The following is a 230686-nucleotide window of genomic DNA, read 5'->3' as shown; positions in this document are numbered from 1 at the left end:
TATGAAAACAAAGTTAGTCCCTTATTTGCTCGCTGGATTCATTGCCATTGCAGGAAGCTTCACATTTAATGGAGCGGCAAATGCCAATGAAATAGAAACCAAGAGTTTTAGCGAAGAGCAAATGCCAAATGAAATACGCGAAGTAGTAGAAATTATTAATTCTGGTCAAAGCAAAGGGAACAAAAAAGATGGTTATACAACAAAAGGTAATCCAAATGCAAAAATTTATGGTGAATCTTCTTCTTCAAATGATGATGGGTTTCAAACTATGGCTATTATTGGGCAATCAAAGTCTAATACAAAAGACGAAGTTTTTGATTAGAAGCTTATAGTGATTCTTTAGTGTAACGTGAATATCATCTTGTACAAGTAGAAAAGAGGGGAATTACCCCCTCACACGATTAAAAAACGCCCCATGGATTGCTGCACCATTTTTACTAGTCTTTAGTAATTTCCCCACCCAACAGATCGATTAGCTCTTTATGTAATTTCAGGTCCAAGATTCACACCAAATTTAGATGCAATTTCATATTTCATTTGTTCAATTGCTTGTGTAGCACCAAGAACTACTAATTGATTACTATTATTTTTGTTGCGAGCCATAAAATCAATCCTTAAATGTTTGAAGATTCGATTAATGCAATCTAATAATGTTATCTATTAATAACCGTATATATATTTTCTAGTAAATTCGGAATAATTTGCTCTTCCATACATTTAATTTCCTCAACGATTTTTAAAGCACTAACTAGTAGTTCCTCATTATTTGATATTTGATATTTCAAAACTATATTACGAAGAATAGTAGATTTCATTTCGATTTTTGCTAGGTCTTCTATTAAATGAAGACTATTACCTTGATTTACAAATTTATCTATACATACAAGACACTTTTTATGTTCCATGTATGTGTGGAAGGGTAGAATTGTCAACGATAATTTCCCATCTAAATATAATGTAATGTACTCTAATAAAGAATTATGGACACTAATACCAAACCTTACGTCATTCGGAAATTTAGGATTGATGCTCATTCTTAACCGATTAGATGTGTTGTAGGAATTTAAATAATCTTCTAATAATTGATACGATAATTTTAAATCAAAAATACTTTCGATGTTGCTTTTTTTACTGAGAAAATATATTTGTGCATCCCAATCTTGAGGTAAGGCTAGATTATTAATAGAATCTAATAATAATTTAAAACTTACTTTTATTTTAGATAATTTCCTTGTACCATTATAATCATAATCAAGCACTTCAAATATTTGTGTATTATTATCATAACCATAAATAAGAAGGTTATTAATTCCATGTTTTCGATCTTTATTTTTTTAAAATAAAATGAATCATACCATAAATATATATATATATTAGCATCAATACATTTTATAAATAAATCAATTAAATTGTCTTGTAGTAATTCTCTTTTTGCTTTTTGTATATTTAAAAATGGATTATGTGGTAAATCAACCACATTTTGCAATAAGTAAAATTCTAGCCAATGAGGATCTTGAAAATATGAATAGTGAGTGTACAATTGTAGATAATTATTAAAAATCCAATTAACTCCTTCTCTCTCGGTGGAAATAATAGAAAGCGGTAGAGCATGATGTTTATATCCTGAAACAATTGGTAATTCAACAGGAAGTATTTTCTTCATCTTTAACTCTCCTCAAAAAGATAAATTTCCTTCAGATTAACTTTAAATATCCCATATATACCAATTATATTATGTTCAAGCAATAAATGGAAAACATTTGGTACCAAGTTTAATTGCCTATAATTTAGATCGTGTTAAAAAATGGACTACACTAAAGCCCAACGTTGTTTCATGACTTTTTTCAAAATAATAAAAAGAAATCAAAAATTGTAAAATAAAAAAAACGTAATAAAATGCCAAGAACTGTGAAAAATGAGACCTTTTCAAAAAAGTACTATTGTATAAAATTGTATTTTTTTAGATAATATCCATAAATCTCTATGGTAATAAATAAAAAGGAGGATTAGTATGAAAAATTTACCGATGGGTAAAGCTGTAATTAATGTGCATTCTCACCATGCGTTCGCATTTTCAATAATGACTGATGAGATATCATTACCATGGATTTATTCAAATTACATTAATATTCATGCATTTCCTAGTATAGAAAATGGAGACTTTATTCATTTTTGTACCTCCTCAAGATTTCAAGATGTACCATATATTTTTCTTTCTAGGTTACATCATTCGCAAGTTAAGAGATGGTTTAGTGATATTTTAGAATTCATAATTGACTCTATTAATAATGAATACTACATTAACACTGTTGTAGATGAATTTTATATTACAGGTACAAAAGCCTATCAAAAATATCACTTTACACACAACGTTTTGGTACATGGATATAATAGTAATACTAAAACTATTAAAATAGCTGGCTTTTTTAGTGATCCACCACAATATTCGTTTAATAAAGACATTGATTATGAAGAGTTTAAGTTGGCTTTTAAATATTCTAAGCCAATAAATAATGCTTTAAATAGTACAGTTGAATTAATAAAATATCCTTATTTTGAATCACCAAATAATCATTTCTACAAACTAGATAAAAAAATAGTTATTGAATCAATAGAAAATTTTTTGAATTCAAAAAAAGTACCTAGAATTATGGTGCCTAGTGTAAATATAAATTATGAAGCAGTTTATGGTTTACAGGTATATGCATTATTAGAAGATTACTTATTAAAGGGGAAAAAATACATATGAAGGCGTTTCAAACACTTTTAAATCATAAATATATTATGTTACTTAGAATTAAATACATGATTGAAAATGGGTATATAGAAGATATTAAAGTATTCACTCTTTATAAAAAAGTAAGTTCTGAAATGGAAATCATTCATAATCTTAGATTGAAATATTTGATAATAAAAGATGTAACAGTAAATGATGTTATTGCTAAGCGTTTAAGAAATATGGCTTCTATTGAGAAAGAAGCACTCTTGCTATTAAAGAAGGAGATAAATTTCAGTTAATTATTAAGATTTCTAATTGATTGTAATAGATCTATTTTATTCACTATTCAATGAGGTTTTTTCATGTTATAATTTCCATTGTAAACGCTTAAATGTAATTTTTTTCATATATTAGTATTATTACTTGTCTGAATATCCTTTCCTGGAATGGAAAATGATCTTAAATCTTTGTTAAATAGATTGGAGTGTAGATAAATGATTAAATGCGTTATATGGGATCTAGATAATACTATTTGGCAGGGAATAATAAGTGAAGATAAAGATGTTGAAATACGTGAAGGTATATTTGATGTGATAAGACTTTTTGAAAGCAAAGGCATAATTCAAACAATTTCAAGTAGAAATGATGAAGGTCCTGTTTTGGAAAAATTAGAGGATTTAGATTTAATCAAATATTTCATATACCCACAAATTAGTTGGGAACATAAAAGTATTGGAATAAAAAGGATTTTAAATGGGCTTCATTTTAAACCAAGTGATGTAATATTTATTGATGATAATATCTTTGAAAGAGATCAGGTAAAAGAAGCCTTTCCATTAATAAATATAAATTCAGGTGAAAACATTAGAGCATTACATGAAATTGCCTTTAAAACAAAGTCATTTAACAGCATAGAAGCTAAAAATAGACTTGAGTTATATAGAACTGAGGAAACAAGACTGCTTGATAAGAAAAATTTGTTTTCGGGTAATGAAAAAGAGTTTCTACACTCATGCAATATTCATGTTCAACTATTAAAAGCCAATCATAGTGAATTAATTAGAATTAAAGAACTTGTAGATAGAACAAATCAGTTAAATTCTACGGGTTATAGATATTCAATTGAAGAAATAGAAGCTATGATTAATAAACCAGAATTTGAAGTATACATAGTTCAAGTAGAAGATAAGTATGGTAATTATGGACGATCTGGACTATTAATACTAGAAAATAAATTAGATGGATATTTTGTTAAGCAATTAATTGTATCTTGTCGGTTAATGGGAAAAGGTATAGCTCAAACTTTATTATACTTTGCATATAAAAGAACTCTAGATAAAGAATTTAATAATTTATATTGCCTTTTTAAAAGAAACCAATTTAATAGACAAATGATTTTGTTATTTACAGGTAATAATTTTTTAAGGGTGTCCAATGAAAATGAAGAAGTAAGATATTATCTGGACCTAAAGACTGCTGAAATAGAGTTACCCTCATGGGTTAAGCTATTGGATAAAACGACACATGCTCTTCAGTAAGTGGTAAATAATGTTTATTTAAGGAGAGATTTATTTGGTTATAGCTGAAGTGAAGAATATTTTAGAAAAAAAACTATATGATTTAGGTTATTTGAAAGATGGTCAAGTTCTTAAAGATACTGATAATTTGTTAGATATTGGAGTAGATTCAATGGGGCTTATTAGTATCATTGTAGAGATGGAAAATGAAACAGATATCTTGGTTCCAGATGAAAAGTTAACAATGGAAAATTTTTCAACGGTGAATGCTTTTTGTAGATTTTTCTTAACAGATTAAGATTGGAGAAAATATTATGTCAATAAGCGTAATTATAACAACAAGAAATAAATCTGCATATTTGAATTTAACATTATTAGGTCTAGACCTCCAATTAAATAAAGATTTTGAAATTATTATTTGTGATGATGAATCGACTGATAATACAGACCAGGTTGTTGAAAAATGGGGAGAAAAGTTTGAGAATTTAATTTATATCAAAAATAATAAAAGACTAGGTGCAGCTGAGTCAAGAAATAGAGCAGTTACTTTGGCAAATAAAGAGTTGATATTGTTTTTAGATGATGATCGCCTACTTTTACCAAATGGCATACAGGAGCACCTTATCAAAAACAAAGATAATTACAATTCATTTGTCTGTGGAGAGCGTTGGGAATTGTATTCTGGAATGACACCCTCTTCAAGAGAAATTATTAAGGATCAATTATTAGCTCAAAAACTAGTTAGAAGACATATAGAACCTATGCCACGAGTTATGTCAAAGGCCTATATAAACGGAGGGGAAAATTGGCAATTCAGATGGTATTGCATCTTAACTGGAAATCTATCTGTACCAAAAGCAATTATTGAAAGCCTTAATGGTTTTGACCCTACTTTTGAAAGGTTAGAGGATCTTGAATTAGGTTATAGAGCTGTTGAAAATGGTTATGGAGTTATATATTCTCCAGAAATAGAATCTTTCCATTTGGCACATAAGCGTGAGAACTATAATGAGGTTTTATCTGAAGTTTATAAAAATTTCAATCGGAAACATATTGATAAATCTATTCAATTAATGGAGGCATTTATGTCTGGCCACTTATGTATTCATGAATACGAACAAAGAGTGTTATATAGCTTAGATACTACTTTAGAATGTAAAAGCTGCCAAAATAAGGATAGTAGGGTTCTGTATTTTAATTCCAGCAGTATGACAAATAATTAGGGTGAATATCGTTATGCATAAGGATTACACAAATGAAGAAAAGTTTATATTAGATTTATGCAGTAGTTTAATAAAAGGGAGCTCAATACCTTACAATAAAAACTTAAACTGGGGAAATATTATAGAATTATTAGAATTACATCAAATATTACCACTTATTTATCCTTTTATTAATAAGTATCTTAGCCAAGAGCTAAAACACCAAACTTCTAAATTAATTTCTATTAACAAAACAATTATTAAGTCTAATATTAATGAAATTGAAACTATAGCAAAGTCAGCAAGAGAAAAGGGTATTAATATTATTTTTTACAAGGGAGTAGTACAATCACAGATTATCTATAATGATAATTTTTATAGAAACTTTGGTGATATTGATATTCTCGTTGAGGAAAAAGATATGAAAGCAATGGGGAGTATACTTTCAAATCTAGATTATTTACATATTGCAGGAGCAGATAATTTAGTAAGTAACAATAAAAGGAAGTATGAAATTTTACCTTTTCAAATGTATAAGGGGTCTTGGAAAAGTCATGAATTATACGAATATGTAAAAAAAACTAATAATGAGAAAAGTGTTTTTTCAGTTGTTGAATTGAAAAGATATTTCCATCGTCTAGTAAATGAAAATGGAATAAAATACTTTTATAAGAATACACAAGAAGTAGTATTAGAGTCTATACCAATTCCTACATTTAATTTAGAGTTTACTTTAATCCATCTTTTTATAAATACGTATATAAATGCGGAATCAATATTAGCTGGTGGTCCTAAGCTAAAGGATTATATAGATTTAAGTATGTTCTTAACTCAAAATACTACGAATTTGAATTGGATAAAGGTTAACTACTATATAGACTATTTAAATATTGGTGATGAGGTTGCTTCAGTAATAAAAAATTTAATTGCAATTGGGTTTATCGAAAAGTATTTAGTTGATAATTTTAAAATCAATAATTTTAGTCAATCTCAAAGCATACAGAGACAAGATAAACAAATATTAATTTGGGAACTCCCTTTTGAAAAAAGGTTATTCCAAAATAAAGTACAACACTGGCATTATATGACAAGGAAATATAAAGAACATTGTTATAGTTTTGATAATATAAATTATAAAAAAGCAGAATTTGTAGGAGGAAATAAAAGAATCCATAGACGTTTAACTAACAAACGTGACTGTATCGATCTGGAATATTCTATCTCATACTGCAACGAAATACTACTGGTCACATTTGAAATTAATTATTTATTAAATCTCGAAAAAAACTTCATTATCACTTTCCTAATAATAGATAAAGACATTAATAGTAACTCTATGTATTCCCATGAATATTCTATATATAGAAAAAATGAAGAAATCTTCATAACTAATAAAAGAAATGGATCAACAAACATTCAAGATATTTCTGAAAATAATACACATCATGTAAATATTTATATCCCATCAAGTCTTCTGAGTTTAAAAAACAACACTAAACTTGCATACGAAATTTTAATTGAAGAAAAAGTTCATAAGAACTTAAGTATGGTAGTAGGTAAGGAAACTTTAAGTAACGATCCATGTGTAAATCCACCTGTTATACAGTTGGTATAAGAATTTTAATAATATGCTTAGAAAGGTGTCTTGAAATGAATTTAATTACTATTACCAATGTATCTAAGCAATATCATATAAAGCAAAGGGGTAACAATTTTAAAGAAGGTATTAGTAACTTTTTTTAAACAGAAGTAAAGTCATTAACGCTGTAAATGATATATCCTTCTCAATAAATGCAGGAGAAATGGTTGGCTTTATTGGTCCAAATGGGGCCGGAAAATCAACTACAATTAAAATGATGACAGGAATTCTTTATCCAACAACAGGTGAAGTAAATATTCTTGGTTATAATCCAAACAAATATAGAAAAATAATCGCATCTAAAATTGGTGTTGTATTTGGACAGCGCAGCCAACTTTGGTGGGATCTCCCATTAATTGATTCTTTCGAGCTACAGAAATATATGTATAAAATCCCATCTATTACTTTTAATAAAAATCTATCCTTTTTCTGTGATTTACTGGATGTAAATAATTTTATTAATACTCCTGTTCGTCAATTAAGTTTAGGACAACGTATGAGAGGAGATTTATTAGCTGCACTCTTACATGATCCGGAAGTATTATTTTTAGACGAACCTACAATTGGACTGGATTTTGAATCAAAAGAAAAAATGAGGAGTTTACTGGTAGAGATTAATAAAGAAAAGAAGGTGACATTGATCCTAACTACACATGATATGTTAGATATTGAGAGGACATGTGAAAGAATGATAATAATTGATAAAGGTAAGTTAGTATATGACGGTAATATAAATGAAATTAAAGAAATGAATGGGAATATAAAAAAGTTAAAGGTAGATTTTAAAACAAATCCCATATTAAACGCTAAAGCAGTTAATTTTCTCGAAGAAAAAAATGGATTACGTTTTACTTTTAGCTTTGATGCAAATCATATTTCAACCTATACATTAATGGAAATGATTGCAAAAGAAAATGAAGTTAATGACTTTACTGTTGAAGAAATTGAAATAGAGAAAATAATTAAACAAATATATCAAAAATCATCTACTACATTTTCAAGAGTAAATTAGTAAGGTATATAAAATGAGAGTATATATTGAAATATTCAAAAGATCTTTTAAAAATAATTTCGTGTATAAAATTGATATCTGCATGGGGATAATAAATTCTACTATTTTGGTATTTGTAGGAGTAATGATGTGGAAAGCTTTGGATAGTCAACAGTAAACTAGACAACTTTTTTAAGGTGTTCAAGTTTGAATTCTACTGGGCTTAGATAGCCTAGTGTTCCATGAATTCTTTTGCTATTAAACCAATGGATATACGTATGCAATTCCTTCTCTAAATCTTCAAGACTATCAAAGTGACGCCCTTTGATGAACTCAGTCTTTATGATTTTAAACGTAGCTTCTGCTACTGCATTATCATAAGGACATCCTTTCATACTTAAAGATCGTTCGATTTTAAATGTTGCTAACGCATCATCAATCAGTTTGTTTTTGAACTCACTTCCTCGATCTGTATGAAAAAGCTTAATATTACGTAAATCTGTTTTTATTGAAGCTAAAGCACGGTATACCAACAGGGCATTTTTATTACGACCGACACTATAGCCGATAATTTCACGGTTAAAGAGATCAACAAATACACATATGTACTGCCATTTTTTATTGACTCTGACATATGTTAAATCACTTACTACAACTGATAATGCTTCTTCTTGTATAAATTTACGATCAAGTTCATTTTTTTGTTCCGATTCATTCGTGTCACGGGAATGTGGTTTGAATTGCGCAAGAGTATAAGTAGATACTAGACCCTGCTCGTTCATAATTCGCCCAATCCGACGTCTAGAAACGATCTTGCCGAGCTTCATCAATTCCTTTTTTATTTTACGAGTTCCATAGTTTTGATAGCTTGAATGGAAAATCTCTATAATATCGGATGTGATGTCATCCTCTGCCTGACGCTCTTTTGCTTCATAATAATAGGTGCTCCTAGGGATTTGAAGGACTTTACACATTGCTGATATCGAGTATTTGTGTTGATTATTCTTTATCACATTTACTTTCGTCCTAGTATCAGCGCGGCTTGCTTTAAAATGTCGTTTTCCATTTCTAGTTGCTTATTCCGTTTCCTAAGTTCAGCTAGTTCCTTTTGTTCGGCAGTTAAATTGTCTTTTTCTTTAAAAGAACCGGAGGTTTGACTTTGACTTATCCATTTGTCTAAAGAAGAAGGGGTAAGATCATATTCACGGATAATTTCTTTTCTTGGTTTTCCACTGTTATAAAGCTGTACGATCTGTTGTTTAAATTCTGCAGTAAATGTTCGACGTTCTCTTTTAGTCATCGTAGATTCTCCTCGAGTATATTATCTGTAGTCTACTTGACCTTAATTTTTCTGTCTAGTTCAGTGTAGCCGATTCACTTTATATAGTAATAGTGAAGTTGTGAAATCAATAAGCATTGATGAGATGGTAACATATTCGATATTAGGAATGATAATGAGAACTCTGTTCACTATGGATGAGTTTTATATTGATAGGAAAGTAGTTACTGGACAAATAGCCATTGATTTTTTAAAACCAATAAGTTTTGCCTTGACTGTTTTCTCAAATATTATCGGACAAGTTGCTTTTAATTTGGTAGTACAAGTAATACCTGTTTTGATTATTTCAATCTTTATTTTCGATTTTAATTTTCCTCAGAATCCTGTTACAATAGCTCTTTATTTTTGCAGTCTAATGTTAGGGTTTTTAATCTTATTTACTTTTAATATGATTATATGGTCTATGACTTTTTGGGTACATAAAACTTACAGTATTGTAACTATTAAAAATTCAATTATTTCTTTAATATCAGGATTGTTAATTCCATTATGGTTTATTCCGGAAGGTATATCTAAAATACTTTCTTTCTTACCTTTTCAGTATATTTATTTTACACCTCTAAATATTTTTTTAGAAAAGAGTAGCTTAAATAATATTCTATTAAATTTATTAATGCAAATGTTTTGGGGTTTGAGTTTTTTTATAATAAGTATTGCAGTCTGGAAAATAGGATTGCGAAAAATGGTCATTCAAGGGGGATAGATTATGAAACCATTCGAAGCCCTCTTAGGCCAAATACTTCTTTATTTAAACTTTTTAAGAAAGAATATTATTTCCAAGACCCAATATAAAATTGATACCATCTTATTACCTATAACAGTAGTAATTCGTGAACTAGTAAGTATAGTAGCATTATACTTTATTTTAAGAAATTTTGGTTCTTTAGATGGCTGGAACATGGAGGAACTTCTATTATTAAATAGCTTTACTTTTCTTAGTTATAGTATTTGTGTTTTGGTATTTACAGGTGTAAGAGATTTTGGTGTTATCATCCAACAAGGTGATTTTGATTCATACTTAACAAAGCCAATTTCACCATTATTTTATTTAATATCTAAAAATTCGGATATTATAGCAACTATAGGACATGGGTTAGTTGGTTTACTTTTATTTAGTTACGCCTACCATAAAGTTGGGTTAGCAATAAATTTTAAAAATACCATTATTATTATTATTATGCTAGCTAGTGGAGTATTAATACAAGGATCTATTTTATTAATAAGTGCCACATTTAGTTTTTGGACAGTAAAATCATTCTCAATACAAAATTTATTATTTAACCAAACAAGAAGTTTTATAACATATCCAATCTCAATTTATCCTGAGTTTATTCAGTTTCTTTTAACTTTTGTTATACCCTTTTCGTTTGTTAATTATTTTCCGATTAAGGTATTAATAGGATCTGTTAATAATTATTTTGTCATTTTTCCACCCCTTGTAGGAATAATTTGTTTTTGGCTATCCTTATATTTTTGGAAATACGGATTACGACATTATTCTAGTACCGGTAGTTAACAAACTTACTTATCGTTTAAAGTAAAGGTGCAAAAAAATATAATTTAGATTGAAGGATGGTACTAATGAAAATTGGAATTATTGGTGGCGGGGATATAGTTAACTATAATAAAACAATAGAAAAAATAGAAATTATGACTCCTTTTGGTCATCCATCTGCAATTATAGAACATGAACAAATTAATAATCATGATTTATATGTTCTAAAAAGACATGGGAAAAATCATTCTATTTCTGCATCCAAAGTAAACTATAGAGCTAACATATATGCTATGAAAGAGTTAGATGTGGATTTAATCATTGGACCTACTGCATGTGGTTCTTTACATGAAAATTTTATGGTAGGTGACATAGTATTACCCTCACAATTGATAGATTTTACTAAAATAAGAGAGTCTACTTTTGGAGAATATAATGACGTAAAACATGTTTCCATGGCATTGCCTTTCTGTGGTCAATTAAGGAGGAGACTACATGAAACTTTGCCACTTTATAGTAAGAATTATCATATCACAGGAACCTTAATGACTATTGAAGGTCCTGCTTTTTCTACAATAGCAGAGTCACATTTTTATAGAAATATAGGTGCACAATTAATTAATATGTCAACAGCAACTGAGGCTAAATTAGCTCGTGAATTAGGTATTTGTTATCAACCGTTATCCCTCATTACTGATATGGATTGTTGGGATGAAAATGAATCTCCTGTTACTTTAAATCAAATATATGACAATATTAAGGAAAAGGCGCCTTTAACAGTAAGGAATATAATAAGGCACTGGGTACAAAGTCTTGGTAATACAGAAGTTTATAAATGCAACTGTTGTAATCCTTAATTGTTAAACAAGAAAGGAATTAGTGTATGGAGGGAAACATTGAAATAAAGAAATTTCTTAATGAACTATGCAGCAGCTATAACATACCAAATTTGAAAATAGTAAGTAAATTAGGTACTTGGGGAGAGCAAATAAGATGGCATGTTAAAACAAACACGGGTACTGGAAATTTCTTCATTAAAGAAAAGCCCTTTTACTTAAGTAATAGTGAATATATACAAACTCTAAATATCCAAAACAGATTAACCAACGTAAATGATCTAAATTTTCCGAGGGTTATAGAAAATTCAAAGAATAATTTAACTTTTACTTATCAATCAAGAAAGTTTTCTGTTCAAGAGTGGATTCCAGGATCACTTTTAATACCAGAACAAAAGACCGATTTATTTGAAATAGGGAAAATAGCAGCTAAATTCCAACTTAGCATTAATGGAACCCCACCGGGTGTAAACACTGTTCCAAAGTGTAGAACAACACATTTTCCAGATGTGTCATACTCAGCAATATTAAATATGAGCAAAATACTAAAAAGGGTTAGTAACAATAATCACGAGAAAATTATAGATAATTTATTGAATAGTATAAAAAATTCAGATTCGCAATTAAGTAGTTTACCTCTTGCATGGATTCATGGTGACTTACATTGTTATAATGTAATTCGTTCATATCAATCAAAATATTATTTAATAGACTTTGATGATATTAATTGGGGATATAGATTATCCGATGTTGCTTGGCCATGTATAATATCCTCAGCTTGGGGCTGGAGAGATTCTAAAGTAGTACCTATTTTAGCTGAAAAATTGAATGAAAGCGCTATAAACACAGTGGTAAATGGATATGTAAAAGTTATAAACTTAACAGAAATAGAAAAACAAATATTTCCACACTTTTTACAAACATTTTTAATAATGTCTTATATAAATGTAAGAGGGTTAGCTTATCAAGCTACTAAAATTGAGGAGGAAGAATTGATTTCAGATTTAGAGCAACTACTAGCAATAATGAGACAGATTAAAGAAATGAATATCTATTATTAAGGATTGGTAAAATTAATGAGTCAAGAATATGGAATTATTATGCTAAAACCTGACGGAATAGTTCAAGGTATTGAAGAAATATTGTTGAAACGAATAAGAAATGAAAATCTTACTGTAGTTTATACCAATAAAGTTATTTTAACAGAACAACAGGTTTTGGAAAATTTTACATCACCTTTTGATAAATATAATTATGCTCGTTATTTAACATCAGGAGAAATAAAAGCATACCTTATTCGGGGTGAAAATGCTGGTCATAAATTACGTTTAATAAAATTTAAAATACGTGCTGATTATGGCTATTCAAGTAAGAATATGAGGAATTTAATTCATAATTCAGATTCTGGAACTGAATACTATAAGCAATTTAAACTTTTTTTCAAGAATTAGATCCCCTTTTACACAGCTCTTATGCCGATATGTATATAAACAAGGCTCAATATAATGAAAATCTCTTTTCTCTGTTAATTAAATTGGAGGAAAAAAGCTCAATTTCATGGATAGGTATAATATATGATAAGTATGATTTAATTTTAGATATTAAGAGGTTTTATCAAAAAGAACGTAACATAGGAATAATTCTTGGGATAAGGAACTCCTTTGTAATAAAGGGGCAAAATGTTAAATTAATAGGTTATTTTCCTAAATCCTTTCAACAATTGCCTGCTTCTTTATATGACAACAATTTTCCAGAAGCAAGTAGTTTTATCAATTATGTAAAGAAGCTTGGTGGTATAGTTATATTGGATTTTTTACCAGTAATTGGAATTAATGTAGATTTATTGAAAATGTTAAAAAAATTAGGAGTAACAGGAGTCCATGTTTTTGATTCAAGAAGAAGTTTAAGAGAAGTAGAGAGTATAGAGGATGTGGTTGAAAATGAAGCAAAGTTAACATTTTCAGGGGGAAGTGGAGTGCTTAAACCGGGATCTTTGTCAATAGGTAAATATGAGTTTGATTCCACCTTCAAATTACTTGTGAAATGATAGGGGTATAAATGATTATGAATATACTAAATACAAATTATAATTCAATATCACTAACTAAAGTTATCGGAGAAGTAGAGAATACAACTTTAAAAAAATAAATTTAGCTTCCCTACATTTACCAAGATTATTAATAACCTATTCTATATTTTTGATCCAATAAAAGATAATAGATCAATGTTAATCTTTTGTGTAAATAATGGAATAGTTAAGAGAATGAGGCCAAATAAATCAATTAGATTTAGATTTATGAAAGCATATTCTTATGGAGAATACCTTGGAATAGATGATGAGACGAATAATATTATTTTCTTTTCAAACAAGGGAGAAGTTATTAAAGAATATAAAGTACCTTTAGAAAGTTATCCAATCTCTTTTGATAGATCTAATACAGGTCAATTGTGGGTTCTTGATAAAAAAAGAAACAAATTTTTTCTTTTAATAAAGATGGTGAATTAAATGAACTTACCATAAAAGTCAAAGAAGTAACTCTACAATACCCCACAAGTATTCAATCATTATGTAATGGGAATTTATTGTTAACAGATGAAGGTTTACATACAGTTTTTGAAATCGATCAATTAGGCCATATCGTATGGACCTTTGGATCCCTTGGTTTACCAGGTAATGATAATAAATCGTTAACTTACCCCCAGTCAGCCATGAGGTTAGAAAACGGAAATACTCTAATATCGGATTCAATGAATAATAGAATAATTGAGGTTAATTATCAAGGTAATATTGTATGGAGATATGGAAATATACTTCAAGGTGATTGGGAAGAGGTCAAAATAAAATATCCAAAATGGGTTGATAGACAAGAATCAGGTAATACAGTTATAACAGATAGTGGTAATGCTCGAATTATAGAAGTAGATAAAAACAGCAAGATAATACAGGAGATTGGGGAGAGAAAGATCAAAAAAAAGCTTTTTTCTTATCCACGCTCAGTACAATTGCTAGAAAATGAAACTATATTAGTAGCTGATACTGTAAATAATCGAGTATTAATAGTCGATTTTAATAATAGGGTCTTAAATTATTATCGAGATTTATATTGGCCCAGAAGTGCAGAAAAGCAGTTAGATGGAACAATAATCATTTCAGATAGTTTGAATAAACAAATAGTTAGTATTAATGAGTATGGAGAAATAATTAAAAAAATAGATGGGTGGATATGGGAAGAGAAATACAATGAATTCGTTGACCCACATTATACAAAGCAATTAGAGAATGGTAATTTACTTGTTGTAGATTCAGAGAGAAATGTAGTTTTGGAAATAAACGATAATAGGGAAGCTATTTGGCTTTTTGGATTTGATAAATCCAATAGATTAAGTGACCCACATTGTGCAGCACGTAACAAATATTATGAAACGATTATAGCAGACTCAGGTAATAATCGGGTGATTTTGGTGAATCGAGAAAAAAAGCAAATCTTTGAAATTTCAAAAATAGTTTTTAGGGGGCATGAAGAATCTCTGAACTTTCCAAGGTATTGTAGTTTTTACGATGATGAACACCCACTATTTGTAAATGGTGTAACTGGGTCTGTAATAATTACTAATCGTGCTGGAAAAGTTGTTAGATACTATGCTCCTGTAAATAAACAAATATTAGATGCACTTCAACATACTCGAGGTATCTGTTTTATAAATAATAGAATAATTATCTCCGACTACAATAATAGTAGGGTATTAATAGGAGATTTAAATTATTAATGAGAGGGAAGATAATATGGAATTATTTAAACAGAGAGAGATTTTTGTAATATCTCCTCATATCGATGATGCTTTTTTATCTATGGGAGGATTAATTCATACTTTATTAGATGAAGGAAACACAATAAATATCATAAATATTTTCAGTAAAACAAATTTCTCGGTAAAGCATGATAATCATAATATTATTAGGATAAGAAAAGCAGAAGAAATGGAGAATATTAATCTTATTAAGAAAGAAAGCAATAATCAAAATTGCTTTATTGAATTCTGGGATATGCCAGACGCTTTAATAAGGGGGCATAAAGTTGAGGGAATATTTGATTATCCTAAATACAGTACTTTTAAAAAAGAGGATAATATTATTAATAAACTGGAATTTAAATTCAGTGAATTAATAAAAAGTAATTTGAATTCTGTTTTTTTTATTCCTCTTGGGATAGGGAATCATATAGATCATATTATTGTTAGAGATACTTTTAATGATGTATTTTCTCATATTGAAAATCAAAGCGATTTAATAGGTTATGAGGAGCAACCATATAGTTTTCTTAGAACCAATTATATTACAGTCCCAGTGGAGAGAGAAATAATTATTCCTATAAATATGGATATTAAGAAAAAATTAGTGAAAAATTATTCGTCACAAATATTATATGTTGATGATTTTCTTACTTCACTTGAGAAGTATTGTAATAGTTTATCATCTATCCCTAGTGAAAGGTTTATACATATTAAATTTTCAAATGTATTATCAAATGGATAATTCGGAAGGAGTATTTCTAATTGAATTATATTGATAGGATTAGTAAATTTACTGTTAGTGACGATGATACAAAATTAAAAGTAATTAAGGAATTAACTAAAAGTAATACATTAATGTTGAAAGGGCATGGACCTACTACCTTAAATATATTAAGCAAGTTAAAATTATTAGAAAAAAATAAAATTATGGGATTAATAAGTGAATCTAATGAATCGGCACCTAAAGAGATACTTGGGATTAAAGTATATGGAGTAGATTCTGTCAAACAAATAAAGCCTGACTATGTTATAACGAACATTGATGACGGTATAAATCACACAGAAAAAAATTTTTTTCGGGACAAAAGTTGTTGAAATGGATAAATTAAATAGATGTTTGGTAGGTGGGGAATTACATCACAAATTATTGGAGATATCAAAAGCGACTGAATTATCACCAATTATTTTATATCATATGGGTAAAGTTGGTTCTTCTAGCTTTCTTATGTCTCTTGCAAAACTTAAATCTGGAAGAGCAATTTGGTATACGACAAAAATTATAGATTATAATAATAATGTATTTGATAATATTAATCAATTGTTTAGAAATACAAATGGATATAAAAACAAACTTAAGATTATTTCATTAGTCAGGGAACCAGTTGCAAGAAATATATCTGCGTTTTTTCAACATCTAGATGATACTGTTCCAAATTTTTATGACAGATATTATTCAGGGAAAATCCATATGAAAGATCTAATAAATGTATTTATGAGAACATTCGACCAAAATCTTGCAATCAAGTGGTATGATACTGAATTTAAAAAGTACTTAAATATAGACATCTATCAGGAAATGTTTGATAAAGAAAAGGGTTATCAAGTTATTTCGGCTAAAAATTTCGATTTATTGTTATTAAAACTTGAAAGCGTAAACAACATTGACAACAACATGATTAGTTCATTTTTAGAAGTTGATAATTTTATTTTAGAGAATGAAAATATAGGTGAAAATAAAAGATATACACAAATATATAAAGAATTTAAAGAAACAATTCCAGTAACCAAAGATTATTTACACAAGTTTTATAATTCAAAGTATATGAGACATTTTTATTCTCAAATGGAAATAGATAATTTTATCTATAGGTGGAAAAAAGAGAAGTTTAATAATTAAAACATACTTAGAGTAATTAGGGAGCTCAATACAGTGATAAATTTAATTAAAACAAGTTTAGATGGAGTTGTTTTATTAGAAACACATATCAATTATGATTCACGAGGCTTTTTTACAGAGACATATAATAAATCTCTTTTTTTAAGAAGGAGCTTAATTTTAATTTTATTCAAGATAATCAATCTAAAACATTAGAAGCTGGTGTGATAAGAGGATTACATTATCAAGATGGTCCTAATGCACAAACAAAGTTACTACGTGTATTAACAGGTGCTATATTTGACGTAGTGGTTGATTTAAGAAAGAATTCTTCAACATTTGGAAAGTGGATTAGTGTTATTATTTCTGAATATAATAATAGACAAATTCTAATACCTAAAGGATTTGCTCATGGTTTTTGTACAATTGTTCCAAATACTATTGTTATTTATAAAGTTGATGAACATTATTCAAAAAGTCATAGCAAAGGAATTATTTGGAACGACAAAACTTTGAATATTAATTGGCCGGTTACTAATCCGATATTATCTGAACAAGATCTAAAACTACCAAATTTTAAAGATATAAATTCTAAATTTTGAATAGGGGAGAAAAGTCCTGAACATTCTTATTACTGGAGGCGCAGGTTTTATAGGGAGTAACTTTGTATATTTTTTACTTAAGAAATATCGGAAAATTCAGATTATAAATTTAGACTCAATTACTTATGCAGGTAGCGTCAAAAATTTAACTAGATTTAAGGAGTATCCAAATCATACTTTCGTACACGGAGATATACGGGATAATGAATTGTTAGAAAATTTATTTAGTAATTTCAAAGTTGATACTATAGTTAATTTCGCTGCAGAGACTCATGTTGATAGAAGTATTAGTAACCCCAATATCTTTATTCAAACTAATATATTGGGAACATTATCACTGTTAAACGTTGCTCTGAAACATAAAGTAAAAAAATTTATTCAAATTTCTACTGATGAGGTATATGGAAGTTTAGAAAATAGAGGCTATTTTACAGAGGAATCTCCTTTGGCACCAAATAGTCCTTATGCTGCAAGTAAAGCTTCAGGTGATTTGCTAGTAAAGTCTTATTTTGAAACGTATGGTTTGAATATTAATATTACAAGATGTACTAATAATTATGGTGAATATCAGTACCCAGAAAAGCTAATTCCTTTAATAATTACAAATGCAATAGATAACAAGTTGATTCCTATCTATGGAAATGGTGAGAACGTAAGGGATTGGCTGCATGTTATAGATCACTGTAAAGCTATTGACTTAGTCTTAAATAACGGAATCCCTGGTGAGGTATATAACATTGGAGGAAACAATGAATATAAAAATATTGATGTTGCTAAAGAAGTATTAAAAATTTTAGGTAAACCCCTTAATTTAATTCGTTATGTGGAAGATCGGCCTGGACACGACTTTAGGTATGCAATAAATCCTGGTAAAATAAACCAGTTGGGTTGGAACGCTGAACAATCTTTTATTAAAGGGCTGGAATATACTGTGACTTGGTATTTGGAAAATCAAGAATGGTGGAATGAGATGAAGAAGTCCACTAACGAAAAATTTAAAAGAGAACAAATAGGATAGATGATTATGTTAGTAAATAAAATTCTAATTACTGGTGGTGCAGGACAACTAGGTACTGAATTAACTATTTTTCTTGAACAACAAGGATATCATGTCTATAGTTTCGATAAAAAGAATCTTGATGTAACTAATTATGAACAAGTAAAAGAAATATTTTATAATGTCAGACCTAATATTATCTTTCACTCCGCTGCTTATACTCAAGTTGATAATGCTGAGGTAAATAACAAGAAAGCCAATTTTATTAATATATACGGTACAAGAAACATAGCTTTGGCTGCTGAACAAATAGACGCAAAACTTATTTATTTTAGTACTGATTATGTTTTTAAAGGAGACTCTAAAACTCCTTATAATGAGTGGGATACTCCGGACCCTATAAATGTTTATGGTAAGAGCAAACTTGAAGGTGAAAGATTATTGAAAATTTTACATTCAAGATATTTTATTGTTAGAACGTCATGGCTGTATGGAAATGGGGGAAATAATTTTATTAAAAAAATTTTAAACAAGGCTAAATTAAATGGTGAAATACTTAAAGTAGTAGATGATCAAGTTGGAAGTCCTACTTATACATTTGATATCGTATCAAAATTATTACAAATAATTAATACTGAAAATTATGGAGTCTATCATATTTCTAATACCGGTGAATGTTCTTGGTACGAATTTGCTAAAGCTATATTAGAAGAAGTTGGGATAGAGAAGGATATTATACCAGTACCAAGTTGTAAATATAAAACTTTAGCAACAAGACCTTCATATTCAGCTCTAGACAACATGGTATTAAGGTTGAATGGTATTTCAGATTTACGCCATTGGAGACAAGCACTTAAAGATTATATAAGAACATATCATATTTAGTATCTCCTGATTATTTTAATTATAAAAAGAAGCTTAAGGAGTTGAGGGGAAAATGGAATTGAATGGAATAAAAATAGCTGTTACTGGTGCTGGAGGGTTTATTGGAAGTCATTTAGTTGAAGCTTTAGTTAAATATGGAGCTGAAGTTACTGCTTTTATTCACTATAATTCACATAATGATATAGGTTGGATTAAGGAGTTGCCAGAAGAATATTTAGATTTAGTAAATATAGAATTCGGTGATTTAACAAGTATTGAATCCGTTAATAGATTAATTAAAGGGAAAAAAATAGTCTTTCATTTAGGAGCATTAATATCAATCCCTTATTCTTATATTAATACTAGAAGTTACTTCAAAACAAATGTGGAAGGTACGTTGAATGTGCTCAATGCTTGTATGGAAAATAATGTTGAAAGAGTCATTCATACTTCAACAAGTGAAGTATATGGTACACCTCAATCCGTTCCAATAGATGAGTCATTTCCGTTACAAGCACAGTCTCCTTATGCAGCAAGTAAAATATCGGCAGATAAATTGGTAGAAAGTTACTTTTTAACACATGGTTTACCAGTTACAACTGTACGTCCTTTTAACACCTATGGTCCTAGACAATCCGCCAGAGCAGTAATTCCTACAATTATTACACAATTTTTAACTCAAAACGAGGTTAAGTTAGGCGCACTATACCCCACAAGAGATTTTAATTATGTTAGTGACACAGTAAATGGTTTTATTGCAGCTGCTATAAATAATAGATTAATAGGGGATACAGTTAACTTAGGTACAGGACAAGAATATTCAATTAAAGAATTAGTAGATTTAGTTAACGATATTTTAGGTGGTAAAAATAAAGTAATTCTAGATAAAGAAAGAGTGAGACCAGAAAAAAGTGAAGTAAATCGACTATTGGCAAATAGTAATAAAATGCAACACCTGACTAATTGGTCTCCAAAAGTTCAGTTTAAAGAAGGATTAATTAAAACAATTGAATGGACCAAAAGTAATATAGAAGTGTACAGACCTAACGAATATAACATTTAATGGGGGGATTTATATGAGAGCAATTATACTTGCAGGTGGAAAAGGAACACGCTTAAAACCCTATACATCAGTACTTCCAAAGCCATTAATGCCCATTGACCATATGCCAATTCTCGAAATTGTATTAAGACAATTAAAGTACTATGGTATTAATCATGTCACTTTAAGTGTAGGATATCTTGCAGAATTAATTCAAAGCTATTTTAGAGATGGGGAAAATTTAGGAATTAAAATAGATTATTCACGAGAAAACGAACCACTAGGAACAGCAGGGCCGTTAAATCTAATAAATAATTTAGGGGAAAACCCTTTGTTGGTAATGAATGGTGATGTTTTAACAAATATAGACTATAGAGATCTTGTATCTTTCCATATAACTAATAATGCAGAAATGACAGTAGCTACTGTGGAAAGAAATGTTCCAATTAATTTAGGAGTTTTAGAAATAAATACAGATAGAATAATAACTAAATGGGAAGAAAAGCCAAAAATTAAATATAATGCTAGCATGGGGATTTATGTAATAAATCCCAAGATTATCAGTAAGTTTATAAATAGAAAAAAATGGATGTGCCAGATCTTATTGAAACCTTAATAAATAGATCATATGGTATATATTCCTACGAATTTACTGGTAGATGGCTTGATATCGGAAGACAAGATGATTACGAAATGGCAATTGAAGAATTCTCTAACAATACAAATCTATATTTACCTAAACATGAGGAATCTATAGACAGTCAAAAAAATATCAGAATATTGTAAATTTATCGAGTGCAGGTTAATCATAAAAACCATTTATTAAGTTAAAATAAAGGAAGTGATATCTTGAAAGGTGTTATTCTAGCAGGCGGTTCAGGAACTAGGCTAAGTCCTATGACATCAATTATTGGGAAGCATCTACTTTATGTTTATGACAAACCAATGGTTTACTACCCGTTAGCTACTTTAATGTCCGTAGGAATAAAAGAAATATTAATAATAGCTAAGGAAAGAGATCTACCTTTTTTGAAAAAATTACTAGGCGACGGTTCAGACTTAGGTATAAATATACAGTTTGCTATTGAAAAGGAATCCAACGGTATAGCGTATTCACTTATTATGGCTGAATCATATATTGGAAATGAATCGGTATGTTTAATTTTAGGTGATAATATCTTTTGTGGACATAATGAATTAAAGAACGCGATATATACCCAAAATAGAAAAAAAGGAGCATATATTTGGGGATATGAAGTTAAAGATCCACAAAGATTTGGAATTGTTGCATTTAATGAGAGTAAAAAAGTCCTTGATATCCAAGAAAAGCCAAAGTATCCTAAATCCAATTATGCTATAACAGGTTTTTATGTTTTCGATAACAAAGTTATTGATTATGCGAAGAAAATTAGAAAATCATTTAGAAATGAATATGAGATAACGGATGTCTTACAAGAATATCTTCAGATTAATAATCTAAAGGCGAATATTTTAGATAATACTTATAAATGGTTTGATGTAGGCACACCAGCAAGTTTGTTGGAGGCTTCAAATTATATTTATAAAGTTTTTAATGAATTTGGTTATAGTTTGGGATGTATTGAAGAAGTGGCTTATGAAATGGGCTATATTACCATCGAACAATTAGAAAATCTAATTACAAAGTTACCTTCTTGTTCATATAAAACATATTTGGAAACAATTTTAAGAAGTGATCATCGGTCCTTATCTATTTTTTTATAGAAAAGTTTACTAATTTGAAAGGTAGATGCCAATGTGGAAAATACCACTATCACAAGTTGAACTTAAAAAAGATGAGTTAAATATTCTTAATCAGACAATAGAATCTGGATGGCTTAGTATGGGAAACATTACAATTGAGTTTGAAGAAAATTGGAAAAAATACTTGAAAGTAAAGGAAGCTATTGCAGTATCAAGTGGTACCTCAGCTCTACATCTAGCATGTTTAGCAGCAGGCTTTGGACCGGGAGACGAAGTACTTCTTCCTTCTCTTACTTTTGTCGCCACAAGTAATGCAGTTATTTACACCGGTGCAAAACCTATTTTTGTAGATGTTGTTTCAAAAGATGACCTCACTATTTCTCCAGAGGATCTATTGGATAAAATCACATCAAAAACAAAGGGAATTATTTTAATGCACTATGGAGGTTATCCATGCCATATAAACTCAATTAAAGAAATAGCACGGAAACACAATCTTATAATAATAGAAGATGCAGCACATGCTCCTGGTGCAGAGCTAGATAATAGAAAATTAGGTACATTTGGGGATATCGGTTGTTTTAGTTTCTTTCCAAATAAAAATTTAACAACGGGAGAGGGCGGATTAATAGTTACTGATAATGAAATATATGCAAATAAAATTAAAAATCTAAGATCTCATGGAATGACTACATTAACTTGGGACAGATACAAGGGTCACGCAAAATCATATGATGTGATAGATTTAGGATATAATTATAGATTTGATGAAATACGTGCTTCGATAGGAATTAAACAATTGGAGAAATTAGATAATTTTAATTTGAGCAGACGAAATTTGGTTTTAAGATACATTGATTTATTACAAGAACAAAAAGGAATAAAAATTCCATTTTTGTCATCAAGAGGGAAAAGTTCATATCATCTTTTTGTAATTAGAGCGTTGGACAAAAAAATAAAGAATGAACTTGAAAATAATTTAAGAAGGGAAGGTATTCAAACGAGTTTTCATTACCCTCCTATTCATCTTTTCACTTACTACAAAGAAAATTATCCACCAACTCATTTGCCAATTACAGAATCATTGAGTAAAGAACTAATTACATTACCATTATATCCAGGGATGAAATTACAAGATCAAGATTTCATAATTAAAACTATAAGGGAGTCCCAAATATAATAATAACAAGTTTTTTATCACGAAAGACCATAATAATTAATGGAGAAATTAAAATGACAATAAACTGGTATGAAGGGTTCTTCGACAAACTTTATATTGAATGGCAGAATAGCTCTGAAGTTAATTATCAAAAAAAGTGTTTTTTGGATGCTCAAAATATTTATAATCTATTAAATATTTCTCAAGAAGAAAAAATACTTGATTTATGTTGTGGGTGCGGTTTTCACTCATCTCAGTTTGCGGATTTAGGAAATTCAGTTGTAGGAATTGATTTATCAAAGGAAATGATAAGTACTGCAAAAAAAATTTTAATAATAAAAAAATAAAATTTATTAGTCAAGACATTAGGACAGAAATTAATAATTACAAGTTTGATATTGCTTTTTGTTTAAATACATCGATCGGTTATTTTGAAGATAATATTGATTTAATAAAGGTTTTTGATAATGTTTATCGTTGCCTTAATACTAAGGGGAAATTTGTTGTTGATTTATTTAACCCCTTTAAATTTTGTAAGGAATTTATTCAGCATTTAAGTTTTAATATAGATAATTTTAGAATAGAACAATATTCTAACCTTGATTTAATAAAGCAAGAAGTAACTAATACTTGGGAGATAATAAATATAAAAGAAAATAAAAAAGTTGATAAAAGAAACATGGCGATTAAGTTTTTTACTCCGAAAGATATATTTAATATAGGGGAGAAAGGAGGATTTATAGTTCAAGGAGTATTTGGAGGTTTTAGAGGGGAAGAATTCAACATGGAAAGTGATAGATTGTTAGTAGTTTTTCAAAAGAACAACGATAACTTGGCAAATATAAAAATATAAAACCACACTTGATTCGGTTCTGCTACATTTTAAATTCATAGAAATTAAGAGAATAATAACGGAGCTCATTAATATTAATTCCCCAATAAAGACAATTAAATAAGAGGTGGGTTAGAGTGAGAATTTTACATTTATCTACTAATTATATGCCAGTAAATAACTGTATCGAACATGGTGGGACCGAGCGCATTGTATTTAACTTGGCAAGATTCCAAGTTGAAGATAAAAACAATACTGTCTATGTATTCGGTAAAGAGGAAACTTTTATTAAGGGGGCGATATGTAAGGGTATTTATCCTGAAAATATTCAGGATATAAGAAATGTTGATTGGGAAGAATATGAAATGATTATGAATAATTCTAACCAGTATATTATCAATTTCATTGAGGAAAATGAAATTGATATAATACATGATCATTTTGGGGTATTTACTACATCTTATGAAGCTAAAAAGTTGTTATTAAAAGACAAGAAAATCAAAATTTTGGTGTCAATTTATGGTTTACCTGATAATCCATATTATAAAGAAATATACGCAAATTTTATTAATTTGAGGACTAATTTTAAGAACCAAATACGATGTTTCTGTGTAAGTAGTGATCATTTCAATTTATTTTCACAAACACATGAAATAGATGGATATATTTATAACGGTATAGATACAAGTTCTTTTTTATTTGGAGAGAAAAAAGAAGATTTCTTTTTATCACTAGCCTCACTTGTCCCTGGAAAGGGCCATGATAGATGTCTTGATTGGGCTAAAGAGAACAATAAGAAATTATTGATCGTAGGAAAAACAGATCCTAAATTAACAGACCCCTTATTTTTCAATAAAATAGTGAGTAATACATATAATGGGAATCATTTATTATGTGATAATGATTTTAGTTCTTATCAAAATATAATAAATGAATTTGAAAATAACAGAATAATTTATTTAGAAAGTATTAATGATAAATTGAAAAAATTGTTACTTGCAAAGGCTTCAGCATTATTTATGTTAGTTAGATGGAGAGAACCTTTTGCTATAACTATTTTAGAAGCATTAGCCAGTGGGACACCTGTGATTGGTTCGGATGTTGGCTCAATAAGAGAAGGTATAGATAAAGAAACAGGAGTAATTATAAAAAGTGATAATGAGATTAGCAACGCGGTCTCATTTATCAGAACTGTTAAGCCACAAAAATGTTATTCAAGGGTTTTGGCGAAATTCGATTATAAAAAAATGTCAAAGAAATATATAGAAGAGTATGTAAAACTATATAATAATAAAAAGATTTATAATTAAAATTAAATTATTAACAAGAGATTTTCGATTCCCCATAAAAAGATGCTAAGAAGTGAAGGATAAGTATAAATAGTGCAAATAGATCAATAATTATTTTTAATCCTAAGAGAAGATGGAATACGTTCTGAAAAAACCCTTAGTCGCTCAACTATTGAACTATACCCCGAATAATGGACACTTATAAAAAGTCCCTTATTCGGGGTTTTCTATGTCTATATGCTAGAAACCCGTTTATAATTAATTTAGAGATGTGAACGGAGGAAGTCCATTGAGTAAGATTATTTTTAACGAACACCAGATTAAACTATTAGAGGCAAACCCACATGTTAAACAAGTGTCGGAACGATCCATCAGTTATCATCCTGACTTCAAGGTGAAGGCGGTCAAAGAGAATCAGGCGGGAAAGTCTCCTATCCAAATCTTTATAGAACATGGATCTGACGTGAAAATGATTGGAACTGAAAAGCCTAATGGCTGCTTAAAACGCTGGAGAAAAATCTTTCACCGGTTTGGGGAAGAAGGATTTTATACAGAGCGACGCGGAAAAGGAAGCACAGGAAGACCAAGCTTAAAAGAATACACCCAAGAGGAACGCTTAATGAAAGCAGAAGCCCGTAATTAAATACTTAGAGGCAGAACTTGAATTCCTAAAAAGTTAGACGAGCTCGAAAGGCAGGCATCGAAGAAGAGAAAGTAATAGCGAGTGAGAAATATCAATTAATTGAACAAACCATACGTACCTATCAGCTAAGGAATATGGTCAGTTTCCTCTGTGAACAGGCAGGAGTCAGTCGGAGTGGCTATTATGCTTGGCTAAAGGCGGAAGAAATCCGTTTTCAGTGGCAGGCGCTTTGACGATTAAGATGATTTTGGAGAACGATTATCTGGTCACGATGAACCACAAGAAAGTTCGCCGTCTTATGAGAAAATTTGAATTGAAAACAGCGATCCGGCGCGCCAAACCTTATAGAAAATTAGCGCAAGCCACTCAGGAGCACAAGACCGTTCCCAACCGCCTGAATCGACAATTCAACCAGGAAGATCCCGGTAAGGTACTCCTCACAGACATTACGTATGTATACTATGGTACTGGTCAGCCTGCTTATTTGTCTTGCGTGAAGGACGCGGCAACACGAGAAATCATCGCTTACTGTTTATCGAAAACTCTTAAAATGGAGCTTGTCTATAAGAACCTGGAAAAACTCTCTGATGTACTAGATGGGAATATACACCCCGAAGCGCTAATTCATTCGGACCAAGGGTTTCATTACACCCATCCAGAGTTTCAAAAACGTGTAAAGGAATTAGGACTAACCCAATCGATGTCCCGAAAAGGCAACTGCTAGGATAATGCTCCTATGGAGTCCTTCTTTGGGCATTTTAAAGATGAAGTGGACTATAGAGTATGCCAAACATTTGAGGAACTGCACCAAATCATTGAAGAATATATAGAGGACTACAATTCAAAACGCTATCAATGGAGCCTAAATAAAATGACTCCGGAACAATACCGGAGCCATTTATTAGCTGCTTAAAACAATAGGTCTTTTTTTAGACTGTCCATTTTATAGGGCACAGTTCATATTTGAATGACCAAGGGTTTATTTTTTTATATATTTTTTTAAAATGAATATTTATCTGCAGTCTTTTCTCTAATTCACATTAGACCTGTATGTGTAAACCAATTGCTTCGTTTTCAACTTCTACATATTTCATTTTTTCTTTTTGTTCAAATATCAACTTGTTTACCAAAAGGTTACTATATAAAAGTTCACTATAATCTTCAATTATATTTCTTCTCTTTTCATTCGCATCAATAGTTAGAGTTACACGCTGTTCTACTGAAAGATTAAGTTCTTTTCTGTACTGTTGAACAGCACGGATAATTTCGCGAATTTGACCCTCATTTCGTAGTTCATTTGTTATTTCTGTATTTAAAAAAACTGTAAAGTGTTGATTTGAAGCCATTTCAATGCCACTTTGCGTTATTTGATTAACAATTAAATCATTTTTTTCTATGAAGATTTTTTCCCCAGATGGAATCTCAGACTCGAAATAACCTTGATCAACTACTTTCTTGGTTTCTTGAGGAGTCAAGGATTGTAAAGCTTTTTGAACAACACCGACTAGTTTCCCGAGCTTAGGTCCTGCAGAAGGGAAGTTTAATTTAAGAACATATTCAACAGCTGTACCTATTGATTCTTGAAACTTTACATTCTTCACATTAATTTCATCTTGGATAATATAATTATATTTAACTAATGTTTCAATTTCCTTTTTATTTCCTACTACTGTTACTTCAGATAATGGCTGCTTTATTTTAATGTTTGTTGTGTTTCGGATATGGCGTGCAAGTTCTACAATTTGTAATATTTGGCTCATTTCCAATTCAAGTTTGATGTTTAAATCTTCTATGTCGGGTTTAGGAAAATCAGTAAGATGAACGCTCTCACCTGTTAGGTTATAGTAAATATCATCAGCAATAAATGGCGTGAATGGAGCTAAAAGCTGGCTTGTTCTAATAAGTACTTTATATAGAGTATGATAAGCAGAGAGTTTATCTTCATTCATTCCTTCGCTCCAAAAACGCTCTCGAGAGCGACGAATATACCAATTACTTATCTCTTCAACGAAATTTGATATTTCACGTGCTCCTGCAGTAAAGTCATATTCATCTAGATTTTTTGTTACATTTTCTGTGACAGTGCAGAGCCTCGAGAGTATCCATTTGTCAAGAAGAGATAGCTTTCCTGTTTGATCCTTTGAAGGATCAAAATTGTCCACCTTTGCATATAAAGTATAAAAGGAATGTACATTGTTTATAGTATCGATAAGCTTTGATTTAGCCTGACTAACAATATTTTCAGAAAAGCGTTTACTATTCCAAGGCGCACTATCAGCAAGCAATGCCCAACGTAATGAATCGGCTCCGTATTTTTCGACTAGTTTAATTGGATCAAGAACATTCCCCTTACTTTTAGACATTTTCTGTCCCTTATCATCTAAAATGTGCCCAAGTGAAAGTACTCTCTTGTATGGCGCTTTTCCTGTGAAAAGTGAGGAAACTGTTAGTAAACTATAAAACCATCCACGTGTTTGATCTACTCCTTCTGCGATTACATCTGCTGGGAATTGTTTCTCAAATACCTCTTGATTTTCAAATGGATAATGGTATTGTGCAAAAGGCATAGAACCGCTATCAAACCAAACATCAATTACTTCTTTTGTCCGTACCATATCCCCAGAACAAGAAGGACATTCAAGAATTACCCCATCTACATATGGTTTGTGGAGTTCAATTTCTTCAGAAACTATGCTTTTAGCCCGTTCCTTAAGATCTTCGATACTTTGAGGAGCATATTGATTTTCACAACTATTACAAACCCATACATTTAGAGGTGTCCCCCAGTAACGGTTCCTTCCAATATTCCAATCGACCATACTTTCAAGAAATTTTCCGAAGCGACCATCTTTCATATGGTTTGGATACCATTGAACAGATTGATTATTTTTTATGATCGTTTCTTTAATTTCTGTGGTCTTAATGAACCATCCTTCCATAGCATAATAAATCAAAGGCGAATCACATCGCCAACAGTATGGATAACTGTGCTCATATTTTGCTTTGGAAAATAAAAGATTTTGGTCTGCAAGCATTTTAATAATTTTAACATCACAATCTTTCGCGAACTCTCCTTTTAGTGGAGTAATTTCATCTGTATAGCATCCGGCTTGGTCAACTACTGTTACAAAATCTAAACCGTTATCTTTAATTGCATTATAATCATCTTCGCCATGTGCAGGGGCAAGGTGTACAATGCCTGTTCCTGTATCAGGTGTTACAAAATCTGCTGAAATAACCTCATAACCTCTATTTAGACTTAAAAAATTAAAAGGAGGTTGATAGGTGAGACCAACAAATTCAGAACCTTTGTGCTCGCTAATTATTTCAAAACCATCATTTAAAACGCTTTCAACGAGATTTTTAGCAACTACTAAAATTTCTTTTCCCTGTCTAACTTTTACGTAGTCGAGTTTAGCATTTACAGCTAAAGCTACATTCGATGGAAGTGTCCAAGGGGTAGTTGTCCAACCTAGAAAATATTCTCTTTCTTTTCCTATTACTTTGAATTTAGCTGTCACAGATAAGTCTTTTACATCCTTATAACCCTGTGCTACTTCGTGTGAACTAAGGGATGTTTGACAACTAGGACAATATGGAGCAACACGATGACCTTGAACAAGTAATCCTTTTTTGTGAATATTCGCCAATATATACCAGACGGTCTCTATATACTCATTTTTAAGTGTAATATAGGGGGAATCCATATCCACCCAGTAGCCAATTGCTTCAGTAAATAAACGCCATTGTTTTTCATAATCAAATACACTTTTTTTACATTCCTCAATAAATTTTTCCACACCAAATTTTTCTATTTCCTGCTTTCCAGAAATACCTATCTTTCTTTCTACACCAAGTTCAACAGGTAGTCCATGAGTATCCCATCCAGCTTTCCTTAGTACTTGATAACCACGCATAGTTTTGTAACGTGCAATGAAGTCTTTAATAACACGACCTAGAACATGTCCTGCGTGTGGGAGTCCATTTGCAGTTGGAGGTCCCTCATAAAAAACAAACCTTTCCTTTCCTTCACGGTTTGTTACAGAAAGTTTGAATATATCTTGCTCGTTCCAAACTTTTTTTACACGATTTTCACGTTGCAAGGCTTGTTCGTTAACATCTACTCTTTCCAACTTTTATCACTCCTTAAATTTTTTAGAAAATAAAAAACTCGCCCCTAAAAATAGGGACGAGTTGAACCCGTGTTACCACCCTGATTCCAGAAAAACACTACTGTATGCGGAGTTTCTGGCGCTCATACACGCACTGTCATACGTGTTTCCTTAATAACGGTGGAATGCCGAGAAAGCTTATTTTAGTTCAGCTTTCTTTCTCAAAGAGGATTTTCAACGTGGTCTGATCATTGGCTCACAGCATTACCAACTCTCTGGAGATCATAATTCACGTTTACTCGTTCTTGTCAATGAATTTCCAAATATTAATCATACAATACAATATTATGGTAAAAATGTCAATGGAAAGGCTGGCTTTTTAAAATTTATTGTTATATAGCTGCTTTCAGTTAATTTTTATCCCAGAAAATAAAACGTCTACTTACTAAAAAAGTGCCTCTTAGGGGTTCTGCTTCAATGGCAAGATCAACTGACTGAAGAAAAGGTAGAAAATGATGTGAATGGTTCCCTGAGACCGCAAAGTGGTGGGCAGTTCTAGGAAATTTATCACTTATAACGCCTATCACATTGAACAAATCGTTTATATTCGGAAACTACAAAATAGCTTGAAAACTAATATTAAAGGAGGCAACTTACATTTCTTTGTTCCGCTATTGAAGCGCAAGTGTTGAAGATCTAATTTTAATTATTTCTAATTTAGCTGAGTTAATTCCTATTCAAGTTGAACATAAAGAGAGGGAGGAAACTCCCTATTATTCTTGATGATTAAACTTCGTGTAAAAGGAACACTATATTGGGAGTGGAAGGATCTGATATAAAAAATATTTACTCTCATACATTTTTGAAGTCAAAATCTGGCAGTGCGAAGAGCGTAGGGGTCCTTAGATACTGCTTCCGAAATTGAAAAGGAAAGAAATTTGACTGGAAAAATGTCTAGAATCCGATAGGAACGCAAAGCCCCACAAAAAGAAATAAAACAGTAAATGGAAGAATTAACAAAAACTATTTAATTGAATCGCAGAAAGAAAAATTACATGAAAGAAAACATACTTACAGGAGCAATTGAAATATCCAACACAATGGAAAATAAAAAGATATTAAGATATATAGATAATCTAAATAAAAGAACACTACATATGTGTTTTATATTATGTAATGTCCATTTATTAAATACCTGTTTATTATTTAGGTCACAGGTTTGTTCTATGTTAAACATAAAATTAAGATAGACTCTCTCACTGCAAGAAAAAAAATAAATTATTCATCCATAATTGAAAATAGGAGAGTATAGAATAACTTCTCTTTTTCATAAATATCTTCTATATATTCTATTACAGATTCCTTTGTCTTTAGTAGATACACATCCTTGTAAACAGATTTAGCAATGATATTCCTTATTAAAGTCCAATTATTCACAATAATATCTATAGAGTTTTCCATTTCTCTTTTGTAATTTTCGGGATATAACCCATATTTACCTAAGATTAAATATTGATATTTTTGGGATGTTTTACGTTGCACTGTACTGGTCAATGCACTTATAATAGCCTCATCATTTTTTATACTATGTTGGATATCTTGAAAGTTACGCAAATTTTCTAAATTATTTAATATTCTATATTTGTCATTTAACATTTTCAAAGAAAATTCCTTAACTTGGCATAACATATTTTCTTTTTGATTAAAATTATTAAAAGAACTTTTCGTAAAAACACGAGTAGTAGCATTTTTATTATCAGATATATTACAATAGTCAAATAGACCTTTATAATACACAAAAATATCTTCATAACTCATAACATACTCACTATACCCATTAAAATCATCTAAAAAATTAATAGTTTTGTTAATGTCATTATATCCATATACTAAAATCGCATGTTTTCCATCATGTTTTTTCAAATAATATTCCTTTCTACCCTTTTGATAATACATATCAATATTAACTAAAATTGGTGAACCGTATTCTATATTTTCACGTATAAAATTAAGTAAGTTTTCTGGACTAGGGGTATAATAAGTTATTTCAATACCCATTTTTTTAGGACGAAATCGAGATCATTAAGATGTTCTATTCTGACCCGTAAATACCCTGTTGGATAAGCAATTTTTGAAATATGTTCATAGTAGAAGAAGGGGTTTGCGATTATTGGAAATGAGCTCATTTTGAAATAATTTACTACTGATAATATTGGTGTATACAAACAATTAACAAACGGATCTCTATTATTTCCGGTCATTTTTCTAATCCCCTCAAATTGCTGAATATCTAAAATCCTTTTTCTTTGCATTAAATTCACCTACTGTAGTTTTATATAATGATTTAACTGGTATATGATTTAAAATAGAGATCTTCCAATAAAAATTATAAAATAACACCTGAGACACTTCAGCCTAAAATAGTCAATTAAATTGTTTTGTTTATAATCTCTGGTGGTTATTTTTGGTTACTTAACTGATAATCTATGAAAAATAAAAGCGTTGTGCATCAGCTTACTTAATTTCTTTCGGTATTCTCTTTGGTTACAGTATTTTTAAACAGCAAGCTGGTTTATTTTTTTATGCAACGAACTTTCTATTTATATTTTATAACATTAGAGGAGTGTATAATATTATAAATATGCCCAAAATAGATGTACCTATAATTCTATTTCATTTACATCGCGCAAGCCCTTACAAAACCGTTTTTTATGCATTATATCAATAAAACTGAAAAATATTTGAACAGTGTCTGAAATGATTATTCTAAAGAAGCTTTTAAAGAAAGATATAGGATTGTAAGGGATTGTTTGTATGATGAAAATGGGATTCTAAAACTTGAATTAAACTGTACTGCTAATGAGGAATATAAATTTAATGTTATTTTTATGCTTGTTGAAAAAGGTTTTATAACCAAAATTAGTCAAAGTCCTTCTATAAGAGATTTTGATAAATAATGCATAAAAAAGATATAAGTCAATTATCAAGGATAAGTTCACTAGAGACGAGCAAAATACTTCGATTGACTTAAAATTTCATGGAATTGGCATTGGTTCTTTTGTGTATTTACGTTGAATCTTTGAACGATTAATTTACGAACAATATGAGGTTTTTTTACAAGAAAATCCAGCTTCTAATAAAAATGAATTTCCTAAACATATGCATGAAAAAATCGATTATCTTAAAGGTTATTTACCTCCTTTATTAGTTAACAACAAGAATACATTATACACAATTTTAAGTAAGGGGATTCATCAATTATCAGAAGAAGAGTGTTTGGATAACTATGATACAGTTTATGCTGCTATAATCATAATTCTTGAAAAAACTTGAGAGTGATGAGAATTAAGGAGAAATAAATACGTGTTTCTTATGTCTTATGGGGATTATTTATGTCACATAACAAGTGGAAGTTTGGTTGTTTTTCTATTTTATTCGGATATTTGTACGGGCTACTGTATCTGGGTTACCTCCTTTTTATTATTCTTGCACATTCTTCGTATAGTATTATAAGTATGCCTGCTATTCTCCTTCCATTTATTTTATTTCTATTAACTATACTAATTATATGGAAACGAGTCGATATAAAAAATGATAGAAAAGCAAAGGAGAATTTCAACTTTATAATTATTATGGGTACTATACCTTTTTTAATCTGTGTAGTTATATTAGAGATAAATGAATATAAAACGAACTTTACAACAGAAAAATGGGTTGAAAATATGTCAGAAAGAGTGTATATGGTTGACGATTTATTAAGCTCGCATGATTTAAAAGGAAAGACTAAAAGTGAAGTTAAGACATTACTAGGTCCACCAACTGACACAGAATATTTTAAAAGTGAAAAAAATTTTGTGTATTATCTTGGAAATGAAAGAGGGATTATTTCTATTGATAGTGAATGGCTAGTAATTGATTTTGACAACAGTGAAAAAGTAAAGGATTATGTTGTGCGTACAGATTAGTAGGTTATGATCTCCAACCACCACTGGGTGCAAGTTTAAATGGTTATCTTCCGCAATAGAGTGCCTTTCTGGAACAAAGAAAGGCGCTTATCTCAGTTTGAAGATATGTAATTTGAAGAATATATCAATTATCAGGAAATTCAAGTAAATGCAAATTTAAACAAAATTAGCAGCTATAAACATGGGGAGGAAAATGGATGTTACTTGTAGAAAGTTAAATCAATCTTTTGTTGGGGGTACTCAAAAATGTTTATTGTAAATGTTGAAGGTGCTATAAGAAAAAATGATAAGTGGCTAATAATTGAAAGAAGTAAAAATGAGGAACATGCTGGTGGCCTACTTTCACTTGTTGGTGGGAAGGTGGACATAGAAGGAAATTCATCAGATATATTAGAAAGAACAGTAAAACGTGAAATATTAGAAGAAGTCGGTGTAAATATAAAAGACAGGTTAACTTATGTACGCAGTACATCTTTCGTAACAGACTCTGGTGAAAATGTAGTGGATATTGTTTTTCTTTGTGAATATGATTCTGGTGAGGCATTTCCAAAAAACCCTGATGAGGTAGAAGAGGTGTTATGGTTAACTACTAAAGAAGTATTCGACCATCCAAATTCGCCTATTTATTTAAAAGAAAGTGTTATACATGCCGAGGAGTTGATTTGATACATTATTGATAAATAACTTTTCAACGAGTATGGAAATAAAATCGATATGCTAAAATATAGTATGTAAAGTTTTGCTCAATTATGATCTTCTACAATCAAGCGCGATTGATCAAAAAGTAAAAGGAGTGAAACATATTACACATAACAAATAAGTTTCACTCCTTATTTTTTATGACTTTGTACCATTTAGGTCTTGATAAGATCTTATCGTAATAAGCCTTGTAGTCATACACTATCTAACTAAATCGAATTCACTATTTTCTTCATCTTAATTTTTATGTTGCCCAAAATATCATATCCTCACATCTTTAAAATAAACTCATTTGAAGTTCATCCCTTTTGTCACCTGTATTATGTTCTTTCTCAGTCACAACATACTCTTTATTCCATTCCTCCGAAATATCAACAGATAGGACTTCATATTTGCAATCTTCTTGATTTCTTTCAATTGCCTCTAAATGACCGGTTCTATGTAACTTTTCAAGGTATTTCACTACATCTGTATATAACTTTGGTCTACCTGTAGAATAAGTATCTCTTGAAAAACCATGATCTGCAATAAGGTGATTGCATAGCTCTGTTGCAGACATTCTAGAATTTTTCTCTAAATACTGATTTATATAGGAATTAGCTGATTTAGCAGTCAAATAATTTTCCACCTTTATTTTACGATTTTGTTTTTATATGTTGGGATAAAGATATGTTTCGAATATATAATATAAGGTCCCAATAGCCAAGTAAGTAGATAGCGTTTATATTTTTTTATTATTATCTAAAATCCTTGAGGTTCAATAAAAGTTGATACAAAACTCCTGCACCCATAATAAATAGTAATTATTTTATTTATCAGAATAAGAGTACCCTGATATAACAAAATACCGATTCAACTATTCTAAATCTTTTAATCGTTTCCTACGTTCGGATAACGCCTCTGCAGCTTTACGAGCCTTTTCTTGACTAGTGTGAACATATAATAAGGCTGTAGTTTCAGATGTATGTCCAAGTTGCTCCATAACAAGAGAGAGGTCTTTAGTTTCATCCATTAAATTTGTCGCATAGGTATGTCGTAATTTATGTGGAGACATACTGCGTTTTCCTTTATTAAAAGCTTTAGTATATTTTCTTACTAAATCCTGAATAGTTCTGACAGTAGCAGGGGAGAAGGCTTTATTATATTTGGAAAGAAATAAGTATTCATGCTCTGCGTTAGTACCTTTATATTTCTCATTCCTTGTTTGCAAGTATGCCTCTATGTCTTCCATGACTTCTGCAAAAACTGTCACAATATCTTTCTTATCACCTTTCCTTATAACAGATATCGTGTTTTTTTCAAAATTTAGGTCTCTAATTCTAAGTTCAGCGATCTCATTTACACGTATACCGCTGCCAAGAAGAAGGGAGAGGATAGCATAATCTCTTTCTTTATCTCTCAAAAAATATGACAATTGACGTTCAGAGAGTTCTTTCTCATACTCATTTTTAACATAATACAGAAAATCAATGTCTGTATCATCTTGAAAGATGGTATTGGCCATCTTATTACTTCTTGCATTTAAAGATTCCTTTTCTTTAATGACAGGTATTTTTTGCATTACATTACGGTGAAACAAAGGTTCTCCATCTGTACCTTCATATTGAGTAGTAAGGTATTTAAACAGGGATCTTAAAGCTGATTTTTTTCTGTTAATGATAGCCTTTGAACGAGTTTTCTTTTCATGCTTGGATACATTATATTCTTCTTCTTCGACTTTTCTAAAGTATGCTTTGGCATAATCTAAAGGAAGAGTAGCTAAAACTTCATGGGGAATGTCCTTAATTTGTTTAGCTTCTGAAATTCCTTCTTCTATTAACCAATTAAAGAAGTGCCGATAATCTGATAAATAATTTAATAGGGTAGAGGGAGATCGTTTGTTATCCTCCATAGCAAACACATAATCCTTAACATATTCCGGCATAAAAGAATATAATGCTTTATATTTTTCTTTATGTTTTTGATGTTGTCTAGTATTAGCCAATAAAGCACTTCCTTTCATAATTGTCGAATTATGTCGAATTTCGTGTAAAATACAATTTTTACGTGTAGTTGTTTACATAATAAATTTATTGTCAATTAATATAATAGTATTGATCTTGTATATTCCTTAAAATCTATCAGATGATCTTCAACTAATGTTTGTAAGGTAGATAAATTGGTCACTTGGAAATCATAAACAGCAATATTTCTAAAACCCACTAAGAACTTCATTTTTTGAACGATTGAAGAGGGGAGAATATATGCTGTTTCTAGTATTTTAAAAGCATCTAGACTGTTTTGTGGTAATTCAATTTTCATTTTTAGCTACAATATGTATTGCCGAATCAATACTTGCTTCACACTCACACTACAAGTAAAACAGACTCACTTTCTTGAACATAACTTAAATTTATTAAAAATCATGCAATTAAAGTGATGAAAAGTAATGTCACATCACGGTGTTTCAGGGTTTCTCAGTATTGCGCTTAAATATAGATCCAGAGAATCATTAACTTGTTGAGCGACCAATTGGATGAAATCAGAATAATCTTCTGTTTTATGTGATATATCAAGTGCCTCATAATAAGTTAATCGATTCTCCACTTTTATAACAACTGGTGGAAAACCATCTTTCATCAACTCTAAATTTAACAGTAAGCGTGATGTTCTTCCATTTCCATCAATAAATGGATGAATACCAACAAAAAAAGCATGTAACATCGCACCACGTACAACAGGATGAAGCTTAATTCCCTCAGCGTGATACCAATTCATCATCAGCATCATTTTTTCAGAAATCAAGTAGTGGGCTGGTGGAGTATGTTTTGCACCTGAAATGGATACTTGTTGATCACGATAAACCCCAGCATATTCATCATCAATTCCTTTTAGTACAAGCCGATGCAAATTTTTAATTTGCCATTCAGATAGGGGATCCCTTTTATTGACAAGTTCTTCAACATACTGAATAGCATCACGATGATTTATGACTTCGAGGTGTTCTCGTATGGTTTTTCCACCTACTGTTATTCCTTCTAACACAATTTTTGTTTCAGTCATAGTAAGTGTATTACCTTCAATTGCATTTGAATTGTAAGTCCAATCAAGCAACATCTTTTCCCGAAGACTTTTTAATGTGTATTTTGGCAAAGGGCGTGCTGCATCTAATGCAGCCTTTTTACGATTGATTTCATCAAACATTGTTTATCATCCTTTGCAATAACATAATTTTGATAAAATAAATTATTATTGCTCATCTGGATAGTAGAGATATTTACGAAAGAACAATATCTCTATGTTTTAAGGATTCACCTTTAAAACGAAGCCATATTTCATCATCCGCCATTACTCCATGTGTTTTACGAACAATTCCCCACCGATTATAAATATTCAAACCGAGGGCATTCAATAATTCACCAGCATTGGCTCTAGAAGGGGAAAATACACGCCACTTTAGCCATTTTTCTAGTTCTTCTTTGGTTATAAACCCCTTTGGATTAGGAGAAAATTGTTTATTAAAACCTTCAATATAATTAATAACGTATGGTTTGTCACTTCCAGGTGGTTTTAGATCTACTTTTGCAATAATATCATCAAAAAACATTACATCAAATTTCATATAATCGATCAAATTATCACCTTTAATTTTTCTCCGCTACTGACACTTGTAGGGGGATATTTTATGAATTTGTAGTTTCTTTATACATTAGAAGCGTTCTTGTATACACCATAAAATCTACAAGATGATCTTCAACGATTTTTTGTAAGATAACTAAATTTATCTCTTGGTAATCATGAACAGCAATGTTTCTAAAACCAACCATTGCTTTCATTTTTTGACCTAGAGAAGAGGGGATAATAGCTGTAGTTTCTAGGAGTGTAAAAGCATCTCTGCTGCTTTGTGGTAAACCCAGTTTCTTTTCAGCGACTATATGCATGGCCAAATCAATACTTGCTTCACAAGCGCGTTGCAAATTAAGTACAATTGAGTCTTGCTTAGTGTAATTTTTCAGATTTTCCGGATTATTATCATATTCATCTCTAACTCTTTTAACACATCGTTCAATAATGCTTATTTTATTTAAAATAACGTCATTCTTCATTGAAAATAGACCCACTTTCCTGTACATTATCGATAACAAATTGTCGTTCTTCATTTAATTTTGCATACATTTTTAGAGTCTTCATTTCATAATGCATACGTTTTTTATTATTTAAACAGTAAATGACTTGGCCTGTACTAACAATTTGTCCTTGGAATACTGTCGAAGCTTTCTTTAAATCAATTAAATCTACATCAATATTAATAATTCCAGCTAATTCTTGTGCCAACATAAAGATTTGATATTCATCTAATTGTTGATCAGATAGATATGCTATATCAACATCACTGTTTATATTAGATGTCCCCTTAATAGTCGAACCAAATATGTATACTAAGTCAGGAGAAACTTTTTTCATTAAAAAGTTAATGATTTCGGACTGCATTTTATTATCCAATGGAAAAACCTCCATAATTTGGCTTATATTCATTATAGCAAACATTTGTTTTGTTATCTATATTTAATTATTCGTAAAAGGAATATTTTACACGAAGTTAAGACATCAATGATATAGGTAGTTTCCTCCCTCTTTTCACACTGTACAACGAATGGACCAATTAATTACGCTTATTAATTCGTTTCATATTTTTTTATCAAAAAACAAGAAAGAAAATGTTCTTTTAAAGAAGTTTTCCATCTTGTCGAATTTAATGTTTTATTTATCTGTTTTTGGAGTCAGAATTATATTCTCTTCTGATTGATTATTCCATTCAATTGAAAATGTAATTTTATCATTTTCTGTAATTATTAATTCTCTAAGCGGTTCCTTTTTAACTATTCTACCTTTAGTCAGTGACTGTTCTCCACCTGTTCCAAACTTGTTACCGTTGAGAAGCCATTTCACTCTTTCTGGAGCATCTTCTTCATAAAGGTAAGATATCTCTGTCGTAAGAGAATATGCTTCATCGCCTGTTTCAACCATTTTTGCTGATACATTCCAATTTTCGGATTTACCCTCAAAATGATATTCTTCACTTCTATAATCGCCTTTATAAATGGTACTGGCTACAATATAAATTGCAGCTAAAATAATAATAGATATTATGATATAAACCAAAGTTGATTTTCGCATAAAATTCTCCTTAATTTTATTTTATACATCTATAATAATTAATGAGAATTAAAGGTGCAATATAATTAATTTGTTACATTATTTACAAATGATAATGACCATTTACTTGAGCCACGTGTTAATGTTGCGACACTTTTGTGTCCAACAACAGTTACATCAGCATCAATATTAACACCTACCCAATTACTAGGAACTGCATAAGAATAAGTAGTACCACTTGGATATTGAACTTTACTATTTTGCGTAACACCTGAGCCTGTCCCACAGTTTCTTCCTGTTGCTCCATAATTCACTGACTTTGTTCCGATGGACACACTTGTGTCTAGACGAGTCCAACCACCAGTAACAGATGTTAAATCAATACAACTATTATTTGTCCGAGAGAAATTATTAGTTGAGTATGCTCTAACGCTAACAGAACTATCAGTTTTTGTTCCAGAATCACTATCTGCTGCTAATGTCGAGATAAGGTCTTCTTCTTTTACTTCTGCAAATTCAGTTACTGCGAACACTTCGGTTTTATCACCGTCTGTTTCATAAACTTCAATTAGTTCACTTGTCGCAAGTGTTTCTATCTGAGCTTCTGCTTTGCTACCGTCACTTGTTTTCTTATCACCTGTTAATGTTACCTCTTCGTTGGTGAATTCTTCAAGTTCGTTTTCAGACAAGAACCCTTCTTCATTTTCAGCCATCTTATATAACTTGTTTATATCTTTAGTTGGCTCTTTCTTGTACAAGACTTCTGATTTACTTGTTTTAGGTTTAAGACAGTTACTAGAACTATCTCCTAATTCAGTGGCATTGATTGGTGAAACTGAAATTACAGATGATGCAACTAGAGAAACTAATAATGCTGAAACTATTTTTTTCATGTTAACCCTCCTATTTTTTTGGTACAAAGATATATACTAATCATATAATGGATTTTACCTCCTATAAATTGAAAAAAAGTAAAATTAGTAGTATTTTACTAATTGTTTAAAATGATATTATGTTCCTATTTTTGCAGATTATTTGGTAAAAAAATACTAAATCAAACATAGTGAATCGCAATGCTTATGATGGTAACCATTTTTAGATAAAAATAGTAATTTGTTAAAATAATAGGGGGGATATTTAGTGACTTTAGATATATCCCTCAGAATATATTGTATAAAAATACAGCAATAACAACTCTTAAGCAGTAGCACCCTAATCTTTAAGTACAAGTACTGCAATTCAAAAAAGGTTACAGGTACATCTTGATAAACGTTATTGTCCATATTTTTGTCATGTGGCTAACTTTTCATGTTTTATTTAACCCCAAAAAGCCCCCTTCTATTTTAGAAAGGAGCTTAATAACACTTCACTTTGTACAGAAAAGAGAGATTTTACACGAAGTTTATTTAAAAACAGAAGAGAGAGTTTCCTCCCTCTTCTGTTCTTGTACAAGGTCAAAAAATTATGTCAAAAAAGATAAGAAACAATGTACAAGTTTTTATTATTAAAAATTAGGCTCTGTTATACTTTCTTGTTGATTTCCGTTACAGGCATTCGCTTTCCGTGGACAGTCAGAGAGCCTCTTCGGCGCAAGCGCTAGGGAACTCCTCCTTCTCTCTTATAAAATGCATTTCACTTTTATGCAAAACGAATAATCGTTTAACTATTTTTAAAAGTAATTTATTTATCACTATAAAAGAACTTTATAACTTGGTTATTCAACACTACACTATGCTCTTTTCCTATCACCAAATAATTTGTTGCGAAAAATTCCCCTAACTTAAAATGTGCAGATTTTAAGGAGTTTAAGGAAATACGTTATTTTTGAAAGTGGACGGGTACTATTAATAATGTAAAAAAATAAGGAGGTATTATTATATGTTAAATCAACAATATAAAGAATGTATCCGGGCATGTTTAGAATGTATGTAGGCTTGTAATGCTTGTTATCATGCTTGCCTTAACGAAGAAGATGTAACGATGATGTCAAACTGCATTCGTCTAGATATAGAGTGTGCGGATATTTGTAGTTTTGCAGCAAACGCAATGCAATCTAATAGTCCTTTTGCTGAACAAATTTGTAAATTGTGTGCTGAAATATGTGAGGCATGTGGAAAAGAGTGTGAAAAACATGAGCAGAATCATTGTAAAAAATGTGCCGAGTCTTGCTTTAGTTGTGCAGAGGCATGTCGCCAAATGGCTTCATAAACTGGACAAGATATTGGGTGAAAAGTATATGTGTAAATATCAATATAATTAGCTTTGATTATTAATTTAAATTTCCAACAAAGTACACATGCCTACCTTATTATAGGGTAAAAAACTATGTAAATAGTCTTGAAGGGAGTAGCTATCATGAAACAATACCTTAAATTTGCTGGGATGATTATAACTTCAACAATTGTTATGTTCCTTTTTAAATATTTAAGCACATACAGTCTTGACCATGTCTATTTTAGTGAAACAAGGCTGTATATGGCTCTGTTGATGGGGGCTACAATGACTATAATTATGTTAGGGTTTATGTATCGTATGCTAAAAAACCGAAAATTAAATATTGGCATTGCAGTTGTTAGTGTTCTTGTTTTTCTTTTTCGCTTTTCCTTTTACGAAGTCAAACACTAGTAGATGATACCGACTATATGGAAGCCATGATTCCCCATCATTCAATTGCAATACTTACTAGTGAAAGAGCTAAAATAACAGATCCAAGAGTACGTGAATTAGCAGATGAAATCATAAAAGCTCAACGTAAAGAAATTGATGAAATGAAGACATTAATTGAGGACCTTCAAGATGAAGAATAATTTCCTATCTTATTCTTAAATAATATTTAATTTGGGGCTGTTGACGAATATCCCTCCAAACAAAAAAGAAGATGAATATTTACTAGATGTAAGGTTCATCTTCTTTTTCTTTCTCTATATGCTAATTAAGGAATCCTCTCTAAATTTCTTGACTTTTTTCTTTTATCTTTAACTTTAACATGTCTGTCATGTGTCATGTTTAACGTCTACTCCCTGTTTATATCAACTACTCCTTAACCTCAAATTGTTCCATCATACCTGCATCTTCATGTTCTACGATATGGAAATGGTACATAAACATTGCTTCTTGATCAAAAGTTACTATTCCTATTACTTTTACTTTTTCTCCTGGTTTCACGAGTATGGTATCTTTCCAACCTCTTTCATTAGGTTGTGGAGGATTTCCTTCTCTCTCAATTACCTGAAATTGAACACCATGTGCAGGTTTACGATTTCATTAATTCGATCCATATTCATTTGCTTTCCATTTATTTACGTTCCTACTCATTCCTTGAACGTTGAACTAGACGAATCGCACTTACCTGATTAATTTCAGGGATGTCTATTAAGTTATCCGGAATTACATATTCTCTTTTTTCATTTTCGGTAAAAACGAATTCCATAAACATCGTTCCCTGGTCAGCAAATAAACAACGTCACCTACTTCATAATTAGAAAAATCAATGATCACCGCAGCCCTTTCTGCTAAAATCAATATTAATCTATCCATATACATAATTTGGACATCGTACCCATAGCCGAGGCAGCAAGGGTCGGAACAATTAACCATACGCCAACTTTCACAGAAGGTAAGAAGTTCCAAATTTGATCTACAATTATTTTTCGATAGATTTGCGATTGTCTTGCAACTCCTTCATAACGCATATGCGATAGTTTTTGACCAGAATGTTCATTTGCTAGCTTAACAAATGATTCACAAATCTCCCTACCAAATGGGCTATCAAAACCAAACTCACATTTTAAAGATTTCATGTTTTTCCCCTTTTTAATACCAATGTACCTTAGTACTATAGATGAAAAGTTTGATGAAAATGTGGAGGATATAGGATAAAAGAGAATTAAGATCAAAAACTCTTAACTGAAAGTACAGATCGTTTAATTTAATTCCAAAAGTACATGATATAGATTAGGATAAGAATGCATACAAAAAATCCTTCAATTGGTAAAGAGCCTATATACCGTTAGCTTAAAAAAAGAAGCTTGCCATCGCACATTGTACGACTATAAAATTCAATTCATTGATCCTTCTCGTATATTTTTATCCTTGAATAAACGTGCATTTATAGCAACAAATACAGTCAACATACTGTAACCATATGCTACAACGGTCGCAAGAGCAATTAGAGTCATCATACCTGGATTTTTTAGTTTTAATTCATCTAAAGATCCTGATAAGAAAGGCTTACCTCCATAGAAAAAAATAAAAGTTGCCAATGCAAAAAGAAAATAATTAGCTCCTGGAAAGGTAAGTTCATAATTTAAAAATGATTGAATCATTGGTGATAGGACTAATATTGGAATAGTGACTAGAAATGAAATATAAAACCTCTTCTTAAAATCCTCAATCATATGCCCGTGATTATGTCCATGATGTCCATGGTTTTGTCATCCGTGCCCTTTGTTCGTGATGATTGTGAGTATTTTTACTTCCTTGATTATGATGATTACGTGAATGTTTAAATTGTTACTTGTTTTCTTCTGTATGAAGAGCATGAATTTCAGGTTTAAGACTCTTTTTCGTATGTGGCCCATCTTGTTTATCCATACAACTACCTCCTTAAACTTGTACTTAATTAACCAATATCTCTTTTTCATACATTCATAAATCATTATACCCATATAAGGTATAACAAAAACATCAGTTCTAAACAAAAGAATATATAGTTCTATGAAAGAAGCTAAACCAACGATTTGATAGTCTTCATATATTAATATGTTAAGATATACATATTCAAAATTTTCGGAGATATAGTGTTGTTAAAGTATAGCTTTATTAGAATTATTTTTGAGACTGCAATCTTTGATGAATAAACTTGGTTACACCCATGCAAAAAAGCTTATCCATCTTGGAATAAGCTCTTTTGGTAAGTAAAATATTTTATTTCTATTTAACTTTATTCAGCAGGTGATAGTTCACTATCTGTTACCCATTTATGATTTTTCACTTCTTCTCCCCCAGTAGTAGGAGTAAAATCAACCATATATACAGTTGTTTTTTCAGCTGTATCAATTTCAGCAGTTACTCCTTCCATACCTTCCATATGATCTGCATTAACTGTTACTTCTGTTCCAGGTTCTATTGGTGACTCACCAGCATCTTGTAGTTCTTCATGAATAACCCATTTATGATTTTTCACTTTTTCTCCCCCAGTTGTAGGAGTATACGAAATTGTATAAACAGTAGTATCATATGCACCTACAATCGTTGCTTCAGCACCTTTCATACCTTCCATATGAGCATCCGTAATTATCGCTTTACTTCCGATCTCATATTTAGGGTTTTCTGCCGTTTTTAAACCTTCAGGGACTTCACCAGAGCTAGACATATCCATATTACTATGATCCATGCCTTTCATGTCCTCATTCATATTTTCTTCAGTGCTTTCTGTACCTTCTGTGTTTTCATCATTAGCATTAGCGCAAGCTCCAAGTACTAAGAAAAGGGCTGCAAACAATAGGACTGCTATTCTTTTTTTAGCATATATACAACTCCTCCTTTTACGAATAGCATTATCATATCAAAAAAATGTGCAGAAATTATGGAGTAAGCTTAACCAGATAAAAAAGTAGTACTTTATTTTATATCCCCATTAGATAATATTTTATTCCACTTTTTTTGACCTTCATTTAGATAAACATCATTTTTTAAGGTAACAATCATCAGTTCTTCTTCTCTTAAAGAATTCGCTTCCAGATATATAGGGACGTTCCCACTATTCAGAGAAGGAGCTGTTAGTAAACGATCCTCCTGACTACTCAAAGTAACTTCGTGTAAACTAACCTTATCATTTTCAAGTATGGAAAAGATCATCGAATCTTCCTTAAATGTTAAGGACGTAACCATTGCCTCTGTTGGGATAAGTAAAAAATCATTTCCAAAGTTCTCTGATAGAAAGATCCCTTCCTCTGCATAGATAGCAATTATATTATCCTTTGATGGATGTATTTCAAATCCTCCGATAGAGCTAGATGTCATTCCGTTTAGTTTTAATTGTGTCCAGTCTTTCCCATTGTTCTTAGAGAAATAAAATCCTGGTCCTATCTTAGAGTTTTGATTTTCATTAAATACATAAACGGTCCCTTTTTCATAACTAGCACCCAAGTAGTGGAAATCAGTTTCTCCGTAGAAAGCAAGTTGTTCTAAACTTTCTCCTTTATCCGTACTTTCCACAAGACCTAAAGGATTTTTTAAATCGGAACCTTCTTCAGGATGTCCACTCGAATAAAAACCGTTTTTAGTTGGTTGAAATCCCATGTAGTCATGGTTATTTCTTGATGTTTTAAACCAAGTATTGTCTCTAAATTCTAAAGGACCATAATGAGTTGCAATTACAGGGGTCCCTTCAGGTCCCCAAAAACCTGCACCATGGATATGTTCTATTTTTTCATTATCAGCTTTTATAAAATACTCCTTAGGCTCATCATTTGAGCATGCTGCTAAAAGCAAAGCCATAGCTGGTATAGATAATAATCCCCATTTTAAATTGTTCATAAATGTAATCCTCTCTTAACTTTTGATTTTAAAAGATTAATATTCATTACTTACTAATCCATTTATATCCAACTCCCCAAATAGTAACTAGGTATTGATCAATCGGAAAGTTTACTTGTCTAATTTTATCCCGAATATTTCGGACATGGGAATCAATTGTCCTATCCTCAGTGTAAGTGTAATCACCCCAAATACTTTCTAGTAATTGTGATCGCGAAAAGACTTTATTTGGGTTTTTTAATAGTAATCCGATTAAAGAAAACTCTTTAGGAGTTAATTGAATTATTTGTTTTTCATAAGTTATTTCAAAGGATTCCTCATTCCACCACAATCCTTTAAAAAAGATTCCCTTTTTTTCTTTATCATTTATTCTTCTAAATAAGGCATCTATTCTTGCTAACAATTCTCCCTCATCAAATGGTTTCGTCACATAGTCGTCCGCACCTATATAAAGTCCCTTTACTACATCTGATTTTTGGTTTCTGGCTGTCAACATAATAATAGGGACATTAGAAAATTCTCTAATGTGACTGCAAGTGCTCCAGCCATCCAAATCTGGCATCATTATATCTAACAAAATTAAATCCGCATGGGAATTTTCCATATAGTCAATAGCCTTATGACCAGAATTTACTGTTATACAATGATAATAAGGGGATAAGTAAATACTTAATAAATCGAGCATCCTCTCTTCATCATCAACTAGCAATATGGTTTTCATACTGTCTCCTCCTCAATTGAAATAATAAATGTGCTACCTTTCCCCGGTTCACTTGTAAGCTCAATGTTACCTTCGTGTGATTCAATTAGTTCTTTCACAATCGATAACCCTAATCCTGTCCCTCCTGAATCTCTAGATCGGGATTTTTCAACCCTATAAAACCGCTCAAATATAAAAGGGACGTCTTCTTTAGGAATACCATATCCTTCATCTTTAATTTCAATTCGTACCTTCCCTTTTTCTCTTTTAACTGAAAAACTCGTTGTAGTATGTGGATCAGAGTATTTTAGTGCATTATTTAGTAGATTTAAAAGAATTTGTTCAAATCTTATAGGGTCTATCCTAACATTGACGTTCTCTTTGCAGATCAATTCTAGTTCGACCCCTTTTTCCTTAAAAGCTGGGAGCACCTTTTCATAAAGAGTGTGCAAGAAGAAACAAAGCTGTACGTTAACCCTCTCAATCACGAATGTATTTCTATCTATCTTTGCGAGATTAAATAAATCAATTATCATATCAGATAACTTTTCGGATTCCTCATAAATAATCTCGAGATATTGATCACGTTCTTTATCACTTAAATTTTTTCGTCTAGCCACATCTGCATAACCTTTAATATAAGTTAAGGGAGTTCTAAGTTCATGAGATATGCTTGCTAAGAATTCATTTCTCTCCTCTTTAAGGTATTTTAAATCATTAGCAAGAATTTTTATAGATTGGGACAAATCACCTAATTCATCTTTCCCCATCTTAGGCAAATGAACAGAAAAATCACCCATGCTTAATTTTTCGGTAGCCTTCTTCATACGAATAAGTGGAGTAGTTAATACTTTCGTTAAAAATAAAATGGTTAGTATTAAAAAAATACCAGTGATGATCGCTGCTACAATAAAATGATGGTTTAAATTTGTAATGATTTCTTGGACCTGATTCGTATTCTGAAACATATAGACATACCCTTTTTCATTAGCGTTTATTGAATAGGGAGTTACTGTAGAAATATACTTTTTATCTCTCCAACGCTGTTCTATTACTTTTCCATTACGTGGAACATTATTTAAATCATAAGATAAGATTTCTTCTTCAACAGGATCTAATTTAGAAGAACTAATGATGATGTTTTGATTTTTGTCTGTAACAATAACATCCATCTCACCACTTAGTTCCATTAAGGAAATATGTTGAAGAGTTTCGGGACGATATGATTCTTCAAGAACATCTCTATGATTGTTACCTCTTGCTTGTAACGCAGATAATTCTTCCTCAATCTTTGTAATTACGATGTTTTTATGAAGAAAATAGAGTAAAAATACTTCCATTAATAGCATCACAACTAAAAACCAAAAGCCCAATTTTAATGATATTTTGTTCAAGTCGAATCACCACTTTCTAAAAAAGGTTTTAACACAATATTGTATTAATACCAAAATTTTGTGCAGTTTTTAAGGACTTTTATAATAAAAATAAAAAACAAGTTTTTCGAAACCAGACAAAAAAATCCTAAAGTTAAGATAACTTTAGGATTTTTGTTTTATTTTAAATACGACATTGGGTTTACAGGATTTTTCCAGGCTCCATCATGGATTTCAAAATGAAGATGTTTACCAGTTGATTGACCAGTGTTACCCATGTATCCAATTTGTTGTCCTTGGCTGACCGTTTGACCGCTACTTACTAATCGAGAATCCATATGTGCGTAAACTGTCGTAAATACTTTTCCATCAATGTTGTGCGCGATAAAAACAGCGTTCCCGTAGCTAGTTGAATAGTATGAACGAATTACAGTTCCAGCTGCAGATGCATAGATTGGTACATCTGCTGCGCTATTTGCTATATCAATCCCACCATGCAATTTTCCCCAGCGCTGACCATATCCAGATGTGAATGTCCCTTGTGCTGGCCAAATAAAACTATTACTTGTTGTAGGCTTAGATTCTTCACTAGAAACTTGTTCTGATTTGGATGGACTTGGTTTACTTGATGTTTGTTCTGAAGCTGAAGTACTGGGTTTACTTGACGCTTGTACTGATTCTGAAGTGCTTTTTGCACTAGAAGTTTGCTTTGGTTCTGTAGTATTTACCGAACTTTTATTTGATTTCTTCAAAGAAGTTGCCATTTCTGCTTTTTTTTGTTTCTCTAGTTCTTGTAACTTCTTTTGACGTTCCATTTCTTTTTGAATAGCAACTTCTTGTTCAGCCAGAAATGCCTCTTCATCTTCTAAATCATAAAGAATTGATTCTGCTTTTTCATGATCAACATTCACTTGAGCTAATAATTTATCTTTTTCATCGATTTGTGTGCTTAATTGTTTCTTCAATAGCTCCAAATTATTTAATGTTATTTTCTGTTTATTTAGTTTAGCATTTAACTCTTCTTCGTTTTGATCTAGTAGTTTTCTATCTTTTTCATGTGCTAAAATGATTTCTTGATCAGCATTAACAATTGTTGTAACAACAGTTACACGACTAACCAAGTCACTAAAGTCTTGTGAACCTAGTATTACTTCCAAATAGCTTACTACCCCGCCACTCTCTTGTAGAGAACGTACACGGTCTTCTAAAAGAAGAGTTCGCTCTTTTATCCTTTGTTTTATTTCTCCAATTTGAACTTTTAATTCATTTATTTCTTTCCTAATATTATTGATTTCATTTTGATTCTGGCGAATTTCCCCATTTGTATCTGTCATTTGGCTATCAAGTCGTTCTATAACATCATCAAGCTTTTTTCTCTTCCTCTAATTTTAAAATTTCACTTTCCTTCATTTGAATATTAGCCTGCACACCTGAACGTTGGTTTTGAATATCATCTTTTTTCTTCATTAAATCTGAGCTTGCATAAACAACATTTTCATTAAAGGGTAGAATTAATGTGCTTGTTCCTATTAAAGTCACCAAGCTAAGTGACAGTACTTTCTTTCTCACCTATTATTCCTCCTATTATACTTTAATCTATACTCCTATCAAAATGGTAAGTTATATGTATTAATGATTAAGGACTACGGTTATGTTTTCTCTTTTTTCTAAAAATAACTATAGCATCAAATTCCAACAAAATTAGACACAAAAATTATTACATTTACATTTCAATTATTAAAATTGCAAAATATTATCGTTTTTTAGCAAATTAAATCTGATTGAATTTCAAAAAAATGAACCATGGTATTAAACAATTATAGTGAATGAACAATTTATTACTTCAGCATTTTTAACAATTTTTATTATAAAACTATAAATAATTTTTTTGAAATTCTATTAATCTTCAATAGTTCTCCATAAAATCTCCATATTGTTGTTATACAATCGATTTGAAAAATCATTTGGAGGTGTCAAATATGACTACAAGACTGATACAAACTTTTACCTTCTCTCTATTCATCTTCGTTCTTGCTTCATGCTCAAATACAACAAATGACATGGACCACAGTAATATGAATATGGACCAGGAACAAGAAGTGAAAGCTGAAAATACAGCTAATAAGGATATATTGCAGACCATCTCAACCGAGAAGATAGAAAATAATGAATTTACCTTGGTTGCACAAGAACGTAAGCATACATTAGCTGAAGGAAAAGAGGTAACTGCATGGACATTTAATGGCTCTGTCCCAGGACCAGAAATTAGAGTTCAGGAAGGGAAAAATGTCAAAATAAACCTAAAAAATGAATTGAAAGATCCTGTTACAATCCATTGGCATGGTTTACCTGTTCCAAATAATATGGATGGAATCCCTGGCGTTACAATGAATGCTGTCCAACCTGGAAATAGTTTCACCTATGAGTTTAAAGCATCTGTTCCTGGAACCTATTGGTACCATTCTCATCAAGATGGAGTTAACCAATTAGACAAAGGACTTTATGGTTCATTTATTATTGAAGATAAAGATGATAAAAAATACGATAAAGACTATTCTCTAGTTTTAGATGAGTGGATGAGTAACATGGAATCAATGCAGATGGAGGAAGAGAGTGCTGACTCTAGTGATATGGAAGGCATGGACCATAGCAACATGGATATGGGCTCTGAGTCAGAAGATATGAGTGATATGGGCACAAGCGAAGATGAAAACTCTGATGAATCGGCTGCCGGACATGATATGGAAACTATGTATGATACTTATACAATTAATGGTAAAAGCAGAGAGAGTGTTCCTCCATTATCTGTAAAAGAAGGGGATACCGTGAGACTTCGTTTAGTTAATGCTGGATTCATGTCACACAAAATTCACTTACATGGCCATGATTTTAAAGTAATTGGTACTGATGGTCAAGAAATAACTGATCCAGAAGTAATAAAGGATGAATTAATTTCTATAGCTCCAGGCGAACGTTATGACATTGAGTTCACTGCAGATAACCCTGGTTATTGGTACCTTGAATGTCATGGAGACATGGAAGCTTCACAAGGTATGAAAGCATTGATTCAGTATGAGGATTTTTCAGGTGAAGGTATTGATCAGCCTAACGAGAAAGAAAACTTGCCAACATTTGATTTAACTTCATATGGTAAAGAAAAGAAAGCAGAGTTTTCACTTGATCAGAATTACGACTTAGAGTATACAATGGACCTAAATACAGTATCGGATGAAAATGAAGAAAAGTATACAATTAATAATAAAACATATCCAAATACCGAAAATATTCAGGTTAAAGAAGGGGATTTAGTAAAAGTTAAATTGATCAATAACTCAGAAACTGATGATCATCCTATGCATTTACATGGGCACTTCTTCCAAGTGCTAAGTAAAGATGGAAAGCCAATTCAAGGATCACCCATTATAAAAGACACTTTGAATATTAAACCGGGAGAAGAATATGTCGTAGCATTTAATGCAGACAATCCTGGTAACTGGATGTTCCATTGTCATGATTTACATCATGCTACTGCGGGAATGGTAACACAAGTTACTTATGATGGATTTAAACCTGATTTTACTCCTGATCCTAATGCTAATAATAAACCAGAATAAATAGAATAGTACAAAGCGATTTAGATTGCTTTGTACTTTTTTAATCAAGTTATTCATCTGTTTAATTAATTTACAAATTAAAAAGTTTATAAATCAAAATGATTAGTCCAACTAGCTCAGAATAAGTAATTGTTTTTGTTGATGCACACTATGTTACTAAACGGCTAAACCATTCTCCTTTGAATTTTCTTCGATCGATTAAATCGATCGAAGAAAATTCATCGAAATAAGATTGGAGAAGCTTAAAAAAGCCGCATTTCTACATTAAATGCGGCTGTTTTCTAAATAAATGGGTTGTTTTTACACAAAAAACACATTTTACAAACTTAATGTTAATTGATTTTATTTTGGGTGTACTGGTCAAGTCGAGTAGGAGTCGCTGCACCTACAAATGCGCCTTTTTACGCTTCTCCTGCTGCTTACGCCACCCGTACCGGGTCATGCCCCGAGGCTTGTATACCGACAGTGTCATGATAATTAACAACACCAGTAGGCCGACCCCGGGATGAAGGAATTGGCCCCCACCCCCAAGTATGGCGAGATCGGTACTGGGGGCTGCTGCTATTCTTGCCATATAGCTAATTGGCTCCAGCTGTGTAAGCAAGACAAGGGTGGAAAATATGGTTAGCAGGAGTTTCGCAAAGACCCAGTAGTGTCGGAACAACCCCCACGAAGTACCCAGTGACATGATAAACCCAGTTAGCAGCGAGGCGAAGGACAAGGGGACAAGGGCGAACTTGATGATCGGCTCCATCGCGATAAAGGCTGCACGTACCGTCTGTGCATCCTGGCTATTCTGAGTGGCGACAACAAGAGCTAGGTAAGCTACGATCGCGCCAATCCAGCCGACCGAGGCAGCAATATGCGTGGTCAGCGCGAACTTACGTAGACGAGGTGACATTTTCATCAGTGGCTACCTCCAGTGGTTTGTGGCCACCATCATTACCTTTGTTATTCTCTTGCTCATGGTTTTGAGTCTGTTCTCCCCCAGGTAGGTGACGACCAGGGCCATGGTTACCACCTCCGATAAACATTAGGATGACCACCAGCAGAATTATGATGATCGCAATGATCCCAGATATCTTTACCCAGCGTGGTGTGCTTGGTGGTCGATCTTTTGTATCGCTAATTGAGTTTGGTAATTTACTCATTGAAATTTCCTCCTTTTTGATTGCATAACCTATAAGTGCAAAATCTAATATAGCAATGTTTTATTACTAAACCGCCTAACCTATTGTAAATGGGCAACATAAAACACTGATAAAATAAAAATAAAAAGTTATAAAGCAAATCTAAAGAATTATAAAGTGGCGTCTAAACAAAAAAACTTTCAGTGTCACCTGAAGGTTTTTTTAGCAAATTCTTTATATTACAAGCGGAAGCCTAAATCTAATTCCCAATCCTCCATAGTTTGAATGAAACGCGCTAATTTTGCCACCATGATGTTCAATTATCGATTTACTGCTTGCTAGGCCTAGTCCCGTACCACCATAATCAATTTGTCTGGACTTATCGACCATAAAAAATTTATTGAATAGAGAAGACATGTCTTGATTCGGCACTCCCACACCATCATCCTCAATCTGAAAATACGCATAATTTCCCCGCGTATACCCGCTCATATAGACTTTAAGATCTTTCTTTTCTCCGTATCTTACAGCGTTGCTAAAAAGGTTTCCGTATACTCGCCGTATCATATGTTCATTAACCATAATTAGCTGTTTTGGATTGAAGGAATGATTCCATTTCATTTTATAATCAAAGCTTGATAATTCGGTTTCATATTCAGCTGCGATATCTTCAAACAATCTATGCGCTTCTACCGCTTTCATTTCAATCGTTTCCAGTGTAAGCTCGTCCTTGGTAAATGCAGAGAAAGCGTCGATCAGCTCAACCATGTGCTTTGATTTTTTTAAAATAAGCTGATAATGTTCCTGTTTTTCCCTTTCGGCTAGATTTTTCTGCATGGAGAGCAGCTCCATAAATCCCATAATGGTCGTAAGCGGAGTCTTCAAGTCGTGAGCTATTGCTGCAATCATATTGACCTGTTCCTTATGTGCCTGAAAAAGTCTTTCTTCCATCTCATTAAAATGATTGTACAGTTCCCCGATTTCATCCTTCCTTCTTGATTGAAGAGAGGTACGGGAATACCCGATATTTACTTTTGTTAGCCTTGAATTAAGGACCTGGATCGGTTTAGTAATGTTGAAGTGAAAATATAGGATTAAAACAACAAACATCAAGCCTATTAAAATACTTAGAAACAGAAGCATTTGAAAATGAAGCGGACTAAATATATTTCCTTGCCACATGTGCCCTTCATTTGCTACTAATGATTTTATATATAAAACTATAAAGATGGCGATCAGCAAAAACATCAGCAGAAACATCAACAGAAACAGTATAGGAAGCTTGATTTTTAGCTTCATGTTCATTCATTCCTTTCAACATATTTGTATCCGACACCCCAGATGGTTTTTATAAAATCATATTCCTTGCCGAGTTTATTTCGAATATTCTTGATATGCACTGTGACGGTGTTCAATTCTCCATACTCGTCTCCCCAGACATTTTCATAAATTTGTTCCCGAGTTAGGACGTTATTAGGATGCTTCGTGAGAAAGGATAAAATCTGAAATTCTTTGGTCGATAACTCTAGCTTTTGATTATTTAAATAAGCTTCAAACGTCTTTTCATTCAGCACCAGCGGAGAAATTGAAACTTGAGTATTCATATCCTTTTCTTGACTGAGACCGCTCCATTCCTTATACAATCGGTCTACCTTTCTGAAATAAGCTTTGATCCGCGAGGTAAGCTCTTGTACGCTGAACGGTTTGGTCACATAATCGTCAGCGCCTATTTCTAATCCTATAATCTTATCCATGTCCCTGTCGCGAGCGCTTAACAAAAGAATGGGTATGTTGTAATCATTTCTGATACTCCTGCAGACTTCCAACCCATCCATTTCTGGCATCATGATATCTAACACGATAAAATCAACCTTGTTTTCTTTCAAAACTGATAAAGCTTCTTTTCCCGAATAAGCCGATATCGCTTTAAATTGTTCGAATTTTAGGCTTTCTGTGATTAGCCTTACAATATCCCGATCGTCATCGACGATCAAAACCGTTTTCTCCATTTTTTCACCAGCTCTATTAGTTTTTTATTGTTTATTCATAGTATCAAAGAAATTCCTCTTGTGTCAGCACTTTATTGTTCAAATGGAATCCTCGCTTTCCAACCAATTGCTACCACATTTTGTACTTCATGTATATAGCCGAGGGGATGTTATGAGTATCCTCCACTATAATCCGACTTATGAAGTTATAAAAAACAGTTAAGTAATATGGGTTTTCTAAACGATAATCCGAATACCTATGTTGCTGATCAAGAACGTAAGAAAATTCGCCAGAGACAAGCTGAGGGTATCGCTGTAGCTAAATCTCATGGGAAACACTTAGGGCGCCCTCAAATAAACCTTTCCATCCTGAGTAAGAAACAGCGGCAAATAATAGAAGAAAACCATTCAAAATGGAGAAACGGAGACATAACAGGCGTTATGTTTATGGAGATGTTAGAACTGAAGAAAAACACGTTTTATAAAATAATGAAGGAATATGATGAATCAAAGAGCACCCAGCTTATATGAAATACTTTTTTGTTCTGGGTCATGTTAAAAAAATGACTTTTAAGGGGAAATGGCGGCAAAAACGTTGTATGCTACCTTTACCCCTAGTAAAGCGTACCATCCAAATCAAAAGATAACTAGTAAACAGTGTAGTAAATTAGGGGTTTAATGATATATCAATAAAAATCGATGTCAAATACCCTCTTTTATATGATTAATACACATATAAAAGAGCCAGTGCGAATCTTTCACACTGGCTCTTTTAATATTTATTTTTTCATGTTTAGTGGTATATTGGACCACCCAAATATTTTTAGATTGAAGTTTATTCCACCTTTACATAAGCGAACATGCCGTTATCTTCATGTTCAAGAATATGGAAATGGATCATATACTCGCCCTTATACTTAAATTTTACAGCTATTTTTACTGTCTCATCTCTCTTTAGTAAGAAACTGGCCTTCCACCTGCTTATTTTCCGGGGGCTTTTCTCCTTTTTGGAAAATATATTAAATTAAGTTCCGTGAATGTGGACGGATGGATGGTTCCTCCCACCATGTCCGGTTTATAGTAAAATTCCTACACTTCAGTGACACCTTGTTCTTGAGTGAAATCAATACTTTCACTATCAAATTTCTTTCCATTTATCGTTACTTTGTCCATCATCCCAAAGAATTCCACCTTATTTGTAACTGGCAGGTTCATCTCGTCTTCTATTATTGAAAAACCATTCATCTCTTCAGGAATGCCACTATCTTATCCACTTTGACAAAAACTTCAGTCGGTAAAAAAATAGATCCGTCCTATTTATTAACCCCAAGTCATCTTCTTTCCACTTCATAACTTAAAGCCTCACGAATTTTTACAATATTTAATTTACAACTTTTCTTTATAAGATTTATTTCGATTGTAATTAAAATCCAGCAAACCCACCAAAAAAAGGAATTAAAAAGGTGATGATTTTTATCATCAAATCAAAATACAATAATACTCCCATCACTATCATTAATACGACGCCAATGATCATAAAAATTGCACTTTTCTTTTTAGAAAATTCATTTTTCCAATAAAAAATGACATTAATAAAAATGGAATTGAAAAGACTAAGATATAGAAAATCATATAAAGCAACCCTTTACCTGGTTCGGTAACCCCTAATGCAATAACACCTGCTAATATTGGACCAGTACATGGAGTCCATCCAGCCGCATAACCTAAGCCAATTAAAGCAGAACCTGAGTACCTTGTAGGTCTCTTTTTAAACCGTATTTTCTTTTCAGAAAGCAGTAGATCAAATTTTAGAATGCCTGTAATGACTAAACAAAAAAACACCATTATAATAGCACCCAGTTGTTTTAGTAAATCCTGATTTGTATCAAGTAGCCTTTATTATTTAAAAAGAAGTTTGGCAAATAAGTCACAATTTCAACTCTATTACCATTGCCTAAACCATACTTTTTTCTCTTGCAAACCTATCATAATCCTTCCAAAACTTTCTTCTGTCTCTTTGTCTTCTAAACTAAAAATAAATCACCTTTTTGATAGGTTTCCATAATAAACCTGACACTGCTTAAATAGTATTTTCCATAATTCCTAGTATGATAGCTGTTTCACATTCAAGAATACAAATCATTTACATACATATGGCTTCATTGTCATTTAATACGTTCCAACTACTGCTAATAATGCCCCGATAATTAACATTATAAAAAATGTAAATGTCTTACTGTTCTTCATCCAGAGAACCTCCAGTTTACTTGAATACAAAACAAGATACCTTTCTTCTTTCTTATTCTCCTTATACATTGACTTCTCAATTTACTCCCTTAATCATCCGACAAAACGTACAGCATTTTTAGCCTCATAAAAAAGTGTGACTAAACCTAACTAATTACCAGTTTTCCAAACATCTTAATCATTTGTTTGAGTTCCTTGATTTCTTATTTGATTTTTTCATCAATTTTTTTTGACCTTTTCCTTGTATCCAAATATCTTTCATCTCCTTAACCTTTTATTCGACGGAATATGATAAAACCAATTGATACAACAATTAATACAATTGAAATCACTTGGGCCATTCTTAATGTTTCAGTTAGCATTAAGCTATCTGTTCGCATCCCCTCAATAAAAAGTCGACCGACTGAATACCAAATTGCATAGCTAAGAAATATTTCACCTCTTATTAAGTTCACTCTTCTTAACAAAATCAAAACTGAAAATCCTAGTAAATTCCAAAATGATTCATATAAGAAGGTTGGATGGTAATATTGCCCATTAATATACATTTGATTCACAATAAATTCAGGAAAAAAGAACCCTTCTAAAAATTCACGTGATACAGGTCCACCGTGTGCTTCTTGATTCATAAAGTTTCCCCAACGTCCTATCGCTTGAGCAAGGATAATGCTTGGTGCTGCTATATCTGCTAGCTTCCAAAAGGAAATCTTTTTGGCTTTCGCAAATATGAACCCTGTCACAATTCCACCGATTAAACCACCATGAATTGCTAATCCACCCTCCCAAATTTTCACGATGCTTCCTGGATTTTGACTATAATAATCCCATTGAAAAATGACATAGTAGGCACGTGCACAGATAATGGCGATAGGCAGTGCAAATAAGATTAAATCAACAAAGGTATCTTTATGAAGGCCTCTTCTTTCACTTTCTCGAACTGCTATCCAAAGTCCTAGTAGAGCACCAACTCCAATAATTAATCCATACCATTGGATTTGAAGTGGACCCAACTCTAAAAATGTTGGATCAAGTGGTTGAATACTTTCTTCCATCATCTCATCTCCTAAAAGATTTTTTGTTTTATTATTAAGATAGAGAAAGGATCTACAATTGTATCAACAATTCTCTTTAATTCCCTTTCCTTTTTGTCCAATTTTTTGGCTCATAAACTGAAAAATATAAACCTGTATCATTCATAATTGAATTAGGAAAGGATTAATAACATAGATGACATTTGAAAAATATCCCGCTGTCATCATATAATGATTACTTTCTAATAATACTACTTTGTCGATTTTTCCCAGCTACTGTTTACATCTCTTTAATATTCTCTCACCATCACTCGTAAAACCTAAACCATTAATATCAGCAATTTTTCATACTATCACTTTTATTCAGATACATTTCTTCGGGGTCTGTACTAATAAAGAATAGTTTAGTTTTTTTACAAGCGGAGTATTCCTATTAAGTTCAGCAATAAAGTTGGCTACTTTATAAAAATCTCCTCCAAATTGATTTTGTTCGTTTTTACTTCTAGTTATATGCTTATAAACATATAACTTGGGTCTAACTGATAAACAAGATCCATAGTCTAGTCAAATGTTGAATTCAAGAACACGAAAAATTAGCAATATAAAAGAACTTATTTTCAAAAAAAGTCTCCATAGATGATGGAGACCAAATAGAGGTTTGAAAAAACATCGTCCTTTCAAAATAAATTATCTACTATAATTGTGTAGAATTTTTGTAGATTCTTTTTTGTCATAATTTTTCCACTTATTTAATGATAATTGCAGAGTTGAGAGCTGCATGATAGCATCGGGAGAATTTGCATTTAAACCTTTCATAAAAATGCGATATAAGGCATTTTGACCATCCCATCCATCTGCTTATTTATGTAAAGATTTAAATAACTTCTCTTTTTTTCAAATGTTTAGCTCTTGGGGTTAAAGTCTGTCATACTGTATTTCCATGATGCAAGACAGTTTGACTGTGATAGCTCTCCGTTAGAAGTACAAATCACCCCCTAGCCCTTTGGAGCTTAAATGATGTTCCTCGTAAGAGGATCAGTTATTTGAAGTTTCAATTGTATAATTTGGTGTAAATTATGGCTTACAAATGCAATAAAGTCTTTCCTAGAAAAATCAACCTTTCTAGGTGAAGAAGAATTCGTTTCTTGTACTTGCTTCTTTTTATATATAATAGTAGTACATTTTTTATTCAATTGATTAAAACTATAAGTTACTCCGTTTGTATTCGTTTAACTTATGTTCTCATGAATCTCATTATTTATAATAGGACCAAGGAATAAGTTCTTTCCTATAGTTCTACTTTCATAAAATGTCCAGCTTTCTTTATTGTTAGTATTCTGATTAACTCAATCTTTATATATGATTACTTTTGTATATGTTCATCTTGGCTATGTAAAACTTTATGAAACCACTTTCTAAGAAGAAAAGAGTATTGTGATCGAAATTTAATATTAATTTTTCAAATTAAATTGTAAATAGTCTGGAAATTACTTGATAAGATTTAATTATTCGTATATGATGAATTTAACAACATATAATAAAAAGACGATTGATGCTGTAACACCAACCGCCTTCAATGTTTCAGTTACTCCGCAGTGTAAAGTGCGGTGGTTGAGGCAAGTAGACATAAGACTAGTCCTCTACCCGCATAGCCAAATGACAGGTTGGGCTAGTCTTTTTTATTTCCTCTATTTCTCGATGCGACAATAATTGAAACGACTAAAGCAGCATTGTGATCATGGTATCTAATTCATCTCTTGTGACATACACGGTAATCACCACCGATCTGTCTCAGAGTAACCACCTCGCACATACCATGCATTGTAACTTTCCACATTTATTCCATACGAGGAATTTTCTTTTTGTAAAATGTTCCTAGTCTATAGCACAAATTATTAATTTTAAGTTAGTTTTTGATAATTCATAGCAGTAATCAGGTAATAGTTCCTCTTCTATATCAATATCTTCAATGGATTGTTTGCTGATCTAGACTTATCTGCTTCTTTAGCAATGTCCATTACTTTATAATCATAATAATTATTTTAATAAGCTTGATGATCCGTATACTTAACAATTCGAAAACCTCATAATCACCTTCATCAACCTCTTGTATTATTTTGTAATAGAAGTTTTAATTTGATAAGTATTTATTCACAATCTGACGATCAATTTTTTTATATTTATTAAGAGTGCTGGTATCAGTTCTTCTGACAATTCTTTGTAGCGTTTATACAGAATTCCCTTGAATCACCAACCCAATCTACTACCTTAACTGCAAAGTCGGGTTTACCTATTGAATCTATGGGCAAAATATCATCTGTAAGTAAGCACTTTTTATTAACTACAATGAGGTAGAACCAAGGGTATGACCTGGTGAATAAAATGCAGCAATATATTGTGTTCCACAAAATGAGTTAATTACTTTTTTACTGGAATCGCTGTATCCAAAGATAAAAAAGCCCTTCTGTTATCCCTAAGTTGTACACGTAATAAATCCCAAACGCTGTACTAATACCACCAGTAATTTGAATCAAGCTTTTATTAATGTTTATCTTTTTAGCACTTAAAACAAATGGAATTCCCAAAATTGTTGTAAAGAAAAGCATACCGATTATGGTTCCAACACCAAATATAAGAATATAAATTGTCCCTTCCCAAACACTCTTTACTGTACTCATCGTTAATAGAATCATGGCAGCACTTCCTGCTAGACCATGCACAAAGCCAATTATCAATGATTTTATATAAACGATTTTTGTACGTTGATGTTTATTTAGATGCTCCCCAGTATATTTGTGAATGTGCTTATGTACTTCTCCATTATGTTCATGCTTGTGTATATGAGCATTTTTGAAGGAAAAGATACTAGTAACCCCAAGATAAACAAGCATTATTCCTACTAAAAATTCTAAGGACATAGCCCATATATCTGGTATCTCACCCTTTATAAGAATAACAATTATACCAAATATAACTAATGTTGCAGTATGGCCTATCCCCCAAAATACACCTGATAAACTGGAATGCCATAACTTTTTACTTCGACTAGCTATCGTTGAAACAGCTATCACATGGTCGGGTTCAATTGCATGTTTAATTCCAAGAACAAATCCTAGAGACAAAATAGATAAAAACCCTACTTCCATTATTACCCTCCTATTAAAAGATACGTCAATATCTTTTTAAAATACTATATGTATGTTACGTTTATTGTTAATTATAACAATAACATTTTAATATGATTGTACATCTGCAAAACCTCCTAGGGCAAGACAATCTATCTCTATCTCCCTCTTTTACTTGCTGATTTACATTCTACAAAGTTACGCACATCTATTTGGACTTTGACTTTATTGGAGCCTTATCCCTTTATAAGGCCTTAGTATCAGATTTCTTTACTTCTAGCCAAGATTTTATTCCACGCTTCCTCCAGCCCTTTCCTCACGATAAGTACTTGGCGCTTCCTTAAGGGTTAGTCGTGTACCCCCACAGAGGATTTTCACCACCTGACAGATCTAAGTTTCCCTGTTAGGTTAACCTATACAAACATTCTCTTTTAAGAAAAAGAATTAGTATTTAAAACTAAACTTAATAAGATTTTTATGCATAAAACTTACAATAATCTAGATAAAAAAAAGACTACTCAAATTTTCGTTTTACAAAGCCTTTTTGAGTAAGCCCTATTATCCATTTAATATAACTGTTTATACTTAATAATTATTAACGCATCCAGACATGGTTTCTTTAGTCGTCTGTGGATGGCATTCAGATTCTACTTCTTGTTTGACAGTAATCCATTTTCCTCTTACGAATTGTACAGTTAATACCACAGCTCTAAAAGTGATATCAATGCCAATTGCCACCCATACACCAAGGAGTCCCCAGCCAAATTGTATCCCTAATATATACACAAGAAGGGTACGGACTACCCACATTCCCATTGCTGTTAAATACATTGGAAATTTTGTATTATTCGCTCCTTGGAATGCTCCAGTTAGAATAAGTAATGCTCCCAGAAAGGGTTGGAAAACCCCTGACACTTTTAAAGCAGTTCCGATATTTTCTATTACTTCTTGTTCATCGGTGAAAAAGCTCCCTCCCCAACTTCCGAAAAGAAAAAGAAGGACACCTAAAATGACCATTGATCCGACACCAAACCATGTACATAATATTGCATATTTTTTTGCTTCATCTACTTTTCCAGCTCCAATTTGCTGACCAACAAGAATAGTTGCTGCGGTTGCAAAACCATAGCCGATCATATAGGAGAATACCTCTACGTTACCTGCAATTTGGTGAGCTGCAAATACATTAGTACCAAGAGTGACAACAAATCCAAAATATACAATTTGTCCAAGTCTCATTACTAATCTTTCACCAGCAGCTGGCCCCCCGAGAGTTGCAAGTTCCCACATGTGCTGTTTATCAGGTTTCCAAAAATCCCTTTTAAATGAAAGGCTGGAAGAGCGCTTTATATAATAAAGGAGTGCAAGGCTTCCAGTCAGCCTTGCAAAAACAGTAGCTAACGCAGCTCCTACAACGCCCATGTCAGGAATTAGCCAAAATCCAAAAATGAACACATAGTCTAAAATAGCATTTACTATATTTATTAAAATACTGACTTTCATTGGTGCACGTGTATCACCAGCTCCTCTTAAGATAGCACTTAATACAAACATTAATGACATAAATACTGAAGGGATTCCTACAAATTTAAAGTAAATCTTTCCTGCCTCTAATACGTTTGCTTCAATTCCCATTAGCTTTAATAACGGACCAGCAAAGAATAAAGTAATGATCCCTGTTACTATACCAAACAAAATAGCCAGTATTATTGATTGCTGCGCAATATGTCGAGCTTTTTCTACTTGTTTTGCCCCCAAGAAATTCGAGATCCGAACATTAGCCGCAACACCAATTGCCATAAACAGAGCAAAATAAATAGCAAGTACAGCATTTGTTACTCCAACGGCTGAAACCTCAGCAAGGCCAATTTTTGACACAAAGTAAGTATCAACAAAACCAAGAATGGTCTGAAAAAAATTTTCAATAACAGCCGGCAAGGCTAATACTAAAATAATCTTAATCTTTTCCTTATTATTATCTGCATACTGTATGTTTCCTTCATGATTTTCCAACTTTAGTTGATAATCCTCCCTCATTCTTCAATATAAATTTTCTCAAAGATCCTATAAAATATGATGGTTCATATTGCTAATGTATCCCAATATAAAATCTTTAAACTTAGTGAAAAATTGGAAGAGTAAATGCAATCGGTTCAAGAAACTTCTTATAGTATGGATCTCGTATTAATTAGCAGCTTGTACACCTTTTTTTGTATCGTTATTTACGTTTAATACGGTCAAAAAACCATATTATATATATAGCTGGTTTAGTTTATATATGTCTATTCAAACATTGGTATTCTCGGGTCTTTTCCATAGTAGTGAACAAGTACAGCGTGTAATTGACCTCTATGATGATAGAGGGTGGCTAAAATTTCTAACAACCATTCATACCTTGTATATGTTACGCCCCAAAAGGAAGTAATTCTTTGTTGAAGTTCAGCCTCTGTATAATTCATATATCTTTCTTTAAGCAGTTGAAAATTATCAAGTAGGGGTTCAGCCGAGATACGTGTAAAAATGGGTCAAAGGCTTACTTTTATTTCCAAATTATGCGATATCAAAAATAGCATTAATGAAACACGAATTGTGAAATTCAACCTAAAAAAGTCGAATTCCTAGCGTGAAGGAACCGACTTTTTAGATTGGATTGTTCAACTAAAGCATTACTTTAAGTGAATAACTTCACAATATTACTATTATAGAGTGCGTATTTCTCTTGTATGGGGTAGCGTCAGGAAAATGCGGATTTACAACGTTAAGGAAATTCCCATATTTAAAAGCCCCGTTAAAGCGCCCTATCGTATTATAAGGTCATCCAGATTGTTATTTTATCTGGTTGACCTTTTTTTATAGGTTATTCTTTAGGTAGTCGGGGTAGGACGCAAGCGCCCTTGGGACTTCTGATATCATTAGATCCCGTCCGTTATACTGTCCACCCCCTACTTGTAGAAACATGTTTGAGGCTGGTTGGGGCTTAGACCCCGCATAACAAGCGAAGCTATGATACTACAAGATAGACAGGGGCTGCCGACAAATACAGTACAAGGAGATGTGATAAGTTATGGATCCAGTCATTGGTCTGGATGTAGCGAAAGGAGAAAGTCAAGTCCAAGCTTTCTTGGCAAGAAAGCAACCTTTTAGAAAAACCTTTAAATTTAAGCATGATACCAATGGTTTACGTGATTTTTATGTATTTTACAAGGAAGTCAAATTGAATGCTGAAGCAGATCCTGTGGTCATTTTTGAATCTACTGGACACTATCATGAACCTGTACTTCAGTATCTTGAGGAAAAGAGAATAACCTACTATTTAGTGAATCCAGTGGTTTCTTACGAAACAAAAAAGAGTAGCCTTCGAAAGGTTAAGTCAGACCCGGCTGATGCTCGACATTTATGCGAACTCTACTACAAAGAAGATCTAGAAACCTTCCACCGAAAAAATGTTCAAACGATGAATTTACGTAATTTATCAAGACAACATGATTCATTAACTCGTAATTACGTACAGTTAAAGCTACAGTTCCAAACGATTCTAGATCAAGTTTTTCCTGAATATAAAGGGGTTTTTAGTAATTTATATTCGCCTATATCATTAAAGACTTTACTCATCTATCCTACTTCTAATGAAGTGATGAAGGTACGAACTGATGAGTTAGCTAAGGAGATGCATGGTCTAGGAGGAAAGAGATCATATGGTTGGTTTTGCGAAAAGGCTTTGAAGTTAAAAGAGGCCGCAGAACGGAACCCATTTAAGAAAACACTGTATCAAAGCCATTTGGTTACTCTAAAAATGTATATTCAAATGCTTCTTCAACAACGAGAGTTTCTCAACGTACTAGAGCAGGAGATTGATCAGTTAGCAATGCAGTTTGAGGATTATGAGATCCTTCGGTCCATTCCAGGGGTGGGTTCTAAAATTGCAGCTACTCTTATCTCAGAAATAGGTGAAGTCACACAATTTAGTCACCCGAAAAAGCTAGTAGCCTATGCGGGCATTGATCCTCGGATTTACCAATCTGGGAAGTTTACAGCATCTATCAATCGCATCACCAAGAGAGGATCTACAAAGCTACGTCAAACACTCTATACAGCTGTTCAGTGTGGGTTAACGAATAATCGAAATGCGAAACTCCGAGAGTATTATGACAAAAAAAGAAGTGAGGGCAAGCCTCACAAAGTAGCCATAATAGCTTGCGCCAACAAGCTATTGCATTGGATTTATGCCATCTTAAAACATAAGAAGAAATACACTGCATAATCCGATACAAATAATTACATTATTTACAAAAACTTCAAATAAAATTATTGAAGTTTCTTTGTCATGCATGTTTTTATTATAACATCTTTAATCTAGTATTATTACTTAAAAAGTGTTGACTTATATTAGCTGGTATAATGGAATAACTAAGATTGCTTGATTAACTTAATCTCCCAAGTCAGTAGTTTAAAAAGGGATTCTATGGTGAATCCCTTTTTTCATCTAAACAACTTGTTATTAAGTGTTATTTTGTATTTTATAACTGAATTCTTTGTTTATTACTTATCTGAAAGTTCACTCTCAATAACCCACTTATGATTTTTTACTATTTGTTCTGCAGTAGTCGGAATGTAATCAATCATATAAACTGTTGTGCTTACTGCTGAATTTATAATTGCTTTTGCACCCATCATACCTTTCCTGTGGTTTGCCGCTAAAGTAACCTCCGTTCCAACTTTGAATGTCTTAGTACCAGCATTTCTAATTTCTTCTTGGATAACCCATTTATGATTTTTTACTATTGGTCCTCCAGTGGTCGGAGTGTAGGTAACAGCATATGCTGTCGTATCATAAGCACCTACAATGGTTGCTTTAGCACCATACATCCCCTTCATGTGGTGAGCTTTAACAACTACTTGACTACCAACTTTATAGGTTGGATTTTTTGCTTCTTTTAAACCTTTAGGGAGTTCGGCAGAACCAGAATGAATGTTGTCCTTATTCAAACTTATATCGGTACTGTTTTGATTACTACTGCTTGTCCATGCAGATAACATCAATACTAATGTTAGCATTAAAATCCCAGTTACAAATCTTTTACTTTTCATGATAACCTCCTAATGTTGTTTTAAAAGTAGTCTATGTACATTTACATTGTTTCCTCCAGCTTTTTAATTATTTATGACTTTTTAACGTTAATAAATCAGATAGTATAAGCTCTCATAAAACAGAATGCATCTACTTCCACTAATCTGCTTCTTTAATTCGTTAAGGACAGAAAATGGACTGCTAAAAAGCAATCCATAATAACTATATTTTTTCGCCAATCGTTGAATATGATTTAAACCTTAAACTTCTTGCATGTAGGATTATTCTAATATTAGGAAATTTTATCAAAAATTATGCTGTCATTGCAAAAGCACGACATTCCCTTGCACAATGCAAGCATTCTTGCGCACAATGTTGTGAATGGTGGTCAGAAAATTTAGCGCATTCGTTGCCACATACTTCACAAATATGCGCACAAATATGGGCCATCATTCTAGCCATATGGCTATTTCGAGCAATAAAACTAGCCGTTAAATGACATATATCAGTACAATCACGTAATAACTCAAGTTGATGTCTTCGACCATGAATATCTTCATGATGGAGCAAGTGGGTAATCATATGATCACATGTTGCTGCACATTGTTGAACCGTGTGAAGCAAATTCGAATGGTGCTTCATTCCCATAGACATTCCGTCTTTCATTCCAGTATGCGCTATATTGGTTGATGAGACACTTTCCATCGCATTCATATTGTACATGGTATACCTCCTATTTATTTGATTGGGTAAATGCTACGGTAGTATCGTATACAGGGGACAAATAACATGAAATCGGGGCATTTACCTGTTTTGATTCACATGATCTCCATTAGCGACAGGAAAATTGTTAAAAACAAAGAACAGGTTTGCGAACATTCCACAAACCTGTTTTTACTTCCTTTCATTTACTTTTTTCTAACACATCGATGAGTATTTCTTCAATATTCTCTGCAATGGATTTCAATTCGGGATCATTTAACAAACCAATCATAGCCGTTGGTTTTGGAAGTCCAATATAAGTCTTTCCTTCACTTTCATAGACAGTTATCTTACAAGGCAAGAAATATCCAACTAATGGATTATAGCCGAGAACTCTTGCAGCTTCTACAGGATTACAAACTTCAAGTATTCGATAAGGTGAAGTATAACTATTTACTCCCTTTTTCTGTAGAGTTGTAGTTAAATCAAGCTGCCATAGGATGCCAAATTTATTTTCTTTTAAATTTTGTTCAATTGATGATATAGCTTCATCAATCGTTTTATTCGTAATAACTGTATAATGGAATTCCATAAAAATCCTCCACCTATTTTAGTTTTTATTTTCGAAAAGAATGTTGTCATGGATATTCTATTTAATCCTTTTTATTCTTTAATGCTAATTTAACAGCAATATAGACAACCGCACCAATGACAAGCAGATTAATTAACCATCCCAAAAGTCCAAAACCCCAAAAGTAACTGCCCATCATGCCGTTTCCGGGGAAACCCATCATTACTTTTACCTCCTTTATATCGTGACTTCTGATACAAACAACAAATTTTACGTATAATACTGATAATTAAAATCTGTTATGGAAAGCTAGAATCGAAACAGTTTATAAATAGATGTTCTTTTAGTATTTTTATTAAAAAAGTAAATATTATGTACGGCATTATACTAGTTAAGTTCAAACTACTAAATGAAGGAGGAAAATTTAATGAAAGCAAATTACGGCATCTTCATTGCAGGTATCATAATAATCTTGGGAGGCCTCTTTCTCTTTTTCGTACAAGGTCAGGATATGCCCGGACAATTACCGGATCTATCAATGAATCAGCCATCTGATAATCAATCTATTGAAACAGAAGAATCCCCTCTCCCTATACCGCCATTATTAAAAGATAAAAACCCTGATCCAAATAAAGCAAAGTTTCAAATAACTGCCCAAAACTCTACAAAAGAATTTATTGCAGGAAAAGAAACAAAGACGATGGGGTATAATGGCGATTATTTAGGCCCCGTTATTCGGGTTCGTAATGGTGAAGAGGTATCTGTAAATGTAAAAAATAATTTAGATGATGAAATAACAACCATCCACTGGCATGGTCTTGAAGTTGATGGTGACAAGGATGGAGGACCACACTCAGGGATTCAACCGGGAGAATCATGGTCTCCAGAATTCAAGATAGAACAGCCCGCAGCTACCTTATGGTTTCATCCCCACCCTGAGCAACAAACCGGGAGGCAAGTATATAATGGATTAGCAGGATTATTCTTTATTGAGGATGAAGTTTCTGATCGTTTAGATATTCCGAAAGACTATGGAGTGAATGATGTTCCACTTATCATTCAAGATAAAAGGTTTAATGCGGACGGGAGTTTTGAGTATGAGTTAGGGATGCATGATGTTATGAACGGCTTACAAGGTAACACAATGATGGTAAATGGAGCTGTCCATCCATTTTTGGAAGTACCGAGGGGTATGGTGAGACTTCGTTTATTGAATGGTTCCAATGCAAGTGTTTATAAATTAAACCTTAGCAATAACCAAACCTTCTATCAAATTGCTAGTGATGGCGGGTTCCTTGAAAAGCCGTCAGAAATGAACAATATCGTTCTTGGCCCTGCAGAAAGAGCAGAAATCCTTGTTGATTTTTCAGATTTTAAAAAAGGAGAAACGGTTCAATTATTGAATCAAGGATCAGCGTTTATGAAGTTTGTTATAAAAAGTGAAAGTCCAAAAGAATATATCATTCCAGAAAAGTTAACTACCATTGAAAAAATAAACTCCGATCGTGCAGTAAAAACAAGACAATTTATTTTTCAAGGGATGGGCCCAAGTGTGAATATCAATGGTAAACAAATGGATATGGATCGGATTGATGAAGAGGTTAATCTGAACGACACAGAAATCTGGGAAATTTCTAATGATAGTGGGATGGGGATGATGGGTGGAATGGCACATCCATTTCACGCTCATGGCGTACAATTCCAAATTCTAGATCGTGATGGGAATCCACCGCCTGAAAACGAAATGGGATGGAAAGACACCATTCTCGTTTATCCGGGCGAAAAAGTTCGAGCCATTGCTACCTTTAATCATTCAGGTGTATTTATGTACCATTGTCATATTCTTGAACATGAAGATGCTGGAATAATGGGCCAATTCAAAGTAGAATAAGATCTTATATATTTCATTTAACATTGATTAAATTTTTTATGGATGTAGCTAAAAGAATTTGAAGCAAGAATACTCAACAACCATATGACAACATTAAAAATTTATGATTAAAAAATTATTTCATATTTTTACTATTTAAGGAGATGATAATACGGTATTAAATACAAGGAGGATTATGATATACAAATGACCTATGAAGAATGTATCAAGGCATGTCTTGAATGTATGGAGGCATGTAATGGTTGTTATAATGCCTGTTTAAAAGAAGATGATGTAAAAATGATGGCAGAATGTATTCGTTATAACAGAGAGTGTGCTGATATTTGTGCATTAGCAGCACAAGCAATGCAATCAGACAGTCCTTTAGCAAAACAAATCTGCCAATTTTGTGCTGAAATATGTGATGCTTGTGGAAAAATTTGTGAACAACATGGACATGCTGAGCATTGTAGAAAATGTGCAGAATCCTGCCGTAAATGTGCAGAAGTTTGCAGGAAAATGGCTTCTTAAATTAAATTAAATGTGGCGACCTTTTATGTATTTGGTCGCCACATTTAATAGTATTAAGTTGGGTTTATTCAGAAAAAAATCCGTAAAAATTCAAACTAATAATAATGAATCTCCATCAATCCTTACTCCAATTGTGCTTTGTATATTATAAATTCTTTACAATTTGTTCATATACTCCTTTGTCAATTTCTCCCCGAACATAACGGAGCTTTAAAACCTCTAAAGGATTATTGTAGCCTTTGTTATTATGTTTTTCTTTTTTAAAGACAATTAGGAAGTCAAGAATAAGGTTTTTGGCTATTTTTATTAATTTGAATAGATCACCTGTCTTCACTAGATAATAAAAGATTATAATGGATAAGGTTACGTTTAACACACATTTCACCTCTTACTTTTTAATCGTTTGTAGTATGGATTGAAATTCATCATGTGAAATCTCACCACGGGCATAACGCAACTTTGCAACCTCTTCTGCCTCAATGACTGTCGTATGATTCATTTTAATGGATGAAACTCTAGTTTGTTGTTTTCTATTTCTAAGTAGTAAAAATAGAACCAACCCAATCAGAACAAGTACTAAAATAGTCATAAAAGACCCATTAAACATCATGTCAAACGAGTTAAATCCTGATGGCATTCCATTATAACCGTAAAATCCTCCATTACTACCTCCAAAGGATCCCATATGGCCTCCATTCATCATGTTCATTTCTCCTTTCCTGTTTATAAATAGTTAGTGTGTTTTATAACAATTCTTTTAGTTTATTGTATTCTTCCGTTGAGATTTGACCGGATGCATATCTATAATCGATAACCTCTTTTAGTTCGTTTGAGCTGTTCGTTTCTTTCGGTTGTATACGGCTAAATAATTTTTGTAATTCACCTGTTTTATACAGATAAAAACCAATAGCCAAAATTAGTAATAAAAACATATCTTAGATTCCTCCAATATTCATATTTTGGGGAAGCAGGTCATTAACGACCTGCTTAAAGTGATAATTATAAACTTCCCATTCCTTTAAAGTTACTGCTTTGAGAAGAACCAACCGTGCCATGCATTCCCTTGTACATTTCTTCGAGTTGTTGATTATCTAAATTAGGATGCATTTCACTCATATATGGTTTCATTTGACCAAAGTTTATATTTCCTTCTTCCATATACTTTTGCATCTCATCAAAGTTCATATTCCCTTCCTCCATGTATTTTTGCATACTTCCAACATCGCCTGATTCCATCATTTCAACCATTTGATCATAATTACCGCTTTGTTCTTGAATCACTGTATTTTGATTTGGAGTTTCTTTATCTGAAAATAAGGCTAATCCTGTTCCTCCAGTAAAAGCTAATGATGCTGCTAGAATTCCATTAATAAGTTCTTATAAAATATTCTTCTTGATTTGCTCAAATTCTTCAAAAGAAATTTCGCCTTTAGCAAGTCTAGACTTAGCAATTTCTAGTGCATTTGAACTTGTTACTTGCTGGTTTCCATCTTGTGTACCTATTTTTTGATTGTTTATTCCCAAATAGAAAAGGTAGCCTATAAGCAAACGAATAAAACCATCATAATCGATCCACCTCCCATACCAAACATTCCAAAACCATGACCAAATCCCATCAGTGTTTTATCCTTCCTTTCATATTCTTATCTTACTTCTCACTAATGTAGAATTTATGAGCGACTTGTGTGAAAGTTGTGGAGAAAGTTCTCTCCTAATTAATAGGTTGTTTACATCCAGTGCTGCCAATTTTACGATTTCTATAACTAATAGTTATACTGTTTTAAGATTAGGCACTCAGAGAAACATCATAGCAACGGAAATTTCCATATTTATCAAAATGAATCCACATTATATCCTCATCTTCATAACTGAAAACCCCTTCTCCTAATTCCCACGATTGACAGTTGCCTGTCATATATGGTGTAGAATCTAATATAAATTGATATTTCCCCAATAATCCTTGATCAACTTTTTTGTACATCTTTAAAACTCCTTCACTTTTTTATTTACTACGATCAATACACTCAATTATTCGATTTTCATCCTTAATAGCTTTTCTACCTTAATTGGTATCAACTACGAAATTTATTAAAGCAGTTGATTTGTTTTTTTAAGATTCATAATCTGATGAAACATCTAACGCCTCCTAATTTCTTCTTGTACAGTTTTATGTTGTTTTGTTTACTTGTTCTTATCATAAGCAATACTTGTAAAGAACTTATGAGTAAGTTGTGTAGAACTTATGTGGATGAAAGATAGCTATTTTTCGTTCTCAAAAAAGACAATAAAAAAAGCAAAAAAAGGATTAAGTCAAGTGACCTAATCCCTTACTGCTTTGGAACCATTACCTCTACAGTTGTTCCTACATTTAGTTTACTATCGATCTTGATTTCACCATGATGGGCTTCTACAAGTGCCTTTACGATAGATAACCCAATCCCGATACCTCCTGTTTTCCGATCACGAGATTTATCACCCCGGTAGAATCTTTCAAACAGGAACGGGAGATCATCCTCACTAATTCCAACTCCTTCATCTTTAATGATAAAACTAATGTGATCATTTTTTTCCTCTGTATAAATCGATACTTGTTTTCCTTTTGGTGTATATTGTAGGGCGTTATTGACGACATTCGTTAATATTTGAATGATTTTATCACGATCTCCTAAGAACCAATGCTGCTTATCGGGGTGTTGAATCTTTAATTCAACTCCTTTTTTCATAAACAATGGACTGAATTGGTCGTTTATGAAAGATAATAATTTTAAAGTTTCTAACTTTGTATAGATCTATCATTTGCCAACGAACAATGGAAAAACACCATTCGTGTTGGAAAGAATACTGAATTGATCTATCTTAAACGTCTTGAAATCTGTATATTTTCTTGTCTGGCCACAGAGTTAAAAACGGGGGATATTGGTATAAAAGGTTCCGAGGAGTATGCTGATTATCGAGAACAATTACTTTCATGGTAAAAATGCAAACCTATGGTTGCTTATTACTGCAATGAGCTCGGATTTAATTCCTCCTCCACCGGGTTTGTCACCCAATTAAAGGAATGGTTAACGCAGACTGCAGAAACGATAGATCGAAATTATCCTGAAAATGGACAGGTTATGATAAATGAAAATGGAGAACCCACTCTTAAACGTTTAGTACGCAAGGATCCTTCAAAAAAGAGTAAAGCGTTAGAATATATCGTTATTCAGCGCTTACCTGAAAGAAATGTTCTTGATATCTTTGCAATGTTGAACACTGGACTCGTTGGACCAGGCATTTTGGTCCCTTATCCGGCTCTGATCCCAAACTTGAAAACCCTATTGAACGTTACATCATTACTTCATTTGGATATGGCTGTAATTTGGGATCTTCACAAACTTCTAAACATATGCGAAATATAGTGACGCCACATATGATTTCTTTTGTCAATCGACGACATGTAAATGTTAAAAAACTCGATGATGCTATTCGGGATATTCTTAACCAATATAATCATTTTAGTCTTCCTAAATTGTGGGGAAGTGGTAAATCAGCTGCTGCAGATGGCACGAAATATGATTTATACGAAGAAAACTTGCTAACGGAATACCATATTCGATACGGTGGTTACGGTGGCATCGCCTATCATCATGTTTCCGATACGTATATTGCATTGTTTAGTCATTTTATCCCCTGTGGTGTTTGGGAAGCTGTTTATATTATTGATGGGTTGCTTTAAAATAAAACAGATATACAGCCAGATACTTTGCACGCAAATACACAGGGCCAATCTACACCCGTTTTCGCTCTCTCCTATTTGTTAGGAATCAACTTAATGCCTCGAATTCGCAATTGGAAGGATCTAACTTTCTTTCGACCAGATAAGGACACTCGTTACAAACATATCGATCCTTTATTTAGCGATGTAATCGATTGGGAATCACTCGAGACTCACTGGCAAGATTTGCTCCAGGTTGTCTTATCCATTAAATCTGGAAAAATCCTACCTTCAACCTTGCTCAGAAAACTCAGTAATGATAGTAAAAAAAATCGACTATATCAAGCATTTAGAGAATTAGGTCGCATTGTAAGAACGGTATTTCTCCTAAAATATATTTCAGATATTAAATTAAGGGAACAAATAACGGCTAGTACAAATAAAGTTGAGGCATATAATGGATTTTCAAAATGGCTTTTTTTCGGTGGAGATGGGGTTATCTCTGAAAATGATCCGGAAGAACAAGAAAAGCGTATCAAATATAATGATCTCGTTGCTAACGCTGTGATTTTTCAGAATGTTGTGGATATAACGGTAATTTTATGGGATCTCATAAAGGAAGGGCATGAGTTTTCGCGAGAAGATCTTGTTATGCTGAGTCCATACCTTACTAGGCATATTAAACGTTTTGGTGATTATGTCATTGATTTACAGAACATCCCTCAACCAGTAGAGGAGAATATACCCGTATAAACATAAAATGGGTTATAGGCTGGAAATAAAAGTAAGCCTATGACCCATTTTTACACGTATCTCGGCTGAACCCCAAGTAGAGCATCTTTTATCTCAATTGAATTTTTGTATGAAGCATTTGAATAAAATAAATTCATTTCACGTTGTGTAGCCCCACTTGAGATAAGCAAATCAGCTTTGCAAATTAATGAATGTGTTCTAACAATTCTCCTAATGAATGTTTATTAGGAGCAGGTCTTTTTTGTAAATCTATTTCTTCTAATTTATCGATTATCTCGGAAGTCGAAGTTAATGCTATTCTGATTTGGTTTAATGCACTTTTACAGTATGTATTCATAGTCCCTCCTCAAACAAAATACGTATGTTTTGTTTTTATTGATTAAATCTCTCTCTTAATTTTTACATAAACCTAACAACCTGTAACGTTAATTTAAATATAAGTTCTAATAAATAAGTGTACCATTATAAAAATGGTACACCTTATCTCTACCTATGATTAACCTTTTCTCGTTTCGTGAACTCTAGACTCTATTTCCTATAATGCAGCCTCAACCAACAACTTCTCTTTTACGTTTTTCAGGAGCTTATTTGAAACTACCACGCTAAATATGACTACATAATAGTTTTTGTCCATCATAATTAAAGGAAATATTGTGGAACCTATATTGTCCAGTATGTGATAGTATCCAAAATACCTAATACAACCAAGATCACCCCTGAAACTCTTTGAATATATAAGCCAATCTTTCTTCCCTTTTTCATAACAGCACCACTAGCTCCGTAATACCAAATTAAAAACATGGCAATGAACAATGGCAAAGATGTACCTATTGCAAATAAACTAGGCAGAACAACCCCATACGAGGTAGAAAATACAATTGGCATTAACGTAACAAAAAATAAAACAAACATAGTCGGACAGAAACCAATTGAAAAACTAACACCCATTAAAAAGGAACCAATTTTTCCTTTTTGGAAAAATCTTTTTGGCAATTCTATTAGTTTAAATGTTCCCTTCATCTTAATCATACCGAGCATGAATATACCGACCATAATAAACATCGGACCGATTAATTTTCTAAACCAAGGAAAATATATTGTTAACTGAGACTCAAAGCCCCTTCCTAAAAACCAAACCAACATCCCTAAAACGGTAAACACAACAATTTTCCCTAGAGTAAAAAAGAAAACATCCATCCATGCAAGTTCTTTTTGGAGTGATTTATTGCCATAGAAAGTAATTGCCCCTATGTTTCCTGTAAACTGGCATGGAGCCATGGCACCGACAATCCCAAGTAAAAAGGCAAATAAGATGGGTATGCTTTCGAAACTCCGTGCAAGGTTTAAAAAAGGTTGAGTCAACAAATTACTTATTTGATTGAAAAATTCATACATTCTCTATCACCATTTCCAAAAAATTTTCCTATAGATTGATTCTACTAAAAAATTTTGAAGAAAGTATGGAGAAAAACTACCAAGGTACAGTCAAAAACACTTATGTAAATATATTCTTTAGAAGAATATATAAACTAAAATAGGCGAAAAAGTCTCTATACAATATTTGAATAGAGGCCATTTTATAAAAGTTTTTTTAAAAAAATTTAATCTACAATCTACATCTACACTATTAGATCATCTAGTTGAAAGTACTTGTAAAAAATTTTATTACTCTCTAATCATGTTCTTTATCCCAATAATACTCACTTATTGCATAACCCAATACATCTGCACTACGATATAATTCTTCCAAGGTATTCTCCACCCCGCCGATTTCAACAATGACACTATTAGGCAATAAGTCTTGATTATAGACACCATTCCCCTGAGACTTATTTTTTATAATTAAACCTCTTGAAAGACCAGGATATCTTTTCTCAATTAAATCATGTATCTCAGTAGTAAAATTTAGATTTTTTTTATAATTCTCATGTGCACTCCCAATTACAAATGAAATTTTAGCCATTGATTCTCCATTAATACTAATTGTCGATAATTCCCTTGGCAATGAGTCTCGATGAATATCAAAAGTCATTTCCAAATCTTGATTTTCTCGCATTTCTTGTAGGACAATTTCTCTAGACATTTGATAAGAACTCCCAAAATTCAAATTACGATTATTTAACATATTGGTAATATCTATGTTACTGACTTGATTCCAAATTCCATAATGTCTTAAAGAGCTACCAACTCTTTTGCCAACTAGAGAAACGTTAACTTGGGAGTGGTATGCACTCGTAGGGGCTGTCCCTTTTTTAAAATATGGTAAAAAGGACTCTCTTGTATGAGAAAAATAAATAAATACCACCCTTCTTCCGAAAGTACTATGAAATTTTCTGTTCGAAATTTCTGGTCTTTTTATATCAAGATCATTAATTGAATCGATTTTCTCTTGATTTAATGCTTCATCTTTCTGAAGTGCTCCTTCCTCGGGCACAAGTTCAATTGATAATTTTTCTTCTAATGAAATATCTTTATTAGAACTAGAATTAAGTTTTGTTGCGATCTTATCTTCGGTATTATTATCTTCGGCCTTACTTAGGGTGGGGATTATTTTAGTTATTATTCTGTCTTCCTTTTCATGAAGATAAGCTATTAACCCTACTAAACTTAAAAACATAGTAATTACAGTTGCTAACATTACTTTTAAGGTTTTCGAACTTAATTTATTCATATACAAATTTACCTCAATTTAATAATGATTATCTATTACACACTCTTTTTATCGGTTACTTCTTCAATAATATAAATAGCGACATCTATAATTAACATATTGATGTCGCCATTTATTTATTTTCTATAACGTTTAGAATTGAAAGAATGGTGAATTGCCCTTGAATTTAATTCTATTTGATTAATTATATTTAAAAACCGAACGGTCAACTGGAATAAAACCCTCTGGTTTAAAAAAGCGTAATAAATCACCGTTGACAACCCTATCGGAGAAATTCAGTTTTATTTTAACCATTTCCTCATATCGAGCTATTTCTTCATTTTTTTCTATCTTATTACCATTACTATCATAGTAATCTCCTTCAATTGAATTAACTGATGAGCTCATGAAATCACCATTTCTAAATGGAACTAATTGTTTATGTTCTAATGATAATAAGTCTGTACCAAACTGAATATACTTATTTGACTCAATTCCTAATAAATGTAGAAGTGTTGGAAGAACATCTATTTGTCCACCGTACTGACTCATATTTCCTCCTTCAATTCCAGGAACACGAATAAATAATGGTACTCGCTGTAATCCTGCATATTCAAATGGTGTTATTTCTTTTTCGATTACTTTTGACATTGCTTCATTACGATTTGCCGAATTACCATAATGATCGCCATACAAAATAATCACTGAATTATTATATAAACCCGATTCTTTTAAATAATTAAAGAACTGTTCTACTGACTCATCCAAATAACGAGCTGTTTGAAAATAACGGTCAACAGTAGCATCACCGGTATTATTTGGAGGAATCGTTGCATCTTCTTCATCAATTGGATAAGGAAAATGGTTAGATAATGTTATAAATTTTGTGTAAAATGGTTGCGGTAAATCTTCAAGCATAGGTATAGATTGCTCGAAGAAAGGTTTATCTTTTAAACCATAATTCAATACATCGCGAGTTTTCATTTTAAAATAACTAGAGTCAAAAAACTTATCATAACCAAAGGATTTATATATTTCATTCCTATTCCAAAACGATCCTGAATTTCCGTGAAAAACTCCTGACGTATACCCTTGCTGTCCTAAAATGGCTGGTGCTGCTTGGTACGTATTTAATCCTTTTGTTGAATAAGCAGATCCCTGAGGTAATCCAAACAATGAATTTTCTAACATAAACTCTGCATCCGAAGATTTGCCTTGTGCAGTTTGATGAAAAAAATTATTAAAATATAATGTGCTTGAATCTTTGGTTAATGAATTTAAAAAAGGTGTGACTTCTTCACCATTTAAATTGTAATTAATCATAAAGTTTTGTAAAGACTCCAAATGAATATAGATTACATTCATACCTTTTGCTAGCCCAAAGTATTTTGGATTTGGAGAAGCATAATTTGACTTCGTATAGTTTATTACTTCAGTAATATCGTTGCTATCTGCCATTACACGTTGAGCGGAAGACCTGGTGCTTTGAACAGCATCATAGATCGTATAGTTATACATTCCTAGATACTTTACAATATAGTTTCGATCAAAAGTTCTTGTTAAAAGTTGTGGACGATCCATTTCTGCCAATGCCAGATTTGCTCCCATCAAAATAAAGGCTGAAGTGAAAATTGTTATAAGTTTATAACGTTGTATTTCAACAAAATCTAATTTAACAACACGTAGTATGATTAATGCCAGTAAAATAAATGTATCTATGAAATATAAGCTATCATGTGGTTTTAATAAAGCAACAATATTCCCACTAACATCTCCTATATTTTGAGTCTGTGTAAATGTCGGTAACGTTAGAAAGTCGTTGAAAAATCTATAGTATAATATATTACCAAAAAGTATAAAAGATAGAATAAAGTGAATAACTAAGAGCGATATATATCTATTTATACCTTTTGTTAAGAGCGATAATCCTAAGAATAGTATTGCTGAGCCTAAAGGATTTAAGAATAATAAAAATCTCTGTAGTGAGTTATCTATACCTAAATTAAACTCATTCCACTGAGCTAAATACGTTTTTATCCAAAGAAATATTACCGAAATAATAAAAAAGAGAAGAAAGTTAATCTTTTGACCTTTTACATATATGTTTTCCACAGATTTCACCTACTTAAAGTATTAATTCTTGTTCTTACGATTAAAACAATGCTTACGATTTTTTTAATATTGATAACGCTCATCAGATAGTTTAATGAAGACTAATATATACATATCAATATCTTTAATTAGGATACTAATAAAATTAATAAAGTCTCCTAGTAAAAGGAGACTTTATTAATTTTCAAAAAAACATCGAATTCCGTTTATTATCTAATATAAATGTGTAGAAACTGTGTAGAGTGAAAATAATTCATTTCATATAAAAGATTGTAGATAAAAAAAGCCAGAATAGATATTGAAAAGGTAAAAATGAGCTTTTCAATATAATTATTCTAGGCATTGTGATTAATATTTTCATTCAGTTAGTTAATTTCAAGTAGCAATATTTTAATTAAACTTGAATTTTATTTAATAGGTAACCTTTAACTTATTAATGCTATAAAACTAGTAACTTATCAATCTTAAGGTAAGAGTGTCATTGGATTAATAGGGTTTTTCCAAGCTCCATCGTGAATCTCAAAATGAAGATGCTTTCCTGTAGACTGTCCAGTATTACCCATATATCCTATTTGTTGTCCCTTACTTACAACTTGTCCGTTTTTTACTAATCGTGAATCCATATGTGCATAAACAGTCGTAAAAGTTTTCCCATTAATGTTATGAGAGATAAAAACCGCATTGCCATAACTGCTTGAATAATACGAGCGAATGACAGTCCCCTCCGCAGCAGCAATAATTGGAACATTTGCTGCACGATTAGCTATATCAATACCACCATGTAGTTTCCCCCAACGTTGACCATATCCAGAGGTAAATGTCCCCTTTGCTGGCCATATAAAACTACTGTCTGAATCTACTGAGGGTTGCGAATTGGATAATGCTACATTAGATGCAGTTGTTTTCTGAGAAGTTTCTATAGTTTGTTGACGTTCCATTTCTTGTTTAATTGTTGCTTCCTGTTCAGCAAGAAATGCATCTTCATCTTCTAATTCATACAATTCATTTTCGGCATTTTCATGGTCATCTTTAATTTCTGCCATAACTTTATCTTTTTCTGCAATTTGTATGTCTAATTGCTCTTTTAAGGATTCAAGTTGTGTTAGTGCAGTGGCTAACTCTTTGAGTTCACTATTTAGCTCTGCTTCACTTTGCTCAAGAAGTTTTTTGTCTTCTTCATGCTCCTGTAAGATCCCTTGGTCTGCCTTTACAATAGTTGTAACTGCATTTACTCTACTTACGAAATCTCCAAAATCTTGAGCACCTAATAGCACATCTAAATAGTTTACAACTCCACCACTCTCTTGAAGAGAGCGAACTCTATCTTGTAATAATAGATTACGTTCTTCAATGCGGGCCTCAATTTCTTTAATTTGTACTTTTAACACTTCTATTCTTTCGTTAGCCTCATCAACCTCGCCTTGACGATCACGAATTTGTTCATTAGTTTGCGTCATTTTTGTATCAAGTTGCTTAATTTGATTATTAATATTCTTTTGTTTCTGTTCTAATTCAGCTATTTCACTTTTTTTGTTTTGAATACTTGAATTGACGCTTGAGCGCTTATTTTGTATTTCTGATTTTTTTCTTCTATATCTGAATTCGCAGAAGCGATATTTTTTAAGGGCAAAAAAGTGGCGCTTGTCCCTATTATTATAGAAATTCCAATCATCAAAATATTATTTCTCACACTGAAATACCTCCGAATATTAATTAGGATGTTTCTTATATATGCTCTTAAATAGGCTCCATTTTAAACTTTAGTTATCATAACACCATATTCCGACAAGATGTGCCATAAAAATATTACATTTATATTTCAAGGTTTAATCCATTAAAAAAGAGCAACCTGTAGGTTACTCTTTTTGTTTAAATATATTGAATTTATTTTACTGGAGACAGTTCACTTTCTGTTACCCATTTATGGTTCTTGACTTCCTCTCCACCATTGGTTGGAGTAAAATCAATCATATACACAGTCATAACTTCTGCTGAATCAATTTCAGCAGTTGCTCCTTCCATACCTTCCATATGGCTTGCCTCTATTATAACTTCGCTTCCCGGTTTAAATGGATCTTCACCTGCGTCTTTAATCTCCTCATGAATAACCCATTTATGATTCTCTACTCGTTCTCCTCCAGTAGTTGGAGTATATGAAATAGTATATACCGTAGTATCGTATGCACCTACTATAGTTGCTTCGGCACCCTTCATACCTTCCATATGATCAGCTTCAATAATAGCTTTACTACCTACTTCGTAAGTTGGATTTTCTGCTTCTTGCAATCCTACAGGAACATCGCCTGAGCTACTCATATCCATCTCACTATGATCCATACCTTCCATGCTTTCTTCTTCAGCACTTTCAGTACCTTCCATGTTTTCTTCTTCAGTACTTTCCGGGCTTTCAATTTCTATTTCTTCTCCAGTTTCTTTCCCATTATCGGTAGAACATGCACCTAATACTAAGAAAAAGACAACTAATAAAGATAAGATCAATGATTTTTTCATCTAAAAAATTTCCTCCTTATATTAATTTTGGTAAAAATACATTCTTCTATTAAAGGCGTCTAAAAAACTAACCACATCATTAACCATAATGTGTTACTATCCCCCTTATACTACGTAAAGAAATTAAATACTAATTAATTTTTTTATGTTTTTATTTTATAGCTAGTTACTTCATATCAAACAAATATTTACCCAATACCATTTTAAATTAAACAATCGAATTTGTAGAAAGGCACACATTTGCCCTTGTAAATTATTCATATGAATTGAAATGTATCACAGTTTCTCTATCACAAGTAGTAGAAGTGATATAATCTTGTTGATAACTTTCATGCCCTTTGCCAGTAATGACAACCCACTCATTTTCAGAACTAGACTCTAGTGCATGTTTAATAGCCAATGTTCGATCATTTACAATAAGATCCTTTTCATTCCCAAATTGCTTATTTAATTCATTTAATGTTTGACACATCTCCTCATATTGGATCGTATTTAAATCATCATGTGTTAATATATACATATCGCTCATTTCAGAGGAAATCCTGAGCATTTCATTTCTCTTCTTTTCATCTCTATTCCCTCTAAAATCCAAAAACATGGGTTACTTTCTTTGCGCCAAGTTCTTTGGCTGTTTTTAAACAGAAGAAAATAGCATCAGCTGTATGTGCATAGTCTATTACTACTGTAGAACCATTTCTATATTTTATTTTCTCAAATCTCCCGGGTACACCAGGAAAGTTCGAAATCGCTTCAAGCGTGTCTTCTACCTTGAAATTAAATTGACTCACAGTTGCAAAAGCAATAACAGCATTATAAAGATTATGGGTACCTTCCATTGAAAAGGAAACATCAAATTCTCCAAACTTCCCCTTTACTTTAATGTCAGGGTTCGTATTTGAATTGATTTTAGCTATTCTTAAACATGCTTGAGATGATTGTCCAACAGAATATACATTTAACCCTTTGCTTAATAGAATCTCCTCTAACTTTTCACCCCAACTGTCGTCAATATTTATGATAGCTAATCCATTTTTTTTCATTTTTTCAAACAGCATTTTCTTTGCTGAGAAATAATTATCCATAGAACCGTGATAATCTAAGTGATCTTGAGTTAAATTAGTGAATTACAATAATCAAATTCTACCCCTTCTAATCTATACTGGGTTAACCCATGGGAGGACACCTCCAATATGACAACATCATCATTACTATTAGAGAGTAATTCATTCATTACTAGTGAACTTGGAGTAGTATTAATAGATGCAGTATCAACTCCATTAATGGTATTTTTTATTGTACCTATTAAACCACAGGACATACCGTGTTGTTCTAATAAAAATTTTAATAAATGGCTGACCGTCGTTTTCCCATTAGTTCCAGTTACGCCAATAACCACTTTATTTTTTGATGGATCCCTAAAAATTTTTCCCAATAATACCGAGAACTTTTCTGCTGTTATTTACTTTTATGTATGGTTTCTTGAGATCATTTATGTCATATTCCCCAATTACTCCAATTGCACCATTTTCTATTGCTTCATCTATACCATTATGACCATCAAAGTTTGAACCTTTGATAGCAACAAATAAATAACCTTCTTTTACTTTTTTAGAATTATCAGTGATTCCTTTTACGGTTAAACCCTTTACTAGATCATAGGTTTGTTTTTTTATGTCGATACCAACTAGAAGTTTCTGTATATTCAAGATGTTTACTCCTTACTTTTCAATTTCTCCCCATTTTGAGCAAAAATTGTGAAGATATTATGGAGTAATGGTAATTTTTAATTTTTTAAAGAAAACTGTAATAATTGTTATATTGGTTACTCCATATTTGATATTATCTATAAATTAATCCACCTCTATTCCAAATCTCTACCTCAAGTTTAAATAGCCAATATCGTTTATGAACAAAATCTTCCTTCAATTCTATTAGATTTTTCTAACCTTTTTAAAGAATTCCTCTAACGTTAGATTGAGCTTATAGATTGTATTAGCATATTCCTTTCCAACATACCGCAAATGCCAAGGCTCATACATATATCCTGTAATAGATTCCTTTTTTTGGATATCTAATAATAAATCCATCTTTATGTGCATTCTCTTTAAGCCATTTTCCTTCCTTTGTTTCACCAAACCTTTCCGACAATTCAAAATTTGAACTTTTACTAGACACATCAATTGCTAATCCAGTTTGATGCTCGCTTTGTCCTGGAAAAGCAACTACTTGTCTTGCAACAGCTTCTCCATTCTCGATTTTTTCCCTATTAAATATACTTTGTTGTCTTGAAAAAGATCTATATCCAGAAATAGCAATTAATTCCACACCCTCATTTTTTGCACGTTTAAATAGAGCTTCTAAAGCCGTAGCAGCTTCTCCTCTTAAATATCGTTTTTCTATCTCCCTTTCTGAAAATGAAAACGTGATATTAGGTGATACTAGATTTAATGGTTTATAATTTTCAGGTAACGAATATTCTTTATTGACCATCACGAGAATATTGGAAGGGTTTTGAATTACTCGGTTATTGTCTCCATTAGCTATTACATTAAAGAACTCAGCTTCTATAATGAGATCGTCTTCTATTTTTTCAGCTGGAATTGGCTCTATTCGTTGATAACTTTTTTCGATATCTGTTTTTTTTATTTCTTGGCTTACTTGAAGCTTGAATAATGTTTTATTTGAGTATGTACTTAAAACTATTACAACAAAAATTAATATGAAAATTGATTTTAAGAAAACTAACATAACTTCCCCCAATAATATTCAATAAATATTTTCCTACAGACCAGCCATCTTTTATTATTTAAAATAAAAAACTATGATTATAATATATTTTCCAATAAAAATGTGGAGAATTATTGAAGAAATTATTTTTTACTGAAATATTTCCAATATTTTCAATTATTTTGTCAATTCATTTGTGAATTTGAAAGCATAAAAAACGGATCCCTACCATTGCTCAGGGATCCGTTTCTTGTTACTTAATAAGTCGTTTTATTAAACATTCCAACATGTTCTTATTTATCTTATAGGTTTCCATTTTCTTAAGAATAACGTATTACCTATAACGGATACAGAACTGAAAGCCATAGCACCACCGGCTAGGATTGGATTTAACAGACCCAGTGCCGCAACCGGAATAAGCACGATATTGTAAGCAAATGCCCAGAAAAGATTTTGGCGAATTTTTCGCATCGTTGATTTTGAAAGGCGAATTGTGTCCACAATTCCCATTAAATCGCCGCGCATTAAAGTGATATCAGCAGCTTCCATCGCAACGTCAGTTCCCGTTCCAATTGCAATACCAACATCTGCAGCAGCAAGTGCAGGGGCATCATTAATTCCGTCACCAACCATAGCCACAACTTTTCCTTCTTGCTTCAGTTTTTCGACCTCAGCAGATTTGTCCTCTGGCAGAACTTCCGCAAACACTCGGTCTACACCAACTTGCTTGGCGATTGCTTCTGCTGTGAGTTGATTATCACCAGTAATCATAATGACCTCAATTCCTAATTCCTTTAAGGCATTAATAGCTTTAGCTGAAGTTTCTTTAACAGTATCTGCTACGGCGATAATCGCAGCTAAACTTCCTTCAATAGCCATAAGCATAGCTGTTTTTCCTTCGCTTTCGAGCTTTTCCATATCAGTTAAAGCATCGTTAATCTCAATATTATTTTTAACCATAAGCTTTTTATTTCCAATTAAAACTAATTGATCGTTGATTTCAACCTGAATCCCATGTCCTGGTATGGCATTAAAATCATGAGCATCCTGAAGCTGCAGACCTTTTTCTTTTGCCCCGTTTACAATGGCTTCCCCTAGTGGATGTTCCGACCCTTTCTCCGCTGAGGCTGCAATTTGTAGGATCTGATCATTAGAAAAATCCCCATAATTGACTATATCTGTTACATTAGGTTCGCCTTTTGTTATCGTACCCGTTTTGTCTAGGATAACCGTTGTTACACGTTGAGAATTTTGAAGATGTTCTGCCCCTTTAATTAGTAGCCCATTTTCAGCACCCTTACCAGTACCCACCATAACCGCTGTTGGTGTAGCCAGCCCCAACGCACATGGGCATGCAATGACTAGTACTGCGATTGCACTTACAAGCCCTGGTGTAAATCCAACAAGGAAGTAAGTAAGCCCAAACGTCGCCAATGCAATCAGAATGACAATCGGTACGAAAACTCCGGAAATTTTATCTGCCACTTGTTGAATTGGAGCCTTTGACCCTTGCGCTTCTTCTACTAGTTTGATGATTTGTGATAAAGCTGTATCCTTACCAACCTTTGTTGCTTTAAATTTGAATGAACCATGTTTATTTACAGTTGCCCCAATGACACTATCTCCCACTTTTTTGCCAACCGGCATACTCTCCCCTGTGAGCATGGATTCATCAACCGATGTGCTTCCTTCAATAATAAGTCCGTCAACTGGGATTTTCTCGCCCGCACGTACGAAAATGACATCACCTGTTTCAACATCTTCAAGCGGTATATCGATTTCCACGTCATTACGGATAACGCGAGCCGTTTTGGCCTGTAGCCCCATCAATTTCTTTATTGCTTCTGAAGTTTGTCCCTTTGCCCTTATTTCTAGTAATTTACCTAATACAATCAACGTCATAACTATCACAGCCGCCTCATAGTATAGGAATTGACCTGTTCCCATAACGGTAACGACAAAACTGTATAAATAGGCCGCAGATGTACCCAGTACTACAAGCACAGCCATGTTTGCACTACCACCACGAACAGCATTATATGCATCGCGGAAATAATGTCCACCTACATAGAACTGGACGATCGTGGCAAGTAAAAATTGAATCCAAGGATTCATGTGATAAAATCCACCATTACCGTATTCCATCGCAAAATCCGATATCATCATAATTAAAAATGGTATTGATATTAAGGCACCAACAATAAATTTGTTTCTTTGAGTTTTATACGATTTTTCACGAGCACTCCGTTCATAATCACCGTCAGCTTCACCAATTAATTTAGCATCATAACCAGCTTTTTTTACTGACTCAATCAATTTTTCAACATTAGTACTCCCAGGAATGTACTCTACACTCGCTTTTTCCGTCGCTAGATTAACAGTAGCATTCGTTACTCCATTTACTTTATTTAGTCCTTTTTCAATTCGAGTTGCACAAGCTGCACATGTCATACCAATAATATTTAACTTCACCTTTTCTTCTTGTACTCCATACCCGGTTTTTTTGACCTTTTCAATTATGTCTTCCACTGTAGCCTCGGTAGAGTTAAATGTAACTGCCGCTTTTTCTGTTGCAAGATTAACATTCGCTTTGTGCACTCCAGGTACTTTTGAGATATTTTTTTCGATTCTAGTGGCACATGCTGCACATGTCATTCCTGTTATGCCCAATGAAACACTTTCATCAGTGTTAATTTTATGCTGAACCTTTATGTTTGTATCTACTCCCATGCTTTTTCACTCCTTCAATCTAACGGCATGTCTGGGATTTAAATTATTTTGTTAAATATAACAAACAACATTTTTAGATTAACTGAACGTTAAAATTTTATCCTATTAATTGTTCCTTTACACTGTCGCCTCCAGCATACCCACTATAGGTATATAAAAATGTAAAAGAGAGAGCGTACGGTAATAACACGTTCGCTCCACATTGAAATTAATTTACATCATAACCTTGATCATCGATTGTTTCTTTAATTTTCTCTAATTTTACTTCCTGACCATTAAACTCTACATCTACAGTTCCTTTTTCAAGATGTACTTCTACTTTCGACACACCCTTTAGCTCTCCTACGCTACCTTCTATTGATTTTACACAATGACCACAAGACATTCCTTGTACACTTAATGTTACTTTTTCCATAACTATCGTCTCCTTTTACTTTTTCATTAATTTTTGAAAGATAATAAGCACTTCATCTAAAACTTCTAGATCACCTTCTTGAATAAGTTCTACTACACATTCTTTCAAAAGTGACCTTCGAGTAAAATTTTTGCAACACTATTTATTGCTGCTTAAGTGACAGAAATCAGTGTAAGGACATCATCACAATAAGTATCTTTCTCAATTAATACTTTTATGCCTGAACTTGGCCTTCTATCCGATTTAATCGGGATACAAGATTTTGTTCAATTTTTCGAAATGATGGCTTTTTCGTTCAATTAATGGAGAGAGAATGACTCCTCTGAAGAAGTGAGTCCTTATTTACTTCGGATGACATTTAAATTTCCTTCTACAAATTTATTATACAATACCCCCCACCCTATGTAAAGGGCATTTTATTCTTTTATTATGCTCTCCATTTATTAAAGATTTAAAAAAGAAACCCGCAACGCACAACAAAACGATAGCTTTCCAGCGCTTAGTGTAAGAGCTTGTGCAAGCGCCATGTGAAGGTGTTTACATTTAATCAACCTCAAACAATATTCGGATTTATTTTTAAGAATTAACTTGTAAATTGATCTTGTAAATTGATCTCTCCTATCCGTTTTAAGAATTTATAGAATGTTTCCCGTTTCTTACCCATTTGCGAATATACAGCAATTATTTTTTCTACTGTATCGTATAATTCTTCTGGTGTTAGATTTTCCATCAACAAGGAACCCACCTCAGCATCTTTCCCTTTTGCTTTTCCTCCAACATATAAATTATAATGATCTTTCATTTTCATGATCCCTATATCACTTAACATGGGTTCCCCACAACCAATGGGGCAACCTGTGTAAGCAACCTTTAGGGTAAAAGGTACGGATTTTCCTGCTATACGACGATTCAACTCTTTTGCCACTGGCATTCCTTCCTCTTCTTCCCCTTTGCAAAAGTTACAGGTTCGCAAGCTCTTTACGAAACCTCCAACCGGATAACAGGATAGTCCAGCTTCTTTAAATTTTTCTTTTACTAATTCCAATTTACTTTCAGGCACTTCAATATATAGCTGTTGGAATGTTGTTAACTCCAGTTCGTCACCATCATTCATGTACTCAGCAATGACAACCAATTGTTTGGCATTTAGTTTTGCACCGAAAGATATTCCACCGTTAACAGCCAGTTTCACCTTTTTTTCTTTTTGGATCATACAAGTTTCACTCCTTCTAATTCTTCTAATCTACTTATATATTGATTGAAAAAATATTCTTTAATCCAAAGGTCTGTTTACTCGTATTTTAGAGGGTCACCTTCGAATGGACTGTCTGTAACCTTGATAAAATCTTTGGGACAACCTTCTAAAATAACGGCTTGTTATTACATAAATAAATTTACCATACCATCGATGGGTATGACGACATATGAAAATATAATACCAGTATTTGTTACTGGTATTAGCTATTGGGACTTAGAAAAGCGTTTAAACACTTCCATTAATTCTTGAATCGCTTCTTCTCCATCTCCATCCCTTATCGCATCGGATACACAATGTTGTGTATGCTTTTCCAATAAGTGAAGACCTACTTTATTCATAGCTGCATTGATAGCAGAAATTTGCGTGAGTATATCCATACAATATCGTTCATTTTCAATCATATTTTGAATACCGCGTACTTGACCTTCTATCCGTTTTAATCGGGTTATTAACTGATATTTTTCTTTTGTTGATCTGTGGGTAACCTTTATTTCTTCAGAGTTGTTCATTCAAGTATCACCTTCTTTTCTTATAAGTTTTTATATATTAAATGTTTAGATATACTTAACTGGGGTACGATATGATTGTATCATAAAAAGGAGGAGTCTGAAAATGCATGAACAATTTAAAGAGTGTATTGAAGAATGTCTTGCTTGTTTAACAGAATGTAATCATTGTTTTGATGCATGTTTAAAAGAAGAGGATGTCAAAATGGTAGCGGAATGCATCCGACTTACTCGAGAGTGCGCTGACATTTGTAGTTACGCCTCATCTGCCATGTCTCGTGGAAGTCAGTTTTCTTCTCAGATTTGTCAACTTTGTGCTGACATTTGTGAAGCATGTGCAATAGAATGTGAAAAGCATAGTAGTCACCATGAACATTGCAAGAAATGTGCAGAAGCTTGCAGAAGATGTGCCGATACTTGTAGAAGTATGGCTAGCTAATCAAGATCAAATGTTAGGGTGCTGTATGGATTTCAAAAAATCAAACAGGGTATACGCTATCCCGTCTATCCTGTTTGATTTTTGTTCCATAATGCTTCCGTTCTGCCCCATTTCATATGATAGTCTTACTTTTTCCTTTGTAGCCTGTTCAAAAAAGGACATATTTATTATGAAACAACAAATGTAACAATCACCCAAGTTATTGTTGTTTCATTAAAGTATATGCGCGTATCTGTGGAGTAATAACTTGCTAGAGATTTATCATGTTCTTCCTGATCAAATAGATAAGAGCAAACATAAAAGGTGAAACTTCCTCTAATTGGAAAGTCATATAAAGTCAAGTAGCGAGAATTAATAGGTTCAGATTCAAGTATTTTTTCCACTAGTACCTAATTACGATTATGAGATTCTAATATTAAATTAGAAATACAAAATGAACGTTATTTACCTTTCTTATTTAGTTCAGTACGGAAATTTAAAGCCTTTTCTCCATACTTTTCTTATTGGATTAAAAGATATATGGTAGCTTCGTAATTTTTTGCATAGTGTTTTAACTTGGTCGTCAACTATTCTGATGTCAAGGTGTTCATGAATGCTGAATATGTGATCAGTTAACATCTCGCGAGTAAAAACAATTCTACGATTTAAAGCTAACAACAGTAGAAGATCAAATTCTTTAGGTGTTAGTTCTAATAATTTGTTTTTTATATAAATTCGCCTTTGTTTGTAATCTATTTTTAAATCCAAAACTGTTATGATAATTTCATCAGTTATATCTAAGTCATCTAATGTAATCAGAGAACCTGTAATAACTCTTTTTTCATTTTCTTTACATACTACTTGATAAGAGTTGTTTTTCCTAAATGATTTTATTTTGCTCCAAGTATTTACAATCTTCACTTTTTTGAGACACCTCTCATAAAACAAGTTCAAAATTATTATATTTTAATGTATATTGACATCTACGAGGGGCAGAACATAAATAGACTAAGTTTCAAATGTGCTCTCATAATTAGAATGATAAATCGATATATTCTTCCGATTACCTAAGCATTTTTTCAGCACAACAATACAAAAAAACTAAAATAAAACTAAATCGTAAAATCTTTTTCACTCTCTATATCTAGAGAGTGAATTAGTTTATATTGTCTAATAGCTAGAATTGTACTTACGGTACCAACAATACAAAAGATTAGTCCAACAATTATGCCTATAGTTGAGAGGTTTAGAAATAACTGATTTAAGCCGTAAAATCCTACAAACAATCCAAGTGATACTTTCGCTTTAACACTACTTCTTTTTTGTTGAACAGATGATTTACTTCTATAAGTTTTCATTTTAAAGTAAAGATAAAAACATAAAGAAACTACTATTAGAATAGCTAGTATATTCAAATTTAATCACCCCTTAGTTTTTAATTTTCAATCATATTAATTTTTCAGATGAGTAATAATAGCTACGAATGAAGATCAGATCAATTGAGATTATATATCTTTGTATTTCCGTCAAAAATCAATTCTCCATCATCTACTTCTAGGGTAGACTGTCCAGTTATTTTATTGTCGTCGAGTGGTTCCTTACTTCCGACGATAGTCAGATTTTGCACCCCAACTTTTTGCTCCAGTGCAAAGATATACACAAATGGATATACACTATTTACTGTTGTCTTTAAAGATGGAATGAAGGTATCACCTTTTGGATTCCCTATAGAATTGATAATTAACACCCCATCGTCCTTCAACTTTTCATTTGTTAGTGTGAAAAATTCCTTTGAAGTTAAATGAAATGGAATTTTATCTGTATTGTTATATGCATCTAAAATAATTACATCAAACTCATTTTTTTGTTTTTTTAGTATGTTCCTTCCATCTCCAATTTCTACACTGTTACCTTTATAATTAAAATAATTGCGACTGACCTCCAAAACTCCCTTATCTATCTCTGCAACTTTTACTTCCTTATTCTCCTTCTCATATTGCGATGTCAGAGTTCCTATGCCATGTCCTATAATAAATACGCTTTCACTATCATTTGCAAAGGTATCGGAAATTTCCCATATACTTCTCGCATAATCTAAAATCAATTTGCTAGGAGTATTCATATCCATCATACCTTGTATGGTTGTCTCATTCCCGAATGTAAGGTAGCGGAAATCACCAGATTGACCATTATAGTAATCTGTTTCGTATACGTAAATCTCATGGTATAAACTTGTTGTTTGGTATAATTCCTCAGATAACTGCGATTTAGTGGAAATAAAAGGTAATATAACTGAAATAATTGATATTACTATTAACACAAATTGTTGAGGTTTACCTTTTTCTTCATTATAAAAAAGAAAGGCTATAAATATCAGGAAAGAAAATATACCAATTACTGAATTAATATGTGTTAATGGTATAAAGAAAAAGGTGGTCACCAAAGTACCTAATACACTTCCCATTGCTGATGATGTATGAAGATTTCCAATGAGTTTTCCATTTACTCTGCTTTCTAAACCTTCTTTCATTAACACCGTTACAATACTACTGAATATCAAATTAGGAATGAAATATAACGCAATTACACCAAATGTTGTTCCTAATTCATTAGAAAGTGACTCTAAATAAGGAAATATAGTACTCTTAATAATTGGGATAAGAGCAATAGTTAAAATTCCAAAAATATAAAGGTAATTCATGATTTTTTTTATTGATTTTAAATCCGCAATAAAACCACCAAAAGTATAGCCAATTGAAGACCCTACAAGGAAAATTGAAATGATAATTCCCCATGTATAAACCGTATTTCCAAAAGAAGGTGCAATAAAACGAGTAGCAGTCATCTCAAGCCCCATAATGATAAAACTAACGACAAAGAGATTAAAATAGATTTTTTTATTCAAAAATAAGCTTCCTTTCTAATACATCCGAACTTATCACCTGTGTGTTTTTGAAAATACATCTTCTCCTACATCTTTCTACTATAGATTTAACCATTTTCCATATTTATTATGATTTGCTAATAAAAGTATAAGCAGAGAAATGTAAAGAAAATATGTACTTTATAAATTCATATTAATTATTTTTATTTGGAGGGGAAAAATGTTAAATACCTTGCAAGTCCTGATCCATTTACAGGCTTTAATAGAATGGTTTTATATTATTCAAACTTTTCTTATGGGGTTTTGAAAAGATTCTCCCACACGTACACTCCAATTTTCCAATAAGCGAAGTAGAGGGAATTCGTCCTACGACAAAAAAACAAAGTACATTACTTGTTTACACAATATACCAGAGAACCTCACTATAGGTGTTGCCTTTTGTGCAAGTTGCTTCTGGTTTTCCCACTGCTTAATTAACAGCTGCAAGTGCTCTAGCAATTGTCATAGGGCCTGAAGGTGTGGCAGTTTCCCTTCCCTTAAGAAAATGATGGCTATTCAAGAATAAAGAGTTTCTTATATGGTAAGTTTTAGGGTGTGGTTGAACCTATTGGAGCTATGTTGGTAAAAGCAACTGTTATTTTTATAGAACCTCTACTACCCTTTGCTTTAAGTTTTGCAACTGGTGCGATGATATTTGTTATTGCAGAAGAAGTTGTTCCAGTATCGTAAGAAATGGAAACAAAGACTAAGCATCATTAAGTTAATTATATCGGCTTTGCCTTCATGATGATCTTTGATGTTACTATAGGTTAATCTATAACAAGTAAACGATTTGTTTCTCAAGAAGCCAAACTCTGAAAATGAGTTTGGCTTTAATGCTTTAAGAAGTTTATAACTTGATATAAAAATTAAGTTCATCCTTGTATCCAATTAACTTTTCATTCTTTCTTTTTTTCCAATCCAAAACTACATAATTTCTACAAATAATATAGATAAAATGAAGATCAAATTTGAAAAAGGAATTATGAGGTGGAAATTTATGTGCGGATTCGTTGGAGTATTGTCTGATAACGGACAAGAGTCCTTAATGACAAAACTAAAATTTGAAGAAATAAACAATATAATTACTCATCGTGGTCCAGATGATTCCGGATTCTATAAAGATGATTATATACAACTAGGGTTTAGAAGATTAAGTATTATCGACCTAGAAAATGGTAGTCAGCCATTATCATATGAAGATGAAAGGTATTGGATCGTTTTTAATGGTGAAATTTATAATCATATCGAGTTACGAAATAGTTTAATGAAAGAAGGATATGAATTTAAAACCTCATCTGATACAGAAGTTCTTTTAGCTTTGTATTGTAGCAAAAAAGAAAAAATGCTGTCTTTAATAAGAGGAATGTTTTCTTTTCTTATATGGGATAGGGTTGAACAACAATTATTCGGTGCGAGAGACCCTTTTGGTATTAAACCACTCTATTACTTAGAAGCAGCTGATAGAGTCTATTTTGCTTCTGAGAAAAAGAGTATTGTTCTAGCAACAGAGCAAGAATTCATTAACGAGGAGTCCCTACACCACTATTTAACATTTCAATACGTCCCTGAACCCTCAACTTTATCACGAGATATTATGAAATTAGAGCCAGGGGAATACTTTATAAAAAAAACAAAAGAGCAATTAGTAACTAACCGCTATTGGAAAGCCAAATTCCAGCCCATAAAAGATGATTTTACAAAGTTAAAAGATTCATTACAGGAAGCACTTTATGATTCAGTAAAAATGCACATGAGGAGCGATGTTCCTGTTGGCTCTTTTCTATCAGGTGGAATTGACTCAAGTTTTGTTGTGTCTTTAGCTAAGGAAATGAATCCAAAAATAAAAACATTTTCTGTAGGATTCGCAACCGAAGGATATAGTGAAATAGATATTGCAAAAGAAACAGCTGATGCACTCAATGTTGAAAACATTGATTATATTATCCAGCCAGAAGAGTTTATTAATGAATTACCTAAAATTATATGGCATATGGATGACCCATTAGCTGACCCAGCAGCGGTTCCTTTATACTTTGTTGCAAGAGAAGCTAGCAAACATGTTAAAGTTGTATTATCTGGAGAAGGTGCTGATGAACTTTTTGGAGGATATAATATATATAGAGAACCTTTAGACCTTAAGGTTTTTGAAAATATTCCCAATCCAGTTAAAGGTGCTTTAAATTATTTCTCTAAACTTCTACCTGATGGGGTTAAAGGAAAAAGCTATATTGAAAGAGGCTGTACCCCACTTGAAGACAGGTATATAGGTAATGCGAAAATTTTTAAAGATAGGGAAATTAAAGATATTCTCAGGATGCATTGGGACAATGTTACATTCAAAAATATAACTCAACCTTTTTTTGATGAGGCCTTTGAATACGATAAAGTGACAAAGATGCAATATATTGATATTCATACTTGGCTAAGGGGAGATATATTACTGAAAGCAGATAAAATGACAATGGCAAACTCACTAGAATTGCGTGTACCATTTTTGGATAAAGAAGTTTTTGATATAGCATCAAAAATTCCTACAGATATGAAAATTGCACAAAACACAACGAAGTACATTCTTAGAAAAGCAGCTGAAGGAATCGTTCCTGCCCATGTTCTAAACCGCAAAAAGCTTGGCTTTCCTGTTCCAATAAGAAATTGGTTTAAGAACGAAATTCACGATTGGACAATAAATTTAATTAAAGAAAGTGGTACGGACTACCTTATTAATAAGACAAAGGTTCTTAATCTATTACATGAGCATTGCTTAGGGCAAATGGATAATAGTAGAAAAATTTGGACAATTCTTACCTTTATGATATGGCACCAAGTCTTTGTAGAAAAGATCTATGAAACAAAGGAAGGATTCTTTGTTTCACCTTCCTCTAATTCAAGTAATACAATAGTCATATAGTTAGTTTCCAAAGCAAGTCTTTTCAGAAGTTGGGATAATACCCATTAATAATTTAGTGCCTTTTCCTATTTAACAAGCGATCCTTTTCTACTTAACATAAGTGATCGCTTGTTTTCCCATTTGAATCCAGCCATCGATAAAATCCTTTTTGTTTACTTTTTTATTTTTTATATTAGCCAATGGATCATTAAAATATATATACTTTTCATCATATCCCGTAATTAAAACCGAATGTTCCCTCATTGTAATTTTAACCTTACCGGTCGGTGTATTCCAAGTTTGAAACTGTGACTCAGGTAACTTCTTAAACCAAGAGTTATGTATTACTAGGACAGGGTTGCCATTACTCACCGCAAACATTATATCATCAAATTCGCTCCCAGTCATATTGATTACCTTATTAGGAATATATTGTTCAGCTAGTTCTGCCAAAGGGCCATGGTAAACCCCATAACCGGGAGTATTCAATGAATACATATCACCTACAAAACCATTATATGGATTACCAAAGAATATCTGTCCATTTTCCTTTTTATATGGTGTTGTGTCTCTTTTAATCTCTTTTGCTAATTTTGTCCTATTTACCTTTGCCTCCGAGATACCTGCTGTTCTTAATAACATGGCTAATGAGGTTACCTCACACCCCCTTGGTAATTCAGGCAATTGTGAAATCAGTGGAGCATCGATCAGTTTTGATGTTGATTTGTTTGAACTTTGCCAAACGATATCTTTATCTCCTCGAAAGTAAACAGTTGATTCCTTCATCTTTTTTGCATGACTGACAGCTTCTACAAATGTTTGATATGCTTTCTCAAAATGACCATTTCTAAATACAATGTAATTATTTACTCCATCCCAAACCCATTTGTCATCTTTCTCTTGTAATTTTATATCTTCGTCACTTTCAGTATTCTCAACTGTTGATTTTGCCGATACTACCTCACTATCAATAATATCTTCATCCTTAGTTTCAACTTTTCCTCCTTTATTTTCTTTTGTTTCCTGGTTCTCTAAACATCCAGATAAAATTAAGAAAACAAAAAGCAATAAGAAAAAAATATTAATCTTGCCCATAAAAACCTCCTAATGGGTAGTTAGCATTTATGTATAGGTACATCTATAAAATTACCCTTAAAATATATATTAATTTTTTTAAAAATGTATATGCTTCATTTATTATGAATGTTACCAATCATATTACCTTATTCTATTGTTTTACAATTTATTATAAGAAAGTAGGTACAATGACTAAAAGTCACAGTTATACATTTTATGATTAGCTATCACGTTCACCAACTCCCAGAAACAAAAAATAAGTACCCTAAACAAAGACATTCAGGATACTTATATGTTCTACTTCTTATATAAATTTTAATCAGATAGGTGAAATTTACTCTAGTACTTTCTGAAGGGCTGATATATTTTTACGCATTAGACTAAAATAATCTTCATTATTTTCTATATCTTGATCAGTTAAAGCTTCTAAATTATGGACAGTTAAAATTTCTGCACCGATTTCCTTTCTTACAACATCAGCCACTTTATTACTGACATTTGGTTCAAATAAAATGTACGATAGTTCTCTCTCTCTAGACAAGTCTATAATTTCCTTGAGAGTCCTTTGTGAAGGTTCTTGTGTCGGAGAAATACCACTTATTCCAATTTGATTAAGGTTATATGCATTAGCCCAATATCCATAAGCAGAATGTGATACTAAAAAAGTCTTATTTGAAGCCTTTTCTATCATACTTTTAAACTCAGCATCTAGATTTTCTAAATCTTCCTTAAGTTTTAAGTAGTTATTCTCAAAGTATTCCTTTTTTTCAGGCTGTTGCTCTATAAATGCCTCTTTAATATTTTCAGCGAGTTTAATAGACTTCATTGGATCAAGCCATACGTGAGGATCAAAATTCCCTTGCTCCTCCTCTTCTTCCTCATGTTCATTTTCATCTGTTTGTTCTTCAACAGCTCTAATAAGCTCAATACTCTCTGATGCATTTACAAGTTCTACTTCTTCTTCAACAACAGCCTCCTTAACTGCATCAGTAAAACCTTCAATCCCAGTACCCATATATATAAATACATTACTCTCAGCTATTTTCACAATATCCTTTGAAGTGGGTTCAAATGAGTGAGCATCCACATTAGAGGATAGGATCGTTTTAACATCTACATATTTACCACCAATCTTTTTTGAAAAATCCCGAAGGGGATAAATTGTGGTATAAACCTCTATGGTAGAATCATTACTGGCATTGTTATTGTTAGGTTTTTGGCTACACCCCGTAATGAAAATCAATAAAATAATAGTAGTCATTATAATTTTTATATTTCTCATTGCTTTTTTCTCCTTAATAAATTCGTAATTATTACGATTTGATTTTCACAATATTCCTTCTTTATATTACTTATCAACACTAAGATTCGATTAAAAGTTAAAATGATTTTCCTTTACACAAAGTTTGTAAGTTAGGATGATTGAAGAGATACTCAACCAAAATGAAAAATATCCTATCTCTGAAATATAAAGATCTAAAACACTATATCTTGGCATCATATTAAATACATAATCAATAACATCATTATGCAATATCCATAATGCAGCAACCAATAAATGAACGATTTTGATTTTGTAGAAAGGAACATATAGTAATCCTTGAATTGCCATACCAGCATGTGAAAAAATCAACATATAACTTGACCAATGTATATTCCCTGTTACCCCATAAACTAGGATGTTCATTACTACTGCCCACAATCCATATTTAAACAGCGTTACTATTGCTAATGCCTCTAAGAAGGGCCAATTTTTATTAAACAGAAAAGCAACCAGTACAAACACAAAAAATAAACTTGCTGTTGGACTGTCAGGAACAAAAACTAAAAATTGTACTGGAGTCTCGGCTAATTGCCAACCATACCAAATATATCCATATATTGTCCCTGATACATTGATCCCTAATAAAAGCCATAAAAATAAACGATTACGTAATATTTGTATTAAAAAGTTCATCCTATAACCTCTCTAGCTCTACATTTTCATACCTCAATTTTTGTTCTTTTAAGCTACTTAAATCCAAGATTAGTAGTTGTGTAATGTAAAAAATTAATCTTTTATAACTATAGATTTCAACATTTTTCTTCCCCTAAAAATGTTATTCTTAATACTGCCAACTTCAATATCTAATTTTTCGCTTATTTCTTTGTAAGAAAATTGACAATAATAGAAAAGAATAAGTGGTTTTTTATATTGAGACGGCAAGGTTTTAACAGCCTTGCAAAGCATTTCTCGATCATATTTCCGAAATGTTTCGTGCTCAGCTGAGTGTGTACTTATACCATTTAATTCTTTCAAATCTCCGTTTAAATGAGTATATTTGAATTCTTTACTCCGTAGATAATCTATACACTGATTACGCGTTATTGAATATAGCCAGGATTTCTTTGTAGAACTGTTTTCAATAGAATTCAAATTCAAATAAACTTTAATAAAAACCTCTTGCATTATATCATCAACTAGTACCCAGTCTTGAACATATTTATAAGCTAAAAAGCGTAACTGCCTTTCATACATTAAAATAATCGTTTTTAACTCTTCTTCTAGAATTTCTTCACATTGTTGAAATTCTTTCTCTTTCTTTTGAATATCCATTTTGCTTTCCCCCCGATTCCCCACCTTCATAATTAACATAACATTTTTTGGTAGGAATTGGATGGGACCTTTATTTTAAGTTTATTAAAATATTAGTTTTTACTATCACTATCTATTATTGTAACTACTTTATAGCTATTGCCTGCATACCCATTTGCTCCCACGCTTTAACAAAGTCATCTTTAGGTATTTGTCTGTTCTTTTGATTTGCAAGTGGATCGTTAAAATAGATAAATTTCTCATCAAACCCTGTAATTACTACAGAATGTTCTTTATAAGTAATTTCAATTTCCCCTTGTATTGTCATCCAAGTTTCAAATTGCGATTCTGGAAGTTCCCTGAAGGTTGTATTTGTGATCACCCATACCGGCTGATCATTTATAATTTGATTTACGATTTCACTAAAATCCTTTCCTGTTAAGTTTACAACCCGGTTTGGCAGATATCTATTAGCTAGCTCCTCAATGGGTTGATTATATACTCCATACCCTGGCTTACTATAGGAATACATATCACCCACAAATCCTACGTTTGGATTGCCGAAATGTATCCTTTCATTCTGGTAAGTCTTCGGTGTAGGATCTTTTTTAATGTTTTTAGCAAGTTCCATCTTTCCAACTTTAACACTCTCATATTGAAGTAGCATAGCCAAACTAGTAACCTCACAACCACGTGGTAATTCTGGCAATTGTGATAGTAAAGGAACCTCAAGTACTTTTTCTTTAATTAGCTTTTTCACATCATTGGTGTTTTTAATATTACTATTACTCTTCTCTAAAATTGTTTGATTCTCTTGCTTAGTTGCTCCTATAAGGATACCCAGTTTATCCTTATAGAGTACTGCATTATATACTAACAAAAAAATATATAGAATAAAGGACAGTAAGCCGAAATAAAAGAATAAGCTACCTTTGCCCTTTTTTAAGTAATATGTTAGTAATAACGCTAAAGTCCCGAAACCGGATATAAAAAGTATAGGTAACCACATAATTTAGATTACCTGAATATTTAAAAGGTTTTTCTCAATTAAAAGTATAAGTTCATTTTCCTTCTTATCAATCAATGCTTTAAATGTACACTCTTTATCAAATTTACACATCCTTCTAATCTCAACAGGAATATGTAATGTTCCTTTTTGACTTAAAATACACTGGTTTTCCTTTGTAATTTCTTTCTTTTTAGACAATATCATGTTTTCACCATCAAAAATAATATTGATAAATTCTCCTGCTTTGAAGTCTATTTCACTTCGCATCCATTTAGGAAGATAAATTTGACCTGATTTTCTTAATTTCAATTTATACAATGTTGTCACCTCAATATTAAGTAAAGTTACTGTTTGTGTATCTTAACAATAAATATTGAAGAAAATATGTACTTCTTTTATTTTTTAAAAATTTAGTACTCAGAAATAATTATTGGTGTTGCAATCGTTATTTTTGACCTACTATCATCCAGTTCTCTTACACCAACTTGAATATTCATTAGTTTTTCATTTTTTAATTTCAGGTTGTTGTTATTCCAATTTTCTTTGTAGCCTGAAACAGATACAAATTCTTGCTCTTGAAGTTCTTCAACCTTCTCTGCGTTCATAGAACTTAATATATTCTCACTTAAACGATTAGGAGAATGGTTATTTGCTATTCCTTCAACTGTAATAAATGTATTTTTGTTTTTATAATCAAAAGGGATTTTAGGTTCAGTCATTACCCTTGACCCTAGATCATCTTCTACTATCAACTGAAACGAGTAAGTAATTGTGTATTTTCCATTTTTAGGTAAAACTGAAATAATTATCTTCTCTAATTGATTGTCCTGTTTCAATACACCAATTGCTTGATAATGGTGTTGATCAGCTTCTTTTTTCCAATCATAACCTGATTTTTCTGCGAATATCTTGTTCAATTTTTGCCTTATTTTATTTAAAGAAATGTTTGATTGTTCTGCCTTTATATAAACATTCCACTTTTGAATATCTATACCATTTTTTTCTGCAGCTTTTTTCATTTCATCGAGTTCTTGAAAAGTCGATATTCCAAGTACATTAGTTAATTGATTAAATCCAAAGAATAAAATTATAGAAAAAATTATTATCGTAGATAATATTTTCATATACATCACCTCACTACTTAATATAACCCCTTTTTTATGGATATATACTCACTTACTACTAATCTATTTATTTCCCATCACAAACTATAAAATTTCATCAAAATTAATTTTTAAGGTTAAACTGTAAATAATTCAGAGGTGAAGTTATGTTTAAGTTATTCAAGGTATGGTTAGAGTGGCATTTTTGTTAATTGTTGGTGCTTGTTCAAATAAAAGCAATGAAGTGGATCATAGCAACATGAAAATGGATAATGAATAGGAAATAAGTAAGAATCTTCAAAGTGGTAAAACAGCAAGTACAGATCCTACTCAGAAATTAAGAGAGAATGAGTTTACGATTGCTGCCTGTGAACGAAATCATTCTTTAACAGAGATAATACTACATGGACTTTTTATGGATCTGTATCTAGACCGAAAGTTCGAGTTCAGGAAGAGAAAAAGTAAAAATTAATCTTAAGAATGAATTAAAAGATCCTATTACAATTCATACGCATGGAATTCCTATCCCTTGTGGTGTAAATCAGGTAAAGGATGATATGGATCCTTTATCGTCAAGGGAAAAGATCAAGAAGATTTTGATAGAGACTATGTATTAGTAATAGATGAATGGATGAATCACCCTCTATGAATATGGAGAATATGGACTCAGATAGTATGGAAGTTATGGATCATTCAAAAATGGAGATGGAACCAGAAGAAACAAGTTCTGATTCAGGAGAAATGGAATTGGGCCACGATATGAGTATGTAAGATATCTTCACTATTAACGGAAAGAGCGGTAAAGAAATTACTCCTTTAAAAGTGAAACTTTTAAACAACTCTGCAGAAGATGATCACCCTATGCATTTACATGGTTATTTTTTCCAATTCCTTAGTAATATGGAGTACCGTTATAAGGACCCTTTGTTACTTAGTTACTTGTTTCCAAAGAACAAGAGAAAAGAAAAAGAAAAGACATAGACTTCTGCATTCTTGGCGGTAAGTCGTGTTTTTCTAATTAGATAATTTTAAGAGTACCTATCATACCAGACTCTCTATGTCCAGGGATTGTACAGTAATATTCAAATTCCCCTGTTTCAAGTGGTTTAATCATAACCTTTGATTGATTACCAGCTTGAGCATGTACATGAATGCTATCTTTATTATGATGTTGATGAGAATCTACTTTAATGACTTCTGCATTTAGTCCGCTTATTTGGAGATCATGCTCTACTTTTCCATTATTAATGAGATTAATTGTTATAATTTTATTCTTTTTAACATTAATTTGGTTAGGAAGGTACGCAAAATCATTTGCTTCAATATTGATAATCTTTTCATCAGTTTGAGCTGATTTTTTTTGAGAATCGTCTTGTTGTATTGTAAACTCCCCATCCAATTTTTTCATTACTGTAGAATCTACATAATTCATTCCAAAGAAAAATAACGACAAAGATCCTGCAAGTAACAAAGGGTTATGAAAGATCTTTTGTAAGAAACTTTGTTTTTCTGTTCTTTTTTCTGCTTCAAGCATATAAATAACGGTTAAAATCAAAACAACATATAATAAGAATAAAATTTGTAAAAGAGAGTTCATATATTCATCCATAACCATTGCACCCAGCATAGCTCCCATCATTCCACCCATTAATCCTGAAAGCATGCCATCTAAACTTGCTAATAAGCTGATTGGAATACCAACTAAAAGACCAGATATTAATCCAATAAAAATTCCTAACACAGTTGATAAAAATAAATTATCTGGTAGCTGTGACCCTAAAATTGCACCTCCCAGTATACCAACCATCATACTTATTGCCATTGCAGCCATCATACCCTGCATTTGAGGGATTATACTCCTATTTGAATGGATATAAAAAAGAGTCGGTAAAAAAAGAAAGCCGCTAATATGATAAGAATTATTAAGGAAAATGACAACTTGATTCCTCCCTAAATCAAATAAAGTTTGTACACATAATATGTATACAAACTGTTTATTAGAATCATTTCTTTTTCCTTCTTACAAAAAATAAAAGACCAAGAATCACGATCGGGACAACCATATATACACAGATTCCAATAAATGATTCTATATAGGTATGAATTGAATTCTGTGAATGAAAAATTGAACTTGTTACTGTTAGACAAATTACACCTAAGAGAATAAAAATTACAGGTATAATATTTAATAATTTATTCATCCTCATCACCCGATTCTTTAATTGGAAAGGTTATCTTAAAAGTAGTTCCTACTCCTTGCACACTTTGGACTTCAATATGCCCATTTAATAAGTCCATGATATTTTTTACAATAGCTAATCCTAAACCCGTTCCTCCCGCAGCTCTTGTTCTCGATTTTTCAACACGGTAAAAACGTTGAAATATATATGGTAAGTCGTTCTCAGGAATTCCTACCCCTTGGTCCACAATGGATAGATAGAAGTAATTTTGATCATTTGTTACTTTAACCAATATAGATCTTCCTAAATCACTATACCTTATTGCATTTTCAAGCAAATTAATAAGCACTTGTTCAAGTCTATATCCATCTGTTTGAAATAAAGGAGTTTTTATAGGTAAATCAGATATAATTTTAATTTTTTTCTCATTTGCTTTCAAATTAACTTTATTTATTGAACTTATAACTATGCTTGTTATGTCTAATGCTTCTATATTTAGCTCTAATCTTCCTTCTTCCATTTTTGACAACTCAAAAAGGTCATTTATAAGGGTCGTTAGACGAGTTGCTTCATCATTTATAATATCTAAGTATTGGTTCTTTTCCTCTTCATTACGATAGAGAGAGTTTTTCAAAACATGTGAATAACCCTTAATATAAGAAATTGGGGTGCGAAGTTCATGAGAAATATTAGCAAAAAATTCTCTTCTATTTGACCTAAAATCTTCAAGCTCTCTTCCCAACTCAGTAATTGCCTTAGCAAGACTACCTATTTCATCATTCGAAGTAATTGACAATCCCGTTTTAAGCGGTCCTTTAGCAATCTCTCGAGTTGCATGAACCATATTCAACAAAGGGGCGGAAAGTTTCCGAGATATAAAAAAGGTAAAGCCCATCGCAATTAATAATGAACCAATTACTGATATCATTAACCAATTTCTCATATGAGCGATTGATGTATTTATACTCTCCATATTCGAGACAACAATTAATCCGCCACTTACTCGATTGTTAATAAGTATGGGTTCACCGGAAATTAAATAAGTTTGAGAAGTTTTACTATCATTATACTCTATACTTAGATGCTGTTTATTCATTATTGGATTCTTTATTTTTTCTCCAACTGATTTTCCTTCTTTAAAATTAAGAAGTCCAGTACTGTTCAAAATGACACCCTCATTATTAAAAATAAATAGATCTACATTATTTAATTCTGAGATCATTTCAAACATATGATAGGAATCTTTATCATTAACATCTGTGATTGTTTCAGAGTATTTTGTTGCGAAATAATCTATTTGTTCCATCTTTTGACTATAAAAATACGAAGAAAATAATTGATCAATTGTGTATATTAAAGGAAAAAGTACAATTAATAATAAGATTAGGATAGTACCGCCAAGTTTAACTGTTATACTGTTTAGCTTCATACTGATTCTTCCGGATCATTAAATCTATAGCCAACTCCCCAAACTGTACCAATAGGATCATAATTAGATCCACTTTCCTTAATTTTGACTCGAATGTTTTTTATATGAGTGTCCACTGTCCGTGTTTCTCTTGAATCATTTATGCCCCAGAGAATTTCAAGTAATATCTCTCTAGTAAAAACACGTTTTGGATTAGTAGCTAAGGTATTGAGTATTATAAATTCTTTTGGTGTTAGATCTATCGGTTCACCTTCAATAGTAACATTCCGACTTTCGTTATCTATTACTAATATATTTGAACCAAACGTTATAACTTCTTCATTCAATTCAGATTTATTGGTTGTTCTTCTTAAAACTGCTTTAATTCGGGCTAACAATTCCTCAGGTTCAAAAGGTTTTATTATATAATCATCTGCACCAATATCAAGGCCATGTACCCTATCTTTTAATTCATTTCTTGCAGTTAGCATAAGGATTGGAGTAGATTTAAACTTTCTAACTTCAGCACAAACCTCCCATCCATTTATGAATGGCATCATCAGATCTAGTATAATTAGGTCTAATTCAGTTTTCTTAATGATTCTTAATGCCTCTTCACCATCTTTAGCTTCTATAACATTATATTCGTTTGATAAAATGATGCATAACAAATTCCTCATATTCCACTCATCATCAACTATTAGAATGGTCTTCTTCAATTTCTACACCCCTTTATAAGTAAATTCATTGGAGTTTAATGCAAAATATTAAATTTATATTTTTCTTATGTCATTATAAAAAAGACCTATAATAATGAAAGCAGATAGAGCAGAAATAACCATCAATATTGACAGGTGTGTTTCTAACTTGGAATTAGATAGTTCTCCATTATTATTTGTATTAGATACTTTTTCAGGCTCTTTTTTTCTATTATTTTTTCCAAGTCAAATAAGCTTAATAATTCATTGCTAGAATTTCTTACCTCTAATTTCCCCTCTGAGTTCATTTTATGTTGAGCCTCTAGTTCTTTTTCAATTGTATAATAGTAGTCTTGAGGTGACCGATATTTTATATTATTCAAACTATATTCTTCACCTTGAGCAATAGTCACAGTCTTAAAATTATTGAATCCATAATCAAGTAGTGCCACAGTATCATTATATGCTATTGTCTGAGAGCTGGCTGCTAATGTAACTGCAATAAGATTCAAATCTCCCTTGCTAGCAGTAGTTACAAGTGTATGCCCTGATTGATCAACATACCCCGTTTTTCCTCCCGTAACTCCATTATAAGGACTTTCTCTCATTAATTTATGATGACTATACAAAGTAGTCTCCCATTTCTGATCTTTCCATTCCAATTCTTTCGTTCCGAAAATTTCTCTAAATACTTTATTTTTTATAGCATACTTGGTAATTTTCGCTAAGTCTTCTGCAGTAGTTACATGGTTTTCATTAAAAAGTCCATGTGGATTTGTAAAATTTGTATTTTCAACTCCTATTTTCTCGGAAAGGTAGCTATTCAGATTTTTTGAGAACGTTTCTATTGATCCATCAATATGTTCTGCTATAGCTATTCCTGCATCATTACCTGAATTAATCAATAAACCTTGAATGAGTTTTTTTAACGTTATAGTTTCTCCCTCTTCTAAATAAATCCTTGTACCTTCAGCTACGGTAGCATTTTTACTCACAGTAGTAATATCATTTAAATCAGCCTTATCAATAGCATATATTGCAGTAGAAATTTTAGTTAAGCTTGCAGGATACATTTTTGTTTGAGCATTCTTTTGTAATAAAATCTCCCCTGAATCTTGTTCAATCAATATAGCTGCTTCACTTTGAATATCAATTGAATTTTCAAAATGTGTACTACTAAAAGTTTTCATTGGAAGGAAAATGTTTGAACTCATTATCAAAACTGTGATAATCAGAAGCTTTTTCATGTTGCACCTACTTATGTTTTTTTCTACATTTAAGATTTCTATACTTTGCATAATATTAATAAACCTTTATCAATCATTGTATTATATATAAAATTGAGTTCTCATATAATATCAAATGAAATATAATAACTACACTATTCTATTAATAAAATATGAAGAATTTATGTAGAAGGTAAAACAAAAAACAGGTAATATATGTATCATCACCTGTTTTTCATTATATTTTTTCCTATCTAAGTTCTTTATTGTAAATTTCGATACAACAGCAAATTATCCCTGTAATTAATATTAAGATTGAAGGTACAATTTGTTTTGTCCAAAGAGACAGGAACGTCCAAATCAACCAGTAGGAGTAGTACCAGCGCAGCTGACACCACCCGCAATAAGGAAATGTCAATGGTTATAATAAGGTGTTTAAGTTTTAATACTTCAAACACGCATACCCCCGTCCTGTTTTGGATAGAAGTACACTAAAGTCTAAAGTTGTTAAATTTTTTAATAAAGATACCTTAGCAATACAGTCGTTTAAAATATTTATTATTTTCAACAATTACGCCCTTATCTGGAATTCAAGATAAATTTCAATTCAAGGCATAAATAATTTTTTTCGGGCGTAGAATACAGGTTTGCAAGTTATTTTTCCTTAAAACCTGCAATTCAGTTAAAAGAGTTCTTTTTACACTCTTATAACTAAATAATCTCCATTCTTCATCTTCACTACATCTGCCTTCATCGCTTTTGCTATATCTTGTACCATAAGCTTTTGTTGCTCTTTATCCTGTGCTAATAGGGTAAGTTGCTTCCCACCTAACACTCGTTCTTTTTGTAACGTAACGAATGCTAGTATCTCGTAATTGGGTCTTTCGCTTGATTCTCTCCCCATTGTTTATTCCCTCCCCACAAGATTAGTATCCATAACAGCATGACTCTTTTTTACACTTTCAAGTAATGGTGTTTTCTTAACAGCTTCAATTAACTTATCTATATCCTTTATAATTGGAATCAGTGTGATAACGATTTTTCCTTTATTATATTCTTTTTCTTGTGAAATGATATCTTTTGACCCCCAGTGTCCTAGTAGCTTCAAACAAAGCAGCTTGTCTTTGCCCATAATTATCTAAAGCGATACGATAATGTTGTTCATGGGGGTAAATGACCACTGCCAAACCTTCATTTTGAAAGAGTTTTGAAGCATTTTCAGAACCTAACAGATTAGATACATAGATTCCATCCACAAAAAGTTCTGATTCCTTTATTTCAATTTTTCCTTCTTTCACCTCAGCAATATCTCCAATTGTTTTTCCTTTTGAAAAACGTTTTAATATGTAATGAACAATGAAACCAACAATGGCCCCAGAAAGAATATTGATCCAAGCCATGTTGCTATCGATAATTTGTATAGTTAGGGCCGTAACGAAGGAAACAATTAAAGAAAAATAATTCCTTGATTCAAATGTCTTTGCAATTCCATCGATATAAGCATCTCCACGGTATGCATATTCTGTATTCTCTAGGTCCTTTAAACTTTCTCTTTCAGACTTTCTAACGTCTCTAAATTGTTGAATCGCTAGAGTAAGAAACGTAACAGCGGTAAAGTTTTTGGTCATAAGAGCTGGTATAGCAAAAGCCCCCAATGCAGCTGCAACGAAACCCGTTACTAGGTGAAGCATATACCCATTTGGATAGCTTGGATACTGTCTAAAATCTTCTTTAATAGTCAATATACGAGCTACTGTGCCTATAATCGTTGCTGTTACTATTAAAATAAGGTATTCGGTTGAGAGCATTCCATCTTTCATAATTTCACTCCACTTTTAAATTTATACTTGTATTGTGTGTTATTTATCTAAAAATAATCATTTGAACCAACAGTAAGCATGATCCTATAAAGACCATCCTTCAATATCTTAATAAAAAGTCAGACTCTTTCTGTGTAATAAAAAGTTGTCAATAACAAACAATATGGATATATAAAAGAGATGAATAAGAATGATCTTCAGGCCTTCATTAATTTCTAACCGAATATCTTCAGAATCCAAATAATCTCTCAAGAAAATGGTTTTAAAAACCTTTCCCAGCTCAGACAGGAAGAATTTACATGGCTATAGATAAGTGGAATTAACGTTTTCAAATCTTCATGAGTCATCATATCTTGCTACTGCTTTTCTGATAATACAGATTGAATCATGAGTGTATTAATATACACGAGGCAATCTTGTAATAAATGCAGAGATAGGACGGCAACCTCTTGGTCTTCCAATCTATTTGAAGAAAATTTCTCTCCCTTTTCCTTAAAAAAATAAAGTCATTGGCGGAATTCCATTTTCTACAACTGGTATCATTAAATTGGATAGGATGGAGAGAATTCCCATCGAAGAAAGGCAATCAGAAATAGATAATGCATTGCATATTTAGCTTTATTCTTGATTGGGGGTAGTGATACCCCCTAATAACCCCCAATTAAATATCTTCAGCATCCTTCCAATAATATTCGCTGAACACTTCTGAAAAAGCTTCAATTGAATTATATAGCTCTGGTAAGTCATTTTCCACGCCACCAAACTCTAATAATATTGCTCTATTAGTTAGGTCCTGATTATATACTCCATTCCCTTGACTTTTCCCTTTCACAAACACTCCTCTACTAATCCCTGGATATTTCTCTTCAAGCAATGAGTTAAGCTCTTTAGCAAGTTGCAAATTCTCTTCATAATTCTTATGCTCTTTACCTACAACAAAGAATAATCTAGCAAATAACTTTCCATCAATTGTTGTAGTTGTAATCTCTTTAGGTTGAGAATCCCTATGAATATCTATTAAATAATTTAAATCTGCATTACTAGCTAATGCTTCTTGAACTTTTCCCCTAGAATAAGTATATGAATTATTGTAATTCCACCCTCTTTCTTTCAATGCATTCGTTACATTAGTTCGATCATGCTCGACTCCTATACCTCTATTATTTAACTCTTCCTTCAGCTTATTTCCTACTGTAATTACATTTACTTTTTCATTGTTACTAACTGCTTCATCCGGATTATCTACACCTTTTAATAATGGAGCGAATGCTTCCCAACTATGAGACTGATAAATATACACAACCTTTTTACCATTAGTCGTTTTTGAAGGAGGGCTTTCTTCAGTTGAATTTGGGTTATTGCTCTCTTCAATTTGTTTTATTTTTTCTTCAGCTATCTCCCTTTCTTGAAGTAAAACTTCATATGGCGGGGGATTCAATTGGAAGGTTAGTGAAATCTGTTCCTTGCCCAGCCACTGCAATTTCCGTATCATAGTTTGCAAAACCTGGTATTTCTCTTCCTAATAAAGTTCTAACGTCTGTCATTTTTATATTTGTTGCTAATGTAAATGCAATTTCAGATAATGAAAAACTACTATTTGCGTTACTATCACTATTAAAGTAGTGGTTTTCTGAGCTTAAAAAATAAATAAATAGTTCACCTGCATCAATATTATCTATAAATTTACTTAATGTTGAACTAGGAAATCTAATTGTAGAAACCACTATAACACTTGTTAAAATTAATATAAGTATTATTGAGAAAAATACAAATGTAATGTTAAGAATGATAGAATTCGAACCCGTTTTTTTCATTAATTTCCCCTCCTATTAATATCTATATGAAAAATTAGATATGATAGAATTGAAAATTTAAATTAAAATAAAAAAAAACAGTATTTTCATATTTGGTTTAGATACCTAAATATTCAAAGAATAGGATAATTTATAATACACACTTTGATTAAGTAACAATAGTGTGACTGGATATAAAACTCACATTTGAATATAATATCAATATGTAAAACTTAATAATATACATTTTCTAAGGACGATTTTCAATATTACAGTATGAGTAATAAAAAAACGACTCTTACATTTTCTGTTGGAGTCGTTTTTTTATCATATGCTCTGTTTTTTATATGTTAACTTTTTTGTAAATTAAAGGGAAACCCTATATGGATATTTATTCGTGAAACTCTCCTTAATATAACCTGCATCTTCCTGAATTTAAAAAGACAAAAAAGTTGGTACAAAACATAATTGATAACCGTAGTTTAATTAAGATTGTACATACACTTGAAATATCTATTGCTAAATCAAATTATATAAACTTTATACACTCCGCTCAAAACTGATATTTTACACGAAGTTCATTTTTGAGAGTAAGAGAGAGTTTCCTCCCTCCTTTTATAAAATGATCCCTATTATAACCACCTGTTAAAAGTTCAATTAAAAATAGTACGTCTCTCAAAGGAAACTGTTATGACAACTCTGTTATGGAGAATTTCTTCGGAATTATGAATTCAGAATTCCTTTACCTAAAGGAGATTGATATTGTTGAACAGTTTAAAAGAGAATTAGAAAAATACATCGAATACTACAATACAAAGAGAATTAAGGCAAAATTAAAATTGAGTCAGGTACAATACCGAACTCAATTTACAATGCTGCCTAATGAAATAACCGTGTCTAACTTTTTGGGGTCACTTCAATAACTTCGGCTTTTTTGCTAACTTATTCAGTAATCTCTTTAATCAGTTTATTATTTACCTTGTTTAAAATTAATCGTACATCCTTTTCTTCAATTTTCCCTTTAACAGACGAAGCAACAATCACTTGGAATTGTTTTGGATATTCTTCTTTAACCTCGTACAATTGCTCAAGAAAATGATTAAAAGTATCAAAGTCTAAGTTTTGCTGCCTTGGTTCATCCATGACTAAAAAGAATGGATGATTTGTAGAATCTTCATATATCAAACTAGTCTTTAAAAGCGCAAGGTAATAAGACAAAATAATTCTTATCAATCCACTGCTTGAAGTAATATTGTATAAATTTACTCCATCAATTTTCGGATAATAATCTTCTATATCTATTTTAATCTGCTCATATATCCTGCTAATGACGGATATATTTTTTCTTCCTTTATCTTTTATCGACTTATCCAAGTTTTCTACTTTAGCTGTATCGAAACCATCTTTTAGAAAATCCAATTTGAAGAGAGTATCTTTGAATTCCTCTTCAAAAGTTTCAAGCTTTTCATTGTCTAAATCTTCACTTGCTTTTGCTTCTTTAATGCTTTTTTCAAACTTTTTATTTTTGCAGCTATATTATCTTTTTCTGTTGAAATATTCTCGTACTTTCTTAGCACTTCTTTATCTTTTTCTAGTTCTTTTATACTGTTTTCAATTCTTCCGACTTCTCTTGAAAAGAAATTATATTGTTCCATGCTCTGGGGCTTTAGTTGATCTTCATAACTATCCATCGTTTTTCTTAGCTCTTTTAATTCCAGGCGAACTAAAAATAATTTGTTCGCAACTTCTTTTTGCGTCTTCTTTCTTTTCCATTAATCGTTTAAAATCTTTTAATTCATCCAATAGATAATGCAGTGTTTGAACCGTATTATTTTCATTTTGAAGTTCAGAACCACATAAATGACAATGCCCAGAAGATAATTCTTCCGTCTCTTTAATATCTACATCATTCAAACACCGCGGACAAGTTTCAATAGGTAAAATACCTATAAGCTTTTTAGCAGTTTTAAGCTTATCATTTTTTTCAATGTCCGATTCAATCTTGGTTATGTAATACTGATATTGGGATATTTCTGCTTCCAATAGCTCAAGTGATTCTTCATGTCTTTTAGCAGCCATACTCATATGTCGATATTTATTACGGATTTCTTTTAGGACATTATCAACCACTCTATTTCCTTTTTCCATTTCAGCAATCTTATTTTGAAGGTCACTAACTTCATTTATCTTATCTTTAATCTCGTAATCAATTTGCTTTGAATTATCATGAGATAATAGTTGAACGACTTCTTGCAAATCCTTTAATGAATTCATTCTTAACCTTAATTGAGAATTATAATAATCTAAAGAATGCCTATACTTTGCAACATCCGCATTCGAAAGGTTCAGTAAATATTCAAATGCGGTCTTTTTAACATCTGTAATATCATATTTAGGGTTAGTTGCTTGGATATCTGTCCAAGACTCTTGCGGTATTACAAAAAGAGGCAAAAGATTTTCGATGTAAAAAATTAAGCGTTCCTCATTATTTTCATCTTCCTCATCTTCTAAATCATTACCTATTTTACGTATGGGTTCAAAACCTAAAAATGAGAATAGGAACTCTTGGTATGTTTGATTACCAACAATATTTTTATCTTTTTTAATCTTATAAACGTCTTTCTTTTCAGTACGAATATCTAAAGTTTTTCCTACATCATTTTCCTTTAATGAAACATCTCTAAAAACTATAACAGGTTCATTAGTATTAACAGCATCTCTTAAAACAACTACACGCTCCCCTTTACTTTGTAATTGCAAGTAAATTTCAGCATGCTCCAATTTTTCATCCATAAATTTTCTTAATAACAATTTAAAGTTGATAATTTCTCTTTGCTTTTTACCATATATGGCTTCACCGTTCAGTCCATATACAATGCTTTCAATTAAGGTTGATTTCCCTAAAGTATTCTTACCAAAAATCATATTCACTTCACTAATATCATCTTCTACTAAAAAACTAAGATAACGACCATATTTTTTACCGCTCTTTGCTATAATTCGTATTTTAATTGCTTCAATAAACACATCTACTCACCTTCAATCCCAAGCATTAGTGATGGAAAATGCTTTCTTATATAATCATCAATTCTTTCATTAGTTGCATTTTTAGGAAAGATAGCATTAATAATTTCCATTCTACTTACCCAAACAGGCTCTTCTTCTATAATTTGTTCCGATATATCAATACCTAGCTCTGTTAAAGTCAAACACATAGCTTTTTTACTTTTATTGAAATTAGAAAAATGAACTTTTATCAGCTTTTTGCTCACCATATAATTCAAGATTGCATCATATCGGTGGTCCCAAGGACCACGTATATATTTAATCATTGGAGAAAGGGCTCTTTCAGTTTCATAAGGTTTAAGTTTTAAATTGTCCAAGATTTGATGCTTCTTTTCAATTTCAATCACTCGTTTTAAATAGAATGGATAACGAATAAGAAAATCAAAAAAAGAAAATTTACCTCTTCCATATATAGTAGGGTTGCTAAAATAAGATTCATTAATAATGCCGCAAATCCGAATTAAGAGCAATATTCTATATGCATGGAAATCATAATCATCATCAGGCTGGATGTATTCCGTTTGCTCTTCTAAAGGAACTGTTTCCATCATCACATCATTTTTAATTAAGATATCGAAAAAATCTTCAAACGAACTATCTTTCTTCTCCATACTACCCTTACCTTTCTCTGTGCCATCTTAAGAAGCACTTTGCTGCCATGTGGAACATTTGACCATAAACTACATCAAGGTCAACAACGAACTTCTTTATTTTTACTAGTGCATTAAATTCGTCCAAAGCTAATTTAAGTTCTTTTTTGAATTTAAGGTAAAATCTTGCTGAAGTAATTTGACTATCCATTTGCAACTCTAAAACAGCATCATTACATATATCTTCCACTTTTTTTCTAGCTTTTTTATTTCATCATATTCTCTATGAAAATTTTGAAAATTAAGTCTCTGCAGATACAATAAATACCTACATCTTAATTCAGTCGCCGTTTGGAGCATGTTATTTCTCATTTCTTCATCTAAGCCTTCAATTTTGTGGAATTTCATTTCCAACTTACTTTGATGCTCATTATTTTCTTGTTTTATAAATTCTTCCACTTCTTCAGGTTCCACTCTAGGCATCTCAAATAAATGATACTCCGGTTCACTTGTTGTTGATTGAAGCTGACTTTCAAGTCGATTTCCCCATGAATCAATATCTTTTCTGAGTCGATTTTCAGAACCAAAGACATCCTGACTCACACTTGAGAATCCTTGCTGCACTGTAAGTTTTAATTCATCAAATTTTTGTAATATCTCATTATCAATGCCTGAGCGTATAACATCATCGGTTTCACCAAGAATCTTTTCTAACAAACTATTATCAAGAAATCTTAGTTCCCGTTTTTCTTTTACAGCTTTAAAATTAATTTCAGAAAGCAGCCTTCCAAAATATAAATCTATTCTATTTTCGGCTTTTGAAATATCAATCAGCGCCTCATTTACCTGTTCTTTTAATACATCAATTGATTGAACAGCATCTATACTCTCAAAAATCCATGAAATTCGGTTAGTAAAATCACTTATGATTTCATCATCATCTATTTTTGCTTCAAAGGTCGCAGAAAGGTTCTGAAGGACTTCAAGTTCTTTGTCGAGCTTCTCAATTTCTAAACGCAATTCCTCATTGTCAGAAATAGCTATGCTAATTTTCTCTTGACGAGTAGATATCTTTTTCTTAATTGCTTTTTCCATTGATTCTTTCTCATCAACAAAAACTTCTCGCAAGATTTCCTTGGTTTTGTCAATACACAAATTTTGAATTTGCTGATTCGTTTGCAAATTCCCCTGATAAGACATCCATTTTTCGATTACAGTATCACGATTAGAAATATGCGTATTTGTTTCAAATACATATTCCCCTTCATATCCTCCATAAATCAGATGAAGTAAAAAATAATTATAGAAAGACTTTTTGATTTCATCACTATTTATATTCAGTGCCGAAGAATAACATTTCAATTGTGTAAAACGGACTGTTTGTTCCATCAAATTAATTTCTTTGATATCATCATCCACTTCACAATATATAGTGATAGATTTCTTACTTTTATAGTTATTTAGCCACAGTAGCAATGTTTTCAGATACTGATAAACAAAACCTCGGTTAGAACCAGGAGCATCTGTATCTTTTTTGAAAATTATTAGTTCGTTAGTAGTCATCTATTCTATTCCCCCGCCGAACACCTGTAAAATTATAGACATTTTTCCTACTATTTTACCATATAAAGACAAGATCTGAGTGCCAATATTTTTCAATTATCGAACAATGTTTGAATATGGAGACTAAAACTACTTTACAAGATGGCATGCTTGTCCTATGTCGACATACATTTATATTGATAACACCTTTATGTGTTTATTCCCAAAAATAATAATTCAGGAGCGGTAATAATGTACACATATCAATTACTAGAAGATGTCATTTTAAGGAGATTCATAAATGAAGAAAGTACAAATTATTATAAGAATATGTGAATTAAAGAAGAATTAAAGAAGAAGCAAAGCAGACACATTTCGTCCCTTAACGCGTTAATAATACTTATCGTTCTTTCCTGACAAAATAAAAAAACGTCTAAACTCAGTAATTTCAATAGTTTAAGACGTTTTTTATAGACAAATTTAGTTGTGTTAATTGATAGTTTACACGAAGTTTTTGGAAATTAAAGGGAGTTTCCTCCCTTTTATGTTTTAAAGCTAGGGTTATTAATGAAATGAAGTCTCACTATTGTTAACTGATCAGTAAACTAATATAAACTTTTTACTCCTTTCTCACAGAACCAGTCGCTGTATGATAGGCCTTCGAACAAAGCAACTTGCCAACAATTCAAATCAATTTTTTTCCGAGAATTTGATAACTCTAACAAATGCTCTTTTAAATCCTGAGGTTTCATTTGTTGCCATATATCTAAATTTCCAATTATCTCATCAACTGCATGACTAATATATAATTCATTTAATTCCATATCTACAAAATGATTTTTAACCCTGCAATAAAAATCATCTTCCCATATATTAGGTTTAGATATGAAAAAGCAAATATTTAATTCAACATCGGTCAAAGAAAAGTATCTACATTAGATCATTACTTAGCACAAACACACTATCCGTCATTAGTAGTAGCACCTATAAACCTTGTACCCTCCTGTTTTGATTGTAGACAAGTATTACGTGGACTTGCGCCTCTTATTTTTAAATAGATGTCACGTCCCGGTCCTTTTGCAGCAGAAAATTTTTGTTTGTACACAGACTTTAATTCATTTTTTTCTATACCTATTTCGGAACATATATCATCTGTAAGACTATATAAAGTTTTTGAACTTTTTAACTTTACATAGTCTTGCTCTCTCTCTAAGATATATGTTAAACACTTTTTTAGTCTTTTCTTTTTTCTACATCAGTAAAATCATTAACGCAAGTGGTGTAAATTTCCTTTAATTTAAATGGTGGTTGTGGTAGATTACGCATCTGCATCTTTTTCCTTAGTATTGATTAGATTCCTTAAAATAGCCCTTGCTTCCAACCCTAACTTTCCATCAAAATATTCTAATGCTTCTTCATAGTGTTTAATTCCTTTTACTATTAGTAAGTTCGCTAAATTATTATAAATTAATTGTACATGTTCACCAATAGACTTTTCTATTGAAAAATAACCAGCAAAGCTTTCCCACCATACTTTATAGGATTTTCTGAAACTCGCTTCGATACTAATCCCATAAATCTCTATAACGAATATGAATATCTTTTTGAAACTCACATTTTGTTGATATTGATATGTAAGGGAATTTTAACTCATCCCTACTATTATTTTGATTTAAGAATATATTTTGGAGATAAATTAAGAAATTTAATGAATAAGAGGCTTCTGTTCTCATTAACAATGTATTTTCCATTTAACACTCTCCTTAACTTATGTACATTCAAGTATTATCAATAATACTCCTGCGATTTAATATAAAGACTTCACTATGGTCTTTTATTCTGATATAACTATGCTGTAGAAAATTTCCAGTTTATTCCAAACCTAAGATTGAAAAATGTTGTCAATCACTGTATTTAACTCTGTATCATGTCTATTCCTAATTGATCAAAAGTGAATGTTTCAATTTCTTCTAAATCTTTAAATTTTGTACCAACCGAAAAAGTAACTGTTTTACCCATTAATTTCTCCTTTTCTTAATCAAATTCTATTTATCTTTCTTCTATAAATCCACTTGTTAAAGTATTTCTTTTATAAAATACTTCCTAATTTTAACATATTTTCGAAATTATACTCTTAAACAATATGGACTAATAGTTGAAGTACTTAATTTTATTCAATTATCTCGATATCAAGTCTTCAATATAATGGCCCTAAAACGGAAAATGAGCGCCAATTCCTCTTGAACTGACCCACTGGTTTGAGACACAAAAAGAACACCTATGCTGCCTGTTCCCTAAATTCTCTAGGGGATAGGTAGTTTAATTTTGCCTGAAGACGTATTTGATTGTAATAATAGATGAAATTTCTTACTTTTTCCACTACAATTGGGTTTGTAAGATGTTCTTGTGGTTGAGAGTAGAATTCTTCCGACTTTAGGGTAGAGTGGAAGGATTCAATGACGGCGTTATCAAAGCAGTTGCCTTTCCGAGACATGCTTGTGATAATGCCGTTTTCCTTTGCTAAGTTTTGAAAAGCGTAAGAGGTATATTGTGAGCCTTGATCGCTATGAAGAATAACCCCTTTAGTTTCAGGCCGCTTATCTAATGCATCTTTCAATGTATCTAAAACTAGCGCTACCTCTTGGCTTAAACCTATTCTAAAAGCGATAATTTCATTATTGTAAAGGTCCATGATACAAGACAAGTACATCATCGATTGTCCAAATGGAAGATAATTTATATCCGTAACCCACTTTTCATTAGGTTTCGATGCTTTGAAGTCTTGTTTTAAGTGATTGGGCACAATAATCTTACTTTCCCCTAATATCTTTATCTTCCGTTTTGGTTTGACTCTACACTGCCAATTGTATTTCTGCATGATCCGTTGGACTGTCTTTCTATTTACTTTTATTTTATATTCTCTAAGGAGCCAAGCCTTCACAGTTCTGTGGCCAATTCGATACTTGTGTTTCGTACATACCTCTTTAATCTTAAGTTCCAATTCCGTCATATTTTTATTACCTTTCTTTACCCACCGATAATAGCTAGATCTAGGGATTCCTAAACATTCACATATTAATGTGACAGGATATTTTTCTTTCAATTCTTTTACGAGCTCTAAAACGATTTCTGGGACCAACCCCTTTCGATATCCTGGTACTTTTTTAGAATTTCTACTTGAATACTTAGTTGTTTATTTCTTGCTTTTAACTGTTCAACTTCATTTAACTCTTCTAACCCTTTACCATACGAATATTGTTTCCCTATTCCTTGAGAGAATCTATAAGTCTCCCCGTTTTCATACCATTTCACCCAGTTTTGTATTTGTCTTTTATGTTTTATTCCTAGCTTTTCTTGAATCATTTTATAGGTCATACCATTTTTCCTTAAATTAACTGCTTCCCACTTTATTTCTTCTGGGTAATGAACGATTTTCCCCATGAGAAAAACACCTCCGCAATCGTTTAGTTTATAAATACGATTCAGGAGGTGCTCTTTCCTTGTCTCATTTACTTGGGTCACTCTACTCTGGAATAGCGCCCTTTTCTTGAAGATCGATATTAGTAAATAATCATCTAAAAATTCAAAAGAGTACTTGGATTAAGCACCACTATTATGGTAAACTACATAAATTTTAACTATGAATAGCTTCTATTACTTTTCTTTTTGTATCAGTTAACTTACCTTCATCTACTATGTGGTTCGCTTCATCTTCTGAATAGAAGTCTGCAAAGTTTTGTCCTTCATATCTTGGAACAACGTGCATATGAAAATGAGTCAGTTCATCAAAACTCCCACCGTTTTGACATATGGTGATACCATCAGGGTTAAATAACCTTTTTATTGCGGTTGATAAAATCATTGCAGCTTTCATTATTGAATTTGCAGTATATTCGTCAAGTTCGTCAAAGTACCGAAAATGCTTTTTAGGCAATATCAAAACGTGACCTTCATTAAACGGGTTGTGGTCCAAGAAGCAACAGACATAATCATCTTCAAATACCACATGAATAGGTTCATTTTTATTTGCTAAATTACAACCTAAACAATTCATTTAAACACAACCTTCATTTACTTATTATCCTTTTTTACTTATTGAGCATCTTATTAAGTAAATTTCTCTATTGCTTAATACCAATTATTTCAAAACGTGCATTTAACTCAATCTTTTTTCTGCCAAAAAAGACATTTACTTTATTAGGGATAAGCGCCCGATCGTATTATAAGGTCATCCAGATTGTTATTTTATCTGGTTGACCTTTTTTTATAGGTTATTCTTTAGGTAGTCGGGGTAGGACGCAAGCGCCCTTGGGACTTCTGATATCATTAGATCCCGTCCGTTATACTGTCCACCCCCTACTTGTAGAAACATGTTTGAGGCTGGTTGGGGCTTAGACCCCGCATAACAAGCGAAGCTATGATACTACAAGATAGACAGGGGCTGCCGACAAATACAGTACAAGGAGATGTGATAAGTTATGGATCCAGTCATTGGTCTGGATGTAGCGAAAGGAGAAAGTCAAGTCCAAGCTTTCTTGGCAAGAAAGCAACCTTTTAGAAAAACCTTTAAATTTAAGCATGATACCAATGGTTTACGTGATTTTTATGTATTTTACAAGGAAGTCAAATTGAATGCTGAAGCAGATCCTGTGGTCATTTTTGAATCTACTGGACACTATCATGAACCTGTACTTCAGTATCTTGAGGAAAAGAGAATAACCTACTATTTAGTGAATCCAGTGGTTTCTTACGAAACAAAAAAGAGTAGCCTTCGAAAGGTTAAGTCAGACCCGGCTGATGCTCGACATTTATGCGAACTCTACTACAAAGAAGATCTAGAAACCTTCCACCGAAAAAATGTTCAAACGATGAATTTACGTAATTTATCAAGACAACATGATTCATTAACTCGTAATTACGTACAGTTAAAGCTACAGTTCCAAACGATTCTAGATCAAGTTTTTCCTGAATATAAAGGGGTTTTTAGTAATTTATATTCGCCTATATCATTAAAGACTTTACTCATCTATCCTACTTCTAATGAAGTGATGAAGGTACGAACTGATGAGTTAGCTAAGGAGATGCATGGTCTAGGAGGAAAGAGATCATATGGTTGGTTTTGCGAAAAGGCTTTGAAGTTAAAAGAGGCCGCAGAACGGAACCCATTTAAGAAAACACTGTATCAAAGCCATTTGGTTACTCTAAAAATGTATATTCAAATGCTTCTTCAACAACGAGAGTTTCTCAACGTACTAGAGCAGGAGATTGATCAGTTAGCAATGCAGTTTGAGGATTATGAGATCCTTCGGTCCATTCCAGGGGTGGGTTCTAAAATTGCAGCTACTCTTATCTCAGAAATAGGTGAAGTCACACAATTTAGTCACCCGAAAAAGCTAGTAGCCTATGCGGGCATTGATCCTCGGATTTACCAATCTGGGAAGTTTACAGCATCTATCAATCGCATCACCAAGAGAGGATCTACAAAGCTACGTCAAACACTCTATACAGCTGTTCAGTGTGGGTTAACGAATAATCGAAATGCGAAACTCCGAGAGTATTATGACAAAAAAAGAAGTGAGGGCAAGCCTCACAAAGTAGCCATAATAGCTTGCGCCAACAAGCTATTGCATTGGATTTATGCCATCTTAAAACATAAGAAGAAATACACTGCATAATCCGATACAAATAATTACATTATTTACAAAAACTTCAAATAAAATTATTGAAGTTTCTTTGTCATGCATGTTTTTATTATAACATCTTTAATCTAGTATTATTACTTAAAAAGTGTTGACTTATATTAGCTGGTATAATGGAACAGTATAGTTCAATTAGTTTCCTTTTAGATTAAGGATTCTTTCAATACATAAATCACCAATCCACAAAATACCGTTACTCCCACGAAAGACCCTAAATAAAAAATGGGTGAGACTGTTCTTCCGAACTCCACTTTATTAGGAAGTTTATCTACACTTTCCCACACACTTTCTATATCTGGAACATATCTTTTAGTCTTTATAAAGCCTATTACCATAGTGATTATAAAATAAATCAGATGAACAAAAACAGAACCTATAATTGCTTGAACAATTGTAATCAGCCCTACTCACCACCATTCTAGGAATAAATATAGCGAAAATTACTTCCTTCTTTAGCTCTGACTATCCCATATAAACCATAAACTTATCTAATCACTTGTCCCACTAAACTACTCTATTGCATAATACCAATTATTTCAAAATAAGTGATCCAGTTCAACTATTTTTAACAGGATAAAGACTCCTACCTTATTCAAGATAGGCGCCCTTTTCTTGAAGACTCGATATCAAGATATTAATGAGAGCCAAACATAACGAGCTCTGTTTTTTACTCCCCTTTGAGGAATAAGAAAATCTTATTCCTGATAGTGTTTGCTAACATAATGAGATATTTTCGGCATCTCAAAAAGGATCTTTGACTGGGGCTGTTGACAAATACCCCTTAATATCTAATTTGTCAACAACCCCGACTGAAGATCCTTTTATGCTGCTATTTTTTGAGATTATTTCACCCATTTTATCATTGCTTTTATAATTAATTGTCCTAAGAAGTATGCCGTCGAAGTTAATAAGACTACTTTATCTCTATTAAAAGGTTTAAACCAATAAGTATCATTTTCTATAAATTTAGATGCTAAATATAGAGATATTAAGGTTTGAATAATAGTTAAGATAAATAATTGTATAATCTTAATGTCTTTTGAAGCAATTACTGATATGATCATAAAAAACAAAAAAACTATGAAAAGAAAAGGTGCATCCTGATTTTTTAAATGTTGCCCATATTCATAATAGTGGAATAGAAAAGGAACCGGTATTAACAGCACTAAATAGTTCAAATACTTCATATGGACCTCCTTTAAAAAACGCACAAGGTGTTTTTTCCTATACTTTGGGTGTCATAACGTATTTCTTAATCCAAGAAATAATTATACCTATTAAAAGCAAGAAAGATAAAATACAAATAATACTTATTATTGGTTGGTATTTTAAAGCATAAAAGTACTTATCAATTTCATAAATTTGTTGAGGTTCTTTCATATTTACAGGAGTAAAAACAATATGTTCTTTCCAATTTTCTTCAAGCATAATGTACGAACCCGTCCAAGAAGTTGCAAAAAAACTATATGCAAATACAGGCAATAAAAGGATAAAAATAAGGAACTTTTTCAAATTTCATTCACTCCTCATTAAATAACTCATTTAACCGGATTAAAGTTTCTTGTTTATCAAACGAACTAAACCATCTAAATTGTTGGTCATCAATAATTCGATAATGTTGGCTAACCAAATTTTGTTGTAATCGAAAATTTCCCTTTTTATTAATTTCTTGCCACCAGATTTTTCCTCCCATTGTCTTATCCTTTGGTTTTTCCATTCTATCGTGGGCAATTGTCTCAATGACTTCCAGAGGCTCATCTCCTAAAACAGATCGTAAAATCTCACTGTCTCTAAATAAGGAACATATTACAACTGAATTTGACCAACCAGCTAAGGATCTCCCTTTTTCAATTTGAACAAGAGTTTTTTTTGAGATGCCCATGATTTCAGCCATTTTGTCTTGAGAATACCTTTTTTCTAGACGAATTAATCTAATTTTCGATGATATAATTTTGATAATTTGATCTTTATCCATGCTAACCTCACTTTGTTTACTTTATGCTTCATTTAGTGTAATTTTACACTAAACGAAAATGAAGAGAAAGAATTTTTTTCCATATCAAGAAAAAACTTTGAATATTTCTTTCTCTTTAGCTTTCAAATAAAGTTTGATTATAGTTAAATTACAAATTCTTACCTAGTAGACAATGTAAAAACTCCATTTTGAACAAAGATTGATCAAAATGGAGTCTTGCTAAATAAGTATAAAATTTCCATTAAAAAGATTGATCATTTTTTTCTAACTGTGTTGCACAACAATCGCGCCCGTTTGCGGAATATCGTTATTGAAGCAATGCAACCGGTAGTTACTTTTGCAGTTGATTTAAAATCAGTTTCAATACATCGTTCTGTGACATATCATTAGTCAGTATTGTTTCTCCATCCACGCCAAGATAATCGTTTGGATTCCACCAGGCACGTAAAGAATCTTCTCCGAATTCCAACTTTTTCGAACTAGAGTTGTGACGTATCACTGTTTCCTCAAAGGATAAATCAAAATAATAAGTATATGTATTTTGGTTATAGGACTGGATTAATTTATTAAGCATTTCACCATAACGTCTTTTATACAAGATTCCTTCCACAATAACAAAATCACATTTATCTTTACCATATTCTGCGATTTGGCTAATCAAATCAATTGATAGGTTCCCGTCTCTATCGTGAACCTTCAACATTTCACGGCGAACGACATCCTGAGAGACCAATAGTGTTCCATGCCCCAAATGATTTTGAAGACTTTTCGCAGTCGTTGTTTTTCCACTCCCAGAGTTTCCTCGTATGATAATTAGCTTAGATTCCATATTCTCCCCCAAGTTTTTGAATTATTTTATCAGATATGCTTGTTATGTATCCTGACCCGTTTTAATAAAAAAGCGTCTCTGCTTATTACAGAAACGCGCCCGATTATGTAATATACTTACTTTGTCAATAAATGAATATATGGTTTTATATACTTTTCGATTACCCCTTTTGGTAATTGATTTAGTTTAAAGAACCTTACATCTAATGATTCATTCTTATCAATTTCGATAGTTCCTTTTACCTCGTTAGAATAATAAACTGCTGTTACAGAATATAATTCATCTCCATTTGAAACTTTTAAATATTGTTCTGGACCTGACAAAAGATCTAATAGCTTCAACTCTCCAACGTCAAGTCCTGTTTCTTCTTTTACTTCTCTTCTTGCTGTATCTTCTAAACTTTCACCTAATTCCATAAGACCACCAGGTAATCCCCAACGCCCATCGGTTCTGTGTTGCAATAACAATTCCTGGTTTTCGTTCACAATTATTACAACAGCACCTGGTAATATTAAAGGGCGATGACCAACTAATTTTCTTAACTCCCGTACGTAATCCATATCAAACTCCCCTAACGTAATATTTAACTTCTCTCGGTTATATTAAAATTCGATATACTTATAAATTTTTCCTTTTTATTCAACAATCTCCCTCAATAAAGAATGTAAAATCTAACGATTTCTCCTGTTTGCTTAGATTTTCATAGTAGTTTTGTTTCAAAGATTACCTTCTGTATGGATAAATATATATTATTAGGATAAAATTGGATATCTGAAGAAAAAAGACTCATAGCTTACTAACCAACCACTTACAGAAATTGGGTGATTAGTAAAAATATGATCGCACTGGTGGATGTCCACATATCTCATGGAGGTCAACCCTCCCATGCCTCACAGAGTCTTCGCTCTCAAATTCCTTCGTCCAACCTTTCCATGAGGTGGATGTCAGTTACGCTGGCCCACAGGGTCCTTGCCCGAAGTATTGTTGCTTTACTGACTAATCCGTGCTTCAAATGTTCCTAAATCTTTATTATCTAACTACTTTATCTAATCTAATCTAAAACATCATTAACCGGCTATTTTTACATTCTCTGATACTGCCATATGAGGAATATCCTTTAACATCTTTTCTTCACAAAAATCAAAATGTTTTTTACCTATGGCAAAGAATATACGTATGAGCTTATTACACAAAGCTATCAGAGATTGCACCTTTTTCAATGGGTTATCAGGTCGTTGTGTATAATAGGTGTGGAGTGCTTTAAAAGCTGAATTCTTCGCAACGAGTATCATACAAACTCTGAACAACAGAGCACGAAGTTTCTTTCTACCTCGCTTCGTAATCCTTGTTTGTCCCTTATGCTTACCAGACGTATTTTCCTTAAGACTTAACCCAGCGAGCTTAATGATTTGCCTAGGATGGGAGTACTCATTTAGATCTCCGACTTCTGCAAAAAAGCCTGCGACAGTATCTCTTCCAATTCCCTTGATGGCAAGCATCTGTTGAACGCCAGGTATTTGATCAATTAATGCATCTATTTTGGCATCCAATTCTTCGAATTTAGACTGAATTAACTCATATTTAGCTATCAATGTCTGTAATTCTAATTTCGCCATATCTGCCCCTTGACGAATACCAATAGATTCACGGGCTGCTTGTTTTAAGTCCTGAATCTTACTAAGACCTACACTGCGTTTAACAGCTTTTCTTAAGTGATTTAATAGGTCCTGATCAGAGAAATGTACAAGTTCATGTGGTAATACATTTAACTTCAAAAATTGTAAAGCTGCTTTACCTTCCCAATTCTTAAAAACCGTTAAAAATTCAGGGAAATATCGGTCAATCCAGTTATGAATTTGACCTTGTACAATTTGTTGGTCAACAGTTAAGAGATCACGAATTTTCTTAGCCACACGGAGTTCTGCATAAATTCCTTGTGGAATAGTTGGTTCAGCATATCTCCCGTCCTTGACCAATTGCGCAATAACTCTAGCATCTTTTATATCGTTTTTAGTTGGTGAATTATCATCTAATTCCTTACTTTTCTTTACGTGTAATGGATTAACTAACACAAATTTAATCGTATTTTCTCTAAGCATGTAAGCTAAATTGAACCAATAATGGCCTGTCGGCTCCATACCGACAATCACTTGATTCATCGTTTGAGCTTGCATAAGTTGTGAGATCCAATTAAGAAAATGGTGAAATCCTTCTTTTGTATTTTCAAAGTAACAAGGTGAGCCAAACTCTAATCCTCTAAAATCCTGAGCTCTGGCTACATGTTTGAATTTGGCAATATCTACTCCGATAATAAGTGTTTTAGGAGTAATTTGAGCGATTTTCTTATTTTGGTTATAATTCATGATAGGCCTCCTGGTCATGATAGATTTGTCCTTTTCGCTGGCCAGCTTTGGGACATTATAATCATACCAAGAGGTCTTTTTGATACTCAAATCTCATTTTCATTCATTACAGGAATGCTGGCCAGTTTGCAGAAGAAAGTGATATGTTTATAATCTGAGGTTTCATTCTCTAGATGTGGTAATTACACTTTTCTTCATTTCCTGTAAAATAAAAAAACGTCTTAATCCTATACTAAAAAGGTTTGAGACGTTTTTTCTATTGAGATTTAGTTGTGTTTATACGTATTTGACGAGAAATTGATTTGAATTACAAAAGTTTCCTCATGGTTTGGCGATAAGATGATCAACTCATAAAAGAGAGATTTTACACGAAGTTTAGACTTTAAGAATAAGAGGGAGTTTCCTCCCTCTCTTCAAAACTGTTCATTATTATATCCAACTGGAAGGCATTTAACTTAGTTAAGTTAGATAAAACATGAAATTAGATCTTCAACACTCGCGCTCGTTTATTGAAGAATGGATTAAGTTCTAAATATTAAATTCAATATAAAATGGATGCGTGTCATTATCCAAACAGTATTCTATTCTTTCCCTAAAATTTTCCACTTCACCATATCTAAGGCGTTTTCAATAGGATAGAATCCCACCTCTAAACTCTCAGAAGATGTAGTTATAACGCCACCTATCGGCTTTGCTAAAAACAATGTATTACATATCGAATTCTTTACATTTTGAAAGACTACACAAAACTTTATAACCTCAATATCGATTCCCGTTTCTTCTTTAGTTTCCCTAATTGCTGCTTCTCTCAACGATTCCCCTTCTTCAACCTGTCCTCCAGGCATTTCCCATCCTCTTCTTGGACCTTTAATCAATAGAATTTTTTCCTCTTTGTTTATTACAATAGTTGCTGCTGAGACAATGTGTTTTGGTGGTATATGTAATATCCTCCATAAAAGAAAAGTTATATATTAGTTCTTTGATATGGAAATCAATTCCATCTAAGAGAAATATAAAAAAAGCGTCTGTCTTTATTCAAAAACAGCGCTTGATGTTGAAGATAGAGAAACTTACTGAACATGTTATAAGTAAAAGAATAAAATCTAATTTTTAAGGAAAAATACATTAAAAACAAAAGGAGATTGTATTTTATGAAAAAACTGATCCACCTAATATTAATAGCTTTTGTAGCATTTTTATCTTTTTCATTTATTACACCTACACCATCTGTACAAGCTAAATTGACAGAAGCAGAAGACAGGTTCATTAAAACTATTACAGATGACTTTATAGACACTCATAATTTAAATTTGAACGGATATAGTTTCTTTGATATAGGAAAAATATCTCCTTCAAATAAAACTAATTTAACTCAAAAAGACAAAACTTTAACAAATATTTTTATGGACATAGCTAAAGATCAAAATTATGTGGATTGTAGCCCGATATTCTATATTGATGAAACAAATACCAAAGGCTATGTGTTAGAGAAGAAATTAAGTGGAATGAACAATCTATACAATTTGACTTATGATAATACAAGTGAAACTTGGAAAATTACAGAGAAAGTCAACAAAATGGGAAAAGATCTTGTTGATTTAGGTCTTGTAAAAGGTACAGAATAATTTATAGGGGAAGCAATAGAAATTTGACTTCCCCACAAAGAATTTTAATACAAGTCCCCAGCTGTTCAATTTTAGAGCTTGATTGTTGAAGATCAGATTTAAATTTTATTTATTATATTTACAAAGGAATTTCTATTTATTAAAGCTGTTAACTCATTAAGACTATGTATTATTTTTACATTCGTATTAGGATGTGCTGTATTAGTTTTTCGATTTAACCATATACCTACCATACCAGCATCGTTACTTCCTATTGCGTCTGTTTCAAGTCTATCACCTATATAATAACTTTGCTGAATTGAAACGTTCGCTTTGACACATGCATCCTTAAAGATAGTAGGATTGGGTTTAGCTACTCCTATTTCACTGGATGTAATAATACTATCAAAATAATTACGGATACCTAAACTCTCTAATTTTTCTAATTGTTGACCATAATCACCATTACTTATAATTCCAAGCCTAAAGCCATCTTGTTTTAATTGCTTTAAACAAGGAACGACATCTTCATATACTGACCAGTTACTTTTATATAACCCTAGATAAATATTAAATTTGCTGTCTGCTTGTTCGTTAGTTAAATGTTGACCAAACAAGTCCTTTATACGCATTCTTCTTTGATCTTGAAAGGATAATTCTTTTGCTAAAAACTTTTCGAAATATTTTCCAGATAAGCTATTCCATAGTTCAACAAATTTAATCTCACTATATTCTAACTCGTTCTTGCTCTTTTTAAAAAAATCAATTGCTCCCATTTTCTCTGCTCGGTCATGATCAAGCAATGTTGCATCTATATCAAAAAATATCATGTCTATCATGTCCCTCTCCCTCTGCAATCTAAAATATAAACATTCCCTAAAAATTCTTCACCAGTTCAACAAATCCTTCACCTTTTCCTAAGCCGTATGAAAAAAGGATTGCGGTTTCTATGCAATCGCGCTCAGTTTTGCTGAAAATCAATGTCAAAAATCATTAATATCTCAAAAATTTATACATATAATTTTATAATTTACATGTTTTCACAAAAGTTTTTTTCATTAATATATAAATTTGGGGGAAATTAAGGCTATATCTAATAGAAGGAGGGAAATTATGATTAAAAGATTTTCAATTTCAATATGTAGTTTATTACTTTTATTGATTGTGGCAACATCCTTAGAGGCAAAAGCACTAACCTTTGAGGAATTACCAGTTAAACAATCTTCAAAACAGTGGTCAGTTCAGATAGGTGAAGCTGAAAAAGGAAAAGATTTAGCAAAACCTGTAAAAGGAAAATTTCATACTTACTCTATAGATGTTAATAACATAAGTAAGGATGTATATTCTGTAGAAATTAATATGTTTAGAAATGAACCTAACTCTAAGACAAAGTACTCGCTTTTTGGATGTCCTGATGAACAAGAGTGTAATGAAAACCGATATGAAACAGCGAAATCTTTAGCAAAACAAATGAACAATGGCCACTCTTATCATGGTGCTAATTTCCTTATGGCTGAAAAAGCAACTGAATTAGAAGTGGAAATCGTTTGGACAGAAGATAATAATGGCAGACCCTTAAAGGAAACATTTATATTTGCTGCTGAATAACTAATTCAGTTTACCCTGTACATCGTGTCAAGTGCACGATGTTTTTATTACTCATATTGCAAATATGTACTTTTCAAACTATCTCTCAACAGAAATTAAACACCTTTCCTTGTTCAAGAAAGGCACTTAGATTGCTGAAGATTGATCTTAGACTAAAGCAACCTTTAATTAAATAAGATATGCTTCTTATTTAACAAGTTATTTATTTGTCTGTTTGAATAACAAATTCAAATCCTGTTGGTTTTTGGAATGGCATTTTGCATTCTTTGAATGTTAACTTTATATTTGAAAGATCGTTAGGTAAAGCTGGCGATACGGTAAATGTAAAAGAATGATGCGTTCCTGATCCACCACCAAAATTGTTTCGACAGTCATAATCAACCCCTTCACCTTCTATAAAGAGGGCAAAAAATGAATGTTCTTCAAACCTTAGTTGATCTATATCTGAATCTTCTTTATCAATGGTAAAATGTACAACACTTGCATTTTCAAATTGACGTACAAATGTCACTGTATAAAATACACCATCTTTTTCGAATGATTTTAACATTGGTATATTTTTCAGAAATCCTTTTGGTTCCACAGCAGGTTTATATATCTCTTCATTTAAAAAATGTGAAAAAACACTATTTAGAAATTCCTCATAAAAGTTATATTTCATTGACCATTTAGTAATAAGTTCTTTAGTTGGAAAACCAGGGTTATTATTTGAAAGTTCCTTCCGTTGCTCAATTAAATTACATATTTGTTCATCTATTGGTTCTATTTTTTCATCATAGTGTTCTGTTGGTGGTTCGAACGGCATTCTCTTCATATTTTCCCTCCAGTATATAATAAGTCAATACTAACATAATTTGGTAAACAACACTATCCTGTCCCTAAAATCAATAACAAAAAAGTTGCCTCTATGACACTTCGTTCTTAAACTCTTGCGCTTAGATTGCTGAAGAAGTGTTGTTGAGCTAACGCCCCCGTTATACATATAGAGACTTAACATTAATTGCATACTATATAAATGATGTGACAATAAGTTATTATTTCTTACCTTTTCGTTCTACAAGTATAGGTGCTATATTTAGTAAGATAGAAACAATTGTCAAAAACCATAATGCCCTTTCCATACCAGGTACTACATCCATTAAAGCTGCCCAATCTTCCACTTACCCAACCCGATACAAGACTGTATTCTGCACAAAGTGTAAATGCTGTAAATGATAATCCCATTGCCATAGCAAACTTATAATCCTTTCCTGCTTTATACATATAAAGATTTATAAAAGTTGCTACTATTGCAATAGCACCAAATATCATAAATAACATTACTAACCTCCATATATTATTATTTTGTCTTGTAATAATACTGATGTGCATCATCTCAATATATTTTCACAAACTCACTTGTATTTTAACATATATATCCAATTTAGCAGACAGGTATTGTTCGTCAATCTGGCCTGATTGATGAATAAAGCACGCCTATTCCAATTCGAGTTTGGATAATCTCCTTCACGTGTATTGTAAAAATGAAAAGACGCCTAAACCAATCATTTCAAAGGTAAAGGCGTCTTTATTTATAGCATTATAGTAGATGGTAATTCCATCTATAGAGTTATGTTAATTAAAGGAGATATTACTTACCCCTTTATCTAGAATAGACAGGAATATTGTGCTTTTTTTCTGTATTCTATGAAAAGAGAGTATATTGTAGTATTATTCTCTTAATTTATGTTAACTTTATTAAAAATTGTGTTATTTATGTAATAATAAATGTTCTTTCCAATTAGAAGGAAAACCAATATGAGAGTGGTCAATATATTCTTCATACTCGTCGATCAATGTCTCTAATTCAATCAAAAACCTCTGTCTTTCTACTTTTGTTAGCAATCTTTGAATAATGTAAATTGCAGCATATACTTTCTGATTACTAAACCTTCTTAGATCTTCTTTAAATAAACGTGGTTTAAAGATCAGCTTTTTATTATATAAACGTCCATAATGAGCACAAACATTTCGTATATTTGAGAGTGTTTGCAACCAGCTCTCTAAATAAAGGTACGGAACATTATAATATATTTTAGCAATATGCCTTTTTAAGTCTTCGCGTAAATTACGATATAGCTTGGAAATATAACCAAAAGATGTTACTTCTATAGCTGCCCATATTGGTATATTACCGTTATATTTTTTAAAATGATGCTCGATAAAGAGTTCTCCTTTACGACTCCTACTTATTAATGTTTCCAATTCATCTAAGGATTCTCCATGGAATTTTCCATTAATAAAATTATCTTTATCTTTATAACCAAGTGGGCCAAGTTTATGAGCAATCTCATATGAAATATGAGTGCGAAATGATATTTCTATTGTTTCGAGCACACCTAGTAGCATAAGTCGTAATCGTCTATCAAACTCATATAATGAAGTTAATTTTTCAAATGTTGAATTTTTTATGTAATGTTCCTTATTTATAGGATCTTTCAATGTTAATGCATATGCACTTAATCTATAGTAATTAACTCTTTGTAGGTATTTTTCAGCAATTTCAGAATTCTCTATATGTAAGTTTCTTTTTTTGAGGATTTCTACTTGCTCTCTATATGTAGTAGGTGGTTTGATTTTCATATAATCCTTGTTATTAGAATCCACTGTAATTTCCCCTTGGATACAAAATGACCCACCTTGGTCCGCATTGTTAAGAGGCGTGGTGGGTTCTGTTACCTTAATATTAATACTTATTAAATATATAGTCAAGGTACCTTTATTATCTACTTTTGTGGACTGTCTACAATATGTCTTCTTCTGTCGTGCAAATGATTTTCTCTTCCAAAGTATTAATACATAATATTTTCGCTAAACAGAGATTTTACACGAAGTTTAATATTTCTAAACAATGGGATGTTTCCCTCCCTCTCTTCTAAACCGTTTGGTCATGGACAAAAATCACACAGATATTTATACAATAAATGGGATAATTCAATTAATATCCTCTATTTCGAAGTTTTGAATATTTATATTGTATTTTAGACGTTTGTGTCCATCTTCATCGTTCATTATTATATTCTAATGGAAAAACATATAACTAATATCTCACGAATATTCATGTTTCTTATTTCAACTCGGCTTTTACTTGAACTTTCTGTTTGGCATTACTGCATCAATACCATATTAAAGTCCCCAACTTCTCATAGGATAAGATCGACCATAAACAATGCGCTCGTACTGTTTAACTTCATTTTTCATCCATGAATAATCCTTTATAAATTGTTCGCTCTATTTTTTCAGGTACTGTCATTTGTATACACCCTAACTTAACAAAATAAAAAGGACACCAATCAACACATTGTATAAAGATTAGTGTCCCCTGCATGGCTGTTAGAACATTACTTAGCTTTTAAGTTCAAATCAGAAACTGTAAACTCTGTAGACATTTTACTTTGATACTTTTCAAAGATACAATTTCTATGCACAGAAGATTTGATAAAAATTCAATATCCACCATTAATGTATCTTGAAGCGTACCCTCAATGTTGACAATATTTGAAAGCTAGTCTATATGACAGATCGTGGGACAATGAATAACCTACTATCAAATACAGATGGCTATAATCTAGGAACAGGCTGCATTGTGAATAATTACATGAACCCCAATATCATCTCGATTCCATTGGAAGATGAAGACCAACTGATTCAAGTGTTTTGTAAAACGAAATAATGTATTTTTGCCAGCAGAGCTTCTGATATATCTCGATTTTGTAAAAATAGCATTGTAAAAATCGATGCCTAAATAAAAATAAAGCGAACTTTCGTTTACGGAAAGATCGCTTTTATCCGTATTTACACTAATCACAAATCATTTTGTACCTCTTAACGGCACTTTTTATAATACTCATTATTCTGCTATAGATTCTTATTGGTTTCTAAACGGCTTGTCACCTTAAAACAGAAAAGCGCCCGATAGCTGAATAAAATAAATATTAGAGATCTAGAACGGTTAGTAACATGTGGTTTATAAAGACTGATAATGAGAATACAAAAACAGATAGCACCCATGACATTAATAATTATAACCATTTTCTCCTTGCGTTACCGGAATATGTGTTTTTAATACTCTTAACCAATTACGTATAACATTTGTGCTTTCTTCGATATATTCTGCTGCTTCTTTAACGGTTAATCGTATTTCACCTAAATATTCTCATCGCTTATGATGAAGTGAAAAACCGTAAGACTAAAAAAAGAACTACCAATCCTGAAAAATACATAGAATAGTCATCAGAAGTTAGTCATGTTAAAAGAGCAATTTTTCAATTTCCTTCTTTATGGATTTACTAGTTTTTTGGATTAACTTTTCAATATTGGATCATGCTTAAATATTGTTTAGTACTAAAATTGCAGACATTGAACTTACGGCCTGTCTAATCTGATATTCTATTTTAGCAACTCGTAGGAATCCCTTAAGGTAAGTATCCAATAATAGTGTTAAGAAAATAAAGATTTGATTAATACCTGTATATGAATATGGATTAAAATAGTTACGTAATACATTAAACCTTAAATAAATACAATTGATTCAGAAATGTGTATAATACCAAGCTGCTATTAATTGTCTTAGTTTTGAAAAAAATGGTGAAAATATTATATGAATATTTGTATTAAATTTGACAAAATATAAAAAAAGAAAGGAGTTGTTTTATTAAAATGAATAAGATAATTTTTGTAGTAACTTTATTATTTGCTTTTGTAATATCTATGGATGTAAAAGCTGATTCAAACCTTCCTGTTGTCAAACAATCAGAGCAATGGAAGATTGAATTATTAGAGCCTTCTAAAGGGAAATCCTTTGCTCAAGGGAAGAAGGGCGACCATGAAGTATATAGTTTATTGGTTACAAATATTGAAAAAAAAGCAGCCTATAATGTTTATGTTGGTGCTTTCAGAAATGAGCAAAACTCAGAAAAAAATATGGACTGGCTCCACAGATGTATGGCAATAAAGTTGACTCAGAAGAACATTTTAGTTTCAGAAATTTCCCAGTAAAGACAGGAACTGATCAATTACATTTAGTTATTACATGGGAGGATGAGCCAGTTGCTATGTCAAATGGAGAAAAAACAAATGGAAGAAAGTATATAGAAGAAGTAAATATTCCTTTACCGAAATAATTGGTATTTCTCTTACTTAATAAAATTATCCCCTTATTTTTAGGCAGAAAAAATACTGTCACTTTCAATGAGGGGATTTTGTTTTTGGGGAGTTAAACACAATGTCTATGAAAGTTTTTACTCCCGCAAAAACTTTTAGTATAGAACTTCATTTTGGTCGTATCTTTCCTGTTAGTTTTCTGTCCCCAAAATATCTTTCAATTGATATCTCTTCCTAAAGGTTTTAAGCATTATATACTTTTTCTCCCTCTATATTTTGGTAATTTATGTTTTTATTAAGATAATTACCTAATATTAAAGTCAGACTATGTAAACTATCCACCGATTTACTTAAAGTTATATTGAGTTTACTATCTACAAGGATAATGCTAGGGACAGACATAATAAAATAGTTATCCAAAATCATTTTAGAAGTGACAAAATGTATTTTGTCAAAGGTGCTATCTGTATAATTATCTATTTTATTCTCACTAATGACTATTATCCGGAAATCTAAATGACTTGTAATTAATGGAAGTCCTGAAATAATTTCTTTACAATAATCACAATTATTACTAGCAAAAATTAACAAAGTATTTTTACCATCATTATCAACTAATTTTATTTCCTTATTTAAATGGTCCTTTTCTCTAAATAATGGTGCAGTTTTTCCTACTACTAAGTCTAATTTTGCAGCCTGACTACCAGTAATTCTAAAACTTTTTAAAAATTCAACAATATATTTTGCTAATAAACAATTTAGTAAAAGTAATAAAATTACTACGAACCAAAGTATAAATAAAGAAACTTCATTAAAGTTCACTTCACACCATTCCCTTTATATAAATTTTTAATATTTTTATTTACCTCCAAAATTCTATTAAGATATATATAAATATATATTGTAATAAAGGCGTATAGAGAATTTAAAATAAGTGAAATACCATTAACTGATTCATACTTGCTTATTAATAATAGATAACTAATGCTTTCTATTCTTGAATTATAAAAGATTTGTAATAAACACATAAGAATCAGAAAGCAATTTCTTATAACAATAGCCCATGAGATTGTATGATTTCCCAAAACACCTCCACAACCACAATTGATTGTATCTCTACCTTTTATAATATTTATAGATATTACCAAAGAAAATACGAATAAGAGTAAAATAGAAGTTATCGCAGCTACTTCCACGAAAATTCCAAATATCAAAACTAAACCTATAACTACTTCAGTTATCATTCCTGTGTAGCCAAATACCTGAATCCATTTTGTTGGTATCAACTTATATTGTTTCAATGCTAAAAAGTGCTCATTTACATTTTTAAATTTGTAAATTCCTGTACTTAAAAAAACTATCCCTAAAATAATTCTTGTTATATAAATAATATCCATTTTATATAACCTCACCTTCAGGATTAGACCTTCGTCTATATTTTTCATAAAATTCATTATAAATACTTAGTGCATTAGGAAAAATACGCTTTATACGACTTTCTGAGTCTATGTGAATATAACTTGGGAATCCTTCAATATGTAATTTAGTTATTAGTTCTTCAGGGACTATTTCCACATTAAAGATATCTGCATATTTTTCTTTGAAGAGATTTGAACCTTGTTCTTCCTTCACTAAAATAAGTGAAGGTACCATCATGTACTTTAAATTTAATTCCCTGAATATTTCTATTTGATTGTGGCAAGCAGAGCACCTTGGTGCTGAAACAACTAAAACAAAATCTTTATTTTTTATTTGATTAGGCAGAGATATCATTTTACTAATATCAAGACCAATACTCGGATGAGTAATTATATGGGTTGAACCTTTTAAAAAAGTTAATTCTTTTTTAAATCTGTTCAACTCTTTTACATTTAAGATTTTTAGATAGATTGAGACTACTACAAACCCAAAGAAGAGTGACAAAATTAACAATAAAGTAAACCTCCTTTATTCATATATTTATTGCAAAATAAAAGTGCAGAGTATGCAAAGCTAAAACAACGTGGCAACTATGGAGAGGCTGCTGTTATGCTAGCCTACTCGGCACAGCCAGCATTGGTGGGCTTATTGGCTGGTAGTGCATACCCGTAGAGTCTCCATGTCAGTTGCAATACTATGTACTTTTTTAGTGCAATTTCATAATTATTATTTATCTTTAAGTTAATAGTAAGTTTTTATGAAAATGTTGTAAAATAAAGATTTCTTAATTTTTATTTCATTTAGAATTTATTGAATTTTATATTATTTATTTTATTATGTTTATATACACGTGTATAAAATTAAAGGGAGGGGGAATACCATGTTAAAGAATTTACTAGGGATATCAATGAGGGAAAATTGCTATTTTGATACTCAAGATTTTTATTGTACTACAAGGAAATATTGTGATGCTCCTTATGATAGATTTGTTATGACAAGGGATGAAATAACTAACGCAAAATGTGGGTATGTACGCAAGGGTTGTTGTTATGGGCCTTAATTGATATGGTATTTTATATTACGGAGAGCAGCTATTTTGCTGCTCTCTATCAATTTCAAAGAGAGGAATATTATAAGAATGCTTCGGGTAATAATAAAATCCTTGAAAATTGTTTGGATATACGAGAAATTATGGTTAATCCTTAATGTAATGTACGCAATAGTGGCTGGAATTTTACCCATATTTACAATTTGGATTTCAAAAGAATTAATAAATCATATTTCAATAGCTTTACAAAAGAGCAATATTGAATTAGAAATAATTATTAAGCTTCTATTTATGCAATTTTTTATTTCTATCTTCACCGTAATACTTTCCAAATTTATAGAATACCTTAATGCACGATCTGTAATGAATTTGGACTTTAATTTAAATTTAACTATTTTTAATAAAGTTGATTCTTCCCCATACACCTTTTTTGAATTACCAGATTTTCAGAATGATTTAAAACGCTTAAAGTACTCATTAGGCGACAGGTTCACATCCCCTATTAAAAGTGTTTTTCAAGTTATTAAGTCCATTGTTTCGCTAGTTTCCTTGTTAATATTGTTAGCTAATATGCATTACTGGTTTGTTATATTATGCTTTTTAACCGCTATTCCTACATTCTTAGTACACGCCAAATTAGGAAAAGCAAGCTATTCGTTAATGTATGAACAAACTCCTCTTACGAGAGATTTAGAATACACAAGTAGATTACTTACTGAAAAAGGTAGCGTTAAAGAAATTAGAACTTTCAATTTATATAAGCACCTAATCAATAGATGGAAAATGATTTTTTTAAAACAAAGAAATGAGACATTAAATTTAACTAAAAAAGAATCCTATTATACGACTTTATTAGAAACATTTAGTGGAATCATTACATTAATTAGCACAATTTTCTTAGTGATTTTAATTAAGAGAAACAATCTGGGAATTGGAGAATTTGTAGCTGTTCTACAAGCATTTCAAACTTCAGTATCCTCAATAAATAATTGTTCAAATCATTTAGCTAGAATATATGAAGATAGTATCTACTTAGAAGATTACTTTAAATTTACAGAATTTAAAAATCAAAACGCTAAAATTGAAATGAATAAAAAAGATAAGATAATCTATAAAAATTCAATTGTAGAGCAAGGGATTGTTCTAGAAAACATACATTTTTCTTACCCGGGTACAAATAAGGACATTCTATCAGATATCTCACTCAAAATTAAGGCAGGAGAAAAGGTCGCTATTGTTGGTGAAAATGGCTCAGGGAAATCAACTTTAATTAAGTGCATTCTTGGATTATATAGTCCATCAAGTGGAAATATATTCGTTGGAGGTACTAATATACATAATTTATCAAAAGAAGATTTAGCAAAAAAATTCACAGTAATATTCCAAGATTTTATTAAGTATTCATATACCTTAAAAGAAAATATAGGTTTTGGGAATATTAGTTTTATAAATAATGAGGAATCTATACGAACAGCAGCAAAAGTAAGTGGTTTAGAAGAGTTTATTAATAAACTCCCTAATAATTATGGAACTTATCTTACTAGATATTTATATGATGGTATTGATTTATCTGGTGGACAATGGCAAAAGATAGCATTATCTCGTGCCTTTATAAGAGACTCAGAATTTGTTATTTTAGACGAGCCAACCGCAGCACTTGATCCAATATCTGAATTGGAAATATTTGAGAAATTTGTTACTCTTTCAAATAATAAGACTGTAATTTTTATATCTCATAAAATGGTTTCCACCAGGTTAGCTGATCGTATAATTGTAATGCATCAAGGGAATATCCATGAAGAAGGAACCTTTGAGGAATTAATTTCAAATAAGGGGCTCTTTTATGAAATGTATAATATCCAGAATGGTATTTACAAGGATTACCAGTATCAATAATTTTGTATAGTCTAGAAAGATAAGACACATTAATTGTCTTATCTTTTTCGAATAACTTATAAAGGTCACATTTAAACTATTTTATACCCAAACCCTCTATGATTAATCAATACTTTTGGTTCAGAAGGATTTCTCTCCAATTTTTCCCTAAGATTTTTTATATGGACATATAAGTTAGTAGGACTTGAGAAGTTAAGCATATTCAATATTACTTCAACTTCTACAAACATTCCTCTTTTTGAGTATAATAGTTTTAACAACTGGTATTCTATATTCGATAAAAACTCTATTTTATTGTTCAATTTGATATATCTTTGTGACTCATTAAAGATTATGTCTTTTCCTATTAAAACTTCTTCATTATTTTTAGCAATTAGATCAATTTCCTTTAAGGTTTTAGATAACGGAAAAGTAAGGCAAATGGTAGCCAAAATATTTGAATAAATATCATGGCTACCTGTTCCATTTGTATGAATAATAGTAGGAGAGCAAGCACTTTGTGTAATTGTTTCAAATAGTTGAAAATACTTTGTGTTAAATACCGGAATACTTAATATTATACATATGTAGCTTTTTGAGACTAAAGAGTGAATTAAATTTTTATCAAAACTTATCTCCTCTAGTTTAATAGTTACACTTAAAGGAATTAACGTGTATTCAAGGCTTTTTTTAATGATAAGTCATCAGACAATAGTAAAATTTCCATGGAATGTCACTCTCCCAACTTGGTAATATTTTAATAATTCTCCATTAAATGTAAATAACCTTCTATTTTTCCATTTTTTATCCAATCTAAACAAATGGCCTCTTCCCTAATAGTGATTTCATTAAAAAATCCCTCCAAAATTCCGGAGGGATTTCTTAATTATTTTAATGCACCATAGGCATTCAAATGTCCAGCGCCAAAGTATTTTCGATCAATTCCATCGACAGGATCCACTGCTTTTGTAGTTAATAGCTTAGCTAATTCACTTGGGTTCATTTTTCCATATTTATCAATTAAGAGCGCCGCTACCGCGGATACCTTTGGAGTTGCCATAGATGTTCCATTACTATAATACCATCCCCCATCTGCACTTGTACTTAAGGTAAGCTCTTGTTGATATAATTCTTTTGTGTAATACTCCTGCCTTCTACCTTCACTTAAATATTGATAATACAAACGTGTATCACCGCCAACAGCTGCTATATCTATATATCCGGGACCCCAGTTTGAATAATTCGCAAGAATATCATTTTGTCCTGTAGCTGATACGGTTATCACACCAGGAATTGTTCCAGGTACATCGAAACCTGCTCCAACAAAGAACAGCCCATCTGTTGCATACTCGGCATTTAGAAAATCAATTACTTCACTCTTATTTGTTGCGTTTAATGACTCATTACCAGCTGCCACCACTACTAGGGATCCTTTCTTTGTTACATAGTCGACAGCCCTTTTATAAGCTTTAAAATCGGCCACATCATTTGCAAGTCTTTGTTTCTCACCTGTAATAGGATCTATATAGAATATCGATCCTATTACATCATAACCACCTAAACTCATTGAAATTACATCAACACCGTCATTTGCTGCAGTAATCATTGCTTTATAAATCCAAGATGATTCAGCAGAGCTTGTACCAAATACACGATATGATCGGATACCTATGTTTGGTGCTACCCCTAGCATTGCACCATTACCTGCAATTGAACCGGCTACATGGCTTCCATGACCATGCTTATCATCAAATGCATTTGAATTACCATTTTCATCAAGTTCTATTCCTTGGTATCCGCCAGCGGGGACCATATTTTTTGACCCTGGTAAAAGATTTTTTATAAGATCAGGATGATCTCTATCGATGCCAGAGTCTATAATTCCAACAACCACATCATGTGAACCCGTCCCAAGCTTATAGCTTGCTCCATTATTTGTGACCCGCTTAATATCCCATTGTTTATTCCACAATGCAGCATTTCCCATCGAAATATCATTTGTTTTTACTTTAACTTTCTCAGATTCGGGAATTTCCCAACTAATTGAAGGATTTGCTGAACTCACTTGGGAAAGCATTTTTATATCACTGAACTCTGAATTAGTAGCCTTGACCTGTAAGAATCCAATTTCAGGTACCTCGTACACAATTTCTGCACCTGTTTTTTTAAGTTCATCCTTTACACTTAATGAAATATTAAAATCATTTAAAAGGATTGAATAATTACCTTCTTTCTCAATTGCAAATGCTTTAATCGGCGAAAACAAACTATACACTATTGCAGTTGTACCTAGGATAGATAAAAACACTTTTTTCAACCAAAATACCTCCCTATTTGTAACTCTCAATCGATTTAATTTGGTACATGTATAAACAAGTTATTATCAAAATATCTTTAACAATTAATTCCCTCCCTTTACCCTTGGTAATTTATATCACATTTTAAATTTTATTACTAAACCTCATAAAAAGTAAGTTCTTTTAGTTAAAATTTACCTTTTATAACAAAAAGAACCAAATATCAAATTTTTCTTCATCTAATGAGTTATACATCGATTTATAAACAGCAACCTCTCTATTTATTTAGAAGGTGGTTCAAGATTTGAAGCTCTTGCTTTAGAGGCTTCGATTGATGAGTTAAAACATTCCTTGCCCCTTGCAAAAATCACAATATACTTTATAAAGTAATCCCCGAAACCTAAATTTTAATAACTTCATTCTGCATTTCTATTCCTCTAAAAAAACAATCCTGCATACACAATTTGTTCGATTTTTCTTGGATGTAGAAAAAGAGCAAGTAGAAGATTAATAGTATTAGAGAGAGTTTGTGAATTTTGCCATCAATGAAATAAAGAAAAGCCATATTTAATGTAATAATTTACGTAACCGCTCTATTCGTTGAACTATCAGAAGTTTTGGTTAGTGATTCAAGCATAACCTCACCCTCCCTCTATAAATATTGATATATCAACGGTTTGACCCGTTGGTGGGATGTCAAAAAAATATTTTTCGACAAACACCCTAACAGAATTTAATAAATATGTGATTCTCTTACAATTAGTGGGTACGCTACGCGGTCACTACTGGGTAATGATGGTAAAGTAGTGATCACAAAGTATACGATGCACAATGGATCTCTGCGTAGCTTATGATGACGTACCCTCCCATGTCTCTGGGCATCCAAGTGCCTACATTCCTTCGTTCGGTCTAGTCATAAGGCAGAGGCTAGCGAAGCTCCTTTAGGGACTCAAGGTCGAATGGATGATATAGTGCCAGCTTCTCCGTGTCATCCTGTTGTCTAGGTCGTTTAAGGGGATGCAGGACTTTACATAGCCTCTGCGAGGCCAGGAATATCCTTCATCATTCGCTTTGCGTCAAACGCTTTGTGCTTCGTGCTGATCCCATGAAGAACTTTTAAGAGTTTCCCGCATAGTACCACGATGGATTGCTTCTTGCGTAACGGATTATCCTTACGGTTTGTGTAATATTCATGCAGCCTTCTAAAGGCATCGTTATGGCGAACCATCGGCATCATGACTCGGAATAGGAGGGCGCGTAGCTTTCTCCTGCCCCGTTTAGAGATTCTCTTTTGTCCTTTGTGCTGACCGGAGGAGTTTTCCCGTAATGTCAATCCCGCGAGTTTGATGAGTTGGCGTGGATCTTCGTAGTGTGAGAAGCTTCCGATTTCAGCTAGTAAATCAACAATGGTCGTATCTCCAAGTCCAGGTACCGTTGAGAGCCATTCATATTCTACTGATGTTTTAACAAGCTCGACCAGGTGCTGCGTAATGCTTTCAATCTCCTGTTCCAACTGGTGGTAACGGCGAACGAGAGTGGCAATTTCTATACGGGCCATCTCCCGTCCCTCTGTAACTCCGATGGAGTTAGAAGCAACTTCAATGAGTCGTACTGCTTTTGGCCGTTGGGGGGATTTGAGCCCCTCCACCTGACGGTAAATTGCCAATACCTCATCCGGCTGTTTTTGGTGAAGATCAGCCGGAAATGGAGTGCATTCCAGGACAGCCATTGCCATCTTCCCGAATGACGGAAAGACCTGGGTGAACTCAGGGAAATAACGGTCCAGCCAGCGAATGATCATGTTTTTAACGGCTCCCAGCTCCTCTGTCAACTTGCTTCTAAATGTTGAACCCACACGGAGTTCAGCCTCCATGTCCTTTAGGATGCGAGGATAGCTGAAGCGCCCATCTTTGATCAAGCGAGCGATGACTAGTGCATCCTTACGGTCATGTTTGGTTGGCAGGTTGTCATCCAGCTCCTTTGATCGCTTGACGTGCATAGGATTGGTCATGACTAGGGGGATGCCTCGTTCCTCAAGGAAATAGGCCAGGTTAAGCCAGTAATGCCCTGTTGGTTCAATCCCAACTATGACTTCCGTTTTTCCGAAGTCTTTCATGGCATCCAAAATACGCTGATAAAATCTCTGAAAACCGTCGCCAGACTGTAATACCGAGAAAGATTTTTGGAGCACACGCCCACGGTCATCGACAAAGCAGGCGAAGTGTTTCCGCTTGGCAATATCGATTCCTACTACGAGTGTTTGTTCGGTGACTTGATTTATTTTCTGGTTTTGTTTAAAATCCATGTTGGAGTCCTCCTTGGTTACCTAAGTTAGGGGTCAATTCGGTGCACGATTTGACACCCCGTATCATACCAAGAGGGCTCTTTTTTGTTCAAGTGCCCGAAAATCCTTCTAACTGAAGTGGTCCCTATGTCAAGGACACTTTGAAAAAAAGGCCTTAAATTTTGAGAATTAATATCGTATTCTTCCGTTAAGGAGGAGATACGACAAAAGAACCAGTAACTCTTCTGCCTTTAGAAAGTTACTGGTTCTTAAATTTTATCCGTGTCTTAAAATTATTTATGAATAGATGTTTTATAAAGTCAATTGATAGCTTTCGCGTATTTATGCTGGGAGAAAGTGTTCCTTGTTACATTCAGAGGTATTGTAAACAATTGGATGACTCAAAATGGCAGTGGTTTTATGTACAGATGTCGGAACCTGTTACCTTTGTTACTGACATGGCTTATCTTTTCTACGTACTAAAATGGATCCTAAAGTATGATTTTGACGATTTATCCTATGCTGTGTATTTTCAAGATATTATGGATCCCGAAAGTAATCCTCAATCACTAATCAAAGATGAGTGGTTACCCGTTCTACGGAATCGATACGGGCAGCGCTTGAAGAAAGAATTATACGAAATCCATTATAGCTTGAATGAAGAATCGGACAATGACGTCAATGTCGATGATTCTGTCATATTTTAAGTGGATATTCACCTGTTTTCAGATATTCTGCATATTGGTTAGGGGAGAGCTTTGCTAGTTTCCATTGATACCGGTCATTATTATAATAATCTATGTAGTTATCAATCTCCTGACGGAGATCTGTATAACTACCACAGTTTTTCAAATTGATTTCATCCTTCATATGCCCAAAAAATGATTCCTGCGGTGCGTTGTCCCAGCAGTTACCACGTCGGGACATGGATTGCCTAAGTTCCTTATCTTTTAACAGTTGGCGGAAAGAGATGCTTGTATAATGACATCCTTGGTCAGAATGGACAATGGCATCAGTTTCTAAGCTATCACCGTGGTTTTCTAGTAGGATTTTGATTGTTTCTAATACAAAATCGACTTCAAGTGACTCACTTGGAACGTACGCCAGCACCTGTTTCGTGAAGGCATCCTTTATGACGGAAAGATAAGCCTTACGGCCATTATTGTAATAAAGATATGTTATATCTGTAAGGAATATTTTCCCGGCACCATGCTTTTCAAATTCCCGATTTACTATATTTTCTGATATGGTATCTGTCTTCAATGCTTTAGCCATTCTTCTGTAGGGGTTTGCTTTTCTGATTGGACAAAACAAATTGAACTTTTTCATTAGGCGGCTGATTTTCTTTTGATTCATCCTTAAGCCCATATGCAGAAGGCGCATATATATACCGCGTCTACCTTTGTCATATCCACGAAATCGATAAGCTTCCAAAATTAATTCAAAATCCTTTTTATCCTGCTCATCTTTATTTCTGCGTTTATCTGCGGACTTAAGCCAGTTGTAATAACCACTTCTAGACACACCTGCCATTTCACAAAGCCAATTGATATTAAGCTCATTATTATCTCTCAGAGTCATTTCTTCGATGAGTCTGAATTTTTCTTCTGGCGTTGCTTCTGGTTTTCCTTCCATTCTGCCTGTCTGTCTAGAAATTCTGTTTTTTTTAGAAATTCATTCTCTTGTTTTAGGTACCTTATTTGATGTTCCAAACGTTTTATTCGATCCGTATTTGATAATTCCTTAATGGAATGACGACCAGAATTTTTACCTCTCATGTCTTGATAGCCATCTATTCGTTCTGCATAATCTTTAACTCTTTGAACTAGACTGTCCTTTCTTCTTTTCCCTAAAAGAGTAGGATCAATTTCCATATCACGCAGAATAGCCGATGGTCCTTTTCCAGATTGGTATTCCTGATAAAATCGTTCTTTAAATTCTTTTGTGTAAGATATACTTGAATCACTTACTTTTTCGATGAAAGGATTGGACAGTAGCTGTTTTTGTTGTTCTTCTGAAAATTTGTTTTTCCCCATTTTACACCCTCACCTATTTGAATAATTAAAATATAACAAAAAAAAGACCCTGCAAAACAGAGTCAGTAAAAAATTCAAGGACAAGCCTCTTTTTTAAAACTGTCTATTTTATAGGGTCCATTTTAAACAGGAATGCTCCTTTATTAAAAATAATTTATATTCCCAAACATGAATATTTCTATAAAAGGATTATTTTTCCTTCTAGAAATATTGAACAATCTGGTCCGAGTGATGAAGATTATATATTGATAGGTTCGGTGCTTCTTTTCCCAAAGGTTTGTTAAAACACTTATCATTCGTTCCTAATAAAATAAAAAAAGCCTCATATCCAATTCTATCAAGGATTTAAGGCGTTTTAACTATTAATTCTTAGTTGTGTTAATAGGTATTTTACACGAAGATTATCTATTGAAAATAAAAGGGAGTTTCCTCCCTTTTATGTTTTTAAGTTAGGATTATTAATAAAATGAATTCTCTCTATTGTACCATAACTAACCAACTCATTTTACTATTGTTAGAAAAGTAAATTGTTAACTGATAAGTAAGCTAATATAAACTTCTTACTCCTTTCTCACAGAACCAGTCACTGTTTGATAGGCCTTCAAACAAAGCAACTTGCCAACAATTCAAATCAATTTTTTTCCGTGAATTTGATAACTCTAACAAATGCTCTTTTAAATCCTGAGGTTTCATTTGTTGCCATATGTCTAAATTTCCAATTATCTCATCAACTGCATGACTAATATATAATTCATTTAATTCCATATCTACAAAATGATTTTTAACCCTGCAATAAAAGTCATCTTCCCATATATTAGGTTTAGATATGAAAAAACAAATATTTAACTCAATATCCTCCTTTATTTCCATAAATAAAAATCTTTCCTCTCCTAATTCATCTAAATATGGATGCAATGTTTCTTCAAGATGGGTACTTGCTTTTGAAGAGAGCTTCTTTTTATTACAATCAAAACAGGAGGGTACAAGGTTTATTGGTGCTACTACTAATGACGGATAGTGTGTTTGTGCTAAGTAATGATCTAATGTAGATACTTTTCTTTGACCACAAATTGGACAAGTATTACGTGGACTTGCGCCTCTTATTTTTAAATAGATGTCACGTCCCGGTCCTTTTGCAGCAGAAAATTTTTGTTTGTACACAGACTTTAATTCATTTTTTTCTATACCTATTTCGGAACATATATCATCTGTAAGACTATATAATAATTTTGAATTTTTTAACTTTACATAGTCTTGCTCTCTCTCTAAGATATATGTTAAACACTTTTTTAGTCTTTTCTTTTTATCTAGATCAGTAAAATCATTAACGCAAGTGGTGTAAATTTCCTTTAATTTAAATGGTGGCTGAGGTAGATTACGCATCTGCATCTTTTTCCTTATTATTGATTAGATTCCTTAAAATAGCCCTTGCTTCCAAGCCTAACTTTCCATCAAAATATTCTAATGCTTCTTCATAAGTCTTATATTTATTTGCAACTTGTACTAAAGAATTATGAAAACCTGAATTTGTTAGTTCAAATGAAAAAACTTCCTTAGTCAGGGTATTTATATTTTCACCATAAGTTTCAATATTAGGTTTGCCAGCTTTTATTTCATAACCTTGTCTATCTAAAATATAAACACATTCACTTGGAACCTCTTGCAAAATAACTGGGGAATGTGTTGCTATTAAACCGATTCCGTTTCTTTTAACGAGTAGGTCTGACAATATTCTTATGAAAGTAGACAGCAAGGGAGGATGTAGATGACTTTCTGGCTCATCAAGAAGAACTAAAGTTTTTTCTTCTAGTTCTTCTATTAATCTACAAATAATTAATAGAACAATTGAATGTCCAGAGCTAAATTTCTTACAAATAGGTTTTAATTCTGAGTAAAAACTCTCTTTGAGTGACTTTTTTAACTCTTCAGTTTGTTTATTAAATTCTTCTTCTCTTATTTTAAGTTTTTCAATAAGATCAGATTGATTAAATATTGGATCAATATTTAATTCTAATAAAGATTGCTGCAGCCTTGCTCTTTTTGAAGGTATTTTTCTACACTTCCACATACTGTTTATTAGTTCATCAACTAACATCTCACTATTTTTATTGAATATATTTCCTCTATTATCCAATCCTTTTAATCCAATATACGAATAAGCTGGCCTATTTTTACTTTTTTTAGTGTTTTGAACAAATTCAGTTCCATCAAACGCACTAAAGGATATATACATCACGTTTTCGAATAAATTCTGTTCATATCCATATCTAGTATATTTTGATTCAATATATGATTTACTATCTTTATTCATTATAGAAAATAACAAATTGTTAATTAAGAAAGTTTTCCCGACACCATTTCTTCCTATCATAACTTGAACATTCGTAGGTGGATGTGAGTTAGGTTCAGAATAAAAATTAAATTCTGTAGCTGGTTTGTTTTCGTGACTATGATAATAAAAACTAAAATTATATGGGGTTAGTATTGAGTTACCTCGAGCAAGGTTACGAAGCTTTTTTAATTTTGACGTTTTATCTCTTAATAATGATCTATTTGTAACTCTTAAATTTTCTACCTTTTTAAAAATTTTTTTATCTAAAGCAATATCATTTAACCTTTCTAATACGCTATCTCTTAACTCGTCCCCTAATTTATTTAGATTTTCATAATAATATATATCATCTCCAATGGAAAAAAATCTACTGTCCAGTTCAGAGAAATATTCTTCTAAGTTTGGCCTCATTTGATCAGATTCCATTTCATGTTCACCAATTTTTATTCCTCCAATATATATCGATTCACCATTTTCTTCTTTATAATATAATTGATATAATGTTTTAAATTCCCACCAGTCATTCCAATTATCTTCAACTAAATAAAACAAGCCATTTTCTTGTTTTTCTATTTCTGAGTTTACGGGCAACTTTTTAAAATTCATTAAGTCCTCCTATAATAAGAAAATCGTCTACTGTTTTTTGAAAAGCAATAATAATACCTTAATCTATTAAATCATTATTACTATTCAATTTTAAAGCCTGTTTACATTATTTTCTATAAGTAAAGCTGAACGACCTAAAGCATTTCGTAAAAGAAAGGTTTTACACGAAGTTTACTTTATTTGCATTTAGAGGGATTTCTCCCTCCCTCTCTTTCTGTCACAACAAAACAACTAACTGATAATCGTTTATCATAACTTTACCCTAAGCTCACAAAATCTCCCTGAATTTTGTATAGTTAAATAAATTAATTATAATTCTATAGATGATTCTAATTGCTTTGGGTCAATTTTTACTAAAATTCGATACCTAAGATTCGTGCTGTTAAATATACAACGAGAGCATCTGATGAAGTGAATAATCTTTCTCTATTAATATCCATATTAACTTCATGTTTTGATTTATTATAAAGTATTTCTTTTATCTAGTAATTGCAATTGATCTAATTTATGGACCACTTTTCCTAAAGTAGAATTAAAGTTCCTCAATTTTCCTAGTTTTTGATTAATAAGTAGATAAAATTTAGTTGTCGCTTCTAGGTGCATCCCTGCATATTGAACTACATATCTAGCTCCGTCTCTTATATCTCTAATATCCATCTCACCGGCTGCATACTAAAGGACTAAAAATACTACGTTTTATTCCATAAGGGAAAGGATTATTTACTGGGTTTCTTGGTAAGTTATAACCTCCAAGTCCACCGATTTCCTTATCAACTTTCCAAAATTTTTCTCATGAATACTGTTAATCGTATTTATCTATTTCTAAAATAGTTTCTTTTACTGTTTGCTTTTGGTAAACATTCAATAAATGTCATAAAGCCATTTGGAATCTTCTAATGCCCTATACATATAATGTACTCCCATCTTATTGAATTCACATATAAATTATTATTTAACTTCACCATTTAATCCTGTCTGCAACTTTCTTTCTCAATTGTACAACTCGTTTTGCATACACTCTCTTCACCAAACTATTATTATCTTTATTTCTTATTCGATGTCGGATCTTCAAGAAATACTCCCTTTTGGTGAACCACCTGTTAGCGCAGCTACAAGATTTTTAATTGCCTATTTCTTCGTGATATCCCCACATTTTATTTAAGTCTAATACTCCAGACAAGCTTATCGCTTTCTTAATAAGTACATTGCAATTTGTTATAGTTTAGTTATGAATTTACTGGGTTCATTTTAGAAGTAACCCATTCATTTGATAAAAGTTTGATCAAAAGGAACGGGTTTATATTCTTGTAAGAAACTAAATTTTTATAAAAAGGATTGATTAAAATACTTTAATATCAACTATATTTCTATTATCCCTCTGGATTGAATCCTTTTTTAGTATTGCAAAAACAGTTTATGCTGAGGAACATGCTCGTTTTATCCATTATGAAAATAAGATAAATATAGGACTAGCTTTTGGAGGAGTGATTTTAGATGCCTATTTGACATATTAGGATAAATAAACTAATTCTTCCATACTAGGAATTAAATTTATTCAATTTTATCAAGGATTTCTGACCTTATATTGTCTACATTTGGTATCATCTACTTTTTAAGATAAAAAAGACCTTACATTTAAGCAAGGTCTTCTGTATTAACAAGTTTATTGTTTTACATTTTCTATAAGAATTAACAAAAATTGAACTAATAAATGTTCTTCTCTATGAGAAAGAGTTGTGTTTTTACTATTTATAAATTTAAAAACTGGATACTTACCTCTTGAATTGATTTTATCTAAATTAAAATTCATTAATTTAGCCTTAAAATTAACAAGTTCACTATCAATTAGATTCTTATTATAAATCAATACTACCCTAAGATTTAGTTCTAATTTTTCATTTTCAAATTCTAATATCACGTTACCATTACTTTCTTCTTTAATCCATACAATGGTACCGTTTTCTAAATCAATTTTTCCTTTTTTTAATAAGTCTGTAATAATTTTTGACTTTCTTAATCTATTCACTAATTTATATAATTCTAAATTGTTATCATTTTGGTGGCTTTGCTCTATTTTTTTATCTTCTAAATATGAATAAATATTGTCTTGGTAATATTCATTAAGAATAGTATTTTCATTATCCAATTTTGTCTTAGGAGTTAATTCATTCCTTACCTTTTCAAGAATTATCTCTATTAAGATAAGGATCTTTTTATTCGGATTAGATAATAATTCATGGGTAACTATCCTATTTAATCCTGAAAAACCTACAAATGCCCCAACGAAGGAATATGTTAAAAATTCGTTTTTCACATTATGATTTTTACATAATTTATCAATTTCATCTATTTTATTATATTTCAATAAAAATACAAGGAAATTTTGCATTACATTAGACAACAGGTCAGAAACTTCAATTTTATAGTCTCTGTTCAAGAATCTGTTATATACAAGAACTGCATCTTGGTGATATTTAGATTGTTCTCCATACTCCTTTCGTAACTTAGATCCAACCGATCTGACTAAATTAATAACCTCTTCTTTAGGTAATTCACCCGTTTTTATTTTCGGATTACTAATTACTATATTTAGTATCAATTTGAAAACATTAAACTCATTTTCATCAATTAAAGGATAATAAATGTTAATTCTATTATCTTCCTCAATTTTTATTGAATTAAGAATCTTTTGTATTTCATTTATTTGGTTATATACTTGATCTAGTTCCTCATTTGCATATTTATTTGAAATATTTAATAACTCATTAATTAAAATAAGATTTTTTCCTTCTGTATTAGAATCTTTCATAAAGTATTTAGAAAAATCCAACAATGACTCAAGTTGCTTTTTAATGTAAACCGTTTCTAAGAACTTTGAGAGTAGAGCTTTAGAAGCGAAAGCGTAGTAAAAACCTTTTATACTATTAAATAACTGATCAACCTGTAAACTAAACTGATTAATTTGAATAGAAGATAATTCTTCACTATATTTGTTAATATTTATATTACTCAAAAACTCCGCATTTTTAATTATTTTAAAGTTTTCTTTATATTTACCTACAGTTTTTGTTTCCGCAATTACTTGAGACCTAACGACTAATTTTTTCATATGTTCTTCTGAGAAAAAAAGAACATTTAAATTAGCCGATGTAAAATATACTGTTTCATTGATATAGTATATATCCTCATTTAATTTCTTAAGAGAATATTTTCCAAAGTCAACATCGACCTCCAAAATAATAGGGAATTCATCTAACATCGTTTCCGTTTCAAATTGAAATTTAGGCATCCTTTTATATAAAAGTGTTACATTAGAATCAAAGTTATATTCTGTAAGAAAGTGCCTTCGTGTACCAAAACTTCTATTTGAGTAAAAAGTTTTTGGAGATATACTCTCTGTAGCAAAAATATCATTAAAATTTAGTGAAGAGGTAGGGATATATAAAATCAATCAATTCACCTTCTTACTTTTTAATTTGCAAATCATAATATTTTCCATTCACTTTAGTAATATAGGAAGATAATGTATTTGTATAAGTGATTATTAGAGACTCACTTGCTCGAGTTATCGCAACATACAACGCGTCTTTATAATTATAATCATTGTTAGAAATTGTACAAAAGGGTAAAAAAACATGTTCAAATTGCAGACCTTTTGAGCTATGATATGTCATAACTTTAGGTGTATCAGTGTAGAAATCTATGTTGTCATCAGATGAACCATTATAATTATTGTACTTATATTCAATTTCTAACCCTTTTTCTTCATAGTACAACTTTATAAACTTTACAAGTTCATTATTTTCCACTAGAATTCCACTATTTGTCCAACCTTCACTTTCAATAATCTCATAAATTGTATCTAGTTCTTTTTTTACATCTATATGTTTAATAATTAATGGCTTATCACCAACTTGTTTAACACATCTTTCAACTAAAAGCTTTTCCTTATTACTAATTTGCTGCGCAAATTCGGCTATTGGTTTAGGTAATCTATAATTCTTATTTAATGTTATGTGCTTTTCGTATTCAATACTACCTATTTTCTTAATGTCTTCTAGTGTAATATTACCGTTTCTAATAGCATGAAGTTGCTGTGAATCATCACCAAAAAAAATAAAATTTTTGTTGGCCATCTTAATTAAATTTTGAATTTGTTCAGTGTTAAAGTCTTGTATCTCATCAACGATAATATAATCAGCTGATTCAAATCCATAATTTTTTAATTGATGGAAATTACATACCCTATCAGGATTTAATCCTAAACTAGTTATTCCATCTTTAATAAAAGCCCTTAGGGTTTTAGTGTATATAACAACCAGGTAGGTTCCTAATTCTAATTCTTGGATTTCACGAGCCTTGTGAAGTGCTAAAATTGTTTTCCCACTACCTGCACAGCCTTCAATCATATAATTATCCATCTTTAACATTTTGACCTGATATTGCTCATCATCAAGCTCTTCCTCTGAAACCATCCATTTCTTCGCTATTACATCCTCATCAAACATTTTGCTTCCTCCTCCTAGCTTTTTAATAATATATATGATAGCATGTAATTAACCAATTTGGTTAATTTTTTATTCAAGGAGCTAACTGTGAAAATTAATTACCAAAGCGATCGTGATAAAAAAATATTTACTGATACAAAAAAGTTAAACAAAAAGTACGGACAACTCTCTATACAGATATCCCAAAGAATCCTGCAATTGCAAGCAACAGTAAACCTTGGACAGTATCTTAAAATCGGCTTAGGAAAACCACATTTTTTACAAGACCCCTATAAAGGAGACATTGGCATAAGTATTTCAAAAAATTACCGCCTAATAGTAAAGCCTATTTATCCAAAGGGTTTTGATCAATCCAGTCCAAATTTTGACTTAGTTAAAGAAATAATAATAGTGGAGGTAGTTGATTATCATGGTAAATAACGATAAGTTCTACACGGAATATATTATTCCACCTGGACACACCCTCCTGGAAATATTAGATGATAGAAATATGTCACAGAAAGAACTTGCAATAAGAACTTCACTGACACCTAAACACATAAATAATATTATTAAAGGAACTGCTTCAATCACTCCAGATACAGCACTGAAGTTTGAAACAGTTCTAGAAACTCCTGCAAGTTTTTGGTTGAACCTTGAATCAGATTTCCAAGAGAATAAAGCACGAATAAAGGCAAGAGAAAAAATTGATTCAGAAAAGAATATTATAAAAGAAATCCCTTATAATGATATGGTCAAAAACGGTTGGCTAGAGGCTGCTAATAATATAATTGATAAAGTTTTAAACTTAAGAATGTATTTTAAAGTTTCATCATTGGAAACTTTATCATTAACACATGAAGTAGCATTTAGGAAATCAAAATCCTTTTCAGCAAATGATTATTCCTTAATAACATGGCTAACAGAGTCAGAGAGAAGAGCAGAATCGGTTACTACAGAAGACTACGATAGAAATTTACTTATGAACGTAATACCTGAAATTAGAAAGTTAACTTTACTACCATTTAAAGCTTCTTATCCAAAATTAACTAAAATATGTTCAAGTGTTGGAATTGCATTAGTAATCACGCCACCAATTAACAAAGCACATATAAACGGTGCTACAAAGTGGTTAAGTAATAATAAAGTAATGATTGCCTTAAGTTTACGTGGTGGATATGAGGATATTTTTTGGTTTACTTTCTTCCATGAACTGGGACATGTACTTCAAGAGAAGAAAAATTCATATTTTATTGATTCTGATAATGAAGGAAATGAATTAGATATAATTGAGAAAGAAGCAGATGATTTCGCAATAAATAACCTGGTTCCTAAAGAGGAGTTTAATTCAATTGTTAAATCACAGGAATATAAAGATTTAGGTAAGTTGAGATTATTCTCAGAACGAAATAAAATTGACCTTGGTATAATAGTCGGGAGATTAATGAAAGAGGAACATGTTGATTTTAGCGATATGAAGTTTCTAAAATTCCGAAGAAAATTACCTAAGATTAACTATTAAGAAAAAGAGTAAAGATACTCTCGTGTTAATATATATAAATGCTTTAAATGATTTTTCATTATATTAAAACCATGTCTAATCGATTTCCAATTACCTACAGATTATAGTTTATCTAACTTTTTTCGGAAAATGTATTAGCATCTTAATTAGCAACTATAAAGAAAGACAGCTATAAATTCAAACCAATATTAAGGCCATTCCAGAATTGGAATTGCCTTAATATTGATTGTTTATCCTTCTAATCTAATAGATATCATGGAATTTTTTCTTGTATATATTATATAATTTTATCTGCAGCAAATGAAGAACACCACAAGTGTTATCTCTATTATGGTGAATTTCCCCACTTGTAGTTTTATATCTCCCTTAACTGTATCACAAACTTTGCTGCAACCAGGTATGTATAACATATTCGTCAGCTTTCTTTTCTGCTAGTATAATACTACGTAAGAAGCAATGTTGTAATCATGTTTCATATTTTCAAATGATATATGTCCTATACTCAATTTATCCCCTCCTTAAATTTCGAAATTAGGTAATTTAAATTGTCTTTCATCATTAGAATTATTGCTCCAACAACTACTAATATTCTTTTCTTTGCACATTAAATACGCTTCAAAAGAGAGAAGGAGTCTTGTCTTTTCTAGGTTTTCATGACTGACTTTATGACCAGCTTTTGTGTTATCTCTCCATTTAACAAAATAGACTTTACTTGATTCTTCAATGTTGTTTCGATATACAGCAATTTGGCTTGGTTTAGGAACATTTAAAATCATAGCATTTTGAGGTATTTTATTATTAAGTTCCTCAAAAAAGTATGTTGCTTTATAGCGATTATCGGGATCATACTTAAAACCCATAATCTTACAAAACTTATTGTATTCGTGAATAAATGCTTTAATCTCAAAATCCTTTTTAACTGGAGTTTCAAAATAATAATTATGAACTTTTATTCCAAATGCTAACTTATTTGGTATTTCATCAATAAAGTAAAATACATCAAACTTGACACTTTTGTAAATAAAATCGAACTTATACCTATTAATTCCTTGTCGCTTCATACTTCTATAAATAGCTTTTAGTGCATCTAACTTCATAAAGACACCTCATTTAGCCTGTTTCAAAATAAAGTAAAACCACATTTATATTATTATACCAAAGATATATTCTCACACTCTATTTTTAATTTCTTATAAAATAGATATTTTACACGAAGTTAAGACTTTAAGAATAATAGGGAGTTTCCTCCCTCTCTTCAACCGTTCATTATTATATCCAACTTGAATAGCATTTATCTTAGCTAAATTAGAAATAATTCAAAATTAGATCTTCAACACTCGCGCCCTTTAGCTGAACAGTATGCATTATTGTTGGAATCAGGCTCCAGTTATTTAGCAAACTTAATAGGAACGTTAAAGTATAATATCAAGAAAAAGATAATAAAAACGGATAAGATATATGCTCGGAATGGATAATACTGATGTAATGCTATGACAGAGAACATAACGATATCAAATAAAAAGAATACCAAAATTCCCATCCATGCTGATATGAAATTCTCCCAAACACAAATAAAATCCATTCAACAGTGATGTAAATTCCAGACCAAAGTAAGATGTAAAACAGTCGATGAAACCATTTTTCAGGGAAATGGGAGAGAAATAGAAAAATACTAACAGGCATGGTTATAAGAGCATAGACTATGACTGTCATTTCAATTCCATATAGAAGATCAGCATGAAATTCCCATAAGGTATAGTCTTTTACAATATATTCATAAAGCAAACCACATGTAGCAATAAAAAACATACTTGCATGATATTCTCTCCAGTTTTTCCAATTCCCCCACTTTAAAGAAGCTAAAATAGTTAAAATAGCAATCGCAACGTGCATACTCATTATCCTTTCAGGTACTTTATGAAATAGTCTCCCCTTTTTATCATTATTTATTGTTTTAAAAGATATTAACTAAGGAACCTAATATAAAGTAGAAAGGAAGGAAACTTTCGCCATTTTTATTCTATAATCAATCTTCGACTCCTCCCCTTTTAACTGATTAAAGACAAGAAAAAAAGACTGCTTATTCAGTTCATCTTTCCTCAACTCTTGCGCTCTTTACTTGAATGAGCTAATACATAATATCTTTGGATTGCGACACAAGTTTTTTAAATGATATAACACATCATTGAAAATTATCCATTGGGATGATAGGCTTAACTTGTATGGTATATTGTCCCTATTCAAAGGAGACTACACACATGGTGAGTGATTCAGAATTTTTACTTTTCCTTAGAGAACTTGATCGCTTACTTATTGACCTAAATAATTGTTGCGATCCACAAGTTTTCACCCACATTTACCAAGACATTCAATTATTACGCAATGCATTAGCTTTGACTGCTACCGATTAGTGGTCTTTTTTTGTCTTAGTATACCCCCTTTTTTCAGCTCTTTTCCTTTTTTAACAAACCGTATTTATTACATAATCGACCATTAGTATCACTTTTAAATAATAAATTCTGATAAATATTGCATAATAAGTACAAAGGGTAAAGGGTGGTGATGTTGGTGAAAAGGAATGGTAAAAAGTGGACTTAATCTTATTCTCTGGTTTAATAAGTTTATTATTAACAACCTAGTGTTAAAGCTTGGAACCCAAAATAGAACAAATCGATTCCCTTGATAAATAAGGGAAATATCGATTTGTTCTAAAATTGCTGCATTATTTTTTTATTGTAGTGTTACATAGAAAAGTATGACATACAACAACCACATGCATTGTCATCTTGTTTCCAAGTAGTTTCTTTACCACTTACCGGGCAATCTTTGAACGCCTGTCCTTCCCGGTTCGCCGTGACCATGATGGAACCTTAACCTGGATATACCCTCCATGACTGATGATAGCCATGACTAGGATATCCTTAGTTTGTTTACCAATAACCTCTAAAGTGTGTCAAAAGAGTAGCCCTTTACACTTCTTTTTCATAAATATACTCTTTTTGAACAGGCTAAGTAAGAAAACGATCTATACAAGGAGGAAAACAAATGTTAAAAACAATTGACGTTGGGCTTATGGCTAACCACTTATCCGCACATGAAGGCGTTATCAAACGACTTGATCTTTATGTAAAGATTACTAAAAACCAACAATTATTAAATATACTGGGTCAACAAATTGGTACGATGAAAAATCATGTCTAAGTGATGAATTTGCTTCTTGATCAAAATCATTCAAATCAGCAAGTCACACTTCCGCCTATCCCACAAAATGGGTTCCAAATAAACACTCAACAATCCATAATGGAAATAGGATTAGAGGATAAGGATATGGCACTTGATGCACATTTTACAGCAACCGCAATGGCCAATGATAATTTTATTTCTTCATCAAATATGAAGGACCCACAAGTAAAACACCTTCATGTAGAAATGGCTATGCAACAATCACAAATAGCTAAACAACATGAAATGTTAGGAGAACAAATGGGATGGATGTCTCATCCAAATGTAACAGTTAACGAACAACAACATGCAATGAATCCCTTACACAACCAAAATTTTAATCCTTATCACCAAATGTCTAACAACGAACAGGCTCCATCTAGGTTTAATTAATTCAATACTCCTATTAATAAGACTTGATAGTAAATGATCAACTAATTTTTTGATAATAAATGTTAGAGGGATTCAAAATGGAAATGTACGGTAAAAGTTTGCGACCTTTGTTTGCCCACTTTTGTATTTATTATAGATAAGGGATAATAATGGATATTAATGACTATTGTGTTAATTTTTTCACTAGGTATTGATAGTCACCCTCAAAGATAGGAGGATTCAAATGGAACAACATCATCATCAACACCAAGATATGCAACACCATCGTGTGCACATGGGTACTATAAAAAACGAAATTCAAATTACTCTTACCTATCATGATCCCATTTTAAGAATTCATTTAGAAGATGTAGAGGGTAACGCACCAGAATTACTATTAACTCATGAAAAATATATGCACGTTATTGTAGTCAGTAATGACTTACAAGAGTTTTATCATGTTCACCCAGAACAGAAGGATAAATACACATATGAGGTAAACCTTCCTCTGATCAGCAAGTTATATAAAGTTTTTATTGATATAAGCCCAAACGATAAGCAGTATCTTATTGAACCGAATTCATTAGATTTAAATAAATCTTCTCACACTCATTTTGACAATGATAATCTAAAGGTCAACACAGGAGATAAAAAGGTTATTAATGGAAAAACGGTTGAACTAACTCATGATCCGTTTGAAGTTGGACAAGACGTTATGCTTCGTTTTGACTTCAAGGGGATTATCTCACCTGATCCTTATTTAGGTGCATTAGGACATGTCGTGATCATTGATGAAAAATTAGAGAAGTTTATTCATGTTCATCCCATCTCTGATCATGAGACTGTCTTTGTTGCTCATTTTGAAGAAAAAGGTATATACAAACTCTGGGGAGAATTTAAATTTGGAGAAGAAGTGATTGCTTTTCCTTGGGTGATTGAAGTAATATAGGGTGCAAAGTCAAGGTTCAATCATCATTGCACCTTGACTTTTTTCTTAAAAAACACTTCATTAAAATTAGACTAAAACAACTCCACACTATAGCTTCTAGTACTTCATCTCTTTTTCCATATCATATTACATGCTCCCCTTCTAATTAGTTAATTCATCTCGATTTACCATACTTGGTGGCTGTTCCAACCACCCCTTATCGATCATTAAATTCGCAATATCCTCTGCAAATACTAATAATCCCCCTAAAATTTTAAGATAATGTGCTCCAAATCACGCCTTGAACTTACTCCTAAACTTGTTCCATAAAAACCTACACCACGATTGAGTATCGTTGATATATGAAACATCATTAGCTTGTCAGAAAAAACTGGAGATGAAGAATAAGTTACCATTGCATCCCATGTTTCAGAAGCAGGAAGGTCACTGGCGTGCAAAATAGAAGCAAATCCTTTAATATGTTGAGAAGCCAAATCTTTTCCTCTTAGCATAAATTGAATGACTTCTTTTTCTTCACCAACTTGACTAAAACCGATAAATGTTGCTTTTGCCAAACAATTCCTCTGATAATTTGCAAATAAATTTGCAATTTCTAATGTAGTCAATGGTCTCCGTTCTCCAAACCATCCAGCCATAAAGCTTTGTTTGTAAACAAAATCAACCTTGTTTAGAGTAGGAATATAAGGGATCTAATAAACAATCCCTTTGGCCAACATTACTTCCTTTGTCCGATTTAAAAGCTCCTTAGTTTCATCAATGCAATTGAAAAAATATCGAATAACATCCTGGTGTGCTGCTAACAGCAATGAAAGACTATATGAATCTAATCCTACACCACTCCATTGATGTAAATAGGATAGATAATAATTATCTGTAAATAATTTGGGTGCGGACAAATTCACATCGTCTTCGGTGAATCCATATGGAATAGGATAATTTTGATTTTGAAAGATTATGGTTAGTTTTTGAATATGTTTTTGTGATAACTCTAATGCAAAGTCTATTAAGGTACTAATTTCCGCATCTTCTACCGTTTTTTAAAAATATAAAAGCATACAAACTGACATACTGTCATTCATGTAATTGGCCCATAACTGTGAAATCTCACCAGAAGTCAGTTTTTTATTATTTTCAGTCAACCTTAATACCTCCTTTTTTGCTAATTTGTCACGATTTTCTGAAAGTGTTGGTCCTCTAACCAACCATTCATATATTTGATATCTTCGGCGAATTTTGCAATTTCTATTGAGGTATTTAATTAATGAAAAGGAAATTTTCTAGGTTATTTCCCATAAAATTCATCTAATTTTCTTTACTGATGGTATAAATAGTTTGTTTAGGAACAGAACTAATACATATTAAGGAAGGGGGCAACGATAATCAAATGCTAATTATATTTTTTGCATTATTTACCCTAAATTTAATAGCTATTTTTATACCGAAAAGACTTAGTAAAGCCGAAATGTATATTACTTCTTTGTTTTCCCGTGTGGACATGTTGTTGACATGGCCTTAAATTTTAAGCTTACATTATATTATTATTTCGATAAAAGTATCCAGTGGTCTGATTTCCTAGTTCCTTTTCTTATTATCCTGCAATCACCATATTATTTCTAAATTATTATCCTTTTGAAAAAAGAAACAAATATAAAATTAGCTACATAATCGGATGGGCCATTTTTTCTGTTATTTTTGAATGGTTTTCTGAGCAAACTGGCTTTTTCACCCATGTAAAATGGAAGCTGTGGCACTCTGCTTTCGTATATCCTTTCCTTTTCCTTATTCTTCTCTGGCATTTAAAGTTATGTAAAAACTTACTGCATAGATAAACTGTTTGTTCTTAATAATTATTAACACATCCAGACATGGTTTCTTTAGTCGTCTGTGGATGACATTCAGATTCAACATCATCTTTCTTAACAGCAATCCATTTTCCTCGTACGAATTGTACAGTTAATACCACCGCTCTAAAAGCAATGTCTATACCAATTGCAAGCCAGACACCGAGAAGTCCCCAACCAAGTTGAATTCCTAATAGATATACAAGTGATGTACGAATTGCCCACATTCCTACTGCTGTTAGATACATTGGAAATTTCGTATTATTCGCACCTTGGAATGCCCCCGTGAGAATGAGTAATAATGCCAAAAATGGTTGGAAAATTCCCGATACTTTTAAGGCTGTTCCGATACTTGTAATGACATCCTGATCATCTGTGAAAAAGCTCCCCGCCCAGCTTCCGAAAATAAAAAGGATAGCTCCTAATAAAGTCATCGAACCGACAGCAATCCATGTACACAGAGTTGCATATTTCTTTGCCTCATCTATGTTCCCTGCTCCAATTTGCTGTCCGACAAGTATGGTTGCTGCTGTAGCAAATCCATAACCAATCATATAGGAGAAAACCTCTACATTCCCGGCAATTTGGTGGGCTGCAAATACATTTGTTCCAAGAGTGACGACAAATCCGAAATACACAATTTGTCCGATTCTCATGACTAATCTTTCGCCAGCAGCCGGACCTCCAAGCGTGGTTAATTCCCATATATGTTGTTTATCCGGTTTCCAATAATTCCTTCTAAAAGAAAGGGTAGCAGAGCGATTTATATAATAAAATAGAGCAAGACTTCCGATTACTCTTGCGAAAACAGTGGCCAACGCTGCTCCTACAATGCCCATCTCAGGAACTAGCCAGAATCCAAAAATTAAAATATAGTCCAATACAGCATTAACTACATTTATTAGAATACTGACTTTCATAGGAGCACGTGTATCTCCAGCTCCCCTTAAGATCGCACTTAATACAAACATTAATGACATAAATACTGAAGGGATTGCGACAATTTTAAAGTAAATCTCCCCTGCCTCTAATACGTTTGCTTCAATTCCCATTAGTTTTAATAACGGCCCTGCAAAGAACAAAGTAATAATGCCGGTTGCTACGCCAAATAAAATAGCCAATATTATCGATTGTTGGGAAATATGTCGGGCTTTTTCTGGCTTATTTGCTCCTAAGAAATTTGAGATCCGAACATTAGCTGCAACACCAATGGCCATAAAAAGAGCAAAATAGATCGCCAGTACAGCATTTGTCACACCAATTGCTGAAACTTCAGCAAGTCCTATTTTTGAAACAAAGTAAGTATCAATAAAACCGAGAATGGTCTGAAAAAAGTTTTCTATAACAGCTGGCATTGCGAGTACTAAAATGATCTTTATCTTTTCCTTTGTATTTTCTGCATACTGTATGTTTCCTCCATGAGTTTCCATCTTTACCTCCTCGGTTTTGTTAAAATTTAAAAACCCCTTAATTATTTTGTGTTCATATTGCTAATGTATCCTTTTATAAAATCTTTAAACTTTTATTTATGGGGAGTGAATAGTCATAACCCGTTAGAGGAAAAACATTTTCTGTTTTACTTAACTTGACTTCCCATTAGTACTTTTGACAATATAGGTAGGATTAGAATTACTTTATATATCCATAAGTTACTCCAATAGATTAAATACCAGTATTACTTACCCCAATAATTCGTGCTTTCTATCACCAATATAATAAACTTATAGTGTATGTTCACTGTACTTATCTAATACGTTTTTGTATAGTTTCAGTTTTTGATAATCTTGTTCCATTAAGATTTAGGATTATTTCCTACAACTAGTTCAAAATATTCATCAATATTAAAATACTTTAGTATTGATCAACAAATATTGTGGGGTTTGATGTTGCTACCACTAATGTAAATTGATGTTCATATAATGACTTTAATAGTGGAGGAATATTTGAATACAACTCATTTTCAAACATCCCCTTTTCTTTGTCCTCGTTTGTTAATGGATAGTCAACAGTAAACTAGACAACTTTTTTAAGGTGTTCAAGTTTGAATTCTACTGGGCTTAGATAGCCTAGTGTTCCATGAATTCTTTTGCTATTAAACCAATGGATATACGTATGCAATTCCTTCTCTAAATCTTCAAGACTATCAAAGTGACGCCCTTTGATGAACTCAGTCTTTATGATTTTAAACGTAGCTTCTGCTACTGCATTATCATAAGGACATCCTTTCATACTTAAAGATCGTTCGATTTTAAATGTTGCTAACGCATCATCAATCAGTTTGTTTTTGAACTCACTTCCTCGATCTGTATGAAAAAGCTTAATATTACGTAAATCTGTTTTTATTGAAGCTAAAGCACGGTATACCAACAGGGCATTTTTATTACGACCGACACTATAGCCGATAATTTCACGGTTAAAGAGATCAACAAATACACATATGTACTGCCATTTTTTATTGACTCTGACATATGTTAAATCACTTACTACAACTGATAATGCTTCTTCTTGTATAAATTTACGATCAAGTTCATTTTTTTGTTCCGATTCATTCGTGTCACGGGAATGTGGTTTGAATTGCGCAAGAGTATAAGTAGATACTAGACCCTGCTCGTTCATAATTCGCCCAATCCGACGTCTAGAAACGATCTTGCCGAGCTTCATCAATTCCTTTTTTATTTTACGAGTTCCATAGTTTTGATAGCTTGAATGGAAAATCTCTATAATATCGGATGTGATGTCATCCTCTGCCTGACGCTCTTTTGCTTCATAATAATAGGTGCTCCTAGGGATTTGAAGGACTTTACACATTGCTGATATCGAGTATTTGTGTTGATTATTCTTTATCACATTTACTTTCGTCCTAGTATCAGCGCGGCTTGCTTTAAAATGTCGTTTTCCATTTCTAGTTGCTTATTCCGTTTCCTAAGTTCAGCTAGTTCCTTTTGTTCGGCAGTTAAATTGTCTTTTTCTTTAAAAGAACCGGAGGTTTGACTTTGACTTATCCATTTGTCTAAAGAAGAAGGGGTAAGATCATATTCACGGATAATTTCTTTTCTTGGTTTTCCACTGTTATAAAGCTGTACGATCTGTTGTTTAAATTCTGCAGTAAATGTTCGACGTTCTCTTTTAGTCATCGTAGATTCTCCTCGAGTATATTATCTGTAGTCTACTTGACCTTAATTTTTCTGTCTAGTTCAGTGTAGCCGATTCATAAAGATCATATTACACTAATGTACTTAACTTTCTATACAAATTACTTAGATCAAGCTTTAACTCTTTGAATCCTAATCATCAGTTTAAAACAAACTTTTATGCAAATTTAGTTATTTTCATTTTTTATTTTCCATCTTCCCTATTATAAAATTTACTATAATTTTATATGGCGTATCTTACTCCGAAAGGACGAAAACGGTAAACATTGTTATAACTTACATACTAACCTAGCAAAAGGTTACATTAAAATTTTGAAATATTTCAATTTTCATAAAATATGCAGATTCTTAGGAGTTTATAAAAATACGTTATTTTTAAAAATGGACGGGTATTATTAATAATGTAAAAAATAAGGAGGTATTATTATATGTTAAAACAATATAATGAATGTATTCGGGCATGTTTAGAATGCGTGGAGGCTTGTAATGCTTGTTACAATGCTTGCCTTAAAGAAGAAGATGTAACGATGATGTCAAACTGTATTCGCCTAGATAGGGAATGTGCAGATATTTGTAATTTTGCAGCAAAAGCGATGCAATCAAATAGCCCTTTTGCTGAACAAATCTGTAAATTGTGTGCTGAAATATGTGAGGCATGTGGAAAAGAGTGTGAAAAACATGAACATGATCATTGTAAAAAATGTGCAGAGTCTTGCTTTAGATGTGCAGATGCATGTCGAAAAATTGCTTAATAAACAGGACAAGAAGATATTGGATAACAAAGTTTTATGTATAAGGAGCAAAGCATAAATTGCTTTGCTCAGGCTGTCGAGAAACCTCGACAGCCTTTACTTTTGTATATATTCTTTAATTATTCACCGCGTTAATATGATATAATATCTTTATGAAAAATAATTCTAGGACGGTGAAAAATGTGTTTAAACCTAAAAGAGAAACCCAAAATGAAGTAGAATTTGTCATGATCGAAGAGTTAGTACCTCAAGATCACCTTTTGAGAAAAGTAGATAAATACATAGATTTTTCCTTCATTAATGAAAAGGTTCGCCCTTTATATTCTGAAAACAATGGTCGCCCCTCCGATCCCACTATGCTTTTTAAAATGATGTTTATTGGTTATTTTTATGGGATTCGATCGGAACGTCAATTAGAACGTGAGATTCAAACAAACATTGCTTACAGATGGTTTCTAGGTTTAAAACTTACAGATCCAGTTCCCGATCATTCAACTATTAGTTGGAATCGTCGTACCCGTTTCAAGGATACAAATATCTTTCAGGAGATTTTTGATGAAATTGTTTTTCAGGCTATTCAACACAAGATGATTGGAGGAAGAGTACTTTTTACAGATTCCACTCATCTTAAAGCTAATGCGAATAAACATAAATTCACACGTATTGATGTTGAAGTTGAAACTCGAGAATACATTGAAGAATTAAATAAAGCTATTGAAGAAGATAGGAAGAATCATGGAAAAAAGCCCCTAAAGGAAAAAGAGGAAGTGATTGAAACTAAGCAAATACGTCAAAGTACAACTGATCCTGATTGTGGGTTTATGTCACGTGATAATAAGCAAGAAATGTTCTGTTATCTTGACCACCGTACAACTGATATGAAGTTTAATATCATCACAGATGCTTATGTTACTCCTGGGAATGTTCATGATTCTGTACCTTATCTATCTCGCTTAGATCGTCAAGTTGAAAGATTTGGGTTTAATGTAGAAGCAGTTGGACTCGATTCAGGTTATTTAACAAACGTTATATGTAAAGGACTCAACGACCGTAAGGTCTTTGGAGTTATAGCTCATAGGAGATTTCAGCCTACTAAAGGTCTGTTTCCAAAATGGAAATTTGATTATGTTGGTGAACGTGACGTTTATATTTGTCCAAACAATGAGGAATTGGTCTATCGTACGACTACACGTGAAGATATCGAGAATATAAGTCTGATCCTAAGAAATGTGCAACTTGCCCTCTTTTAAAGGAATGCACCAGATCAAAGAATACACAAAAGGTCGTAACTCGACATGTCTGGGAAGATCATAAGGAACAAGTTCGTTTAAATCGTCTTTCAAAATCAGGTAAAATCCTTTACAAATTCAGAAAAGAAAAAGTAGAGCGAAGCTTTGCAGATTCAAAAGAACTGCATGGGCTTCGCTACTGTCGGTTACGGGGATTACAGAATGCGAGTGAGCAGGTTTTACTCACCGCAGCCTGTCAAAAAATATGAAAAAGATCGCCACACACCTAGCTATGCTCGCATAGGGTGTATGACGATCTTTTTTCTTATAAAAATAAATGTTTTTACTTACAAGAGAAATAATAAGTAGTTAATGAAAGTAGGGTGTTTTAAAAAACACCCTACTTTCTCAACAATCTGAGCAAAGCATAAATTGCTTTGCTCTTTCATTTAAATTTTTAACAAACAAGTAAATAGTTTTGAAAGGAGTATCTATCGTGAAACAATATCTTAAATTTGCTGGGATGATCATTACTTCAACTATTGTCATGTTTCTATTTAAGTATTTAAGCACATACAGTCTTGATCATGTCTATTTTAGTGAATCAAGGCTGTATATGGCTCTGTTGATGGCAGCTACTATGAGTATAATTATGTTAGGGTTTATGTATCGTATGCTAAAAAACCGAAAATTAAATATTGGTATTGCAGTTGTCAGTATTCTCGTTTTTTCTCTTTCGCTTTTCTTATTGGGGCAGTACCAGCGTTCGTGCAACCAGGGGCAAAGTAAATCTGAGAAATGATCGACAGAATTCCTTTGTCCGATGGTTGCTACTCGATTTTATTGTTATTTTGCATCTTACGATACAAAGTCATGCGAGAAATACCAGCCTTCTCGGCAGCATCAGTACGACTCAACCCTTGGTCCATAAGATACAAGGCATACTTAACCTTTTCCTCATCGGTTTTCGGTCTTCCAGGATATTTTCCTCGTTTCCTTGCAGCCAGAATCCCTTCTTTTGTCCGTTCAGAAGTTAAATCTCTCTCAAATTGAGCAATACCCGCAAAGATAGTAAACAACATTTTCCCATGTGCTGTTGTTGTATCAAGCCAGGATTCCTTTAAACTTTTTAAATGCGCTCCCTTTTGTGAGATGAGTTCTGTAATTTCAATAAGGTCTTTCGTAGAACGGGATAGACGAGTCAGATCCGTCACAACAACCGTATCGTTCATTCGCAAAAATTCCAACATACGATTCAACTCCGGTCGCTCTCGTTTCGTACCAGTTACTTTTTCAAAGAAAATGCGATCACACCCAAATTCTTCAAGTTGTTTCTTTTGGCGATCCAAATTTTGATCAAATGTAGAAACACGCATATAGCCAAACTTCATGTTCATCCTCTCCTCTATCAAATATTGTACCAAAATCCATTCGTGATAAATATTGTTACGAATAATATTGTGACATATTTTTGTTACGCTAATTATACGAGTTAGCTAGACTAAAAGTTGATCATCACTACACGTAACAAAAATGTTCGTTTTTGTTACGTGTAGTACAAAAAAAGCTTATTATTAAAAGTAATAATGTTTATGATATTTATTTTATGTACTATTTGGGATCTAATATAATAAATAGAAAAGATAAGACTGATTTCTCCAACACTAAGGTGAATTAGCCTTGTCTTTATATGTCCAGAGCAAAAACGTGAATTTAATACTTTAAGCAAATTTGAAATCTCTTAGCGTACAGAATATACGTCAATGTTATTTAATATTTGTTTTATTTAAGATAATCAATCAAAACATGCTGGTACTTTCCACTTTTAAGGTGCCTTTGTGGCAATTCTTCCGATTTTTCTATTGAAAGGTTAGTTAGTCCCTGGGTAGCAAAGTAATCTAAAAGGGCTTCTCTAACATTTTCCCAAATCTGATCTCTAGGATTACCCTCGTTTACTTCTAAACGTACTGTTAATTTATCCGGTGCCGTTTGAATCAGTTGAAAACGCCTTACTCCTGGTATTTCCTCAACAATTGTTTTGAGAGCCATGGGCAGAATATGAATGATTTGACCGTTGGGGGTAGAGAATTTTAAAATGTCATCCGTTCTCCCTTCAACTTGTACTACTGGGAATGGTCTTCCGCATTTGCATGGTTCCGAAAACATGGTGACACGGTCAGTTAGTTCATAACGAATAAGGGGCTGAATTCTGTTGGCCAGATTGGTAATTAAAACCGAATGGGATTGTTTTCCTGGTGGCACAGGTTGGTAAAATTCATCTACCGGTTCAAATATAATCCAATCGGTATTTACATGAAACTGACCTGCTTCACATTCGAAAGTCATGGCTGTTGCTTCTGTACCGCCGTAAAGATCTAGAACGCGAGCTTGGAAAACGGATTCTAGTTTCGCACGAACATTTGGATATAACTTTTCTCCCCCCAAAAGGATTGCAACAGGCTGAATATTTAACCGACCTGCTTTTTGTTCTTCTGCTAGAATTTCCATCGCTGTTGCATACCCTCCTATTAAAGCTGGTTGATACTCATTCAATTCTTTGACAAGTGTGGATAGGGGAGATTGGATAGAAAAAGCTCTTATTTTTCCGTTCGATGGACGTTTTAACCGCAGACGTTCAGCCGTGCTGAATGCCGTAAAATGACCAGCTGTAGAGCATACCGCCGCATTTCGTCCACCTTTGGCTGCCACTTTCAATATGTCATTCCATTTCAATTTTGTTGTTCCGCGAATCGCCATCAATGTTTTCATGATCGTATCTGAACTTTTATCCTGAATAAAGATTCCGGGTACCCCGGTTGACCCTGAAGTGGTCGAAACCATATAGCGTTCTAAATAAAGTTGTCCAACTAATGACATATCTGACACAAATTCTTTCACACTTTCGATGGTTACTTCTGGGTCAGTCACCCAATCATTAAAATTGGCCATGAGTTCTGATTTCGTGACTGGTGGGATTTGCTGTAAGCTTGAAATCCGTTCAGGCAACAGGCTGTATTTTTGTGCGTAATATTGAGAGTTTGATCTTGCAAAACTAATAAGGTCAGTTAAACGAGATTGTTGCCGAGAGAGAATGTCTTCTGGTTTGCCTCGTTTAACCTTCAAGATATCCATAACTGCTTTTAAAGGCGAAATATTCTCCATGTATGTCATTCCCATCTCTCTGTTTTAATTTTATGGTCAATACTATTTACAGTAAAAAGGACATTTAAAAATTACATGTACTAAAAATGCAAGAAGTCTGATAAAAAATCAAAAAGCTTATGGCTTAAAAGCTTTATATGCCCTTAGTGTGCCCGTGATAGTTGAAAATTGACCAGTTTCTTCAATTGAGACAAATCCAGTTTCTTTTAATAGATTAGGAATTATCCCTTTTACATGATTTGAAGTTGTTTCAAACCCATCTAAAAATTGAATAGAGAAAAATGCAACACGCATCAGCCAATTTTGTGGCTTTTCAAAATCAATAATATGGAATTGGCCACCAGACCTGAGTGTCCGATAAACTTCTTCAAATGTTTTCTTTTTCATTTCTAGAGTTAAATGATGAATAAATAAACTTGTAAATATGTGATGAAATAGATTATTGGAAAAGGGCAGTTTATCAGAAAACCCTTCCTCAAAGGTGATATTATTAACTTGAGTTTCTTTAATTTTCCCCTTAGCAATTGATAATATTTTAGGATCAGCATCAACCCCAATTACTTGCACACCAGGTTGTGATTGCTGTATTAAAAGTGCAAGTGTACCTGTACCGCAAGCTAAATCCATTATCGTTTCATTTGGTTGGAGGGTAGCTTGCTTAACTAAATGCGTTTTGAACTTTTTTTCCTGTATTCCCCATTGAATTAATGGATCATAAAATCGAGTCATCCAATGGTATTTTAGTGCAGGTATATACTCACCTTTCTTGTTTTTATCCATTAAACATGCATCCCTTCATTCATAATAAGTTATGATTTTTTGGTTACTCTCACGCGTTTTTGTTAAGAGCTGATATAAAGTAACACGTGAATCAGATATACTTACGTCTTCAAACATAAGAGAATATGAAACACTTCGCTCCTTTATTCAAGTAAATATTTGAATGTTGACATGAAAGCTTACTCATTATAAGCTAATCACATATTTTTTAATGAGGTGGGAGAATTGTCTTTAGTTGATAAAAATATGAAAGATACTCTAAAAGATGAATGTGAGATCTATTGTTATGACCCTATAAAAGTATCAAGGTTACAAGATTTGTTAAGTTCTAAAAGTACACTTCATCTATCAAAAAAATTTAAACTTCTTGCTGATGAGACACGTTTAAAAATTATTCTTTCATTAGCCATAGAAGGGGAACTTTGTGTATGTGATGTGGCTAATATTATTCAGTCCTCTATAGCTACAGCCTCGTATCACTTGCGGTTTTTAAAAAAATCAGGTGTAGCTAACTATAGAAAGGAAGGTAAATTAGCATTTTACTATATCGATGATGAAATTTTTAAATCGATGGTTCTACTTTCTTTTCATCATAAGGAGAGTTGAATAAGAATAGAAATTCGGATATGCTTTATGTTTAAAACGCATTTTCAAAAATACTGTCAATTTACATAAGTGGAGGGGATCTACAAGATTATTCCCCCCTCCAATAACATAGATAAAAATGAATTTAGATTTATCACATAAACTTTTAGTTAGCTTTAAAAGAATTTAATTCTTTATGCATAAGAGTGTAGACCAGCAATAATTAGATTAACGAAAATTAGGTTGAAAATAATAATTCCAAAACCTATTACTCCGAGCCATGCTGATTTCTCACCATGCCAGCCCTTAGAAAGCCGCAAATGTAAATAAGCAGCATAAAATAACCATGTAATTAAGGCCCATACCTCCTTAGGATCCCATCCCCAGAAACGCGTCCACGCAATTTGAGCCCAAATCATCGCAAAAATGAGAGCACCCAAAGTGAATACCGGAAAACCTATTGCAACCGATCTGTATCCAATTTCATCAACCAAATCAAGTTTGATATTCTTTGTTAATGGCTGAAGCGCTGCAGCAATTCTTTTTCTTAAAATCAGCCTTAGAATCCCGTATAAAAATAAACCAGTAACAACAGACCAAATGACTGTGTTTAATTTTCCTGCTGCAATGATCGCTGGTACCTCAACAAGAGCTTCCATTTTACCTTTTGTAAGTAATTCACCTTGATGTGGCCCTACAATTGAAGGTAGATTATATGTCATTTCAACCTCTTGATCATTTTTATCAACCCATTTGTAGACGGCTTCATACTCCATTCCTCTGAAAATACTTGTAATTACTACAAAAGCAAGTGTCGCCACAATCGTGTACATGACAATCTCAAGCCAGAAGGTCCCTTTTGAGCGTTTCGTCTGATCAACAGAACGAAGTAAATAAATGACCCCTGCAATGAAACTACTGGCCAAAATAGCTGAACCTAGTGCTGTTGTTGTTACGTGGATTGCAAGCCAATCCGTTTGCAATGCTGGTATTAATGGAGAGATGTCTGTTGGGAACATGCTTGCATAGGCAATTATTAATAATGTAATTGGTAAGGTGAATAAACCTAATATGGCTACTTTATATAAAAAGTAAAGGACGATGAATGCCAATACAAACATCATAGAAAATGCCGTTATAAATTCGAACATATTGCTCACCGGTGCATGTCCAGAAGCGATCCATCTTGTGACAAAATAACCTAGATGTGCAACAAAACCTAAAATGGTGACAGTTATTGCGACTGTTGCCCATTTACTCGGCTTTTCGTATTGCTTTCTCTTATCTCGAATGGCTCCTCCAAATAGAAATGTTGCAATTAGATATAGTAAGAATGCTGCGTATAGTAAGTTACTGCTAAGAGCTACCACATCTTTACCTCCTCTACGAATTTTTGCTTTTTTCGTTTGTTTGATCAATTAGTTCTTGAATGCTTGTTTCTTTTAAAATATGATTCACTTCATTTCGAATACCGTACCAATTTTTATTTGTATGGCCTTGCAATTAATATACGGTCACCATCGCGTCTAATCCATATACGTCTATGATTCCAATACATTCCTTGAATAACACCAATCATGAAAATAGCTCCGCCTAAACCAAGAAACCATAGTGTATGATCTTTCCGAACTGTAAGAGCTGAAAGATTTTTCGTCTCTACGCCCTCAAATTTCATTTTTAATTGATTATCTTTCTCTGGTTCAATCGTTTTTTGAATGGCAACAAAGCTTCTTTCACCTTCTGGTTTTTCAGGAGATATCATGTTAAATACAAATGCTGGATTGTCGGGAACTCGGTTTTTGGTATCAGGTATACCTTCACTATTGAAATAGAAGTTTGGCAAATACGTCACAATTTCAACTTTATACCCATTGCCTAAATCATACTCCTTCTTTGGCTCTAACAAATCAACTGTAATCTTGCCAAAACTTTCTTCTGTCTCTTTGTCTACTAAACTAAAATTAAACTTATTTAGTTCATTTAATTTATAAGAGGTTTGATAAAGCGCATATGAATCGTGTTTTAAGGGGTAATTAACTCTGATTTGTTCATTTTTTATCTTTTCAAGTTCAGGCTCTGCCCCGTGAACGATTTCACCCTTTCGTTCATACAAAGTCACGTTTGTTTGAAAGTTTTTAACGATACTTCCATCCCCGACTCGTGAAAGAGTATTTGCGAAAACTTTATCTTCTTGATCTTTTTGATAGGTTTCCATAATAAACTTGTCACTGCTTAAATAGTATTTTCCATTGGTTCCTGGGATAATAGCTGTTTCACCATCACGAATCCAAAGCATTTCGTCTACATACATCCCCGGTACAAATCGCAGCATTCCTCCAATGAGGAAAATAATTAGTCCAACATGGTTCACATAAGGTCCCCATCTTGAAAATCGACTTTTTTCAGCTAGAAAATGACCATTTTCTTCACGTACTTGATAACGCTTCCTCTTCAAGTTGGATATTATCAAATCCAGTTGTTCATCAAGGTTCTCTTCGACATTTGTTTCACTGAAAAGACGTTGTCTACGCAAGAAACTTTCATGACGTGTAATCCCTTGCTTTTTCAAAGCGCGATACAATGGAATAAACCGGTCCAAACTCGCGACAACAAGTGATATCCCAAGAGCTGCTATTAATAAAAAATACCACCATGAACTATATAGATTGTGAAAACCTAATTCATAATACATTTGTCCAAGAAATCCATATTCATCTTTATAAAACTCTTGTGGGACAACGGTTGGAGGAATATACATCTCTTGAGGAAAAATTGTTCCAATCGCAGAAGCAATTAAAAGAAGAACAATTATCCAAATTCCTACTTTAACGGATGAGAAAAAGTTCCAAATCTTATCGATAAGTGACTTTTTATATGTTTGTGAGCGTCTTGCGCCTCCATCGTATCTCATATCCAATAGTTTTTCAGAAACTTCATCCTTCTTATTCCCGATAGTTCGTCCACAAGATTCACAAAGAACCGTTCCATGTGGAATGGAGTGACCACATTCGCATTTGACATGTTCCATTCTAATAACTCCTTACGATTTAATCATTTAAATATACTTAACTACACTTTTAATTTTTCAGATTTGCTTTTTAATCCATTAAAAAGAATGATTCTAAAAACCCCTTAAAATCCAGTAAATCCTCCGAACAAACTTGTTAAGACTGCAATAATTTTTGTCATCATATTAAAGTACAATAATACTCCCATCACAATCATCAAAATGCCTCCGATAGACATAAAGATTGCACTGTGTTTCTTTAAAAAAGTCATCTTATCGATAAATAAAGACATTAATAGAAATGGAATAGAAAAACCTAAGACATAGAACAACATGTATAGTAATCCTTTTCCTGGGTCTGATACACCTAACGCAATGACTCCTGCAAGGATTGGGCCTGTACAAGGAGTCCATCCAGCAGCAAAACCAATTCCAATCAAAATTGATCCTATATAACCTGAAGGTCTCTTTTGAAAATGAATTTTCTTATCAGAAAGTAGGAAATCAAATTTAAGAACCCCTGTTAGAACTAAACCAAAAAACACCATCACAATAGCTCCAAGTTGTCTTAACAAATCTTGATAATCCATAAAAAATGTACCGATAAAAGAAGTAGAAAGTCCCAAAGCTAAAAAGATGATGGAAAATCCTACCAAAAACAAGATAGTGTGTATAAAAGCTTTCTTTCTTAAAATACCTTTTCCTTCCTTTAGGTCATTTATAGACACTCCTGTAATATATGAAAGAAAAGCTGGATACAAAGGAAGTGAACAAGGCGAAATAAATGATAAAAGACCTGCTCCAAATGCAAGAAGTAAACTTAGTTGTTCCAAAAAGATACCACCTAACTGTTTATTAATTCTATGGCTTAATGAGTTCCATGTAGTTTGCTATATCCCTTTCGGTCATACTTCCTGTAATCACTTTTAATACTTTTCCGTTCTTATCAATCAAAAATGTTGTAGGAATCGGGGTTATGTCATATGCTTCCGTTACAGCTCGATCTTTATCTTTAAGTATAGGGAATGTAAGTCCATGCTTTTTTACAAATGTTTCAATAGCAATATCACTTTCTGCAATATTAACCGCCAATATCTCTACACCAAGATTCTTAAAATGGCTATACTGTCTTTCCATATAAGGCATTTCTTTTTCACAAGGCTTGCACCAAGTACCCCAAAAGTTTAGAAAAACTCCTTTTCCTTTTAAATCAGAAAGTTGAACGTTGTTACCGTTCATATCTTCAAGAACAAAATCAGGTGCTTGATCCCCTGCTTGAACTCGTATTTTTTCAGTGAAAAAGTTTTGATAAAGAGTATAGGCTACTGCTAAAGCCATTAGAAGTAGAAGACTAATACGTACGATAGATCTGGTTCTTTTGTTTTTCATTTTACTCTCCCTTTTTATTTTCATTCAAACCAACATTTTAATATTGACATTTTACGTTAATAATTTTAATCTAAAAGCACAATATATTCAAACAAATATTTGAATAATAGGGTCTAATTATTTTCATCTAAAATAACATGAAAGGGAAAACATAGAGGTGTAACACAACTAACACAACTAAATATCTTTTATTCCGATTAGGGAGTATTTTAAAAAGGAGTTTTTTTATGAATTTAATTTTAACAATTCTCTCTGCTTTAGGGTCTTTTATAGTAACCAATATCGATGATATTTTTGTTTTGATGTTGCTGTTCTCTCAGGCAAGTTCACAAGCGAAAGCAAGTAATGGCCGAACGGTTAACATGCAGCCGAAGGGAAACCGTATTTACCCTAGAGATATAGTCATTGGCCAATATCTTGGTTTTGCACTTTTAGTTTTAATCAGTCTCTTAGCAACATTTGGAGTAACACTCATTCCTGATCAGTGGGTAGGTTTACTAGGATTAATCCCGATCTACTTAGGAGTTAAACTGTTTATAAAGGGTGAAGATGAAGATGAAGGTGCTATTCTTTCTAGTTTAAATTCAGGAAGATTTAACAAACTCTTTATGAGTATAGCCTTCATCACATTTGCCAATGGTGGAGACAATATTGGAATTTATGTTCCGTTCTTTTCTACTTTAAATAACAACCAACTGGTCATTACAGTTATTACTTTCTTTATAATGGTTGCGGTCTGGTGCTTAATCGGCTATCGTCTAGCAAGATTCAGATATGTTTCTGAAACACTTGAGAAATACGGCCGATGGGTTATTCCAATTGTGTTTATAGGACTAGGCCTTTATATCATGGCAGAAAATAATATATTTTCTAACCTGTGGTCTCACTTCGTAAATTTAAATTCCTAATTAACCGTAATGATTTACAAAAATATTGTTAAACCCTCTTTCCTTTTAAAGTATTGAGTACAAATCTTTATAGAAAATAAATTCTGAGGTGACGTCTTTGTATTGGATCATTATACTCACATTAGGTATTGATCAACTTTTTAAATATTTAGTTAGAAATTTTATGGACTATGGGCAATCTATTCCCGTTATTAATGGTTTTTTCCAATTGACATCTCATCGCAATACAGGCGCTGCTTGGGGGATTTTTTCAGGACAAAAAATATTCTTAATTAGCATTGCAATTATTGTGATAGTCGTTGGTCTTATTTATTCTCGTAAAGTAACTGATAAGCTAACGCGTATAGCCTTTGGCTTATTTATAGGAGGTGCAATGGGAAACGTTGTAGACCGTTTAATTTTTGGTGAAGTAACAGATATGTTCGAAGTTACATTTATTAATTATCCAATTTTTAATACTGCTGATGTATTTTTAGTTAGTGGAGTTATTTTATTCCTTATTAGCACTTATAAAGAGTCAAAATTAGAAAGTAATCAATCTTAAAAAGAATCTTCATTGTTTTCGTATTTTATATATATGGGTATAATGGGGACAAAGGAGGGTGGAAGTATTGAAAAAATTACTTACGTCTATAGTAGCTGTTGCTTTATTTCTAGGTATTGGCACTGCTGCTCTTGCACATTCAAACAGCACCCCTAGTCAAGGGAACGGAAATTGGCAACAAATGATGGATTATTGTTCTGAAATGATGACTTCTTTCATGAATAATCATCAAAACAATATCCAGCATGAAACCTCAACATCAAAGAATTTAAATATAGAACAGACTAATTCAAATGATAGTACCACGAATAACCACCAGAACCAAAAACATTTTATGTATGACGATTGTTGATAGGAAATAAACAACAAAAAAGAAAGAGCATGGGCTACAATAAATGTCCAAGCTCTTTGTTTGTTTAGAAATAAAAAATAGATTCCCCTCAAAACCAAAACAGTTTCCTATTGTAGCTTTAAAATAAAGTTTAATCAAAAACGTTCAACAAACCCATATTCTACGGCAATCGAGTAGAGGAAAAATAATCTAATTATTTTCGCCCCTCTCACACCACCGTACGTACGGTTCCGTATACGGCGGTTCAATTTATATTACAGTGTGTACTTTTAGATAATGATCTAAAGCAGAGGGAAGACCCCTCTGCTTTAGTCTTTTGTTTGAGATTGCTCTTTGAACAACTTTCGATAAACCGATGTATCGATAACCTCTTCGACAGAAGGTTAATCCCTTCGCCTCTCCCTCAGGGATTCCTAATTGGATAAGCGATTTGATTCGTTTCTTCGATACCTTCCATTGCTTCCATATGATGACTCTAATTCTGGAGCGAAGCTTCTTATCTATCTCAGTCATTGCTTTTTTCATATTCGAGATTCTAAAGTAGTTAACCCACCCAAGTATGACTTGTTTTAGTTTTAAGGTTCGGTAGTCTAGCGAAACACTCCAATTTCGCTTTGTTAATTTTCGAAGCTTCCTTTGAAATTTTTGTATTGACGTTGAATGGGGTTTTACTTGGTATTTCTCATTCTTAAAATCGTAATAATATCCAAATCCTAAGAATTTCAAATCTTTTGGACGGGAGATTTTACTCTTTTCTCCGTTGACTATTAACCCTAATTTATTTTCTATAAATCTCACAATTGATTCCATCACTCTATTCGCTGCTTTCTCACTCTTCACGAAGATTAGGGCATCATCAGCGTATCTCACGAATTGGAGTCCTCTACTTTCTAGCTCCTTATCAAGTTCGTTCAACATAATATTACTAAGCAGTGGGCTTAGGTTTCCTCCTTGCGGAGTTCCAACTGGTGTTTCTTCATATTTCCCATTCACCATAACTCCACTGACAAGATATTTCCTTATTAGGGAAATGACATCTCCATCATCTATTGTATTAGAGATGATCCGCATGAGTTTATCGTGATGAACTGTATCGAAAAATCTTTCAAGGTCAATATCCACAATCCAATCGTATCCATCATTTAGAAATTCCAAGCTTTTAATAATTGCCATCTCACAACTTCTTTTTGGTCTAAAGCCATAACTGAATTCACTGAATTGCTTTTCAAATATTGGACTGAGAACTTGATGAATGGCTTGTTGAACTACCCTATCCACTACTGTTGGTATTCCCAATTTGCGCATCTTACCATTTTCTTTTGGGATCTCCACTCTTAAGGCAGCTTGTGGTTGGTACTTTCTTGTTCTGATGCGCTGACGTAGCTCATCCTTGTTCTCTCTCAGATATTGTTTCAGTTCATTGACCGTTATTCCATCGACCCCACTAGCACCTTTGTTTTTATATACACGCAAGTAGGCTTCATTCATATTTTGATTACTTAGAATTTGTTCTAAAAGTTCCACACTCGTTTCTCCTTTCCTCTCACGTAGTAAGTGATAGCTCCATTTTGGTTATCCTTTGAGGTACTCTCATACTTTCACCATTAACACATTCGGAGTATGTCACTTACGCATTCGTGGTGTTGAAACACTATAAATTGTTCAGCCCTTCATGAAATTACTTCACTACTATGGCTTCTGCTGACTTCTTGCGGCTAACCTTTTTCGACTGTACCCTTTGTACATCCGCAAGATCTCCCAGGGTAAGACAACCATCTTTCCTCTTTTACTCGCCTGATCTACTTTACAAAGTTACGCACATCTTTTGGACTTTAACTTGTTTGGGAGTCTTATCCCTTTGTAAAGCCTTAGTATCAGATTTCTGTTCGTCGAGCCAAGATTTTATTCCACGCTTCCTCCAGCCCTTATCTCACGATAAGTACCTTGCGCTTCCTTAGTGGTTGGTCGATGTGTACCCCCACAGTGGACTTTCACCACCTAGATAGTTGCCATGCCTGGCACACCAAAAAAAGAATCAATTTGGAAATGGATTCTCATATCAATACTTAGTTCAATTTTTTATAAAAAAGTTTGATCATTTCGTTGAAGATGGATCTTTATTTAGGTTAGTTCTTTGATATAGCCAATAACATTCCCTAAACAACAACTACCTTGAGGGTTGTTCACCTCACAACCACATCGGTTTCCTTTTATGTTTTCACGAATATGTTTTACTGGATTAGGAGTAAGTCCTTTTTCAATATATTGTTTAATTTTTTCTTTTGTCCAACCGAAACAATAGCAGACCGGAACAACGGAAGAATCATCTTTTTGATGGGGTAGCGTCAGGAAAATGCGGATTTACAACGATAAGGAAATTACAATAATAAAAAGCCCAATTTCTCAGTATTAAAATTGAGAATTTGGACTTTTTTCGTTACTCTAGAAAAGCGTCTGAGTGTGGAAGATCTTAGTATAAAAGAATCAATATTGAAGTAATGTTTCTTACTATACTAAAGCGACCCGTTAGTAGCAAAAGGTAAGGTAAAAAAGCTCCAAAAAAGAAGATTTAACCAGCACAACAAGATAATTTTGAAACATCTTTATCAAACGTAAGGGCAGCTAATTTTAACCCTTCTGCCATTGTTAAATATGGGGCAAGGGTTTCGCGAATATCATCTATGGTTAAACCGAATTTGACAGCTAATGTAGCTGCATAAATTACGTCTCCTGCATTTTCTGCCACCACATGAGCTCCCAAAACTTTCATTGTTTTCGAGTCTGCCACTAATTTAAACACGCCTGTTGTTTCCCGATTAACCAAGGCCCTCGGAACGGCATCCAACGGTAAAACGGATGTTTTAACCTCATAGCCTTTATCTTTTGCCTGTTGCTCCGTTAAACCAACGGTTGCAATTGCCGGGCCCGTAAACGTAACCCCTGGAACCACTTCTAAATTTAGCTTTTTGTTCAGTCCTCCGATAGCATTTCCTGCTGCCACTCCACCCTGATAGGCTGCCACATACACGAATTGGGGACCTAGCGTGACATCTCCTGCGGCATAAATACGAGTATTTGTTGTTCTTGAATAATCATCTATTATGATTTCACCACGAGAACCTATTTCCACGCCTGCTGCCTGTAAGTTTAAAGTAGCCGTGTTTGGTGTTCTGCCTGTCGCAACTAGCAATTGATCTGCTTCAATGATACGCTTCTTGCCATTAACTTCTACAAGAACCTTTTTTATGTCTCCATTTTGTTCGATTCGTTCATAGGTTGCTCCTTTTACAAGATTTATTCCTTGTTCGACTAGAGATTTTTCAACTGATTCTGAAATCTCTGGATCATATTCTTTTAAGAGGCGTTCACTTCGTTGCATTAACGTAACTTCTGAGCCGAGATTATGAAATAGTTGTCCTAATTCCATGCCAATATAACCAGAACCAATAACCACAAGACGTTTTGGTACCTTCTTTAATTCAAGTAAAGACGTGCTAGTTAAATAATCTACCTCATTAAGCCCAGGAATGTTTGGTTTAGCTGGTGAAGCACCTGTCGCGATTAAGAATCGTTTAGCCGATATAAGTGCTCCGTTCACTTCAACAGTTTTTTCATCTACGAATTTTGCTTCACCTTCTATTAATTCGAAACCATAGTCATCAATTAAATCAACATATTTAGAGTTTCTAAGCTCTGTTACCAACTCATTTTTTTGTTTAATCAATGGCGCCAAATCAACTTCACCGGCTGATGTATGCAATCCTACAAACGGATTGTTTTTTGCTAAATGATTAATTTCGCCAGCACGTAACAAGGTCTTTGAAGGAACACAACCAATATTTACACATGTTCCACCAATTGTTCCACGCTCAATCATCGCCACTTTTGCTCCATATTTCACGGCTTCAATGGCTGATGAAAAAGCAGCTCCGCCGGAACCAATGATGATGTAATCATAGTCACCTTCATCACCTAACTGTACCATTTCTTGCAATTGTATTTCTTCAACTTCTCCTGGTTGATATTTAGCTTCAGCAATCACTTTCTTCGCTGTTTCAACTTCTACGTCATTTGGAAGTTCAAATACAGCTTCCCCACGGCGAAAATCCACTTCAATCCCGTTTGCTCCCATGTTTTCAAGAGCAACAGCAACATGCTCTTCGCAACCCGTACAGGTCATTCCTTGAACGTTTACTCGATATTTTTTCATGTTAAAGCCCTCCTTTTACTCGACTCCAAGCCCTAAATCCGACACTGCCAACTTAATTGATTTTAAATCCGTTTTCTTATCATCATAAGATACTGTTACTTTCCCCTTACTTCCACTGACTTTAATGGCTGTTTTGCCAACACCATTCACTTGTTTCAAAACATCTTTGACAACTGAAGGCGGACAACAATCCATCCCCAAAACCGTAAATGTCCCTGTTTTAGTTTTTTCAATGGTAGCTTTTACATGCTCCTTAGCATCTATAGTATTTTGTGCTTCTTTTTCGTTACTACACGCACTAACCACTAACAGAAGGGATAATTAATCCTAATTAAGTGTACTCTCATATAAACACCTCATTTTTATAATCCACCTTCAACTAGAAATAAAAAAAGAAACATACAAAAAACGAAAAATGTCGTGATCCATAAGCCGATGATAGAACTTTTTCTTTTTCCCTTTCTTCCATAAACCATGTAAAAGGAGTAAGCAAGAAGGATAATCGTTACGATGCTAAACAATAATCGATATTTCAATGAGTAGAAGGCTAATGCTCCGGCAAAACCGGTTAATCCCAGGGGGATAAAAATCAACGGGCCCAGGCAGCATCCAGCCATAACAAAAGCCGAAAAGATGGTAGCTAATTGCGACACTCTTTCCTTCATGCTTTAAACCTCTCCATGCTACAACAATCATGTGTCGTTGTGCTTTCTTTCTTTGTTTCTGGATTAAGTTTCCTCCAACCCATAAAAAGAGCAAAAACGAACAACAGACCCATCATGATGAAAATAATATCTTTATATTCCGTGAAGTATGATGCCAATGCTGTTCCTGCAAACAACGGAAGCAGTAAAACCAGATGGCATGGGCATGTGATTAGAGCGAAAAGAAACCAACCTGTGCTTTTTATTGTATTTTTCATCCTGTTTCACCTCTTATTTCTTCATCAGTGTTTCAATAATAGGGCATTCGTAAATATCTTTGTTTTCGGGACATCTTTCTTTAAGATCCACCAGTATTCGTTCAATTCTCTTAAGATCTTCAATTTTACGCTGGATGTCCTCTATCTTAAGAACAGTGAAATCATACATATCACGGCATTTGGTTTCGTCGCGATCGACGACCCCTAGCAATTTATCAATTTCGTTTAAGGTAAATCCCAGTTCCTGCATCCGTTTGATAAAATTCAACCGATCGACGGTTGGTTCTGAATACATTCGGTACCCTTTTTCGGTACGATCAGGCTCTGGAACTAATCCTAAACGTTCATAATATCGTATGGTCTCCTTGTTAACGCTACACTTTTCAGCCAGTTCTCCAATACGAAATTGCATTTATCTCACCTCATATAAAGTATAAACCCTGTACCATGGTATAGGGTCAAGAATAGTATTATTTATATTTTATCGATTAACTGTGACTTTAAGAGATAAATTGCACGTTTTTTAAACGCGATTTTGCACTATAAGTAAATATAAAAAGCCCAATGTCCCAATAAATTGAGAAATTAGGCTTTTTTCGTTGCTTCATTAAAGCGTTCGTTTGTGGAAGTATCTTGTTTAAGTGTTGCTTTGAAATAAAGTTTGATCAAAAATACCTCGCAAACCCATATTTTACGATAAATAAAAAGAATCCATTTTTGAAAAAAGTTTGATCAAAATGGATTCTTATCCAGCAGATTTAAGTTTGGTTTTTATAAAAAAGTTTGATCATTTTCTACCTATGTTGCTCTACAATCGCGCATGATTGTTGTAGATCACTAAAGCTTCTATTAACTGGTTTAGTAAAAGAAGAAACTATTGATATATTCATTTCCCTCTCTCAATCAAACATTAATATTACTTAAAGTCCCTCTTTGTAATCAGTATGATCTTTCAGTATCAATTTAGGTATAGCCTTGATATAGAATAATTCTCCGATCAACTCCACAATGGTCTGTGTAACAATCACAGCTGCAGCTAACGTTGCCCAAGAATCGGGTAAAGCTAATGCTAAAGGAAGAACTACAAGGGAGTTCCTTGTTCCAGTACTAAAGATTAATGCTCTTCCTGCACCTATATCTAATTTGAACACAAATGCGATAAAACGCGATATAAATGGTGTAATGATTAAAAACAAAATATATATCGGAATCACACGCACAATAATTTCGAAATCACTGTATACCTTACCAATTTGGGAAGTCACTACCACAATTAATACTAAAGCCATAAATGGTACGGGGAACCACGTTGTAATATCTAATACCTTCTCACCTAGTGCTGTCTTTTTAGCCCACAATTGAGTAATGATGGCTAATATTAAAGGCGTAACTATTAGTAATAAAAAAGCTTCTAGGAATGGCTCTATATGAACAACTCCTACCATTTCTTCACCTATAAATAGCCATAAATACAATGGAAGTAATATCATTTGTACTACAAACAAAATAGGCGTGGAAGCTAACATTAATTTCTCATTTCCCTTTCCAAGTTGAGTAAAGACTATTACGTAGTCAATACATGGCGTAAGTAAAACCAAACAAACGCCTAATAAAATTGGTGGAGATTGTGGAAATATCATTGTTAATATCCAAACAATTATAGGCACAGCTATAAAATTTCCAATTAGTAATGCCGCCATGAATCTGAGATTTGAAATTGCCTCACGTAGTTTTAAGAATGGAATTTGTGCAAACATTCCATACATGAGAATGGCTATGAGTGGCGAAATAGCCCAATCTAAGCCTTTTCCTAAATCCTCGTTTGAGATACCTAGAATCCCTCCAAACAGAAGCGATATACCATAGATCCAAATTTGTTGATTTTCTAACTTTTCTCTAGTAATATTCACTTTTAAAATCATCCTTTATTAATACTATCTTTTCGAATTGTTTCTCAGTTAAGTAAGCTTTTATCTTTTTCAAAATACCTTCATTCTTCTATCACGTTTTAACAACAAGTGCCATTTGAATGAACCTTTGTGAAACATTCCGACCAAGTAAGACATTCACACTTCAATCCATTCTTTAATACATCCAACATTAATGATTTCCATTAATCGTCACTCCAAAATAAATAATTCGACCTGCACGTATGATTGTGCAGGCCTAGTTAAATTAAATATGCTCTAACTGTTCGAATTATTTTTTATTCAGCATATGAATAGCATGTCCCATAACGCCTTCAGCTGCTTCCATGAGTGGTTCAGGTAGAGTTGGGTGTGCATGAATTGTAAGGCTGAGATCTTCTGCAGTTGCCCCTGACTCAATTGCAAAAACTGCTTCAGCAATAAGAGATGATACTTCTGGCCCTACCATTTGTACACCTAACACCCGATTAGATTCTTTATCCGCTACAACTTGTACAAAACCATCGGCATCTGAAACAGATAAAGCTCTGCCGTTAGCTTGGAATGGAAAACAGCTAGAAACCGTTTCATATCCTTCTTCCTTTGCTTCCTTTTCCGTTAAACCTGTATAGGCTACTTCAGGATCGCTAAAAATAACAAAAGGCATTGCCTGAAAATCAATCACACTTTTTAGTCCACTTATTACCTCTGCAGCTATCTTACCTTCGTAACTAGCTTTATGAGCAAGGAGGTAACCACCAGCACAGTCCCCGATCGCATATACATGTTCAACATTTGTTTGACATTTATCATTTATCTTAATAAAACCGCGTTGGTCTAATTCAACCTCGATATTTTCCAATCCAACTTTTCCTGTGTTCGGTTTTCTTCCAATGGAAACTAAGCAATAATCCCCTTTAATTATCTCTTCCTTTCCATTAACCTGAACACGAACGTTTACTTCATCGCCTGTATTTTCTCCGCCTTGGACTAAAGCATTCGTTATAACTGTGATTCCAAGTTCCTTTAAATGACGTTTTACTACATTCGTAAGCATAGGGTCCGTACCTGGAAGAATTGTATCTGATCCCTCAAGAATGGTCACTTTAGCCCCAAATTTAGCATAAGCAGTTCCCAACTCCAAACCGATATAACCACCACCTACTACAACTAAATGTTTTGGTACTTCTTGAAGCATCAATGCCTCAGTTGAAGAGATAATTCTTTTTCTATCAAATGGCATACTTTTTAACTCAGTAGGTAATGATCCTATCGCAAGGATTAAGTCTTTGTATGAAAAGAATTGTTCTTCGTTACCAATTTTGATTTTGGCAACATAGGGTTCAGTAAGATAAGCTTCCCCACTAATGACTTCCACTCCATTGCCTTTCAGTAAAGTCCGAACTCCATTCGTTAGTTTATTTACTATACCGTCCTTCCACTTCACTACTTCTGGCATCTCTACTTCAACTTCACCAGAAACCTTTATTCCCATTGAGTTGGCATGTTTTATGTGTTTTACTCGTTCAGAAGCACTAATAAGAGCCTTTGAAGGTATACACCCACGGTTAAGGCAAACCCCTCCTAATTCTGCTTTATCCACCAAAACCACTTTTTTCCCTAACTGAGCAGCACGTATGGCCGCCACATAACCTCCTGATCCTGCGCCTATAACTAACAAATCCACTTCCTTTTTACCTTCAACAGTCATTTCAGTTTCCTCCTTCGATCTTATAAAGAATGTAAGCTTTTTTGTTCCAGAAGATACCTATATGTAATGTAAAATCCGATGTTTTACTTATACCCAATCTTTCCATTTTTAATTAGGCTGGATATTTAGAAGTTATAGTATTAATGAAATTATTTTTAGAAAAGGGCTTTCCAATCTGGAAAGCCCTTTTTATCCCTTTTCCCTTTATTCTTTCACTCTCATTAGTCGCAAACCATTTAGTGCTACCAGAAGAGTTGCGCCCATATCTGAAAGGATGGCAATCCAGAGCGTTAACCAACCTGGGATAACCAATAGTAAGGCAATAAATTTAATAGCAATTGCAAAAGTAATGTTAGCTTTGATTATATTTAGAGTTTTTCGGCTAAGTTTTACAGTGAATGGAAGTTTTCTTAAATCGTCTCCCATAAGAGCCACGTCTGCCGTTTCCAGGGCTGTGTCTGTACCAGCTCCACCCATTGCAATACCAACTGTTGAGGCCGCCAATGCAGGTGCATCATTGACACCATCTCCTACCATAGCTACATTGCCATACTCGGATCTTAACTGTTTAATAAAGTCTAATTTGTCCTGTGGCATTAGTTCTGCCTCAATATCAGATACTCCAACCTGCCCTCCGATAGCATTAGCAGTACCTTTGTTATCACCTGTAAGCATAATTGTTTTTTTGATTCCAAGTTGATGTAACTTTTGAATAATTTCCTTACTTGATTCACGAACTTCATCAGCAACTGCAATAACTGCAAGTATTTCTTTTTCGGTTCCAATAATCATGGCTGTCTTACCTTGATTTTGAAGTGTAGTAACATTTTGTTCTAAGTCTTTATCGAAATTAGAAATTGCTAATTCTTTAAAGAGTTTCGGACTTCCAATGTAATAAGTAGTCCCGTTTACAATACCTTTGATACCCTTACCTGTAATAGAAGAGAAGTCCTCTACCTGTACGTCAGAATAAGAAATGTTCTCCTCTTCTGCTTTTTTCATAATCGCAGATGCAAGTGGATGCTGAGAACGATACTCTAATGCAGTAATGATGGATAGTAATTCTTTTTCATTTATCTGTTTGTTCAACACATTAAAATCAGTTACAGCTGGGACACCTTTTGTTAATGTACCTGTTTTATCAAATGCAATAGCCTTTAAGGCACCCATTTCTTCTAAATACACTCCGCCTTTTACAAGGACACCTTTTTTTGCGGCATTCCCAATCGCTGAAACGATAGAAATCGGAGTCGATATGACCAACGCACAAGGACAACCAACAACAAGAACAGCTAATCCTTGATAAACCCATGTTTCCCAACTACCATCAAAGAATAAAGGAGGGACGATAGCAACTAATGCTGCAATGATCATAATGATCGGTGTGTAATATTTTGCAAATTTATCGACAAATGCTTGCGAAGGAGCCCGTTCTCCTTGTGCTTCCTCTACAAGATGAATAATTTTAGAAATCGTTGTATCTTCTACAAGTTTCGTTATTTTTACTTCAAGTAATCCTTCTTCATTTAATGTACCTGCAAATACTTCATCATCAACTGTTTTCTCAACAGGGACTGATTCACCGGTAATTGCTGCTTGGTTGACTGCAGAGTAGCCACTTACGACTACACCATCCATCGCAATCTTTTGACCAGGTTTGACAATCATAATATCCCCAACAGCAATATCATCGACATGAATCATTATTTCTTGACCATTACGTCTAACGAGTGCCTCTTTAGGAGCGATATCCATTAATGAACGAATCGATTGTCTTGCTCTATCCATAGAGAATCGCTCAAGTGCTTCACTGATTGCAAAGAGAATAACAACAATGGCAACTTCTGCCCATTCTCCAATAATAGCACCACCTATAACAGCTACTGTCATAAGGGTTTTCATGTCAAATTCAAAGCGTAGTAAATTTTTCAAACCGACTTTAAAAAGTGACAACCCTCCAATAATCATGGATGCTAAAAACAATAAGGTAGTAACAATGTTCTCTTCTCCGTTCACAGACGAGGAAAGGTAACCAAAAGCAATCAATAAGGAAGCATAAAGTAGAGTACTATGCTTTTTATAAAACGGCACTTTTTCTTCTTTCGTATCTTCTTTTACCTCTTGTGAAACTTGGCGAGCCGATTTTTCAGGAGTCACTTTAAGATTTTCGAATGCACCGGCTTTTTCTAGTTCTTCAATTGTTGCATCACCGTAAACAGATATCTTAGATGCACCAAAATTTACTTTTGCATCCTGAACTTCTGGAAGCTGTTTTACGTTATTCTCAAATTTCCCAGCACAGTTTGCACATGTAAATCCTTCAACACGGTAAACATTTTTATCCTCTTTAACCTCTTGTTTAGCTTCCCACCTTGGTTTTTCAGGAGCCACTTTAAGGTTCTCAAATGCACCAGCTTTTTCTAGTTCTTCAATCGTTGTATCACCGTAAACGGATATCTTAGATGCACCAAAATTCACTTTTGCATCTTGAACTCCGGGAAGTTTTTTAACATTTTTTTCAAACTTCCCTGCACAATTTGCGCATGTAAACCCCTGAACGCGATAAACATTTTTTTCAGCAGCCTCTAATGCTTTTGCTTCAGACAATTTTTACAACCTCCTTCTGATGTGCAAATGCAACCTGTATTAGTTGCTTTACATGATCATCATCTAATGAATAGTAAACTAACTTACCTTCTTTTCGATATTTAGCTAATCCAAGATTTTTAAGTAACCTCAAATGATGAGATGTTGTGGCAGTTGTAGCACCAACAATATTTGCTACATCACATACACACAATTCATCTTCCAAAGAAAGAGCATACGCAATCTTAATCCTAGTATCATCGGATAAAGCTTTAAAAACTTTGGCTACTTCCAAAGGATTTTGTTGGAGTAGTTCATTTTTACCTCTTTTGACTTTTTCTTCATCTATACACGTAACTTCACATGCATCATATTGCAAATTTTTCACCCCATATCAATCAAATATTCATTTGAATATTATTATATGTGAACAAAAACAAATAGTCAAATATACGTTTGAATATAATTTGCATAAAAAGCAGGTTTTCTTTAGTTTGCAGTAATTAATTATTCTTATAACTAAATTTAATTTCCTTTTTATGTTGGATACACTAGGAATATTGTCAGGGTGCCAGTTTTAAAACTTGAAGAGTTTTTCAATATAAAAAGCCCAATTTATCTCTTTATTAGAGAAAAATAGGCTTTGCGGCTGGCTCTCCATTAATTAAGGTGTCTACCTTATAAAACAGACTTCTGTGATTAAGAAATCAACTTTTGTCATTTATCTTGTTCGGCAAAAGGCGAACTTAATAAGCTAATTATCTACAAAAATTTAGTGTAATTATAACATTCGTTTAACATTCTTTATCACTACTTTGCTATGGGGAATACTTGGCATGCTCACCATGCTGTAACTTAAATCCTGGTTAGGAATTTCATATTCCATACGCTTGGCCAGATAATCAAGACTTACTTTCATGACTTCAATGGTGACCCACTCTCCAGCACAGCGATGACCCATAAAGTAATCACCACCACCCTGCGGAATGAAGCCAAATGGGCTTCCTTCCCATTTAGCAAACCGATCAGGACTGAACAAATCTGGGTTTTCCCAAATTTCAGGGTCATGATTTGTGCCATAAAGATCCAGTAAAGTTAATGTACCTTCTTCAAATTTATAGCCGTTCCAGGTGAAATCTTTTTTTACCAATGCTACGACACACGGAAAAAACGGATAAAAACGGCGAACTTCCTGTACAAACATCTGAGCATATTTTTCATCAAGGGATTCAAGTTTCTCCCTTTCTTCCGGATAATGATACAATGCCAGCGCAGTGAAATTGATGAATATAGCGATCGCCACAATAGGTCTCAAGATATTGATCACTTCCACAGCAGCAGTCTCGGTATCCAAAAGATTCCCTTCTAAATCGCGATGCCAGGCAAATATATGTAAAGCTGTATCTTCTGGAGGATTTATTTCCTCATTACGCACCTTATCAACCAACTCACCAATCCAATTTTCTACTTTATTTCTTGCATTTCTCGCTAGCCAATGATTTGGACCAACGGCAGCCGGAGACTCGAACATCGCCGCCAAGTCTTTTGTCAATTCCTTAACATCGTCTTCTTCCAACGGGACACCTGCCCACTGGCAGGCTGTTCTGCATAGGATTTCTTTTACTTCTTCATAAAGAATAACTTCATCCATCTGTCCCCATTTATTTAGTGCTGTCTTCCACTGTATTTTTGTAATGTTTGTTAAGTTTTGAAGTCCTTTAGGAGACATGATGGACATAAACATTTCTTTCCGATGTTTGTGATCTTGTCCATCCAATGCCTGCACACCATTCTTCCCAAACAATGTTTGAACCGCCCGGTTCGGTGCTGCATCTTTCCTTTTGAATTTTTCAGTGTCATAAAAAACTTTCGCAGCTTCCTTTCCTACCATGCAAATCGCTTTCTTTCCTAACAATCGGGTCTCAAATATATCAGAATTAAAACTTTTACGTCTGTTCAAAATGTACATGTATCCTTCTCTCATAAGGCTTAAGCTATGATCTATGCCCTCTTCCCGAGGCATTTGATTTGTATCTGCCATATCATTCATCTCCATTTTCATTAGTGATGTTTTTATTCTTTGTAACTTTTCCCTATTTACTCATAAAAAAACTTGGATCACATACCACATATTGAACATTATCAAGATAAAGAAAATGGCTGCCGACTTTGTCGACAGCCTGAGACCCTAATCCAAATTAGGGTCTTTTTATTTTTTTGTTTATTCTGAGTGTGCCCTGTTTAAAATGTAGTAAAATCAATGGGTTGTTTCGACTGGAAGATCCTTTTATACTAAATTAACAGCAATCTATATTTGATTTTTTCATCATTTTCTTACAATCTTTCATTTTCATTTTTCCATTTTTTGTCATTTCACAACAATCCATTTGACAGTTCATTTCCTCACACATTTCCATACATTCTTTTTTTGATTGACAACAATCCATCTCTTCCGATTGTGCTGCATAAACAGAACCACTAAATGCCATCACTACTAAAAATGCTAAAGAAAATATTATTTTTCTCAACCCTTTTCCCCCTTATGTAAAAATGATTGATGTGTCCAATGGTATTATACTATACCGCTAATTAACACTCACTAGATTTCTAACACTACAAACATAAGAAACGAGAGCTTAGGATAACAAGCTCCCGTTTTAATAGAATTAGTAAGCTTTATATTGGTTGAACACCTGATCCACCACAACAACCACATCTTTTGCCACCATGACAACACGGACAACATCCACTTCCCTGACAATGAGGACATCCTCTCCCACTACAACAACAGCACATACCAGCACCACCACAATAACGACAACATCCTGCGCCTTGGCAGCAATGACATTTATGCATACATACACCTCCATAAGATAACCACGCATAGTATATATATTTACTTGGTGTCAAGTTTAAACATGCCTATCTAAATTAATAATTTAGTTATAATAAATACTCTATACATTTCTAGTTATCACCCCCTTAATCGCTAAGGGGGTTCAAATTGTCACAATTTATGGTCATTTAACATCTAATTTTTGATTTTTGGTGATGTTTTTCATAGTGACCCCTTATTCTTTAAATCGTTTCCGGACCCCATGACGGTAAGTTTCTCTTTAAAAAGAAAAGATATATCGTAATTCTTAGGAAGATCTTTCAATTGGCAGACGTTCTTGCATGTTTAGCTTAAATGTCCCATACGGGTTTACATGGGCATAGATTAATGGTGTTAAGGCTCTAAAATCCTCAGGAGTTAACTTTTGAAGAAGAGATTTATTTTGTTCCAAAAGTACCTCTTGAATCATCAGTGTATTAATTAACACCAAACAGTTTTGAAGAAGATGGAGAGCAAGTACAGCGACTTCTTGATCTTCCATTCGGTTTGTTTGAATTTCTCCTCCTTTTCCGTAAAAAATAAAGCTATTGGCTGAGTTCCAGTTTTCAACGACATTTAACCCTTCATGGATTTCTCTTCGGACTTCTTCTGATGATAAATACTCACAAAGGAAGATCGTTTTTAACACTTTTCCTAATTCGCTGAGTGCCCGATACGTTGGATGCCCACTATTACGAGTGAAACGCTTGAGAATCGCCTCTGTTTCAGCTGTACCCAATCGTAAAGCAGTTGCATATTTAATCATTTGATCATACTGTTGTTCAATTAAACTCCATTTAATCGCTCTTGTTAAAACAGGCTGTAAGTTTGGATATGAGTCTTGCATGCCTACATCTGGACGATACAGTTTTTGAGCATGAATGGCTTTAAATCTCGGCATTAGTTGGAATCCAAGCAAATGACAAAAAGCGAAGGCAACTTCACTTTGACCGTGTGTATCCACGTAGTTTTTTTCTACTTCCATATTTGTGCAATGACGAAGTAACCCTTCGATCATAGAAGCTACTTCTGATGAAGAACAGGATTTTAGTTGCGAATAAATACATGTAGAGTTCTTTTCCACGTGCCAATAAATCATTACTCCACGTCCCCTATATCGAATATGCCATTCAGTCAACAAGTTCTGATCCCAAGCCCCAAACTTTTTACTATCAGACGCACATGCAGTTGTTCCTTCACCCCATACTTCTGTTACACGAGCATCTAGAATGGCATTGGTTACCTTTGAAATGGCTTGCCGTAGGTTCTCTTTATGGATGAATTTCCGCCGTACATAGAGTAAGTCCTTGTAACTTCCCCCATGTTCACCAGCCGCAATTCGCTTTAATCCTGTGTTTGTTCCCAATCCATATAAGCAAAGAATAAGTCTTCGTTGCAGTGTTTCCTTATCAAGGATCTCACGATTACCTAGCGTTTGGAACACATCTGTCAGATGTACACGTAAATCTACCTCTTTTAAAATATCCAAAAGATTGGTCATGGGCCAACGCTTCATGACCTCTGCCTTTACGAGATTTAGGTTAACCGGTTCAGCCTGTGCCTGTAAAGGTGACACAGAAATCCAGCCATTTCCCTTACTCAATATACGTACCTTGGAGTTATTTTTAACACTTCTATTTAATTTCTCGAGAGCCGTATTCATACTCTGTTTCAGTTCGTGAATAAGTGTTTGTACTTCAAGGGGCTTACAAAGCGCTTCATAATGTTTTTCTCTATTTTGTTCAAAATCTTTTGGTAAATCTTCCTCTGGGTTTCTATACCGATCAGCTCCGACTACCCATACTTCTTTACAACGTAATCGATCTCGCAGAGCTTGGAGTACACAGATTTCATAATTCATTCGGTTTACACGGTTTGTTTCTTTATCAATGACCGTATCAATCCAACCTGGCTTAACGATTCCTTCAATTGGGATATAATCTGTTTCATTATATGTATACTGATTGGTAAGCTTATATTGTGTAAGTAAATCAATTGCATCTATCACAGGTCGATGCACATCATTATTGGATTGAAATTCTAGAATATCAAGTAAAGCTGGAACCATTCTTCTGTAATGAGTACCGTAGGAGGATCTCATAACAGTATGTACTTTTTGTTTATAGGAGGGACCTGTATGTTTCATTTCCTTCACAATATCTTTTAATTTATCTTCGCCTACGACAGGAAATAAAACATCTCGCACAATACCGTCTGGTTGTTCCACTGCCTTTTCAGCCATGCGGAACAATACGTTTGTCTTCCCACTTACTTTACGAAAATCCCGTAAAAATTCTTTTTCTACTTTTCGTTCCGCCCGAGCACCGATTCGATGAACAATTTGGATAATGAGCTCAACTAAGTTATCCGTAATTTCTCTACCTCTACACCAAAAGAAAGCTGCCAACAAAGTATAACGGATCGGATCAGGATGCCTGCGCAACTCTCTAATATCTTCAGAAACAGCTCGCTGTCTGTACGTTCGGATCATCTTGGGTGAAACACCGTAGAATAAATTTGGTGGAAGCTGTATATCTCGTACTGTTCGTAGTTTTTCTATCTCTTGAAATAAACTGTCTAACCCGATTCTTCCAGGATCAGATACAAGCTCTCGGAAACTAAGAATGGTTTGATCTTTTTCTATCTGTTCTGTATGGGACCAAGTACGTATAAACGTATCTAACTTAGATTGAGAGTGATCAGAAAGTTTAGAGTAAATGGATTGAGAAATCCGGTCCTCATACTGATAAATGGCTGACTTGATGTTTCGCTCTAAATGGTCATGAGCTGGGGGAACAATTTGTTGTTTTCTTAGGTGATGTAGTACATGTTTTCTTACTCTGTCTATTTGTAGCTCCTGCGGTAAGATGTTAGCCTGAAGCCAGGATTTTACTTGTTCCATATCAGTAAGGGTGCTGTCCCTAAATCCCATGTAATCGCGAATTTGAGCACGATGATATTTAATTGACCTTCCGTCCCAATCGTACGCTTGAAATAAATCCGCAGGTACATCTACTTGCTTGGCAATGTATTGAATAACATCTTTACTTATTTCCTGTTTCCCTTTTGGAAAACGTCCCTGATATTGAAAGAACTTTAGTAGAACGGCAAACCCCAGTCGTGTTCCTCCATATCTGTTTCCGAGTAAACGCATTTCTTCTGGAATAACGGTAAAATGTTCAATAAGTTCTTCTAAGTCCCAATTTTGCTTCACTTTGTTTTTCCTCCTTATCATACGTATCAGCAAAATCTTATAGGAATTCAGAATATAAAAAAAGTCCCTAGAGTCAGGACTGAATCAATAAAAAGATTTACTTTGCCCCTGGTTGCACGAACGCTGGTACTGGGCCTTATTGCGAAGTCAAACAATGGTGGCCGATACCGACTATATGGAAGCTATGATTCCCCATCATTCTATTGCAATACTTTCTAGTGAACGTGCTAAAATAACAGATCCAAGTGTTCGTGAATTAGCAGACGAAATCATAAATGCTCAACGTAAAGAAATTGATGAAATGAAGAAATTAATTGAGGATCTTGAAGATGAAGAATAATTTATTATCTTCCTTAAAAACCTCCATTGGAAGTTTTTCATTTATTGTGCGCCCGACATGGGTGCAGTCTATAGGGTGTAAGTCCCGAGCCATGAAGGCAGGAGTAGTGGTTAGCTTAACGCAAGGGTGACCGTGGTGACGCGAAATCTGAAGAAAGCGAGCGGCAAACCTCCGGTCTGAGGAACACGAACTTCATATAAGGCTAGGTACCATTGGATGAGTTTTCATTACAAAACAAAGTCCTTACTGCCGAAGGTGGTACAGAGTAAATGGAGCAGATAGATGGAGGGAAAGACTGTACTCTTACCCGGGGAGGTCTGATTGAAACGCCAAGTACGCTTGGTAACCTATCTAGCAATAGATAGCTGAACAGCCAGAAGTAAGCAGAGGTCATAGTACCTTACCTACTCGAGATGGTAAGGGAAGGATTGAACAATTAGGAAGAACGAGAACTAGGCATACAATTCCTGTATAGAAGCAGACAATCCGAAAGGACCTACATGAAGAAGGAAATGGTGAATTCCATAGGGGACTTCATGAGGGTGGAGCAGGAATAACATAAATAGATTTCTACATTCACGTCGAAAGGAAATATCACATGTTGATGAATATGATTCTGTCACGGGAAAACTTAATAGAAGCACTTAAGCGTGTGGAGCAGAACAAAGGGAGTCACGGAATAGATGGAATGTCCGTAAAATCCCTACGAAGACACCTCTATGAAAACTGGGAAACCCTTTGTAATTCTTTAAGGAACGGTACCTATCAACCTAACCCAGTCTGTAGAGTCAAAATCCCGAAACCTGAACGGTGGAGTAAGATTATTAGGAATACCTAACGTGACAGACTTTTTCATTCAACAGGCTATTGCCCAAGTTCTAACCCCACTTTTTGACCTAACCTTCTCGAAACATAGTTATGGATTTAGACCAAATAGAAGATGTCACGACGCAGTTCGCAAAGCGAGGGGATACATAAGTGAAGGCTATAGATGGGTGATTGACATGGATTCGAAGAAATTCTTTGATAAAGTTAATCATGATAAATTAATGGGGATATTAGCAAACAGAATCCAAGACCGATTGGTCTTAAAACTTATATGGAAATATCTCCAAGAAGGAATTATGATAAATGGTGTAGTCTATGATGCAGAAGAAGGAACACCACAAGGAGGTCCACTGAGTCCTCTTCTTAAAGAAATATTGGAGAATAGCCTGTAGTCCAATTCTAAACAAAACCCTCGATAACTCTTATTGGAGTAATCGAGGGCTCAAAAGTCTATATCAAAGGTATGAATTTCTACGTCAAACTTAAATGAACCGCCGTATACCGAACGGTACATACGGTGGTGTAAGAGGTCGGGGTTAGTCACCCCCTCCTACTTAATTAAAGTAGGATTCAGTACTCCGCAAAGTAATATCGACAATTATTATTATTCTATCCTTCAGTTTCGTAATCGGATTTACTTAAAACAATTCTCCTATCTTATTTGTTTATTATCTCGTTACATTTCACTGTAAATGTTTTTACAATTTATTCCTATTCCAACAGATATATGGAGTTTTCCCCTTTTAATGAGTATGCATTGATTTTCTTTTTCACATAATTCTTTTGTCAATATAATTTCCTTATTATCCAAAAAATATAGATATTGTTACCTGGTTCGAGATTTATATCTTATCTGATACAATTTGGGAGATAGAATTGTCCCGATTTAGTTAACTTTAATTGCATTTAAGCCACACCTCAAAGCGAAGTTTTTTTTATAATAAAAATTGGAGAAAGTTTGCATTTTAAGGTAGTTCATTAAATAACCGTCAAATCTGCATATTTTCTCAATAATTCGCCATTACAATACTTAATAACCCTATTCCTTACAAAATTAACTATCCTTAGCAGAAACCCACAAGTTGACAACACCCAATAAAATAAAGGAATTTTTGTATTATTTATTAGGTTGTTTCCCTGATCTTAGTAACCAAGTATATCTCTAACGCAAACTGCTTAGTCCTTCATTATCTTCCCGAGTAGCAAATTATTCTAACTGACGCTTTCTAGCGTTGCACCTATGCAAAAGAGCTTATCCATCTTGGAATAAGCTCTTTTGATAAGTAAAATATTTCATTTCTGTTTAGCTTTATTCAGCAGGAGATAGTTCACTTTCTGTTACCCATTTATGATTTTTTATTTCTTCTCCCCCAGTAGTCGGAGTAAAATCAACCATATATACAGTTGTTTTTTCAGCTGTATCAATTTCAGCAGTTACCCCTTCCATACCTTCCATGTGATCTGCATTAACTGTTACTTCTGTTCCAGGTTCTATTGGTGCCTCACCAGCATCTTGTAACTCTTCATGAATAACCCATTTATGATTTTCCACTCTTTCTCCACCAGTTGTAGGAGTATACGAAATTGTATAAACAGTAGTATCATATGCACTAACAATCGTTGCTTCAGCGCCCTTCATACCTTCCATATGTGCATCCGTAATTATCGCTTTACTTCCGACCTCATATTTAGGATTTTCTGCAGTTTTTAAACCTTCAGGGACTTCACCAGAGCTAGACATATCCATATTGCTATGATCCATGCCTTCCATGTCCTCATTCGTATTTTCTTCTGTGCTTTCTGTGTTTTCATCATTAGCATTAGCGCAGGCTCCAAGTACTAAGAAAAGGGCTGCAAACAACAGTACTGCTATTCTTTTATTCAGCATATAAACAACTCCTCCTTTAACGAATAGAATTATCATATCAAAAAAATGTGCAGAAATTATGGAGTAAGCCTAACCAGATTAAAAATTAGTACTTTATTTTATTTCCCCATCAGATAATATTTTATTCCATTTTTTTTGACCTTCATTTAGATAAACATCATTCTTTAAGGTAACAATCATCAGTTCTTCTTCTCTTGAAGAATTCGCTTCCAGATAAATAGGGACGTTCCCACTATTCAGAGAAGGAGCAGTTAGTAATCGATCCTCTTGACTACTCAAAGTAACTTCGTGTAGACTAACCTTATCATTTTCAAGTTTGGAATAGATCAGTGAATCTTCCTTAAATGTTAAAGAGGTAACCATTGCCTCTGTTGGGATAAGTAAAAAATCATTTCCATAGTTTTCTGATAGAAAGATCCCTTCCTCTGCATAGATAGCAATTATATTATCCTTTGATGGATGTATTTCAAATCCTCCAATAGATCTAGATGTCATTCCGTTTAGTTTTAATTGTGTCCAGTCTTTCCCTTTGTTCTTAGAGTAATAAAATCCTGGTCCTATCTTAGAGTTTTGATTTTCGTTAAATACATAAACTGTTCCTTTTTCATAACTAGCACCCAAGTAGTGGAAATCAGTTTCTCCGTAGAAAGCAAGCTGTTCTAAACTTTCCCCTTTATTAGTACTTTCAACAAGACCTAAAGGATTTTTCAAACCTGAACCTTCTTCAGGATGTCCACTTGAATAAAAACCGTTTTTAGTTGGTTGAAATCCCATGTAGTCATGGTTATTTCTTGATGTTTTATACCAAGTATTGTCTTTAAATTCTAAAGGACCATAATGAGTTGCAATAACAGGAGTCCCTTCAGGGCCCCAGAAACCTGCACCATGGATATGTTCAATTTTTTCATTATCTGCTTTTATAAAATACTCCTTAGGCTCGTCATTTGAGCATGCTGCTAAAAGCAAAGCCATAGCTGGAAAAAATAATAATCCACATTTTAAATTGTTCAAATGTAATCCTCTCCTACTTTTTGATTCTAAAAGATTTATAGTCATTACTTACTCAGCCACTTATATCCAACTCCCCAAATAGTAACTAAGTATTGATCGATCGGAAAGTTTGCTTGTCTAATTTTATCACGTATATTTCGGACATGGGAGTCAATCGTCCTATCCTCTGTGTAAGTGTAATCACCCCAAATACTTTCTAGCAATTGTGATCGCGAAAAGACTTTATTTGGGTTTTTTAATAATAATCCGATTAAAGAAAACTCTTTAGGAGTTAACTGAATTATTTGTTTTTCATATGTTATTTCAAAGGATTCCTCATTCCACCACAATCCTTTAAAAAAGATTCCCTTTTTTTCTTTATCATTTATTCTTCTAAATAAGGCATCTATTCTTGCCAACAATTCTCTTTCATCAAATGGTTTGGTCACATAGTCATCCGCACCTATATGAAGACCCTTTACTACATCTGATTTTTGGTTTCTGGCTGTCAACATAATAATAGGGACATTAGAAAATTCTCTTATTTGACTGCAAGTGCTCCAGCCATCCAAATCTGGCATCATTATATCTAATAAAATTAAATCTGCATGGGAATATTCCATATAGTCAATAGCCTTATGACCAGAATTTACTGTTATACAATGATAATAAGGGGATAAATAAATACTTAATAAATCGAGCATCCTCTCTTCATTATCAACCAGTAATATGGTTTTCATTCTGTCTCCTCCTCAATCGAAATAATGAAAGTACTACCTTTCCCCGGTTCACTTTTAACCTCAATGTTACCTTCGTGTGATTCAATTAGTTCTTTCACAATCGATAACCCTAATCCTGTCCCTCCTGAATCTCTAGATCGGGATTTTTCGACCCTATAAAAACGCTCAAATATAAAAGGTACGTCTTCTTTAGGAATACCAGATCCTTCATCTTTAATTTCAATTCGTACCTTCCCTTTTTCTCTTTTCACTGAAATACTCGTTGTAGTATGAGGCTCTGAGTATTTTAGTGCATTATTTAGTAGATTTAAAAGAATTTGTTCAAATCTTATAGGGTCTATCCTAACAATGACGTTCTTTTTGCAAATTAATTCTAGTTCGACCCCTTTTTCCTTAAAAGCTGGGAGTACCTTTTCATAAAGAGAGTGGAAGAAAAAGCAAAGCTGTACGTTAATCCGATCGATCACAAATGAATTTCTATCTATCTTTGCGAGATTAAATAAATCCTTTATCATAACAGATAACTTTTCGGATTCCTCATAAATAATCTCGAGATATTGATCTCGTTCTTTATCAATTAAATTTTTTCGTCTAGCCACTTCTGCATAACCTTTAATATAAGTTAAGGGAGTGCGAAGTTCATGAGATATACTTGCTAAGAATTCATTTCTCTCCTCTCTAAGGTATTTTAAATCATTGGCAAGAATTTTTATAGATTGGAACAAATCACCTAATTCATCTTTCCCCATCTTAGGCAAATGAACAGAAAAATCACCCTTGCTTAATTTTTCGGTAGCCTTCTTCATTCGAATAAGTGGGGTAGTTAATACTTTCGTTAAAAATAAAATGGTTAGTATTAAAAAAATACCAGTGATGACCGCTGCTACAATAAAATGATGGTTTAAATTTGTAATAATTTCTTGGACCTGATTCGTATTCTGAAACATATAGACATACCCTTTTTCATTAGCGTTTATTGAATAGGGAGTAACTGTAGAAATATACTTTTTATCTCTCCAGCGCTGTTCAATTACTTTTCCATTACGTGGGACATTTTTTAAATCATAAGATAAGATTTTTTCTTCAACAGGATCTAATTTAGAAGAACTAATGATGATGTTTTGATTGTTGTCTGTAACAATAACATCCATCTCACCACTTAGTTCCATTAAGGAAATATGTTGAAGTGTTTCGGGACGATATGATTCTTCAAGAACATCTCTATGATTGTTACCTCTAGCCTGTAACGCAGATAATTCTTTCTCAATCTGTGTAATTACGATGTTTTTATGAAGAAAATAGAGTAAAAATACTTCCATTAATAGCATCACAACTAAAAACCAAAAGCCCAATTTTAATGATATTTTGTTCAATTCGAATCACCACTTTCAAAAAAGGGTATTAAAACTTTTATTGTATTAATACCAAAACTTTGTGCAGTTTTTAAGGACTTTTTTTAAAAAAATTAAAAAACATGTATTCTTAATCAGTTAAAATAAGCAGTACTTTTTCTCTAAATCCTTCAATAATTGGTACAAAAAATCCTAAAGTTAGTTAACTTTAGGATTTTTGTTTTATTTTAAATAAGTCATTGGGTTTACAGGATTCTTCCAGGCTCCATCATGGATTTCAAAATGAAGATGTTTACCAGTTGATTGACCAGTGTTACCCATGTATCCAATTTGTTGTCCTTGGCTGACCGTTTGACCGCTACTTACTAATCGAGAATCCATATGTGCATAAACTGTAGTAAAAACTTTTCCATCAATGTTGTGAGAGATAAAAACAGCGTTCCCGTAGCTAGTTGAATAGTATGAACGTATTACAGTTCCAGCTGCAGATGCATAAATTGGTACATCTGCTGCGCTATTTGCTATATCAATCCCACCATGCAATTTGCCCCAACGTTGACCATATCCAGATGTGAATGACCCTTGTGCTGGCCATATAAAACTATTACTTGTTGCGGGTTCAGATGCTTCATTAGAAACTTGTTCTGATTTGGATGGGCTTGGTTTACTTGGTGTTTGCTCCGAATCAGAAGTACTTGATTTACTAGACGCTTGTACTGATTCTGAAGTGCTTTTTGGACTAGAAGTTTGCTTTGGTTCGGAAGTATTTACCGAACTTTTATTTGATTTCTTCAAGGAAGTTGCCAATTCTGCTTCTTTTTGTTCCTTTAGTTCTTTTAATTTCTGTAGACGTTCCATTTCTTTTTGAATTGCAACTTCTTGTTCAGCCAGAAATGCCTCTTCATCTTCTAAGTCATAAAGAGTTGATTCTGCTTTTTCATGATCAACATTCACTTGAGCTAATAATTTATCTTTTTCATCAATTTGTGTGCTTAATTGCTTCTTTAATAGCTCCTGATTATTTAATGTTTTTTTCAGTTTATTTAAATTAGCATTTAAATCTTCCTCGTTTTGATTTAGTAGTTTTCTATCTTTTTCATGAGCTAAAATGATTTCTTGATCAGCATTAACAATTGTTGTAACAACAGTTATACGACTAACCAAGTCACTAAAGTCTTGAGAACCTAGTATTACTTCCAAATAGCTTACTACCCCACCACTCTCTTGTAGAGAACGTACACGGTCTTCTAAAAGAAGAGTTCGCTCTTTAATCCTTTGTTTTATATCTCCAATTTGAACTTTTAATTTATTTATTTCTTTCTTAATATTATTGATTTCATTTTGAATCTGGCGAATTTCCCCATTTGTATCTGTCATTTGGCTATCAAGTCGTTCTATCTCAACATCAAGCTTTTTTTCTCTTCCTCTAATTTTAAAATTTCACTTTCCTTTATTTGAATATTAGATTGAACACCTGAACGTTGGTTTTGAATATCCTCTTTTTTCTTCATTAAATCTGAGTTTGCATAAACAGCATTCACATTAAAGGGTAGAATTAATGTGCTTGTTCCTATTAAAGTCACCAAGCTAAGTGACAGTACTTTCTTTCTCACCTATTATTCCTCCTACGTTATTTTTAATCTACACACCTATCAAAATGGTAAGTTATATGTATTAATGACCATGACTATGGTAAGTTTTATCTATTTTCTAAAAATAACTATAGCATCAAATTCTAACAAAATTAGACACAAAAATTATTACAATTTTATTTCAATTATTAATTTTGTAAAATATTATCGTTTTTTAGCAAATTAAATCTCTATTAAAGTTTTCAAAAAAATTAACTATTGAAATAAACAATGATAGAGAATGAACAACTTATAATTACATCACTTTTGTCCAACTTTTATTATAAAAGTACAATTAAATTTTGAAATTCTTTTAACCTACAATATTTTCTCCATAAAATCTCCATATTGTTGTTATACAATCTATTTGAAAAATCATTTGGAGGTGTCAAATATGACTAAGAGACTGATACAAACTTTTACATTCTCTCTATTCATTTTCATACTTGCTTCATGCTCTAATACAACGAATGACGTGGATCACAGTAATATGAATATGGACGAGGAACAAGAAGTAAAAGCTGAAAATGCATCTAATAAGGATTTATTGCAGACCGTTTCAACCGAGAAGTTAGAAAAAAATGAATTTACCTTGGTTGCACAAGAACGTAAGCATACATTAGCTGAAGGAAAAGAAGTAACTGCATGGACATTTAATGGCTCTGTCCCGGGACCAGAAATTAGAGTTCAGGAAGGAGAAAATGTCAAAATAAACCTAAAAAATGAATTGAAGGATCCTGTTACAATCCATTGGCATGGTTTACCTGTTCCAAATAACATGGATGGAATCCCTGGCGTAACAATGAACGCTGTCCAACCTGGTGATAGTTTTACGTATGAGTTTCAAGCATCTGTTCCTGGAACCTATTGGTACCATTCTCATCAAGATGGAGTTAACCAATTAGACAAAGGACTTTATGGTTCATTTATTATTGAAGATAAAGGTGACAAAAAATACGATAAAGACTATATTCTAGTTTTAGATGAGTGGATGAGTAACATGGAATCAATTCAGATGGAGGATGAAAATGCAGACTCTACTAATATGGAAGGCATGGACCATAGCAACATGGATATGGGCTCTGAACCAGAGGATATGAGTGATATGGGTACAAGCGAAGATGCAAACTCTGATGAAACGACTGCTGGACATGATATGGACAGTATGTATGATACATTTACGATTAACGGGAAAAGCGGAAAGGATGTCACTCCTTTATCTGTAAAAGAGGGAGATAAAGTCAGGATTCGCTTAGTTAATGCTGGATTCATGTCACATAAAATTCACTTACATGGCCATGATTTTAAAGTTATCAGTACCGATGGTCAAGAAATAACTGATCCAGAAGTAATAAAAGATGAATTAATTACTATATCTCCAGGCGAACGTTATGATATTGAGTTTACTGCAGATAACCCTGGTGATTGGTACCTTGAATGTCATGGAGACATGGAAACTTCACAAGGAATGAAAGCATTGATTCAGTATGAGGATTTTTCGGATGAAAACGTTGATCAACCTAACGAAAAAGAAAACTTGCCAACATTTGATTTAACCTCATATGGCAAAGAAAAGAAAGCAGAATTCTCTCTTGATCAGAAATACGACTTAGAATATACAATGGATCTAAATACAGTATCAGATGAAAGCGGAGAAAAATATACAATTAATAATAAAACCTATCCAAACACCGAAAATATTCAGGTTAAAGAAGGGGATTTAGTAAAAGTAAAATTGGTCAATAACTCGGAAACTGATGATCATCCTATGCATTTACATGGCCACTTCTTCCAAGTGCTCAGTAAAGATGGAAACCCAATTCAAGGATCACCAATTATAAAAGATACACTGAATATAAAACCTGGAGAGGAATATGTTGTAGCATTTAAAGCAGACAATCCTGGAAACTGGATGTTCCACTGTCATGATTTACATCATGCTACTGCGGGAATGGTAACACAAGTAACTTATGAAGGATTTAAACCTGAATTTACACCTGACCCTAATGCTAATAATAAACCAGAATAAATAAAAAAGTACAAAGCGATTTAGATTGCTTTGTACTTTTTCAATGAAGTTATGCACCTGTTTAATAAATTTACATATTTAAAATTTTATAAATCAGATGATTATTAGTCCAACTTGCTCAGAATAAGTAAATGTTTTTGTTGATGCACACAATGTTAATAAACGGTTAAACCATTCTCCATTGAATTTTCTTCGATTAAATTGATAGCAAAATTCATCTAAATGAAGCCTAGAGTTAAGTCCGAGGAACGTTCCACCAACAAACACCTTTGCATTTGAAATAACAGTGTGTAACTAGTGTAAATGGTCTAGACTTTCTTTGGCATTATAGACTTGACACTCGTGCTTAAAATCAGCCCCATCAAGTGCTCGATAGAATGATAGGCATCGTACTAATTAATCGTTGAATCCGATTGGATACTTTTCTAGGCAAAGATTAATCAAGGTTTTCCCTTTAATATTAGGGAATACTTCCATTTTTAGAAAAAGAAGATGTCCCTTTTGGTTTTAGGATAACCCTCATTTCAAAATATGCGACGTGACCGCATTTTCTCACAACAATAGCCATTTGACCACTTCAATAAAAATAGATGGTAATGACAAGCACTTCGGTCGGCATTTGAGTAAACTACAATCAATATAATTATAATATGTTTAGACACCCTAAATTTACTATGTGATGGAGGGATAACTTGATTACTACATTTATGAATCTTGACCCTGTCTGGCAGGCTCTAATTGGGACTTTATTTACTTGGGGTATGACAGCTTTAGGTGCTGCATTAGTATTTACTACAAAAAATGTTAACGATAAATTCCTTGATAGTATGTTAGGCTTTGCTGGAGGAGTTATGATTGCAGCTAGTTTTTGGTCACTCCTCTCTCCGGCTATTTTAAGGTAGTAATTGCTAAGTTATTATAAAACTCTGGATGCATCTCTAAGCTAATTTCTCTATAATCTTGAAAGTTCTCATAACTGTTAAAATAGTTTAATAAGGTTATAAATTGTACGAGGTTATCTGCATATATCCCTGAGTAAGACTTAAACCAAGAATTATTCATTTGTATTATTATTTTATACATTTTTATATACAGTACAAATTGATTGCTATTTATATCAAACCATTCTTTTGGCAATAATTTCTTAGATGTAGCTTCTTTTATATTTTTATAAGCTAAGTCTTCTTCTAACATTTTAATAAACTTGGAGATAATACCAGCTAGCATATCAGCTATCTGTATACCAATGTGATTTTTTGAATCATCTTCAATGACATTCTTAATGTTCATTTTTCTTGCGGCAACTAAGGTTTTGCTATCTTCATTTTTATTTCCTTCTTTATCTAAAATAAGTTGATATTTTTTGATTCCGTTCTCATCTACATATTTCTTAAAACCATCAAATGAAATTGTATATTCCCAATCAATCTTAAAATCTTTATTGTAATCATTTAATATAACTACTATATCATTGAACATGCTATTTTCTTTTTCTTTGAGAGTAATATTTAAGTTATTTGCATTTATCCGCTCTTGAAAAAAATTTTTTAGCTCTCGAACAATATCTCCATCATTATAAATTGCTTCAATTAAGTTTTGAGGTTTATAGAGGGAAACTGATTTAGAAATTGAATATCTCAATTTATCCATATCTATCAATAAGCTATTCTCATAATTCCCGAAAATTTGATTAGTTATGTACTCAATCTTATTAAGTACAGAAAAGTAAAGTAAAATATCTTCATCTATCAAATCTAAGAAATCATTTAAGAACGAAATATTGTGCTTGTTAATAGAAGCAAAGCCATACTTCAATTTTATAGAGGTACTTTTTAATTCATTATTAACCAACCTTGATTGGTATTTATTCTTGAAATTATTAAACTCTTGCTCAATATCGCTTTTTCGCTCATTTACATAACCAATAATTACAGAAATAAAATTATTAGAGTAGTTACCAGCTTGGATTGTTTTTTGATTTATTTTCCTACTATGTTCAGATTCATCATAATAAAATGTGTAACCTTTCTGATTTTCATTTCCAGTAATGTTCATTCACATCTCCCCTTCAAATCTGTCATTGATAAATATAGTACCAGACTTTGACTTAATGCGGTTATTAATATAAATATGCGTCCTAAAAACAGTTGAATTCCGCTGGTCTTTAGGCTCAGTTTAGCATATTAAACATTGATTTTTCTTACTTTATTTACTAATCCTTATACAAAATAAGCTTTTAGATATCAGGAATGTGTAATTGCCATACTAAAGTGAACATATCGTGCTCGATAGAATAGAGTTCTTTCTGCCAAAATAATTATATATCTGGTAGAAGAGGTATTCAGAATATGGGAAGTTTAGAGTGTGTTTATGAATTATATCCGCAATGAAAAACAAGCTACCTCATATACATGAGATAGCCTGCTTGATTTTTAATTGTATTGTAACGTTTATCGTTTTGAGAAATATATACTTATAAATTTCAAGTATGTCTAATCCATAAAATCACCATTATCAACATTCCACGCAACCATTTGTGGATGAAAATGTATAAAAAAGTATCAGAAATGATATTACTTGAACCAATTTGAACCAACATAATAGATGTTAGTTGAATACATGTTTCCAATAATTTTTATCAAACGTTTAATTTCTAAAGGGTCTATCATTTTCAGAGAGCGTAACTATAACATTTGATGTTTTTATTAACTCATTACTTCGAATCTTTTCTTTTAGAACTGCTACAATGTATTGGCATTCTATAGAATTTACTATATTGATGATCGCATTTAGAGCTACTTGATCAATAGTTTCTATTACATCGTGCACTATAAAATTCGGGACTTTTTTCCCCAACTCCTTAGCTAATTGTTGATAAGCTAAATCAAATGCAGTAATAATAGATTTCCTTGTACCCGTACTTAATCCCTTTTTCACATGGTCAATACCAAATGGAAAGCCTTCTTCTGTTTTATAGAGCATAAAAGGTTCTCCATTAGTCTTTTCACTATATTGAGAAAAATATTTATTAAAAAGAGTTAATGCATCTTCTTTAACATCAGCCCCATCTTCAGTTTTCTCTAAATCTTTAAGAAGTTCGGCTACACGATTTTCTAAAAGATTATAAGTTGACCTAATACTCTTATTACTCCCTAGCTCTTCATTATATTCTGCTAGTTTATTCTGCAATAAAGTATACTGATCAATTTTATTTTCTTCTATTAACATTATTATATTTTTATGTTTTTCAAAAAGTCGGTTTTTACTTTCTTCAAGAAAAACGATTTTTTCATCTATCTTTTCCAATTGAGAATTAAAATATCTTATTTTGTTTTGCACCAGTTCATCGTTAAACTTTACTAGATCTTCAAATTCTTTATGTAATTTACCTAGTGCTTCTTGAGTTGAATTATATAAATTTCTTAAAACTTCCTTGTCAATGCCATTATTTATTTCCTGCTCGGCATCAGTAAGAATTTCTATAATCCTTTTTCTTTTAAATAAAAGTTCATCAATCCGATCCTTATAATTCGCATATTCAATTTTTATTTCAGATATCTTCTCTTCATTTTCTTTGAATTTTCTCGAATTCACTAACGTTCCCATTTGATCATTTAATTCATCGATAGTCGATTCCAATAGAATTACCTTTTGATTAATACTGTCTATAGATTTAAAATTATTTATAGACATGAAGTTTTTTATTTCTTTGTTTTTCTCTGCAATTTCTTTTCTCAAATCCAAAATGTAGTTACTTACTTCCTGGTCTTGCAACTCAAAAAGGTACGAATAGATATTCTCGTAAGTTGCATCATTAGTTCTATCCAAGAATTTAAGGAATTTATTATTATCTGCTCGCTGATCTATTCTCACAAACATATTAATTAACTGCCTAAATGTAGGGGAATTAGCTATATTAGAAAACAATATCACATTAAGTTGTTGCCAATAATCATTTTGATTCTTTTCTATTCCATTGATATACCTTTTACCTCGTGGATAAAGATCCACTGAAAGGATATAGTCCGTTGAATTTTCCTCGTCAAAAGAATCAGCAATAATCAACTCAACATTAATCTTTTTCTCAATAATATAGTTTTTTAATTTCTCATTTGTTTGCTTTGTTTCGTCATCATAATAAACAAACTTCCTTTGCTTTGCTCCAAAACATATATCAATCAATTTTAAAATAGTCGTTTTCCCAACACTATTACCTTTTTCCTGATCTTTTCCCGCATCAACAATAAAATTCATTCCTTTAGCAAAAGGAATTTCTCTAATGATTTTTTCAGCTGGAATTGTTTCTTTAATGGTTAAACGCCTTATAAACACTTTAGAAATCCCTCCTTACTAATTGAAATTTTATCTATTAGAAAAAGAAAATCTAATGAAAGTAAATAGATGGAGTATTCAAGTGACTCGTTGTACCGCTCTTTTAAAATTCCGTATAAATCCTCAATATTATACTTGTTAGACGAAATAACTTCCATTATACATGCAGCGTTGTAGTAGACAGTATCTTTAGGATTTGAATCTCTGTCGATAATCATCTTAACCTTCACCCTTAGGTACTGGCTTTAAAAGTTTACATTTAGTAAACGCATAGAACATTATCAGATAAATAGCTTCATCGACTTCTTCATCTAACAAGTCACTTTCACCTATTAACGCACTATAACAAACCTCTTCTTTGAGGCGACGAAACACTTGTTCAATTACGTAGTCGCCATCAAGTTTTTCTTGTTTCCTTACCTTTTCAACTTCTAAATAGACCGTACGAATTTTCTTTACCATTATTGTCTTTTTCAAATAACTATGTAAAACCTTTGAAACTTCATTATAACCGTCCGAATAATTATCGAAAACTTCTATATAAAGGTCAACTTTATTATACTCAAATTTCTCCATCCAATCAGAATTTGTTTGGACAGAGTATTCATCGTCATATTCGATATCAAGCTCTGCAATTGTTTTACAAACATCAAAGATAGCACTCCGATTTAATATTCTGGGAGTCTGGCTACCGATATTAAAGGTTTTAAGGGTATTATTATCACCAACAATTGAAGTTCCATTATCTCCACTTCTAGCATTACTACCTAAAACCTTCATTTCCCACCACGAACATTATTCCCATCTCCAATAATACTGGTTCCTTTTTTTCCTGAAATTGCTTTTTTACTAGAAAATACATCTTTTTTCGATGAATCTAATGTGATATTTAATTCCTGCTTCAAATATTGTTCAATTTCTTTATTTTTAGCAGATACCTTTTTTGAAAAGATAATTGAACTAATAGATAAAATTGAAGCAATAATTCCTAATACTAGATTTATAGTTACCATTATTAAACCTCCAATAATTCAAATATCTTATATTCTATCATAAAAGGCATAAAATGGTTGGGATTAAAACCCAAAATAGTTATATTTAACAATCATAAAGGTTATAACAAACATCGAGTTGAGAGTAGTACTAAAGGCAATAACACCGTAACTAAAGCAAGTAAATATATTGATGATTGACCTAACATAATTTTGAAGCCGCTCGCGGGGAAAATCCACCTAAGCCAAACAAAGCTTTATCTATTACAGATTTTAAAAAGCTTCGAAATTATGTTTTACACCATCCAGAAGATGAATTTAACATACTTGTATTAGTTGCATTAGAAACAGGCATTCGACGTGGAGAACTACTAGCAATTTGAGCAGAGAGCCTTTATGAATTCGGAATAAAAGTTAGACATTCAATTAGTCCTACTTCTGATGATACTTCATTAAAGACACAAAATGCAAAACGTGATGTTTCTATAAAAAAAGAAGTTTTTGACCTTATTAGTAAAATTCTCGTTAAAGAGAATGATTATATTTTCGGCTTTGCCGGCTTTGAACAATCCGAACTGTTAGCCGAATTATTAACTGGATTAAACATTGATAAAACTACTTTCCATGGTTTAAGGGATACACATGCATCATTTTTATTTGCTCAAGATATAGATATTGCTTATGTATCAAAACGGTTAGGACACATAAACATACAAACAACACAAAATTATTATCTGGAATTAATGCCAGAAAAAAGCACCAGCAAGATGCCGATGCTTTAAATCTGTTAAATTCTTTATGAGGTTTAAGCTGATTTGAACCAACTTGAACCAAAAAACCTTTGTAAACCTTGATATAATAAGGCTTTTGATTAACGTTTTGAGAACTGAGGCGCACGCCGAGCACCTTTAAGACCGCATTTTTTATGTTCTTTCAAAAATGGAGTTAACCACCAATATATAGAAATAGATAAACCACTTTAAATCAGCATTTTAACCGTTTTTGTTTGTAGGGAGTATAACCGATTATCCGTAAGGGTATTCAAAAAGGTATTTTTAAAAATACGTTGGCAGGCTATATACAGGAAACATTTTTGATTTATTTGTTGTTCAGATTTCTGCTGTTTATATGGTTTATATCGCATTTAATATGAAATGGTCAATTTCCTTGGATTGTGTATAAACACCCATTAAAGAAATTTCACATAGTATATAGTATTATCCCCCTGTGAAAGTGGGGTGATCTCATGTCATTTATTTTAATTACAGCAATATTAGATTTAGTGGTTCAAGTGTTAGCTCATATAATTATCAAGAAATATTTCTAATCAAAACGGAGGGTTTAACCTGTCATACCAATTTACAATTTAATTAGTTGACAGTCTGATAAAGCTAAACTAATCTATTTTTCATCAAGAGCTTTTCATTACTGATATAACCTTCGCGAAACCTTTATACATAAACGTTTCAATATAAGTAACTTTGCTAAAATTGGTTCTATTTTAATGCGAACAACACTGATATTTGGACTATTTTTTAACTTTTGTACTTCTGAATCGAACTCGTTAGACTCACCAGCCCCGTCTTTTAAACCATTTTATTTATATCTACTACTTTAACCTTACCTTCAAAGTCTTTTTTAATTTCCGTTGGCATATCAAATTTTTCTCTTGTTTCGAGCATGTTTACAGTAATTAGATCGCCTTCCCTGCTAACTTGTCCCTTAAAGTAATAATAGGTGTTCTCAATTAATATAACTTGGGAGACGATCATTTGATTCACTGTCATTTGATTAAAGAACCTCTGTATATTAATCCTTTGTTGTTCTTCTAAGCTTAATTCCAATTCTTTTGGCAAGGTTTCATTGACTGGCGGCAAAATATGTACACTTAGATAAACCTCATAGCCCGTAGCTTCAATGAACAAAAGAGAGGAACAGTTGAAGATGCCATACTCACTGTCAATTTTTACTTTTGCATAAGGAGCATTACCCGATATTAAAAAGTGCCAAGTTGCATTGTTCATGTTTAACAATCTCTGAATATCAAAATTCTTTTCTACCAAGTTCTTTGCGTTGAATAGTTCCTTCACCGTTAGAATTTTCGTTCCCTCTTCTTCTGTATCGCTGAGATTGTTTAAAATAATTGCTAGCCTGATTGAAAAAAATAAATAATCCTGTAACAATAACCGTTAAGAACAAGGATAAATAATGGGGAGCACCTTCTTTTTCGAAAATAAAAAAGAAAGTAGAAAGACCAGCAATAACCCAAATCGGTACCAATGTCCATAAAACAATTAAGCTTGTCCGAATTGCTTTCATCAGCACTTTAGGCGTTTTACTGAAATATTCGAAGTCTACCACGTTTTGTTCAAACTCACTTGGATCGTTTCTTTTTACATTGTTTCTCATCTTCCAAATCAGCTTTTTCAACTCGGAGGTATGGTTCTGATATTGGTGGGATAAAAAAATGGTAAACACACCCAAAACAGAAAAAATACTAGCCGTCAGCCAGCTAGTATATTCCACGGTTTCATTAGCTAGAATTAACTGATTCTTTATGATTAAAAAAACTTCTATCAAGCATTCTTTCAAAATAATCACCAACTATTAGTTTTTCAATTACGTTCATTCTTTCCTTATCTGTACGCATAAGAGAGGTAGTTACTTTGTTTGTGTTTGTCTGCTTATACGTACTGGTGATAACCCCTTTCCCGTCCTGCATAATGAATGAATGAACACCCACATTCAAAGGTTTGCAATGAATGCTCAATTCCATCCTCATGTAAAGAATAACGAAGTCCAGCAGTTGTTCATTGCGCGTGAAGACGACCAACAAGTTTTTATTCTTATCCAACCAAATGGCTCCTTCATCAAAATCGAGGGAATGCTGACTCGTGACATAATAGGAGAAGGAGTAGCAATCAAACCCACCTATTTGTTTGGTAAAGGTAGATCGGAAGGTGATGCTCTCCATTCTTATGTCGAGATCGAGGCAATGTTCCATTTGGAATAGATAAAAACCATTACTATACTTCACAATGAATCACCCCTCTGTTAAATAACTATTGATCACGTCCAATACTTTCGTTTTTTCTGGTATGGAAAGAGTCAGCTGATTGATATCTTCTTTTACTTTGCCCAAAACACTCGTTAAAAAGGCAGAATCACGAACCTTAGCTCTTGCAATGATTTCTTTAATATTCGCATCTACTTCCTGTTCTCGGTATTGCTTATTCAGTGAGTCATTCAGTGTTTTGATCAAATGGCGGTTAATAAGAGCTATGTTCAACGTATTTTGCAGGTTGGAATATTGAAATTTGATGGTGGCTTGAAAATCAATCGATACATTGACCACTTCGATGGAGTTTTCTCCCGTTTTAAACCGTATTTGGAAACGAACAGATTTGATTAAGTCGCCGAGCCTGACGCGGTCTCCCACTTCATAGCTGTCCAATAAATTGTTCCCGCTGAGTCGAACAGAACGCACCTTTTTCTCTTGGTTTTTATTCGCAAAAGCAACACTTAAATAGTCGTTAATTTCGTGTCCATCCTGGTTAATGCTGCTTTCAATATAATCAAGGAGAATGATCGTTTGTTTATCCAGTTGGAATTCATTTTCAACTACCGTGCTATTTTTCTTTCTGCTGAAAGAGAAAGGCAAGAATGACTTAAAAATTCTCGTCACGTGTTTTTGGAATACCTTGTGGGTTGCGTTCGACTGGTTTCTCTCCCCACATTGTATGTAGCAAAGGTTTGTAACAGAATCAAAAACAACATCAAACGTTGTTTTACTTTCTTGTTCTCCGCGTTTTTTTGTACCGCCGAATTCCATTTCCTCTTTGTATTTCTCAAAAGTAACAGGCAATTTCAAAAGATTGTTATCAACAATGGTGACTTCCCCTGCACGCTTAATATAAACAAAGGAATCATTGTAGGACTTTTGTTCCTCAAAAGGCAAGCATGTTTCGATTTTATTTTTTAAGTTCGTCAGTGTCATTCCGTCATTTAATTCATATTCAAAGACGAAGTTAGGATAGCCTCTTGAGAATGTTTGATCCAAAACGTCAAAGATTCCAATAAGCAGATCCGTATCTACATCTTTTGTACGAAGATAATTGGCTAAATCATCCACGCTGGAAATGGGAGCTGAAACCCCATGATGCATCAGGAGATACAATCGAACCACTTCCAGCTTTTTATCAGTTTCCTTGTCCAACAAATTCTTTATTCGTTCTATTTCTGTTTCAATGTTTACAATTTCCATTGATGTTTCCACTGTTTCTTCTGCTGTTAATGAATCCATTTTTATTCCCCCTGTCCGATAGGTCATGTACTATAATTTTACCATATTATTATTTTAGCAATATCAATTTTTGTAAAAAATATGGATATTACGGTACTTTATGACTACTTTCAGTACCGCTTCAACTAAAGAACGGGTATTGGTGATCGATCCTGTGTAATCCTCCTCACTTATTTTTAATTTCATTTTTTAATCTGTTTTTCGATGAAATGTTGTTAGATCTCTTTTCACCTGCAAAACACGTCAGGGGAGTTTGAAGTGGATATCACGGAAGAAGAATATTTAATAGCCCTATTCGGAAAAAATCTCTTTCCAAATAGGGTTGTTTTTAATCATTTTGACTTGTTCTCATCACGTATTTGTTCTAACAATTTAATTATTTTTTCATATCGCTATTCTTTTTACTTTTTAATAAGTAAATCTAGCCAGTCTTGTCTTTAAACATCTGGTGATATCTTCGATCCTTTATCGTCACATAAGATGACTTTTCGTAGTCAATTTATCCAAAACATTTACACTTACTCACATCCTGTATCATGAATCAGATCATTCATAGAAAATACCTCTTCAAAATCTGATTCAAAAGACAAAATGACACCTTATTTTTAAAGTATTTACCTCTATATGGGTTACAGTTTACCTTACCAAATTTCAGATATCATTTCACATTATAGTAAAAGGTTTTAATACATTGTACGTGTTATTTTTATTATTATTTACGCCGCATTCTACAGTTTCTGCTTCAATTAACTCCGAAATTCCACGAAGGATTGAAAGCGCATTTTCTAAATTTGTTACTCTACTTTCTTAAATACTTTCAAATACAATTGGCATTATTGCTGTTAAGATAGTTAAACTAACAGCACCAATATAAAGTCTTTTGCTCCATCTTCCGTACTCTGGATGTTCCAAGAAGCGATGGAATAATTTCATTGCTAAACCAATTAAAACCATGCCTATAGCTAATAAATAACTTACATGTATTAATAGGTTTAAAAAATCAGTTACTAATAAAGCCGCTTGAGATTTATTAACTGTAAAAGCTAATATAAAGAACAACCTTAGTATTACAAAGAATACTGGAATGCCTATTAGAACACCTGTAGATCCTTTTAATACCATACCAGTCTTTGTGATTAATGCATATATCATTCTAATAATACCAAATATAAACATAATAGTTAAAATAGCAGAGATAAGGACAGTTACCAATGGAGCATTAATATTAAAATCCTTTGTTACTCCATCTAGAAATGTATTCATTTCTTTTGCTTCAACCGGACCATTTAGTCCATCATTTTTTTGCGGTACAGGTATTTCAATTGTAGCAGCAAATGCCGATGATGACCCGAATACGACTATTACAAAAAAGCATATGACTATAAAGGATAGTATTCTTTTTGTGTTAGTCATTAGCAACTTTCATTTCCTCTGGTAATTTAAATATTTGAGAAGTCAACTCCATACGAGTTTCATAGTTTATCTTTCCATTTAATACTTTGAATGTATTTAAATATTTATCACGTTTAATAATCTCCTGATCACATTTATCAATAATTACTAACCATTGTTCAAGGTATTTTTTATTTACAGTCTTTTCTTTTAACATGGATGTTAGTTGTTTTCCATCTAGTGTGATGTCAAAGATTATTTGGGACATAGCCTTTTTATTTCCTTTTACAGTAACTTCACGAACACTTGAATAACATTTCACAATGCCAGAGAGATTTTTATATAAATAACTTAGTAGGTGGATAATTCGTGAATTAATATTATAGCTGGCATTAATTTCAATTCTATTATGCTCAAAGTCTCCTTCCTCATCTACTGCAACTGTTGCTTCAAAGCCGGTTCCTATTAGATTTATAAATGGCTCTAACCACATCGTTTCAGAGCACAAAATATTTTCATAAAGATTTTCGTAGTAATCTTCTTCTAAAGCAAAGCCATAAGTTTCTACTGTGTCTATCTTAATCTGATTTTTAAAGGACCGATAAGCAAATGTTATCCTTTCTACTTTTACCTTTCTAGTTTTTAAATCAGATATTAATTCGTCTAATAATCGTTCGTTAAACAACATTTCTTTTCACCTCAGAGTTCTTATTCATATATGTATCTTGCCTTTTTGTTATAAAACAAAATACTTAAAAAATATTACTAATTTCGACAAAATGAATTATATAATACTACATAAATCTATATGTTAGGTATGTATTTTGTGAAAAGGGACATACATCACATCATATTAAAAGGTTCTTTTTACCTATTAAATTTAAATATTTCTAATATCATAGTTCAATAATAACAGACTGACTTTGAAATACCACCGCAAATTACACAATATTTTGCTATTTCCCCACAATTTTCCGTGATTTTCTATTCTCCTTAACCAATTTTATTCAATTCACCTCCTGCAAGATGATTCTCCTACTCAAAGATAAAAAAGGAAATTTACTTATTTAACTTTGAGTAGGAGGCGATCTACATAATCGCTCACCCTCGTTTTACATAGCTGCATCTGCATGATAATTGTAAAATTCATCCGGAATAATATATTCATCCGTTAGTGTATGCTCTAGTTTAAAAATGCGGTCTACCACTATATCTCCTTTTGAGCGAATTACATCAAGTTGAAGGATGTCACCAACCTGAATTTTAGCTTCCTTATTCTCTTCTATTTGAAGCCATAATCTTTGGCCGTCATTAACTAATATAGAATCTTTAACTATATCCTCTACCTTAACAACCCATTGTTGTAAGCCATCAAGTTCTTCACTAATCTTTCCAGTAACATAAGGTATGTTAACTACCTTAGAAGTTTCATTCGGAAGATTATGTATTGAGAGATACTCATCATTGAACACTCCGTTATTCAGCAAATCACCCTTTGATTCATGAGGAAACATTTCATCATAATTTGGTTCAGATGACACTTCATTATGTGTAGAGGACTCAAGGATTGAGATCTCATGTTGAAGTTGTTCGAACATCAAGTTTGACTCTTCATCAATTTCAGATAAAACACGCTCACTTGTTTCATTACCTGGTTTTGTTTCTAAAGTAATCGGTGCTGTAACAGTTTGAATAAGATTTAGGTTGTTACTCGACATTTCTTTACTTTTAACAATTGTATCTAGATCTTTTATTGAATCAAAGAACGTCAGAACTTCAACAGCCCTTTGTTCCAAGAAACGCTCAATACAATATTGTTCCAAAACAAGAAAAACAAATATCATTGATTCAATTATTGGCAAATACACTTTTTATCCTCCTAGTAATCTATTTAATGAGACTAAACTCAATTTACCATCAGCCTTTTATTGGACATATATAAACCGAACAAACTATGCCCAATAAAAACAAATGGAACTATTCATTATTACCTCAACAAATTATATTGTTTTTTAAACACAAAAAAGCCTTTGGGTATATATGTACACAATTAATGTGTAATAAATATACCCAAAGGCATCATAAGTATAGTAAAAAATCCCGCTAATCCAAGATGGATTGCAATAAAAAAGTAAACATAAGTAAATATAGGACAATTATACCTGTTTTTGTAGAATTCGACAAGATAAAGAAATATACGAATTAATATGAATAGTTTTATTTATATTTTAAAGAAGTATTTATTAAAAACTTGTATTTATTCGTATTCAAATTTCGAACCCTCTACTATTCAAAGTTTTAACCCTATTACCTTATTCAAATTCCAATACCTACTATTCAAAATTTGAATGGTATATTTTCTGTGGATAACTCTTATGATTTACGCCATTCAAAATTTGAATCCTAGTACCATTAAAATTTTGAGCCCTACTATTCAAATTCATAAATCTACTACTCTAATTTTGAATCCTCCTATCCAATTTTTAAATAGTATGTATAGTTTAATCATAAGAAGCAAAAAAACTTGGAATCCGCCCCCAAGTTTTTTCATTTTACATATTTAATTTAATAATTATAAAGTTAATACAACAAGTTCTGGTCTAATAAATATTCTTAAAGGAATAATACTACTTCCATATACTCTGTTAACGAATATAGAATAAAATCACTGACAAATGCAATAATCGTTATTAAAGATCTTCTTTTTCTCATTTTCAACCTATCCCCTCCAGGATGTTAACTCTAATCCATATCAAACAAGGGGATTGAAATAAACTGCTAATAGGTTTTAAAAGTGTGTAGGAAGTAAAAAAACGGCCAGCTATGCTAACCGTTATTATAAGTAAAATATTGTATATCTTTACAATGATAATCTATATTTTCGATATTCTCTTTTATGAGCTGGTGATATCTAGTTTGTAACCAATCCTTTTGGAACTCGTTAGCGGAATAGATATGATAAGTATTTTCTTCCCTAATACAATATGTAGATTTAAACCATGTTTCAAATGAAGGCTTCGATATTTTGTCTTTAATGTTATTTTTAACGCTTTCCCATACTAGGATATCTTGTTCTGTCAGATTTTTAGGTAATTTAGGTTGTTGAATAATGGTCTGAGATTTTATCATTTCTTTTTGTTGACTCTCATTTTTGATTACCTTTGACCGTTTTAATAATTCACTATATATTTCTTCATAGCTTAAATATTCCATGAGATTGACTTCTTCTGATTGAGAAAGCATGTTTTTTACATACTCATCATGATCTTTCTTAAGAGCTTTCGGTAATCCTTTTTGCTCTTTTTTAAGAGCCTGTTTAATATGAGGATCCGTACTTTCTTCATCGATAATAATTGTTGGATCACCATTTAACAATTTATCTGTAAGAAGTGGGATTTTTTTTCGTATTTTATAAATTGGAGATTCCTCAAGTTGATCTCTATCATTATTAATAACATTGAATTTATAGATAAATCCATACCTCTCTAGGATATCTAGGAAATTTCTAACTGTATTCAATGACTTGTCCATTTTTTGACTAATTAGTTCAAGACTAGGGAAACACCAGTCTTTTTGACCATATGCATACCTTTTTAAGTGAGCATATAAAGCTAAACCTTCAGCCTTTAGATAATATCCCCAATAATCAAATAGATAGTTATTAAGTATAGTTAACTCTCCATCTACATAAGGGATATGCCTACCATATTTGTCTAAAGAAAATTCTTTTACTTCTTTCTCTGAGAATACCCTTTTCTCTAATTCTGGGACATAATAAACCTCGATATCTGCTTCGCTATTCTTACCTTTCTTTACTCGTTGTCTTGGGAACGTCCTACCCGTTTCAACATTTCGGTAATACGCTAAATTACTATATGTGCCCTTTAGGTTTTTGCGTTTTGGGTCTTCCATTTGATATACCTCATCTTTCTACCCACTGTAGAAAACGGATATCTTACTTGAACATAAAGGTTCGGATGTGATAAAATAGAATAAATAAATCAAGTAAGAAACCCCGCCTTATGCGGTTTCAACTAGTCTTTACCGGCCAAAGTACTCGATTAGTTGAAACATATGGGTGGGTTTTTTTATGTCTTTTTCTCTGTTTTAGGCTGGCCTGAACACAAAAAGCCCCCTAAAACGCATACTTTACCCATAGGTAATGTAAGGTCGCTTTAGGGGGCTTCCCTGCATATTAGATTATTGGATATTATACCATGTTAACTATTCAAAGGAATACCCCTTATCTAAAACAACCGTCCATTTCGTTCTAACCAAAACTGGGAGCTAGTATGGAAGTTCTTCTCTATATCTAATTAACCACTTAGAAAAATAACTTTTAATTTTACTTTTTTCAAAGTCATCTTCTAGCAATGGTGGGTGACTATGACTCTTGCGGTATTCAGATATATCATCCATTTTCTTAAATAAAGTGCGTTCCATTTCAATCTTAATTTCTTCTATTTCTTCTTTTGTTTGAACTTTACTCTTATTTATTACATTTATGAAATGATCATATAATTCTTCAAGATCACGAATATCTCTTTCGGTTTTCTCTTTAAGACGATTATCTGCATTTCCAATAGCAAGCTGTAGTAAAGATTCTTCAAAGTCTAATTCGTAATGAGATTCCGCATAATTGTTTTCAATCGCGCTTACAATATATCCAGGCAAATTCTCAAGACCTTTTTCCTCCATACGAATTACATATCTTAAATTCTCTTCAATATATTTAGGAGGGTACTTTTTAATTAGCTCTACGGCTTTATCTCTTCGTATTCCCTTAGTAATTAGTAAGTTTAAAATACTTTGAATGTCATAAGTAATGGCTTCATTAATTAAAGTCGTTTTAACATTCTTTGGATTCTTATAAATATAGAAAATAAATGATTTGATAGATCTGCCAACTTTTTTATGTACCTTATACTCAAACTTTATATCAGTTTTTTCTCCAATTTCCTTTTTTGCACGATCTAATACGACTGCTCTAAAATTAGACATTGTTTTGTATTTGCCGTCTTCAATTGCTAATTTTTCTCTTAGCTCTGCAACTTCAAAGATACGGCTGCCAAAGCGTTCACGTTCTTTTAATAATTCGTAAATTCGCCAGGAGAATTCCGACTTCAATTTTAAGACATTATAAAGCTGGTATTTTGTATATGACTTAAGATCGATTAGGAATTGAGCAAGATCTTCTGATAACTTAATAGTTATCTGGCCATCATCGTAGGTGGCACGTTGGACCCAATAAATATCATCCGTTACAACCTTATTATTTTCTTTAGTTCTATTAATAGTTAAAGGTTTACTGTTCAAACCATGAACTGTTTCTCTAATCCGCTCGTAGAAACCGGATTCAGAAATACCGAATAAAGAGGCTAATTCCTTTGTTTGCAGAACATAGGTTTTAAAATCTCTATCTTCTGGTTGAACTAGTGAAACCAATACATACAAAAGTCGTCTTTCATTTATTGAAAGGTTTTGTCTAGTATTTACAAGAGCATTAGATTGGTTAACCCAATAGTATGGCTTTAAGTCTGCATCCACTAAGTCTTCATCAAATGAAAGTTGTTCGATTGTAGACATGGCATTCCCTCCTTATTAAAGGCTTCTGCTACCAATATAGTACAAAAATAGATAAGAATCTACACCAAAATACAGCTTAAATCTAGGATCGACAATATGAATATATTTTCGGTGTATATAATCATTGTCTTTTAAATAATATAACTATAAATTCGGTGTATATATTTTCCTCTATCTTAATACTGAATATTTATATAACTATAAATTCGGTGTTAACCTATATTCTTAGACAGTCATATAGCTAGATTTTCGGTGTAAAAAATTTTTTTAGTATTTTTAGGATCTCGGAGATAATCATCATAAAAAAGTATCATATCATAGAACTATCAGATTGATTACCGTTTTTATAGTTATATAGAATAAATAACTGAAATGAGGGGAAAATAGAGGTAATAAATAGATAAGATAATTAGACGTCTACTCAAATCTAACATAAACTGAACACCGAAATTATAGTTATAATTGTTTCCACTTTTCATATAACTATAATTTCGGTAATACTTTTATTGGATTAAAACTAAAGGTTTAAAGCTTCCTCCTAATAACTATAAAAACGGTAAGGAATTTTCACTACCGGGTTTATAGTTATAAGTCCTAATCTTTCCCTTCTATATAACTATAAAACCGGTGTAAAAGTTTCCTTGCGATTATACCTCTATAGCTAGGTTTTCGGTGTAACATACCTTACGAGTTAAGGATAGGTCCGATTTTATAAAATATTATCCACCGGTTTTATAGTTATATGATAGTGTTTTTCATATTCCAATAATAGTTGCAGTATAAGGAGACAACCTATAGTCTCTATGGATTTGATATAGAGTTACCGTTTTTATAGTTATATTTGTCCTCTGTTATTAAATATAACTATAAATTCGATGGAGAATCCCTTAATAACTACTTATTCAATGCTAAGAACATTTAGGTATTTATTTAATCATAAAAAAATATAATGCCAGGTACTTCTCACTACCGTTCTTATAGTTATATCTAATCTTGTTTTACACATAATAAAGCTATAAAAACGGTGAAGTTAATTTTCTGTTTACCGTTTTTATAGCTTTAATAACAATCTAAATTTAATTTTACTACTAAATTCATAACTAGCTGCATAAGTATAATTAAGTACATAAAGTAGACACCGAATTTATAGTTTTATTAAGCTTTTTCTAAAAGTCTACATCGTTTTTATAGTGTTATTACCCTCTTTTTATAGTTAGATTACATCTTTTATATAGTTATCAATTACCGATTATATAGTGATAACCACTGTTTTTATAGCTTTATAGCACTGTTTATATAGTTATAATCTTTAAAATAACTAGAGTTGATAAGTCTTCAAAAATCGTATAAACAAGTAAACAGTATTTAAAACATATAAAACAATATATAAACAATTAAAAACATAAAAAGGATAAGTTATATATTTTAAATAACTCATCCCTTTTTTTATTTCAAAATTACTAGTTTAAATTACTTGCATAGTGACTATTAACAACATACTCATCAAAATCTACTCCATCAACATTTACTTCAACTAAGTAATCTCCTTCTTCATCCTTTCCATATAATTCTATTTCTACATAAGCTCCAATTAATATTTCATCAAATACATCCCAAAATTCTTTAGTATTATAAATATTCTGGAGTTTCCCAGTAATCATTTTATCTTCATTTGTTTTAATTAATAATGTATAGCCATCAATAGTTAAAACTTTCCCTGAGACCACTTTTTCTGGTATATCCTTCGAATAAAACAAAACAATAATACTTGGAATTAATAAAAGAACTACACCTGAAATTAAAATTTTATTTAATAACTTAGTCATGTTTACCAATGAAATTTAACCTCTCCATAAAGAGTATGTACTTAAGTACTCAATCTCAATATCTTAATTGATTTTCTAAAATAAAGTGGAACTATAAAAATATGTCTATAAACTTCATACAAAACCCATTTTTCGTGATTATTTCTTAATGGATACTTCACGTTTGTCCTTTATTTAAAAATAATAGTTTTTGAACCAATATCATGATGACGAACTTATTCTGCATATAACACATATAATCTAATCTCATATGTAGCCTTTTTCTTTTAAGCTCACATATCTTCCAGGACCTCCTATTATCACATGATCTAACAGCTCAACTCCCACTATTTTTCCTGCCTCTGATAATCTTCTAGTAACTTCTATATCTTCTCTCGACGCGGTCGGATCATTAGACGGATGGTTATGAGAAACCACAATACTTGCAGCACTCACCCTAACTGCTTCACGCATGACTTCTCGTGGATGAACTATAGCTGAATTCAAACTACCTTTAAAAATATTTTTTCTATATATTACTTGATTCTTAGTATTTAAATAAGCTACATCAAAATGCTCTTGATCTAAATTTTGAAGATCAGAAAACAAATCTGCAGCATCTTTTGGACTCCGAATTATGTAGAATTCCTTGGTACAATGTTTTTTAGCCAAAGTTACAAGACCAAACGCTGATACAATGCGAGAAGCACTTGTTTCTCCTATACCAGGGAATTTCTTTAATTCTTCAATACTCATAGTTGATAAATGTTTAGTACCTAATGCTGCAAGTTTACCTGTTAGAGTTGGCTCAGCTTTAGGTCCAATAAGAACAGCTAAGATGTTCTGTAAACTAGTACAATCATTACCGTAAAAAGACATTTCCTCTTTAGCAATTGCATAATGTTTTTTCATTTAAAATTCCACCCTTTTTTCTGAAGTTTTTGTTTAATAAAAAAAACAAAGCACTAAAATGCTTTGCCTTACCACCCAATAAGAGATATGTTTATTATTCAACTAATCCAAAGAATTCAAGAAACATCGTTTTAAGCCTAGATACCTTAGAAATATAAATTGAATAATCACTACCGATATAGTAAATATCCTCACCTTTAAATCTCCAATAGACTTTTTCACCTGTTTTAGTTTCAATAGACTTAATAAGAGTTAATACCTCACTTAATGCATAAGATCGATTTCCATTCTTACAACGAAAATATCTTTTTGATCCATCCTTAAAATTGAGTTCCACTGATAAGCGGTACGGATTTACTAAAGATAAATTTCTTTCTCCAAGCCTTCTGCAATCCTCAATTACATCACTTTTGTTAAACAAACTTGCTAATGTCTCACCCATTAAGAAAACATCCTTTCTGAAGATAAAAAATTTTATGAAACGCAAAAAAGCGCCCTTCAGGAAGACTCATAGACACACGTAATGTGTGTTTAGATTCATCCCAAAGGACGCGTAAATTTACATTTCATAAGATAAGCCCGCTAACCATAGAATGGTTGCAAAAAAAGAAAAAGTAAAAAACTATAAATTCATCTTAACATAATTAAATATTTTAGTGAATAAAATAAGTTCTTTAAATTTCCCTAATACTAAGATAACAAATCTTTATCAATTTCAAATAAGTTATCTTTGTAATTATGTTGAATAGTAGTAAATTGCTCCAAGGTTAGCTCGTAAACTTCACGAAGTGTACCCTTTTCTTTTAATTGATGGAAAAGGATTGAATATGTACCAAAATTAACTTCTCTAGAATCTGTTAAGCATATTTCTTCTTCAGTCTTTAAAATAGCATTGTCTACGATGGTTACTTTTTTAGTTAGTGAGAGCAACTCAATGTACTTTAGTTCATCTAAAGGAAAAGTGATTTTTTCTAAATAATAAGTAGTAGGATTATGTGAAATTTCTAGAAAATCATTTTGATTTAATAAACTATCTCGGAACATATAGACAACTCCCCTAAATAATAGAATTCATTTATAAATAAAACATATGCAACAGATTTGTTCAAATATTAGTTATATTTAATTAATCCAATCATAATATGCATATCTTGAGAAGATTGTAGAATTCTAGAATGTTTTTTTCAATAAAAAAAGCCCTATTATTATAAAAAGGACGGTTGCACTAATAGCTCAAGATTATTAAAGTGCCCATATATAAATAATCCTTCATAGCTTTCCTATATTATAAATTTTAATATTAATCAAAGTCTAATAACGTACTAATTTTTACATTAAGTGCAATTGAAATTAGATAAATGTTCTCTAGAGAGATGTTTTGCTTACCTCTTTCAACGCTACTAATATATGTTCGATGTAGACTTCAGTTAATTCCCCCAATTCTACTTGAGATATATTTCTGATCATTCGATAACGTCTTACATTTAACCCGAACTTTTCTATAAGTTCTGTTTTTTTACTTTTGATATTGTCCATTATACAATTTTCCCTCTTAAAATTCTATATATGATAAAGTACACATCACTAAAAAATGGCAAAAAAGAGAGTTTTAACAATTATACTAGGCATAATATACCACTAAAAGTAATTTTATGCCAGTTGTTTTTGTTTGATTTACTTATCCTGCAATTTGATATATTTATTAACAGTTTGGTTTATTAAAATAAAGTAATTTAACATGTATATTTAATTTATCCTAACAAAAATAAAAAGATCAGACTAGCAAAGTAAGCTAATACTGACCGTTATAAGTTATTGTAATTTTACATACCTTACAGAATGGTACAGTATAATATCACTGTGTAATTTTCAATTCTTTACCAATTCAGTGTAATGATTTTGAAAAATTCATCAATTGTCCGACTAGCGCAACTTAAGATCAATAATACAAAATTTCCTTAGATATTAACTCCAATTTCCAGTGAATTTACATTTGATAAAGTGCTAGAATTAACATGAGGTGTTTTTTAAAATGTTTATATCACCAATGTTATTGCACAGATCAGATCATCCATTTGATGATGATTCATATATTACTGAGCTTAAAGTTGATGGAATAAGGCTCATTTGGACAAAGTTTGATGATAAAGTACGCTTATATACACGGCATAACAATGAAGTTACTACAATATATCCTGAGATAACTAACTTAGATCTACCAAACGGAACTGTCTTAGATGGAGAAATTGTTGTATCTAATGAACTAGGTAAACCTGATTTTGAAGCTACAATGGAACGTTTTAGATCCAAGAAAGCTCCTTATGAAGTTCAATATTGTGTTTTTGATGTTATTCAATATAATAGTGAGAAAGTTACCCACTTACCACTCCTTAAACGTAAGGAATTGCTTCAAAAGGTTGTCCCCTCTCATCCTCTTATTAATGTTGTTCAGTGGTTATCTGGTAATGCGATCGCTTACTTTGATCTCATTAAGCAAAACGAACTTGAAGGTATAGTTCAAAAGAAAGCTGACAGCCCTTATGAGATAAATAAACGATCATACAGCTGGCTCAAAGTCATTAATTATCAATATGATGATGTCTATATTACTGGTTTACGCAAAGATGAATTCGGAGTTTTGTTATCATTTCTCGATGGTAAACCAGCCGGCTTAATGGAATTCATGCCACCAAACGATCGCAAAAAGCTGTATTCTACGAATAAGGTTCAATCAGAGAATGACAATTATAAATTTATTAAACCTGTTCAATGCCGTGTTAAATATAGAAATTTAACTAAGCAAGGAAAATTACGTATACCTTCATTTGTGGAGTGGTTATAACTCCACTTTTTTATATCTTTCTCCATTAACCTTCTCCTTTTTGTAAAATCTATGTGAATATTTACCTATAAGACTTTTATATTTTTACAAATCTATCCATAATTGAATTAGATAACTTATACAGGAGGGTATCTAATTGGGTGAGACATTTGAAGAAAAAAAACTTGATCCAGAATGGGCAAAATTGATATTGTATGCAGGTATATCCCCAGATAAAATTAGAGAGTTTTTCGAGAGTAATACTGGGCCTGAATAAGGTCTTTTTTAAACCATTTATAATTGGGTTTGAGAAGTGAATTGTTGTTTGTTTCTGTTCTGAAATAAGCAATAAAACGAGTAATATTTGTAAGTAATAACTATAGACCTCTGAAAGCCAATCGGGTTGCTGTTATTTTCTTATTTGTTATTGACTGTTATCTAATTGATAGCAGTCCTTTTTGATTAGACATTATCCTTATAATTAAAAAGAAATTAACCAGGTTCTATTTGGATAATTTCACATACTATATTCAGAAATATTCTAAGGTGAGCTAACGATGGGTTATTTGGTCTAATTATTTAGACCATTTTTTTCTTTCGTTCGTTATATACGCGAAAAGCGAATTAGTTTCAGCTCATATTACAGCAAATAATAAGATACGTTAGTAAAACAAGTTTTGTTTCAAATTAAGATCACTTTAAACGTTTTAGATGTCTATGGCTTGGCTTATCAATTCTCAAATTTCTGCTTTGTATTTCTGCGAAAACAGTTTTTATATTATCCTTTCCTAAATTTAATTCGACAGCAGTTTGATATATTTTCATTAGTTTCTCATTTGTTACATACATCCAAGGATCGAACATTATTTAACCACCTTTTTCACTGCTTTTTTCGAAAGATGCTCTTCTTTAATATATCTATCATTGAACTTTATGCATTATGGTGTTAGGCTTTACTTGTATAGTATATTGTTCCTATATAAAGGAGACTAATTACTCATGGTAAGTGAATCAGATTTTTTACTTTTCCTTAGAGAACTTGATCGCTTAATTATTGAATTAAATAATTGTAGTGATACTCAAGTTTCTTACTCCATTTACCAGGACATACAATTATTACGCGATGCATTAGTTTTGACTGCTACCGAATAGTGGTCTTTTTTATGTTAGTAAAATCTCACTTCCTTCTGTTTTTAAGTGAACTGTTCAGCAAACATAATAATTTAAAATGCTATAATAGAAATGGTTGGTAGTTTATAGCTTCTGGCTTTTTTTATTTGTCCTTTGATCTATTGTTTATTAAACAATTTCTTTCCTTTGCAATTTCCATCAATTACGTAATAAAAAGTTACTCTAAGATCTTGTACTTTACATAAAAATACGCAAATATTATTAAGCATTTGCGCTTGATTGTGGAAAGAGGAATGCTCAAAGTTCTTGGGACTTACTCACCTACCATACCGTCATTATCAACATCGTGCATATATGGGTATAACCAGATCACTCGTTAATGGCATACTGAAACCTGCTGCTTTTGCTTCTTTAATCGTCACTTGTCCATTACCATCTGTATCCATTCGACTTATTAGAACTAGTTGACTTATTTGAGTTAGTTGATTTACTTACAGTTAAGCCTAGAGATTTATACATCTCATCAGGGTTGCCGTTATCAAACTCATCTGTAAGTGTACTTTATAATGAGAAGGAATCTGCGTTTCTGTATTAGAATATGTGATAATTGCTTCAAAATTAGTAGTCCCACCAGCTTTACGAATGGCATCTTCCATATATGCTTGATCACCATGTCGGTTAAGCGTACTTTCTTGTGGAGTAATATTGTAAGCATTGGATACCCCTCCGAGAGAATCTGCAATGGTATGTCCTTCATCTAAATCTGCTCTTTCTACACCAGGAATTTTTGTTTCATCATTGTAGTATCTGCCAGACGATGTTACAGGTTCGTTATCGTCATCTTGTAGAACGATTTCGTCAGCAATGACACGGACCAGTTGCCCATGTTCATTCGTGATGGCCAATATTACATGTTAAATAAGGGGGTTCTTGTGAATATGGACAATTTCCATTAATACGGGTGTGACAAGTTTCGTTATCAGGTGTTTTATGATAAATGATTTACAACAAAAATAAGCGGCATTGTTCACCATTACAGATAAACAAGGTCGCTTACAGTTTTTTTACAATCATTTTTATTTACCCTTTCGTTACTTTATTAATCTAATGTTTTACCAATTTATCTTTAGACTGTTCTGTAGCATTATCTTTAACTTGATGGATCAAATATGTAACATAAGAGTTTAGTTCAAATCGATCTCTATTAACAAAATCAGAAAACGTTAATTTGCTTTGTTTAGGCACTATTTATCCCCCCTTGTTTAAATACTTTATCTAAATAATTACCAATCTATTATACTTTTATACATAAAATAAAAAAAAACGGAACACACTAAATCTACTCCTGGTATCAGCCCCATCAACGCCAGATACTATGACAGCCACTCACGCCATCCAATCTATTATACATATATTGAAAAAGTTTTCTTGTTTAAGGATTATTAGATAACAAGTTTCTACAAAAAAAGAATTGATGTAAAGTGACAATAAAGCGATTAAATCTATATGTTACTCCACCATAGCGCTCTATTGCTGAAGATTGTTATTCAACTAACGTTACTATTTTATGGAATAAGGACTTTCAATCAAAACTAGATATTAAGTTTGTATTTATATAAGATTGTGAAACCATGCATTTTAATTAAGGAAGCAGATTAGATTCCATGACGGTGTAAACCAGTTCATACCTTAAATAGAGACCACCCTCAGTATAAATTCTTGTTTACTCAGATTATTGAGTTATTTAGCTATACAGAATTCTTTACATCGTTAGTAAAAGGATTCGAGCGCATAACAAATATGAACCATACGGCAAATCCAAAATATATGAATGTCAAAATAACGAATATGAAGTTAAACTGCTCCGTCAACTGGCGGATTAGAGCAAAAAAGACAACGATGAAATGAATCAGATTTCCCAATACGACAGGTCTGTTATAGATACCACCGATCCGAGCAGAACGTGTGAACCAGTTTAACATAGCAAACCCTAAATATAGTCCTCCAATGATTTGCATTAGAACCTTAGTTATTGGTAAAGGATCTATCCCTAAAATGTTTGAAATTTCTTCGGGAAGAAAGGTTCCTGCTAACCCTAAAACCCCATCACAACTGCACTACTACTCAAAAGCCAATTTGTTTTCATTTATTCCCTCTTTTCATATAATCTTGTAATTTATATAG

Annotated in this window: 219 protein-coding genes, 28 pseudogenes, 1 riboswitch and 1 other annotated feature; of the genes and pseudogenes, 71 read left to right on the top strand and 176 right to left on the bottom strand. The window is 32.5% G+C overall.

The features are described from left to right. The first annotated feature begins 1 nt into the window (after position 1). Positions 2 to 322 (top strand): hypothetical protein, encoded by a 321-nt coding sequence (locus tag AC0L8O_RS28660; protein WP_251686076.1) that lies wholly within the window; start codon positions 2 to 4, stop codon positions 320 to 322. A 71-nt stretch (positions 323 to 393) separates the two neighbouring features. On the opposite strand, the pseudogene AC0L8O_RS28655 reads toward AC0L8O_RS28660, so the two are convergent. The 3 genes and pseudogenes from AC0L8O_RS28655 to AC0L8O_RS28645 form a co-directional block, all read right to left on the bottom strand. Then, positions 394 to 603, bottom strand: a pseudogene (locus AC0L8O_RS28655) (small, acid-soluble spore protein, alpha/beta type). Between the two features lie 50 nt (positions 604 to 653). Further along, positions 654 to 1259, bottom strand: a complete 606-nt coding sequence (locus tag AC0L8O_RS28650; protein ID WP_473450009.1) for a hypothetical protein — start codon at positions 1257 to 1259, stop codon at positions 654 to 656. Beyond that, on the bottom strand, positions 1214 to 1663 hold the full coding sequence (locus AC0L8O_RS28645; protein ID WP_473450007.1) for a hypothetical protein: 450 nt from the start codon (positions 1661 to 1663) through the stop codon (positions 1214 to 1216). The genes AC0L8O_RS28650 and AC0L8O_RS28645 overlap by 46 nt, the downstream gene beginning before the upstream one ends. Before the next feature lie 348 nt (positions 1664 to 2011). Between AC0L8O_RS28645 and AC0L8O_RS28640 the strand changes: the two genes are divergently transcribed. The 7 genes from AC0L8O_RS28640 (at position 2012) to AC0L8O_RS28610 (ending at position 8089) form a co-directional block, all read left to right on the top strand. Continuing rightward, a complete protein-coding gene (locus tag AC0L8O_RS28640) occupies positions 2012 to 2749 on the top strand; it encodes a hypothetical protein (protein WP_473450005.1) in 738 nt (245 codons plus the stop codon). Continuing rightward, a complete protein-coding gene (locus AC0L8O_RS28635) occupies positions 2746 to 3018 on the top strand; it encodes a hypothetical protein (RefSeq protein ID WP_473450003.1) in 273 nt (90 codons plus the stop codon). Before AC0L8O_RS28640 ends, AC0L8O_RS28635 begins: the two co-directional genes overlap by 4 nt. Before the next feature lie 195 nt (positions 3019 to 3213). Next, positions 3214 to 4257: an HAD-IIIC family phosphatase gene (locus AC0L8O_RS28630; RefSeq protein WP_251686283.1), complete on the top strand. Its 1044-nt coding sequence runs from the start codon at positions 3214 to 3216 to the stop codon at positions 4255 to 4257. Between the two features lie 34 nt (positions 4258 to 4291). Further along, positions 4292 to 4534, top strand: coding sequence for an acyl carrier protein (locus AC0L8O_RS28625; RefSeq protein WP_251686282.1), 243 nt, complete (start codon positions 4292 to 4294; stop codon positions 4532 to 4534). A gap of 16 nt (positions 4535 to 4550) precedes the next feature. Further along, entirely contained in the window at positions 4551 to 5459 is a 909-nt protein-coding gene (locus tag AC0L8O_RS28620) for a glycosyltransferase family 2 protein (RefSeq protein WP_251686281.1), read from the top strand. 13 nt (positions 5460 to 5472) lie between these two features. After that, positions 5473 to 7053 carry a nucleotidyltransferase family protein gene (locus AC0L8O_RS28615; RefSeq protein ID WP_251686280.1) on the top strand — a complete coding sequence of 527 codons (1581 nt, stop codon included), beginning with the start codon at positions 5473 to 5475 and terminating at the stop codon, positions 7051 to 7053. 187 nt (positions 7054 to 7240) lie between these two features. Then, positions 7241 to 8089, top strand: coding sequence for an ABC transporter ATP-binding protein (locus AC0L8O_RS28610; protein WP_473450001.1), 849 nt, complete (start codon positions 7241 to 7243; stop codon positions 8087 to 8089). A gap of 158 nt (positions 8090 to 8247) precedes the next feature. Here the strand turns inward: AC0L8O_RS28610 and AC0L8O_RS28605 are convergent. Next, a protein-coding gene (locus AC0L8O_RS28605) for an IS3 family transposase (RefSeq protein ID WP_473445900.1) occupies positions 8248 to 9368 on the bottom strand; the annotation gives its coding sequence in 2 pieces (ribosomal slippage) (positions 8248 to 9119 and positions 9119 to 9368; 1122 coding nt in all). Positions 9369 to 9453: 85 nt separating this feature from the next. Here AC0L8O_RS28605 and AC0L8O_RS28600 point away from each other — a divergent pair. From AC0L8O_RS28600 to AC0L8O_RS28505, 20 genes and pseudogenes are all read left to right on the top strand, one after another. After that, positions 9454 to 10110: pseudogene (locus AC0L8O_RS28600) on the top strand (ABC transporter permease); the annotation flags it as partial. A 3-nt stretch (positions 10111 to 10113) separates the two neighbouring features. Continuing rightward, on the top strand, positions 10114 to 10923 hold the full coding sequence (locus AC0L8O_RS28595) for an ABC transporter permease (RefSeq protein WP_251686277.1): 810 nt from the start codon (positions 10114 to 10116) through the stop codon (positions 10921 to 10923). A gap of 65 nt (positions 10924 to 10988) precedes the next feature. After that, entirely contained in the window at positions 10989 to 11759 is a 771-nt protein-coding gene (locus tag AC0L8O_RS28590) for an MTAP family purine nucleoside phosphorylase (RefSeq protein WP_251686276.1), read from the top strand. 26 nt (positions 11760 to 11785) lie between these two features. Then, the gene (locus AC0L8O_RS28585; protein WP_251686275.1) at positions 11786 to 12799 is read left to right on the top strand and encodes a phosphotransferase enzyme family protein; all 1014 of its coding nucleotides are present in this window, start codon (positions 11786 to 11788) and stop codon (positions 12797 to 12799) included. A gap of 15 nt (positions 12800 to 12814) precedes the next feature. Then, entirely contained in the window at positions 12815 to 13189 is a 375-nt protein-coding gene (locus AC0L8O_RS28580; RefSeq protein ID WP_473449999.1) for a nucleoside-diphosphate kinase, read from the top strand. 29 nt (positions 13190 to 13218) lie between these two features. After that, a complete protein-coding gene (locus tag AC0L8O_RS28575) occupies positions 13219 to 13785 on the top strand; it encodes a hypothetical protein (RefSeq protein WP_473449997.1) in 567 nt (188 codons plus the stop codon). Positions 13786 to 14321: 536 nt separating this feature from the next. Next, a complete protein-coding gene (locus AC0L8O_RS28570) occupies positions 14322 to 15506 on the top strand; it encodes an NHL repeat-containing protein (protein ID WP_473449995.1) in 1185 nt (394 codons plus the stop codon). A gap of 16 nt (positions 15507 to 15522) precedes the next feature. Next, a complete protein-coding gene (locus AC0L8O_RS28565) occupies positions 15523 to 16272 on the top strand; it encodes a PIG-L family deacetylase (RefSeq protein WP_251686272.1) in 750 nt (249 codons plus the stop codon). 20 nt (positions 16273 to 16292) lie between these two features. Further along, entirely contained in the window at positions 16293 to 16625 is a 333-nt protein-coding gene (locus tag AC0L8O_RS28560; RefSeq protein WP_473449993.1) for a hypothetical protein, read from the top strand. 1 nt (position 16626) lies between these two features. Continuing rightward, a complete protein-coding gene (locus AC0L8O_RS28555; protein WP_473449991.1) occupies positions 16627 to 17427 on the top strand; it encodes a putative capsular polysaccharide synthesis family protein in 801 nt (266 codons plus the stop codon). Between the two features lie 36 nt (positions 17428 to 17463). Next, a pseudogene (gene rfbC, locus AC0L8O_RS28550) lies at positions 17464 to 18008 on the top strand (dTDP-4-dehydrorhamnose 3,5-epimerase). Positions 18009 to 18024: 16 nt separating this feature from the next. Further along, positions 18025 to 19026: a dTDP-glucose 4,6-dehydratase gene (gene rfbB / locus AC0L8O_RS28545; protein WP_251686285.1), complete on the top strand. Its 1002-nt coding sequence runs from the start codon at positions 18025 to 18027 to the stop codon at positions 19024 to 19026. A gap of 6 nt (positions 19027 to 19032) precedes the next feature. After that, positions 19033 to 19890, top strand: coding sequence for a dTDP-4-dehydrorhamnose reductase (gene rfbD, locus AC0L8O_RS28540; protein ID WP_251686270.1), 858 nt, complete (start codon positions 19033 to 19035; stop codon positions 19888 to 19890). Positions 19891 to 19942: 52 nt separating this feature from the next. Beyond that, positions 19943 to 20932: a GDP-mannose 4,6-dehydratase gene (locus tag AC0L8O_RS28535; RefSeq protein ID WP_251686269.1), complete on the top strand. Its 990-nt coding sequence runs from the start codon at positions 19943 to 19945 to the stop codon at positions 20930 to 20932. A 13-nt stretch (positions 20933 to 20945) separates the two neighbouring features. After that, positions 20946 to 21527, top strand: a complete 582-nt coding sequence (locus AC0L8O_RS28530; protein ID WP_473449989.1) for a sugar phosphate nucleotidyltransferase — start codon at positions 20946 to 20948, stop codon at positions 21525 to 21527. Between the two features lie 233 nt (positions 21528 to 21760). Next, the gene (locus AC0L8O_RS28525; protein WP_251686267.1) at positions 21761 to 22654 is read left to right on the top strand and encodes a sugar nucleotidyltransferase; all 894 of its coding nucleotides are present in this window, start codon (positions 21761 to 21763) and stop codon (positions 22652 to 22654) included. A gap of 31 nt (positions 22655 to 22685) precedes the next feature. Beyond that, positions 22686 to 23813, top strand: coding sequence for a DegT/DnrJ/EryC1/StrS family aminotransferase (locus tag AC0L8O_RS28520; protein WP_251686266.1), 1128 nt, complete (start codon positions 22686 to 22688; stop codon positions 23811 to 23813). 53 nt (positions 23814 to 23866) lie between these two features. Then, the gene (locus AC0L8O_RS28515) at positions 23867 to 24139 is read left to right on the top strand and encodes a class I SAM-dependent methyltransferase (RefSeq protein ID WP_473449987.1); all 273 of its coding nucleotides are present in this window, start codon (positions 23867 to 23869) and stop codon (positions 24137 to 24139) included. Between the two features lie 622 nt (positions 24140 to 24761). Then, positions 24762 to 25934: a glycosyltransferase gene (locus AC0L8O_RS28510; protein WP_251685468.1), complete on the top strand. Its 1173-nt coding sequence runs from the start codon at positions 24762 to 24764 to the stop codon at positions 25932 to 25934. A gap of 268 nt (positions 25935 to 26202) precedes the next feature. Then, positions 26203 to 27469, top strand: a pseudogene (locus AC0L8O_RS28505) (IS3 family transposase). 127 nt (positions 27470 to 27596) lie between these two features. Here AC0L8O_RS28505 and ileS read toward each other — a convergent pair. Next, positions 27597 to 30689, bottom strand: coding sequence for an isoleucine--tRNA ligase (gene ileS / locus AC0L8O_RS28500; protein ID WP_372496341.1), 3093 nt, complete (start codon positions 30687 to 30689; stop codon positions 27597 to 27599). A gap of 49 nt (positions 30690 to 30738) precedes the next feature. Then, positions 30739 to 30989, bottom strand: a binding site (T-box leader). Between the two features lie 124 nt (positions 30990 to 31113). On the opposite strand from ileS, the pseudogene AC0L8O_RS28495 reads away from it, so the two are divergent. Next, positions 31114 to 31360, top strand: a pseudogene (locus AC0L8O_RS28495) (hypothetical protein); the annotation flags it as partial. A gap of 586 nt (positions 31361 to 31946) precedes the next feature. On the opposite strand, the gene AC0L8O_RS28490 reads toward AC0L8O_RS28495, so the two are convergent. Beyond that, positions 31947 to 32726, bottom strand: a complete 780-nt coding sequence (locus AC0L8O_RS28490) for a cysteine peptidase family C39 domain-containing protein (protein ID WP_473449985.1) — start codon at positions 32724 to 32726, stop codon at positions 31947 to 31949. Further along, the gene (locus tag AC0L8O_RS28485) at positions 32711 to 32980 is read right to left on the bottom strand and encodes a hypothetical protein (protein ID WP_473449983.1); all 270 of its coding nucleotides are present in this window, start codon (positions 32978 to 32980) and stop codon (positions 32711 to 32713) included. The genes AC0L8O_RS28490 and AC0L8O_RS28485 overlap by 16 nt, the downstream gene beginning before the upstream one ends. Before the next feature lie 1080 nt (positions 32981 to 34060). On the opposite strand from AC0L8O_RS28485, the gene AC0L8O_RS28480 reads away from it, so the two are divergent. Next, a complete protein-coding gene (locus AC0L8O_RS28480) occupies positions 34061 to 34633 on the top strand; it encodes a hypothetical protein (protein ID WP_251685466.1) in 573 nt (190 codons plus the stop codon). A gap of 246 nt (positions 34634 to 34879) precedes the next feature. Continuing rightward, on the top strand, positions 34880 to 35299 hold the full coding sequence (locus tag AC0L8O_RS28475) for an NUDIX hydrolase (RefSeq protein WP_251685465.1): 420 nt from the start codon (positions 34880 to 34882) through the stop codon (positions 35297 to 35299). 310 nt (positions 35300 to 35609) lie between these two features. Here AC0L8O_RS28475 and AC0L8O_RS28470 read toward each other — a convergent pair whose 3' ends face one another. From AC0L8O_RS28470 to AC0L8O_RS28430, 9 genes are all read right to left on the bottom strand, one after another. Beyond that, positions 35610 to 35948, bottom strand: a complete 339-nt coding sequence (locus AC0L8O_RS28470; protein ID WP_251685464.1) for a DUF3895 domain-containing protein — start codon at positions 35946 to 35948, stop codon at positions 35610 to 35612. A gap of 240 nt (positions 35949 to 36188) precedes the next feature. Then, on the bottom strand, positions 36189 to 37316 hold the full coding sequence (gene xerS / locus AC0L8O_RS28465; protein ID WP_251685463.1) for a tyrosine recombinase XerS: 1128 nt from the start codon (positions 37314 to 37316) through the stop codon (positions 36189 to 36191). Between the two features lie 95 nt (positions 37317 to 37411). Continuing rightward, entirely contained in the window at positions 37412 to 37633 is a 222-nt protein-coding gene (locus AC0L8O_RS28460) for a HepT-like ribonuclease domain-containing protein (RefSeq protein WP_473449981.1), read from the bottom strand. Between the two features lie 135 nt (positions 37634 to 37768). Then, on the bottom strand, positions 37769 to 38515 hold the full coding sequence (locus AC0L8O_RS28455) for a Fic family protein (protein WP_473449979.1): 747 nt from the start codon (positions 38513 to 38515) through the stop codon (positions 37769 to 37771). A 73-nt stretch (positions 38516 to 38588) separates the two neighbouring features. Then, the gene (locus AC0L8O_RS28450; protein ID WP_473449977.1) at positions 38589 to 38945 is read right to left on the bottom strand and encodes a hypothetical protein; all 357 of its coding nucleotides are present in this window, start codon (positions 38943 to 38945) and stop codon (positions 38589 to 38591) included. Positions 38946 to 38994: 49 nt separating this feature from the next. Further along, positions 38995 to 39417 (bottom strand): type VII toxin-antitoxin system HepT family RNase toxin, encoded by a 423-nt coding sequence (gene hepT, locus AC0L8O_RS28445; protein WP_473449975.1) that lies wholly within the window; start codon positions 39415 to 39417, stop codon positions 38995 to 38997. Next, entirely contained in the window at positions 39407 to 39847 is a 441-nt protein-coding gene (mntA, locus tag AC0L8O_RS28440; RefSeq protein WP_473449973.1) for a type VII toxin-antitoxin system MntA family adenylyltransferase antitoxin, read from the bottom strand. Before mntA ends, hepT begins: the two co-directional genes overlap by 11 nt. A 225-nt stretch (positions 39848 to 40072) precedes the next feature. Then, the gene (locus AC0L8O_RS28435) at positions 40073 to 40489 is read right to left on the bottom strand and encodes a hypothetical protein (RefSeq protein WP_251685785.1); all 417 of its coding nucleotides are present in this window, start codon (positions 40487 to 40489) and stop codon (positions 40073 to 40075) included. A 65-nt stretch (positions 40490 to 40554) separates the two neighbouring features. After that, entirely contained in the window at positions 40555 to 41361 is an 807-nt protein-coding gene (locus AC0L8O_RS28430) for a hypothetical protein (protein WP_251685784.1), read from the bottom strand. Positions 41362 to 42346: 985 nt separating this feature from the next. On the opposite strand from AC0L8O_RS28430, the pseudogene AC0L8O_RS28425 reads away from it, so the two are divergent. Together AC0L8O_RS28425 and AC0L8O_RS28420 are read left to right on the top strand one after the other, a co-directional pair. Continuing rightward, positions 42347 to 42676, top strand: a pseudogene (locus AC0L8O_RS28425) (four-helix bundle copper-binding protein). Positions 42677 to 42823: 147 nt separating this feature from the next. After that, a pseudogene (locus tag AC0L8O_RS28420) lies at positions 42824 to 43275 on the top strand (DUF305 domain-containing protein). 226 nt (positions 43276 to 43501) lie between these two features. Here the strand turns inward: AC0L8O_RS28420 and AC0L8O_RS28415 are convergent. The 10 genes and pseudogenes from AC0L8O_RS28415 to AC0L8O_RS28370 all read right to left on the bottom strand — a co-directional run. Next, a pseudogene (locus tag AC0L8O_RS28415) lies at positions 43502 to 43702 on the bottom strand (multicopper oxidase domain-containing protein); the annotation flags it as partial. A 73-nt stretch (positions 43703 to 43775) separates the two neighbouring features. Next, positions 43776 to 43898, bottom strand: a complete 123-nt coding sequence (locus AC0L8O_RS28410; protein WP_285844314.1) for a hypothetical protein — start codon at positions 43896 to 43898, stop codon at positions 43776 to 43778. Between the two features lie 94 nt (positions 43899 to 43992). Next, positions 43993 to 44268, bottom strand: coding sequence for a hypothetical protein (locus tag AC0L8O_RS28405; RefSeq protein WP_251685782.1), 276 nt, complete (start codon positions 44266 to 44268; stop codon positions 43993 to 43995). A 258-nt stretch (positions 44269 to 44526) separates the two neighbouring features. Continuing rightward, a complete protein-coding gene (locus AC0L8O_RS28400) occupies positions 44527 to 44865 on the bottom strand; it encodes a hypothetical protein (protein WP_251685781.1) in 339 nt (112 codons plus the stop codon). 545 nt (positions 44866 to 45410) lie between these two features. Continuing rightward, complete coding sequence (locus AC0L8O_RS28395) at positions 45411 to 46001, bottom strand: YdhK family protein (protein WP_473450025.1); 591 nt, start codon at positions 45999 to 46001, stop codon at positions 45411 to 45413. Positions 46002 to 46090: 89 nt separating this feature from the next. Beyond that, positions 46091 to 47008: a F510_1955 family glycosylhydrolase gene (locus AC0L8O_RS28390; protein ID WP_251685779.1), complete on the bottom strand. Its 918-nt coding sequence runs from the start codon at positions 47006 to 47008 to the stop codon at positions 46091 to 46093. Positions 47009 to 47054: 46 nt separating this feature from the next. Next, positions 47055 to 47729, bottom strand: coding sequence for a response regulator transcription factor (locus AC0L8O_RS28385; protein WP_251685778.1), 675 nt, complete (start codon positions 47727 to 47729; stop codon positions 47055 to 47057). Then, entirely contained in the window at positions 47726 to 49102 is a 1377-nt protein-coding gene (locus tag AC0L8O_RS28380; protein WP_251685777.1) for an ATP-binding protein, read from the bottom strand. The genes AC0L8O_RS28385 and AC0L8O_RS28380 overlap by 4 nt, the downstream gene beginning before the upstream one ends. Before the next feature lie 158 nt (positions 49103 to 49260). After that, positions 49261 to 50415, bottom strand: a complete 1155-nt coding sequence (locus AC0L8O_RS28375; protein WP_285844313.1) for a murein hydrolase activator EnvC family protein — start codon at positions 50413 to 50415, stop codon at positions 49261 to 49263. Between the two features lie 28 nt (positions 50416 to 50443). After that, positions 50444 to 50650, bottom strand: coding sequence for a hypothetical protein (locus AC0L8O_RS28370; protein ID WP_473449971.1), 207 nt, complete (start codon positions 50648 to 50650; stop codon positions 50444 to 50446). A gap of 410 nt (positions 50651 to 51060) precedes the next feature. Between AC0L8O_RS28370 and AC0L8O_RS28365 the strand changes: the two genes are divergently transcribed. Next, entirely contained in the window at positions 51061 to 52695 is a 1635-nt protein-coding gene (locus AC0L8O_RS28365) for a multicopper oxidase family protein (RefSeq protein WP_251685775.1), read from the top strand. Positions 52696 to 53080: 385 nt separating this feature from the next. Here the strand turns inward: AC0L8O_RS28365 and AC0L8O_RS28360 are convergent, their stop codons facing one another. The 4 genes from AC0L8O_RS28360 to AC0L8O_RS28345 all read right to left on the bottom strand — a co-directional run bounded on the left by AC0L8O_RS28360 (position 53081) and on the right by AC0L8O_RS28345 (position 55834). Next, positions 53081 to 53602 (bottom strand): DUF2269 domain-containing protein, encoded by a 522-nt coding sequence (locus AC0L8O_RS28360; RefSeq protein WP_251685774.1) that lies wholly within the window; start codon positions 53600 to 53602, stop codon positions 53081 to 53083. Next, on the bottom strand, positions 53577 to 53846 hold the full coding sequence (locus tag AC0L8O_RS28355; protein WP_251685773.1) for a hypothetical protein: 270 nt from the start codon (positions 53844 to 53846) through the stop codon (positions 53577 to 53579). Before AC0L8O_RS28355 ends, AC0L8O_RS28360 begins: the two co-directional genes overlap by 26 nt. 213 nt (positions 53847 to 54059) lie before the next feature. Then, positions 54060 to 55124, bottom strand: coding sequence for a HAMP domain-containing sensor histidine kinase (locus AC0L8O_RS28350; RefSeq protein ID WP_251685772.1), 1065 nt, complete (start codon positions 55122 to 55124; stop codon positions 54060 to 54062). A 2-nt stretch (positions 55125 to 55126) separates the two neighbouring features. After that, complete coding sequence (locus tag AC0L8O_RS28345) at positions 55127 to 55834, bottom strand: response regulator transcription factor (protein ID WP_251685771.1); 708 nt, start codon at positions 55832 to 55834, stop codon at positions 55127 to 55129. Positions 55835 to 56068: 234 nt separating this feature from the next. Here AC0L8O_RS28345 and AC0L8O_RS28340 point away from each other — a divergent pair. Then, a pseudogene (locus AC0L8O_RS28340) lies at positions 56069 to 56344 on the top strand (recombinase family protein); the annotation flags it as partial. Positions 56345 to 56648: 304 nt separating this feature from the next. Here AC0L8O_RS28340 and AC0L8O_RS28335 read toward each other — a convergent pair. The 8 genes and pseudogenes from AC0L8O_RS28335 to AC0L8O_RS28300 all read right to left on the bottom strand — a co-directional run bounded on the left by AC0L8O_RS28335 (position 56649) and on the right by AC0L8O_RS28300 (position 64675). Then, positions 56649 to 56747 carry a multicopper oxidase domain-containing protein gene (locus AC0L8O_RS28335; RefSeq protein WP_251685790.1) on the bottom strand — a complete coding sequence of 33 codons (99 nt, stop codon included), beginning with the start codon at positions 56745 to 56747 and terminating at the stop codon, positions 56649 to 56651. 155 nt (positions 56748 to 56902) lie between these two features. Next, the gene (locus tag AC0L8O_RS28330; protein WP_251685770.1) at positions 56903 to 57058 is read right to left on the bottom strand and encodes a cupredoxin domain-containing protein; all 156 of its coding nucleotides are present in this window, start codon (positions 57056 to 57058) and stop codon (positions 56903 to 56905) included. Between the two features lie 288 nt (positions 57059 to 57346). After that, the gene (locus AC0L8O_RS28325) at positions 57347 to 57658 is read right to left on the bottom strand and encodes a cytochrome c biogenesis CcdA family protein (protein ID WP_251685769.1); all 312 of its coding nucleotides are present in this window, start codon (positions 57656 to 57658) and stop codon (positions 57347 to 57349) included. A 668-nt stretch (positions 57659 to 58326) separates the two neighbouring features. Next, the gene (gene lgt, locus AC0L8O_RS28320; RefSeq protein ID WP_251685768.1) at positions 58327 to 59115 is read right to left on the bottom strand and encodes a prolipoprotein diacylglyceryl transferase; all 789 of its coding nucleotides are present in this window, start codon (positions 59113 to 59115) and stop codon (positions 58327 to 58329) included. A 2142-nt stretch (positions 59116 to 61257) separates the two neighbouring features. After that, positions 61258 to 61483, bottom strand: a pseudogene (locus tag AC0L8O_RS28315) (MBL fold metallo-hydrolase); the annotation flags it as partial. 34 nt (positions 61484 to 61517) lie between these two features. Further along, a complete protein-coding gene (locus AC0L8O_RS28310; RefSeq protein WP_251685767.1) occupies positions 61518 to 62237 on the bottom strand; it encodes an urease accessory protein UreH domain-containing protein in 720 nt (239 codons plus the stop codon). 564 nt (positions 62238 to 62801) lie between these two features. Next, the gene (locus tag AC0L8O_RS28305; protein ID WP_251685766.1) at positions 62802 to 64229 is read right to left on the bottom strand and encodes an MATE family efflux transporter; all 1428 of its coding nucleotides are present in this window, start codon (positions 64227 to 64229) and stop codon (positions 62802 to 62804) included. Positions 64230 to 64498: 269 nt separating this feature from the next. Continuing rightward, complete coding sequence (locus tag AC0L8O_RS28300) at positions 64499 to 64675, bottom strand: hypothetical protein (RefSeq protein WP_372496347.1); 177 nt, start codon at positions 64673 to 64675, stop codon at positions 64499 to 64501. A gap of 605 nt (positions 64676 to 65280) precedes the next feature. Here AC0L8O_RS28300 and AC0L8O_RS28295 point away from each other — a divergent pair. Continuing rightward, on the top strand, positions 65281 to 66477 hold the full coding sequence (locus AC0L8O_RS28295; RefSeq protein ID WP_251685765.1) for an IS110 family RNA-guided transposase: 1197 nt from the start codon (positions 65281 to 65283) through the stop codon (positions 66475 to 66477). Positions 66478 to 66755: 278 nt separating this feature from the next. Here the strand turns inward: AC0L8O_RS28295 and AC0L8O_RS28290 are convergent, their stop codons facing one another. The 4 genes from AC0L8O_RS28290 to AC0L8O_RS28275 all read right to left on the bottom strand — a co-directional run bounded on the left by AC0L8O_RS28290 (position 66756) and on the right by AC0L8O_RS28275 (position 68780). After that, positions 66756 to 67304, bottom strand: coding sequence for a YdhK family protein (locus AC0L8O_RS28290; protein ID WP_473449967.1), 549 nt, complete (start codon positions 67302 to 67304; stop codon positions 66756 to 66758). 292 nt (positions 67305 to 67596) lie between these two features. Next, entirely contained in the window at positions 67597 to 68007 is a 411-nt protein-coding gene (locus AC0L8O_RS28285) for a four-helix bundle copper-binding protein (RefSeq protein ID WP_473449965.1), read from the bottom strand. Positions 68008 to 68188: 181 nt separating this feature from the next. Continuing rightward, the gene (locus AC0L8O_RS28280; RefSeq protein ID WP_473449963.1) at positions 68189 to 68578 is read right to left on the bottom strand and encodes a DUF302 domain-containing protein; all 390 of its coding nucleotides are present in this window, start codon (positions 68576 to 68578) and stop codon (positions 68189 to 68191) included. Positions 68579 to 68639: 61 nt separating this feature from the next. Next, positions 68640 to 68780 (bottom strand): SHOCT domain-containing protein, encoded by a 141-nt coding sequence (locus tag AC0L8O_RS28275; RefSeq protein WP_473449962.1) that lies wholly within the window; start codon positions 68778 to 68780, stop codon positions 68640 to 68642. A 204-nt stretch (positions 68781 to 68984) separates the two neighbouring features. On the opposite strand from AC0L8O_RS28275, the gene AC0L8O_RS28270 reads away from it, so the two are divergent. Both AC0L8O_RS28270 and AC0L8O_RS28265 read left to right on the top strand, forming a co-directional pair. Beyond that, the gene (locus tag AC0L8O_RS28270) at positions 68985 to 70448 is read left to right on the top strand and encodes a multicopper oxidase family protein (protein ID WP_473449960.1); all 1464 of its coding nucleotides are present in this window, start codon (positions 68985 to 68987) and stop codon (positions 70446 to 70448) included. Between the two features lie 180 nt (positions 70449 to 70628). Beyond that, positions 70629 to 70958, top strand: coding sequence for a four-helix bundle copper-binding protein (locus tag AC0L8O_RS28265; protein ID WP_473450023.1), 330 nt, complete (start codon positions 70629 to 70631; stop codon positions 70956 to 70958). Positions 70959 to 71103: 145 nt separating this feature from the next. On the opposite strand, the gene AC0L8O_RS28260 is transcribed toward AC0L8O_RS28265, so the two are convergent. The 7 genes from AC0L8O_RS28260 to AC0L8O_RS28230 all read right to left on the bottom strand — a co-directional run bounded on the left by AC0L8O_RS28260 (position 71104) and on the right by AC0L8O_RS28230 (position 73681). After that, complete coding sequence (locus AC0L8O_RS28260) at positions 71104 to 71334, bottom strand: SHOCT domain-containing protein (RefSeq protein WP_473449958.1); 231 nt, start codon at positions 71332 to 71334, stop codon at positions 71104 to 71106. A 12-nt stretch (positions 71335 to 71346) separates the two neighbouring features. After that, positions 71347 to 71661, bottom strand: coding sequence for an SHOCT domain-containing protein (locus tag AC0L8O_RS28255; protein ID WP_473449956.1), 315 nt, complete (start codon positions 71659 to 71661; stop codon positions 71347 to 71349). Between the two features lie 40 nt (positions 71662 to 71701). Beyond that, positions 71702 to 71890, bottom strand: coding sequence for an SHOCT domain-containing protein (locus tag AC0L8O_RS28250; RefSeq protein ID WP_473449954.1), 189 nt, complete (start codon positions 71888 to 71890; stop codon positions 71702 to 71704). 67 nt (positions 71891 to 71957) lie between these two features. Then, positions 71958 to 72239 carry a hypothetical protein gene (locus tag AC0L8O_RS28245; protein WP_473449952.1) on the bottom strand — a complete coding sequence of 94 codons (282 nt, stop codon included), beginning with the start codon at positions 72237 to 72239 and terminating at the stop codon, positions 71958 to 71960. A 96-nt stretch (positions 72240 to 72335) separates the two neighbouring features. Continuing rightward, on the bottom strand, positions 72336 to 72506 hold the full coding sequence (locus AC0L8O_RS28240) for an SHOCT domain-containing protein (protein WP_473449950.1): 171 nt from the start codon (positions 72504 to 72506) through the stop codon (positions 72336 to 72338). A 238-nt stretch (positions 72507 to 72744) separates the two neighbouring features. After that, on the bottom strand, positions 72745 to 72939 hold the full coding sequence (locus AC0L8O_RS28235) for a hypothetical protein (RefSeq protein WP_473449948.1): 195 nt from the start codon (positions 72937 to 72939) through the stop codon (positions 72745 to 72747). Positions 72940 to 73285: 346 nt separating this feature from the next. Next, positions 73286 to 73681 (bottom strand): sensor histidine kinase, encoded by a 396-nt coding sequence (locus AC0L8O_RS28230; protein ID WP_473449946.1) that lies wholly within the window; start codon positions 73679 to 73681, stop codon positions 73286 to 73288. 60 nt (positions 73682 to 73741) lie between these two features. On the opposite strand from AC0L8O_RS28230, the pseudogene AC0L8O_RS28225 reads away from it, so the two are divergent. Then, a pseudogene (locus AC0L8O_RS28225) lies at positions 73742 to 75408 on the top strand (transposase); the annotation flags it as partial. Positions 75409 to 75592: 184 nt separating this feature from the next. Here the strand turns inward: AC0L8O_RS28225 and AC0L8O_RS28220 are convergent. From AC0L8O_RS28220 to AC0L8O_RS28135, 18 genes and pseudogenes are all read right to left on the bottom strand, one after another. Then, positions 75593 to 75745 (bottom strand): hypothetical protein, encoded by a 153-nt coding sequence (locus AC0L8O_RS28220; RefSeq protein WP_473449945.1) that lies wholly within the window; start codon positions 75743 to 75745, stop codon positions 75593 to 75595. Positions 75746 to 76068: 323 nt separating this feature from the next. Continuing rightward, on the bottom strand, positions 76069 to 76803 hold the full coding sequence (locus AC0L8O_RS28215; RefSeq protein WP_473449943.1) for an urease accessory protein UreH domain-containing protein: 735 nt from the start codon (positions 76801 to 76803) through the stop codon (positions 76069 to 76071). A gap of 277 nt (positions 76804 to 77080) precedes the next feature. Then, positions 77081 to 78079 carry a stage II sporulation protein P gene (gene spoIIP / locus AC0L8O_RS28210; protein WP_368659642.1) on the bottom strand — a complete coding sequence of 333 codons (999 nt, stop codon included), beginning with the start codon at positions 78077 to 78079 and terminating at the stop codon, positions 77081 to 77083. 180 nt (positions 78080 to 78259) lie between these two features. Then, on the bottom strand, positions 78260 to 80170 hold the full coding sequence (gene ltaS / locus AC0L8O_RS28205) for a lipoteichoic acid synthase (protein ID WP_368659641.1): 1911 nt from the start codon (positions 80168 to 80170) through the stop codon (positions 78260 to 78262). A gap of 464 nt (positions 80171 to 80634) precedes the next feature. Beyond that, entirely contained in the window at positions 80635 to 81627 is a 993-nt protein-coding gene (locus AC0L8O_RS28200; protein WP_473449941.1) for a murein hydrolase activator EnvC family protein, read from the bottom strand. Between the two features lie 59 nt (positions 81628 to 81686). Beyond that, positions 81687 to 81860 carry a hypothetical protein gene (locus AC0L8O_RS28195; protein ID WP_473449940.1) on the bottom strand — a complete coding sequence of 58 codons (174 nt, stop codon included), beginning with the start codon at positions 81858 to 81860 and terminating at the stop codon, positions 81687 to 81689. A gap of 194 nt (positions 81861 to 82054) precedes the next feature. Then, positions 82055 to 82681, bottom strand: a complete 627-nt coding sequence (locus tag AC0L8O_RS28190; protein WP_368659639.1) for a DUF1541 domain-containing protein — start codon at positions 82679 to 82681, stop codon at positions 82055 to 82057. Between the two features lie 253 nt (positions 82682 to 82934). Further along, complete coding sequence (locus AC0L8O_RS28185; RefSeq protein ID WP_368659638.1) at positions 82935 to 83210, bottom strand: hypothetical protein; 276 nt, start codon at positions 83208 to 83210, stop codon at positions 82935 to 82937. Positions 83211 to 83262: 52 nt separating this feature from the next. Beyond that, positions 83263 to 83763 (bottom strand): Mur ligase family protein, encoded by a 501-nt coding sequence (locus tag AC0L8O_RS28180; protein WP_368659637.1) that lies wholly within the window; start codon positions 83761 to 83763, stop codon positions 83263 to 83265. A 29-nt stretch (positions 83764 to 83792) separates the two neighbouring features. Further along, a complete protein-coding gene (locus AC0L8O_RS28175; RefSeq protein WP_473450021.1) occupies positions 83793 to 84077 on the bottom strand; it encodes a Mur ligase family protein in 285 nt (94 codons plus the stop codon). 19 nt (positions 84078 to 84096) lie between these two features. After that, positions 84097 to 84387, bottom strand: coding sequence for a Mur ligase domain-containing protein (locus tag AC0L8O_RS28170; RefSeq protein WP_473449937.1), 291 nt, complete (start codon positions 84385 to 84387; stop codon positions 84097 to 84099). A 225-nt stretch (positions 84388 to 84612) separates the two neighbouring features. Then, positions 84613 to 84768 carry a D-alanyl-D-alanine carboxypeptidase family protein gene (locus AC0L8O_RS28165; RefSeq protein ID WP_473449935.1) on the bottom strand — a complete coding sequence of 52 codons (156 nt, stop codon included), beginning with the start codon at positions 84766 to 84768 and terminating at the stop codon, positions 84613 to 84615. Continuing rightward, a complete protein-coding gene (locus AC0L8O_RS28160) occupies positions 84713 to 85429 on the bottom strand; it encodes a M15 family metallopeptidase (RefSeq protein ID WP_473449934.1) in 717 nt (238 codons plus the stop codon). The genes AC0L8O_RS28165 and AC0L8O_RS28160 overlap by 56 nt, the downstream gene beginning before the upstream one ends. A gap of 276 nt (positions 85430 to 85705) precedes the next feature. After that, on the bottom strand, positions 85706 to 88138 hold the full coding sequence (locus AC0L8O_RS28155; protein ID WP_473449932.1) for a heavy metal translocating P-type ATPase: 2433 nt from the start codon (positions 88136 to 88138) through the stop codon (positions 85706 to 85708). A gap of 208 nt (positions 88139 to 88346) precedes the next feature. Continuing rightward, complete coding sequence (gene copZ, locus AC0L8O_RS28150) at positions 88347 to 88553, bottom strand: copper chaperone CopZ (protein ID WP_473449930.1); 207 nt, start codon at positions 88551 to 88553, stop codon at positions 88347 to 88349. Positions 88554 to 88568: 15 nt separating this feature from the next. Then, positions 88569 to 88895 (bottom strand): annotated as a pseudogene (locus AC0L8O_RS28145) (metal-sensitive transcriptional regulator). A 241-nt stretch (positions 88896 to 89136) separates the two neighbouring features. Continuing rightward, positions 89137 to 89766 (bottom strand): nitrite reductase, encoded by a 630-nt coding sequence (locus AC0L8O_RS28140; protein WP_473449929.1) that lies wholly within the window; start codon positions 89764 to 89766, stop codon positions 89137 to 89139. A 248-nt stretch (positions 89767 to 90014) separates the two neighbouring features. Continuing rightward, positions 90015 to 90320, bottom strand: a complete 306-nt coding sequence (locus AC0L8O_RS28135) for a metal-sensing transcriptional repressor (RefSeq protein ID WP_473449927.1) — start codon at positions 90318 to 90320, stop codon at positions 90015 to 90017. 103 nt (positions 90321 to 90423) lie between these two features. On the opposite strand from AC0L8O_RS28135, the gene AC0L8O_RS28130 reads away from it, so the two are divergent. Continuing rightward, positions 90424 to 90756: a four-helix bundle copper-binding protein gene (locus AC0L8O_RS28130; protein ID WP_473449925.1), complete on the top strand. Its 333-nt coding sequence runs from the start codon at positions 90424 to 90426 to the stop codon at positions 90754 to 90756. A gap of 462 nt (positions 90757 to 91218) precedes the next feature. Here the strand turns inward: AC0L8O_RS28130 and AC0L8O_RS28125 are convergent, their stop codons facing one another. From AC0L8O_RS28125 to AC0L8O_RS28115, 3 genes are all read right to left on the bottom strand, one after another. Continuing rightward, complete coding sequence (locus AC0L8O_RS28125; protein WP_473449923.1) at positions 91219 to 91656, bottom strand: winged helix-turn-helix domain-containing protein; 438 nt, start codon at positions 91654 to 91656, stop codon at positions 91219 to 91221. A gap of 191 nt (positions 91657 to 91847) precedes the next feature. Continuing rightward, complete coding sequence (locus AC0L8O_RS28120; RefSeq protein WP_473449921.1) at positions 91848 to 92150, bottom strand: YtpI family protein; 303 nt, start codon at positions 92148 to 92150, stop codon at positions 91848 to 91850. An 80-nt stretch (positions 92151 to 92230) separates the two neighbouring features. After that, positions 92231 to 93640 (bottom strand): fused MFS/spermidine synthase, encoded by a 1410-nt coding sequence (locus tag AC0L8O_RS28115; protein WP_473449919.1) that lies wholly within the window; start codon positions 93638 to 93640, stop codon positions 92231 to 92233. 573 nt (positions 93641 to 94213) lie between these two features. Here AC0L8O_RS28115 and AC0L8O_RS28110 point away from each other — a divergent pair. Further along, positions 94214 to 94348, top strand: coding sequence for a hypothetical protein (locus tag AC0L8O_RS28110; protein WP_473449917.1), 135 nt, complete (start codon positions 94214 to 94216; stop codon positions 94346 to 94348). 310 nt (positions 94349 to 94658) lie between these two features. After that, positions 94659 to 96569, top strand: coding sequence for an asparagine synthase (glutamine-hydrolyzing) (gene asnB / locus AC0L8O_RS28105; RefSeq protein WP_473449915.1), 1911 nt, complete (start codon positions 94659 to 94661; stop codon positions 96567 to 96569). 87 nt (positions 96570 to 96656) lie between these two features. Here the strand turns inward: asnB and AC0L8O_RS28100 are convergent, their stop codons facing one another. The 7 genes from AC0L8O_RS28100 to AC0L8O_RS28070 all read right to left on the bottom strand — a co-directional run bounded on the left by AC0L8O_RS28100 (position 96657) and on the right by AC0L8O_RS28070 (position 102333). Beyond that, complete coding sequence (locus tag AC0L8O_RS28100) at positions 96657 to 97643, bottom strand: C39 family peptidase (RefSeq protein ID WP_473449913.1); 987 nt, start codon at positions 97641 to 97643, stop codon at positions 96657 to 96659. 316 nt (positions 97644 to 97959) lie between these two features. After that, entirely contained in the window at positions 97960 to 98907 is a 948-nt protein-coding gene (locus tag AC0L8O_RS28095; RefSeq protein WP_473449912.1) for a metal ABC transporter solute-binding protein, Zn/Mn family, read from the bottom strand. Positions 98908 to 98997: 90 nt separating this feature from the next. Next, positions 98998 to 99582: a lipoprotein heptaprenylglyceryl N-acetyltransferase LhaT gene (lhaT, locus tag AC0L8O_RS28090; RefSeq protein WP_473449910.1), complete on the bottom strand. Its 585-nt coding sequence runs from the start codon at positions 99580 to 99582 to the stop codon at positions 98998 to 99000. Between the two features lie 93 nt (positions 99583 to 99675). Beyond that, complete coding sequence (locus tag AC0L8O_RS28085; protein ID WP_473449908.1) at positions 99676 to 100221, bottom strand: RNA polymerase sigma factor; 546 nt, start codon at positions 100219 to 100221, stop codon at positions 99676 to 99678. Between the two features lie 124 nt (positions 100222 to 100345). Further along, positions 100346 to 101209, bottom strand: a complete 864-nt coding sequence (locus AC0L8O_RS28080; RefSeq protein ID WP_473449906.1) for a C39 family peptidase — start codon at positions 101207 to 101209, stop codon at positions 100346 to 100348. 3 nt (positions 101210 to 101212) lie between these two features. Next, positions 101213 to 101527, bottom strand: a complete 315-nt coding sequence (locus tag AC0L8O_RS28075; RefSeq protein WP_473449905.1) for a hypothetical protein — start codon at positions 101525 to 101527, stop codon at positions 101213 to 101215. Between the two features lie 92 nt (positions 101528 to 101619). Next, positions 101620 to 102333, bottom strand: coding sequence for a YwmB family TATA-box binding protein (locus tag AC0L8O_RS28070; RefSeq protein ID WP_473449903.1), 714 nt, complete (start codon positions 102331 to 102333; stop codon positions 101620 to 101622). Between the two features lie 624 nt (positions 102334 to 102957). On the opposite strand from AC0L8O_RS28070, the gene AC0L8O_RS28065 reads away from it, so the two are divergent. After that, entirely contained in the window at positions 102958 to 103083 is a 126-nt protein-coding gene (locus AC0L8O_RS28065) for a hypothetical protein (RefSeq protein ID WP_473449901.1), read from the top strand. A 51-nt stretch (positions 103084 to 103134) separates the two neighbouring features. Then, on the top strand, positions 103135 to 103293 hold the full coding sequence (locus tag AC0L8O_RS28060) for a multicopper oxidase domain-containing protein (RefSeq protein ID WP_473449899.1): 159 nt from the start codon (positions 103135 to 103137) through the stop codon (positions 103291 to 103293). Between the two features lie 37 nt (positions 103294 to 103330). On the opposite strand, the gene AC0L8O_RS28055 is transcribed toward AC0L8O_RS28060, so the two are convergent. The 10 genes and pseudogenes from AC0L8O_RS28055 to AC0L8O_RS28010 form a co-directional block, all read right to left on the bottom strand. Beyond that, positions 103331 to 104155 carry a cupredoxin domain-containing protein gene (locus tag AC0L8O_RS28055; protein WP_473449897.1) on the bottom strand — a complete coding sequence of 275 codons (825 nt, stop codon included), beginning with the start codon at positions 104153 to 104155 and terminating at the stop codon, positions 103331 to 103333. A 350-nt stretch (positions 104156 to 104505) separates the two neighbouring features. Next, positions 104506 to 105921 (bottom strand): sensor histidine kinase, encoded by a 1416-nt coding sequence (locus AC0L8O_RS28050; protein WP_473449895.1) that lies wholly within the window; start codon positions 105919 to 105921, stop codon positions 104506 to 104508. Continuing rightward, positions 105918 to 106619, bottom strand: a complete 702-nt coding sequence (locus AC0L8O_RS28045) for a response regulator transcription factor (RefSeq protein ID WP_473449893.1) — start codon at positions 106617 to 106619, stop codon at positions 105918 to 105920. Before AC0L8O_RS28045 ends, AC0L8O_RS28050 begins: the two co-directional genes overlap by 4 nt. A gap of 143 nt (positions 106620 to 106762) precedes the next feature. After that, on the bottom strand, positions 106763 to 107845 hold the full coding sequence (locus AC0L8O_RS28040) for a D-alanyl-D-alanine carboxypeptidase family protein (protein ID WP_473449892.1): 1083 nt from the start codon (positions 107843 to 107845) through the stop codon (positions 106763 to 106765). 676 nt (positions 107846 to 108521) lie between these two features. Beyond that, complete coding sequence (locus AC0L8O_RS28035) at positions 108522 to 108728, bottom strand: capping complex subunit for YIEGIA (RefSeq protein ID WP_473449890.1); 207 nt, start codon at positions 108726 to 108728, stop codon at positions 108522 to 108524. 3 nt (positions 108729 to 108731) lie between these two features. Beyond that, a pseudogene (locus tag AC0L8O_RS28030) lies at positions 108732 to 109644 on the bottom strand (YIEGIA family protein). A gap of 108 nt (positions 109645 to 109752) precedes the next feature. Then, positions 109753 to 109923, bottom strand: coding sequence for a hypothetical protein (locus tag AC0L8O_RS28025; RefSeq protein WP_473450019.1), 171 nt, complete (start codon positions 109921 to 109923; stop codon positions 109753 to 109755). Next, a pseudogene (locus AC0L8O_RS28020) lies at positions 109893 to 110167 on the bottom strand (Tn3 family transposase); the annotation flags it as partial. The pseudogene AC0L8O_RS28020 and the gene AC0L8O_RS28025, both read right to left, overlap by 31 nt. A 138-nt stretch (positions 110168 to 110305) precedes the next feature. Next, on the bottom strand, positions 110306 to 111136 hold the full coding sequence (locus AC0L8O_RS28015) for a stage II sporulation protein P (protein ID WP_473449888.1): 831 nt from the start codon (positions 111134 to 111136) through the stop codon (positions 110306 to 110308). Further along, complete coding sequence (locus AC0L8O_RS28010) at positions 111063 to 111458, bottom strand: hypothetical protein (RefSeq protein WP_473449886.1); 396 nt, start codon at positions 111456 to 111458, stop codon at positions 111063 to 111065. The genes AC0L8O_RS28015 and AC0L8O_RS28010 overlap by 74 nt, the downstream gene beginning before the upstream one ends. Positions 111459 to 112090: 632 nt before the next feature. Between AC0L8O_RS28010 and AC0L8O_RS28005 the strand changes: the two are divergent. Further along, positions 112091 to 112360, top strand: a pseudogene (locus tag AC0L8O_RS28005) (IS3 family transposase); the annotation flags it as partial. 19 nt (positions 112361 to 112379) lie between these two features. Here the strand turns inward: AC0L8O_RS28005 and AC0L8O_RS28000 are convergent. The 9 genes from AC0L8O_RS28000 to AC0L8O_RS27960 all read right to left on the bottom strand — a co-directional run bounded on the left by AC0L8O_RS28000 (position 112380) and on the right by AC0L8O_RS27960 (position 120689). After that, on the bottom strand, positions 112380 to 112856 hold the full coding sequence (locus AC0L8O_RS28000) for a hypothetical protein (RefSeq protein WP_473449884.1): 477 nt from the start codon (positions 112854 to 112856) through the stop codon (positions 112380 to 112382). 53 nt (positions 112857 to 112909) lie between these two features. After that, entirely contained in the window at positions 112910 to 113128 is a 219-nt protein-coding gene (locus tag AC0L8O_RS27995) for a hypothetical protein (protein WP_473449883.1), read from the bottom strand. After that, entirely contained in the window at positions 113121 to 114464 is a 1344-nt protein-coding gene (locus tag AC0L8O_RS27990; protein WP_473449881.1) for a hypothetical protein, read from the bottom strand. The genes AC0L8O_RS27995 and AC0L8O_RS27990 overlap by 8 nt, the downstream gene beginning before the upstream one ends. Positions 114465 to 114466: 2 nt before the next feature. Further along, entirely contained in the window at positions 114467 to 115114 is a 648-nt protein-coding gene (locus tag AC0L8O_RS27985) for a hypothetical protein (RefSeq protein ID WP_473449879.1), read from the bottom strand. A gap of 198 nt (positions 115115 to 115312) precedes the next feature. Next, entirely contained in the window at positions 115313 to 116656 is a 1344-nt protein-coding gene (locus AC0L8O_RS27980; protein ID WP_473449877.1) for a hypothetical protein, read from the bottom strand. A gap of 584 nt (positions 116657 to 117240) precedes the next feature. Beyond that, positions 117241 to 117555: a hypothetical protein gene (locus AC0L8O_RS27975; protein WP_473449875.1), complete on the bottom strand. Its 315-nt coding sequence runs from the start codon at positions 117553 to 117555 to the stop codon at positions 117241 to 117243. A 645-nt stretch (positions 117556 to 118200) separates the two neighbouring features. Then, the gene (locus AC0L8O_RS27970) at positions 118201 to 118386 is read right to left on the bottom strand and encodes a hypothetical protein (protein WP_473449873.1); all 186 of its coding nucleotides are present in this window, start codon (positions 118384 to 118386) and stop codon (positions 118201 to 118203) included. A gap of 527 nt (positions 118387 to 118913) precedes the next feature. Next, positions 118914 to 120076, bottom strand: a protein-coding gene (locus AC0L8O_RS27965) for an IS3 family transposase (RefSeq protein WP_473449871.1) whose coding sequence is annotated in 2 segments (ribosomal slippage) — positions 118914 to 119800 and positions 119800 to 120076 — 1164 coding nt in all. Because the reading frame shifts where the segments join, the coding sequence is not laid out codon by codon here. Positions 120077 to 120269: 193 nt separating this feature from the next. Continuing rightward, positions 120270 to 120689, bottom strand: a complete 420-nt coding sequence (locus AC0L8O_RS27960; protein WP_473449869.1) for an HIT family protein — start codon at positions 120687 to 120689, stop codon at positions 120270 to 120272. Between the two features lie 424 nt (positions 120690 to 121113). Between AC0L8O_RS27960 and AC0L8O_RS27955 the strand changes: the two genes are divergently transcribed. Then, positions 121114 to 122310: an IS110 family RNA-guided transposase gene (locus tag AC0L8O_RS27955; protein WP_251685765.1), complete on the top strand. Its 1197-nt coding sequence runs from the start codon at positions 121114 to 121116 to the stop codon at positions 122308 to 122310. Positions 122311 to 123176: 866 nt separating this feature from the next. On the opposite strand, the gene AC0L8O_RS27950 is transcribed toward AC0L8O_RS27955, so the two are convergent. The 7 genes and pseudogenes from AC0L8O_RS27950 to AC0L8O_RS27920 form a co-directional block, all read right to left on the bottom strand. Then, positions 123177 to 123521, bottom strand: a complete 345-nt coding sequence (locus AC0L8O_RS27950; RefSeq protein ID WP_251685764.1) for a hypothetical protein — start codon at positions 123519 to 123521, stop codon at positions 123177 to 123179. A gap of 37 nt (positions 123522 to 123558) precedes the next feature. After that, entirely contained in the window at positions 123559 to 123846 is a 288-nt protein-coding gene (locus tag AC0L8O_RS27945; RefSeq protein WP_251685763.1) for a DUF4306 domain-containing protein, read from the bottom strand. Positions 123847 to 123853: 7 nt separating this feature from the next. Beyond that, on the bottom strand, positions 123854 to 124309 hold the full coding sequence (locus tag AC0L8O_RS27940; RefSeq protein ID WP_251685762.1) for a helix-turn-helix transcriptional regulator: 456 nt from the start codon (positions 124307 to 124309) through the stop codon (positions 123854 to 123856). Between the two features lie 331 nt (positions 124310 to 124640). Continuing rightward, positions 124641 to 125138 (bottom strand): kinase, encoded by a 498-nt coding sequence (locus AC0L8O_RS27935; RefSeq protein ID WP_251685761.1) that lies wholly within the window; start codon positions 125136 to 125138, stop codon positions 124641 to 124643. Positions 125139 to 125254: 116 nt separating this feature from the next. Beyond that, complete coding sequence (locus tag AC0L8O_RS27930) at positions 125255 to 125698, bottom strand: NUDIX hydrolase (RefSeq protein WP_251685760.1); 444 nt, start codon at positions 125696 to 125698, stop codon at positions 125255 to 125257. A 507-nt stretch (positions 125699 to 126205) separates the two neighbouring features. Continuing rightward, positions 126206 to 127501, bottom strand: a complete 1296-nt coding sequence (locus AC0L8O_RS27925) for an IS110 family RNA-guided transposase (RefSeq protein ID WP_251685759.1) — start codon at positions 127499 to 127501, stop codon at positions 126206 to 126208. A 528-nt stretch (positions 127502 to 128029) separates the two neighbouring features. After that, positions 128030 to 128439: pseudogene (locus tag AC0L8O_RS27920) on the bottom strand (NUDIX hydrolase). A gap of 213 nt (positions 128440 to 128652) precedes the next feature. On the opposite strand from AC0L8O_RS27920, the gene AC0L8O_RS27915 reads away from it, so the two are divergent. Then, the gene (locus tag AC0L8O_RS27915; RefSeq protein WP_251685758.1) at positions 128653 to 129126 is read left to right on the top strand and encodes a hypothetical protein; all 474 of its coding nucleotides are present in this window, start codon (positions 128653 to 128655) and stop codon (positions 129124 to 129126) included. Positions 129127 to 129224: 98 nt separating this feature from the next. On the opposite strand, the gene AC0L8O_RS27910 is transcribed toward AC0L8O_RS27915, so the two are convergent. After that, on the bottom strand, positions 129225 to 129935 hold the full coding sequence (locus tag AC0L8O_RS27910) for an HAD family hydrolase (protein WP_251685788.1): 711 nt from the start codon (positions 129933 to 129935) through the stop codon (positions 129225 to 129227). A 283-nt stretch (positions 129936 to 130218) separates the two neighbouring features. Between AC0L8O_RS27910 and AC0L8O_RS27905 the strand changes: the two genes are divergently transcribed. Continuing rightward, positions 130219 to 130713 (top strand): hypothetical protein, encoded by a 495-nt coding sequence (locus AC0L8O_RS27905; RefSeq protein ID WP_251685757.1) that lies wholly within the window; start codon positions 130219 to 130221, stop codon positions 130711 to 130713. Positions 130714 to 130915: 202 nt separating this feature from the next. Here AC0L8O_RS27905 and AC0L8O_RS27900 read toward each other — a convergent pair whose 3' ends face one another. From AC0L8O_RS27900 to AC0L8O_RS27890, 3 genes and pseudogenes are all read right to left on the bottom strand, one after another. After that, complete coding sequence (locus AC0L8O_RS27900) at positions 130916 to 131527, bottom strand: hypothetical protein (RefSeq protein ID WP_251685756.1); 612 nt, start codon at positions 131525 to 131527, stop codon at positions 130916 to 130918. A gap of 220 nt (positions 131528 to 131747) precedes the next feature. Further along, positions 131748 to 132033 (bottom strand): annotated as a pseudogene (locus AC0L8O_RS27895) (hypothetical protein). 429 nt (positions 132034 to 132462) lie between these two features. Next, complete coding sequence (locus tag AC0L8O_RS27890; protein WP_368659647.1) at positions 132463 to 133359, bottom strand: Abi family protein; 897 nt, start codon at positions 133357 to 133359, stop codon at positions 132463 to 132465. 907 nt (positions 133360 to 134266) lie between these two features. Between AC0L8O_RS27890 and AC0L8O_RS27885 the strand changes: the two genes are divergently transcribed. Together AC0L8O_RS27885 and AC0L8O_RS27880 are read left to right on the top strand one after the other, a co-directional pair. Beyond that, positions 134267 to 134425, top strand: coding sequence for a hypothetical protein (locus AC0L8O_RS27885; protein WP_251685754.1), 159 nt, complete (start codon positions 134267 to 134269; stop codon positions 134423 to 134425). 986 nt (positions 134426 to 135411) lie between these two features. Further along, positions 135412 to 135750, top strand: a complete 339-nt coding sequence (locus AC0L8O_RS27880) for a hypothetical protein (protein WP_473449865.1) — start codon at positions 135412 to 135414, stop codon at positions 135748 to 135750. 348 nt (positions 135751 to 136098) lie between these two features. Here the strand turns inward: AC0L8O_RS27880 and AC0L8O_RS27875 are convergent, their stop codons facing one another. Genes AC0L8O_RS27875 through AC0L8O_RS27865 form a run of 3 tightly spaced genes read right to left on the bottom strand, consistent with a single transcriptional unit; the run spans position 136099 to position 137787 of the window. Next, positions 136099 to 136677, bottom strand: a complete 579-nt coding sequence (locus AC0L8O_RS27875) for a thioredoxin domain-containing protein (RefSeq protein ID WP_251685752.1) — start codon at positions 136675 to 136677, stop codon at positions 136099 to 136101. Continuing rightward, entirely contained in the window at positions 136674 to 137252 is a 579-nt protein-coding gene (locus AC0L8O_RS27870) for a MauE/DoxX family redox-associated membrane protein (RefSeq protein WP_251685751.1), read from the bottom strand. Before AC0L8O_RS27870 ends, AC0L8O_RS27875 begins: the two co-directional genes overlap by 4 nt. Before the next feature lies 1 nt (position 137253). Then, complete coding sequence (locus tag AC0L8O_RS27865; RefSeq protein ID WP_251685750.1) at positions 137254 to 137787, bottom strand: hypothetical protein; 534 nt, start codon at positions 137785 to 137787, stop codon at positions 137254 to 137256. A 625-nt stretch (positions 137788 to 138412) separates the two neighbouring features. On the opposite strand from AC0L8O_RS27865, the gene AC0L8O_RS27860 reads away from it, so the two are divergent. After that, a complete protein-coding gene (locus AC0L8O_RS27860; RefSeq protein WP_473449863.1) occupies positions 138413 to 140218 on the top strand; it encodes an ABC transporter ATP-binding protein in 1806 nt (601 codons plus the stop codon). A 71-nt stretch (positions 140219 to 140289) separates the two neighbouring features. Here AC0L8O_RS27860 and AC0L8O_RS27855 read toward each other — a convergent pair whose 3' ends face one another. From AC0L8O_RS27855 to AC0L8O_RS27845, 3 genes are all read right to left on the bottom strand, one after another. After that, the gene (locus AC0L8O_RS27855; RefSeq protein ID WP_473449861.1) at positions 140290 to 140520 is read right to left on the bottom strand and encodes a winged helix-turn-helix domain-containing protein; all 231 of its coding nucleotides are present in this window, start codon (positions 140518 to 140520) and stop codon (positions 140290 to 140292) included. 563 nt (positions 140521 to 141083) lie between these two features. After that, on the bottom strand, positions 141084 to 142505 hold the full coding sequence (locus AC0L8O_RS27850) for a S8 family peptidase (protein WP_251685787.1): 1422 nt from the start codon (positions 142503 to 142505) through the stop codon (positions 141084 to 141086). A 1016-nt stretch (positions 142506 to 143521) separates the two neighbouring features. Then, on the bottom strand, positions 143522 to 144799 hold the full coding sequence (locus tag AC0L8O_RS27845) for an IS110 family RNA-guided transposase (RefSeq protein WP_101569576.1): 1278 nt from the start codon (positions 144797 to 144799) through the stop codon (positions 143522 to 143524). Between the two features lie 371 nt (positions 144800 to 145170). Between AC0L8O_RS27845 and AC0L8O_RS27840 the strand changes: the two genes are divergently transcribed. Then, entirely contained in the window at positions 145171 to 145485 is a 315-nt protein-coding gene (locus tag AC0L8O_RS27840; protein ID WP_368658274.1) for a hypothetical protein, read from the top strand. On the opposite strand, the gene AC0L8O_RS27835 is transcribed toward AC0L8O_RS27840, so the two are convergent. The 6 genes from AC0L8O_RS27835 to AC0L8O_RS27810 form a co-directional block, all read right to left on the bottom strand. Next, positions 145475 to 146413: an IS3 family transposase gene (locus AC0L8O_RS27835; protein ID WP_368658273.1), complete on the bottom strand. Its 939-nt coding sequence runs from the start codon at positions 146411 to 146413 to the stop codon at positions 145475 to 145477. The genes AC0L8O_RS27840 and AC0L8O_RS27835 overlap by 11 nt on opposite strands. Further along, the gene (locus AC0L8O_RS27830; RefSeq protein WP_368658272.1) at positions 146356 to 146814 is read right to left on the bottom strand and encodes an HTH domain-containing protein; all 459 of its coding nucleotides are present in this window, start codon (positions 146812 to 146814) and stop codon (positions 146356 to 146358) included. Before AC0L8O_RS27830 ends, AC0L8O_RS27835 begins: the two co-directional genes overlap by 58 nt. Before the next feature lie 546 nt (positions 146815 to 147360). Next, on the bottom strand, positions 147361 to 148197 hold the full coding sequence (locus tag AC0L8O_RS27825; protein WP_251683120.1) for a hypothetical protein: 837 nt from the start codon (positions 148195 to 148197) through the stop codon (positions 147361 to 147363). After that, the gene (locus tag AC0L8O_RS27820) at positions 148190 to 149752 is read right to left on the bottom strand and encodes an AAA family ATPase (protein ID WP_251683119.1); all 1563 of its coding nucleotides are present in this window, start codon (positions 149750 to 149752) and stop codon (positions 148190 to 148192) included. Before AC0L8O_RS27820 ends, AC0L8O_RS27825 begins: the two co-directional genes overlap by 8 nt. 1663 nt (positions 149753 to 151415) lie before the next feature. Then, on the bottom strand, positions 151416 to 153203 hold the full coding sequence (locus tag AC0L8O_RS27815; protein WP_251683118.1) for a hypothetical protein: 1788 nt from the start codon (positions 153201 to 153203) through the stop codon (positions 151416 to 151418). A 13-nt stretch (positions 153204 to 153216) separates the two neighbouring features. Beyond that, a complete protein-coding gene (locus AC0L8O_RS27810) occupies positions 153217 to 154260 on the bottom strand; it encodes a 3'-5' exonuclease (protein ID WP_251683117.1) in 1044 nt (347 codons plus the stop codon). 87 nt (positions 154261 to 154347) lie between these two features. Here AC0L8O_RS27810 and AC0L8O_RS27805 point away from each other — a divergent pair, with 87 nt between their 5' ends. Both AC0L8O_RS27805 and AC0L8O_RS27800 read left to right on the top strand, forming a co-directional pair. Beyond that, complete coding sequence (locus tag AC0L8O_RS27805; RefSeq protein WP_251683116.1) at positions 154348 to 154680, top strand: hypothetical protein; 333 nt, start codon at positions 154348 to 154350, stop codon at positions 154678 to 154680. Beyond that, positions 154670 to 155761 carry a HigA family addiction module antitoxin gene (locus AC0L8O_RS27800; protein WP_251683115.1) on the top strand — a complete coding sequence of 364 codons (1092 nt, stop codon included), beginning with the start codon at positions 154670 to 154672 and terminating at the stop codon, positions 155759 to 155761. Before AC0L8O_RS27805 ends, AC0L8O_RS27800 begins: the two co-directional genes overlap by 11 nt. Before the next feature lie 518 nt (positions 155762 to 156279). On the opposite strand, the gene AC0L8O_RS27795 is transcribed toward AC0L8O_RS27800, so the two are convergent. Both AC0L8O_RS27795 and AC0L8O_RS27790 read right to left on the bottom strand, forming a co-directional pair. Beyond that, positions 156280 to 156858 carry a DUF6037 family protein gene (locus AC0L8O_RS27795; protein ID WP_251683114.1) on the bottom strand — a complete coding sequence of 193 codons (579 nt, stop codon included), beginning with the start codon at positions 156856 to 156858 and terminating at the stop codon, positions 156280 to 156282. A 391-nt stretch (positions 156859 to 157249) separates the two neighbouring features. Beyond that, positions 157250 to 157654 carry a CBO0543 family protein gene (locus AC0L8O_RS27790; RefSeq protein ID WP_473449856.1) on the bottom strand — a complete coding sequence of 135 codons (405 nt, stop codon included), beginning with the start codon at positions 157652 to 157654 and terminating at the stop codon, positions 157250 to 157252. A gap of 1152 nt (positions 157655 to 158806) precedes the next feature. Between AC0L8O_RS27790 and AC0L8O_RS27785 the strand changes: the two genes are divergently transcribed. The 3 genes from AC0L8O_RS27785 to AC0L8O_RS27775 all read left to right on the top strand — a co-directional run bounded on the left by AC0L8O_RS27785 (position 158807) and on the right by AC0L8O_RS27775 (position 160304). After that, positions 158807 to 158962, top strand: a complete 156-nt coding sequence (locus AC0L8O_RS27785) for a hypothetical protein (RefSeq protein WP_216776622.1) — start codon at positions 158807 to 158809, stop codon at positions 158960 to 158962. 9 nt (positions 158963 to 158971) lie between these two features. After that, positions 158972 to 159376, top strand: a complete 405-nt coding sequence (locus AC0L8O_RS27780) for a hypothetical protein (protein ID WP_216776621.1) — start codon at positions 158972 to 158974, stop codon at positions 159374 to 159376. 223 nt (positions 159377 to 159599) lie between these two features. Continuing rightward, positions 159600 to 160304: a hypothetical protein gene (locus AC0L8O_RS27775; protein WP_216776620.1), complete on the top strand. Its 705-nt coding sequence runs from the start codon at positions 159600 to 159602 to the stop codon at positions 160302 to 160304. A gap of 245 nt (positions 160305 to 160549) precedes the next feature. Here the strand turns inward: AC0L8O_RS27775 and AC0L8O_RS27770 are convergent, their stop codons facing one another. Beyond that, positions 160550 to 160939 (bottom strand): DUF3231 family protein, encoded by a 390-nt coding sequence (locus AC0L8O_RS27770; protein ID WP_285844062.1) that lies wholly within the window; start codon positions 160937 to 160939, stop codon positions 160550 to 160552. Positions 160940 to 160993: 54 nt separating this feature from the next. After that, positions 160994 to 161443, bottom strand: a pseudogene (locus AC0L8O_RS27765) (DUF3231 family protein). A 441-nt stretch (positions 161444 to 161884) separates the two neighbouring features. On the opposite strand from AC0L8O_RS27765, the pseudogene AC0L8O_RS27760 reads away from it, so the two are divergent. Beyond that, positions 161885 to 162133: pseudogene (locus AC0L8O_RS27760) on the top strand (CBO0543 family protein); the annotation flags it as partial. Between the two features lie 11 nt (positions 162134 to 162144). Here the strand turns inward: AC0L8O_RS27760 and AC0L8O_RS27755 are convergent. Both AC0L8O_RS27755 and AC0L8O_RS27750 read right to left on the bottom strand, forming a co-directional pair. Further along, the gene (locus AC0L8O_RS27755; RefSeq protein ID WP_473449854.1) at positions 162145 to 163575 is read right to left on the bottom strand and encodes an MATE family efflux transporter; all 1431 of its coding nucleotides are present in this window, start codon (positions 163573 to 163575) and stop codon (positions 162145 to 162147) included. A 583-nt stretch (positions 163576 to 164158) separates the two neighbouring features. Continuing rightward, a protein-coding gene (locus AC0L8O_RS27750; RefSeq protein WP_473445900.1) for an IS3 family transposase occupies positions 164159 to 165279 on the bottom strand; the annotation gives its coding sequence in 2 pieces (ribosomal slippage) (positions 164159 to 165030 and positions 165030 to 165279; 1122 coding nt in all). A gap of 446 nt (positions 165280 to 165725) precedes the next feature. Here AC0L8O_RS27750 and AC0L8O_RS27745 point away from each other — a divergent pair. From AC0L8O_RS27745 to AC0L8O_RS27735, 3 genes and pseudogenes are all read left to right on the top strand, one after another. Next, complete coding sequence (locus tag AC0L8O_RS27745) at positions 165726 to 166049, top strand: four-helix bundle copper-binding protein (RefSeq protein ID WP_251683111.1); 324 nt, start codon at positions 165726 to 165728, stop codon at positions 166047 to 166049. A 227-nt stretch (positions 166050 to 166276) separates the two neighbouring features. After that, positions 166277 to 167582 (top strand): annotated as a pseudogene (locus AC0L8O_RS27740) (IS1182 family transposase). 192 nt (positions 167583 to 167774) lie between these two features. Next, the gene (locus tag AC0L8O_RS27735; RefSeq protein ID WP_251683110.1) at positions 167775 to 168080 is read left to right on the top strand and encodes a hypothetical protein; all 306 of its coding nucleotides are present in this window, start codon (positions 167775 to 167777) and stop codon (positions 168078 to 168080) included. A 28-nt stretch (positions 168081 to 168108) separates the two neighbouring features. Here the strand turns inward: AC0L8O_RS27735 and AC0L8O_RS27730 are convergent, their stop codons facing one another. From AC0L8O_RS27730 to AC0L8O_RS27720, 3 genes are all read right to left on the bottom strand, one after another. Continuing rightward, positions 168109 to 168669, bottom strand: coding sequence for a recombinase family protein (locus AC0L8O_RS27730; protein WP_098796766.1), 561 nt, complete (start codon positions 168667 to 168669; stop codon positions 168109 to 168111). A 391-nt stretch (positions 168670 to 169060) separates the two neighbouring features. Further along, entirely contained in the window at positions 169061 to 170440 is a 1380-nt protein-coding gene (locus tag AC0L8O_RS27725) for a phenylacetate--CoA ligase family protein (RefSeq protein WP_368659645.1), read from the bottom strand. A 117-nt stretch (positions 170441 to 170557) separates the two neighbouring features. Continuing rightward, positions 170558 to 171220 (bottom strand): class I SAM-dependent methyltransferase, encoded by a 663-nt coding sequence (locus AC0L8O_RS27720; RefSeq protein WP_251683108.1) that lies wholly within the window; start codon positions 171218 to 171220, stop codon positions 170558 to 170560. Positions 171221 to 171445: 225 nt separating this feature from the next. On the opposite strand from AC0L8O_RS27720, the gene AC0L8O_RS27715 reads away from it, so the two are divergent. Continuing rightward, on the top strand, positions 171446 to 171826 hold the full coding sequence (locus AC0L8O_RS27715; RefSeq protein WP_251683107.1) for an ArsR/SmtB family transcription factor: 381 nt from the start codon (positions 171446 to 171448) through the stop codon (positions 171824 to 171826). A gap of 173 nt (positions 171827 to 171999) precedes the next feature. Here AC0L8O_RS27715 and ccsB read toward each other — a convergent pair whose 3' ends face one another. From ccsB to resA, 4 genes and pseudogenes are all read right to left on the bottom strand, one after another. Then, positions 172000 to 173175: a c-type cytochrome biogenesis protein CcsB gene (ccsB, locus tag AC0L8O_RS27710; RefSeq protein ID WP_251683106.1), complete on the bottom strand. Its 1176-nt coding sequence runs from the start codon at positions 173173 to 173175 to the stop codon at positions 172000 to 172002. A gap of 13 nt (positions 173176 to 173188) precedes the next feature. Then, a pseudogene (resB, locus tag AC0L8O_RS27705) lies at positions 173189 to 174833 on the bottom strand (cytochrome c biogenesis protein ResB). Positions 174834 to 174937: 104 nt separating this feature from the next. After that, positions 174938 to 175645 carry a cytochrome c biogenesis CcdA family protein gene (locus AC0L8O_RS27700; RefSeq protein ID WP_251683104.1) on the bottom strand — a complete coding sequence of 236 codons (708 nt, stop codon included), beginning with the start codon at positions 175643 to 175645 and terminating at the stop codon, positions 174938 to 174940. Between the two features lie 28 nt (positions 175646 to 175673). Next, positions 175674 to 176201 carry a thiol-disulfide oxidoreductase ResA gene (resA, locus tag AC0L8O_RS27695; RefSeq protein WP_251683103.1) on the bottom strand — a complete coding sequence of 176 codons (528 nt, stop codon included), beginning with the start codon at positions 176199 to 176201 and terminating at the stop codon, positions 175674 to 175676. 227 nt (positions 176202 to 176428) lie between these two features. Between resA and AC0L8O_RS27690 the strand changes: the two genes are divergently transcribed. The 3 genes and pseudogenes from AC0L8O_RS27690 (at position 176429) to AC0L8O_RS27680 (ending at position 178005) form a co-directional block, all read left to right on the top strand. Continuing rightward, positions 176429 to 177109 carry a CadD family cadmium resistance transporter gene (locus AC0L8O_RS27690; RefSeq protein ID WP_251683102.1) on the top strand — a complete coding sequence of 227 codons (681 nt, stop codon included), beginning with the start codon at positions 176429 to 176431 and terminating at the stop codon, positions 177107 to 177109. A gap of 73 nt (positions 177110 to 177182) precedes the next feature. Further along, positions 177183 to 177653 (top strand): annotated as a pseudogene (lspA, locus tag AC0L8O_RS27685) (signal peptidase II); the annotation flags it as partial. 58 nt (positions 177654 to 177711) lie between these two features. Beyond that, the gene (locus tag AC0L8O_RS27680; RefSeq protein WP_251683100.1) at positions 177712 to 178005 is read left to right on the top strand and encodes a hypothetical protein; all 294 of its coding nucleotides are present in this window, start codon (positions 177712 to 177714) and stop codon (positions 178003 to 178005) included. Between the two features lie 249 nt (positions 178006 to 178254). On the opposite strand, the gene ltrA is transcribed toward AC0L8O_RS27680, so the two are convergent. The 15 genes and pseudogenes from ltrA to AC0L8O_RS27605 form a co-directional block, all read right to left on the bottom strand. Further along, a complete protein-coding gene (gene ltrA, locus AC0L8O_RS27675; protein ID WP_473444226.1) occupies positions 178255 to 179529 on the bottom strand; it encodes a group II intron reverse transcriptase/maturase in 1275 nt (424 codons plus the stop codon). Positions 179530 to 180126: 597 nt separating this feature from the next. After that, positions 180127 to 180342 (bottom strand): annotated as a pseudogene (locus tag AC0L8O_RS27670) (putative iron-sulfur cluster-binding metallochaperone); the annotation flags it as partial. A gap of 232 nt (positions 180343 to 180574) precedes the next feature. Beyond that, positions 180575 to 182215 carry a mercury(II) reductase gene (gene merA, locus AC0L8O_RS27665; protein WP_102231262.1) on the bottom strand — a complete coding sequence of 547 codons (1641 nt, stop codon included), beginning with the start codon at positions 182213 to 182215 and terminating at the stop codon, positions 180575 to 180577. A 15-nt stretch (positions 182216 to 182230) separates the two neighbouring features. Further along, complete coding sequence (gene merP, locus AC0L8O_RS27660; RefSeq protein ID WP_220040973.1) at positions 182231 to 182527, bottom strand: mercury resistance system substrate-binding protein MerP; 297 nt, start codon at positions 182525 to 182527, stop codon at positions 182231 to 182233. A gap of 50 nt (positions 182528 to 182577) precedes the next feature. Further along, a complete protein-coding gene (gene merT, locus AC0L8O_RS27655) occupies positions 182578 to 182880 on the bottom strand; it encodes a mercuric transport protein MerT (protein WP_047943212.1) in 303 nt (100 codons plus the stop codon). Further along, positions 182877 to 183137 (bottom strand): hypothetical protein, encoded by a 261-nt coding sequence (locus AC0L8O_RS27650; RefSeq protein WP_102231261.1) that lies wholly within the window; start codon positions 183135 to 183137, stop codon positions 182877 to 182879. Before AC0L8O_RS27650 ends, merT begins: the two co-directional genes overlap by 4 nt. A gap of 13 nt (positions 183138 to 183150) precedes the next feature. After that, positions 183151 to 183549 (bottom strand): mercury resistance transcriptional regulator MerR1, encoded by a 399-nt coding sequence (gene merR1 / locus AC0L8O_RS27645; protein WP_047943210.1) that lies wholly within the window; start codon positions 183547 to 183549, stop codon positions 183151 to 183153. A 508-nt stretch (positions 183550 to 184057) separates the two neighbouring features. Beyond that, on the bottom strand, positions 184058 to 185047 hold the full coding sequence (locus AC0L8O_RS27640; protein WP_102231260.1) for an arsenic resistance protein: 990 nt from the start codon (positions 185045 to 185047) through the stop codon (positions 184058 to 184060). Between the two features lie 289 nt (positions 185048 to 185336). Continuing rightward, positions 185337 to 186755 carry a dihydrolipoyl dehydrogenase gene (gene lpdA / locus AC0L8O_RS27635; protein ID WP_251683099.1) on the bottom strand — a complete coding sequence of 473 codons (1419 nt, stop codon included), beginning with the start codon at positions 186753 to 186755 and terminating at the stop codon, positions 185337 to 185339. Between the two features lie 204 nt (positions 186756 to 186959). Further along, on the bottom strand, positions 186960 to 189362 hold the full coding sequence (locus AC0L8O_RS27630; RefSeq protein WP_102231258.1) for a heavy metal translocating P-type ATPase: 2403 nt from the start codon (positions 189360 to 189362) through the stop codon (positions 186960 to 186962). Beyond that, the gene (locus AC0L8O_RS27625; RefSeq protein ID WP_102231257.1) at positions 189355 to 189720 is read right to left on the bottom strand and encodes an ArsR/SmtB family transcription factor; all 366 of its coding nucleotides are present in this window, start codon (positions 189718 to 189720) and stop codon (positions 189355 to 189357) included. The genes AC0L8O_RS27630 and AC0L8O_RS27625 overlap by 8 nt, the downstream gene beginning before the upstream one ends. A gap of 402 nt (positions 189721 to 190122) precedes the next feature. Then, complete coding sequence (locus AC0L8O_RS27620) at positions 190123 to 191382, bottom strand: cytochrome P450 (RefSeq protein WP_473449846.1); 1260 nt, start codon at positions 191380 to 191382, stop codon at positions 190123 to 190125. Between the two features lie 256 nt (positions 191383 to 191638). After that, positions 191639 to 191869, bottom strand: coding sequence for a hypothetical protein (locus tag AC0L8O_RS27615; RefSeq protein ID WP_047943204.1), 231 nt, complete (start codon positions 191867 to 191869; stop codon positions 191639 to 191641). 138 nt (positions 191870 to 192007) lie between these two features. Further along, positions 192008 to 192211, bottom strand: a complete 204-nt coding sequence (locus AC0L8O_RS27610; protein WP_047943203.1) for a hypothetical protein — start codon at positions 192209 to 192211, stop codon at positions 192008 to 192010. 273 nt (positions 192212 to 192484) lie between these two features. Next, complete coding sequence (locus AC0L8O_RS27605; protein WP_098796510.1) at positions 192485 to 195430, bottom strand: Tn3 family transposase; 2946 nt, start codon at positions 195428 to 195430, stop codon at positions 192485 to 192487. Between the two features lie 136 nt (positions 195431 to 195566). Here AC0L8O_RS27605 and AC0L8O_RS27600 point away from each other — a divergent pair. Then, positions 195567 to 195770, top strand: a pseudogene (locus AC0L8O_RS27600) (DUF305 domain-containing protein); the annotation flags it as partial. Positions 195771 to 196368: 598 nt separating this feature from the next. Next, positions 196369 to 196987, top strand: a pseudogene (locus tag AC0L8O_RS27595) (reverse transcriptase domain-containing protein); the annotation flags it as partial. 920 nt (positions 196988 to 197907) lie between these two features. On the opposite strand, the gene AC0L8O_RS27590 reads toward AC0L8O_RS27595, so the two are convergent. The 6 genes from AC0L8O_RS27590 to AC0L8O_RS27565 form a co-directional block, all read right to left on the bottom strand. Next, on the bottom strand, positions 197908 to 198486 hold the full coding sequence (locus tag AC0L8O_RS27590; RefSeq protein WP_102231254.1) for a YdhK family protein: 579 nt from the start codon (positions 198484 to 198486) through the stop codon (positions 197908 to 197910). 93 nt (positions 198487 to 198579) lie between these two features. Further along, positions 198580 to 199497 (bottom strand): F510_1955 family glycosylhydrolase, encoded by a 918-nt coding sequence (locus tag AC0L8O_RS27585; RefSeq protein WP_102231253.1) that lies wholly within the window; start codon positions 199495 to 199497, stop codon positions 198580 to 198582. Between the two features lie 44 nt (positions 199498 to 199541). Beyond that, complete coding sequence (locus tag AC0L8O_RS27580) at positions 199542 to 200216, bottom strand: response regulator transcription factor (protein WP_251683098.1); 675 nt, start codon at positions 200214 to 200216, stop codon at positions 199542 to 199544. Further along, positions 200213 to 201589: an ATP-binding protein gene (locus tag AC0L8O_RS27575; protein ID WP_102231251.1), complete on the bottom strand. Its 1377-nt coding sequence runs from the start codon at positions 201587 to 201589 to the stop codon at positions 200213 to 200215. The genes AC0L8O_RS27580 and AC0L8O_RS27575 overlap by 4 nt, the downstream gene beginning before the upstream one ends. A 201-nt stretch (positions 201590 to 201790) precedes the next feature. Continuing rightward, positions 201791 to 202945 carry a murein hydrolase activator EnvC family protein gene (locus tag AC0L8O_RS27570; RefSeq protein ID WP_473449843.1) on the bottom strand — a complete coding sequence of 385 codons (1155 nt, stop codon included), beginning with the start codon at positions 202943 to 202945 and terminating at the stop codon, positions 201791 to 201793. A gap of 17 nt (positions 202946 to 202962) precedes the next feature. Next, a complete protein-coding gene (locus tag AC0L8O_RS27565; protein WP_473449841.1) occupies positions 202963 to 203181 on the bottom strand; it encodes a hypothetical protein in 219 nt (72 codons plus the stop codon). A gap of 412 nt (positions 203182 to 203593) precedes the next feature. Between AC0L8O_RS27565 and AC0L8O_RS27560 the strand changes: the two genes are divergently transcribed. Further along, positions 203594 to 205228 (top strand): multicopper oxidase family protein, encoded by a 1635-nt coding sequence (locus AC0L8O_RS27560; RefSeq protein ID WP_251683097.1) that lies wholly within the window; start codon positions 203594 to 203596, stop codon positions 205226 to 205228. A gap of 692 nt (positions 205229 to 205920) precedes the next feature. Then, positions 205921 to 206121, top strand: a pseudogene (locus AC0L8O_RS27555) (ZIP family metal transporter); the annotation flags it as partial. Here AC0L8O_RS27555 and AC0L8O_RS27550 read toward each other — a convergent pair. The 5 genes from AC0L8O_RS27550 to AC0L8O_RS27530 all read right to left on the bottom strand — a co-directional run bounded on the left by AC0L8O_RS27550 (position 206117) and on the right by AC0L8O_RS27530 (position 210573). Beyond that, positions 206117 to 207283, bottom strand: a complete 1167-nt coding sequence (locus AC0L8O_RS27550) for a DUF3800 domain-containing protein (protein ID WP_473449839.1) — start codon at positions 207281 to 207283, stop codon at positions 206117 to 206119. The pseudogene AC0L8O_RS27555 and the gene AC0L8O_RS27550 sit on opposite strands and share 5 nt — an antisense overlap. 591 nt (positions 207284 to 207874) lie before the next feature. After that, positions 207875 to 209560, bottom strand: coding sequence for a hypothetical protein (locus AC0L8O_RS27545; RefSeq protein WP_251683068.1), 1686 nt, complete (start codon positions 209558 to 209560; stop codon positions 207875 to 207877). Further along, a complete protein-coding gene (locus AC0L8O_RS27540; RefSeq protein ID WP_251683067.1) occupies positions 209551 to 209778 on the bottom strand; it encodes an ABC-three component system middle component 6 in 228 nt (75 codons plus the stop codon). The genes AC0L8O_RS27545 and AC0L8O_RS27540 overlap by 10 nt, the downstream gene beginning before the upstream one ends. Before the next feature lies 1 nt (position 209779). Further along, entirely contained in the window at positions 209780 to 210340 is a 561-nt protein-coding gene (locus AC0L8O_RS27535) for a hypothetical protein (protein ID WP_251683066.1), read from the bottom strand. Next, complete coding sequence (locus tag AC0L8O_RS27530; RefSeq protein WP_251683065.1) at positions 210337 to 210573, bottom strand: hypothetical protein; 237 nt, start codon at positions 210571 to 210573, stop codon at positions 210337 to 210339. Before AC0L8O_RS27530 ends, AC0L8O_RS27535 begins: the two co-directional genes overlap by 4 nt. 203 nt (positions 210574 to 210776) lie before the next feature. Between AC0L8O_RS27530 and AC0L8O_RS27525 the strand changes: the two are divergent. Next, a pseudogene (locus AC0L8O_RS27525) lies at positions 210777 to 211354 on the top strand (site-specific integrase); the annotation flags it as partial. 784 nt (positions 211355 to 212138) lie between these two features. Here the strand turns inward: AC0L8O_RS27525 and AC0L8O_RS27520 are convergent. From AC0L8O_RS27520 to AC0L8O_RS27450, 15 genes are all read right to left on the bottom strand, one after another. Beyond that, positions 212139 to 212576, bottom strand: a complete 438-nt coding sequence (locus AC0L8O_RS27520; protein WP_473449837.1) for a hypothetical protein — start codon at positions 212574 to 212576, stop codon at positions 212139 to 212141. A gap of 19 nt (positions 212577 to 212595) precedes the next feature. After that, entirely contained in the window at positions 212596 to 212961 is a 366-nt protein-coding gene (locus AC0L8O_RS27515; protein ID WP_473449835.1) for a hypothetical protein, read from the bottom strand. 124 nt (positions 212962 to 213085) lie between these two features. Next, complete coding sequence (locus AC0L8O_RS27510; protein WP_251683063.1) at positions 213086 to 213589, bottom strand: hypothetical protein; 504 nt, start codon at positions 213587 to 213589, stop codon at positions 213086 to 213088. Between the two features lie 6 nt (positions 213590 to 213595). Further along, positions 213596 to 214855 (bottom strand): hypothetical protein, encoded by a 1260-nt coding sequence (locus AC0L8O_RS27505; RefSeq protein ID WP_445089107.1) that lies wholly within the window; start codon positions 214853 to 214855, stop codon positions 213596 to 213598. A gap of 807 nt (positions 214856 to 215662) precedes the next feature. Beyond that, positions 215663 to 216268: a hypothetical protein gene (locus AC0L8O_RS27500; RefSeq protein ID WP_251683061.1), complete on the bottom strand. Its 606-nt coding sequence runs from the start codon at positions 216266 to 216268 to the stop codon at positions 215663 to 215665. Beyond that, positions 216261 to 216935, bottom strand: a complete 675-nt coding sequence (locus AC0L8O_RS27495) for a hypothetical protein (RefSeq protein ID WP_251683060.1) — start codon at positions 216933 to 216935, stop codon at positions 216261 to 216263. The genes AC0L8O_RS27500 and AC0L8O_RS27495 overlap by 8 nt, the downstream gene beginning before the upstream one ends. 424 nt (positions 216936 to 217359) lie before the next feature. After that, a complete protein-coding gene (locus tag AC0L8O_RS27490) occupies positions 217360 to 218115 on the bottom strand; it encodes a hypothetical protein (protein ID WP_251683059.1) in 756 nt (251 codons plus the stop codon). 958 nt (positions 218116 to 219073) lie between these two features. Next, complete coding sequence (locus tag AC0L8O_RS27485) at positions 219074 to 220159, bottom strand: DnaA N-terminal domain-containing protein (RefSeq protein WP_251683058.1); 1086 nt, start codon at positions 220157 to 220159, stop codon at positions 219074 to 219076. Between the two features lie 375 nt (positions 220160 to 220534). Then, positions 220535 to 221833, bottom strand: a complete 1299-nt coding sequence (locus AC0L8O_RS27480) for a replication initiation protein (protein WP_251683057.1) — start codon at positions 221831 to 221833, stop codon at positions 220535 to 220537. Positions 221834 to 223293: 1460 nt separating this feature from the next. Continuing rightward, the gene (locus tag AC0L8O_RS27475) at positions 223294 to 223668 is read right to left on the bottom strand and encodes a hypothetical protein (RefSeq protein WP_251683056.1); all 375 of its coding nucleotides are present in this window, start codon (positions 223666 to 223668) and stop codon (positions 223294 to 223296) included. A gap of 237 nt (positions 223669 to 223905) precedes the next feature. Further along, positions 223906 to 224550 (bottom strand): RadC family protein, encoded by a 645-nt coding sequence (gene radC / locus AC0L8O_RS27470; protein ID WP_251683055.1) that lies wholly within the window; start codon positions 224548 to 224550, stop codon positions 223906 to 223908. A gap of 94 nt (positions 224551 to 224644) precedes the next feature. After that, positions 224645 to 224992 carry a DUF6018 family natural product bioysynthesis protein gene (locus AC0L8O_RS27465; RefSeq protein WP_251683054.1) on the bottom strand — a complete coding sequence of 116 codons (348 nt, stop codon included), beginning with the start codon at positions 224990 to 224992 and terminating at the stop codon, positions 224645 to 224647. A gap of 248 nt (positions 224993 to 225240) precedes the next feature. Then, complete coding sequence (locus tag AC0L8O_RS27460) at positions 225241 to 225594, bottom strand: hypothetical protein (protein WP_251683053.1); 354 nt, start codon at positions 225592 to 225594, stop codon at positions 225241 to 225243. A gap of 161 nt (positions 225595 to 225755) precedes the next feature. Next, a riboswitch (cyclic di-GMP riboswitch) is annotated at positions 225756 to 225839 on the bottom strand. Between the two features lie 11 nt (positions 225840 to 225850). Continuing rightward, positions 225851 to 225925 carry a hypothetical protein gene (locus AC0L8O_RS27455; protein ID WP_251683122.1) on the bottom strand — a complete coding sequence of 25 codons (75 nt, stop codon included), beginning with the start codon at positions 225923 to 225925 and terminating at the stop codon, positions 225851 to 225853. After that, positions 225916 to 226086, bottom strand: coding sequence for a hypothetical protein (locus AC0L8O_RS27450; RefSeq protein ID WP_251683052.1), 171 nt, complete (start codon positions 226084 to 226086; stop codon positions 225916 to 225918). The genes AC0L8O_RS27455 and AC0L8O_RS27450 overlap by 10 nt, the downstream gene beginning before the upstream one ends. A 496-nt stretch (positions 226087 to 226582) precedes the next feature. Here AC0L8O_RS27450 and AC0L8O_RS27445 point away from each other — a divergent pair, with 496 nt between their 5' ends. Continuing rightward, positions 226583 to 227392: an ATP-dependent DNA ligase gene (locus AC0L8O_RS27445; RefSeq protein WP_251683051.1), complete on the top strand. Its 810-nt coding sequence runs from the start codon at positions 226583 to 226585 to the stop codon at positions 227390 to 227392. 672 nt (positions 227393 to 228064) lie between these two features. Here AC0L8O_RS27445 and sda read toward each other — a convergent pair. The 3 genes and pseudogenes from sda to AC0L8O_RS27430 all read right to left on the bottom strand — a co-directional run bounded on the left by sda (position 228065) and on the right by AC0L8O_RS27430 (position 229747). Continuing rightward, positions 228065 to 228235: a sporulation histidine kinase inhibitor Sda gene (gene sda, locus AC0L8O_RS27440; RefSeq protein WP_251683050.1), complete on the bottom strand. Its 171-nt coding sequence runs from the start codon at positions 228233 to 228235 to the stop codon at positions 228065 to 228067. Positions 228236 to 228815: 580 nt separating this feature from the next. Continuing rightward, a pseudogene (locus AC0L8O_RS27435) lies at positions 228816 to 229404 on the bottom strand (DNA/RNA non-specific endonuclease); the annotation flags it as partial. Between the two features lie 202 nt (positions 229405 to 229606). Continuing rightward, a complete protein-coding gene (locus tag AC0L8O_RS27430; RefSeq protein WP_251683048.1) occupies positions 229607 to 229747 on the bottom strand; it encodes a hypothetical protein in 141 nt (46 codons plus the stop codon). Positions 229748 to 230686 lie beyond the last annotated feature (939 nt).

The organism is Metabacillus sp. KJ11-3 (genome assembly GCF_055808295.1).
This window is presented reverse-complemented; position numbering and strand designations above follow the sequence as displayed.

What these genes read in the sequence shown, in the direction of transcription:
- AC0L8O_RS28010 (WP_473449886.1), bottom strand. Translation starts at nt 111,458, where the DNA reads ATGAAAAAAACGGGTTCGAATTCTATCATTCTTAACATTACATTTGTA.
- AC0L8O_RS27485 (WP_251683058.1), bottom strand. Translation starts at nt 220,159, where the DNA reads ATGGAAGACCCAAAACGCAAAAACCTAAAGGGCACATATAGTAATTTA.
- AC0L8O_RS28615 (WP_251686280.1), top strand. Translation starts at nt 5,473, where the DNA reads ATGCATAAGGATTACACAAATGAAGAAAAGTTTATATTAGATTTATGC.
- AC0L8O_RS27755 (WP_473449854.1), bottom strand. Translation starts at nt 163,575, where the DNA reads ATGGAAACTCATGGAGGAAACATACAGTATGCAGAAAATACAAAGGAA.
- AC0L8O_RS28405 (WP_251685782.1), bottom strand. Translation starts at nt 44,268, where the DNA reads ATGAAATCTTTAAAATGTGAGTTTGGTTTTGATAGCCCATTTGGTAGG.
- AC0L8O_RS27820 (WP_251683119.1), bottom strand. Translation starts at nt 149,752, where the DNA reads ATGAATTTTAAAAAGTTGCCCGTAAACTCAGAAATAGAAAAACAAGAA.
- AC0L8O_RS27810 (WP_251683117.1), bottom strand. Translation starts at nt 154,260, where the DNA reads ATGTTTGATGAGGATGTAATAGCGAAGAAATGGATGGTTTCAGAGGAA.
- AC0L8O_RS28660 (WP_251686076.1), top strand. Translation starts at nt 2, where the DNA reads ATGAAAACAAAGTTAGTCCCTTATTTGCTCGCTGGATTCATTGCCATT.
- AC0L8O_RS27580 (WP_251683098.1), bottom strand. Translation starts at nt 200,216, where the DNA reads ATGAAAACCATATTACTGGTTGATAATGAAGAGAGGATGCTCGATTTA.
- AC0L8O_RS27960 (WP_473449869.1), bottom strand. Translation starts at nt 120,689, where the DNA reads ATGAATTGTTTAGGTTGTAATTTAGCAAATAAAAATGAACCTATTCAT.
- AC0L8O_RS28270 (WP_473449960.1), top strand. Translation starts at nt 68,985, where the DNA reads ATGAAAGCAAATTACGGCATCTTCATTGCAGGTATCATAATAATCTTG.
- AC0L8O_RS27445 (WP_251683051.1), top strand. Translation starts at nt 226,583, where the DNA reads ATGTTTATATCACCAATGTTATTGCACAGATCAGATCATCCATTTGAT.
- AC0L8O_RS27465 (WP_251683054.1), bottom strand. Translation starts at nt 224,992, where the DNA reads ATGGGTGAGACATTAGCAAGTTTGTTTAACAAAAGTGATGTAATTGAG.
- AC0L8O_RS27930 (WP_251685760.1), bottom strand. Translation starts at nt 125,698, where the DNA reads ATGGATTACGTACGGGAGTTAAGAAAATTAGTTGGTCATCGCCCTTTA.
- AC0L8O_RS28310 (WP_251685767.1), bottom strand. Translation starts at nt 62,237, where the DNA reads ATGGAAGTAGGGTTTTTATCTATTTTGTCTCTAGGATTTGTTCTTGGA.
- AC0L8O_RS28595 (WP_251686277.1), top strand. Translation starts at nt 10,114, where the DNA reads ATGAAACCATTCGAAGCCCTCTTAGGCCAAATACTTCTTTATTTAAAC.
- AC0L8O_RS28215 (WP_473449943.1), bottom strand. Translation starts at nt 76,803, where the DNA reads ATGTATGAATTTTTCAATCAAATAAGTAATTTGTTGACTCAACCTTTT.
- AC0L8O_RS28085 (WP_473449908.1), bottom strand. Translation starts at nt 100,221, where the DNA reads ATGGATATTCAAAAGAAAGAGAAAGAATTTCAACAATGTGAAGAAATT.
- AC0L8O_RS28295 (WP_251685765.1), top strand. Translation starts at nt 65,281, where the DNA reads ATGGATCCAGTCATTGGTCTGGATGTAGCGAAAGGAGAAAGTCAAGTC.
- AC0L8O_RS28635 (WP_473450003.1), top strand. Translation starts at nt 2,746, where the DNA reads ATGAAGGCGTTTCAAACACTTTTAAATCATAAATATATTATGTTACTT.
- AC0L8O_RS27905 (WP_251685757.1), top strand. Translation starts at nt 130,219, where the DNA reads ATGATTAAAAGATTTTCAATTTCAATATGTAGTTTATTACTTTTATTG.
- AC0L8O_RS28410 (WP_285844314.1), bottom strand. Translation starts at nt 43,898, where the DNA reads ATGGAATTCGTTTTTACCGAAAATGAAAAAAGAGAATATGTAATTCCG.
- AC0L8O_RS28130 (WP_473449925.1), top strand. Translation starts at nt 90,424, where the DNA reads ATGCATGAACAATTTAAAGAGTGTATTGAAGAATGTCTTGCTTGTTTA.
- AC0L8O_RS28435 (WP_251685785.1), bottom strand. Translation starts at nt 40,489, where the DNA reads ATGCGAAAATCAACTTTGGTTTATATCATAATATCTATTATTATTTTA.
- AC0L8O_RS27785 (WP_216776622.1), top strand. Translation starts at nt 158,807, where the DNA reads ATGTTAAAAACAATTGACGTTGGGCTTATGGCTAACCACTTATCCGCA.
- AC0L8O_RS27495 (WP_251683060.1), bottom strand. Translation starts at nt 216,935, where the DNA reads ATGTTGTTTAACGAACGATTATTAGACGAATTAATATCTGATTTAAAA.
- AC0L8O_RS28620 (WP_251686281.1), top strand. Translation starts at nt 4,551, where the DNA reads ATGTCAATAAGCGTAATTATAACAACAAGAAATAAATCTGCATATTTG.
- AC0L8O_RS27830 (WP_368658272.1), bottom strand. Translation starts at nt 146,814, where the DNA reads ATGGGGAAAAACAAATTTTCAGAAGAACAACAAAAACAGCTACTGTCC.
- AC0L8O_RS27570 (WP_473449843.1), bottom strand. Translation starts at nt 202,945, where the DNA reads ATGACAGATACAAATGGGGAAATTCGCCAGATTCAAAATGAAATCAAT.
- AC0L8O_RS28165 (WP_473449935.1), bottom strand. Translation starts at nt 84,768, where the DNA reads ATGGATTTATTATTAGATATCCAAAAAAAGGAATCTATTACAGGATAT.
- AC0L8O_RS28455 (WP_473449979.1), bottom strand. Translation starts at nt 38,515, where the DNA reads ATGTTTGATGAAATCAATCGTAAAAAGGCTGCATTAGATGCAGCACGC.
- AC0L8O_RS27530 (WP_251683065.1), bottom strand. Translation starts at nt 210,573, where the DNA reads ATGGTAACTATAAATCTAGTATTAGGAATTATTGCTTCAATTTTATCT.
- AC0L8O_RS28535 (WP_251686269.1), top strand. Translation starts at nt 19,943, where the DNA reads ATGGAATTGAATGGAATAAAAATAGCTGTTACTGGTGCTGGAGGGTTT.
- lgt (WP_251685768.1), bottom strand. Translation starts at nt 59,115, where the DNA reads ATGATGGAAGAAAGTATTCAACCACTTGATCCAACATTTTTAGAGTTG.
- AC0L8O_RS27885 (WP_251685754.1), top strand. Translation starts at nt 134,267, where the DNA reads ATGACAGATCGTGGGACAATGAATAACCTACTATCAAATACAGATGGC.
- AC0L8O_RS28275 (WP_473449962.1), bottom strand. Translation starts at nt 68,780, where the DNA reads ATGATGGGTTTCCCCGGAAACGGCATGATGGGCAGTTACTTTTGGGGT.
- AC0L8O_RS27450 (WP_251683052.1), bottom strand. Translation starts at nt 226,086, where the DNA reads ATGGACAATATCAAAAGTAAAAAAACAGAACTTATAGAAAAGTTCGGG.
- AC0L8O_RS27970 (WP_473449873.1), bottom strand. Translation starts at nt 118,386, where the DNA reads ATGGAAAATACATTGTTAATGAGAACAGAAGCCTCTTATTCATTAAAT.
- AC0L8O_RS27900 (WP_251685756.1), bottom strand. Translation starts at nt 131,527, where the DNA reads ATGAAGAGAATGCCGTTCGAACCACCAACAGAACACTATGATGAAAAA.
- AC0L8O_RS27550 (WP_473449839.1), bottom strand. Translation starts at nt 207,283, where the DNA reads ATGAACATTACTGGAAATGAAAATCAGAAAGGTTACACATTTTATTAT.
- AC0L8O_RS28095 (WP_473449912.1), bottom strand. Translation starts at nt 98,907, where the DNA reads ATGAGAAATATAAAAATTATAATGACTACTATTATTTTATTGATTTTC.
- AC0L8O_RS28645 (WP_473450007.1), bottom strand. Translation starts at nt 1,663, where the DNA reads ATGAAGAAAATACTTCCTGTTGAATTACCAATTGTTTCAGGATATAAA.
- radC (WP_251683055.1), bottom strand. Translation starts at nt 224,550, where the DNA reads ATGAAAAAACATTATGCAATTGCTAAAGAGGAAATGTCTTTTTACGGT.
- AC0L8O_RS28070 (WP_473449903.1), bottom strand. Translation starts at nt 102,333, where the DNA reads ATGAAAATATTATCTACGATAATAATTTTTTCTATAATTTTATTCTTT.
- AC0L8O_RS27795 (WP_251683114.1), bottom strand. Translation starts at nt 156,858, where the DNA reads ATGAAGTTAGATGCACTAAAAGCTATTTATAGAAGTATGAAGCGACAA.
- AC0L8O_RS28235 (WP_473449948.1), bottom strand. Translation starts at nt 72,939, where the DNA reads ATGTACAAAAAAGTTGATCAAGGATTATTGGGGAAATATCAATTTATA.
- AC0L8O_RS28135 (WP_473449927.1), bottom strand. Translation starts at nt 90,320, where the DNA reads ATGAACAACTCTGAAGAAATAAAGGTTACCCACAGATCAACAAAAGAA.
- AC0L8O_RS28040 (WP_473449892.1), bottom strand. Translation starts at nt 107,845, where the DNA reads ATGAAAAAGCTTCTGATTATCACAGTTTTGATAATGAGTTCAAACATT.
- AC0L8O_RS27935 (WP_251685761.1), bottom strand. Translation starts at nt 125,138, where the DNA reads ATGGAATCTAAGCTAATTATCATACGAGGAAACTCTGGGAGTGGAAAA.
- lpdA (WP_251683099.1), bottom strand. Translation starts at nt 186,755, where the DNA reads ATGACTGTTGAAGGTAAAAAGGAAGTGGATTTGTTAGTTATAGGCGCA.
- AC0L8O_RS27775 (WP_216776620.1), top strand. Translation starts at nt 159,600, where the DNA reads ATGGAACAACATCATCATCAACACCAAGATATGCAACACCATCGTGTG.
- AC0L8O_RS28065 (WP_473449901.1), top strand. Translation starts at nt 102,958, where the DNA reads ATGAATATGGAGAATATGGACTCAGATAGTATGGAAGTTATGGATCAT.
- AC0L8O_RS28080 (WP_473449906.1), bottom strand. Translation starts at nt 101,209, where the DNA reads ATGTGGTTACCTATACTTTTTATATCCGGTTTCGGGACTTTAGCGTTA.
- copZ (WP_473449930.1), bottom strand. Translation starts at nt 88,553, where the DNA reads ATGGAAAAAGTAACATTAAGTGTACAAGGAATGTCTTGTGGTCATTGT.
- AC0L8O_RS28325 (WP_251685769.1), bottom strand. Translation starts at nt 57,658, where the DNA reads ATGGTGTTTTTTTGTTTAGTCATTACAGGCATTCTAAAATTTGATCTA.
- AC0L8O_RS27515 (WP_473449835.1), bottom strand. Translation starts at nt 212,961, where the DNA reads ATGAGAAACAATGTAAAAAGAAACGATCCAAGTGAGTTTGAACAAAAC.
- AC0L8O_RS28185 (WP_368659638.1), bottom strand. Translation starts at nt 83,210, where the DNA reads ATGAGCGATATGTATATATTAACACATGATGATTTAAATACGATCCAA.
- AC0L8O_RS28230 (WP_473449946.1), bottom strand. Translation starts at nt 73,681, where the DNA reads ATGAAAAAAGGAGTTGAATTAAAGATTCAACACCCCGATAAGCAGCAT.
- AC0L8O_RS28385 (WP_251685778.1), bottom strand. Translation starts at nt 47,729, where the DNA reads ATGAAAACCATATTGCTAGTTGATGATGAAGAGAGGATGCTCGATTTA.
- AC0L8O_RS28430 (WP_251685784.1), bottom strand. Translation starts at nt 41,361, where the DNA reads ATGAAAAAAATAGTTTCAGCATTATTAGTTTCTCTAGTTGCATCATCT.
- AC0L8O_RS28220 (WP_473449945.1), bottom strand. Translation starts at nt 75,745, where the DNA reads ATGAATACATACTGTAAAAGTGCATTAAACCAAATCAGAATAGCATTA.
- AC0L8O_RS27915 (WP_251685758.1), top strand. Translation starts at nt 128,653, where the DNA reads ATGAAAAAACTGATCCACCTAATATTAATAGCTTTTGTAGCATTTTTA.
- AC0L8O_RS28280 (WP_473449963.1), bottom strand. Translation starts at nt 68,578, where the DNA reads ATGGAATTCCATTATACAGTTATTACGAATAAAACGATTGATGAAGCT.
- AC0L8O_RS27955 (WP_251685765.1), top strand. Translation starts at nt 121,114, where the DNA reads ATGGATCCAGTCATTGGTCTGGATGTAGCGAAAGGAGAAAGTCAAGTC.
- merA (WP_102231262.1), bottom strand. Translation starts at nt 182,215, where the DNA reads ATGAAAAAATATCGAGTAAACGTTCAAGGAATGACCTGTACGGGTTGC.
- AC0L8O_RS28180 (WP_368659637.1), bottom strand. Translation starts at nt 83,763, where the DNA reads ATGGATAATTATTTCTCAGCAAAGAAAATGCTGTTTGAAAAAATGAAA.
- resA (WP_251683103.1), bottom strand. Translation starts at nt 176,201, where the DNA reads ATGAAAAACAAAAGAACCAGATCTATCGTACGTATTAGTCTTCTACTT.
- AC0L8O_RS28350 (WP_251685772.1), bottom strand. Translation starts at nt 55,124, where the DNA reads ATGAAGCTAAAAATCAAGCTTCCTATACTGTTTCTGTTGATGTTTCTG.
- AC0L8O_RS28035 (WP_473449890.1), bottom strand. Translation starts at nt 108,728, where the DNA reads ATGGGGAGAGAATCAAGCGAAAGACCCAATTACGAGATACTAGCATTC.
- AC0L8O_RS28100 (WP_473449913.1), bottom strand. Translation starts at nt 97,643, where the DNA reads ATGGGCAAGATTAATATTTTTTTCTTATTGCTTTTTGTTTTCTTAATT.
- AC0L8O_RS28475 (WP_251685465.1), top strand. Translation starts at nt 34,880, where the DNA reads ATGTTTATTGTAAATGTTGAAGGTGCTATAAGAAAAAATGATAAGTGG.
- AC0L8O_RS27870 (WP_251685751.1), bottom strand. Translation starts at nt 137,252, where the DNA reads ATGGATATTATTTATATAACAAGAATTATTTTAGGGATAGTTTTTTTA.
- AC0L8O_RS28520 (WP_251686266.1), top strand. Translation starts at nt 22,686, where the DNA reads ATGTGGAAAATACCACTATCACAAGTTGAACTTAAAAAAGATGAGTTA.
- AC0L8O_RS28590 (WP_251686276.1), top strand. Translation starts at nt 10,989, where the DNA reads ATGAAAATTGGAATTATTGGTGGCGGGGATATAGTTAACTATAATAAA.
- AC0L8O_RS27520 (WP_473449837.1), bottom strand. Translation starts at nt 212,576, where the DNA reads ATGAACAATGCAACTTGGCACTTTTTAATATCGGGTAATGCTCCTTAT.
- AC0L8O_RS28630 (WP_251686283.1), top strand. Translation starts at nt 3,214, where the DNA reads ATGATTAAATGCGTTATATGGGATCTAGATAATACTATTTGGCAGGGA.
- mntA (WP_473449973.1), bottom strand. Translation starts at nt 39,847, where the DNA reads ATGAATATAAGCCAAATTATGGAGGTTTTTCCATTGGATAATAAAATG.
- AC0L8O_RS27730 (WP_098796766.1), bottom strand. Translation starts at nt 168,669, where the DNA reads ATGAAGTTTGGCTATATGCGTGTTTCTACATTTGATCAAAATTTGGAT.
- AC0L8O_RS27535 (WP_251683066.1), bottom strand. Translation starts at nt 210,340, where the DNA reads ATGAAGGTTTTAGGTAGTAATGCTAGAAGTGGAGATAATGGAACTTCA.
- rfbD (WP_251686270.1), top strand. Translation starts at nt 19,033, where the DNA reads ATGTTAGTAAATAAAATTCTAATTACTGGTGGTGCAGGACAACTAGGT.
- lhaT (WP_473449910.1), bottom strand. Translation starts at nt 99,582, where the DNA reads ATGAACTTTTTAATACAAATATTACGTAATCGTTTATTTTTATGGCTT.
- asnB (WP_473449915.1), top strand. Translation starts at nt 94,659, where the DNA reads ATGTGCGGATTCGTTGGAGTATTGTCTGATAACGGACAAGAGTCCTTA.
- AC0L8O_RS28575 (WP_473449997.1), top strand. Translation starts at nt 13,219, where the DNA reads ATGTATATAAACAAGGCTCAATATAATGAAAATCTCTTTTCTCTGTTA.
- AC0L8O_RS28390 (WP_251685779.1), bottom strand. Translation starts at nt 47,008, where the DNA reads ATGAACAATTTAAAATGGGGATTATTATCTATACCAGCTATGGCTTTG.
- AC0L8O_RS28330 (WP_251685770.1), bottom strand. Translation starts at nt 57,058, where the DNA reads ATGAATGGTTTTTCAATAATAGAAGACGAGATGAACCTGCCAGTTACA.
- AC0L8O_RS28610 (WP_473450001.1), top strand. Translation starts at nt 7,241, where the DNA reads ATGGTTGGCTTTATTGGTCCAAATGGGGCCGGAAAATCAACTACAATT.
- AC0L8O_RS28640 (WP_473450005.1), top strand. Translation starts at nt 2,012, where the DNA reads ATGAAAAATTTACCGATGGGTAAAGCTGTAATTAATGTGCATTCTCAC.
- AC0L8O_RS27650 (WP_102231261.1), bottom strand. Translation starts at nt 183,137, where the DNA reads ATGAAAAATACAATAAAAAGCACAGGTTGGTTTCTTTTCGCTCTAATC.
- AC0L8O_RS28250 (WP_473449954.1), bottom strand. Translation starts at nt 71,890, where the DNA reads ATGTTTTTATTACTAATTTTGGCTATTGGTTTTTATCTGTATAAAACA.
- AC0L8O_RS27980 (WP_473449877.1), bottom strand. Translation starts at nt 116,656, where the DNA reads ATGACTACTAACGAACTAATAATTTTCAAAAAAGATACAGATGCTCCT.
- AC0L8O_RS27985 (WP_473449879.1), bottom strand. Translation starts at nt 115,114, where the DNA reads ATGGAGAAGAAAGATAGTTCGTTTGAAGATTTTTTCGATATCTTAATT.
- AC0L8O_RS27725 (WP_368659645.1), bottom strand. Translation starts at nt 170,440, where the DNA reads ATGGAGAATATTTCGCCTTTAAAAGCAGTTATGGATATCTTGAAGGTT.
- AC0L8O_RS27835 (WP_368658273.1), bottom strand. Translation starts at nt 146,413, where the DNA reads ATGGAAGGAAAACCAGAAGCAACGCCAGAAGAAAAATTCAGACTCATC.
- AC0L8O_RS27860 (WP_473449863.1), top strand. Translation starts at nt 138,413, where the DNA reads ATGCTTCGGGTAATAATAAAATCCTTGAAAATTGTTTGGATATACGAG.
- hepT (WP_473449975.1), bottom strand. Translation starts at nt 39,417, where the DNA reads ATGAAGAATGACGTTATTTTAAATAAAATAAGCATTATTGAACGATGT.
- sda (WP_251683050.1), bottom strand. Translation starts at nt 228,235, where the DNA reads ATGTTCGATCCTTGGATGTATGTAACAAATGAGAAACTAATGAAAATA.
- AC0L8O_RS27910 (WP_251685788.1), bottom strand. Translation starts at nt 129,935, where the DNA reads ATGATATTTTTTGATATAGATGCAACATTGCTTGATCATGACCGAGCA.
- AC0L8O_RS28565 (WP_251686272.1), top strand. Translation starts at nt 15,523, where the DNA reads ATGGAATTATTTAAACAGAGAGAGATTTTTGTAATATCTCCTCATATC.
- AC0L8O_RS28190 (WP_368659639.1), bottom strand. Translation starts at nt 82,681, where the DNA reads ATGAAAAAATCATTGATCTTATCTTTATTAGTTGTCTTTTTCTTAGTA.
- AC0L8O_RS28055 (WP_473449897.1), bottom strand. Translation starts at nt 104,155, where the DNA reads ATGCAGGGTATGATGGCTGCAATGGCAATAAGTATGATGGTTGGTATA.
- AC0L8O_RS27995 (WP_473449883.1), bottom strand. Translation starts at nt 113,128, where the DNA reads ATGGATAGTTATGAAGATCAACTAAAGCCCCAGAGCATGGAACAATAT.
- AC0L8O_RS28460 (WP_473449981.1), bottom strand. Translation starts at nt 37,633, where the DNA reads ATGAAAATTGAATTACCACAAAACAGTCTAGATGCTTTTAAAATACTA.
- AC0L8O_RS27940 (WP_251685762.1), bottom strand. Translation starts at nt 124,309, where the DNA reads ATGGATAAAGATCAAATTATCAAAATTATATCATCGAAAATTAGATTA.
- AC0L8O_RS27590 (WP_102231254.1), bottom strand. Translation starts at nt 198,486, where the DNA reads ATGCTGAATAAAAGAATAGCAGTACTGTTGTTTGCAGCCCTTTTCTTA.
- AC0L8O_RS27560 (WP_251683097.1), top strand. Translation starts at nt 203,594, where the DNA reads ATGACTAAGAGACTGATACAAACTTTTACATTCTCTCTATTCATTTTC.
- AC0L8O_RS28200 (WP_473449941.1), bottom strand. Translation starts at nt 81,627, where the DNA reads ATGACGCAAACTAATGAACAAATTCGTGATCGTCAAGGCGAGGTTGAT.
- AC0L8O_RS28530 (WP_473449989.1), top strand. Translation starts at nt 20,946, where the DNA reads ATGAGAGCAATTATACTTGCAGGTGGAAAAGGAACACGCTTAAAACCC.
- AC0L8O_RS27690 (WP_251683102.1), top strand. Translation starts at nt 176,429, where the DNA reads ATGAATTTAATTTTAACAATTCTCTCTGCTTTAGGGTCTTTTATAGTA.
- AC0L8O_RS28015 (WP_473449888.1), bottom strand. Translation starts at nt 111,136, where the DNA reads ATGATACGGAAATTGCAGTGGCTGGGCAAGGAACAGATTTCACTAACC.
- AC0L8O_RS27800 (WP_251683115.1), top strand. Translation starts at nt 154,670, where the DNA reads ATGGTAAATAACGATAAGTTCTACACGGAATATATTATTCCACCTGGA.
- AC0L8O_RS28050 (WP_473449895.1), bottom strand. Translation starts at nt 105,921, where the DNA reads ATGAAGCTAAACAGTATAACAGTTAAACTTGGCGGTACTATCCTAATC.
- AC0L8O_RS27950 (WP_251685764.1), bottom strand. Translation starts at nt 123,521, where the DNA reads ATGAAGTATTTGAACTATTTAGTGCTGTTAATACCGGTTCCTTTTCTA.
- AC0L8O_RS28375 (WP_285844313.1), bottom strand. Translation starts at nt 50,415, where the DNA reads ATGACAGATACAAATGGGGAAATTCGCCAGAATCAAAATGAAATCAAT.
- AC0L8O_RS28555 (WP_473449991.1), top strand. Translation starts at nt 16,627, where the DNA reads ATGGATAAATTAAATAGATGTTTGGTAGGTGGGGAATTACATCACAAA.
- AC0L8O_RS27620 (WP_473449846.1), bottom strand. Translation starts at nt 191,382, where the DNA reads ATGGCAGATACAAATCAAATGCCTCGGGAAGAGGGCATAGATCATAGC.
- AC0L8O_RS27790 (WP_473449856.1), bottom strand. Translation starts at nt 157,654, where the DNA reads ATGCACGTTGCGATTGCTATTTTAACTATTTTAGCTTCTTTAAAGTGG.
- AC0L8O_RS28285 (WP_473449965.1), bottom strand. Translation starts at nt 68,007, where the DNA reads ATGTACAATATGAATGCGATGGAAAGTGTCTCATCAACCAATATAGCG.
- AC0L8O_RS28290 (WP_473449967.1), bottom strand. Translation starts at nt 67,304, where the DNA reads ATGAAAAGTAAAAGATTTGTAACTGGGATTTTAATGCTAACATTAGTA.
- AC0L8O_RS27925 (WP_251685759.1), bottom strand. Translation starts at nt 127,501, where the DNA reads ATGAATTATAACCAAAATAAGAAAATCGCTCAAATTACTCCTAAAACA.
- AC0L8O_RS28140 (WP_473449929.1), bottom strand. Translation starts at nt 89,766, where the DNA reads ATGATCCAAAAAGAAAAAAAGGTGAAACTGGCTGTTAACGGTGGAATA.
- AC0L8O_RS27720 (WP_251683108.1), bottom strand. Translation starts at nt 171,220, where the DNA reads ATGGATAAAAACAAGAAAGGTGAGTATATACCTGCACTAAAATACCAT.
- AC0L8O_RS28515 (WP_473449987.1), top strand. Translation starts at nt 23,867, where the DNA reads ATGACAATAAACTGGTATGAAGGGTTCTTCGACAAACTTTATATTGAA.
- AC0L8O_RS28365 (WP_251685775.1), top strand. Translation starts at nt 51,061, where the DNA reads ATGACTACAAGACTGATACAAACTTTTACCTTCTCTCTATTCATCTTC.
- AC0L8O_RS28155 (WP_473449932.1), bottom strand. Translation starts at nt 88,138, where the DNA reads ATGGGAGTAGATACAAACATAAAGGTTCAGCATAAAATTAACACTGAT.
- AC0L8O_RS28355 (WP_251685773.1), bottom strand. Translation starts at nt 53,846, where the DNA reads ATGAGTAAATTACCAAACTCAATTAGCGATACAAAAGATCGACCACCA.
- AC0L8O_RS28160 (WP_473449934.1), bottom strand. Translation starts at nt 85,429, where the DNA reads ATGTTAGTTTTCTTAAAATCAATTTTCATATTAATTTTTGTTGTAATA.
- AC0L8O_RS27500 (WP_251683061.1), bottom strand. Translation starts at nt 216,268, where the DNA reads ATGACTAACACAAAAAGAATACTATCCTTTATAGTCATATGCTTTTTT.
- spoIIP (WP_368659642.1), bottom strand. Translation starts at nt 78,079, where the DNA reads ATGAATAAATTAAGTTCGAAAACCTTAAAAGTAATGTTAGCAACTGTA.
- AC0L8O_RS27880 (WP_473449865.1), top strand. Translation starts at nt 135,412, where the DNA reads ATGAATAAGATAATTTTTGTAGTAACTTTATTATTTGCTTTTGTAATA.
- AC0L8O_RS27610 (WP_047943203.1), bottom strand. Translation starts at nt 192,211, where the DNA reads ATGGAGGTGTATGTATGCATAAATGTCATTGCTGCCAAGGCGCAGGAT.
- AC0L8O_RS27825 (WP_251683120.1), bottom strand. Translation starts at nt 148,197, where the DNA reads ATGCGTAATCTACCTCAGCCACCATTTAAATTAAAGGAAATTTACACC.
- AC0L8O_RS27770 (WP_285844062.1), bottom strand. Translation starts at nt 160,939, where the DNA reads ATGGCTGGATGGTTTGGAGAACGGAGACCATTGACTACATTAGAAATT.
- AC0L8O_RS27745 (WP_251683111.1), top strand. Translation starts at nt 165,726, where the DNA reads ATGTTAAAACAATATAATGAATGTATTCGGGCATGTTTAGAATGCGTG.
- AC0L8O_RS28400 (WP_251685781.1), bottom strand. Translation starts at nt 44,865, where the DNA reads ATGATTGAGGATTTTAAGAAGAGGTTTTATATTTCATTTCTAGTCACT.
- AC0L8O_RS28580 (WP_473449999.1), top strand. Translation starts at nt 12,815, where the DNA reads ATGAGTCAAGAATATGGAATTATTATGCTAAAACCTGACGGAATAGTT.
- AC0L8O_RS28480 (WP_251685466.1), top strand. Translation starts at nt 34,061, where the DNA reads ATGTCACATAACAAGTGGAAGTTTGGTTGTTTTTCTATTTTATTCGGA.
- AC0L8O_RS28585 (WP_251686275.1), top strand. Translation starts at nt 11,786, where the DNA reads ATGGAGGGAAACATTGAAATAAAGAAATTTCTTAATGAACTATGCAGC.
- AC0L8O_RS28490 (WP_473449985.1), bottom strand. Translation starts at nt 32,726, where the DNA reads ATGGGTATTGAAATAACTTATTATACCCCTAGTCCAGAAAACTTACTT.
- AC0L8O_RS27540 (WP_251683067.1), bottom strand. Translation starts at nt 209,778, where the DNA reads ATGATTATCGACAGAGATTCAAATCCTAAAGATACTGTCTACTACAAC.
- merT (WP_047943212.1), bottom strand. Translation starts at nt 182,880, where the DNA reads ATGAAGGAAAGAGTGTCGCAATTAGCTACCATCTTTTCGGCTTTTGTT.
- AC0L8O_RS27845 (WP_101569576.1), bottom strand. Translation starts at nt 144,799, where the DNA reads ATGGATTTTAAACAAAACCAGAAAATAAATCAAGTCACCGAACAAACA.
- AC0L8O_RS28300 (WP_372496347.1), bottom strand. Translation starts at nt 64,675, where the DNA reads ATGAATTATACAGAGGCTGAACTTCAACAAAGAATTACTTCCTTTTGG.
- AC0L8O_RS28360 (WP_251685774.1), bottom strand. Translation starts at nt 53,602, where the DNA reads ATGAAAATGTCACCTCGTCTACGTAAGTTCGCGCTGACCACGCATATT.
- AC0L8O_RS27505 (WP_445089107.1), bottom strand. Translation starts at nt 214,855, where the DNA reads ATGGATTCATTAACAGCAGAAGAAACAGTGGAAACATCAATGGAAATT.
- AC0L8O_RS28485 (WP_473449983.1), bottom strand. Translation starts at nt 32,980, where the DNA reads ATGCAAAGAAAAAGGATTTTAGATATTCAGCAATTTGAGGGGATTAGA.
- AC0L8O_RS27480 (WP_251683057.1), bottom strand. Translation starts at nt 221,833, where the DNA reads ATGTCTACAATCGAACAACTTTCATTTGATGAAGACTTAGTGGATGCA.
- merR1 (WP_047943210.1), bottom strand. Translation starts at nt 183,549, where the DNA reads ATGCAATTTCGTATTGGAGAACTGGCTGAAAAGTGTAGCGTTAACAAG.
- AC0L8O_RS28255 (WP_473449956.1), bottom strand. Translation starts at nt 71,661, where the DNA reads ATGATGAATGGAGGCCATATGGGATCCTTTGGAGGTAGTAATGGAGGA.
- AC0L8O_RS27460 (WP_251683053.1), bottom strand. Translation starts at nt 225,594, where the DNA reads ATGTTCCGAGATAGTTTATTAAATCAAAATGATTTTCTAGAAATTTCA.
- AC0L8O_RS28345 (WP_251685771.1), bottom strand. Translation starts at nt 55,834, where the DNA reads ATGGAGAAAACGGTTTTGATCGTCGATGACGATCGGGATATTGTAAGG.